244 protein-coding genes, 4 pseudogenes, 4 riboswitches and 1 other annotated feature (1 of these 253 only partly in view) are annotated in these 230686 nt (G+C 37.7%); of the genes and pseudogenes, 58 read left to right on the forward strand and 190 right to left on the reverse strand.

The window, feature by feature from the left end:
* Positions 1 to 1586: 1586 nt before the first annotated feature.
* The 4 genes from ACMX9J_RS03160 to ACMX9J_RS03175 all read right to left on the reverse strand — a co-directional run bounded on the left by ACMX9J_RS03160 (position 1587) and on the right by ACMX9J_RS03175 (position 5689).
* Positions 1587 to 2330 carry a hypothetical protein gene (locus ACMX9J_RS03160; RefSeq protein WP_034266315.1) on the reverse strand — a complete coding sequence of 248 codons (744 nt, stop codon included), beginning with the start codon at positions 2328 to 2330 and terminating at the stop codon, positions 1587 to 1589.
* A 172-nt stretch (positions 2331 to 2502) separates the two neighbouring features.
* Complete coding sequence (locus ACMX9J_RS03165; RefSeq protein WP_048020802.1) at positions 2503 to 2997, reverse strand: cupin domain-containing protein; 495 nt, start codon at positions 2995 to 2997, stop codon at positions 2503 to 2505.
* Between the two features lie 67 nt (positions 2998 to 3064).
* Complete coding sequence (locus ACMX9J_RS03170; RefSeq protein ID WP_416225408.1) at positions 3065 to 4072, reverse strand: hypothetical protein; 1008 nt, start codon at positions 4070 to 4072, stop codon at positions 3065 to 3067.
* Between the two features lie 213 nt (positions 4073 to 4285).
* A complete protein-coding gene (locus tag ACMX9J_RS03175) occupies positions 4286 to 5689 on the reverse strand; it encodes a glutamate decarboxylase (protein WP_416225409.1) in 1404 nt (467 codons plus the stop codon).
* A 224-nt stretch (positions 5690 to 5913) separates the two neighbouring features.
* On the opposite strand from ACMX9J_RS03175, the gene ACMX9J_RS03180 reads away from it, so the two are divergent.
* Positions 5914 to 6435, forward strand: a complete 522-nt coding sequence (locus ACMX9J_RS03180) for a hypothetical protein (RefSeq protein ID WP_416225410.1) — start codon at positions 5914 to 5916, stop codon at positions 6433 to 6435.
* A 58-nt stretch (positions 6436 to 6493) separates the two neighbouring features.
* Here ACMX9J_RS03180 and ACMX9J_RS03185 read toward each other — a convergent pair whose 3' ends face one another.
* The 10 genes from ACMX9J_RS03185 to ACMX9J_RS03230 form a co-directional block, all read right to left on the reverse strand.
* Entirely contained in the window at positions 6494 to 6805 is a 312-nt protein-coding gene (locus tag ACMX9J_RS03185; RefSeq protein WP_416225411.1) for a hypothetical protein, read from the reverse strand.
* Positions 6806 to 6917: 112 nt separating this feature from the next.
* Complete coding sequence (locus tag ACMX9J_RS03190) at positions 6918 to 8879, reverse strand: GTP-binding protein (RefSeq protein WP_416225412.1); 1962 nt, start codon at positions 8877 to 8879, stop codon at positions 6918 to 6920.
* Between the two features lie 116 nt (positions 8880 to 8995).
* The gene (locus ACMX9J_RS03195) at positions 8996 to 9187 is read right to left on the reverse strand and encodes a hypothetical protein (protein WP_165636089.1); all 192 of its coding nucleotides are present in this window, start codon (positions 9185 to 9187) and stop codon (positions 8996 to 8998) included.
* Positions 9188 to 9482: 295 nt separating this feature from the next.
* Complete coding sequence (locus tag ACMX9J_RS03200; RefSeq protein ID WP_047750911.1) at positions 9483 to 10277, reverse strand: formate/nitrite transporter family protein; 795 nt, start codon at positions 10275 to 10277, stop codon at positions 9483 to 9485.
* Between the two features lie 191 nt (positions 10278 to 10468).
* Positions 10469 to 10813, reverse strand: a complete 345-nt coding sequence (locus tag ACMX9J_RS03205; protein WP_048020788.1) for a DUF2294 domain-containing protein — start codon at positions 10811 to 10813, stop codon at positions 10469 to 10471.
* A gap of 396 nt (positions 10814 to 11209) precedes the next feature.
* Positions 11210 to 11401, reverse strand: a complete 192-nt coding sequence (locus ACMX9J_RS03210) for a hypothetical protein (RefSeq protein WP_154991301.1) — start codon at positions 11399 to 11401, stop codon at positions 11210 to 11212.
* Positions 11402 to 11812: 411 nt separating this feature from the next.
* Positions 11813 to 12376: an MFS transporter gene (locus ACMX9J_RS03215; protein ID WP_028413262.1), complete on the reverse strand. Its 564-nt coding sequence runs from the start codon at positions 12374 to 12376 to the stop codon at positions 11813 to 11815.
* Positions 12373 to 13809: an FAD-binding oxidoreductase gene (locus ACMX9J_RS03220; RefSeq protein WP_416225685.1), complete on the reverse strand. Its 1437-nt coding sequence runs from the start codon at positions 13807 to 13809 to the stop codon at positions 12373 to 12375. Before ACMX9J_RS03220 ends, ACMX9J_RS03215 begins: the two co-directional genes overlap by 4 nt.
* Positions 13810 to 14007: 198 nt before the next feature.
* Positions 14008 to 14145, reverse strand: a complete 138-nt coding sequence (locus tag ACMX9J_RS03225) for a hypothetical protein (RefSeq protein ID WP_014459963.1) — start codon at positions 14143 to 14145, stop codon at positions 14008 to 14010.
* A gap of 79 nt (positions 14146 to 14224) precedes the next feature.
* Positions 14225 to 16207: a methyl-accepting chemotaxis protein gene (locus ACMX9J_RS03230; RefSeq protein WP_416225413.1), complete on the reverse strand. Its 1983-nt coding sequence runs from the start codon at positions 16205 to 16207 to the stop codon at positions 14225 to 14227.
* A 149-nt stretch (positions 16208 to 16356) separates the two neighbouring features.
* On the opposite strand from ACMX9J_RS03230, the gene ACMX9J_RS03235 reads away from it, so the two are divergent.
* The gene (locus tag ACMX9J_RS03235) at positions 16357 to 16581 is read left to right on the forward strand and encodes a hypothetical protein (protein ID WP_014459961.1); all 225 of its coding nucleotides are present in this window, start codon (positions 16357 to 16359) and stop codon (positions 16579 to 16581) included.
* A gap of 35 nt (positions 16582 to 16616) precedes the next feature.
* Here the strand turns inward: ACMX9J_RS03235 and ACMX9J_RS03240 are convergent, their stop codons facing one another.
* A complete protein-coding gene (locus ACMX9J_RS03240) occupies positions 16617 to 17117 on the reverse strand; it encodes a metallophosphoesterase family protein (RefSeq protein ID WP_416225414.1) in 501 nt (166 codons plus the stop codon).
* Between the two features lie 156 nt (positions 17118 to 17273).
* Here ACMX9J_RS03240 and ACMX9J_RS03245 point away from each other — a divergent pair, with 156 nt between their 5' ends.
* Together ACMX9J_RS03245 and ACMX9J_RS03250 are read left to right on the forward strand one after the other, a co-directional pair.
* Positions 17274 to 17573 carry a hypothetical protein gene (locus ACMX9J_RS03245; RefSeq protein ID WP_013083290.1) on the forward strand — a complete coding sequence of 100 codons (300 nt, stop codon included), beginning with the start codon at positions 17274 to 17276 and terminating at the stop codon, positions 17571 to 17573.
* Between the two features lie 147 nt (positions 17574 to 17720).
* Positions 17721 to 18830 carry a metallophosphoesterase gene (locus ACMX9J_RS03250; protein ID WP_047750906.1) on the forward strand — a complete coding sequence of 370 codons (1110 nt, stop codon included), beginning with the start codon at positions 17721 to 17723 and terminating at the stop codon, positions 18828 to 18830.
* Positions 18831 to 18850: 20 nt separating this feature from the next.
* Here the strand turns inward: ACMX9J_RS03250 and mug are convergent, their stop codons facing one another.
* The 11 genes from mug to pxpA all read right to left on the reverse strand — a co-directional run bounded on the left by mug (position 18851) and on the right by pxpA (position 29602).
* Positions 18851 to 19363, reverse strand: coding sequence for a G/U mismatch-specific DNA glycosylase (mug, locus tag ACMX9J_RS03255; RefSeq protein ID WP_034266359.1), 513 nt, complete (start codon positions 19361 to 19363; stop codon positions 18851 to 18853).
* A gap of 68 nt (positions 19364 to 19431) precedes the next feature.
* Positions 19432 to 20769 carry a coiled-coil domain-containing protein gene (locus ACMX9J_RS03260; RefSeq protein WP_416225415.1) on the reverse strand — a complete coding sequence of 446 codons (1338 nt, stop codon included), beginning with the start codon at positions 20767 to 20769 and terminating at the stop codon, positions 19432 to 19434.
* 586 nt (positions 20770 to 21355) lie between these two features.
* On the reverse strand, positions 21356 to 22165 hold the full coding sequence (locus ACMX9J_RS03265; RefSeq protein ID WP_033579069.1) for a uroporphyrinogen-III synthase: 810 nt from the start codon (positions 22163 to 22165) through the stop codon (positions 21356 to 21358).
* A 27-nt stretch (positions 22166 to 22192) separates the two neighbouring features.
* Positions 22193 to 22957 (reverse strand): IclR family transcriptional regulator, encoded by a 765-nt coding sequence (locus ACMX9J_RS03270; RefSeq protein ID WP_033579070.1) that lies wholly within the window; start codon positions 22955 to 22957, stop codon positions 22193 to 22195.
* A gap of 134 nt (positions 22958 to 23091) precedes the next feature.
* Positions 23092 to 24456, reverse strand: coding sequence for an acetyl-CoA carboxylase biotin carboxylase subunit (gene accC, locus ACMX9J_RS03275; RefSeq protein ID WP_416225416.1), 1365 nt, complete (start codon positions 24454 to 24456; stop codon positions 23092 to 23094).
* 28 nt (positions 24457 to 24484) lie between these two features.
* Positions 24485 to 24946, reverse strand: a complete 462-nt coding sequence (gene accB, locus ACMX9J_RS03280) for an acetyl-CoA carboxylase biotin carboxyl carrier protein (RefSeq protein ID WP_416225417.1) — start codon at positions 24944 to 24946, stop codon at positions 24485 to 24487.
* A gap of 22 nt (positions 24947 to 24968) precedes the next feature.
* Positions 24969 to 25964 carry a biotin-dependent carboxyltransferase family protein gene (locus ACMX9J_RS03285; protein ID WP_416225418.1) on the reverse strand — a complete coding sequence of 332 codons (996 nt, stop codon included), beginning with the start codon at positions 25962 to 25964 and terminating at the stop codon, positions 24969 to 24971.
* Positions 25961 to 26716 (reverse strand): 5-oxoprolinase subunit PxpB, encoded by a 756-nt coding sequence (gene pxpB, locus ACMX9J_RS03290; protein ID WP_034266379.1) that lies wholly within the window; start codon positions 26714 to 26716, stop codon positions 25961 to 25963. Before pxpB ends, ACMX9J_RS03285 begins: the two co-directional genes overlap by 4 nt.
* Before the next feature lie 17 nt (positions 26717 to 26733).
* A complete protein-coding gene (locus ACMX9J_RS03295; RefSeq protein WP_048020763.1) occupies positions 26734 to 27525 on the reverse strand; it encodes a putative hydro-lyase in 792 nt (263 codons plus the stop codon).
* A gap of 52 nt (positions 27526 to 27577) precedes the next feature.
* A complete protein-coding gene (locus tag ACMX9J_RS03300) occupies positions 27578 to 28741 on the reverse strand; it encodes an NRAMP family divalent metal transporter (protein WP_165573460.1) in 1164 nt (387 codons plus the stop codon).
* A gap of 99 nt (positions 28742 to 28840) precedes the next feature.
* Positions 28841 to 29602 (reverse strand): 5-oxoprolinase subunit PxpA, encoded by a 762-nt coding sequence (gene pxpA / locus ACMX9J_RS03305; RefSeq protein ID WP_028413248.1) that lies wholly within the window; start codon positions 29600 to 29602, stop codon positions 28841 to 28843.
* A gap of 427 nt (positions 29603 to 30029) precedes the next feature.
* Between pxpA and ACMX9J_RS03310 the strand changes: the two genes are divergently transcribed.
* Positions 30030 to 31592 carry an alpha-amylase family glycosyl hydrolase gene (locus ACMX9J_RS03310; protein WP_260506332.1) on the forward strand — a complete coding sequence of 521 codons (1563 nt, stop codon included), beginning with the start codon at positions 30030 to 30032 and terminating at the stop codon, positions 31590 to 31592.
* A 390-nt stretch (positions 31593 to 31982) separates the two neighbouring features.
* On the opposite strand, the pseudogene ACMX9J_RS03315 reads toward ACMX9J_RS03310, so the two are convergent.
* The 3 genes and pseudogenes from ACMX9J_RS03315 to ACMX9J_RS03325 form a co-directional block, all read right to left on the reverse strand.
* Positions 31983 to 32998, reverse strand: a pseudogene (locus tag ACMX9J_RS03315) (alpha-isopropylmalate synthase regulatory domain-containing protein).
* Between the two features lie 58 nt (positions 32999 to 33056).
* Positions 33057 to 33284, reverse strand: a binding site (T-box leader).
* 385 nt (positions 33285 to 33669) lie between these two features.
* Positions 33670 to 34005: a hypothetical protein gene (locus tag ACMX9J_RS03320; RefSeq protein ID WP_047750899.1), complete on the reverse strand. Its 336-nt coding sequence runs from the start codon at positions 34003 to 34005 to the stop codon at positions 33670 to 33672.
* Positions 34005 to 35870 carry a T7SS effector LXG polymorphic toxin gene (locus ACMX9J_RS03325; protein ID WP_416225419.1) on the reverse strand — a complete coding sequence of 622 codons (1866 nt, stop codon included), beginning with the start codon at positions 35868 to 35870 and terminating at the stop codon, positions 34005 to 34007. Before ACMX9J_RS03325 ends, ACMX9J_RS03320 begins: the two co-directional genes overlap by 1 nt.
* Before the next feature lie 552 nt (positions 35871 to 36422).
* On the opposite strand from ACMX9J_RS03325, the gene ACMX9J_RS03330 reads away from it, so the two are divergent.
* Positions 36423 to 36722 carry a hypothetical protein gene (locus ACMX9J_RS03330; protein ID WP_416225420.1) on the forward strand — a complete coding sequence of 100 codons (300 nt, stop codon included), beginning with the start codon at positions 36423 to 36425 and terminating at the stop codon, positions 36720 to 36722.
* A 226-nt stretch (positions 36723 to 36948) separates the two neighbouring features.
* On the opposite strand, the gene hemB is transcribed toward ACMX9J_RS03330, so the two are convergent.
* From hemB to ACMX9J_RS03350, 4 genes are all read right to left on the reverse strand, one after another.
* On the reverse strand, positions 36949 to 37938 hold the full coding sequence (gene hemB / locus ACMX9J_RS03335; protein WP_033579082.1) for a porphobilinogen synthase: 990 nt from the start codon (positions 37936 to 37938) through the stop codon (positions 36949 to 36951).
* A gap of 249 nt (positions 37939 to 38187) precedes the next feature.
* Positions 38188 to 38721, reverse strand: a complete 534-nt coding sequence (locus ACMX9J_RS03340; protein ID WP_047750897.1) for a GNAT family N-acetyltransferase — start codon at positions 38719 to 38721, stop codon at positions 38188 to 38190.
* Between the two features lie 500 nt (positions 38722 to 39221).
* Entirely contained in the window at positions 39222 to 39680 is a 459-nt protein-coding gene (locus ACMX9J_RS03345; protein WP_028413207.1) for a GNAT family N-acetyltransferase, read from the reverse strand.
* Positions 39667 to 41100 (reverse strand): class I adenylate-forming enzyme family protein, encoded by a 1434-nt coding sequence (locus tag ACMX9J_RS03350; RefSeq protein WP_154991284.1) that lies wholly within the window; start codon positions 41098 to 41100, stop codon positions 39667 to 39669. Before ACMX9J_RS03350 ends, ACMX9J_RS03345 begins: the two co-directional genes overlap by 14 nt.
* 153 nt (positions 41101 to 41253) lie before the next feature.
* On the opposite strand from ACMX9J_RS03350, the gene ACMX9J_RS03355 reads away from it, so the two are divergent.
* Together ACMX9J_RS03355 and ACMX9J_RS03360 are read left to right on the forward strand one after the other, a co-directional pair.
* Positions 41254 to 41811 carry a biotin transporter BioY gene (locus ACMX9J_RS03355; RefSeq protein ID WP_047750894.1) on the forward strand — a complete coding sequence of 186 codons (558 nt, stop codon included), beginning with the start codon at positions 41254 to 41256 and terminating at the stop codon, positions 41809 to 41811.
* 14 nt (positions 41812 to 41825) lie between these two features.
* Complete coding sequence (locus ACMX9J_RS03360) at positions 41826 to 42920, forward strand: acetyl-CoA C-acyltransferase (RefSeq protein WP_028413204.1); 1095 nt, start codon at positions 41826 to 41828, stop codon at positions 42918 to 42920.
* 11 nt (positions 42921 to 42931) lie between these two features.
* On the opposite strand, the gene ACMX9J_RS03365 is transcribed toward ACMX9J_RS03360, so the two are convergent.
* The 6 genes from ACMX9J_RS03365 to ACMX9J_RS03390 all read right to left on the reverse strand — a co-directional run bounded on the left by ACMX9J_RS03365 (position 42932) and on the right by ACMX9J_RS03390 (position 50613).
* The gene (locus ACMX9J_RS03365) at positions 42932 to 43588 is read right to left on the reverse strand and encodes an MtnX-like HAD-IB family phosphatase (protein ID WP_154991283.1); all 657 of its coding nucleotides are present in this window, start codon (positions 43586 to 43588) and stop codon (positions 42932 to 42934) included.
* Between the two features lie 17 nt (positions 43589 to 43605).
* Positions 43606 to 46812: an SNF2 helicase associated domain-containing protein gene (locus ACMX9J_RS03370; protein WP_416225421.1), complete on the reverse strand. Its 3207-nt coding sequence runs from the start codon at positions 46810 to 46812 to the stop codon at positions 43606 to 43608.
* A gap of 132 nt (positions 46813 to 46944) precedes the next feature.
* Entirely contained in the window at positions 46945 to 48162 is a 1218-nt protein-coding gene (locus ACMX9J_RS03375) for an MFS transporter (RefSeq protein WP_154991281.1), read from the reverse strand.
* On the reverse strand, positions 48162 to 48701 hold the full coding sequence (locus ACMX9J_RS03380) for an NADPH-dependent FMN reductase (RefSeq protein ID WP_048019267.1): 540 nt from the start codon (positions 48699 to 48701) through the stop codon (positions 48162 to 48164). Before ACMX9J_RS03380 ends, ACMX9J_RS03375 begins: the two co-directional genes overlap by 1 nt.
* A gap of 139 nt (positions 48702 to 48840) precedes the next feature.
* Entirely contained in the window at positions 48841 to 49479 is a 639-nt protein-coding gene (locus tag ACMX9J_RS03385; RefSeq protein WP_033579092.1) for a response regulator, read from the reverse strand.
* A gap of 15 nt (positions 49480 to 49494) precedes the next feature.
* Complete coding sequence (locus tag ACMX9J_RS03390; RefSeq protein WP_154991280.1) at positions 49495 to 50613, reverse strand: GAF domain-containing sensor histidine kinase; 1119 nt, start codon at positions 50611 to 50613, stop codon at positions 49495 to 49497.
* A gap of 341 nt (positions 50614 to 50954) precedes the next feature.
* Between ACMX9J_RS03390 and ACMX9J_RS03395 the strand changes: the two genes are divergently transcribed.
* Both ACMX9J_RS03395 and ACMX9J_RS03400 read left to right on the forward strand, forming a co-directional pair.
* Positions 50955 to 51293 (forward strand): hypothetical protein, encoded by a 339-nt coding sequence (locus ACMX9J_RS03395; protein WP_154991279.1) that lies wholly within the window; start codon positions 50955 to 50957, stop codon positions 51291 to 51293.
* A gap of 95 nt (positions 51294 to 51388) precedes the next feature.
* On the forward strand, positions 51389 to 51673 hold the full coding sequence (locus ACMX9J_RS03400) for a hypothetical protein (protein WP_028408390.1): 285 nt from the start codon (positions 51389 to 51391) through the stop codon (positions 51671 to 51673).
* 44 nt (positions 51674 to 51717) lie between these two features.
* On the opposite strand, the gene ACMX9J_RS03405 is transcribed toward ACMX9J_RS03400, so the two are convergent.
* Positions 51718 to 52296, reverse strand: a complete 579-nt coding sequence (locus ACMX9J_RS03405) for a helix-turn-helix domain-containing protein (protein WP_049164793.1) — start codon at positions 52294 to 52296, stop codon at positions 51718 to 51720.
* Between the two features lie 79 nt (positions 52297 to 52375).
* Here ACMX9J_RS03405 and ACMX9J_RS03410 point away from each other — a divergent pair, with 79 nt between their 5' ends.
* Positions 52376 to 53353, forward strand: coding sequence for a multidrug resistance efflux transporter family protein (locus ACMX9J_RS03410; RefSeq protein ID WP_049164797.1), 978 nt, complete (start codon positions 52376 to 52378; stop codon positions 53351 to 53353).
* A gap of 46 nt (positions 53354 to 53399) precedes the next feature.
* Here the strand turns inward: ACMX9J_RS03410 and ACMX9J_RS03415 are convergent, their stop codons facing one another.
* Positions 53400 to 54188 (reverse strand): DUF4240 domain-containing protein, encoded by a 789-nt coding sequence (locus ACMX9J_RS03415; RefSeq protein WP_047750885.1) that lies wholly within the window; start codon positions 54186 to 54188, stop codon positions 53400 to 53402.
* A 295-nt stretch (positions 54189 to 54483) separates the two neighbouring features.
* On the opposite strand from ACMX9J_RS03415, the gene ACMX9J_RS03420 reads away from it, so the two are divergent.
* Complete coding sequence (locus tag ACMX9J_RS03420) at positions 54484 to 54912, forward strand: GNAT family N-acetyltransferase (protein ID WP_048019263.1); 429 nt, start codon at positions 54484 to 54486, stop codon at positions 54910 to 54912.
* A 67-nt stretch (positions 54913 to 54979) separates the two neighbouring features.
* Here the strand turns inward: ACMX9J_RS03420 and ilvD are convergent, their stop codons facing one another.
* Complete coding sequence (gene ilvD, locus ACMX9J_RS03425; protein WP_028408385.1) at positions 54980 to 56656, reverse strand: dihydroxy-acid dehydratase; 1677 nt, start codon at positions 56654 to 56656, stop codon at positions 54980 to 54982.
* Between the two features lie 225 nt (positions 56657 to 56881).
* Here ilvD and ACMX9J_RS03430 point away from each other — a divergent pair, with 225 nt between their 5' ends.
* On the forward strand, positions 56882 to 57826 hold the full coding sequence (locus tag ACMX9J_RS03430) for an alpha/beta hydrolase (protein WP_154991278.1): 945 nt from the start codon (positions 56882 to 56884) through the stop codon (positions 57824 to 57826).
* 19 nt (positions 57827 to 57845) lie between these two features.
* Here ACMX9J_RS03430 and ACMX9J_RS03435 read toward each other — a convergent pair whose 3' ends face one another.
* From ACMX9J_RS03435 to ACMX9J_RS03465, 7 genes are all read right to left on the reverse strand, one after another.
* Positions 57846 to 58772: a manganese-dependent inorganic pyrophosphatase gene (locus ACMX9J_RS03435; protein ID WP_014459925.1), complete on the reverse strand. Its 927-nt coding sequence runs from the start codon at positions 58770 to 58772 to the stop codon at positions 57846 to 57848.
* A 255-nt stretch (positions 58773 to 59027) separates the two neighbouring features.
* Positions 59028 to 59486 carry a hypothetical protein gene (locus ACMX9J_RS03440; protein WP_034266457.1) on the reverse strand — a complete coding sequence of 153 codons (459 nt, stop codon included), beginning with the start codon at positions 59484 to 59486 and terminating at the stop codon, positions 59028 to 59030.
* Positions 59487 to 59590: 104 nt separating this feature from the next.
* Positions 59591 to 59872: a hypothetical protein gene (locus ACMX9J_RS03445; protein WP_028413191.1), complete on the reverse strand. Its 282-nt coding sequence runs from the start codon at positions 59870 to 59872 to the stop codon at positions 59591 to 59593.
* Between the two features lie 137 nt (positions 59873 to 60009).
* Positions 60010 to 60237 (reverse strand): hypothetical protein, encoded by a 228-nt coding sequence (locus ACMX9J_RS03450; RefSeq protein ID WP_028413190.1) that lies wholly within the window; start codon positions 60235 to 60237, stop codon positions 60010 to 60012.
* Positions 60238 to 60463: 226 nt separating this feature from the next.
* Positions 60464 to 61537 (reverse strand): branched-chain amino acid aminotransferase, encoded by a 1074-nt coding sequence (locus ACMX9J_RS03455; protein ID WP_028413189.1) that lies wholly within the window; start codon positions 61535 to 61537, stop codon positions 60464 to 60466.
* Between the two features lie 219 nt (positions 61538 to 61756).
* Positions 61757 to 62242 (reverse strand): hypothetical protein, encoded by a 486-nt coding sequence (locus ACMX9J_RS03460; protein WP_028413188.1) that lies wholly within the window; start codon positions 62240 to 62242, stop codon positions 61757 to 61759.
* A gap of 20 nt (positions 62243 to 62262) precedes the next feature.
* Positions 62263 to 62850, reverse strand: coding sequence for a lysophospholipid acyltransferase family protein (locus ACMX9J_RS03465; protein WP_098626572.1), 588 nt, complete (start codon positions 62848 to 62850; stop codon positions 62263 to 62265).
* A gap of 271 nt (positions 62851 to 63121) precedes the next feature.
* On the opposite strand from ACMX9J_RS03465, the gene ACMX9J_RS03470 reads away from it, so the two are divergent.
* The 3 genes from ACMX9J_RS03470 to uraH are packed head-to-tail and all read left to right on the forward strand — an operon-like array spanning position 63122 to position 65337.
* Entirely contained in the window at positions 63122 to 64444 is a 1323-nt protein-coding gene (locus tag ACMX9J_RS03470; RefSeq protein WP_154991276.1) for a nucleobase:cation symporter-2 family protein, read from the forward strand.
* Between the two features lie 12 nt (positions 64445 to 64456).
* Positions 64457 to 64984, forward strand: a complete 528-nt coding sequence (gene uraD / locus ACMX9J_RS03475; RefSeq protein WP_416225422.1) for a 2-oxo-4-hydroxy-4-carboxy-5-ureidoimidazoline decarboxylase — start codon at positions 64457 to 64459, stop codon at positions 64982 to 64984.
* Entirely contained in the window at positions 64981 to 65337 is a 357-nt protein-coding gene (gene uraH, locus ACMX9J_RS03480; protein ID WP_416225423.1) for a hydroxyisourate hydrolase, read from the forward strand. Before uraD ends, uraH begins: the two co-directional genes overlap by 4 nt.
* Positions 65338 to 65371: 34 nt before the next feature.
* Here the strand turns inward: uraH and ACMX9J_RS03485 are convergent, their stop codons facing one another.
* Entirely contained in the window at positions 65372 to 65872 is a 501-nt protein-coding gene (locus ACMX9J_RS03485; protein WP_028413183.1) for a GNAT family N-acetyltransferase, read from the reverse strand.
* A 417-nt stretch (positions 65873 to 66289) separates the two neighbouring features.
* Here ACMX9J_RS03485 and ACMX9J_RS03490 point away from each other — a divergent pair, with 417 nt between their 5' ends.
* The 3 genes from ACMX9J_RS03490 to ACMX9J_RS03500 all read left to right on the forward strand — a co-directional run bounded on the left by ACMX9J_RS03490 (position 66290) and on the right by ACMX9J_RS03500 (position 69565).
* A complete protein-coding gene (locus ACMX9J_RS03490) occupies positions 66290 to 66784 on the forward strand; it encodes a hypothetical protein (RefSeq protein WP_033579100.1) in 495 nt (164 codons plus the stop codon).
* A 402-nt stretch (positions 66785 to 67186) separates the two neighbouring features.
* Positions 67187 to 68125, forward strand: a complete 939-nt coding sequence (locus tag ACMX9J_RS03495; protein WP_416225686.1) for a PD-(D/E)XK nuclease family protein — start codon at positions 67187 to 67189, stop codon at positions 68123 to 68125.
* 156 nt (positions 68126 to 68281) lie between these two features.
* Positions 68282 to 69565 carry an Nramp family divalent metal transporter gene (locus ACMX9J_RS03500; protein ID WP_034266468.1) on the forward strand — a complete coding sequence of 428 codons (1284 nt, stop codon included), beginning with the start codon at positions 68282 to 68284 and terminating at the stop codon, positions 69563 to 69565.
* Positions 69566 to 69659: 94 nt separating this feature from the next.
* On the opposite strand, the gene ACMX9J_RS03505 is transcribed toward ACMX9J_RS03500, so the two are convergent.
* The 3 genes from ACMX9J_RS03505 to ACMX9J_RS03515 form a co-directional block, all read right to left on the reverse strand.
* On the reverse strand, positions 69660 to 70169 hold the full coding sequence (locus ACMX9J_RS03505) for a hypothetical protein (RefSeq protein ID WP_028413179.1): 510 nt from the start codon (positions 70167 to 70169) through the stop codon (positions 69660 to 69662).
* A 184-nt stretch (positions 70170 to 70353) separates the two neighbouring features.
* A complete protein-coding gene (locus ACMX9J_RS03510; RefSeq protein ID WP_416225424.1) occupies positions 70354 to 70653 on the reverse strand; it encodes a hypothetical protein in 300 nt (99 codons plus the stop codon).
* A 204-nt stretch (positions 70654 to 70857) separates the two neighbouring features.
* Positions 70858 to 71646, reverse strand: coding sequence for an HAD family hydrolase (locus ACMX9J_RS03515; protein ID WP_033579103.1), 789 nt, complete (start codon positions 71644 to 71646; stop codon positions 70858 to 70860).
* A 198-nt stretch (positions 71647 to 71844) separates the two neighbouring features.
* Here ACMX9J_RS03515 and ACMX9J_RS03520 point away from each other — a divergent pair, with 198 nt between their 5' ends.
* Positions 71845 to 72297, forward strand: coding sequence for a MarR family winged helix-turn-helix transcriptional regulator (locus ACMX9J_RS03520; protein ID WP_033579104.1), 453 nt, complete (start codon positions 71845 to 71847; stop codon positions 72295 to 72297).
* Positions 72298 to 72333: 36 nt separating this feature from the next.
* Here ACMX9J_RS03520 and ACMX9J_RS03525 read toward each other — a convergent pair whose 3' ends face one another.
* The 9 genes from ACMX9J_RS03525 to thiT all read right to left on the reverse strand — a co-directional run bounded on the left by ACMX9J_RS03525 (position 72334) and on the right by thiT (position 82368).
* The gene (locus ACMX9J_RS03525; protein ID WP_013083346.1) at positions 72334 to 72768 is read right to left on the reverse strand and encodes a hypothetical protein; all 435 of its coding nucleotides are present in this window, start codon (positions 72766 to 72768) and stop codon (positions 72334 to 72336) included.
* Between the two features lie 141 nt (positions 72769 to 72909).
* Positions 72910 to 73992 (reverse strand): tyrosine-type recombinase/integrase, encoded by a 1083-nt coding sequence (locus ACMX9J_RS03530; protein ID WP_048019252.1) that lies wholly within the window; start codon positions 73990 to 73992, stop codon positions 72910 to 72912.
* Positions 73993 to 74372: 380 nt separating this feature from the next.
* Complete coding sequence (locus tag ACMX9J_RS03535) at positions 74373 to 75569, reverse strand: TcaA NTF2-like domain-containing protein (RefSeq protein ID WP_182029319.1); 1197 nt, start codon at positions 75567 to 75569, stop codon at positions 74373 to 74375.
* Positions 75570 to 75616: 47 nt separating this feature from the next.
* Positions 75617 to 76549 (reverse strand): TcaA NTF2-like domain-containing protein, encoded by a 933-nt coding sequence (locus ACMX9J_RS03540; protein ID WP_182029321.1) that lies wholly within the window; start codon positions 76547 to 76549, stop codon positions 75617 to 75619.
* A 139-nt stretch (positions 76550 to 76688) separates the two neighbouring features.
* Entirely contained in the window at positions 76689 to 78038 is a 1350-nt protein-coding gene (eat, locus tag ACMX9J_RS03545) for an ethanolamine permease (protein WP_034266474.1), read from the reverse strand.
* A gap of 21 nt (positions 78039 to 78059) precedes the next feature.
* Positions 78060 to 78773, reverse strand: a complete 714-nt coding sequence (eutC, locus tag ACMX9J_RS03550) for an ethanolamine ammonia-lyase subunit EutC (protein ID WP_049164845.1) — start codon at positions 78771 to 78773, stop codon at positions 78060 to 78062.
* Between the two features lie 14 nt (positions 78774 to 78787).
* A complete protein-coding gene (locus ACMX9J_RS03555) occupies positions 78788 to 80158 on the reverse strand; it encodes an ethanolamine ammonia-lyase subunit EutB (RefSeq protein WP_033579109.1) in 1371 nt (456 codons plus the stop codon).
* 26 nt (positions 80159 to 80184) lie between these two features.
* Positions 80185 to 81603, reverse strand: a complete 1419-nt coding sequence (locus tag ACMX9J_RS03560) for an ethanolamine ammonia-lyase reactivating factor EutA (protein WP_154988673.1) — start codon at positions 81601 to 81603, stop codon at positions 80185 to 80187.
* A 156-nt stretch (positions 81604 to 81759) separates the two neighbouring features.
* Positions 81760 to 82368: an energy-coupled thiamine transporter ThiT gene (gene thiT, locus ACMX9J_RS03565; RefSeq protein ID WP_047751853.1), complete on the reverse strand. Its 609-nt coding sequence runs from the start codon at positions 82366 to 82368 to the stop codon at positions 81760 to 81762.
* Between the two features lie 32 nt (positions 82369 to 82400).
* A riboswitch (TPP riboswitch) is annotated at positions 82401 to 82501 on the reverse strand.
* A 174-nt stretch (positions 82502 to 82675) separates the two neighbouring features.
* Positions 82676 to 82860, forward strand: a riboswitch (Lysine riboswitch).
* 102 nt (positions 82861 to 82962) lie between these two features.
* Here thiT and ACMX9J_RS03570 point away from each other — a divergent pair.
* Positions 82963 to 84402, forward strand: coding sequence for an amino acid permease (locus ACMX9J_RS03570; RefSeq protein ID WP_047750873.1), 1440 nt, complete (start codon positions 82963 to 82965; stop codon positions 84400 to 84402).
* 36 nt (positions 84403 to 84438) lie between these two features.
* Here ACMX9J_RS03570 and ACMX9J_RS03575 read toward each other — a convergent pair whose 3' ends face one another.
* The 5 genes from ACMX9J_RS03575 to ACMX9J_RS03595 form a co-directional block, all read right to left on the reverse strand.
* The gene (locus ACMX9J_RS03575; RefSeq protein ID WP_221817405.1) at positions 84439 to 84807 is read right to left on the reverse strand and encodes a hypothetical protein; all 369 of its coding nucleotides are present in this window, start codon (positions 84805 to 84807) and stop codon (positions 84439 to 84441) included.
* A gap of 103 nt (positions 84808 to 84910) precedes the next feature.
* Positions 84911 to 85402 carry a GNAT family N-acetyltransferase gene (locus ACMX9J_RS03580; protein ID WP_033579112.1) on the reverse strand — a complete coding sequence of 164 codons (492 nt, stop codon included), beginning with the start codon at positions 85400 to 85402 and terminating at the stop codon, positions 84911 to 84913.
* A 94-nt stretch (positions 85403 to 85496) separates the two neighbouring features.
* Positions 85497 to 86081 (reverse strand): cysteine hydrolase family protein, encoded by a 585-nt coding sequence (locus ACMX9J_RS03585; protein ID WP_033579113.1) that lies wholly within the window; start codon positions 86079 to 86081, stop codon positions 85497 to 85499.
* A 21-nt stretch (positions 86082 to 86102) separates the two neighbouring features.
* The gene (locus ACMX9J_RS03590; RefSeq protein WP_216889834.1) at positions 86103 to 86411 is read right to left on the reverse strand and encodes a cupin domain-containing protein; all 309 of its coding nucleotides are present in this window, start codon (positions 86409 to 86411) and stop codon (positions 86103 to 86105) included.
* The gene (locus tag ACMX9J_RS03595) at positions 86386 to 87153 is read right to left on the reverse strand and encodes a YqcI/YcgG family protein (RefSeq protein ID WP_033579114.1); all 768 of its coding nucleotides are present in this window, start codon (positions 87151 to 87153) and stop codon (positions 86386 to 86388) included. Before ACMX9J_RS03595 ends, ACMX9J_RS03590 begins: the two co-directional genes overlap by 26 nt.
* 152 nt (positions 87154 to 87305) lie before the next feature.
* Here ACMX9J_RS03595 and ACMX9J_RS03600 point away from each other — a divergent pair, with 152 nt between their 5' ends.
* Entirely contained in the window at positions 87306 to 87947 is a 642-nt protein-coding gene (locus tag ACMX9J_RS03600) for a LysE family transporter (protein ID WP_416225425.1), read from the forward strand.
* Here ACMX9J_RS03600 and ACMX9J_RS03605 read toward each other — a convergent pair.
* The 4 genes from ACMX9J_RS03605 to ACMX9J_RS03620 form a co-directional block, all read right to left on the reverse strand.
* On the reverse strand, positions 87933 to 88754 hold the full coding sequence (locus ACMX9J_RS03605; protein WP_416225426.1) for an alpha/beta fold hydrolase: 822 nt from the start codon (positions 88752 to 88754) through the stop codon (positions 87933 to 87935). The two genes, ACMX9J_RS03600 and ACMX9J_RS03605, sit on opposite strands and share 15 nt — an antisense overlap.
* A gap of 212 nt (positions 88755 to 88966) precedes the next feature.
* Positions 88967 to 91393 (reverse strand): DNA topoisomerase IV subunit A, encoded by a 2427-nt coding sequence (gene parC / locus ACMX9J_RS03610; protein WP_033579117.1) that lies wholly within the window; start codon positions 91391 to 91393, stop codon positions 88967 to 88969.
* Positions 91390 to 93366: a DNA topoisomerase IV subunit B gene (gene parE / locus ACMX9J_RS03615; protein ID WP_028413163.1), complete on the reverse strand. Its 1977-nt coding sequence runs from the start codon at positions 93364 to 93366 to the stop codon at positions 91390 to 91392. The genes parC and parE overlap by 4 nt, the downstream gene beginning before the upstream one ends.
* A 333-nt stretch (positions 93367 to 93699) precedes the next feature.
* Positions 93700 to 94113 carry a CoA-binding protein gene (locus ACMX9J_RS03620; RefSeq protein ID WP_048019240.1) on the reverse strand — a complete coding sequence of 138 codons (414 nt, stop codon included), beginning with the start codon at positions 94111 to 94113 and terminating at the stop codon, positions 93700 to 93702.
* Between the two features lie 205 nt (positions 94114 to 94318).
* On the opposite strand from ACMX9J_RS03620, the gene plsY reads away from it, so the two are divergent.
* Entirely contained in the window at positions 94319 to 94912 is a 594-nt protein-coding gene (gene plsY, locus ACMX9J_RS03625) for a glycerol-3-phosphate 1-O-acyltransferase PlsY (RefSeq protein ID WP_014459891.1), read from the forward strand.
* 379 nt (positions 94913 to 95291) lie between these two features.
* Positions 95292 to 95582, forward strand: coding sequence for a HesB/YadR/YfhF family protein (locus ACMX9J_RS03630; RefSeq protein WP_013057245.1), 291 nt, complete (start codon positions 95292 to 95294; stop codon positions 95580 to 95582).
* Positions 95583 to 95623: 41 nt separating this feature from the next.
* Here ACMX9J_RS03630 and ACMX9J_RS03635 read toward each other — a convergent pair whose 3' ends face one another.
* The 3 genes from ACMX9J_RS03635 to tlp form a co-directional block, all read right to left on the reverse strand.
* Complete coding sequence (locus tag ACMX9J_RS03635) at positions 95624 to 96046, reverse strand: acyl-CoA thioesterase (RefSeq protein WP_048019239.1); 423 nt, start codon at positions 96044 to 96046, stop codon at positions 95624 to 95626.
* Between the two features lie 78 nt (positions 96047 to 96124).
* A complete protein-coding gene (locus ACMX9J_RS03640) occupies positions 96125 to 97552 on the reverse strand; it encodes a phospholipase D family protein (protein WP_416225427.1) in 1428 nt (475 codons plus the stop codon).
* Between the two features lie 112 nt (positions 97553 to 97664).
* Positions 97665 to 97907 (reverse strand): small acid-soluble spore protein Tlp, encoded by a 243-nt coding sequence (gene tlp / locus ACMX9J_RS03645; RefSeq protein WP_047750867.1) that lies wholly within the window; start codon positions 97905 to 97907, stop codon positions 97665 to 97667.
* Between the two features lie 172 nt (positions 97908 to 98079).
* Here tlp and ACMX9J_RS03650 point away from each other — a divergent pair, with 172 nt between their 5' ends.
* The gene (locus ACMX9J_RS03650) at positions 98080 to 98691 is read left to right on the forward strand and encodes a hypothetical protein (protein ID WP_047750866.1); all 612 of its coding nucleotides are present in this window, start codon (positions 98080 to 98082) and stop codon (positions 98689 to 98691) included.
* 31 nt (positions 98692 to 98722) lie between these two features.
* Here ACMX9J_RS03650 and ACMX9J_RS03655 read toward each other — a convergent pair whose 3' ends face one another.
* From ACMX9J_RS03655 to acnA, 4 genes are all read right to left on the reverse strand, one after another.
* Positions 98723 to 98866: an acid-soluble spore protein N gene (locus ACMX9J_RS03655; protein WP_014459885.1), complete on the reverse strand. Its 144-nt coding sequence runs from the start codon at positions 98864 to 98866 to the stop codon at positions 98723 to 98725.
* Positions 98867 to 98910: 44 nt separating this feature from the next.
* Positions 98911 to 99054 carry an FbpB family small basic protein gene (locus tag ACMX9J_RS03660; RefSeq protein WP_014459884.1) on the reverse strand — a complete coding sequence of 48 codons (144 nt, stop codon included), beginning with the start codon at positions 99052 to 99054 and terminating at the stop codon, positions 98911 to 98913.
* 212 nt (positions 99055 to 99266) lie between these two features.
* A complete protein-coding gene (locus tag ACMX9J_RS03665) occupies positions 99267 to 99866 on the reverse strand; it encodes a TlpA disulfide reductase family protein (protein WP_028413159.1) in 600 nt (199 codons plus the stop codon).
* Between the two features lie 195 nt (positions 99867 to 100061).
* Positions 100062 to 102782 (reverse strand): aconitate hydratase AcnA, encoded by a 2721-nt coding sequence (acnA, locus tag ACMX9J_RS03670; RefSeq protein WP_416225428.1) that lies wholly within the window; start codon positions 102780 to 102782, stop codon positions 100062 to 100064.
* A gap of 221 nt (positions 102783 to 103003) precedes the next feature.
* Between acnA and sspO the strand changes: the two genes are divergently transcribed.
* The 4 genes from sspO to ACMX9J_RS03690 all read left to right on the forward strand — a co-directional run bounded on the left by sspO (position 103004) and on the right by ACMX9J_RS03690 (position 105083).
* Positions 103004 to 103153, forward strand: a complete 150-nt coding sequence (sspO, locus tag ACMX9J_RS03675; RefSeq protein WP_013083371.1) for a small acid-soluble spore protein O — start codon at positions 103004 to 103006, stop codon at positions 103151 to 103153.
* A gap of 212 nt (positions 103154 to 103365) precedes the next feature.
* The gene (locus tag ACMX9J_RS03680) at positions 103366 to 103506 is read left to right on the forward strand and encodes a small acid-soluble spore protein P (RefSeq protein WP_013057256.1); all 141 of its coding nucleotides are present in this window, start codon (positions 103366 to 103368) and stop codon (positions 103504 to 103506) included.
* 152 nt (positions 103507 to 103658) lie between these two features.
* Positions 103659 to 104099, forward strand: a complete 441-nt coding sequence (locus tag ACMX9J_RS03685) for an Hsp20/alpha crystallin family protein (protein WP_034266496.1) — start codon at positions 103659 to 103661, stop codon at positions 104097 to 104099.
* Between the two features lie 150 nt (positions 104100 to 104249).
* On the forward strand, positions 104250 to 105083 hold the full coding sequence (locus ACMX9J_RS03690) for a Ku protein (RefSeq protein WP_416225429.1): 834 nt from the start codon (positions 104250 to 104252) through the stop codon (positions 105081 to 105083).
* A 22-nt stretch (positions 105084 to 105105) separates the two neighbouring features.
* Here ACMX9J_RS03690 and ACMX9J_RS03695 read toward each other — a convergent pair whose 3' ends face one another.
* From ACMX9J_RS03695 to ACMX9J_RS03705, 3 genes are all read right to left on the reverse strand, one after another.
* On the reverse strand, positions 105106 to 105504 hold the full coding sequence (locus ACMX9J_RS03695; RefSeq protein ID WP_014459877.1) for a hypothetical protein: 399 nt from the start codon (positions 105502 to 105504) through the stop codon (positions 105106 to 105108).
* Between the two features lie 187 nt (positions 105505 to 105691).
* A complete protein-coding gene (locus tag ACMX9J_RS03700; protein WP_033579125.1) occupies positions 105692 to 107404 on the reverse strand; it encodes a DUF2357 domain-containing protein in 1713 nt (570 codons plus the stop codon).
* Positions 107358 to 108992, reverse strand: coding sequence for an MrcB family domain-containing protein (locus ACMX9J_RS03705; protein ID WP_047750865.1), 1635 nt, complete (start codon positions 108990 to 108992; stop codon positions 107358 to 107360). The genes ACMX9J_RS03700 and ACMX9J_RS03705 overlap by 47 nt, the downstream gene beginning before the upstream one ends.
* Positions 108993 to 109497: 505 nt before the next feature.
* Between ACMX9J_RS03705 and ACMX9J_RS03710 the strand changes: the two genes are divergently transcribed.
* Both ACMX9J_RS03710 and ACMX9J_RS03715 read left to right on the forward strand, forming a co-directional pair.
* Complete coding sequence (locus tag ACMX9J_RS03710) at positions 109498 to 109728, forward strand: hypothetical protein (protein ID WP_033579133.1); 231 nt, start codon at positions 109498 to 109500, stop codon at positions 109726 to 109728.
* Between the two features lie 12 nt (positions 109729 to 109740).
* On the forward strand, positions 109741 to 109974 hold the full coding sequence (locus ACMX9J_RS03715; RefSeq protein ID WP_013057270.1) for a hypothetical protein: 234 nt from the start codon (positions 109741 to 109743) through the stop codon (positions 109972 to 109974).
* Between the two features lie 125 nt (positions 109975 to 110099).
* Here ACMX9J_RS03715 and ACMX9J_RS03720 read toward each other — a convergent pair whose 3' ends face one another.
* Complete coding sequence (locus ACMX9J_RS03720; protein ID WP_013057271.1) at positions 110100 to 110339, reverse strand: hypothetical protein; 240 nt, start codon at positions 110337 to 110339, stop codon at positions 110100 to 110102.
* 70 nt (positions 110340 to 110409) lie between these two features.
* On the opposite strand from ACMX9J_RS03720, the gene ACMX9J_RS03725 reads away from it, so the two are divergent.
* The 5 genes from ACMX9J_RS03725 (at position 110410) to ACMX9J_RS03745 (ending at position 113249) form a co-directional block, all read left to right on the forward strand.
* On the forward strand, positions 110410 to 110883 hold the full coding sequence (locus ACMX9J_RS03725; protein WP_047750864.1) for an Hsp20/alpha crystallin family protein: 474 nt from the start codon (positions 110410 to 110412) through the stop codon (positions 110881 to 110883).
* A gap of 147 nt (positions 110884 to 111030) precedes the next feature.
* The gene (locus ACMX9J_RS03730) at positions 111031 to 111927 is read left to right on the forward strand and encodes a hypothetical protein (RefSeq protein WP_176343975.1); all 897 of its coding nucleotides are present in this window, start codon (positions 111031 to 111033) and stop codon (positions 111925 to 111927) included.
* A gap of 92 nt (positions 111928 to 112019) precedes the next feature.
* Positions 112020 to 112151, forward strand: a complete 132-nt coding sequence (locus ACMX9J_RS03735; protein ID WP_013057274.1) for a hypothetical protein — start codon at positions 112020 to 112022, stop codon at positions 112149 to 112151.
* 76 nt (positions 112152 to 112227) lie between these two features.
* Positions 112228 to 112782, forward strand: coding sequence for a PadR family transcriptional regulator (locus tag ACMX9J_RS03740; protein WP_034266508.1), 555 nt, complete (start codon positions 112228 to 112230; stop codon positions 112780 to 112782).
* The gene (locus tag ACMX9J_RS03745) at positions 112779 to 113249 is read left to right on the forward strand and encodes a DUF4188 domain-containing protein (RefSeq protein ID WP_033579138.1); all 471 of its coding nucleotides are present in this window, start codon (positions 112779 to 112781) and stop codon (positions 113247 to 113249) included. Before ACMX9J_RS03740 ends, ACMX9J_RS03745 begins: the two co-directional genes overlap by 4 nt.
* Before the next feature lie 114 nt (positions 113250 to 113363).
* On the opposite strand, the gene ACMX9J_RS03750 is transcribed toward ACMX9J_RS03745, so the two are convergent.
* From ACMX9J_RS03750 to ACMX9J_RS03760, 3 genes are all read right to left on the reverse strand, one after another.
* A complete protein-coding gene (locus ACMX9J_RS03750) occupies positions 113364 to 114059 on the reverse strand; it encodes an SAM-dependent methyltransferase (RefSeq protein WP_034269246.1) in 696 nt (231 codons plus the stop codon).
* Positions 114060 to 114126: 67 nt separating this feature from the next.
* Positions 114127 to 114468: a DUF3147 family protein gene (locus tag ACMX9J_RS03755; RefSeq protein ID WP_047750859.1), complete on the reverse strand. Its 342-nt coding sequence runs from the start codon at positions 114466 to 114468 to the stop codon at positions 114127 to 114129.
* Positions 114461 to 114868, reverse strand: a complete 408-nt coding sequence (locus ACMX9J_RS03760; RefSeq protein WP_034269240.1) for a MarR family winged helix-turn-helix transcriptional regulator — start codon at positions 114866 to 114868, stop codon at positions 114461 to 114463. Before ACMX9J_RS03760 ends, ACMX9J_RS03755 begins: the two co-directional genes overlap by 8 nt.
* A 170-nt stretch (positions 114869 to 115038) precedes the next feature.
* On the opposite strand from ACMX9J_RS03760, the gene pssA reads away from it, so the two are divergent.
* Positions 115039 to 115530, forward strand: coding sequence for a CDP-diacylglycerol--serine O-phosphatidyltransferase (gene pssA, locus ACMX9J_RS03765; protein WP_176521421.1), 492 nt, complete (start codon positions 115039 to 115041; stop codon positions 115528 to 115530).
* A gap of 32 nt (positions 115531 to 115562) precedes the next feature.
* On the opposite strand, the gene ACMX9J_RS03770 is transcribed toward pssA, so the two are convergent.
* Positions 115563 to 115790, reverse strand: a complete 228-nt coding sequence (locus ACMX9J_RS03770) for a hypothetical protein (protein ID WP_416225430.1) — start codon at positions 115788 to 115790, stop codon at positions 115563 to 115565.
* Positions 115791 to 116007: 217 nt separating this feature from the next.
* Here ACMX9J_RS03770 and ACMX9J_RS03775 point away from each other — a divergent pair, with 217 nt between their 5' ends.
* The 3 genes from ACMX9J_RS03775 (at position 116008) to ACMX9J_RS03785 (ending at position 118337) form a co-directional block, all read left to right on the forward strand.
* Entirely contained in the window at positions 116008 to 116766 is a 759-nt protein-coding gene (locus tag ACMX9J_RS03775) for a TrmB family transcriptional regulator (protein WP_033579145.1), read from the forward strand.
* A 104-nt stretch (positions 116767 to 116870) separates the two neighbouring features.
* The gene (locus ACMX9J_RS03780) at positions 116871 to 118040 is read left to right on the forward strand and encodes an MFS transporter (protein ID WP_047750855.1); all 1170 of its coding nucleotides are present in this window, start codon (positions 116871 to 116873) and stop codon (positions 118038 to 118040) included.
* A 123-nt stretch (positions 118041 to 118163) separates the two neighbouring features.
* Positions 118164 to 118337 (forward strand): hypothetical protein, encoded by a 174-nt coding sequence (locus ACMX9J_RS03785; protein ID WP_306460852.1) that lies wholly within the window; start codon positions 118164 to 118166, stop codon positions 118335 to 118337.
* A gap of 48 nt (positions 118338 to 118385) precedes the next feature.
* Here the strand turns inward: ACMX9J_RS03785 and ACMX9J_RS03790 are convergent, their stop codons facing one another.
* The 7 genes from ACMX9J_RS03790 to ACMX9J_RS03820 all read right to left on the reverse strand — a co-directional run bounded on the left by ACMX9J_RS03790 (position 118386) and on the right by ACMX9J_RS03820 (position 122364).
* Entirely contained in the window at positions 118386 to 118844 is a 459-nt protein-coding gene (locus tag ACMX9J_RS03790; protein WP_033579147.1) for a DUF523 domain-containing protein, read from the reverse strand.
* An 83-nt stretch (positions 118845 to 118927) separates the two neighbouring features.
* Complete coding sequence (locus ACMX9J_RS03795) at positions 118928 to 119368, reverse strand: Asp23/Gls24 family envelope stress response protein (protein WP_034269226.1); 441 nt, start codon at positions 119366 to 119368, stop codon at positions 118928 to 118930.
* 27 nt (positions 119369 to 119395) lie between these two features.
* Entirely contained in the window at positions 119396 to 119605 is a 210-nt protein-coding gene (locus tag ACMX9J_RS03800; RefSeq protein WP_033579149.1) for a DUF2273 domain-containing protein, read from the reverse strand.
* 15 nt (positions 119606 to 119620) lie between these two features.
* The gene (gene amaP / locus ACMX9J_RS03805) at positions 119621 to 120163 is read right to left on the reverse strand and encodes an alkaline shock response membrane anchor protein AmaP (RefSeq protein ID WP_416225431.1); all 543 of its coding nucleotides are present in this window, start codon (positions 120161 to 120163) and stop codon (positions 119621 to 119623) included.
* A gap of 147 nt (positions 120164 to 120310) precedes the next feature.
* Complete coding sequence (locus tag ACMX9J_RS03810) at positions 120311 to 121141, reverse strand: YihY/virulence factor BrkB family protein (protein WP_033579151.1); 831 nt, start codon at positions 121139 to 121141, stop codon at positions 120311 to 120313.
* A 281-nt stretch (positions 121142 to 121422) separates the two neighbouring features.
* The gene (locus ACMX9J_RS03815) at positions 121423 to 121785 is read right to left on the reverse strand and encodes a YidH family protein (protein WP_154991259.1); all 363 of its coding nucleotides are present in this window, start codon (positions 121783 to 121785) and stop codon (positions 121423 to 121425) included.
* 180 nt (positions 121786 to 121965) lie between these two features.
* Positions 121966 to 122364 (reverse strand): alanine:cation symporter family protein, encoded by a 399-nt coding sequence (locus tag ACMX9J_RS03820; protein WP_310884523.1) that lies wholly within the window; start codon positions 122362 to 122364, stop codon positions 121966 to 121968.
* 284 nt (positions 122365 to 122648) lie between these two features.
* Here ACMX9J_RS03820 and ACMX9J_RS03825 point away from each other — a divergent pair, with 284 nt between their 5' ends.
* Positions 122649 to 123848 (forward strand): multidrug efflux MFS transporter, encoded by a 1200-nt coding sequence (locus ACMX9J_RS03825; RefSeq protein ID WP_033579550.1) that lies wholly within the window; start codon positions 122649 to 122651, stop codon positions 123846 to 123848.
* A gap of 32 nt (positions 123849 to 123880) precedes the next feature.
* Here ACMX9J_RS03825 and ACMX9J_RS03830 read toward each other — a convergent pair whose 3' ends face one another.
* The 4 genes from ACMX9J_RS03830 to ACMX9J_RS03845 form a co-directional block, all read right to left on the reverse strand.
* Positions 123881 to 124180, reverse strand: coding sequence for a TIGR04104 family putative zinc finger protein (locus ACMX9J_RS03830; RefSeq protein ID WP_016764349.1), 300 nt, complete (start codon positions 124178 to 124180; stop codon positions 123881 to 123883).
* A gap of 153 nt (positions 124181 to 124333) precedes the next feature.
* Positions 124334 to 125506: an MFS transporter gene (locus tag ACMX9J_RS03835; protein WP_047750851.1), complete on the reverse strand. Its 1173-nt coding sequence runs from the start codon at positions 125504 to 125506 to the stop codon at positions 124334 to 124336.
* Positions 125476 to 125928: a MerR family transcriptional regulator gene (locus tag ACMX9J_RS03840; RefSeq protein WP_416225432.1), complete on the reverse strand. Its 453-nt coding sequence runs from the start codon at positions 125926 to 125928 to the stop codon at positions 125476 to 125478. The genes ACMX9J_RS03835 and ACMX9J_RS03840 overlap by 31 nt, the downstream gene beginning before the upstream one ends.
* A gap of 155 nt (positions 125929 to 126083) precedes the next feature.
* Complete coding sequence (locus ACMX9J_RS03845; RefSeq protein ID WP_416225433.1) at positions 126084 to 126746, reverse strand: hypothetical protein; 663 nt, start codon at positions 126744 to 126746, stop codon at positions 126084 to 126086.
* 248 nt (positions 126747 to 126994) lie between these two features.
* Here ACMX9J_RS03845 and ACMX9J_RS03850 point away from each other — a divergent pair, with 248 nt between their 5' ends.
* A complete protein-coding gene (locus ACMX9J_RS03850) occupies positions 126995 to 127582 on the forward strand; it encodes a beta-class carbonic anhydrase (protein WP_034269209.1) in 588 nt (195 codons plus the stop codon).
* Positions 127583 to 127598: 16 nt separating this feature from the next.
* Positions 127599 to 129218 carry a SulP family inorganic anion transporter gene (locus ACMX9J_RS03855; protein WP_047750849.1) on the forward strand — a complete coding sequence of 540 codons (1620 nt, stop codon included), beginning with the start codon at positions 127599 to 127601 and terminating at the stop codon, positions 129216 to 129218.
* Positions 129219 to 129260: 42 nt separating this feature from the next.
* Here the strand turns inward: ACMX9J_RS03855 and ACMX9J_RS03860 are convergent, their stop codons facing one another.
* Both ACMX9J_RS03860 and ACMX9J_RS03865 read right to left on the reverse strand, forming a co-directional pair.
* Positions 129261 to 129944 carry a response regulator transcription factor gene (locus tag ACMX9J_RS03860; protein ID WP_033579157.1) on the reverse strand — a complete coding sequence of 228 codons (684 nt, stop codon included), beginning with the start codon at positions 129942 to 129944 and terminating at the stop codon, positions 129261 to 129263.
* Positions 129922 to 131412, reverse strand: coding sequence for a sensor histidine kinase (locus tag ACMX9J_RS03865; RefSeq protein ID WP_416225434.1), 1491 nt, complete (start codon positions 131410 to 131412; stop codon positions 129922 to 129924). The genes ACMX9J_RS03860 and ACMX9J_RS03865 overlap by 23 nt, the downstream gene beginning before the upstream one ends.
* Before the next feature lie 270 nt (positions 131413 to 131682).
* Between ACMX9J_RS03865 and ACMX9J_RS03870 the strand changes: the two genes are divergently transcribed.
* Positions 131683 to 132183 (forward strand): GNAT family N-acetyltransferase, encoded by a 501-nt coding sequence (locus ACMX9J_RS03870; protein ID WP_416225435.1) that lies wholly within the window; start codon positions 131683 to 131685, stop codon positions 132181 to 132183.
* A gap of 42 nt (positions 132184 to 132225) precedes the next feature.
* Here the strand turns inward: ACMX9J_RS03870 and ACMX9J_RS03875 are convergent, their stop codons facing one another.
* Together ACMX9J_RS03875 and ACMX9J_RS03880 are read right to left on the reverse strand one after the other, a co-directional pair.
* Positions 132226 to 132765, reverse strand: coding sequence for an SMI1/KNR4 family protein (locus tag ACMX9J_RS03875; protein WP_033579160.1), 540 nt, complete (start codon positions 132763 to 132765; stop codon positions 132226 to 132228).
* A gap of 155 nt (positions 132766 to 132920) precedes the next feature.
* Positions 132921 to 134513 (reverse strand): APC family permease, encoded by a 1593-nt coding sequence (locus ACMX9J_RS03880; RefSeq protein WP_013057301.1) that lies wholly within the window; start codon positions 134511 to 134513, stop codon positions 132921 to 132923.
* A gap of 249 nt (positions 134514 to 134762) precedes the next feature.
* Here ACMX9J_RS03880 and ACMX9J_RS03885 point away from each other — a divergent pair, with 249 nt between their 5' ends.
* Positions 134763 to 136331, forward strand: a complete 1569-nt coding sequence (locus ACMX9J_RS03885) for an RQC-minor-2 family DNA-binding protein (protein ID WP_154991257.1) — start codon at positions 134763 to 134765, stop codon at positions 136329 to 136331.
* Between the two features lie 160 nt (positions 136332 to 136491).
* Positions 136492 to 137661, forward strand: coding sequence for a stage II sporulation protein P (spoIIP, locus tag ACMX9J_RS03890; protein WP_034269194.1), 1170 nt, complete (start codon positions 136492 to 136494; stop codon positions 137659 to 137661).
* A 26-nt stretch (positions 137662 to 137687) separates the two neighbouring features.
* Here spoIIP and cobO read toward each other — a convergent pair whose 3' ends face one another.
* The 17 genes from cobO to ACMX9J_RS03975 all read right to left on the reverse strand — a co-directional run bounded on the left by cobO (position 137688) and on the right by ACMX9J_RS03975 (position 153917).
* Positions 137688 to 138227, reverse strand: a complete 540-nt coding sequence (gene cobO / locus ACMX9J_RS03895) for a cob(I)yrinic acid a,c-diamide adenosyltransferase (RefSeq protein ID WP_028408311.1) — start codon at positions 138225 to 138227, stop codon at positions 137688 to 137690.
* 31 nt (positions 138228 to 138258) lie between these two features.
* The gene (locus ACMX9J_RS03900) at positions 138259 to 138828 is read right to left on the reverse strand and encodes a nitroreductase (RefSeq protein WP_033579163.1); all 570 of its coding nucleotides are present in this window, start codon (positions 138826 to 138828) and stop codon (positions 138259 to 138261) included.
* A 20-nt stretch (positions 138829 to 138848) separates the two neighbouring features.
* Positions 138849 to 139619, reverse strand: coding sequence for a uroporphyrinogen-III C-methyltransferase (gene cobA, locus ACMX9J_RS03905; protein WP_013057306.1), 771 nt, complete (start codon positions 139617 to 139619; stop codon positions 138849 to 138851).
* Entirely contained in the window at positions 139616 to 140998 is a 1383-nt protein-coding gene (locus tag ACMX9J_RS03910; RefSeq protein ID WP_034269187.1) for a cobyrinate a,c-diamide synthase, read from the reverse strand. The genes cobA and ACMX9J_RS03910 overlap by 4 nt, the downstream gene beginning before the upstream one ends.
* A 13-nt stretch (positions 140999 to 141011) precedes the next feature.
* Positions 141012 to 142136, reverse strand: a complete 1125-nt coding sequence (locus ACMX9J_RS03915; RefSeq protein ID WP_034269184.1) for a cobalt-precorrin 5A hydrolase — start codon at positions 142134 to 142136, stop codon at positions 141012 to 141014.
* On the reverse strand, positions 142133 to 142909 hold the full coding sequence (gene cobM, locus ACMX9J_RS03920) for a precorrin-4 C(11)-methyltransferase (RefSeq protein ID WP_033579167.1): 777 nt from the start codon (positions 142907 to 142909) through the stop codon (positions 142133 to 142135). Before cobM ends, ACMX9J_RS03915 begins: the two co-directional genes overlap by 4 nt.
* The gene (cobI, locus tag ACMX9J_RS03925; protein ID WP_033579168.1) at positions 142906 to 143607 is read right to left on the reverse strand and encodes a precorrin-2 C(20)-methyltransferase; all 702 of its coding nucleotides are present in this window, start codon (positions 143605 to 143607) and stop codon (positions 142906 to 142908) included. Before cobI ends, cobM begins: the two co-directional genes overlap by 4 nt.
* A gap of 2 nt (positions 143608 to 143609) precedes the next feature.
* Positions 143610 to 144806, reverse strand: coding sequence for a bifunctional cobalt-precorrin-7 (C(5))-methyltransferase/cobalt-precorrin-6B (C(15))-methyltransferase (locus ACMX9J_RS03930; protein ID WP_033579169.1), 1197 nt, complete (start codon positions 144804 to 144806; stop codon positions 143610 to 143612).
* Complete coding sequence (locus tag ACMX9J_RS03935; RefSeq protein WP_033579170.1) at positions 144796 to 145899, reverse strand: cobalt-precorrin-5B (C(1))-methyltransferase; 1104 nt, start codon at positions 145897 to 145899, stop codon at positions 144796 to 144798. Before ACMX9J_RS03935 ends, ACMX9J_RS03930 begins: the two co-directional genes overlap by 11 nt.
* Before the next feature lie 3 nt (positions 145900 to 145902).
* On the reverse strand, positions 145903 to 146550 hold the full coding sequence (locus tag ACMX9J_RS03940) for a precorrin-8X methylmutase (protein ID WP_013083415.1): 648 nt from the start codon (positions 146548 to 146550) through the stop codon (positions 145903 to 145905).
* 5 nt (positions 146551 to 146555) lie between these two features.
* Positions 146556 to 147323, reverse strand: coding sequence for a precorrin-6A reductase (cobK, locus tag ACMX9J_RS03945; protein WP_033579172.1), 768 nt, complete (start codon positions 147321 to 147323; stop codon positions 146556 to 146558).
* Positions 147320 to 148231, reverse strand: coding sequence for a sirohydrochlorin chelatase (locus ACMX9J_RS03950; protein WP_033579551.1), 912 nt, complete (start codon positions 148229 to 148231; stop codon positions 147320 to 147322). The genes cobK and ACMX9J_RS03950 overlap by 4 nt, the downstream gene beginning before the upstream one ends.
* Positions 148232 to 148248: 17 nt before the next feature.
* Positions 148249 to 149871 carry a precorrin-3B C(17)-methyltransferase gene (gene cobJ / locus ACMX9J_RS03955; protein ID WP_034269175.1) on the reverse strand — a complete coding sequence of 541 codons (1623 nt, stop codon included), beginning with the start codon at positions 149869 to 149871 and terminating at the stop codon, positions 148249 to 148251.
* Between the two features lie 13 nt (positions 149872 to 149884).
* The gene (locus ACMX9J_RS03960) at positions 149885 to 150265 is read right to left on the reverse strand and encodes a (2Fe-2S) ferredoxin domain-containing protein (RefSeq protein ID WP_033579174.1); all 381 of its coding nucleotides are present in this window, start codon (positions 150263 to 150265) and stop codon (positions 149885 to 149887) included.
* A gap of 100 nt (positions 150266 to 150365) precedes the next feature.
* A riboswitch (cobalamin riboswitch) is annotated at positions 150366 to 150546 on the reverse strand.
* A gap of 117 nt (positions 150547 to 150663) precedes the next feature.
* Positions 150664 to 150843: riboswitch (cobalamin riboswitch) on the reverse strand.
* Positions 150844 to 150989: 146 nt separating this feature from the next.
* Positions 150990 to 151148 carry a hypothetical protein gene (locus tag ACMX9J_RS03965; protein ID WP_014459832.1) on the reverse strand — a complete coding sequence of 53 codons (159 nt, stop codon included), beginning with the start codon at positions 151146 to 151148 and terminating at the stop codon, positions 150990 to 150992.
* A gap of 352 nt (positions 151149 to 151500) precedes the next feature.
* Positions 151501 to 152538, reverse strand: coding sequence for a M42 family metallopeptidase (locus ACMX9J_RS03970; protein ID WP_028413114.1), 1038 nt, complete (start codon positions 152536 to 152538; stop codon positions 151501 to 151503).
* Between the two features lie 107 nt (positions 152539 to 152645).
* A complete protein-coding gene (locus tag ACMX9J_RS03975) occupies positions 152646 to 153917 on the reverse strand; it encodes a cation:dicarboxylate symporter family transporter (RefSeq protein WP_033579176.1) in 1272 nt (423 codons plus the stop codon).
* 386 nt (positions 153918 to 154303) lie between these two features.
* Here ACMX9J_RS03975 and brnQ point away from each other — a divergent pair, with 386 nt between their 5' ends.
* A complete protein-coding gene (brnQ, locus tag ACMX9J_RS03980) occupies positions 154304 to 155659 on the forward strand; it encodes a branched-chain amino acid transport system II carrier protein (RefSeq protein ID WP_013057321.1) in 1356 nt (451 codons plus the stop codon).
* A 147-nt stretch (positions 155660 to 155806) separates the two neighbouring features.
* Here the strand turns inward: brnQ and ACMX9J_RS03985 are convergent, their stop codons facing one another.
* From ACMX9J_RS03985 to ACMX9J_RS04000, 4 genes are all read right to left on the reverse strand, one after another.
* Complete coding sequence (locus tag ACMX9J_RS03985; RefSeq protein WP_261763935.1) at positions 155807 to 156076, reverse strand: hypothetical protein; 270 nt, start codon at positions 156074 to 156076, stop codon at positions 155807 to 155809.
* Between the two features lie 297 nt (positions 156077 to 156373).
* The gene (locus ACMX9J_RS03990) at positions 156374 to 156571 is read right to left on the reverse strand and encodes an IDEAL domain-containing protein (protein ID WP_013057324.1); all 198 of its coding nucleotides are present in this window, start codon (positions 156569 to 156571) and stop codon (positions 156374 to 156376) included.
* Positions 156572 to 156706: 135 nt separating this feature from the next.
* A complete protein-coding gene (locus tag ACMX9J_RS03995) occupies positions 156707 to 157990 on the reverse strand; it encodes an ammonium transporter (RefSeq protein ID WP_033579177.1) in 1284 nt (427 codons plus the stop codon).
* Positions 157987 to 158403, reverse strand: coding sequence for a hypothetical protein (locus ACMX9J_RS04000; RefSeq protein WP_013057326.1), 417 nt, complete (start codon positions 158401 to 158403; stop codon positions 157987 to 157989). The genes ACMX9J_RS03995 and ACMX9J_RS04000 overlap by 4 nt, the downstream gene beginning before the upstream one ends.
* A gap of 429 nt (positions 158404 to 158832) precedes the next feature.
* On the opposite strand from ACMX9J_RS04000, the gene ACMX9J_RS04005 reads away from it, so the two are divergent.
* Both ACMX9J_RS04005 and ACMX9J_RS04010 read left to right on the forward strand, forming a co-directional pair.
* Complete coding sequence (locus tag ACMX9J_RS04005; RefSeq protein ID WP_013057327.1) at positions 158833 to 159285, forward strand: DUF1641 domain-containing protein; 453 nt, start codon at positions 158833 to 158835, stop codon at positions 159283 to 159285.
* A gap of 33 nt (positions 159286 to 159318) precedes the next feature.
* Positions 159319 to 160497: an NAD(P)/FAD-dependent oxidoreductase gene (locus tag ACMX9J_RS04010; protein WP_013057328.1), complete on the forward strand. Its 1179-nt coding sequence runs from the start codon at positions 159319 to 159321 to the stop codon at positions 160495 to 160497.
* A 45-nt stretch (positions 160498 to 160542) separates the two neighbouring features.
* Here ACMX9J_RS04010 and ACMX9J_RS04015 read toward each other — a convergent pair whose 3' ends face one another.
* The 4 genes from ACMX9J_RS04015 to ACMX9J_RS04030 form a co-directional block, all read right to left on the reverse strand.
* Positions 160543 to 161499 (reverse strand): AEC family transporter, encoded by a 957-nt coding sequence (locus ACMX9J_RS04015; protein ID WP_028413110.1) that lies wholly within the window; start codon positions 161497 to 161499, stop codon positions 160543 to 160545.
* Between the two features lie 12 nt (positions 161500 to 161511).
* On the reverse strand, positions 161512 to 163215 hold the full coding sequence (locus ACMX9J_RS04020; RefSeq protein ID WP_416225436.1) for an NAD-dependent malic enzyme: 1704 nt from the start codon (positions 163213 to 163215) through the stop codon (positions 161512 to 161514).
* A 238-nt stretch (positions 163216 to 163453) separates the two neighbouring features.
* A complete protein-coding gene (locus tag ACMX9J_RS04025) occupies positions 163454 to 164905 on the reverse strand; it encodes a M20 family metallopeptidase (RefSeq protein WP_416225437.1) in 1452 nt (483 codons plus the stop codon).
* 23 nt (positions 164906 to 164928) lie between these two features.
* Positions 164929 to 166152: an MFS transporter gene (locus tag ACMX9J_RS04030; protein ID WP_416225438.1), complete on the reverse strand. Its 1224-nt coding sequence runs from the start codon at positions 166150 to 166152 to the stop codon at positions 164929 to 164931.
* A 169-nt stretch (positions 166153 to 166321) separates the two neighbouring features.
* Here ACMX9J_RS04030 and ACMX9J_RS04035 point away from each other — a divergent pair, with 169 nt between their 5' ends.
* Positions 166322 to 168400 carry a helix-turn-helix domain-containing protein gene (locus tag ACMX9J_RS04035; protein WP_047750835.1) on the forward strand — a complete coding sequence of 693 codons (2079 nt, stop codon included), beginning with the start codon at positions 166322 to 166324 and terminating at the stop codon, positions 168398 to 168400.
* Between the two features lie 17 nt (positions 168401 to 168417).
* Here ACMX9J_RS04035 and ACMX9J_RS04040 read toward each other — a convergent pair whose 3' ends face one another.
* From ACMX9J_RS04040 to ACMX9J_RS04055, 4 genes are read right to left on the reverse strand one after another with little or no spacing between them, the layout of a single operon-like run.
* A complete protein-coding gene (locus ACMX9J_RS04040) occupies positions 168418 to 168888 on the reverse strand; it encodes a hypothetical protein (RefSeq protein ID WP_416225439.1) in 471 nt (156 codons plus the stop codon).
* A 21-nt stretch (positions 168889 to 168909) separates the two neighbouring features.
* A complete protein-coding gene (locus ACMX9J_RS04045; protein WP_028413104.1) occupies positions 168910 to 169134 on the reverse strand; it encodes a non-oxidative hydroxyarylic acid decarboxylases subunit D in 225 nt (74 codons plus the stop codon).
* A 16-nt stretch (positions 169135 to 169150) separates the two neighbouring features.
* Positions 169151 to 170572 (reverse strand): non-oxidative hydroxyarylic acid decarboxylases subunit C, encoded by a 1422-nt coding sequence (locus ACMX9J_RS04050; protein ID WP_028413103.1) that lies wholly within the window; start codon positions 170570 to 170572, stop codon positions 169151 to 169153.
* Between the two features lie 2 nt (positions 170573 to 170574).
* Positions 170575 to 171156: a non-oxidative hydroxyarylic acid decarboxylases subunit B gene (locus ACMX9J_RS04055; protein WP_028413102.1), complete on the reverse strand. Its 582-nt coding sequence runs from the start codon at positions 171154 to 171156 to the stop codon at positions 170575 to 170577.
* Positions 171157 to 171269: 113 nt separating this feature from the next.
* Here ACMX9J_RS04055 and ACMX9J_RS04060 point away from each other — a divergent pair, with 113 nt between their 5' ends.
* A complete protein-coding gene (locus ACMX9J_RS04060) occupies positions 171270 to 172139 on the forward strand; it encodes a LysR family transcriptional regulator (protein WP_416225440.1) in 870 nt (289 codons plus the stop codon).
* 68 nt (positions 172140 to 172207) lie between these two features.
* Here ACMX9J_RS04060 and ACMX9J_RS04065 read toward each other — a convergent pair whose 3' ends face one another.
* The 4 genes from ACMX9J_RS04065 to ACMX9J_RS04080 all read right to left on the reverse strand — a co-directional run bounded on the left by ACMX9J_RS04065 (position 172208) and on the right by ACMX9J_RS04080 (position 175381).
* Positions 172208 to 173164, reverse strand: coding sequence for an AEC family transporter (locus ACMX9J_RS04065; protein WP_028408284.1), 957 nt, complete (start codon positions 173162 to 173164; stop codon positions 172208 to 172210).
* 707 nt (positions 173165 to 173871) lie between these two features.
* The gene (locus ACMX9J_RS04070) at positions 173872 to 174276 is read right to left on the reverse strand and encodes a YkvA family protein (protein WP_028413100.1); all 405 of its coding nucleotides are present in this window, start codon (positions 174274 to 174276) and stop codon (positions 173872 to 173874) included.
* Between the two features lie 99 nt (positions 174277 to 174375).
* Complete coding sequence (locus ACMX9J_RS04075) at positions 174376 to 174657, reverse strand: hypothetical protein (RefSeq protein ID WP_033579186.1); 282 nt, start codon at positions 174655 to 174657, stop codon at positions 174376 to 174378.
* Positions 174658 to 174745: 88 nt separating this feature from the next.
* Positions 174746 to 175381 carry a DUF1796 family putative cysteine peptidase gene (locus tag ACMX9J_RS04080; RefSeq protein ID WP_416225441.1) on the reverse strand — a complete coding sequence of 212 codons (636 nt, stop codon included), beginning with the start codon at positions 175379 to 175381 and terminating at the stop codon, positions 174746 to 174748.
* 233 nt (positions 175382 to 175614) lie between these two features.
* Between ACMX9J_RS04080 and ACMX9J_RS04085 the strand changes: the two genes are divergently transcribed.
* Positions 175615 to 176619 carry an LLM class flavin-dependent oxidoreductase gene (locus ACMX9J_RS04085; RefSeq protein WP_028413099.1) on the forward strand — a complete coding sequence of 335 codons (1005 nt, stop codon included), beginning with the start codon at positions 175615 to 175617 and terminating at the stop codon, positions 176617 to 176619.
* A 27-nt stretch (positions 176620 to 176646) separates the two neighbouring features.
* On the opposite strand, the gene ACMX9J_RS04090 is transcribed toward ACMX9J_RS04085, so the two are convergent.
* The 14 genes from ACMX9J_RS04090 to ACMX9J_RS04155 form a co-directional block, all read right to left on the reverse strand.
* Positions 176647 to 177966 (reverse strand): (Fe-S)-binding protein, encoded by a 1320-nt coding sequence (locus tag ACMX9J_RS04090; protein WP_033579188.1) that lies wholly within the window; start codon positions 177964 to 177966, stop codon positions 176647 to 176649.
* Positions 177963 to 179375 (reverse strand): glycolate oxidase subunit GlcD, encoded by a 1413-nt coding sequence (gene glcD, locus ACMX9J_RS04095; protein WP_416225442.1) that lies wholly within the window; start codon positions 179373 to 179375, stop codon positions 177963 to 177965. Before glcD ends, ACMX9J_RS04090 begins: the two co-directional genes overlap by 4 nt.
* A gap of 128 nt (positions 179376 to 179503) precedes the next feature.
* Positions 179504 to 180616 carry a CdaR family transcriptional regulator gene (locus ACMX9J_RS04100; RefSeq protein ID WP_328173487.1) on the reverse strand — a complete coding sequence of 371 codons (1113 nt, stop codon included), beginning with the start codon at positions 180614 to 180616 and terminating at the stop codon, positions 179504 to 179506.
* A 71-nt stretch (positions 180617 to 180687) separates the two neighbouring features.
* Positions 180688 to 181260: a DJ-1/PfpI family protein gene (locus ACMX9J_RS04105; protein ID WP_033579191.1), complete on the reverse strand. Its 573-nt coding sequence runs from the start codon at positions 181258 to 181260 to the stop codon at positions 180688 to 180690.
* Between the two features lie 119 nt (positions 181261 to 181379).
* Positions 181380 to 181706, reverse strand: a complete 327-nt coding sequence (locus ACMX9J_RS04110) for an IDEAL domain-containing protein (RefSeq protein WP_028413094.1) — start codon at positions 181704 to 181706, stop codon at positions 181380 to 181382.
* 213 nt (positions 181707 to 181919) lie between these two features.
* Positions 181920 to 183353, reverse strand: a complete 1434-nt coding sequence (locus tag ACMX9J_RS04115) for a GntP family permease (protein WP_013083445.1) — start codon at positions 183351 to 183353, stop codon at positions 181920 to 181922.
* A 45-nt stretch (positions 183354 to 183398) separates the two neighbouring features.
* On the reverse strand, positions 183399 to 184589 hold the full coding sequence (locus tag ACMX9J_RS04120; RefSeq protein ID WP_080963383.1) for an iron-containing alcohol dehydrogenase: 1191 nt from the start codon (positions 184587 to 184589) through the stop codon (positions 183399 to 183401).
* Positions 184590 to 184834: 245 nt separating this feature from the next.
* A complete protein-coding gene (locus ACMX9J_RS04125) occupies positions 184835 to 185983 on the reverse strand; it encodes an ABC transporter permease (protein ID WP_154991246.1) in 1149 nt (382 codons plus the stop codon).
* 1 nt (position 185984) lies between these two features.
* Positions 185985 to 187091: an ABC transporter permease gene (locus tag ACMX9J_RS04130; RefSeq protein ID WP_048019179.1), complete on the reverse strand. Its 1107-nt coding sequence runs from the start codon at positions 187089 to 187091 to the stop codon at positions 185985 to 185987.
* Between the two features lie 19 nt (positions 187092 to 187110).
* Positions 187111 to 188049: an ABC transporter ATP-binding protein gene (locus tag ACMX9J_RS04135; protein ID WP_416225687.1), complete on the reverse strand. Its 939-nt coding sequence runs from the start codon at positions 188047 to 188049 to the stop codon at positions 187111 to 187113.
* Positions 188050 to 188150: 101 nt separating this feature from the next.
* Entirely contained in the window at positions 188151 to 189269 is a 1119-nt protein-coding gene (locus ACMX9J_RS04140) for a sensor histidine kinase (protein WP_311264579.1), read from the reverse strand.
* A gap of 4 nt (positions 189270 to 189273) precedes the next feature.
* Positions 189274 to 189912: a response regulator gene (locus tag ACMX9J_RS04145; protein WP_028408271.1), complete on the reverse strand. Its 639-nt coding sequence runs from the start codon at positions 189910 to 189912 to the stop codon at positions 189274 to 189276.
* Positions 189913 to 190079: 167 nt separating this feature from the next.
* Positions 190080 to 191315 carry a Zn-dependent hydrolase gene (locus tag ACMX9J_RS04150; protein ID WP_325077908.1) on the reverse strand — a complete coding sequence of 412 codons (1236 nt, stop codon included), beginning with the start codon at positions 191313 to 191315 and terminating at the stop codon, positions 190080 to 190082.
* A 299-nt stretch (positions 191316 to 191614) separates the two neighbouring features.
* On the reverse strand, positions 191615 to 191737 hold the full coding sequence (locus tag ACMX9J_RS04155) for a hypothetical protein (RefSeq protein WP_013057357.1): 123 nt from the start codon (positions 191735 to 191737) through the stop codon (positions 191615 to 191617).
* 292 nt (positions 191738 to 192029) lie between these two features.
* Here ACMX9J_RS04155 and ACMX9J_RS04160 point away from each other — a divergent pair, with 292 nt between their 5' ends.
* Both ACMX9J_RS04160 and ACMX9J_RS04165 read left to right on the forward strand, forming a co-directional pair.
* A complete protein-coding gene (locus ACMX9J_RS04160; protein ID WP_014459798.1) occupies positions 192030 to 192566 on the forward strand; it encodes an IseA DL-endopeptidase inhibitor family protein in 537 nt (178 codons plus the stop codon).
* Positions 192567 to 192720: 154 nt separating this feature from the next.
* Complete coding sequence (locus ACMX9J_RS04165; RefSeq protein ID WP_409405240.1) at positions 192721 to 194307, forward strand: hypothetical protein; 1587 nt, start codon at positions 192721 to 192723, stop codon at positions 194305 to 194307.
* A 40-nt stretch (positions 194308 to 194347) separates the two neighbouring features.
* Here ACMX9J_RS04165 and ACMX9J_RS04170 read toward each other — a convergent pair whose 3' ends face one another.
* Both ACMX9J_RS04170 and ACMX9J_RS04175 read right to left on the reverse strand, forming a co-directional pair.
* Positions 194348 to 194761, reverse strand: coding sequence for a GNAT family N-acetyltransferase (locus ACMX9J_RS04170; RefSeq protein ID WP_033579196.1), 414 nt, complete (start codon positions 194759 to 194761; stop codon positions 194348 to 194350).
* Between the two features lie 131 nt (positions 194762 to 194892).
* Positions 194893 to 195090 carry a hypothetical protein gene (locus ACMX9J_RS04175; protein ID WP_034269118.1) on the reverse strand — a complete coding sequence of 66 codons (198 nt, stop codon included), beginning with the start codon at positions 195088 to 195090 and terminating at the stop codon, positions 194893 to 194895.
* Positions 195091 to 195182: 92 nt separating this feature from the next.
* On the opposite strand from ACMX9J_RS04175, the gene ACMX9J_RS04180 reads away from it, so the two are divergent.
* Positions 195183 to 196100: an aminoglycoside phosphotransferase family protein gene (locus ACMX9J_RS04180; protein ID WP_033579553.1), complete on the forward strand. Its 918-nt coding sequence runs from the start codon at positions 195183 to 195185 to the stop codon at positions 196098 to 196100.
* 17 nt (positions 196101 to 196117) lie between these two features.
* Here the strand turns inward: ACMX9J_RS04180 and ACMX9J_RS04185 are convergent, their stop codons facing one another.
* From ACMX9J_RS04185 to ACMX9J_RS04200, 4 genes are all read right to left on the reverse strand, one after another.
* Positions 196118 to 197113, reverse strand: a complete 996-nt coding sequence (locus ACMX9J_RS04185; RefSeq protein WP_416225443.1) for an LLM class flavin-dependent oxidoreductase — start codon at positions 197111 to 197113, stop codon at positions 196118 to 196120.
* Between the two features lie 14 nt (positions 197114 to 197127).
* The gene (locus ACMX9J_RS04190; protein WP_014459792.1) at positions 197128 to 197412 is read right to left on the reverse strand and encodes a DUF3219 family protein; all 285 of its coding nucleotides are present in this window, start codon (positions 197410 to 197412) and stop codon (positions 197128 to 197130) included.
* 134 nt (positions 197413 to 197546) lie between these two features.
* Positions 197547 to 198140: a DedA family protein gene (locus tag ACMX9J_RS04195; protein ID WP_416225444.1), complete on the reverse strand. Its 594-nt coding sequence runs from the start codon at positions 198138 to 198140 to the stop codon at positions 197547 to 197549.
* 94 nt (positions 198141 to 198234) lie between these two features.
* Positions 198235 to 198954 carry an endonuclease V gene (locus ACMX9J_RS04200; RefSeq protein WP_416225445.1) on the reverse strand — a complete coding sequence of 240 codons (720 nt, stop codon included), beginning with the start codon at positions 198952 to 198954 and terminating at the stop codon, positions 198235 to 198237.
* A 268-nt stretch (positions 198955 to 199222) separates the two neighbouring features.
* Between ACMX9J_RS04200 and ACMX9J_RS04205 the strand changes: the two genes are divergently transcribed.
* Complete coding sequence (locus ACMX9J_RS04205; RefSeq protein WP_416225446.1) at positions 199223 to 200095, forward strand: glycerophosphodiester phosphodiesterase; 873 nt, start codon at positions 199223 to 199225, stop codon at positions 200093 to 200095.
* A gap of 26 nt (positions 200096 to 200121) precedes the next feature.
* On the opposite strand, the gene ACMX9J_RS04210 is transcribed toward ACMX9J_RS04205, so the two are convergent.
* Positions 200122 to 200916 (reverse strand): carbon-nitrogen hydrolase family protein, encoded by a 795-nt coding sequence (locus tag ACMX9J_RS04210; protein WP_028413082.1) that lies wholly within the window; start codon positions 200914 to 200916, stop codon positions 200122 to 200124.
* A 12-nt stretch (positions 200917 to 200928) separates the two neighbouring features.
* Positions 200929 to 202188: a sigma-54 interaction domain-containing protein gene (locus tag ACMX9J_RS04215; protein WP_416225447.1), complete on the reverse strand. Its 1260-nt coding sequence runs from the start codon at positions 202186 to 202188 to the stop codon at positions 200929 to 200931.
* 242 nt (positions 202189 to 202430) lie between these two features.
* Here ACMX9J_RS04215 and ACMX9J_RS04220 point away from each other — a divergent pair, with 242 nt between their 5' ends.
* Together ACMX9J_RS04220 and ACMX9J_RS04225 are read left to right on the forward strand one after the other, a co-directional pair.
* Positions 202431 to 203201, forward strand: a complete 771-nt coding sequence (locus ACMX9J_RS04220) for a carbon-nitrogen hydrolase family protein (protein WP_034269102.1) — start codon at positions 202431 to 202433, stop codon at positions 203199 to 203201.
* A gap of 41 nt (positions 203202 to 203242) precedes the next feature.
* Positions 203243 to 204637 (forward strand): APC family permease, encoded by a 1395-nt coding sequence (locus ACMX9J_RS04225; protein ID WP_034269099.1) that lies wholly within the window; start codon positions 203243 to 203245, stop codon positions 204635 to 204637.
* Positions 204638 to 204676: 39 nt separating this feature from the next.
* On the opposite strand, the gene ACMX9J_RS04230 is transcribed toward ACMX9J_RS04225, so the two are convergent.
* The 34 genes and pseudogenes from ACMX9J_RS04230 to ACMX9J_RS04395 form a co-directional block, all read right to left on the reverse strand.
* On the reverse strand, positions 204677 to 204856 hold the full coding sequence (locus ACMX9J_RS04230; RefSeq protein ID WP_080974258.1) for a hypothetical protein: 180 nt from the start codon (positions 204854 to 204856) through the stop codon (positions 204677 to 204679).
* Between the two features lie 122 nt (positions 204857 to 204978).
* Positions 204979 to 205473 carry a hypothetical protein gene (locus ACMX9J_RS04235; RefSeq protein WP_034269085.1) on the reverse strand — a complete coding sequence of 165 codons (495 nt, stop codon included), beginning with the start codon at positions 205471 to 205473 and terminating at the stop codon, positions 204979 to 204981.
* 50 nt (positions 205474 to 205523) lie between these two features.
* A complete protein-coding gene (locus ACMX9J_RS04240; RefSeq protein WP_034269082.1) occupies positions 205524 to 206057 on the reverse strand; it encodes an ankyrin repeat domain-containing protein in 534 nt (177 codons plus the stop codon).
* A 273-nt stretch (positions 206058 to 206330) separates the two neighbouring features.
* The gene (locus ACMX9J_RS04245; protein ID WP_034269079.1) at positions 206331 to 206747 is read right to left on the reverse strand and encodes a tetratricopeptide repeat protein; all 417 of its coding nucleotides are present in this window, start codon (positions 206745 to 206747) and stop codon (positions 206331 to 206333) included.
* A gap of 207 nt (positions 206748 to 206954) precedes the next feature.
* The gene (locus ACMX9J_RS04250; protein WP_232217033.1) at positions 206955 to 207098 is read right to left on the reverse strand and encodes a hypothetical protein; all 144 of its coding nucleotides are present in this window, start codon (positions 207096 to 207098) and stop codon (positions 206955 to 206957) included.
* A complete protein-coding gene (locus tag ACMX9J_RS04255) occupies positions 207085 to 207708 on the reverse strand; it encodes a hypothetical protein (protein ID WP_034269076.1) in 624 nt (207 codons plus the stop codon). The genes ACMX9J_RS04250 and ACMX9J_RS04255 overlap by 14 nt, the downstream gene beginning before the upstream one ends.
* Positions 207709 to 207782: 74 nt before the next feature.
* Positions 207783 to 208577, reverse strand: coding sequence for an Imm47 family immunity protein (imm47, locus tag ACMX9J_RS04260; protein WP_034269073.1), 795 nt, complete (start codon positions 208575 to 208577; stop codon positions 207783 to 207785).
* Between the two features lie 30 nt (positions 208578 to 208607).
* The gene (locus ACMX9J_RS04265) at positions 208608 to 209108 is read right to left on the reverse strand and encodes an ankyrin repeat domain-containing protein (RefSeq protein WP_034269070.1); all 501 of its coding nucleotides are present in this window, start codon (positions 209106 to 209108) and stop codon (positions 208608 to 208610) included.
* 139 nt (positions 209109 to 209247) lie between these two features.
* Positions 209248 to 209625 (reverse strand): ribonuclease toxin immunity protein CdiI, encoded by a 378-nt coding sequence (cdiI, locus tag ACMX9J_RS04270; protein WP_033579206.1) that lies wholly within the window; start codon positions 209623 to 209625, stop codon positions 209248 to 209250.
* Between the two features lie 113 nt (positions 209626 to 209738).
* Positions 209739 to 210209 (reverse strand): SMI1/KNR4 family protein, encoded by a 471-nt coding sequence (locus ACMX9J_RS04275; protein ID WP_257043059.1) that lies wholly within the window; start codon positions 210207 to 210209, stop codon positions 209739 to 209741.
* Positions 210210 to 210299: 90 nt separating this feature from the next.
* Complete coding sequence (locus tag ACMX9J_RS04280; protein WP_176343946.1) at positions 210300 to 210779, reverse strand: immunity protein YezG family protein; 480 nt, start codon at positions 210777 to 210779, stop codon at positions 210300 to 210302.
* A 53-nt stretch (positions 210780 to 210832) separates the two neighbouring features.
* Positions 210833 to 211291, reverse strand: a complete 459-nt coding sequence (locus tag ACMX9J_RS04285; RefSeq protein WP_176343945.1) for an immunity protein YezG family protein — start codon at positions 211289 to 211291, stop codon at positions 210833 to 210835.
* Positions 211292 to 211454: 163 nt separating this feature from the next.
* The gene (locus ACMX9J_RS04290; protein ID WP_176343944.1) at positions 211455 to 211961 is read right to left on the reverse strand and encodes an ankyrin repeat domain-containing protein; all 507 of its coding nucleotides are present in this window, start codon (positions 211959 to 211961) and stop codon (positions 211455 to 211457) included.
* A gap of 27 nt (positions 211962 to 211988) precedes the next feature.
* Positions 211989 to 212476: pseudogene (locus ACMX9J_RS04295) on the reverse strand (immunity protein YezG family protein).
* 161 nt (positions 212477 to 212637) lie between these two features.
* Positions 212638 to 213093 carry a DUF4274 domain-containing protein gene (locus tag ACMX9J_RS04300; protein WP_416225448.1) on the reverse strand — a complete coding sequence of 152 codons (456 nt, stop codon included), beginning with the start codon at positions 213091 to 213093 and terminating at the stop codon, positions 212638 to 212640.
* A 205-nt stretch (positions 213094 to 213298) separates the two neighbouring features.
* A pseudogene (locus ACMX9J_RS04305) lies at positions 213299 to 213789 on the reverse strand (antitoxin YezG family protein).
* 146 nt (positions 213790 to 213935) lie between these two features.
* Positions 213936 to 214460, reverse strand: a complete 525-nt coding sequence (locus ACMX9J_RS04310; RefSeq protein WP_255219804.1) for a hypothetical protein — start codon at positions 214458 to 214460, stop codon at positions 213936 to 213938.
* Positions 214461 to 214915: 455 nt separating this feature from the next.
* On the reverse strand, positions 214916 to 215431 hold the full coding sequence (locus tag ACMX9J_RS04315) for an Imm6 family immunity protein (protein WP_025751639.1): 516 nt from the start codon (positions 215429 to 215431) through the stop codon (positions 214916 to 214918).
* A 29-nt stretch (positions 215432 to 215460) separates the two neighbouring features.
* Complete coding sequence (locus ACMX9J_RS04320) at positions 215461 to 215874, reverse strand: hypothetical protein (protein WP_098626658.1); 414 nt, start codon at positions 215872 to 215874, stop codon at positions 215461 to 215463.
* 272 nt (positions 215875 to 216146) lie between these two features.
* A complete protein-coding gene (locus ACMX9J_RS04325) occupies positions 216147 to 216656 on the reverse strand; it encodes an Imm6 family immunity protein (RefSeq protein ID WP_176343942.1) in 510 nt (169 codons plus the stop codon).
* Between the two features lie 170 nt (positions 216657 to 216826).
* Positions 216827 to 217525: an SMI1/KNR4 family protein gene (locus tag ACMX9J_RS04330; RefSeq protein WP_155010100.1), complete on the reverse strand. Its 699-nt coding sequence runs from the start codon at positions 217523 to 217525 to the stop codon at positions 216827 to 216829.
* A 699-nt stretch (positions 217526 to 218224) separates the two neighbouring features.
* The gene (locus ACMX9J_RS04335; RefSeq protein ID WP_099000628.1) at positions 218225 to 218893 is read right to left on the reverse strand and encodes a pentapeptide repeat-containing protein; all 669 of its coding nucleotides are present in this window, start codon (positions 218891 to 218893) and stop codon (positions 218225 to 218227) included.
* 19 nt (positions 218894 to 218912) lie between these two features.
* On the reverse strand, positions 218913 to 219692 hold the full coding sequence (locus tag ACMX9J_RS04340) for a hypothetical protein (protein WP_416225449.1): 780 nt from the start codon (positions 219690 to 219692) through the stop codon (positions 218913 to 218915).
* A 369-nt stretch (positions 219693 to 220061) separates the two neighbouring features.
* Positions 220062 to 220616, reverse strand: a complete 555-nt coding sequence (locus ACMX9J_RS04345; protein ID WP_098113076.1) for a T6SS immunity protein Tdi1 domain-containing protein — start codon at positions 220614 to 220616, stop codon at positions 220062 to 220064.
* A gap of 641 nt (positions 220617 to 221257) precedes the next feature.
* Complete coding sequence (locus ACMX9J_RS04350) at positions 221258 to 221698, reverse strand: SMI1/KNR4 family protein (protein ID WP_098113077.1); 441 nt, start codon at positions 221696 to 221698, stop codon at positions 221258 to 221260.
* Positions 221698 to 222144, reverse strand: a pseudogene (locus ACMX9J_RS04355) (hypothetical protein); the annotation flags it as partial. The gene ACMX9J_RS04350 and the pseudogene ACMX9J_RS04355, both read right to left, overlap by 1 nt.
* Positions 222145 to 223560: 1416 nt before the next feature.
* Positions 223561 to 223881: an immunity protein Imm33 domain-containing protein gene (locus ACMX9J_RS04360; protein WP_249887060.1), complete on the reverse strand. Its 321-nt coding sequence runs from the start codon at positions 223879 to 223881 to the stop codon at positions 223561 to 223563.
* A complete protein-coding gene (locus ACMX9J_RS04365; RefSeq protein WP_154973011.1) occupies positions 223878 to 224408 on the reverse strand; it encodes an ankyrin repeat domain-containing protein in 531 nt (176 codons plus the stop codon). Before ACMX9J_RS04365 ends, ACMX9J_RS04360 begins: the two co-directional genes overlap by 4 nt.
* Before the next feature lie 17 nt (positions 224409 to 224425).
* Positions 224426 to 226426 carry a T7SS effector LXG polymorphic toxin gene (locus ACMX9J_RS04370; protein ID WP_349802979.1) on the reverse strand — a complete coding sequence of 667 codons (2001 nt, stop codon included), beginning with the start codon at positions 226424 to 226426 and terminating at the stop codon, positions 224426 to 224428.
* An 18-nt stretch (positions 226427 to 226444) separates the two neighbouring features.
* Positions 226445 to 226702, reverse strand: coding sequence for a YwqI/YxiC family protein (locus ACMX9J_RS04375; RefSeq protein ID WP_013083474.1), 258 nt, complete (start codon positions 226700 to 226702; stop codon positions 226445 to 226447).
* Positions 226699 to 227130 carry a YwqH-like family protein gene (locus ACMX9J_RS04380; protein WP_013057382.1) on the reverse strand — a complete coding sequence of 144 codons (432 nt, stop codon included), beginning with the start codon at positions 227128 to 227130 and terminating at the stop codon, positions 226699 to 226701. Before ACMX9J_RS04380 ends, ACMX9J_RS04375 begins: the two co-directional genes overlap by 4 nt.
* A gap of 336 nt (positions 227131 to 227466) precedes the next feature.
* Positions 227467 to 228861: an MATE family efflux transporter gene (locus ACMX9J_RS04385; protein ID WP_034651412.1), complete on the reverse strand. Its 1395-nt coding sequence runs from the start codon at positions 228859 to 228861 to the stop codon at positions 227467 to 227469.
* A 154-nt stretch (positions 228862 to 229015) separates the two neighbouring features.
* On the reverse strand, positions 229016 to 229648 hold the full coding sequence (locus ACMX9J_RS04390) for an HlyD family secretion protein (RefSeq protein ID WP_025751627.1): 633 nt from the start codon (positions 229646 to 229648) through the stop codon (positions 229016 to 229018).
* 29 nt (positions 229649 to 229677) lie between these two features.
* Positions 229678 to 230686, reverse strand: the 3' portion of a protein-coding gene (locus tag ACMX9J_RS04395; RefSeq protein WP_028413057.1) for an MFS transporter. The gene runs 647 nt beyond the window's last position; the window shows 1009 of its 1656 coding nt (coding positions 648-1656); its start codon lies off the right edge, out of view — the gene reads right to left on this strand; its stop codon occupies positions 229678 to 229680.

Raw genomic sequence — 230686 nt, forward strand, 5'->3', positions numbered from 1 at the left:
AAGTTAACGGATAATTTGAAATTTTATAATAAAAGTAGCTAATGATCTTAAAACGCAGCGGTCATTAGCAGCGGTCATTAAAAGGTGGAAAAGAAGAGAGGGAGCAAAAAAATAAAAGGCTGCAGATGAAAAGCATCCACAGCCTTTTATATATTCATTAACGAGCTTCTGTTAAAGCTACCATATCTTCATCATCTAAATCGATATCTACGTGACAATCCATTGTGTGAATTGTTTTATCTTCATGATTTCCATAATAAATTGTAATGTTCATGAGTATCGCTCCTTTAAAACTGGATAATGACATCCAATTTATACCGTCATCTATTTGTTTAATATTATACCCGATGAAAAAGGAAACTACAACTAAAATCACTAAAAAGCTGATAGGAAAGGGGTTTATAGTGATTTTAACAAGGAATTAGGTAGAATAAAAATACTTATAATTGTATTTTATTACAAAAAATACGAGGTTTTTACTTTTGTTGATGAATAAAAATCCATTTAATGCAAACATATGTACTAAATGAAAAATATACGTTCAGTAGCAAATAAATCCTTAAGATATTAATTACAAACAGATTTCATCGTTTTGCAAAAGGTTCATTGAGAATACGATGAGAAAAAATGAATGAGTGTAAAACTTAATTTCTATAAGTAAACTCATTCATTTTTCAAACTCTCTAAATATAATCTAAACATCAATCGAACTGATCAATCCTAAAAATAAACTGGTGAAATTCATATGTATTTCTATAAAATCATATCTGCAATTGTTCAATTAGAACAAATCTTGATGCTAATTAGTTTAGTGAGTTAGATCATATAAATACGAACCCTATCTCATTTTTAAATTACGTCTCACTATCATAAGTATACTTTTATAATGAGACAGAATTTGTGTTTTATAAATTGGTTCCTAGAATATATATTATGTAAACTAGAAAAAGAAATAAAATCATTGAGGTCTCCCTTACTCTTAGATCCTTGAAATGTCTATCACCTTTTGCTTTTTCTTTAAAGTGTGTAGATTTGTTTTCAAGTCAGCTGTTTTTACTCCCATGAGTTTAATTTGGAGCTGTAAACAGAACTCTTAAAAATCGACTGAATGATGCTTTTAAAGTCAAATGAGCTGAAATATGTACAAGCTATAGATTATATCTTAGAAATGGTTAAAATGACCGCTCACTTAATCGCAATCTCCTGAATACGCCAGTACGTATCATTTTATATGTAATTAAGTAATGCCTTATGGTTTATCCTAGAACTTTACAATTTTGCATCCCAAGTTTAAAGTAGCTATGAATCAGTGTGATAGTAGTTGATTTAATGTAGAAGCGAAAAAAAAAGGAAAAAGAACAACTTCTTCCCCTCCATCCGCTTGTCATACAAACTTTTCAAGTTACTAGTTTCAAGGCTTCACTCACTAAGGTATGTTTCCTAATCGTAGTCATGAATTTTATCAAATAGCCCAAATTTATTTCTTTTGTAAGTAAACAATGGTGATTCATTAAGAATACAAACTGATTGAACATTAAGTGAAAAATAGCACATGGTGTAACCAGAACACCATGTGCTATTTTTAATTATTTCGTTAATCCGCAAAAACCTGAATCATCCACTTCCTGCATACCATTATCTAGCGCGTACCGAACTTGTGAACACTTCCATAAAGTTCTACTAAATCCAGAAGGGTTTTCCTTCTTTTCCTCTGCCACTTTTTTCTGTGTTTCAGTAGGTAATTTTGGAATAAGATAAGCCGCTGCTTTTTCTTCTTCTACCATGACGGGTGTTACTTTAATGAATAACCCATCTTCGGCAATAGACTTTTCTTCATCTTCGGCACGATCACGTTCACTTTTTTCTTCCGCTTTTCTAGTTCGTTCTTGCTCCTCTTCTGCATGTTTCGCGATAGCTGCTGAATCTTCCCACAATGGTGCTTCTTCTTCAGAGGGAACAGTCTTGTCTTCTCCTTGTAGGGAGGATTCTGAAGAATAATGATCGCTCTTTGATTGTTCCTTTTCTACTGAATTACTTTTAGGGTGTTCTGTTGCGGACCCATGGGCATTACCTGCAGGAATGTTTCCTTCTTTTGATGAAGGTGTCTCTTGTTTATACGTTGGAGACTGCTCCGCTACATGAGTTGAATTAGTTTTATTGTTGGTTGTTTCTTCTTTTTTAACTTTCTCTCTCTCTGTTTGGTCCGATGACGTAATTTCTTTTTTTGCAGTATTTGATTGATTTTCTTGAGATGTTTGCGCACCTTCCCCACAGCCTGCCAAAAATCCTAGTGTTAAAAACGGAAGTGCCAGTAAGCGTTTCATCTTCATAACAAGTTCCTCACCTTCTTATTCATTGGATGATTGACTTCAATGCAGCGAACTACTTAAGTTCGTACCTACCTTTGTTTCGTTTGCTTTATAGGTTGGATCAGGTGTTTTTAGACTTCGCATCTATTTTTTATATAAAGGAAAATCAACTGAAATTCACTTGCATATAAGCTTATTCTAAGATGAATTTATAATTATATTTTTCCGCAACATTAACTAATTGTTGCATCTGCTCTGGAGTTGGACCTTGGAAATCTGGTAGCCCAGAATCTTTTGGAACTTGTAAGCCTAATTCTTTTACAAAGCTGTCAAATTTAGCTGGTGATGCTGTGACAATCATTTCTCCACCGTCAATTCCGGCCTCAAATCGATGTGGAATTCCTTTAGGAGCAAAAACGTACTCATTTTCATTTACCTCAAAGATTTCATCACCTACAAAAAATATAAATCTCCCTTTTTTTATATAAAAAGTTTCATCTTCATTTTCGTGGACATGCAAAGGAGGCCCCATTTTGGGAGGTTCTACAAGGTGAACAACTGAAAAGGCACCATTAGTATCTTCTCCTGAAGCTAATATCGTAATTGTCTCTTGCATAAAATGATACGTATTTTGGTCATTTGGAATTCCGTGTAAAGGTTTGATTACTATATTTTTTAACTCACTCATAAATTATCCCTCATTTGTAATTTAATTTTAAAGGTATTCATCTATCATCTAAAAACCTACTACAGTATTAGTAACCATCTACCGTAACATCAGTAATGGACCCATCACTAGGACTTACTTGATACCAACCTTGTGTAGCTGTATGTTCCTCTCCTGTTTCTTCATTATCTACAACGCTCTCATAAACATGGATAATATAGTTTCCTGAATCGTCAAGGTGATCGTATTCTACAAGAAGAGGTGAATCTTCAGATATGCCTTGTTGGTCACGAACTAGCTGGATAGCTTGCTCTTGGGAAACTGTTTGTTCGGCTGGTTCCTCTTCCTCAAGGGTTTCTGTATCTTCTTCTTGCTCTGATTCTGATTCTGTTTGCGCCTCATCTTCCGAATCAGCCTGAGCTTCTTCCTCATCCGCTTTTGCCTGAGCTTCCTCTTCCTCCTGCTGTTTCTTCTCTTCTTCTGCTAAACGTTCTTCTTCCGCTTTGCAATCTGCTTCTGCCTGAGCTTCAGCTTCTGCATCAGCCTTGGCCTGCGCCTCTTCTTCTTTTTGTCGGTCTTCTTCTAGCTGCGCGTAGTAATCATCTAATTCTTTTTCCATTTGCTGCTGCTCAAGGTCTGATAATTGCTTTTGTTGTTCTTGTATTTGGTTTTGAAGCAAAGCAATTTGTTCTTCTGAAGCATTATCAACAAAATTGATGTTTTCTACATAATCACCACTGGCGTCAAAATTAACTTCCATCATACAAAAAACATTTTGCTCTTGATTAATCCCGTAGTAAATATACTGATTGTCACCTACTTGGATATACTGATAACCATTCATTACGTTTAATAAGTAATCGCGATCAGCTTCTTTAGAATTAACGGCTTTTTTAATGGTTGATGCTTTTGTTTGTAATGTATTTGGCGATGATTCTTTTACAGCCGTTTTGTTGCCGTTTTCTTTCGTATGAACCGCTGTTGATTTCTCTGTAGGCTCTTCTTTTGGTGATACCATTTCACTGGACTCATCACTACACCCTACTAGCAATACGGCTAACAGCGGAATACCAAAAGCAAGTTTCAACATTTTCATAGACTATTATCCCTTTTTTTTATCTTTTTTTAGGTTTTATATAATTCTAAAGAACTATAAAGCCTTAGGGGTTATTATACCAAAATTAAGAAAATATAAGAATATTTTCTTGTTTAATTTATGGGATTTTTTTGAAAAGATTATCTTTTTATGTATAAAAAACACAAAGCCATGTACTTTTCATAACACGGCTTTGTGTGTTCGTAATCGATGTTAATGATGAAATCCATTGTCGTATTTCGTGTCTTTAAGAACAGGTCTATCCAATGAGTTAAGAAATTCAACGGCTTGTTTGAAATTAACCATAAATAAATGAGCAAGGTCTCTTGAAAATCCATTTCTAACAACAATGCGCATGATTGTGATTTCTTCCATGTCTGCTGGGAGCGGATAAGCAGGCACTTGCCATCCATACGTGCGTAATTGTCTAGACAGGTCATAAAGAGTCCAGTTTGGCGTGTATCCTTCTTTTAGTTTCCAAGCAAGAACTGGGATGTCTGAACCATCGGCGATAATTTCGAATGCGTCCATTTCTCCAATTTCTTTGCTGAGAAACAGCGCGTTTTCTTGGGAGGTTTTTTGCACGGCATAATAGCCCTCTTTACCTAAACGTAAGAAATTGTAGTACTGTAAAAGGACTTGTGCTCCTGGTCTAGAGAAGTTAAGCGCAAAAGTTGGCATGTTGCCTCCTAAGTAAGAAACGCGGAAAATAAGATCTTCAGGCAAGTCTTCTTTTTCTCTCCAAATCACCCATCCTAAGCCAGGATAGACTAAACCGTACTTGTGTCCCGATACGTTAATGGACTTTACTCGCGGCAAGCGGAAATCCCAGATAAGGTCTGGTTGAAGAAACGGAGCGATAAAACCTCCAGAAGCAGCGTCTACGTGGATAGGAATATCTAACCCTGTTTTCTCCTGTAACTCATCTAAAGCTTTTGCGATAGCAGCAATTGGTTCGTAAACTCCTGTATATGTGACTCCAAGAATCGGTACGACACCAATTGTATTTTCATCAACCGCATTAATGACGCCTTCTGCATCTAAATAAGGATGATCTTCATTAATGTTCACATAACGAGGCTCTATGTCCCAATAGTTTGCGAATTTCTCCCATACCACTTGAACGGATGAACTAAATACAATGTTCGGCCGTTCTGTTGATAGCCCTTTACTTTTACGCAGTTTTTGCCAGCGTCTTTTTAGCGCAAGTCCGCCAAGCATACATGCTTCAGATGAACCCGTAGTTGAAACGCCCATCGTTGTATCTGGATTAGGAGAATTCCACAAATCCGCTAAAATACGTACGCATCTCTCTTCAATAGCCGCTGTCTGCGGATACTCATCTTTATCAATCATATTTTTATCAAAAGATTCGCCGTACAAACGCTTTGCATCAGGCTCCATCCACGTAGTAACAAAGGTAGCTAAATTTAAGCGGGCATTCCCGTCTAAAGCAATTTCGTCATGAATGATTTGATAAGCTGTTTCGGGAAGCATACCTTGATCACTAATACGAAGCCTTGGAATCGTCACTTCTCCTTGTCGAGAAAAAAGCGGATTAACAGGAAATTCATCAGGTAAATTTTTTTGTTCACGATGCGGATGCCATTGAGGCATAAAGTATCATCTCCTTATGTATATCTAACAAATTGCTTTACGTTCCACCTGGTGTTGTAACAAGCAGGTCTCCTTTACACATTATGAGCTTTGAAACCTATTTTCATTCTTTTCATTATTCGCAGCACGTAAGGACGAACTTTATTTAATAATACCCATGAAAATAGTCTTATCAAACTCAAAAGGTGTAAGATATGGTAATATATTCTAAAGGAGGTTTTTAGATGGAGAAACAAGGAATTATTTTGCAAGACAAGTTTTTCGAATTAGGTGAATCTCCTATCTATAATGAATCACAAGACATTGTTGGAAATGTCGCATATAAGTTATCTATTGCTAATAAATTTGAGATTTTAAAAAACGAAGAGATCGTGTTTACAGGTAAATCTAAAATGTTTGCCCTTATGCCAAAGATGATTATTTCAAATCACCACGGAAATGAAGTTGGAATGATTCAACGGAAATTCACTTTTTTTAAAAAGAAGTATCTTTATATTAGAAACGACGGCGATACATATGAAATTACGGGGAATATAACAAATCGTAAATTTGACGTTTTGCGTTCCGGCGTTCCTGTCATTCAAGTCCGCACACTTTCTTCGTTTTTGTCATTACGTCCACACACGTTTGCTTTAGAATTTCTCGAACCTGATCTTGATAAGTGGGAAGGAATTGCGGTTGTACAAGGTGTAAGGATGATGGTGAAAGACGAAAATAGCAGTACAGCTACTGCTACGGCTCAATAGTGGTTATGTGATATCAAAAAACGAACAAACTTTATATTGAAGTTTGTTCGTTTTTTGATTAAGGACCGAATACTAACGTACCGATGACATGGTAGCCAATTGGTACAAGAAACAAGATGATATTTAAAATAATCGCCCATAGACAGAGCTTGTCTTTTTTTATAAAGAAACCAATAATTGCAGGAACAACCATGAGCGGAACTAAAAAGATAGGTGCGATAATAGGCAGCCCTTGAAGCTTTTCAGCCGCAATAAGTCCTGTAAAAAAGTTAAGGATCAATAAAGTGTTAATAATAACATATAAAAGTGAAATTCCTCCAAGAACCCCACCTATTATCCCGCTTTTAGTTGTTTTAACAATAGCATCCACGTTTCTATCACCTCATTTTTTAGAAATATAAGTAAACTATACTATAATGTGGTTTTTATTGTAAAGGTAAGGTATGGAGAAAAAGCACTGTAGCAATTGCTACAGTGCTTTTTTATAAACAGTGCATTTTTTCTTCTGCTTCTTTCCAAGGAACCGTATATCCCTGTCCTTTGGCGCAAAAGACAGAGGATGAGCTGTATTCCGGATCTGCCTCTTTATTGTAGCAGATTCGTTCAATAACTTCTTCTTCATTATGACAACGTTCATACCCTCCGAATAATAGAGACATCGCTCCTTTTCCGTGCGTAAAAGATGCTAGCGTCGAACCGTAGTTCATAAAAGTAGCCACAGGAACTTTTCCTGTAATAATCGCTTTGTTTTCGGTTGTTACAGGAGAATCAAAGCGGCCGTGTGAGCTTTGAACATCAGCTAGTACCCTCCCCATTTGATCAATATCCACTTTAATTTTAAAGTCATAATACGGTTCTAGCACAATATTTTTGGCTTTTTCTAACCCTTGTCGTAATGCTCGGTACGTTGCTTCTCTAAAATCTCCACCGCTTGTATGCTTGTTGTGAGCTCGTCCGGTACACAATGTCACTTTTAGATCAGTAATAGGCGATCCCGTTAGCAAACCGTGATGCGGCTTTTCAAATATATGCTGACGGACCAGATTTTGATACCCAACGGATAAATCATCGGCGTGACAAGCATTTTCAAAGGTAATTCCGCTGTTTCGTTCCGCTTCTTCTATTCTCAAGTGAACTTCTGCATAGTGTTTCAACGGTTCAAAATGCCCGTAGCCCATCACTGTATTTTCAATGGATTCTTTGTACAAAATTTCTGGTTCTTCAAACTGTACGTTTATATTAAAACGTTCTTTTATCAGTTTTTCGAGAACTTCAAGCTGAATGGCTCCCATCACATGAATATGAAGCTCTTGAGTCCTTTCTTCCCACGTCACATGTAAAGAAGGATCTTCGGCATCTAATAGTTGAAAAAGTTTAACTCCTTCTTTTGGATGAACAGAAGGCTCAAAAACAACTTTTGATTTTAACGTAGGCAAAAGTTCGTAGGAGCGGCTTTCTTTTAACGTTCCAAGACCGTCTCCAACGGATGCTGAAGTCAATCCTGTAACTGCAAAAAGTTCGCCGGCTGAACCTTCATTTACGTTTTTGAATGTGCTTCCGTTATAAGCACGAATTTGAGTGATTTTTTCTTCGTATAGCTCTCCGTTTTTTTCATAAGCCACTTCATCACGCACTTGCAGTGTCCCGCTTAGAGCTTTGATAAACGTGATGCGCATGCCGTTTTCATCGTGCCGAATTTTATATACACGCCCTGAAAATGCTTCTTCCTGCGAGTAGTGAGTTTCTGTTAGCAAATCGAGCTTTTCTAAAAAACTTTCAATACCGATGTCTTGCAAAGCTGAGCCACAAGCACACGGGAAAATCTGATTGGCTTGAATAAGCTTTTGCATAGCCGCTTTCCAATAAGCTTGATCATTCTTGCCTTCCATAAATGCATCTAAAAGCTCTTCATCTTTTTCAGCTGTAAATTCAATAAGTTCCTCACTTAACGAGCCGTCTACAAGCTCTGAAGTTATGTCAAAAACATCAGGGGTTAAGTTATGTTTAATATCATTTATAACACGTTCAGGATCTGCTCCTACACGATCGATTTTATTGATGAAAAAGAATACGGGCACACGATGTTTTTGAAGCAGCTGCCAAACCGTTTCTGTATGCCCTTCCACTCCCTCGACTGCGCTTAAGATAACAATCGCATAGTCCATCACTTGAATAGAACGTTCCATTTCAGGTGAAAAATCGACGTGGCCAGGCGTATCAATTAAATAATAAGTAGAACCGTTATATGAAAAAGTTCCTTGGTCAGCAAATACCGTAATGCCTCGTTCTTTCTCAATCGTATGAGTATCAAGAAACGAGTCTTTGTGGTCAACTCTTCCTCGCTGTTTAATACTTTTTGTGTGGTAAAGAAGCTGCTCGGAAAACGTAGTCTTCCCTGCATCCACATGCGCTGCAATACCGATTGTTTTGTTAGATTGTTTCATTGTTAAATACCACCTTACTGCTGTATGTATAGCTGTTATTCTCTATTTTATAATAATCGTAAGAAAAAGTGGACGACAAAGGCCCAGAGCTGCTTACATCAAAAAAGAATGCGTGATTAAACATCGCATTCCTTTTTTGTACGGTGTTTGATATCTTTTTTGCCTTTTGCTATAAAAATAGCTGCTATAAGGCATCCAATTCCAGCTAAATGCATGATGTTATTACCTGTTGCGCCTAGACTGTTACTAGTCAAACCAACTAAAATACTACCAAGTATAATCAATAAAACAGCAAGCATGAACTTCATTTTTTCACTCTCCGTTATCGTTAGTAAGTTATTAAATATGATTTGCATATGAATCATATAAAACAGTAAGTAGTACTAGATATTCAATTGCGAATGTATTAATCAACATCTAGTTAACCATAATATTATTATGAAAATAATAGTGTGGATTCAAACGCTCATGGTACCATATTCTAATCGATTTATATGTTATCATACATAAATTGTTAAAAGTACATTTTTTCACCTTTCACTATCAAAAAAGCAGCCTCTTTACTAAGAGACTGCTTTTTTAATGACAACTGATAAATCCTGATTAAGAAGCTTTTTTTAATCGTTCTTTTTGTTTCTGTTGATAAGAAGAAAAATAAATAAGGCCTACAAATACAGCTCCACCTATCATATTTCCAATAAAGGTAGGGATAATATTTGTCATAAAATCAATCCATGTAAAATGACCTGCAAAAATAGCGGCGGGAATAATAAACATATTGGCTACAACGTGCTGAAAGCCAATCGCAACAAATGCCATAATCGGAAACCAAATACCAAGAATTTTCCCCGTAACGTCGTCAGCGCCGTATGAAAGCCAAATAGCTAAACATACAAGCCAGTTGCAGCCCACGGCAGAAATAAGCGTTTTTAAAAATGAGTCGTCAATTTTAGCTTGAGCAATTGCTACCGTTTTATCTAAAAAAGGCCCCGTTTCTGTTAAACCGACAATATGTCCAAAGAAATACGCAATAAATACGGCTCCTAAAAAGTTTGCAAGCGTGACCCAAAACCAGTTATGAAGCAAGTGGCGAAGCGGAATTTTTTTTGCATACAGGGCAATGGAGACAGACATCATATTCCCCGTAATGAGCTCTGCTCCGCCAAGTACTACCAGCATAAGACCTACAGGAAAGACGGCCCCTCCTAAAAGATTTGATAAACTTCCCCATTCAGCTGGTAAATTACCAATGACGCGCACATCTAGTAAAAAACCAAGCGCAATAAATGCGCCTCCTAGAAACCCAAGCATAAGAATAGAAGAAAGGGATAACTTCGTCTTTGAAACCCCCGCTTCTAAAGCGATGTTTAACATTTTATCCGGCTTGTGAAATGCCATAAAACTCCTCCTTAATTAAAAAAGGCAGCACTCAAAAACACCTTTTACACAAGGTTTTTGAATGCTGCCTAATAATCCTGCACTTTCTTTACAGTATATCAGTCATCATTATTTATAATAAAACTAAATAAAAAACAAGCAGATCCTACTTCTCTTTCATTTAATTAAACTATGTATTTTGCGTTGTTCTTCTACTGAATATTGGTTTCAAACACAAATACGGAAACGGCGATATCTTCTTCCACTTTGATATCGGAAAATAAATAGTTCAGCTTAGCTCCTAACAAGTCTTCAAGTCCTTCTGGAGGAGATGAAGCATAAAGGTTTTGAATAAGCTTCGTTCTTGCCATATGTACCGTCTCTTTACCTTCGGTTGTTCTCGCGATAAATTGTTCAGCTGGCGTTAAGTTGCCGTACAAAGTTGAAATAGCCATGTTTTGAACGAATACAGTATGAATTCGTTCTGGACCTTTTCCAAAAAGTTTTTTGCGCAGCTTTCGGATAATATCATTAAAATCATGTATTTTTTTAGACACCGGTGTATGCCTCCGCTTATCTCGAGTATGTCTGTCCTTCTCATTCAAGTTTTCAACTAAGAATAAGTTACATTATACATGACGACGTTTACATTGTATACAATGTATCTGTTTTATTCTTATTAATCCAAACAATTGCAAAACTTTTACGGAATGAAAAAAAATCCTTCACTTATTAAAGTGAAGGATTACCTTTATATCTCTACTTAAAGGTTACAAATGAATTCTCAGTTATCAAAGAAATAACTAAGAACTTTGACAAGATAGCATGTCAAAATAGTCAAGTGGTATGTTTGTACCAGTACTTAATGCTATCACGTTAAAGTCATGGAATCCACTTAGTTTACTTTCATAATACTTTATTTAATTTAAATATTCTTTTTTGATAGGTAGCCCTTAATCTTCATCACGATCTGCTCTAAATTCATCATCAGATAATGAATTTAGTTGATAGCTAAGCTTTTCGTAGTTATCTTGTTTTTGATTTTGTTGTACATCATTAGATATAGGAGTTTTACTAGAAACGGTAGATTTTTTTCTAGTCTCTTCGCTTCCGCTAACTCCAACCCCAACATTGTTATCTGTCATCGGATTCACCTCTTTAACTGTTATTATGGAGAATTGCTCTAAAAAAATAACAGGAAACAAAAGGGACTCCGACTTAGCTAATAGTGGTCCAAGCTTCCTTATTTAACCTAAACCGTATTTAAATAAGAAAATGACCCGCTTTAACTCCATAGACAATACCAATAAAAAAACTTGCTATACCTAGTGTTTGACTTTTACATACATACTTTATAGTTAAGCCTGGAATCAGACCCCATATAATGATGAAAATAGCGAACGATACTATAATAGAAGACCATGCATCTTGCCCTGATATACTTATACCTTGCATAAACGTTTCTCCTTTCAGTACTTATATCGGGAGAACATAAATTTTTTATAGTATCTTACTGTACGAACTAAAAAATTCAGGTGACCTGTCCATATATGCTTTTACAGCGAATGGTGGTGTTCAAGCTCGATTGTTTTTGGTTTTTGCCATATTAATACCCCTGCCGCTACGTACATAAACGAAGTGATGTAAAAAAGGCTTCCGATTGTCAGAAAATCAATGATATACCCTGTTGCAATAACGGCCAAGGCTGCCCATATAGAGGTCCATAAATGATAGTGTCCTACTTGTTTTCCTGTGTGAGCACGATCTGTCTGCCTAGATAACGCTATTTTTTCTGCTGTTTTTTGAAGAGCTCCAAGCAGACCCATTATAATTTGAATGATATACACCTGCGTGATCGTTGTTAAAACGGGAATCACAATCATAACAACGGCCATCCCAAACGTATATAAAAGAAGCAAGCGCTTTTCTCCTACTCTGTCACTCCATGAACCGATCAACGGATGACTCAAAGCTGCGGTTAAAGCAAAAATTCCGTAAGCTAAGCCAAATTGTGAATAGCTATCGCCAAGATTTCGAAGCAGTAAAAGGTAAAAAGGAAACACAATACTGCTTGCGGTAATCATCAGGCTTTGTGAATGTAAGAGTTGTTTGTACGTCATTTTCCATACTCCTTATAAAATAAATTAACGAACGTTTCGTTCCGGTCATATTTTCTTTTCAAATTAAAAAAGGCGGTTGTATGAGGGTAAGCCTCTTCTAACTGCTTCTTGCTTGGGTAGCCGTAGTAAGGCAAGTAATAGCTTCCCTGATGCTGCAGCGTCACATCCACCATTTTTCGGACAACTCTTTGTGTATCAGAGATGCCTTGATTGTCTCTTTTCTGGTTAATAAGTAAAACAAGAGCAAACATATCGTCTTTTGCATAAGACATGACGGCTTTATTATCTTTCTCTACATAGCGAACGGTAATGTTCAATAAATTTAATTCCTCAGTTGATAACACTTGACGTAAATCATCGATGTAAGAAGCGAATTCATCAACTGGAACAAAGTATTCTTGCAAAATTTCCGTCCGGCTAGCACTTTCGTATTCCATAAAATCACTTTCAGAACGCATAACATTATTTCTTGTTTCAAGCCGTCCATTTTGTTTTAAGAAATAAGCCTTTTGTGTTTCCCACAGCATATCTTTGCCCCAGTCGCTATACCGAGACAGCCCTAGCATAAATTTAGGAAGTGCCACTATTTTTTCTGTCTTGAGCGGTTCGTTTGCAGTAGAAGTATTTTGAGAAGATAAACGGTAGTTTGTGACGTACATATCTGTTAGCAATTGATTAGGAGAAACAGAAATACGCGCCATATGCATACGAACGTCAGGGTTCTGCTGTACGTAGTTTTTAAAATACGCTGTATACTGCCTATAATCTAAGCGAATAATTTCATCTTCGTACCATTCATCGTCCGTCAAACGAAGCGTCACATCTAAAATGACCCCAAATAACCCGTAGCCTCCGTTTACTAAAGAAAACAGCTGGGGGTGTTTCGTCCGGCTAATTTCGATAATAGATCCGTCCGCCTGCAGGAGACGCATAGATTTGACCGTATCCATTAAAGAACCGTATCGAATATCTCTGCCGTGTACGTTCACGCTAATAGAACCTCCAACGGCAAAAATATTTTGTGATTGCATAACTTTAAGAGCAAGACCGTCTTTATGTATATATTGCTGAATATCATTCCACGTTGTCCCGCTTTGAACCGTAATTTCTTTTTGACGGGGCTTGTAATCTATAATTTTATTGTACTGCTTCATATCAAGTAAAATAGCATTAGGATAGTATGTCTGTCCTCCTTGGCTGTGCTGCATGCCTGAAATTGCTATTTTTTCATGATGCTGTGAAGCGGTTTTCACCCAATTTATCAGCTGTTTTTCAGTGGTTCCATGCTTTATTTCTTTGACTTTTGTAGGAAGAAGCTGCGCAACATCCTCCGTTACAGGACGGCTTTGCTGCTGTTTATAAATATGATATGAGGTATACGAACCTACTAGATAAAAAGATAAAAAAGATCCTAACAACAGGTTTTTCTTCATCACAAACTGTAAGCTCCTTTCTTTATTTCTGTGAAATTATACCATACAAAAAGTGAAATAACACTAATATAGTGTATTTTTACACTATATTATAACTTATTTTGAGAAAGTATATGAAAAAAGCTTGTAATTTAATGTATGTTAACCTTATTGAAACAAAAAAAGAAAAGACACTAGGTCTTTTCTTTTTTTGTTTTTTTATTTTTCAGCTTCGTATGCAACTAAGGCTACTCTTTTTCCCAACGTTTGTTGAAACTGCTCTTCTAGTTGTTTAAGCTTCGCATGCATATCATCGTTAATTGAAGCTGGCTCAAAGGTCATTTTTGTTTGCTCCATCAGATACTTTCACCTCTTTCGTGTGTGTATGTTCTACTTTTTCCAATATAAAAGAGGTCTATGACGATTTGACGAAAGTTTACAAATTAAATTTGCTAATGAGTGCTGTCAATTGTTCTGCCATTTGAGACAGAGATTGTGCGGAAACAGCAATTTCCTCCATTGAAGCCAGCTGTTCTTCAGTTGATGCAGCCACTTCTTCAGATGTAGCTGCATTTCCTTTAGCAAGGATTGCCATTTCACCTGCTGTACGAGCCACTTCTTCAACCGCTGCTGAAATTTGCTGAGCAGTCGCAGCCACTTCTTCTACTTGCGGAGTCGTTTCATTCATGCTGCTTAAAATTTGTTCGAATTTTTGAATAGCCGTTTGTGATATTGTTCGTCCTTCTTCAACTTTGTTTGTAACTTGCTCCATTGTATGTACAGATTCCTGAGTATCTTGTTGAATAGCTTGAATAAGCTCAGAAATTTGAGAAGCGGACACTTGTGATTGTTCTGCCAGCTTTCTTACTTCCGCTGCTACAACGGAAAACCCTTTTCCATGTTCTCCAGCTCGTGCCGCTTCGATTGCAGCATTTAAGGCTAGTAAATTTGTTTGAGCAGCAATGCCGCTGATTACTTCTAAAATAGTTCCAACTTCTTTTGAACGTTGAAACAAAGTACGAATTGTTGTATTAGACAGCTCGACAGATTGAGAAATGGATTCCATTTGTTCGACCGTTTCTCTCACGGCTTTTCCGCCTTCTACAGCTTCAGACGTTGTGTGATTTGATAGCTGAGAAACAATTTCTGTACGCTTGGCAATGGTAGAAACTCCTTGGACAATCTCATCTAAAGAAGCTGCATTTTGGTCAATAACAGCCGTTTGTTTTTCTGCACTGGAAGCCACTTCTTGTATCGCAACCGATACTTGTTCAGTCGCAGCGCTCGTTTGCTGTGAACTGGCCGTTAGCTCTTCTGAAGAAGCAGCCACTTGTTCTGCACTCATTTCAACATTTTGAATTAATGTACGAAGGTTGTTTTGCATCTGACTAAAAGCATACCCTAACTCACCGATTTCATCCTTTGAATTGACGGTAATCGCTGTTGTCAAATCTCCTTCACTAACGCTTAGAGCCTGATTCTTAAGCTGTTTGAGCGGTTTAATAATCGATTGTAACACCACAAAAATGGTAAGACTCCCGATTATCAGACAAACTACAATAATAAATAGTGTTTTGTAAAAAATAGGATGTGCTGCTTCACTCACTTCTGATGAATACATAGTGCCTGCAACTTTCCAGTTCGTTGTTTTATTTGTCGTAAAGACCATCTTTTTTTCATCACCGTTAAAGGTATATTCAAAGAATCCGGATCTCTTTGCATAAAGCTTGTCAAAAAGAGAATCTGTTGCTTTTGTACCTGCTTTTTCCGTAGGGTGAACAATATATTTTCTTTCTCCATCTAAAAGAAATGGATATCCTTTTTCTCCGATTTTCACTTTGCTGACAGCTTTATTGATGCGGCTTATATCTAAATTTAAAGCAATAACCCCTGTGCCATCCGCCGTTGTTTTTGCTACAGTAATAACGGTTTGACCTGTAGAGGCTGAGGGATAGGGTTCAGTGACAACTGTTTTCCCTTTGTTTTGCATGGCTAGCTTGTACCAATCTCGTTTTCTGGGATCATAGCCTGCTTGTGTCACTTTTTTAGGCGTTTGAATAAACTTCCCCTGCTGATTTCCTGTAAAAATGCTGACGGCTTCTGGATGAAGCGAAGCATATAAGTTAAAATTTTTGCTTAAAGTAGCCATATCTTTTTCATTGTAGCGCTCGTTGTTTACCACTGATGCAAAAAACTCTACATCATGAATTTTTGGTCCAATGGTATCGTCAATCACCGAATTAATGGACTGTACATTTTGCTGTGCTGTGTTAATAATTTGGTTGTCAATTTCATGTTTCGCTGTTATGTAAGCTGATACACCTATCGTAACAGATGGCACTAATAAGATCGCTGCAAATGCTAGCCCCAGCTTTGTCTTAAAGTTATTAATGGACCTTTTTTTTCTTACTCTCTCCATGCTATGTAGCCTCTCTCTCTGTAGTTAAAAGTGATCGTGCACTTCCTTTCTATCGGCAAGACTTCATATTCCTTTAGTCATCGAGTGTATACATAATTAACAATGGGAGTGAAAAGATAAGAGTACGATAAAAAAAGTAGGTGATTTTAATGGAAGAAAGTAAAAACAGCAAGTCTTTTTCAATGTTTGAAACAGAAAAGGTTCAGCGCGGAGAAGAAAAAGATATTTTTAATATCTATAAAGAAGGAGTAAAAATTGCGGAAGTAAGAGGAACGGATCCTCAAACTCAGCAGGTTATTCCGATGCATGACTTAAACGACTATGAAGAAAATAAGCTTCACGAATATATCGCTCATTTAGACCACACAACGTAAACGTAAAAGTGCTAAAACAAGAGTCCCCTCTTGTTTTAGTCTTTAGAATCATAAAAAACATGTTCAAAGTGCAGCGTGTCTTTTTGTATGTACAGCAGTCCAAACGAAAATTGCTTTTGACGCCGCTTGTCAGTAGCGGAACCTGGATTAAACAATGTAATATCACCAATTTGTTTATGAACAGGAATATGAGAATGACCAAAAATTACTGCATCGACTTGTTGATGTTCAAATGCCAAAAGTGCACGTTTTTCAGTCGTTTTTCCTTTGCCATGACCGTGGACTACGCCAATCGTAACATCATCAAACGGAAGAAGTAATGAAGTTGGAAGTACTTGCTGAAGCTCTTCACTGTCTACATTTCCAATCACACCGTGTACAGGAGCAAAAACGCGCAGTTCATGGTAGACATCTATCGTTTGAAAATCTCCGGTATGAATAATCGCATCAGCTGTTTTCAGTTCACCTAGGAGTCTTTTTGGAAAATGTTTCGCTCTTTTGGGAATATGAGTGTCACCTAAAATAACGATCTTCATTTATGATACGCTCCTTTTTCATTCAATATGGTGTAGTGTAGCGTATTACGTTGGAATGAAGCAACTCTATACGGAGCGTCAGGCAAAAAATTTCTCTTTTTCGTTTAAGTTTGCGAAAATACTTTACATACTAAGTTACAGAATGGAGTTTTCGAAATGGAAGTAAAAATTAATCGAAACGCAGCAAAAGTATTAAAAAATGCCTTGGCTAGCCCAGAAGGTCAAGGAAAAATGATCCGTGTATATGTAACTATCGACCACGGTGATCATGCGCATTATGATTGGAAATTCGATACGCCGACTGAACATGATGAAATCGTAAAAACAGATAAAGATATCGATATCGTTTTAGATAAACGCGAGAAATTTTTAGAAGGCGTATGGATTCAATATTTCCACGTTCCAGAGCCTGAATTTGTGATTAGCAGCCTTCACCACGCGCATCACCATCATTAATACAAAAAACACACCTTGTTTCATAGGTGTGTTTTTTCGTTTGTGCAACAGGCAAAAATTTTATTGATGAAAGAAGAGATAAAATTTTGTTGAAGCAATAAAAATGAGCTATAGTGGAATTACGGATGAAAGAAAAGAGGTTAGCGTATGAAAGTAAGTGTGTTAGTAAGGTCTATTTTAGTTGTTATTTTATATAATTTATTCGTTCTGTACATCGGATGGAACGCTTGGGTGTGGCTTCACACAATGTTTGAAGTGGAAAACAAATGGATTCTTACGGTGATCGTTGTGTTTTTTGCTTATTCCTTTATCATCAGTCGCGCGTTTCAACAAGTGAGCATGTTTAAGGTTGTAGGATCGTATTGGTTAGGATTTATTCAATATTCAGTTCTTTTGCTTCCTATAAGTAATCTAGCCGTATATATTCTCACTTTTCTAGGCGCTTCGCTTTCTACAGCTATCGATTCAATCGGACTTTTCATGATTGCTGCTTTTTTATTCATTTTTGCTTACGGTACGTATAATGCTTACAGTCCTATAGTAAGAAAATATACAATTTCGCTTCCTAAAAAGACGAATCGGAAAAGCCTTCGCATTGCCGTAGCATCTGATATGCACTTTGGCACATTGTCCGGCAAAAAACATTTACAGCGGCTAATCACTCATGTACAAAAGATACAGCCAGATCTTATTTTACTTCCTGGAGATATTATTGACGATGATCCCCACGTATTCTTTAAAAAAGAAATGGATTATATGATGAAGCAGCTCAAAGCGCCTTTAGGCACATATGGAATTTTGGGAAACCATGAGTATTACGGCGGGAAGATCCCTCAGTTTGTGGAAAGAATGAAAGAAATAAACATTCCTATTTTAATGGATGAAGTGGTAAACATAGGTGATAGCTTGTATTTAATAGGAAGAAAAGACAAGACGGATAAAAATCGAGACAGCTTTTTCGATTTAGCGAGTGAAACGGATCGTTCTCTTCCAGTCATTGCGATGGATCATCAGCCGCTTTCTTTAAAAGAAGCGGAACAAGCAGGCGTAGATTTACTTCTATGCGGTCATACTCACAGAGGACAAATGGCACCTAATCATTTGATCACAAAGCGGTTATTTGAAATTGATTGGGGCTACAAACAAACAAATCAGCTGCATACCATTGTCTCTTCAGGATTTGGCTTTTGGGGTCCTCCTCTTCGAATCGGAAGCCGGTCAGAAATTATTCAAATTGATATTTCATTTGCAAAATAGAGAAAGCCCTAAGGCTTTCTCTATTTTAATGTACGCAGCAACTTCGGAAGTTCTGCGTAAATAGCCACTACTTCATCTATTTTCATCCGAACGAGCCCGCTTGAAGACGGGGCAACAAAATCCATTATTCCTGATACCATCGATTCTTCTTGTTTGCCCCACCTCACTTGCTTGCGTCCGCTGTACTGCTGATAGACACCTTTTCCAACAAAACAAACGATTTTAGGCGTGTATGTAGCGATTTTTTTCTTTAGGATTTCTCTGCCTTCTGCATATTCTTCTTTTGTAATCTCATCAGCTGCCTTTGTAGGACGCTCCACAATATTTGTTAAACCGTATCCTAGCTGTAACAGCGAGTGATCTTCCTCGGGATGGTATTTACGATCTGTTAAACCTGCTTTATGAAGAATCGTCCAGAAACGATTGGTTGGATTAGCAAAATGATGACCCGTTTCACCGGAACGGATGCTTGGGTTAAAACCGACAAATAAAATATCTAAGTTGGGCTGTATATGATCAAAAATAGAGTTCATAGTCATACGCTCCTTACAATGTAAAAAGAAAACATCCAAATTGGATGCTTTCTTTTTACTATACCCTATTAAATACGAACTACGCGTCCGTTGAATTTTTGTTTCCAGTAGCCGCTGCTCATGTTTGCAATTGCAACACCTGTTGAGCTTTGAGCACCGATGAACTTGCCGCCGCCTACATAAATACCAACGTGTCCGTCTTTTTTATATGTATCGAAGAAAACAAGATCTCCAGGCTGCATTTGACTAGAAGACACTTGCGTTCCAGCATGCTTTAACGTTTCTGTACTTACAGATCCAAGAGGCCCAAGGTTAACACCAACTTGAGAATATGCCCAGTGTACAAATGACGAGCAGTCAAATAAACCGTGGTTAATATCAGACTGGCTGCGTCCTCCGCCAAATACGTAAGCAGAGTTTCCAATCCAGCGGTTTCCTACCGTTACAACATTGCTAGCTTTTGGAGCCGGAGCGCTTGTAGGTGCAACATCATTGCTGCTTGCTTTTGGTGCTGCTTTAGGAGAAGGCGAATCAGCTTTTTCAACTGGTGCCGCCGCTGCTTTTTGAGCTTGTTCGGCTGCTTTCTTAGCTGCCTCTTTAGCTGCTTGTTCAGCTGCTTTTCTTGCTGCTTCTTCCGCCGCTTTTTGATCTTTAATATTTTGTTCAAGCGTAGACTGTTCATTCGCAAGAGAGCTGTCTTTTGATTGTAGAGAAGCTTTTAGTTCTTCATTTTTTGCTTCTTTATCTTTTAGTTCTTTTGCCAACGCATCTTTTTGTTTCTTTTGAGCTGCTAGCTGGACAGTCATTTCATCCAGTTCTGCCTTCATATCTTCTAAGCTAGCAAGCTTAGATTTAACATCTGCTTGTTTTGTTTTTAGTTCGTCTTGCATATTTTTAGTTTCTTTTAAAATACCGCGGTCTGCATCTACAATAGTCGAAACAGCTAGCGCGCGGTCTACAAAATCACCAAAACTTGAAGAACCGAGTAAAACTTGTAAATACTCTACGTTACCGCCGCTTTCTTGCATGGAACGTGCACGATCTTTTAAAATATCATTTCGCTTTTCAAGTTTTTCTTGAAGCAGCTTAATTTCTTTTTCAAGCTGGTCTACTTGTTTAGACGTTTCTTTAATATCCGCTTCTGTTTTTTGGGCTTTTTTATTATTTTCTTCTTCTGCTAATGTTAATCGCTCAAGCTGTGCTTTCATTTGATCTTGTTCTGCTTGAAGGCGTGTTAATTCATCAGAAGCTGCTTTGATGTTAGATTGCACATCTTGGCGTTGATTTTGAATTTGAGATTTTTGTGATTCCATATCCTGAATGGTAGAGGCATACGCTGGAGTTGATAAAACTCCTCCTAGGCCTAATAAAACCGTTGTGTTAAGTAAAAGCATTTTCTTTTTCAATATGAATTCCTCCGCTTTCTCGCTCTGTTAAACTAGTAATTTCTAATTATGTATCAATATGTATAAAAGTCTGACAATTTATGTAAAGTTCACTGTATTTGTCGATAAATAGCTAAATATGCTAATGAAAATCTACGAAAATTATACCACGATAAACGTTCAAAAAAAGAATAACAATATTACAATTATATTTCAGTAATGTAACATTTAACGCTTGTGTATACATTCACTTCTTGCCTGCAAAAATATACCTTTATTTCCCCATGCCAGTGAAAGATCTATCAAGCTTCAAACAGCAGTGCTTTTAGCGTTATAAAGTAGATAATTATTATTGTTTAAGCTGTTTAGATTTAAGATATTTCTAAAAGAAACGTAACAACTCTTTAACATATTCGTCTATTTTTACCCTTTATCTACCATTTTTACAATATTTGAAAATGATTTTCTGGAATAACAATGAATTTATTTCTATTCGATGTTTGAAGAAGTTCAAAAAGAGGACAATAGGCAATTTTCAAACAATATTCGACAACGCTTGGATGAAGCCATACAAAAAACCTTCTCGCCTTGAGGCGAGAAGGTTTTTTTAATCACGCTGCTGATAATAGTGTTCTAAAGCTACAATTGCGCTTCCCATTCTTTCTTGGTCAGGAATAACAATACGATCTACTCCTTCTTCTTTTAAAGCAGCAGCGGTTACTTTCCCAACGGCAACAGCTACTACAGAGCTTTCAAAGAGTTCTCGAATGTGATCAGCTTGTCCGTGTTCTCTTGCAAACGAAAATAAAAAGCGGGCTTGGGGAGCGCTTGTGAAATTAACAGCATCGACTTTCCCGCTTGTTAATTCGTTTATAAGCTGTTCCATGACTTCTGCTTTTGGAGGAATATGCTGATACGGTAAAATCTCTTTAAATTGGGCTTTTTGATTCGAAAGAAAATCAATCAATTTTGGTGCAGGATCTCCGTGAAGCTGAAGCGCTACATGCTTTCCTTCAAAAGAAAACGAATGAAGCGCTCTGACTAGGCCCGCTGTACTTCCATCATCATCTCGAACGGTTGGAGTAACACCGAGCTTTTTTAACATATTTACGGTTTTATACCCGCGTGCAGCAATATTAGCTGCTTGTAAAGAAGAAAGGAATTCATCAGCTAGTCCTAGCTTATCTGCTGTTTTATATAAAATTTCCGTCCCGACGCCTGTCGTAAAAATAAACCAATCATAATTTCCTTTTACCAGTTCTTTAATATCTGCTTCTAAGTGTGTGTCATCTAAAAAGATGGTTCCTTGTGCAGGTCGTACAAGCGGGGTACCGCCAAGGTTTTCAACAATTTTGCTGATTTCTTCTACTTTACGCTGACCTACGAGTGCGACTGTTTTACCTTCTAATCGTTTCAATGGTTTACCTCCATTTTTCTATGTATGCTACTTTAATGAACCTTGATAACCGAGTTTTTCAGAAATTAGGCTCGCCGCTTCTGTTACTTTTTGAATAATGAACGGCAGTCTGTCTCCTTGAAATCTCGCTTCAATTCCCGCTACGCTAATGCCTGCAACCACTTCATTTTGATGATTTACAATCGGCGCGCTCACGGATGTTGTAAAGTTTTCTAATTCAGAGGTGCTAATGGTATACCCTTTTTCTTTTGCTTCTTTTAATACATTTCTTAGTTTCTTTTGATCTGTAATGGTTCCAATACCTATTGGAGTTAGCTCCGTTTGAGTAATATATGCCTCTTGTTCTTTTTCGGGTAAATGCGCCAAAATAATGCGTGAACAAGCTCCTGCATAAAGAGGTGAACGCCTTCCAATTGATGTATAGAGACGCACGGGATGAAGCGTATCTACTTTTTCAATATACATGGCTTGATCCCCATCTCGTACAATTAGATTAACCGCTTCTTCTACTTCGTCTCGGAGCGTTTCCATTACGGGCTTTGCGATATTTCTAATATCTAAGCGATTAGCCACTAGCTGACCAAATTGCAAGAATAAAAGTCCTAGCGAATAGTATCCTTGCGCGTCTTTTGTTAAAAATCCCATCTCTTCAAGCGAACCAACCATCCGATGTAAAGAAGTTTTCGGAACGCCTGAATATTCCATCATTTCTGTGAAGGTCAGCTTAGGGTGGTTGATAAAAAGCGTGAGAATCTGCATGGATTTAACGACTGTTTTATTATTAGCTTGCATAAAACCTTCTCCCTTATTTGTGCGAATACATGTATTTGATAGACGTATAGCTTACTAGCTAATCATAATATGTTCTTTTTATTATACATGAAGAAAAAAAGGAAAGCACTCCCTTATAAGAGCACTTTCCTTTCTTACACCGTTTCTAGTTCTTTAATTGAAATAGGGTTACTTTCTAGAAATTTGGTTGTAAAATCCCCTTCGTTAAAAGAAGGATGATTCAGTAATTCTAAATGAAAAGGAATGGTTGTGTGAATACCTATAATGATAAATTCTTCTAGCGCACGTTTCATTCGTTGAATCGCTTCATTTCGGTCTTTCCCTGTTACAATTAATTTCGCCACCATTGAATCATAAAATGGAGAAATTTCATAGCCTGGGTAAACCGCGCTGTCTACACGAACGCCGTAGCCGCCAGGAGGTAAATACATCTCGACTTTTCCAGGAGAAGGCATAAAGTTTTTAGCCGGATTTTCTGCGTTGATTCGACATTCAATTGCCCATCCCTTTAACTGAACATCCCGCTGAGCAAATGATAGCGGGTAGCCTGCTGCTACTGAAATTTGTTCTTTAATTAAGTCGATGTTTGTTACAAGTTCTGTAACAGGGTGTTCAACTTGAATCCGTGTGTTCATTTCCATAAAGTAAAAATGTCCGTGTTTATCTAACAGAAACTCCACCGTTCCCACACCTGTATAATCGACTGCTTTAGCTGCCGAGACTGCCGCCTTGCCCATTTTCGCACGAAGATTTTCATCTACTGCAGGAGACGGAGCTTCTTCTACTAATTTTTGATGACGTCGCTGAATCGAACAATCTCGTTCACCTAAATGAACTACATTACCTTCTTCATCAGCAATAATTTGAATTTCGATATGTTTCGGTTCTTCTAAATATTTTTCAAGGTATACTCCGCCGTTTCCAAAAGCTGTTTCTGCTTCGTGCTGAGCTTGACGAATCGCTTTTTCTAGCTCCTCTTCGCTATGAGCTAGCCGCATTCCTTTTCCGCCGCCGCCCGCTGTAGCTTTTACAATGATTGGATAGCCTATTTCTCTTGCTACTGGAATAGCGGTGTTGCTATCTTCAATCAGCCCTTCCGTGCCAGGTACAATAGGCACACCCGCTTGTTTCATTGTTTCTCTCGCTACAGCTTTTGCTCCCATTTTACGGATGGCTTCCGCTTTTGGACCAATAAAGGTAATATCACAGGATTCACACATCTCAGCAAAATCAGCATTTTCAGCTAAAAATCCGTAGCCGGGATGAACAGCGTCTGCCTTGGTTACTTGTGCTACGGTAAGCAAATTCCGAATATTTAAGTAGCTTTCTTTAGAAGACGTTTTACCAATACAAAATGACTCATCTGCTAGCTTTACGTGAAGTGCATCTTTGTCTGCTTCTGAATACACGGCCACGGTTGCAATTCCCATCTCTTTACAAGCTCGAATGATACGAACTGCAATCTCACCGCGGTTTGCGATTAACACTTTTTTGAACATAGTGGCTCCTCCTGACAATATGTATACTTTAATATGATTTTACGGTAAATAGAGGCTGTCCAAACTCAACAACATCTCCGTCTTTCACAAGAATTTCAAGCACTTCTCCTTCCATTCCTGCATCTACTTCGTTAAACAGCTTCATCGCTTCAATTACACATACAACATCTTTACGTTCAATAGTTTGTCCTACTTGAACAAACGGATCAGCGTCTGCTTCTGGCTTGGCGTAAAAGGTTCCAACCATTGGTGATAAGATTTGTTTTTCATTATTCTCTGCTGCGTTTATAGACATAGAATCTTGAGGCGTTTGCTCAGCAGCAGCGGCTTTTACTTCCTCTGTTTTTACTTCTGTAACAGATGTGTCTTCTAAAGGAATTCCCGCTTTATCAATGACAACTTTTGTTCCTTCATGTTCAATATGGAGCTTTTGAATACCAGATTCATTCATTAATGAAACAACTTCTTGCAATTCACGTACGTTTATCATTTCTTGTCACTCCCGTTTTATGTTATTTAGTTGACGCAAGGTTAATAGCAATCTTCAATTCTTGAAGCATCTGTTCTTTTTCTAAATAGATTTTTTCTGCTTCATGAAGCGAAATGTGAGAAAAATAGATGGATTCTCCGGGCTTTACTTGAGCTAAAAGCGGTAAATCCGCTGTGATGACTTGAGCGATTTTAGGATATCCTCCTGTAGTTTGACGGTCTGCTAACAGGATAATGGGATTTCCATCTGGCGGGACTTGAACAGAACCTTGTGAGACGGCTTCAGACAATAGCTCTTTTTTTTCTTGAAGCTGAAGAGAAGGTCCATCCATTCGATAGCCCATTCGATCTGATTGATTTGATACTTTAAAGGGTTCTTGAGTAAAATGACTTTGGCTTTCAGCTGTAAATAAATCAAATTGACCCCCATTTATAACACGGACACTTGGTTTCTTTGTAAAATGGACAAATTCTTTATAATTTACGGACCATGAAGAAGTATATACTCCGTTTATCAGTTCATTGGAAAGAAAAGCAGGCTTTGAAGCAGCAGGAACAGATAGAGGTAAAACGTCGTCTGTTTGTAATGCTCTTCCTTTATAGCCACCAATTTCCCCCCTCAAATACGTGCTTTTACTATTTAACACTTCATTAATAGAAAATCCTCCAGCTACAGATAGATAGGAACGACAACCAGTTCTACAAGGCCCAAATGATAAAGTGCCTCCTTTTGGAATAAATAAAGGTTTCCACATCGGGACTGGCTTTCCGTTGACCGAAGGAGTTAAATCTCCACCTGTGATCGCTACTAAACAATCACTTTCTATTTCAAGGGTAGGCCCCATTAGCGTAACTTCAAGTCCCGCTTCTTTTTCATCGTTACCAACTAGTAAATTAGCAATTCGAAGAGAATAAGAATCCATTGCACCGCTTACAATTACACCGTGCTGCTGAAATCCTTTTCTTCCCAAATCTTGAATGCTTGTTAATAACCCGGCTTTACTAACTCTTATACTCATTTTTCCCCCTCCTTTGCCTGTAGTTCTTGATACTCTTCTTTAGAGATAGGCTCAAATTTTACAATATCTCCAGCCTGCAGCAAACTTGGAGGATTTTGCTCCGGCAAAAACAGTTTAATCGGCGTTTGACCAATTAGCTGCCATCCTCCGGGAGTGGAAATAGGATACACTCCTGTTTGCATTCCTGCAATACCAACCGAACCTGCAGGAATAGAGGTTCGAGGAGACGAGCGGCGAGGCGTAGCAATTTTTTCAGATAGTCCTCCGAGAAACGGAAATCCAGGAGCAAATCCAATCATGTACGCTAAGTATTCGCCTTCAGAATGAATACTTATTACCTCTTCAGGTGTTAAGTTATGGTGACGAGCGACATATTCAAGATCAGGTCCATACTCTCCTCCGTAGCAAACTGGAATGGAAACCGTACGATGGTCTAACTCTTTTTCTGTCTGTTCGTTCTCTAATTTGCTTTGAAGGATAGAAGACACTACTTCAAAAGGAGACACAAATTCTTTTTTCTCCTTCTTTTTCACGGCTGCTACCACTTCAAGAGGGTTATAAAAGATCGTAAGGTTCGTAAATGCCGGCACGCATTCAATAAACCCAGGGAAAGGATTTAATTCTATTGAATCTTTACACGTTTTGATTTGTTTATGAATATCGTACTGAATACTATCTCCAAACGTTATAACAAGCGCTGAGTCGCCAAGCGGAGAAATAACAGCTGACGCTTTTGTTACGGTTTGATTCATATCTACACCTCTTTCTTTTATAAAACACCTAGTTTTTCATCTCGAATATCTGTAATAAACATATGTCCAGGAGCATGTGTAATCATAATAGAAGGTTTTGTTTCCATTGCTACAGCTTGAGGAGTTACACCACAAGCCCAGAACACGGGAACTTCGCCTTCTTTGACGGAAACAGCATCGCCAAAATCCGGAGAGTGAAGGTCTTCAATGCCTATTGCAGCGGGGTTTCCAATGTGAACAGGTCCTCCGTGCACAGCTGGAAAACGTGAAGTTACTTGCGCTGCCCGCACTACGTCTTGCTGAGGAATTGGACGCATACTAACGACCGTCGAGCCGTGGAATATTCCCGCTTCAGCGCATGAAATATTTGTTTTATACATAGGAACATTACAGTTTTCTTCAATGTGACGAACAGGTATGCCGTTGTTTAAAAGTGCGTGTTCAAATGTAAAACTGCAGCCGATGAGAAAAGCTACCATATCTTCTGTCCAATAGCCTTTGATATCGGTTACTTCTTTTACCAGTTCCCCATTTTCATAGATTCGATACTTCGGAATGTCTGTACGAATATCTCCGGACGGAGCCGCAAACTTTGGAACAGGAGATCCAACGTCCGTTACATCTAAAAGAGGACAAGATTTAGGATTACGCTGACAGAACAATAGAAAGTCAAAGGCTTGTTTCTTTGGTAAAATAGCTAAATTAGCTTGAGCATAGCCGTTTGCCATGCCTGCCGTTGGGTGAATAAGCTGGTTGTTACGGATTTGCTGACGAAGTTCAGCTGGAGTTAGCTGTGAAAGGTTTGTCATATTTCTATCTCCCATCATTGCCCGCACGCAACTTGCGTGCGGGCACCTTGTTTTATTTAAATAATTGAGGAAGTTGATCCATTAACGTATAACCGCCCATTAAAGCCATTACAATAACGACAAGTACACCAGAAATGGTAAGCCATAAAGGATGCTTATACTCACCAACGATGCTTTTTTTATATGCAGCAACTAGTAATGTTCCAAGGGCGATCGGCAGAATTAATCCATTAATTGCTCCAACTAACAGAAGAACTTTTACAGGTTTTCCAATTAAGACAAACGACAGAGTTGAAATAATAATAAATCCAATAATAATCCAGTTTGAGTTTTTATTAAGTTTTTCACTAAACGTTTGAATAAACGAAACGGATGTATAAGCAGCTCCCACTACAGACGTAATAGCAGCAGACCACATGACAATGCCAAAGATTTTATAACCGACGTTTCCTGCTGCGAGCTGAAACACGGATGCTGGAGGATTGGCCGGGTCAATTTGTAACCCTTTAGATACAACGCCAAGTACAGCTAAAAACAAAGCGATTCGCATAACGGAAGTGATAAGAATTCCTGTTACAGAACTTTTAGTTACTTGAGGTAAAGAATCGATGCCTTTTACCCCGGCATCTAAAAGACGATGTCCGCCTGCAAAGGTAATATAACCACCAACAGTACCTCCAACAAGCGTAACGATCGCAATGATGTCGATTTGATCAGGTTTAAAAGATTTCACTACAGCTTCTCCAACGGGAGGTGAAGTAGTAGCTGCTACATATAGCATTAGCCCAATCATGACAAAACCTGCAATTTGCGTGAAGCGATCCATTGCTTTTCCAGCTTCTTTTACAACGAAGATTAGCACGGCAATAACTGCACTAATTGCAGCTCCGGCTGTTGGAGAAATACCGGTAATCGCATTTAATCCAAGACCGGCACCGGCAATATTTCCAATATTAAATGCAAGTCCTCCAATTACAATTAAAATAGCGAGCACGTATCCTAGTCCGGGAAATACCATATTGGCGATTTCTTGTCCGCGTTTTTCAGAAACGGCAATAATCCTCCATACGTTGGTTTGAGCAAAGATATCAAGAATAATTGAAATTAAAATAACGAATCCAAAGCTTGCGGCTAAATTTTGTGTAAATACGGTAGTTTGAGTTAAAAAGCCTGGTCCAATAGCCGATGTGGCCATTAAAAAAGCGGCTCCAAGCATTAACGTCCAGTTTACTTTAGGTGCAGCCGAAAGCTTTTGCTGAGGTGTTGATTTTTTTATTGGCTCCAATATCATCTTCCTCCTGATTGTATGTAGTTTTTATTGTGAAATAGCCTTAACTACCACTTCTGATGCTTGTAAAGAACGGTTGACATGACGAGCAAATTCAAGTGCGTGAGCCCCATCTCCGTGAATACAAATCGTGTCTGCCTGCAATTCTACATCCTTGCCTTGCTGAGATTTGACTTTCCCTTCTTTCACCATTGTAATAACTTGAGAAACAGCTTCGTTGTCATTTTCAATTAAAGCATTTGGTTCTGTACGAGGCGTAAGAGAACCGTCTAACTGATAGGTACGGTCTGCAAATACTTCGTTGGCCGTTTTCAAACCAATTCTGTTACCGGCTTGAATCAGCTCACTTCCAGATAATCCAAACAAAATCAGCTCAGGATTTACGTTGTAAACAGCTTTTGCTATCGCTTCAGACAACGCTTTATTTTTAGCAGCCATGTTATATAGTGCACCGTGAGGTTTTACATGCTGCATTGATAACCCTTCTGCTTGCAAAAAACCGTTTAATGCACCAATTTGATAGACTACGATATCGTAGGCTTCCTGAGGTGAAATATTGATGTTTCTGCGTCCAAAACCGATAAGGTCCTGTAGACCAGGATGAGCACCAATTTGCACTTTTTTTTCAGCGGCCAATTTTACCGTTTTTCTCATGACGCTTGGATCCCCTGCATGAAATCCACAGGCTACGTTCACAGACGTCACGTGTTCTAAAATGGCTTCATCATTGCCAATGCGATAAGCACCAAAGCTTTCCCCTAAATCACAGTTTAAATCTACTTTATTCAATTCGTTCTTCCCCCTTAAAAACTTCATTGTAAGCGTAATCATTTGCAGATAGTAAATAAAATCCAAGCTGAATTATCTGCATTAATACTTCAAGTTCCGTTTTTCGGAACTTCAGTACCGTTTTTCAGTTATATTTGGATTTTAGCACGAGATGATGAATTGAACAACAACATTGTCAGAATATTTGACATAGTCATTATTTTTATTTGGATAATACTCCCTTATTTTATTTGTGTTTTCTATCTATAGCCTTAATATAATGCAGCTTCTTAATGTCATTGGACACAGTAAATAACTAGGTTGTCAGAATAATTACTAGTTCAAAATAATCAAAATGAAATTTTAATTGTAATCGTTTTCAAAGAGGTGCTATATTTCAATTGTAGTCAATTTATGCAAACGATTGCAAAAAAAAGGGGATGAAACGATGAAAGGGAAAAAATGGACAGCTTTAGCTCTAACACTGCCGCTGGCTGCTAGCTTATCAACAGGCGTTCACGCCGAAACCGTACATAAAGGTAAATCTCCAGCTGCAGATAAAAACGGTGTCTTTTATGAGGTGTATGTAAACTCTTTTTACGATGCAAATAAAGATGGACATGGTGATTTAAAAGGTCTTACACAAAAACTGGACTATTTAAATGATGGCAATTCTCATACAAAGAATGATCTTCAAGTAAACGGGATTTGGATGATGCCGGTCAACCCTTCTCCTAGCTATCATAAATATGATGTAACGGACTATTATAACATTGATCCTCAGTACGGAAATCTGCAAGATTTTCGCAAGCTAATGAAAGAAGCAGATAAACGAGATGTAAAAGTTATTATGGACCTCGTTGTGAATCATACGAGCAGTGAACACCCTTGGTTTCAAGCTGCGTTAAAAGATAAAAACAGCAAGTACAGAGATTACTATATTTGGGCTGATAAAAATACCGATTTGAATGAAAAAGGATCTTGGGGACAACAAGTATGGCACAAAGCTCCAAACGGAGAGTATTTTTACGGAACGTTCTGGGAAGGAATGCCTGACTTAAATTACGATAACCCTGAAGTAAGAAAAGAAATGATTAACGTCGGAAAGTTTTGGCTAAAGCAAGGCGTTGACGGGTTCCGCTTAGATGCTGCCCTCCATATCTTTAAAGGTCAAACACCTGAAGGCGCTAAGAAAAATCTCCTGTGGTGGAATGAGTTTAGAGATGCAATGAAAAAAGAAAACCCGAACGTATATCTAACGGGTGAAGTATGGGATCAGCCGGAAGTAGTAGCTCCTTATTATCAGTCGCTTGATTCCCTATTTAACTTTGATTTAGCAGGAAAAATTGTCAGCTCTGTAAAAGCAGGAAATGATCAAGGAATCGCTACTGCAGCTGCGGCAACAGATGAACTGTTCAAATCATACAATCCAAATAAAATTGACGGCATTTTCTTAACCAATCATGACCAAAATCGCGTCATGAGTGAGTTAAGCGGAGATGTCAATAAAGCAAAGTCAGCTGCCTCTATCTTACTTACGCTTCCTGGAAATCCGTATATTTATTACGGTGAAGAAATCGGCATGACCGGTGAAAAGCCTGATGAATTAATCCGTGAACCGTTCCGCTGGTACGAAGGAAACGGACTTGGACAAACTAGTTGGGAAACACCTGTATACAATAAAGGCGGCAACGGCGTGTCTGTAGAAGCACAAACCAAACAAAAGGACTCTTTGTTAAATCATTACCGTGAAATGATTCGCGTGCGTCAGCAGCACGAAGAGTTAGTAAAAGGAACGCTTCAATCTATTTCAGTAGACAGTAAAGAAGTTGTTGCTTATAGCCGTACGTATAAAGGCAACTCCATTAGTGTGTATCATAATATTTCAAATCAACCTGTAAAAGTATCTGTAGCAGCGAAAGGTAAATTGATTTTTGCTAGTGAAAAAGGTGCTAAAAAAGTCAAAAATCAGCTTGTAATTCCGGCGAATACATCGGTTTTGATAAAATAATTAAAAACACCTTTACGTGATTACCAAGTAATGACGTAAAGGTGTTTTATTCCTGCTATGCTACAACTGTCGTACTCGCGCATCCGCCCTGCCCTCTTTTAAAAATAGTTACATGATTGATATAAGGTCTATTTAGTTAATAAATTAGACCTTTTTGGACGAGCAAAAAGTAATTTACCTTTATAGCCGATATGTCATATTCAATTTTAGTTAAAGTAATTCAGGTTCCCGGAATACAAAGAAAACCTTAGGAATCTATAGACACCTAAGGTTTTCTTTGTATTCATGTTTCTTTTCATTCGTCATAGTAGCCTAACTTAGTATCCAGCAAATATTGACAAGTCCATACCTTAACAAACTAAGTACATTTCGTTTAATATTGCTTTTTATTTATTCAATCGGAAGTAAAGTATCAACTACAATACTGTTTACAGCATTGATATACGCAAATGCACTTGCTTTCATAACATCCGTATCTGTTGCCTTGGCAATATACTTTTCGCCTTTGTATTCTACTTGAATCTTTACTTTTCCTAATGCTTCCTTACCTCTTGATACACTGCTAATATTATATTCGATCAATTTAATATCTAAATCACTAATTTCTGTAATAGCTGAATACAAGGCAGCAATCGGGCCAGAACCGACTGCACTACTTTTCAATATTTGATCACCCTTTTTAATCTTCACACTTGCAGACGGGAAATTTGTATTACTAATCACTTGCAAGTCGATTAGTTCATAAAAATGATGACTATAGTGCATTATATCCTGATTATGAATATCATTTTTCGCATAATAATTCTCAACGATTACATATTTTTCAAGCGATCATTTATTTTAAAGATTAGTTCACCAAACTCTTCCGGCTCGGCATAGCCAACTGTATCGGGCACATTAATAATGGTAGCCCCCGCCTTTACAACAGCTTCGATCGTTGCCCATAAATATTCAAAATCGGAGCGAGACGCATCCTCCGTTGAATATTGTACATTTGGTAGAAATGTTTTGGCATATTTTACTGCATCAACACCAAGATCTAAGATTTGACTTTTCGATTTTCCAAACTTCTTTTCCACGTGAATGTCTGAAGCGCCTAAAACTATATGGATTAACGGTTTTTCAGCATATTTCACACTATTATAAACAGCATCAATATCAGTCTTTACTGCTCTTGCTAACGCTGTAATGATCGTTTCGTCTGTATTTCCTATTTTTATAGCAATTTCTTTCACAGCATTAAAATCACCGGCTGAAGATGAAGGAAAACCAGCTTCGATAATATCGACTTTCAGCTTCTTTAGTTGCTGTGCTACTTCTAGTTTTTCATACAGGTTCAACTTAGCCCCCGGGACTTGCTCGCCATCTCTTAAAGTCGTATCAAACATCCAAATTTTTCTCGTCATTTCAGAAACACTCCTTTGTCATATTAATGCATAAAAAAAAGCCCCGTCTCTATAAAAACATAGAGACGAGGCGTTGCTCGCGGTACCACTCTAATTGATCAATCATTACATAATTAACCCACTCATTTTCGGCAGCTACCACCACCTATCTTCATAACGGTAGAAATATAATATTCAGGGAGTAGCTCTTGGATGAGTTCAAAGGCAATAACTACCGATTCTCACCAACCATCGGCTCTCTGAAAAGTTTATATATCCTTCTACTATTTCCAATCTTTGCTTATCGTTATTTGATTACATGCAATATTATATCTATCTATTCATTTTGTCAACTTAGTTTTTTGAATAAAAAAATAATTATTAATATAAAAATAATTATTTCTTAGACCATTAGTTTGCACATAAACATCTACTACCTTGGGACCGTCAATAATTTTGTCTATTACATACCTTGTAGAAAAAGTTCATATTTTTCTACAAGGTATATAAAACGATTATAAAAGTTCTGTGCTAGATCAAAGGCGATTTTATATTATTTTTAAACCTAAACTGACATTGAAAAACGTTCGTTAATTAAGTTTAATTTTCGTTCACAAAGATATTCTTTTTTCTATTCTGAGACCTAGCACACTGGTACCCAAAAAGGAGCCTTTTAAGTTAATTAATTTCTATTATGCGTACTTATTTCTAACAGCATTATCCCACATAAGCAGAATCTGTTTTAGCTCAGCTGTTTCAATTAGACAATACGCCTTTTGATCTTCTTCAGCATATTCATTCACAATTTTTGTTACATCATATTTAATTTCTGTAGTACAGGCATTTCCAGTTAATTCTTCATAAGAAGATTGCTTTGAAAGTACTTTATCAATTAAATCTAGCCATAATTTCGATCCATCTTCTTGTACATCACTTAATAATAAATCTATAACTAAAAAAATTTCATCAGGTACATTTATCATAAGCATTCCTTGGTTATCTTCATAGATTTGAACATTATATTTCATTACTGGTTCCCTCCTCTTTCTCTTATTGGAAAAGCAGTATTTATCTTTCCTTCTGAATTTATATACATCCTAATTGTTAAACCCTCAGAAGTCCTTCCTGCATATAGACCTGACTGACGGTTAATAAGGCGTTTATTTTCATAAGCTTCGTTAATTGCATTAAGAACTTGAGCTCTGTTCCAATCCTTTGGAAAAAAAGTAGAAACAGGTATTTTTTCAATACCCTTCACAGAAACTTTTGCACGATAAATTCCTCTGCTGTCAGGAGGGTCTATTACCTCTACAACTTTTCCTCCGCCCATCATACTCTCGTGATGATAACCTACTGCTTTTTGACGTCGATTTACTTGTCCATGGAAAACATGTTCTACCGTATGAGATGTAACACCTCTTGGACTTTGAGCCCCTTCACTACTTCTAGAAAATAACATCATTGTAGAGTCATTAATTTCTGAAGTGACGTTTTTAACATATGTACTACTTAGTGTATTAATATTTTTTCTTTGCTCAGCAAAGGCTAGGCTCCTTTGAGGAGTTGACCCCAAATTCTTTGTAGAAAGTTGGTCCAGACTATATTGAACTTTCCTTTTTAGGAATCCACTTAAATCGGCGGCTTGTTTTACATCTTCTGCAATCCCAGCTGTGCCTTTCACAGAAACCCCTACTCCTAAGAGACCTCCTGCAGCTTGAAGCAAGCTAGTTTGCTTCTCTTCTTTGGTAAGTTTGTTTCCTAATAAGTCTTTCCCCATTGTATACTCGTACATCCCATTCGTTAACAAGAGACCATAGAGACCTTTTTCTGTTTGTTGGAGTGTTTTGAAAGCTTTTGGTGTATGATAAAGAGCCATTGCATGATGCGCGGCACTCATGCCTTTAGTGGTTTTGTAGACCACACTGCCTCCTTTTACAGCTCGCCCTGCCCAACCTACAAATGGAATAAATCCAGCTGCTGCCATCGCTCCAGCTGTCACTCGTTGCGTTGTAGAAAGCTTTGTATGTGTAACCGGATCGACGCCCTCTACGGCTCGCTTATAATCATAGTATCCAGTAAGTTCTCCAACGATATCCAGGCCTTTTTCATACCATGGTTTATTAGCTTGAATTTGTCCTTGCTTTTCAGCTTCAATAGCTTCCTTTTGAGCTTTGATTCGCTGCTTTTGTTCTGCTTTTTCTTCTACATAACCTGAAGCGACTTTATCGATTTGCTGCTGTGTTTTGTATGCTTCACTATTTTTGTAGGCATTGGCATCAAAGACTAGCTGATAAGCACTGCCTCCTTGGGAGGTCATCTGTTCCAAACTATTTACGCTGAATTGCACAGATTCATAGAAGGAATCTAACATTCCATATTCACTTGAAAGCTGATTATCTAGTTCTTCTACTGCTGTGATGGTATCTGTTCTCTTTTTCTCAGTTGCGCTTAAATCATCTTCAAATGCGTCTGTAGAAAACGGTGTAATATGTATAATATCTTCAATATTGCTTAAAATCGATTCAAGTTCAGCGTGCTGCTGTTCAACCATCTGCTTGGAACGATCATTGGCAACTTCCAGCTCTTGTTCTAAAAACGATACATCTACAAACGTGTCACCTTTTAATTTAGCATGTTCGGCATAGTCTGCAATACTATTAAAATAGGATCGATGTGAGGAAACAAGACTTTTCCAATGTGTGACGGTATCCACTTGTGTTTTATAAAAGCCTTTGATGTTATCGGCACCTTTTCCTTGAAATTCATGATCTAGTGTAGCCATTGCATGAAGAGCTTTTTTTAATGCTTCTAACTGCTCATCGAATACTTTATACGCTTGTACACGGTCTTTTGTATAGGCCAAAAGCGTATTGGCTTCATATACTTTTCCCATTTATTATAAACCCTCTTTACCTTATGATTAATGCACCTCTGATGCGACATTTTCCTCTATTATCCATTATAAGATTACTAGTACACTATCTAAATAGGATAATAAGACCTTTTATAAGTGTAATGATGCATTAAAAAGGATATAATTTCAAAATAGAAGATAATACTTATAGGTATAAATGTTTATTTCAGGTTTATATCATGTATAACAACATCATAGAACGTCCGATTACATGCGTTGAATATACCTCTACGTATAGACTGGACTTGAGTCAATACTTTAACATTTACTTACTGTAATTAAAAACATAGATAAAGTTATTCTCTAAAAAAGATTTAATTACAACACTTATTTTTAAAGATATATGCATATGAATCTACAAATTTGGCCAGACTAATAACGTATTCCCCCCTATTCCAATAAATTTGAAAATCCTTTGCCTCTCGGGCAAAGGATTTTTTTATACAGATATTTCTTGAGATGAAAAACCTGGCAAATAAATTTCCTTTATAATTAATGGTAAAATAATGAATATAAAAGGAGGGAAGTAAATTGAAAAATAATGTGACAATCACTCTTACAGCAATTGTACTAATAGGGGCAGCAACTTTCTACTTCGTTACATTTTTTGCATATATCCCGTCTGATAAATTCTCCGGTTCCCCTGTACCTAAAAATGCACAATTAGTAAAAGAAAACGAACGTTTAGACATGTATGATTGGTCTAAAGCTTCTGAAGAAAATGGGATACCATCAGGATATAAATTAGCAACTAAATCAAAAGGGTGGCAGGAGAAAAATCGAGAAAGAGCCTCTACTTATTATGAAAAAGGAAATAAAAAATTGATTTAATATCTCAAACGAATGAATTAACCCTAATTAAAGATAAAAATTAAATACAAGTGAACTAAAATGAACTAGCTCAGGTGTTAGACACAGTTTAACACCTGGAGGCTAGTTCACGAACAGTATTCTTATCTACTTTTAATCAGCGTATGATACATGCTTTTAGTTAACATAAACGCGTTATCCGTAACAAAAAAAGCACCTAATCATAATACTAGATTCTTTTTTTACACTACTCTTTACTTTGTATTTTACGGGCAGCATCTACTGCAAAATAAGTGAGAATACCATCACACCCTCCACGTTTAAATGCAAGTAAAGTCTCTATAATCACTTCATCTGGATTTAGCCAACCTTTTTCAAAAGACGCCATCATCATAGAATATTCTCCACTCACTTGATAAGCAAAAGTAGGAACAGAAAACTTAGTTTTTACACGTTGAACAATATCTAAGTAAGGTAGGCCTGGTTTTATCATTATCATATCAGCGCCTTCTTTTATATCTAGTTCTACTTCACGTAAAGCCTCATCCGAGTTTGCAGGATCCATTTGATACGTTTTTTTATCCCCTTTAAGTCTCTCACTTGAATTTAAGGCATCGCGGAAAGGACCATAATAGCTAGAGGCATATTTTGCTGCATACGACATTATTCTAGTGTTGTGTAAATTCTCTTTATCTAAGGCAGTTCGAATAGCAAATATGCGACCATCCATCATATCAGATGGAGCAACAACATCTATTCCAGACTTTGCTAATATTAATGCTTGTTGAACCAACACACGAACGCTTTCGTCATTATCAACATAACCATTAACAAGTATTCCATCATGGCCGTGATCTGTATAAGGATCTAAAGCGACATCCCCAATTAAACCGACATTTGGGTATGCTTCCTTAAGTAGTTTTGCTGCCTGACAGATTACATTATTTGAATTTAACGCCTCAGTTCCAATTGAATCTTTTTTACTGTCTGGAATAACTGGAAATAAAGCAATTGCTGGAATCCCTAATTCTACAGCTTCTTTTACATGTTGAACTAAACAATCTAAACCGACTCGAAATTGACCTGGCATAGAATTAATTTCTTCTACTCCTGCCTCTTCTTTTACAAATATTGGCCAAATTAAGTCATTAACTGTTAATTCATGCTGGGCAATTAAACGACGATTCCAATCGTCCTTTCGATTTCTTCTCATACGAATTACTGGGAAGTTTTCCATTTCTATATCAATCCTCCATTAATTATTTAGATAAAATCTATCTACACAAACTATTTAAGTATATATTAGTATTCCTTACTAGTACATAAAAGGCTACTATCCCTGATTAACTTAGGAGATTAGGAAAGAATAAGTCCTTTGAGAAGCGCTAGATTTATCAATATCCTATACAAAATTAGTTTACATAATACCTTCTTATCGGTAGAAATAACAAGCCTAATTTTTTAAATTAGGCTTGTTATTTCATAATTATTTACTTCTATTACTGAGAGATAGAATGGAAATATCTTTCCATCCATATGCTTCATCTTCTACTATGCACTCTCCAAATTGGCTCTCTCGGTGAGTATAATACTTACCTCCCAAACGTTTATAAAATCCACGTCCAGATTTGTTGTTTTTCATCACCCATACCATCATAGAAGAAATACCTTCATTCATAAAATGTTCAGCAACAGTTGAAATCAGACTTCTTCCAGTACCTAGTCCTTGAGCAGCAGGTAACAGATAAAGTGCGTATAATTCTCCTTTAAATTCCTTGTCATTATTAATTTGAGCTGCTGCAAATCCAATAATTTCTTCAGAGTCATTACTAGCAATGTAAATAAATGAGCTATGTGGTGAATCACTAAAAAATTTCATCCATTTATTTTCAGCTTCCTCATACGATAGTTCGTTTAGAAAGTTGTCTGGAACTAAACCATTATAAGTTGTCTTCCACGTATCAACATAAATCTTTGATATCACCCTTATGTCGTTTATGTTTGCTTTTCTAATTTTCACTTTAAGCACCTCTTCTACATTCTAAACATAATTAACTTTATATACTTACTATATATAAAAAAAGTTTTATTATCTAATATTGAATGTATGTGATATACAGAGGTAATTACCATAATCAATATTATCGGTACAAAAAAAGTAATGCATTGGATGCATTACTTTTTCGATATTAGTAATTTTCTTTTATGAAAAGCAATGCCTTATCAAGACTAGAAGTCCTTAGGACAATCTCTTTATTATTAAAGACGATGAAGAATGGACTCTCTTTAATATTTAAATCAGGGTACTCTTTTTTAGCTTGATCTAGAGAAGGAATTGTTACAATTTTCTAGGAAACGAACGAATTATAGACATAAATTTCTACTTGTCTAATCGAATAGAAGGATTAAGCTGTCTTCAACAGGAGTATAAGGATCTGGTAGTAATAAAGTGGTTACTGTATTTTCTTTCGAACGTTTAATGCCCAGTAAAAAATCCGTGGATATAACCCACGGATTTTTTTACAGCTCTTTTTCCAAACAGTTAACTTGATTATGATGCAGCGGCTTAGTGGCATACTGTGTAAAACCAAGGCGCTCCCAAAACAGCTTGGCTCTAGGATTTTGAGACAGGACACCAAGGCGTAGAACAGAAATTCCTTCTTCTTTTAGCTTGTCTTCGAATGCTAAATATGCCTGCGTTCCGAAACTGAAATTGTGATAGGCGCTATGAATAATGAAAGCTCCAATCCACGGATGATCATCGTTAGGATTTTGTTTCATGTAATCAATAACCCCTACGTATGTATCGTCGGCTTTTATAAAATAACTGTCTGTTTTTTCATTCATATATTCTTTAAAAAGCTCTTCTTCCCTCCGCTCTTTCTTGCCGTTTTCTAACACGTTATAAGCTTCGTTTGAATTGATAATCTCTGACACAATATACATCGTGTCAGCTGTAACGGGTTCAAATGAAATCATATGTCTTCCCTTCTTTCTCTGTAAAGTAGCTGTATATCGTCGCTTTGTCAATTTTACCATTTTTCATTCGCGGAAAGGACGTTAAAACTCTCCATACGCGCGGGATTTTATAAGAGGATACTCGTTTTGTCAGCGCTTGTCTTACATCAGAAAGAGAAATGTTCTCTAAGACAATTGCTGCACCTACGACTTCTGAACGTTCAGCATCTGCTACGCTAAAAACGGCTGCTTCGCTAACGCCCGGTATTTGTAGTAGCAGCTCTTCAATTTCTTCAGCATATACTAAGCTTCCGCTGCTTTTGATTACATTTTTGTCTCTTCCTACGATGGTAATGTTTCCGTCTGGAAGCTGAACCGCAATATCATGCGATGTAACATATCCGTTAAAAAATGAGCGGTTCGTTTCTTCGCTGTCCTTAACAAACCCTTCGAATGCTTGAGTTGTTTTCACAAACAGTATTCCTTTGTCTCCTTTTTCTACTTCTTTTCCACGTTCGTTCAGGATTAAAACGTCTACACTGTCAACAGGATAGCCTACTGTATGAGGCAGCGTTTCAGCGGTATCTGGTGAAAGTACCGTAACAAATCCCATTTCAGAAGATCCGTAATATTCATAAAGAGAGGAGTTAGGAAACGCTTGTGAAAATTTCTTTCGAACGGAAGGCGATAATTTATTTCCTACTGAAATCACGGTCTGTGGCAAAAGTCGTTTTTCTTTCGGTCTGCTTTGTATGTACCGAAGCAAAGGAGAAATTAACGCAGGTGTAATAGACATACAGCTAGCTTCCTTGTTAAAAACAGCAGAAGGTGTAAACGCTTCTAGCATGATAGCGTGCATGCCGCTGCAAAGCGCATGCAAAACCGGATAAAGCTGCGCGGAATACGAAATATGTAAGGGGATAAGTACTTTTTCATGTTTCTGTAAAGAAAATACGTCCGACCATTCTTGAAATGATGAAGACCAAGAGTGATGTGATTTTACAAATCCTTTTGGTCTCCCTGTTGATCCAGAGGTAAATCCAAATAAAAATAGATCGGACAGTGCATTCACTTGCCGTATAGGCAGGATTGGTTTTTCTTTTGTTATGTTAGTTAGAGAAGATGTTTTCCATAGCCAATTCGGGGACTGAATAGAAAAATAAGTATCCACTTCAGCTTCTGTTAGCTCATTATGTAAAAGCATCACAATTCCACCCGCTTTTAAAATCGCTAAAAATGACACAACAGCTTCTGCATTGTTTGGCATGCTTAAAGCAACGAGCTCTCCTTTTTCCATCACTTTTTCTTTCAGCTGTTTTTCGGCTTTACATACACGATCCCACATTTGACCGTAGCTTAGCTTATTAACAGAATCCGATAGTGCGAGTCTGTCCGGCGTTTTTTGACACTGATTAAAAACTAGTTCTTCAATTCGTTTCATTACTCCGTAAGCTCCTTTTTATTTTACTTTTAGTGTACCGTAAATACGGGTTTGAGAAAAGAAAAATGTAAACTTTAATAAAAATTAAGTTGACTAATTTAAGTTTAATAAGATACGATAGTCATGTTTTATCCTACATAGCGGAGGTTTACGATGAAAACAAAAGATATGACGTACGTTGCATTATTCACAGCTATAATGGGAGCTCTAGGACTCGTCCCTCCTATTTTTTTATCTTTTACACCTGTTCCAATTACTCTTCAGCCTATGGGTGTTATGCTGTCGGGAGGAATTCTTGGCGCTAGATTAGGAGCTTTAAGTCAATTTCTTTTTTTATGTTTACTAGCAGCTGGCGTTCCTTTACTTGCTGGAGGACGCGGAGGAATTGGGGTATTTTTGAGTCCGAGTGCTGGATATATCATTGGCTATGTGTTTGCCGCTTTCTTTATTGGCTGGACGTTAACAAAGTTAAAAAATGTAACGGTTGCAAAAGCTTTTGCTGTCAATGTGTTATTTGGGATTGTGTTAGTCTATGCCTGTGGTATTCCTGTGCAGGCAATGCAGCTTCACATTCCGTTTCTGAAGTCTCTTCAGCTAAGCTTTGTTTACCTTCCAGGTGACTGTATAAAAGCAGCGGTCGCGGCTTATTTAATTACAAAAGTTCGAAAAGCAGTAGCGGTACCTGGCCGTTCGAACACGGCTTCTATGTAAGGAAGTGATGACTTATCTATCAAGCAGCAATTGTAAAAGCGAAGCGTACGGTCATTGGAAAAGAAAACGGTCTACTGAAAGATTTTCATGTTCAAGAGCTAGCAGCTCCTTTATTAAAACAGCTTAGCGCTGGAATTGAACATGAAATTGATGACGTTATTTTAGGAAATGTTGTAGGTCCAGGAGGAAATGTAGCCAGGTTATCCGCTTTAGAAGCGGACCTCCCTTTTTCTATCCCGGGAATGACCATTGATCGTCAGTGCGGAGCTGGCTTAGAGGCGATTCGAATGGCCAGCTATTTGATAAAAGCAGGTGCAGGAACGTGCTATTTAGCTGGAGGCGTTGAAAGTACAAGTACTTCTCCATTTGAAAAAAGAGCACGTTTTTCTCCTGATAAAATTGGTGACCCTGACATGGGAATTGCAGCAGAAAACGTAGCTCAGCGATACAATATATCTAAAGATCAGCAGGACAGATATGCTCTTTTAAGTCATAAAAGAAGCTGGGAGGCTTTTGAAAAAAGATGGTTTGAAGAAGAAACGCTTCCTCTTCCAAACGTGATGCACGATGAAGCATTTATGAAAAAACGAAACCTAACAAAGCTGCTGCAAAAAGCCAGCCCCGTCTTTTTAAAAAATGAAGGCACCGTCACCGCAGCCAACAGCTGTGGAATTAACGACGGAGCCTGCATTGCGCTTGTGATGGAAGAGCAAAAAGCACGCGCTTTAGGCTTTCAGCCCGTTTTGCGTTTTATTGACGCTGATATTTCAGGAGTGTCACCTCTTTACCCTGCTATTGCACCAGTTTCTGCGATTAAAAATATCTTGAAGCGAAATTCTCTTACGGTAGATGATATTGATTTATTTGAAATCAATGAAGCATTTGCTGTTAAAGTTGTCGCTTGCATGCAAGAACTGGGAATATCAGAAGAAAAAGTGAATATTCGCGGAGGAGCATTGACCCTAGGACACCCTTACGGAGCATCAGGAGCTATTTTAGCTACGCGTCTTTTTTATGAGAGCAAGCGCCGTGACGTGCGATATGTCATAGCAGCTTTAGGAAGCGGAGGCGGAATAGGAACAGCGGTATTATTTGAAGTAATCAAATAATACCGCTGTTTTTATGCCTTTTTTATTACATTATGTTGCATCAAATATTGCTCAATATCTTTAAATGTCTCAATCGGAACAAATGAAACGTTTTGTTCGCGCAGTAAATCTTGCAAAGAATCTTTCGCAAAGGTAACATCTGCATGTTTTGCGGGATGTGAATCCGGTTCGCTGTCTCCAGCAAAATAAATCGTTTCGTATGCCTCTTTTAGTTCTTGAATAACAGCAGATTTATCAATGCCGTAGCGTTCTGAATGCCATCTGTGAGCAGGATCTAGACGCAAGTGAACGTTGTTTTGATGGAAATATCCTTCATTCGAATAAACTTCCACTTTTTCAACACCGTATTTATCTAACAGCGGTTTAATATAGTACGTTGTTCCAGCGCTTAAAATATAAAAATCCCCGCCGTTTTTCTGAACAGCTTTAATAAAAGCGGGCACGTATTTATCAATTGGAATATTCGCTACTTCTTCTAAAATTTTCGGTTCTTCTTGGTGAATGGATTGAAAAACAGTAGATAAAAAATCAATATCTTTCATTTCTCCTGCTTTCCACCGGCGGAAAAGCTCTTCACCTTCTGGAAAATACTTTTCAATCACAATCCAGTAAAAATCTTTTTTTGAAATCGTTCCATCAAAATCTGATACAAACGCCCATTTTTTCATTCCTCACACATCCTTTGCTACATACTAAGCAGTTCTCGGAGCTCTTCTTCTGTCAAACTAGAAAGCATTGTTTCTCCCGGTTGAATAACCTGTTCGATGAGTTCTTTTTTCTTTTGCTGCAAGGCGTAAATTTTTTCTTCGATGGTTCCTTGAGAAATAAGCTTGATGACCTGCACAACATTTTTTTGTCCAATGCGGTGTGCACGGCCTGCCGCTTGTTCTTCAATCGCGGGGTTCCACCATAAGTCGTATAAAATAACCGTATCGGCTCCCGTTAAATTTAAACCCGTGCCTCCGGCTTTTAATGAAATTAAGAAAATGTCTTGTTCTCCATTATTAAACCGATCCGCCATTTCCACTCGTTCTTTTGATGGCGTTTGACCGTCTAAATAAAAGTATGAGAGATTTTCTTTTTGAAGCTCTTCTCGAATAATATGAAGCATGCTTGTAAACTGAGAAAAGATTAACAAGCGTTTTCCGTTGGCAACCGCATTTCTTGTAATCTCAAGCAGCTGCTCTAATTTGCTTGAATACCCTTCGTAATTTTCAACGAATAAAGACGGATGACAGCAAATCTGGCGAAGTCTTGTTAATCCCGCCAAGATCTTCATTCGGTTTTTATTAAAATCTTCACCGGCTAAAGATGATTTTAACTGCTCTAAATAGCCTACATACAACTCTTTTTGTTCTTTAGTTAGCTCAGATAAATGAGTGGTTTCAATTTTATCAGGCAGTTCTTTTAACACATCTTTTTTTACTCGTCGCAGTAAAAATGGTCTTACAATTCGGCTGACCTGCTCCGATGACATGTTTTTAAATTGGCGAAGCCCTGGAAATAAACCCGGAAGAATAGTCTGGAAAATTGACCAAAGCTCGTCAAGTGAGTTTTCAATAGGCGTACCGCTCAGCGCAAAACGTTTTTTAGCTGAAATAGTCCTAACAGCTACTGCTGTCTTTGTTGTATGATTTTTAATACTCTGAGCCTCATCTAGAATTAAAGCATGAAAATGAAGGTGCTGATACAAATCAATATCTTGACGCAGCGTTGGATAAGATGTGATCCATACGTCAGCTGTGCGTTTTAGCTTCTCCTCACGCTCACTCGGCGTTCCTGTAATGGTTTGAACCGTTAAATTCGGTGCAAATCTCTCCAATTCGTTGCGCCAGTTATAAATCAAGGAAGCCGGCACAACAATTAAAAAGGCATTGCTGTCTTCATCAAGCTCTTTTTCAGATAAGATATAGGCAATGCTTTGAAGCGTTTTTCCAAGCCCCATATCATCAGCCAGTACGCCTCCTAAAGAGTAGTGAGACAGAGATTTAAACCACTTAAATCCATTACGCTGATAATCACGCAGGGATGCCTGTAAGGATTCCGGTACTTCCCAATCCATTTCCTCTGGAGATTTGAGCTGTGTAAGTAATGTTTTAAATGCTGAGCCAAACTTAGCCGCTGATTTATCACCTGCACTCATAATTTCTTCCACTTGCATTCCTCTGTATAAAGGTACTTGCAATGAGTTATCCTTTAAATCTTTTTCCGTTACGTTCAGCTCCCGAAACAGATTTTGAATATGTTCAAAGCCCTCATTTTCAAGAGGGATAAACGCACCGTTATCTAGACGATGATAGCTTTTCTTTTCTAAGACAGATTTTAAAACATCTTGAACGGTCTGATGATCAATGTCTCCTAAATCAAAATTAATTTCTAATAGCCCATTGCTATTTTGAATGTCAACCGTTGTTACTGGCGCAGAAAAATCCGTATAAGCATAATCTTTCATCTCATCCGTAATATACACATCCGCTATTTCATCAAGCTTTGGAACAATATGAAACAAAAATTCATATAGAGAGTATTCGTCTTGATTTAAGTACAGCTGGTTTTTATAAATATTTAAAGGAGCCGTTTCAATTAAGTCCATAACGCGGTCTTCTTTTTCTAAATCTCGTATCAAGATTTTATCGTATTTTTCAGACTGGGGTGAAAATGGATTAATCGAAATCTCTCCGTAGTTGTACCGAAGCGTCACAAACAGCTGTTCATCCTCACGGTCAATAAATACTTTTGCTTTTAGTTCAGGTGCAATAATTTGATGGGATACTTCTTTTGCGATATCCACTTTCCCCACTTTTTTCAGTCCCGGAACGACGTGAGATAAAAAATTGCCCATCTGCTCTTCTGCTATAGGTACGACTGGCTTCAAAGGAGCCGTTTTCCGAAGGCCTTCAAGAAGCATACGCTGATCTTGAGATAGCTCATAAAACGTCCCTTTTAAAAATAGCCAACCGTATCGATCAAAAAATGAAGCTTGATGAAGTTCCGTAAAGTCTAGCTCAAATCCAGCTGCCGAGTGCTTATTTATTTGAAATGAAAAAGGAGCTGAACTTTCAGCAAAGATAATATTTTCATATGAATGCCCTTCATGAATAAATGTAAAGTTCCGATCTTTAAGGAGTTGAAATAACTCTTTGGCTACGATAGATGGAATGATTAGTTCTCTGTTATTTGCGGACGAACGATACATAGAATAGGAATTTTTATAAAATGATTCATTCGTCATAATATCCATCAGTAGCTCAATGATTTTCTTATCTTCGTCTATAAAAAAATGTTCTGCAGGATCATATTCGAAGCGCTTGGTAAATTCGTGAGTTTGGAATTCTTTAGCGTCTGTTAAAAATTCTTGAATGTTTTTTACTACATACGTCCGGTCGACGCCTACTTTCATTTCAAGCGCTACGTACATTCCTTCTGAACGTAAAAATTCTTCTGAGTAAGACTTGCAAATAAATTCTACTTTCAACGGATCTTTATCTGCATATTTCTTATGGTCGCTTATGGTTTGCTGATAGCTCGAAAATAAGTCGATAAAATGATTTACATTTTCGTATTCTTTGCTTTGGCGAAAAGGCTTTGTTTTAATTGGCTGCGGCTTTGCGCGCTCATCGCAAATCGTTAATAAAACAGCTACTTCGTGTTTGCATTCTGAAAACTCGTGATAAGCAGGACAATCGCAGAAAGAATAAAAAGAATTTCCTTTTTGTTCAACCATTACCGTATACATTTCTGCACCTCGAACAGATGCTGTCCACGTAGTGGTCTGTTCATTGTATTCCAAATCAAGCACACGCCCCTGCTTGTAATACGTGTGTCCTCTATAGTACGTTCTGCTTGAGTACGAATCTTTTAATTGTTCTTTGTTTAATGTTTTATTTATCATCGCTTCACAATCTTCCAATCGCATAACAGTCAATGCTGTTGCTGTTTAATTTCTATTCAGAACAAATAATGTCCAACGTCATAAACGTTGAACATTATTTGTCAATTCTTCTATTATAACATGCAACAGACATTATAAAACACTCTTAAGCAGTGCAGACTGTTTTCGCTGTTTTCTTTTGTAAAGTATCCAGCCTGCTCCGGCGGTTGATAATAAAAGCAGGCTAAGCCCTAAAAAAGCAAGTCCTATACGATCATTAGCCGTAACGTACGTAAAGAAGAAAATCAATAAAATACGAATCCCTAACGTGATAAAGCGAAAACAGCTGTCGACTCTTCCCACGATAATATTCGGTATTTTTTGCATCATAAACGTATTTCGAGCTACTCTTGTACCTGCATTTGCAAAAGCAAGAAGAAACACAATAGAAAAGTAAACGGGCAGAAGCTTCATAAAGAAGATGATCGATATTCCAAGTGCAAAAAGGCTTATATTAAGCATAATGGCTAGCTCAGTGCCTGTTCTTTTCATAATAGATACAATCAATATCCCTGCCGTTAACGCCCCGAAACCATATACAGCACTTTCAATCCCGTATGCTGCTGGACTTGCGTTCAATTCTTGAGTCAGATAAATAGGAAACAAATAGTTCGTCATCATCACAGCAATGAAAGGCATAAAAGAAAGCAGTAAAAAAAGAGATACCGAGCGATTTTCTTTTATGAATGCTAATCCCTCTTTCATCGCAGTGTGTTTTTTATCGCTTCTTTCACTACTTTGTTTATATGGAATACTCAATAGAAAAAGGAATGCAGCTATATACGTAGCTGCATCTACTGTTAAAATCCATTGAAGCGACCACCGGGTAATGACTAGACTCGCTGCAGCCCCTGCCAGCATACTCGATAGCTGGCCTTGTATTTCCATAATACTGTTTAATGATTGAAACACATCTTTTGAAAAAACTTCTTGATTTAACGCAAAAATCGTTGGATAAAAAAACGTGTAGTAAAGGTTTCCGGTTCCGTACAAAATGATGTAGTGAATCGTTGAATAATCTGTAACAAAACCAACGATCACAAATAGCATGACCGTGATAAAACCTATCAATTCTACGGTTAACAACATTTTCTTTCGTGACATTCGATCAATAAGAACACCTATATACGGAGTAGCCACAAAGCTAATCACCGTCATAATCAGCATAATCGTGCCAAATAGTTTATTTCCATCTGGAGATGCAACTAACAGTAAAGGAATGGCAAGCATCGTAATACCGGAACCAATAGAGGATAAAACATTCGCAGCAACTACGGCTTGAAAGCGACGGTCCTTATAAAGCGCCTTCATCAAACATTTTGCTTAGCTTCTAAAATTTGCTTAGACACTTGTGTATACAGAGTCAGCTCATTAACTAATTCATGAATTCCGTCAGCGGCGTTTTTTCGTAAAGTTCCTTTTTCCACGATGTCTGCAGGGTCTAATACCAACTGCTTAGATAGAACATTCGCATACAAAGCGCGTGTAACGGTTCTAAGGTTGTTTAAAGCATTGATACCTCCTTTTCCTCCTCCTGATACGGCTACAAGTGCGACGGGCTTATGTGCAAAATACGCACTGTTTAAAAAGTCAAACGCGTTTTTTAATGCTCCGCTCATAGCGCCGTGGTACTCAGGCGTCGCAAGTAAGATACCATCCGCTTTTTCTATTGCTTCAGTCAGCACTTTCACTTCTTCTATTTCATACTGATGAGGTTCACCGGTGAATATAGGAAGTGATAATTGACTTAAATCTAGAAAAGAACTTTGATAGCTTTTGTGAAGTTCTCTCGTTACTTGTGTTGTTCGGCCTGTTTCTCTAGGACTTCCGTTAATAATAAGTATATTCATATTTATCTACCCCTCTGTCGTTTGGTTATATGTATAGTATAGGGATGATTGAACTTTTTTTCGTCATGCTATTGATAGAAAGAAAGCTACCAATATAGACTGAGGTGGACAGAGAAAAACCTACAACTAAAGTCGTAGGTTAGGAAATTCCATGCTGAACAGCATATAGAGCAGCTTGCGTGCGGTCTTGAACCCCAAGCTTCGATAAAATATTAGACACATGTGTTTTTACTGTTTTTTCTGTAATATGTAAGGCAGCACCAATTTCTTTGTTGCTTTTGCCTTTTGCAATTTCTTTTAATACGTCTTTTTCTCGTTTTGTTAAGTGATCAATAAAGTTGACTTTCTTTTCGCTGCTTTTGGTTAACCGTGTTAGCAAGTGCGTAGTGACTTTGGGATGAAGCTGATTTTCTCCATTCATTAGCTTTCGAATAGCCGCTACAAGTTCATCTGGATCGCTTTCTTTTAGCTGATAGCCTGAAGCTCCTGCTTCTAATGCCGGTATCACGTGATCTTGATCTGAAAAGCTTGTTAGAATCATGACTTGTATATGCGGTGCTTGTTTTTTTAGTTCTTTTGTTGCTTCGATTCCATCGAGAACCGGCATCGATAAATCCATTAACACAATATGAGGCTCTAGAGATGTCGCTAACTTTATAGCTTCTTCCCCGTTAGAAGCTTCTCCTACAACTTCTAAATCAGGCTGCGTTTGTAAGAAAAAGACAAGTCCTTTTCGGACAACGTGGTGATCATCTGCAATTAAAATCTTTATTTTCATGTGCGCTCCTTTCCTTTATGAAAGAGGAATAGATACTTCCACAATCGTTCCGTTTCCTATGCTGCTTGTAACAGATAGTTTTCCATTTAATCTTTTTATTCGCTCGTGCATAGTTTTTAGCCCAAGCGTCGGCAATTCTGCTGAAGGGCTATACATAAACCCATTGCCGCTATCCCGGACTTTCATAATTACTTGGTCTTTGCTTATATTTACGTTTAGATGTACCTCTGCCGTACCCGCATGCTTTCGGCAATTATTAAAAGCTTCTTGTCCGACTCTCCACAGTGTCTCTTCAATCACAGCAGGCAAAACGGACACTCCTTTAATTTGTTCTTTTACGTTAAGCCCTAGCATTTGACCATAGCTTTTTAACGCACTGACAATGCCGTTTTCTAATCCTTGAGGACGAAGCTGCCAAATTAAAGCTTTCATTTCCACTTGAGCATGCTGAGCGGTTTCTTGGATTAAGGAAAAAGTCTCTTTTAACTGCACATCTTTTGCTAAGCTGCTTCCGGCTTTGGCCGTGACATTAATTGAAAACAACAGCTGATTAACAGAATCGTGAAGGTCTTTTGCCAGCCTGTTTCTTTCTTCAATAAGTTTTACTTCCTGCTGAGATTGAGTCAGCTTAATCCGCTTGATAGCCGTGCCAATTTGAAGAGCGACGGATCCTAATAAATCAAGCTCTCGCTGTTCAAAATGAATTTTATGAGGGGTAGCTACATTTAATAATCCAAAGCGTTCATCCCCTGCTTGTAAAGGAACCGTTGCATGATGAGTAATGTCATGTGTATCTCCCCACTCATGAATGACGGAATCTTCAAGTCTCTTACACTCCATAATATTAGACGCTTTTTGAAGCCGGCCATCCATATACCGGTCAACACACCAGCAGCTTCCATTACACATAGGCTGAGCGGTTTTATTTAATAAAGCTGGCGGCAAATGCTGAGCGGCAATCATCTCATGCTTTCCATTTTCATCAATAAAAAAGATCCATCCTGTTTGTAAATCTGTGATTTGTAGCAGTTTTAAAAGCGCATCATGAAGCATGGTATGTAAATTAGTGCCTTCATTTAAAATCTCGGCAATGTCTTTTAAAATCTTAAGCTCTGAAATATGATCTTTTTCCATAGCCTCTCTCCTATATTATATGATATATTTTCCATTTTTTATTTTATCACAATTAAAGCTGGCTCCGACTCACAGAACGTTATTTTTAAAGCATTTCCGCTTAGGTATGTAAGAGTTTTTGACATCGAAAATAAAAATTTTAAAAAGTATGTCAGGTAGTTTAACAATTAGCTAGAGTCTTTACTTAAAACGAACTATACTACAGATAATTCAAGTAAGAACAGAAAAAATGAAGGGAAATGAGAAGAAAAAAATATTAAAATTAATACATTGAAAACGCTTCCAAATATGAAGGCATAGTGCTATTATATAATTATTAACAGAATAGGGATGTGAGAAAGATGAATAAATTATTTTTAGAAGAGTTACGATACATTATCTTGTGTGAAGTGCCTATGACAAAGTACCGAGTAGAGCAGCTTCAAGACAAATTTGATCAAAGCCCATACTTAATTAATGAACTTTATCAACTCCTATTCGAAAAGCGTCATATTTTAGCTTTTGTTGATGATATTGAATCATCCCTGTATGACTATATTGTGAATAAAGAAATGACGGATGCTAAAACGTATTACGGAGCTATTGCACATGCAGCAAATCTTTTCGGCGAAACGCCTACATATATAAAATGCAAAATAAAAAAATATAGACAGTCTTCGATTTCAAGTATTAGTGCCTAAAAGTTGTGCACAGCTGATTCAAATAAAAAGCAAAAAAGAAATCCTAGCACAAGGGTTTCTTTTTTGTACCACTAACCTATAGGGAGGAAAATAAGATGAAGACATTTTTTATCACAAATCGCTATTCGTTTCTTGAAACGCAAGTAAATGAATACATGCAATCGTTACTGGTAAAAACGCCTGAACAAGTTATTTTATATTTCGAAAGACAAATTCGAAAGTATAAAGTGTATTTACAGAAAAAACATCATTACCCAGAGTGTATGGTTCAATCTATCCACCGATTAATTGAAGAATATTCATTAAGTATCATTAAAGTAAAAAAATATATTAGCTATCAAAACAAGCTGATGAATAAACAGCTATTAGAGCCGCAGTAAAACGAATCATTTTTTATGGTTCGTTTTACTGCGGCTCTGCCGCTTTACTCCTCATATTTTAGCAGTAAATGCAGAACAGCGGGACGTTCTTCAAGATTTTTGTATGAGTGTACATGACTTCCTTCAAATTTTATAGAGTCAAATTGTTTTAGCTCGTATAGCTCTTCTTCGATTTTCATTTCGATTTTTCCTTCCATTACCGTTGCTACTTCAATTAATCCTTTATGATGAGGTTCGGGACAGTATGTAGCAAGAGGAGAAAGAAAGGCTCGGTACATTTCAATTGTCGAATCTATCTGATTTTGAAAAATAAATTCTACTTTCCAAGTTTCGTCCGGTCCTTTGAGAGAAAAACCTTCTCCACACTTAGATACAGCCACTGAAGGTTCTACTGACACTAATTTAGTTAAAGGGATATTTAAGCCTGTTGTTATTTTCCACATTACTCCTAGGGTTGGATTAGTCTCCCCTCTTTCAATTTTCCCTAACGTGAGTTTGCTGACTCCCGTCCTATCTGCTAATTCATCGAGTGTGAATTCTCGCTGTGTTCTTATTTTTCTAAGCTCGTTGCCTACCTTTTTCATCATTTCTTCTGAATGCATTTTTACCTTCCTTTCTTTTATATATTATGGTACACTTTTTTTGTATCTAAGTATACTATAATATATATTTAGGTATTTTTATTAATTAGGAGGAAAAAGTATGAAAGCAATTTTATGGGGGCTTCTCTCGTCCATGTTCTTTTCTGCTACATTTATTGTGAATCGTGCCATGAATGTATCTGGAACAAGCTGGGCTTGGACAGCATCTCTTCGTTTTTTATTAGCACTACCTATTTTACTCATTTTAGTACTTTTACAAAAGAAGTTTACACCATTATGGATGGAAATGAAAAAGCATCCTTTCGCTTGGTTAGGCTGGGGAACTCTTGCAGGAATTGGATTTTATTCATTATTAAGTTTTTCTTCACTTTTTGGACCATCATGGCTCATAGCTGGAACGTGGCAAGTAACGATCTTGGCAGGTGCGCTCATTTCTCCACTTTTCTATGTAACTATTCAAACTGCAGACGGAAACAAAAAAGTAAGAGGAAGCATCCCACTCAAAACGCTTGGTATTTCAACGTTTATTTTAGCGGGTGTGATTCTCATGCAAGTTAAAGAAGCTGAAAACATCACGCTTTCACAGTTTGTGTTGGGTTTTCTCCCTGTCGTCATGGCTGCTTTTTTATATCCGCTTGGAAATCGAAAAATGATGGAAGTTTGCAAAGGGAAATTAGATACATTTCAACGTGTTTTAGGTATGGCTATCGGCAGTATCCCGCTAAGTATCATCTATGCGATATATGGATTTTATACAACTGGTATGCCAACAGCTCCTCAATTTTCTCAAGCCTTTATCTTAGCAATGAGTTCAGGTGTAATTGCTACGATGACGTTCTTTTACGCAACAGACTTGGCAAAAGAAAACTTAGGTTTGCTTGGAGCGGTTGAAGCAACTCAATCAGGCAGCATGATTTTTACCGTGCTTGGCGAAGTGTTTTTATTAAATGGACGTATGCCAACAGGGATTGCGTTAGCTGGTATGACGATAATCGTAATTGGAATGATTATGAACAGTATGCTAAACAAAAAAACAAAACTGTCTTCGGCCGCCCCGTCACGTACTCTATCAAAATAAAAAAAGAGGAGATGAAAATCTGTTTAAAGGTTTTCATCTCCTCTTTTTAATATTCGAGATGATTGTTCCAATAGCGGCTCCAAAGCACAGGGAATCGCATCTGTAAACCATCCTCATCATCTTCATCCCAATCAAGATCCAAATCTTGCTCATCGTACCACACTGGATCAAACTGGTCATATTTATCATAATAATAGTCGTTATCTAAACCTGTCTTTTCTTCGTAAGCTTCACACGCTACAGAAAGTAATTCTTCTAATTGAGGAGCATAGCCTTCTGCTTCTAATGGTTTAAGTACAGAAATCATCGTCTCAGGAGATTCAATCGCTTTATAATATATGTCTTTTCCCTGATATAAAAGCCACGCTCTAAAATAATCAAAACAATCATCTGAACAACCGCCCATTACAATATAAGCTGCTGCCCACAATGAAGAAGTATAGGATTGATCAAAATGCTGATTTAGTAGCTGATCAAAGCGAAAAATGTCCTTTTCAGAACGCTTCGCTAGCGTGGAGCGGAGCCATTCCATTTGCTCATCGACATCTAATTTTGTCTTCGCCTTTTTTATCAATTCCCAAAAGAGAGACTCTGACATCGTGCTGTCTTTCATTACTTGCATCGAACAAGTTAAAGGCTTATATCCTTTCTTCAATTTTGCACGAATCAGCTTTTCAGCTTCTGCTTCACAAGCTTCTGCGGAAGCAAACTCTTTCACTTGCATGCGACCGGCTGTATCAACTTTTCCAAAGTGAATGATTAACTTGCTGTCTCTTCTTTCAACTTTCCAAAATTTATTCGATTGCTCATCTTTATACACTAAGGTTATTTGCATGATACATTCCCCTTTTTCATCCCACTACTATTGTGAATAGTTCTCTTTTTACAATTTATGTAGATTCACAGCGCTTCATAATCCATTTTCTTTGCTTTTTTAACATGTTTCAGTTGATCTTACTATTGTTGAGGTCGTTTAAACAGTGAGTAATGACCACAAATTTGTGTAAAATGTTTATTGGTTGCTTTTTGTTGCATTTACAACATTTTATTTTTCCTTTATACTCTTTTTATATCACGTATTTTTATTATACAAAAAAGAAGCCTAAATTCGTAGAAAAGGAAGGATTTTAATGAAAATTGAGCATGTTACAACAAAAGAGCAGCTTGAAGAAGTATTCCGTATACGTAAAACAGTGTTTGTTGAAGAACAAGGCGTGCCCTTGAAAGATGAATTTGATGAGCATGAAGAAAAGGCAAAACATATGTTGATTTATTATAACAACGAACCAGCTGCTTCTGGTAGATTCCGCATAGTAGACGATTACGCCAAAATAGAGCGAATATGCGTATTAAAGGAATTTAGAAAATACGGGCTCGGAAAAGAAGTGGTGACCAGCTTAGAAGAAGCAGCGAAAAAAGAAGGCTTAACTCAATCTAAGCTTCACGGTCAAGTTCAAGCTGAACCTTTTTATCATAAATTAGGGTATAAGACTGCTTCTGATGTCTTTATGGAAGACGGTATTCCACACGTTATTATGAAAAAAGAGTTTACGTGTTAAAAAGGCTTCTTTGCACAGTTGCTTTAGTAAAGAAAAAGGCTCTCCGTAGAGAGCCTTTTTTGTGCTATTAGATTTTCATAATTCCGCCTGTGCTTGCAGAAGTTACAAGTTTAGAATATCTTGCAAGATAGCCTTTTTTCACTTTTGGCTCAAAGCCTTTCCAGTTTGCTTTTCGTTCTGCCCAAACATCTGGAGAAACTTGAACATTCATTGAACGATCTTCAATGTCAATCACGATGTGGTCGCCATCTTCGACAAATGCTAGCGGTCCGCCTTCAGCAGCTTCTGGAGATGCGTGGCCGATTGATAATCCACGTGAAGCGCCAGAGAAGCGTCCGTCTGTTAATAGTGCTACTTTTGCACCTAGTCCCATTCCCATAATTTGAGAAGTTGGAGCTAACATTTCAGGCATTCCCGGTCCGCCTTTTGGTCCTTCATAACGAATGACTACGACATGTCCTTCTTTTACTTTTCCGTTAGCAATACCGTGCAGCGCCTCATCTTGAGACTCAAATACAATTGCTGGTCCTTCGTGGCGAGTAATGCCGTCTTGAACACCGCCTGTTTTAATGATCGCGCCGTCTGGAGCTAGGTTACCAAACAATACAGCAAGTCCGCCTTTTTCAGTGAACGGCTTATCGATTGGATGGATAACGTTATAGTCTTTTACATCGCATCCTGCAATGTTCTCGCCTAGCGTTTTTCCAGTAACTGTCATCGTATCTAAGTGAAGAGCCCCTTCTTTTTTAGATAGCTCGTTTAAAGCGGCCGATACGCCTCCTGCTTCATGTAAGTCTTCAATAAATACATCAGAAGCCGGAGCCAGTTTTGCCAAGTGAGGCACGCGTTCTGCTACTTCATTAATACGCTCTAATGGGTACTCAATTTCAGCTTCATTCGCAAGAGCTAGCGTATGAAGAACTGTATTTGTAGAACCACCTAACGCCATGTCCAAAGCAAACGCGTTGTCGATTGCTTTTTCTGTTACGATATCACGTGGTTTTAAATCTAATTTAATTAATTCCATAAGCTGTTTAGCTGATTTCTTAACGAATTCTCTACGTTCAGGAGCAACTGCTAAGATTGTACCGTTTCCAGGTAAAGCAAGTCCTAACGCTTCAGCTAAGCAGTTCATTGAGTTCGCTGTAAACATTCCTGAACAAGATCCGCATGTCGGACAGCCGAATTGTTCTAATTCAAGTAATCCTTTATCATCAAGTTTACCAGCTTGATGAGCTCCTACGCCTTCAAATACTGAAGAAAGAGAAATCTTACGACCGTCGCTCGTTACGCCAGCCTTCATTGGTCCGCCGCTAACAAAAACTGTCGGAATATTCAGACGTAATGAAGCCATTAACATCCCAGGTGTGATTTTATCACAGTTTGGAATACATACCATTCCATCAAACCAGTGAGCAGATACTACCGTTTCAACTGAGTCAGCAATGATTTCACGACTTGGTAATGAATAACGCATACCGATATGTCCCATCGCAATACCGTCATCTACACCGATAGTGTTCATTTCAAAAGGTACGCCACCAGCTTCGCGAATCGCATCTTTTACGATTTTACCAAACTCTTGTAAGTGAACATGACCTGGTACAATATCAATATATGAATTGACAACCGCAATAAACGGTTTGCCGAAATCCTCTTCTTTTACACCAGCTGCACGCAGTAGGCTGCGGTGCGGTGCTCTGTCGAATCCTTTTTTGATCATGTTACTTCTTAATTCTGCCACAATAATTCCCTCCGTATTCATCTAACCTATTAAAAACTGAATCTTTTTAAATTGTTTAATAATTTTTAATATAAATACTAATTTAACAAATCACATAAAGGTTTGTAAAGGTTTATGACAAAATAATCATTTTTTATTTTAAAATAGTAAAATCACCTGCATAAATTAGTATAATATATACATATATCCCTTATTTTACAGGAAGGCAGAAGGTGGATGCTGAGCATGAAACAATCCTTTTACTACAGAGGTCATCAGGAAAAAGAAATATTTGCACAAAAATGGAATGTTGAAAACAATTCTGCAAAAGGCGTTGTCCAAATAGCCCATGGAATGGCCGAACATATTGGACGCTACGAATACTTTGCTAATGTGTTAACTCAACATGGCTATATCGTATATGGAAATGATCACCGAGGTCACGGTCAAACAGCTTTAAAAGATGAAGAAAAACGTTTTTTTGCTGAAGAAAATGGTTTCGATACAGTAGTCTACGACATGATTGCTCTGACTAAGCACATTTCGACGGAACACTCCGGCCTACCAATCTTTCTTTTCGGTCACAGCATGGGGTCTTTTCTAACGAGAAGATATATTCAATTGAATACAGAGCACATCCATGGTGTGATGCTCTCAGGTACTGGCAGCATTCCTTCCCTTTCACTGCAGGGTGGCATATTAGCTGCGAAAATAGAGAAAAAAAGAAAAGGATTACGATCTGCTAGTCCATTGCTTGATAAACTTTCTTTTGGACAGTACAACAAATCCTTTCATCCTGCTCGAACACCTTTTGATTGGTTAAGTCAAGATAATGAGGCTGTAGATTTATATGTAAATGACCCTTATTGCGGAGGAGTTTTCACAGCGGGGTTTTTCTATGACTTACTAACAGGAATCAAACAAATCTCTAACTTAGCTAATATAAAGTTAGTACCATCAAATCTGCCTATTTATTTAGTGTCTGGAGAACATGATCCAGTAGGCAGCTATACAAAAGGGGTAGTCAAAGTATATAACGACTTTAAAAAAGCAGGATTGCAGGATGTAAGCTACCGTTTTTTTAAAGAGTGTCGTCATGAGTTGCTGAATGAATTAAATAAAGATGAAGTGATAGAAGATATACTAAATTGGCTTAACGCGCAAATAGACAAAAAAACGGTTCGTGTGTAGACACGAACCGTTTTTTTTATTAAGCAAATACAGATGTTAATACAGGTACTACTTGTTTTTTACGTGATACAACGCCTTCTAAGACAGCTGTATTGTTTTCAAGCGTTACGTTGTATGCTTCTTCTACTTTTGAAGCAGCAGAACCTAATGCTAATGCAGTAGAGTTGCTGTTTAAAATATCTGTAACAACTAAAAGGAATAATTGTAATCCTTTTTCTTCGATTGTTTTAGTAATAGCTTCTTCCAATTCAACTTTGCGTACTAAAACGTCGTTTACGTCAATTGCATTCACTTGTGCAATTTCAACTTTGCTTGTGCCCATGCTGAATTCTTTAGCATCTAATGAAATTAATTGTGAAGCTGTTTTATCGCCTAAGTCAGCTCCAGCTTTTAGCATTGCTAATCCGTACTCTTCTGCATCTACGCCTGCAATTTCCGCTAATTCTTTAGCAGCTGCAACGTCTTGGTCTGTGCAAGTTGGTGATTTGAATAATAAAGAATCAGAAATGATAGCTGATAGCATAAGACCTGCGATGTTAGGTTCGATTTCTACGCCGTTTTCTTTATACATCTTGTTTAAGATCGTTGCCGTACATCCAACTGGCTCTGCACGATAGTATAAAGGATCTGCTGTTTCGAAGTTAGCAATACGGTGATGATCAATTACTTCAAGCACACGAACTTGATCAATATCGTTTGCACTTTGCTGGCGTTCGTTGTGGTCCACTAAAATAACTTCATTTGTTTCTTTAGATACTTCATCAACGAAACGTGGTAGTTCAGCGTTGAACTTTTCAAGAGCGAATTGCGTTTCACCGTTAATATCGCCTAATCGAATTGGTTCAGCGTCTACACCTAATTTATTCTTTAAATCAGCGTATGCAATTGCAGAACAGATTGTATCTGTGTCAGGATTTTTATGTCCAAAAATTAACGTCTTTGCCATCTTAAATCTCTCTCCTTCTTACGTATGTAAATAGCATTCTTGCGTAAAGTTAGTTAATTCGTTCACGCAACATTGCCATTTTAACATAAACTTTTACATTATTTTAATTTTTTTGCGAAAAATGATGTTCATCCGCAGATATTTTGCCATTTTGTATCTTTTTCACAGTAAAAACACCTCTATTTCCGATATAAATAGAGGGTTTTATACGTTCATTATATAAAAGTTAACGATAAAACACAACCTGTCTCTCTATCACTTGATAGATAACTTAAACGCAGTATCTTGCCACTTTTGATAAAGAAAAAGTAGAACAGCAATAACCATCATTAGTACAAATAATAAAAAATGATTCATTCCCTTCAGTGTATAAATGTCTAGTTTTTCAAAGATAGGACTCATGACAAATGCCTGAAATAAATCGAACGCTGCATTGATAATCATAAACATCCAAAAGCCAGGATAGGTAAAATAAAAAATAAAAAGCGTTCCTATTATAAATATGCCAAAAGGAAAAGGCGTCATATTAACAAAGAAAAAAAGAGTTTCATTGACTTCCCACCAGTTAAAGCGATCTGCAATTTGAAAAACCACGGTTAACAATACCACTCCGAATAGCGATACAGCCATATACCGCTTTACTCGCTCTTTATCAACTGCAAAAAGCAATAGCCAAGGACCGATAAAAAGCACCCACATTACGATTTGCGCCATGAGCTTTCCACCTTTCACTTTCAAAAAGAGAATATATATTATTCTGTCCTTATTTATGTAAAATAACCAAGAAAAGCACCCTTGTTAAAGGATGCTTTTCTTGGTTATCGTCGCAGTGTAAAGTTGAAATGTTCATTTACTATAGCTCCTAGCTCTTCAAGAAACTGCTGAGCAGTCATTTCCTCTACGCTTTGGGTATACCAAGCAAGCTGAGATTTTTTATGAACATTGTTGTAATATACATCTCTTGACCAATATGTTTTTGATCGGTATGTATAATTAAAGTGAATGAATAGTTCACTCCCGTCTGGACACTGCAACAACACGCGGTAATGTGGATTACGACGATTTTTATCTAAACTCATTTCTTTAATCTGCGCTAACATTATTCACCTCTAAAGCCATTACTTAATCATTTAAAGGTAAATGCCACACCACGCTATATCCTAGCTCTGCCATCAACTAGAAAATCATATATTTTCTAAAATTCTACACGATATAGGACAAAAGAGGAAGAGATAATTTATTGGTGGACGTGTAAAGTTTCATATAAATCTTTTAGCTGCTCAGGGTATTGAGACCTTACGTAATAACCTGTAGGACGGTGCTCGATTAAATGAGAAGCAAATAAGTAGCCGATGAGCACGTGCATTTGTTCATCTGAGGTTTCTTGGTTTAATTCCCATTCGAGTCGTTCAGCTAAGTGTGAAGCCAGCTGTTTAATTTTTTCATCATGTGATAAAAAGAGCATTTTGTTCTCCCCCTTATATAACGAATAAGTAATGCTGTGAATTTCAATAAAGACAACGTATTGCTTTTATAAGGATAATTATATTTTATTTTACAATTAAAGTATATAAATAGTTCTAAATATTCAAAAAATAACTTATTTCTTTTGGACTATTCGACAGCAAACAAAAAAAGAAGCGGGAGCTGTCCCGCTTCTTTTACGTAAAAAGATATTCGATTACCGAAATTTATTCTACTTCCACTGCCCAGCCGAATGGATCTTCCACTGTACCATTTTGAATACCTGTTAGAGTGTCATACAGTTTTTGTGATACTTCTCCTGTGTTTCCACCGTTGATGACCATTTTCTCGTTATTCCAAAATAGCTCGCCAATCGGAGAAATAACTGCAGCTGTACCTGTTCCAAATGCCTCTTCTAGTTTGCCTTCCGAATAAGCTTGCTTAATTTCTTCCATAGAAATACGGCGCTCAGTTACAGGCATATCCCAGTGTTTTAGCAGCTCAATGATGGATTTACGCGTAATTCCTTCTAAAATGCTTCCGTTCACAGATGGCGTTACTACTTCTCCATCAATTTTGAAGAAAATATTCATGCTTCCTACTTCTTCAATGTACTTGCGTTCAACTCCGTCTAACCACAGTACTTGTGAATAGCCTTTTGAGTCAGAAAGCTGCTGAGCTTTTAAGCTTGAAGCATAGTTTCCGCCTGTTTTAGCAGTCCCTGTCCCTCCGGCTACAGCACGAACAAATTCGCTTTCAACCGCAATTTTTACAGGAGCAATTCCTTCTTTATAATATGAGCCAACTGGAGATAGAATAATGATAAATTGGTAGCGGTCAGATGGCGCTACTCCTAAGTAAGGCTCTGTCGCGATGACAAATGGACGAATGTATAGTGATGTACCTTCAGCAGTAGGAATCCATTCGCGGTCAATTTTAATCAGCTGTTTTAACGCTTCTAATGCTAAGTCTTCGTCAACATGAGGAATACAAAGACGATCGTTTGATTTATTTAAACGTTTGAAATTCTCATCTGGTCTAAATAATAATACTTGCTCTTTTTTTGTTACATATGCTTTTAGTCCTTCAAAAACAGACTGCCCGTAATGAAAGATCATAGATGCCGGATCTAATGTGATAGGTTGATAAGGTACAATACGAGCATCGTGCCAGCCTTGGCCTTCTGTATAATCCATAATGAACATATGGTCCGTGAAGATTTTCCCGAATTGCAATTGATCAGATTGCGGCTTTTCTTTTTTTGTTTGACTTAGTGTCACATCGATTGAATAAGTTGTCATAGTTGTTTCTCCTTGCTCTTTATATTTACGGGTTTTTCGCTTAAACCTCTATATAAGTTACATTGTACAACTTTAGGGAAGCGTGTCACAATAGTTAGAGACGAAAAATTCTAAAAATTTTATAAAAATTATAAAGAAATAGCACCTAATCGAATTAAGTGCTGAATTGAAAAGGTTTTCTTTCTAAAAAAACTATTTCTACATTTTATTTACAACCATTTATAAACCAATTTTCACTCGAAGCTTTTCATCTTGTATTGAAAATTGTTTGATTTTTCCTACTGGAATGACTTTCACTTTATCAATTTCATTGAGGTTGATATGAATTTGTTTTTCTTCATACGTAGTAACAGGCGGCTTATGAAAAATTCGATAGTTGATCCAATTTTGATTAAGAGGTTTCATTTCATGGATTTTGAATACAAGCGTACGTTCTTTTGCTTCAAGAGGTTCTAGCACAATAGAAAATGGAATTCTCACCAGAAATTTTTTAATAATTCCATTCACGTGAATATAGGAGTCTTGAAATGAAATAGAAAATTGCTGAATTTGATCTTGCTTTGTCATTTGCTTTTGAAAAATCCGCATGAGCATAGAAGCGGATATAGGAACGGTTACACCGCTTTCAGCCATCTTTTCTTTCATTTTTGCCTGCACATCATCACTAATCACATCGTTTAGCTTTCTCTGTACCCAATCCTTCATGATGCACCTCCGCTATGAAGTTATGTTTCTGTTTCCTCTAACGCACGAATCGAAGCTGTTAAGTGATTTGACACGTCGGCGAGCCGATCTTTTGTCAGCTTTCCTTCAGCAAGGTAGATGGGCTTCCCAAGGGAAATGACAACGGGCTCCTTTGAAAATAGCTCTTTTACATTTGCGGGTCCTTTGTAAACTGCGGGTACAATAGGAACCTTTGCCATGCTTGCTATAGTGACTGCTCCTCTTTTTAAGGGAACGTCTTCCTCTGTTCGCGTGCCGCTAGGGAAAATCCCGACGATATGTCCTTCTTTTGCTAATTTAATAGGTGTTTTAATGCTGCTGGGTCCCGGGTTGTTACGATCTACTGGGAATGCGTTAAGTTTTTTTAATACATTACTAGTGAGTATATGATTAAAAAGCTCCTTTTTTGCCATAAAATGAATTTGGTGAGGCAAAATAGCCGCACCAAGCGCTACAACGTCTACCCATCCCTTATGCGAACAAGCGATCACAAAGCCTGTATCCGCTGGCAGATACTCTCTGTTCCTTACCTGAAACTTCCCCCTTCTTTTTAATAAAAATTTACATGTGTGAGCCGCAATATTATACATAAGTGTTTCCTCTTCTCTCTATTAGTTGAAAATATATACAAAAATTATATCACTTGATATTAAGAGTTGGTACTAAAAAAAGGAATGTAACATCTTTTTACACGGTAGCTTACCTACTTCTCTATATATTGTAAAAAAGGAGATATTGAAACCTCTGTTTTTGGTCAACTTGACTAATGACATCCCTTAAAAAACATTTTACTATTAATGTATCATTCTAAATGTAATATTTATTAACATTACATGTGATATAATTAAAGGAGGTTTTTAGGTGAATAACCAAAATCGACCGTTTCGACTAGCTTCATTGGGATTACAGCACGTACTCGCTATGTATGCGGGTGCCATTCTCGTTCCGCTGATGGTAGGACGCGCATTAAATTTAAATGCACATGACTTAGCCTATCTCGTAGCCATTGATTTACTGACCTGCGGACTAGCTACGCTGCTGCAGGCTTGGACGAACAAGTGGTTTGGGATTGGTCTTCCTGTTGTACTTGGAAGTTCATTTGTAGCGGTGACTCCTATGATTGCGATTGGAACTCAATATGGAATTAGCGCTGTTTACGGAGCGATTATTGCCGGTGGTATTTTCATCGTACTGGCAGCAAGTTTTTTAGGCAAAATTATTAAATTTTTTCCTCCAGTTGTCACAGGAACGGTTGTGACGATGATTGGTTTATCACTTGTACCATCCGCTGTCCGAAATATGGCAGGAGGAGTAGGAAGTAAAGATTTTGGTTCTCTTTCTAATCTTCTTTTATCTTTTGGTGTTCTAGCGCTTATTTTAATTTTAAATCGATTTTTCAGCGGTTTCCTTCGTTCTCTTTCTGTGTTGATTGGAATTATAGCCGGAACAATAGCCGCTGTATTAATGGGAAAAGTTAATTTCACTAACTTTAATGAAGCTTCTTGGCTGCACATTCCCACTCCTTTTTATTTTGGGATGCCCACTTTTGAAATTGGACCGATTTTAACGATGATTCTCGTATGCTTGGTCATTATTATTGAGTCTACAGGCGTATTTTTAGCGTTAGGAAAACTGTGTGATCGGGAATTAACTGAAAAAGATTTTACAAAAGGCTACCGTGCCGAAGGAATCGCCATTGTTCTTGGAGGGCTATTTAATGCTTTTCCTTACAATACATTCGCTCAGAATGTAGGACTGGTTCAATTATCGAAAGTAAAAACAAAAAATGTAGTGGTAGTAGCCGGCTTTATTCTCGTATTATTGGGACTTGTTCCTAAAATAGCTGCTTTTACAACCATTATTCCTACTCCTGTTTTAGGAGGAGCAATGGTCGTGTTGTTTGGTTTAGTTATTTCATCAGGCATCAAAATGCTAAGCGCTGTTGATTTGGCTAAACAAGAAAATTTGCTGATTATTGCGTGCTCTCTTTCACTGGGTCTTGGTGTAACGGTGGTACCCGATTTATTCGCCCAGCTCCCAAATGCTTTGCGTGTGATTGTAAGTGATGGAGTTATTACTGGAAGTTTAGCTGCCATTTTATTAAATCTCTTTTTTAACGCATCGGTTGAACGAAAAGTACCTTCTGTCTCTTTAGAGAAAACAGATTATTCAGAAGTAAAGTAAAGGTGGTTTAGTATGAATAATGTATCTGTGCAGTATGTAAATCAGCTTAGCAAGCAGCATTTTGTCTCATTAGTTGGCGATATATTTGAACATTCACCTTGGGTTGCAGAAGAAGCTTATTCTAAGCGCCCTTTCTCTTCCGTTGAACAACTTCACGGAAAGATGAAAGAAATTGTAGCGCAAGCATCTGTAGAAAAACAGCTTAAGTTGCTGAAAGCTCATCCAAATCTAGGTGAAAATATCGCTATGACATCTGCTTCTACTGAAGAACAAACAAAAGCAGGCTTACAAAACTTAACACAAAATGAGTATGAACAGTTTTCTTCTCTTAATGGAATGTATATGGAAAAGTTTCCTTTCCCTTTTATTTTGGCAGTACGAGGTAAACAAAAAGAAGATATTTACGAGGCAATGCAAAGTCGCTTACAGAATACCAAACAAACGGAGTTTGCTACAGCGTTAGAAGAAGTATATAAAATTGCTTTCTTTCGTTTAACTGATAAAATTACTGAAGATAAGGAGAAAAAGAAACGAGCATGACTAAAATTACAACGCATATTTTAGACCTCACTCACGGATGTCCGGCTGCTTTTGTCAAAGTTGATTTCTATCACATCCAATCAGAAAGTAAACGAATAAAGCTTTCTCATGGTACTACAAATGAAGACGGAAGATTAGCAAACCCGCTCTTCTCTTCTGAAGCGTTTGAATCAGGAGATTATGAACTTTTGTTCCATATTGGGGAATACTATAAAAAACAAGAAGCCCAAACAACAAATCCCCCCTTTTTAAATCAAGTTTCTGTTCGAGTCGGATTGTCTTCTGAACAAGAACATTATCACATCCCTTTGCTTGTATCACCGTGGGGATACCAAATTTATAGAGGAAGTTAAAAAAGAAACGGCGTCTTTAAACGTCGTTTCTTTTTTAATTCAGCAATTTAGACATATAGTACTCATCAATAAACAAACCGCCAATTCGCAGGGAATGTTTTTTCGTTCCTTCAATTTCGAATCCTACTTTATCATATAAAGAAAGAGCCTTTTCATGCTGTACAGCGACTGTGAGCTCAAGACGGTGAATATGGTGTTCTCTTGCCCATTCCTCAAGCGCAGCGAATAAAGCCGTACCAATCCCTTGATTTTGAAACGTTTTTCGAATACCTAATGTCAGAGCAGCGATGTGAGCGTTTCGGTTAGCTTCACCCCCTGTTGCAGCTATATATCCCACAAGCATCTCGCTTTCTTCTGCTACAATAATCGTAGAGTTTGGCTGCTGCTTAAAGATTTCGATGTTTTTCTCCTGCTGATCCGTACTCAGCTTTCGCTCTCCGCTTTCGAACAGCATAAACTTACTTTCTTCTTCAATCTGTTTAAGCAAATCTACAAAGTTTGCAGCATCATGTAATTCTAGTTCTCTAATTTCCATGCTGATCCCCCTTTTTTTTGTGTCCCTTTTCTTTGTATATGTATTGGTTCACCTTTATAAAATATAACTTTACAGTTTCTTACGAAAAATACGACTTTTTAAGAAGTGGAAGTAGAACAAAAAACCTACTAATCTCCCTTTTTTTGAAATGCTTTTTTCCTCTGTATAATTTTAAATCACTTATCAACTTCTGTAAATTTTTTAGATTCCCTCTTTTAATTTCCATTTATCTTCCTTTTCTGCGGGGTTGATTTTGATCTAAGGGGATCTTTTATAGAAAACACATGACTATTATCCTGTTTTTTGTGAAGAAAGAAAGCAATAAATGTAATTTCACTTGTAATCGTTTAGAATAGAAAAAGTGGAAATTTTATGTACCTATCCTCCTTAATTATTGGTCTGTGAAAGGAAATTATTATGAAAGTACAACCCGCAAAATGTGGTGTATATGTCTTAAGCGGTCTAGGAGCTGTTACGGTGTTCTTCTTACTTTTACTTAAGAACAGTGCTTTCTTTCTAGAGGAAGAATACGACCAAAACAAACCTGAAGCTGCGCTTGCGGTGAGCGAACATACCTATCACCTTCACAAAGGTTCTATTAACTGGTCAAACGGCCGTTCAACAACAAAAAAAGAAATAAATGTATATGATTTATATACATACATATCGCAGCAAAAAAGTATCCCTTTAAAGCAGCAACAATTGGTTAAGCTCCATTTTTCCAACCTAGACGGCGCTTATATTCGCGGCGTGAGCGTGCATATATGGAAAAATAACGGTGAAAAAACCAAGCTGTTTGTCAAAAACAATGAATTTAAGATTCCTGAAAATCAAGGTTTTTACGTTGTAGATATCGTGATTAACTCTACAAGAGGAACAATGCAATATGCGGCAAATGTGCAAATACAGTAAGTTTGGCTGCAGTAAATAAAAGGGGCAGAAATTATAGAAGGGATCAAAAAGTTACCACAAAAAAAGAGAGCAATATGCTCTCTTTTTTATAAAATGAAAAAGACGTCCACGCAGGACGTCTTTGATGCGTTTGTGGCGGGGACCGTGTGACCACATTCACACGTTTAGCTCGAAAGCATGTCCTTCGACTTACACAAATTAGCTCATCGCTTTATTAATATAACATCTGCCATAGAAAAAAGCAACCAATTTTTAAATAGTTTTTTCTATTTATACATATTTCGCAAGAATCCACAAAATAATATGCATGCGTAGCTATTCACTCTCTACATTTTTAGTCTATTTTAACTCATATACGAATACACTAATAGACCAACCTATGCGCAGTTTTTGAAAAAGGATGTGAATAGCTTGTTTCAAATCACTGATTTCCCTGAATTTTCATGGTCCTATTCCAGGCATAAAATGATCACACAGTGCAAACGAAAGTATGCATATCATTATTATGTCTCACACAACGGATGGTTTGACAGCGCTTCTGCACAGTCTCAAAGCGCTTATCGTTTAAAAAAGGTTTCTACTTTATCTATGTACGCAGGACAAGCCGTCCGTCAGGTGATTACAGAAGCCATTTCTGACTATACATCTACACAGATTGTCCCGGGTGAACAAAATTTAGTGAAGAAAGTACAGCAGCTACTAAATAACGCACTGCGTGATTCTACTGACTATGGAGAGCTTTGGTATCATAAGCCTGCTCAGTATAAGATGCTTTTAGAATTCTACGAAAACGGCTATATTTCTAAAAAAGATCTTAAAGACATGCAAAAGCGGGTACACATTTGTGTACATAACTTTTTACAAAGTAAATCGTTTTGCGATGTGGTGTCTTCACCTTCTTTAGAAGTAGATTCTCCTCAGTCGTTTCGTTCTATAAATGTGTATGATCATAAAGTATATGCGCCTTTTCATTCCCTTTTTAAAAATCCAGTCACAGACGAATTTACGATTGTTGATTGGAAAACAAGTAAACAAACAAAAGATGATTTGTTTCAACTGGCAATTTACGCTCTCTACGTGCTAGCTGAATATAATATTTCCGTTGATCAGATAAAAGTCCGAAACGAATACTTGCTTTCAGGCAGTGCGCGTACGTATCAGCTTACTCTTCACGAAATTGAAGCTGTTCTTCAGCAAGTCGATACAAGCATTGACTATATGAAAACTTTTTTGGAACACTCAGAGGTAAATCAGCCTCTTCCGCTTGAGCATTTCCCTCAAGCAGATACGCCTTCCTCCTGTCACGGGTGTGCATTTAAAGAATTGTGCCAAACGGGATAAAAAACAACTGAAGATGATTTATATTTTTTGCTAAACTTTTTTATTGTCAAAAGAACCTTTGCTAGCATATAATTTGCATTAAGGAAACATTTTATACTTCATTTAAAAAAATTAGCTTGGGCTATTTATTGTTCATCAAAGAAAGGAGCACTAGACATGAAAGATCAAAACAGCAGTAAAGCATTATCAGCTATGCAGCTAAGTGCTCAAGACGTATTGTCGGGTAAAACAAAAGGAATTAAGCGATTATTACCTTTCTTAGGGCCTGCCTTTATCGCAGCGGTTGCTTATATTGACCCAGGTAATTTTGCTACTAACATCGCAGCAGGCTCTCAATACGGATACATGTTGCTTTGGGTTGTATTAATTTCTAACTTAATGGCTGTCTTAATTCAATCGTTATCAGCTAAATTAGGTATTGCAACAGGCTTGAATTTACCCGAGATAGCACAGGAACACTTCCCGTCCTTCGTTTCTTTTGGGCTTTGGATCCAAGGGGAATTAGTCATTATGGCGACGGATTTAGCAGAATTTATTGGGGCTGCTCTTGGAATTTATTTATTATTTCATATTCCTTTGTTCCCAGCTGCACTCATCGCAGCGGTAGGTTCTTTTGCTATTTTAGAGTTACAAAGACGAGGTGTTCGACTGCTAGAAGCAGCGATTGCGGCAATGGTTTTTATTGTGGTATTAGCTTTTGGGACTCAAATGTTTCTTGCGCATCCAGACGGCGCAAGTGTTGTCCACGGCTTATTTGTCCCTCAGTTTCACGGGACAGACAGCGTGCTGTTAGCTTCTGGGATTTTAGGTGCTACAGTTATGCCGCACGCGATTTATTTGCACTCAGCTCTTACGCAGCGCCGCGTGGTAGGAACTACAGAATCGGAGAAAAAAGCGATTTTCCGCTTTGAATTTATCGATATTGTGATTGCCATGATTATCGCTGGTGCAATTAATGCAAGCATGCTGATTGTCGCAGCCGCTCTATTCTTTAAAAACGGACTAAACGTGCAAGATTTGGACGTGGCTTTTACACAATTTGAACATTTAATTGGTCCTTTTGCAGCTATTGCGTTCGGTGTTGGATTATTATCTTCAGGACTTTCAAGTTCTTCGGTCGGAACAATGTCTGGAGATGTCATCATGCAAGGATTTATTAAACGCAGAATTCCTTTATATCTTCGTCGTTTCATTACAATTATTCCGCCGCTTTTGATTATCGGACTTGGCGTAAATCCAACAAGTGCACTAGTTGTCAGTCAAGTTATTTTATCGTTCGGAATTGCATTTGCGCTTGTACCTCTTATCATGTTTACAAGTAATAAAAAAATCATGGGCGGGTTGGTTAATCATAAAGCAACAACTACTGTAGCTTGGGTGATAGCTGCATTAGTCATTTGTTTAAATATCTTTTTGATTTATCAAACGTTAGCGCAATAAAGTAAATAACTTAGCCAAATGGTGTTTTTAAAAAAAGAGACCTCAATTGTTAGGCGGTACCTAACCCTTTGAGGTCTCTTTTTTAGCATTTTTATTAGCCGATAGTAGAAATGAAATGGACAAGAGTTCCAATAATAGCCGACACCACTAAGCAAACCAGTGGATATAAATAAGTGTAGCTTTCTTTACGGATTGAAAGAATACGGTCAACAATAAAAATAAGAATGACGCCCATCATTCCAAATTCAAACATTAAAAATCCAAAAATACCATGAAATATGAATGACATGATAAAATCAATTTTTTTACTGCGTTCTTTAACAAAAGCGCTGACTAATAAATCAACAATAACTGTGCCTAACGTCCCCATTATTAAAAAAAAGGGCGTAAAGAACAAAAGGTATAAAGGAAATAATTCGCTGAAATGCGAACTGTTTTTCTTTATAGTAAAATTGGGAATTGACTCTTTTATCCCTGGTATAAAACAAAAAAGCAAAGCGAAAAGAAAGGCAGCTATGATAGCCGCTGATAGTTTTCTATTTAAATGCATGTTTATTTTTTTATTACTGAATTCAGTATTTGTTTTTGTATGTTTATGATTCATATGTCTTTAACGTGATGTACGCACCTTTTCCTTTCTCGTAACTTTTTATCCACATTTTATGTCCAACTTTTGTTACCAGCACTTACAATGATACACGTTCTTTTTAAAATTGACTACATTAACACGTTTAATGTCTACTCTCTTTTTCTATAAAACAAAAGACAGGCGTTTTTTCTATATGTAATTAATACTCTTGTTTAGCTCCTTTAACAGGATAAAATTGTGCATCCGTTGTGGCAACATAATATTGACCGTGTTTTGATCGTTCTCCAAACGCTAATCGATCATCGGTTTCATCTTCTGTCGCTACCCGACTTACAGGCGCCATCGTTTCATCTGTTGCTGAAATGGTGTCTGCTCCAGGGGCATGTTTAGGTTGAGGGTTTTTGTAAGTGACGTGCGTATCGCCTTGTTTGTCTTCACAAGCGGCGAGACTTGTGAACAAAACAGCCGCTACAAGGCTTCTGGTAACTATTTTCTTCATGTTATTCCTCCAATGACTAGTCTATATACTATGCTACATGGTATTTATCTGGGAATCAAGGATAAGATTGGTTTACTATGCAGGAAGAAGAAAAAGTGACTGAAGTCAGTGAGATTTGGAACGGATATAGGACTTTCAGAGACTTTTGTACTTGTTTTTACAACAAAAAAAGAGACGATTTACGCCTCTTTTTGTTTGTTCGTATTACGAATTTAGTTCATCTAAAATTGAATGCAGTTCACTTAAATGGGTAATTTCATAAGTAGGAATGACTTCATTTCGCTCTTTATCGTGACGATTAATCCATACAGATTTCATTCCAACGCGAGAAGAACCCAGTATATCTGTCATTAAATTATCTCCAACCATGATCGCTTCATCTTTCTTTAAATCCATAAGTGATAAAGCATGGTCGAAAATAGATGGATCAGGCTTACCCCGGCCAAATGCCCCTGAAATCACAATCTCATCAAAATATGGAACTAGTTCTGATGTAATATCTAATTTGGTATTTTGTAAGTCAGGTGAACCGTTTGTTAACAGCAGCAGCTTGTACTTTCCTTTTAATTGATCAAGCACTTCAAACGTTTCTTCGTATACAAAAGGTGTTTTGCGGCGCTCTAATGGAAAACGTTCAGCTAATTCCGCTCCAAAAGCATCGTCGTGAATTCCTAGAGCACGAAGGCCTCGAGTCCAAGCTTCTTTGCGATAAGTAGGAACAATATCTTTCATTTTTCGGAATTGATCATGATCGTCTAGAAAATTTCCCCATAACCCTTCAAATGGATTAATGCCAATCATTTGCGTAAATTCATAGGTTTCATACGAAGCATATAATTCTCTTGCTTCCTTACGCACCGCTTCTTCTAGTTCTTCAGGTTTTAGATTATATTTTTCACTTGCATATGTACATGTTGCAACGAATGCTTCTTTTACGCTTTTTTGATCCCAAAGTAGCGTGTCATCTAGGTCGAAAAAAACCGCTTTAATCATGGATGTGTGTACCCCCTACTGTTTTTGAAAAAGTTTAACTATTCTTACACTAGATTACAAGGATACACACAATAAGTCTAGTGTATTTGCAATTTATTGTGTAAATTTATTTTTATAAAGGATCACCTTTACAAACAAATTTACAGAAATAAAAACAGCTGATATAATCACAGCAGGTATATATGCAGGAGGTTTTATATGGAATCGTTAGAAGAAATATTCGGCATTCCCACCGTTCGTACAAGTAAGCGCTTAAGCAGAGTCGTTGCCGCACACTTACGTCCTTTTGGGATTACGCCAGAACAGTGGACCGTTTTAAAGCGCGTATCAGAAGCTGAATATAGTACACAGAAGCAATTAGCTGAGCGAGCAGATAAAGATCAAGCGACGCTGACTAAAATTTTAGATTTACTAGAAAAACAAAATTGGATTCAGCGTGTTAGAAATCCAGAAGATCGCCGCTCGTTTTTTATTCAAATAACAGAAGACGGCCTGCGTTTAAAAACAGAAGTGACGCCTGCTGTAGAACAGGTATTTTCCGAATTAACGTCCCAGCTAAACGAGCAGCAGGTAAAGATTTATACCGACACTTTACAAAAACTTGAATTCCGCGCCGAACAATTGCTTCAAGACGCAGAAAACCTGCGTTAAATACCCAAAACCCCACAGGTAACATTCTGCGGGGTTTTATACGTAGTTGGCAATACATAATACTTCTTTAATTTTTGAAATCACTTGTTTGGTTTCATCTGTTAAAGAGGTGAATTTAAACGCGATGGATTCTGCATTTGGATTAATGAAGGGTTCTTTATTTGTGTCTTTGCGGTAGTCTTCAATTTGTTCTAAACAATATTTTAAAATAAACGACAAGTTTGCACGTCGAAATCTCAAACTGACGGTAGAAGGCCATCTTTTTTGAAACTGATTGCTCCCTTCATATTGAATCGCTCCGATGTAGCGTTCTCCGGATAAAAAAGATTCTTTACTTCGATATAGCTGAACGGTTTGGGCTGTTCCGCTCCAGTCAATATAAATACCTGCTGTTTCACAAACTTCGTATATGTAATGAAAAAGCTCCGTTACTTCTCCGAAATGGTAGTGAAGCGGATGTTTAGCCGTCATAGGTAGCTCCCTCCTTTATCGACTTTCTACCATTATATTGTAGGAAAAGTAACTTATTCATTTATACAACTTATTTCATACGCATAAGCAGTAAAAATGAAAATATATATTTTTTAGTTTACATAAAAATATTATAAGTGATTAGCGATAGCCCGACTTTCGAAACGCGTCGTATACCGTATCCTCTTGAAGTTTTTCAAGATAAACGTTCGTTGTAGCAATAGAAGAATGCCCTACTACTTGTTTCACAACCGCAAGCGGAACGTCATTAGCTAAACTATTTGTAATAAAGGTATGACGAAACCAATGAGGAGAAATAGACGCGTTTCCTTTCACTTTATAAACAGCTGATTTAATCGTTCGATACAACGTTGTATAGGATAATCGCTTTTTTTCGCCGGTACGATAATACTCTTTAATGGAGTAAAAAAGCGGTTCAGTGTCAAAAGGACTTAGTTCGGTGCTTTCATTTAACGCTTGCCGATAAGTGAAAAGCGTTTCTTTCACATCATCAAACACGGGAATAGTGCGTTCTTTTTTTCCTTTACCAATCACATCTACAACCAAATTTCCGCGGCGGTCTTCGCGGAAGCTTCCCCAATTTAAACTTAGCAGTTCACTTGAACGCATTCCACTCATATACAACAGCATTCCCATTAAGCGATTGCGCGCTTTGAATTCCTTTTCATGCTGGCGAATGCGCACGACGGATTCTAACGCATTTACAATCACCTGGGCTTCGCGATCGGTTAGCTCTCGGTATTCGGTACGATTTTGTTTTTCCTTATCACTGTAATGTCCTTTTGCGATAGATGGTTTTTCAATCCACGTCGTATACAGCGAAGGATAAAAATGAGTAGCGTGTCCAAACTCTAGCATTCTTCTAAAAAATTCTAGTTTTCTTGCAGCAGTGCGATTGGCATATTGATTTATCATTTCTTCATTAAATAATTTGACTTCCATAAATCCAATCGATTTTAATGTAATCTCTCGTTCATAGAAAAAAGACAGAATCGTTTTCATGTCTTGATTGTAAGATCTGATTGTATGAGGAGAAAGTGATTTTTTGATAATACGCATTGAAAAAAAGAGCTGAATAAATTCTTCATCTGAAACGTGCTTTAAATTCAAGTTGTTATCTTCATCTAAGAGCTCTGCCTCTTCCCACTGCTCTTTTAGCTGGCGAAACGAATTTTTCGCAGGCGATAATTCAAATTCTTCCATTTTAACCCTCCTAATTACCACAAATAAATGAATACCTTTTAAATGATCCAAAATTGTATATAATGAATTTTTATCAAACTGCAACAAATACCATTAAAATTTTTCAAAAACCTCTCAAAACTCAATTTAGAAAGCCGTTTTTTTAAGATTTTAATAAAAACATCCATTATATGTAAAATAAATTCTATTTTTTGCTTATTACTCTACTTTATCATGTGAACGCTTGATAAGAAAGAGTTATCTTGCGTTAGTATAGTAAAGTATTTTTTAAAATGCTCTTTCTAAAGATTTGCTTTTTATGGTGGAACGTTAAAATCTATCATGATAGGAATTACACAAATTGTGTATACATAAAAACATCACGCAGAACGTGATGTTTTTTAAAGTGATTCAATTTTTGTCAGATACAACTGTTTGTTGCTGTAAGAAACGGTATACGTTCGGTAATACTCTTTTTCTTGACTTTGACCGTTCGTTGTAATGGAAATAACTTCTTTTGTTTGGATTGTATAGACCGTTTCATCATCATCTTCTTTTTCACTCACAGGTTCAACGTCTAATACCGAATAATCAACGAGTTCTTCTCGAATGTCTCTTTCATACAGCATTTTCACAAGCTGCTTTTGATCATTCCACAAAACACTGTCACGCTGGATATAAGGCTGTACGTGTTCGAATTTATTTGTGTTAATGGACTTTGTTAAATCTCGCAAATAATGTTCAATAAAAATATCTGCTGTTTCTTGATCAACTTTTGGGATATTTTTTAAATTAAACTCTTTTTCTTCCTTCTCTTCTTTTTCTTTTTCATCTTCTTTAAAGTCGTCGATTCGCTGAGAGCTGTTTTTGCTGATGGCATACTTTGTATGGTTCTCTTTGAAAACCATGATTTCTTCCTTTTCCCCTTTTTCATTTGTGCGGGTTGTTTCGCCTTGGTATGAAATATCACTAGAAGGATTAATTAACTTCACGTATTCCATATATTCATCGGCCGTAATTTTGAGGTATTTTTGATGATAGGTAACTTCATCCCATTCATTTAACTTCCATTGCTTATTAACGTATTTAAAATTCATGTAAATGGTCAGTCCGCCGCTTCCTTCTTTACTAATTGGTTCAATGGCTGACACCGAAAATTGCCCGGCGTGATTGTTAATAAGTTCAAATCGAATAAGATGATTAACATCAGGGAAAAAGCTCATATTACATTCTTTACAGTAATAGTTAGTGGAGATACTTTTTAACTTTGTTGCAATTAAAGATGATGTTGCATATGGCGTTAGCGCTTTTTTTAACGTTTCATAATCAGCAGGGTTAGATTCATTATCCCATTCATACTCTTCACCTAATTCTTTATAGGTGCTTGAAATTTTATTCATCGTCTCAACTGCAGTTTTTTCTGCTTTTTTTTCTGATACAAGATCAGGCTTGATAGATGACTTAGCTTGATCTTTTGGGATCACTTCATCTGAGGAAGGTTCGGTTGGTTTGGATAACTTAACTGTTTCTTTTTCTTCACAGGCCGTCAAAACCATTAGCAGCAGTAGAACGAATGCAATCGTCCATTTTTTATGCATAAGGTGTCCTCCTCAATGCCGAATTTAGTCTATTCTTAAAAGGATCTTTAATTTTCGAACGTATCGAGTACGTAATCACCGCTTGGAATTCCCCATTTTGCCTTTTTATGTTGAACTGTTTTAGCAAGTAACGAAATGGAGTTTTCTTTAAGCGTAATGACAATGGTTCCTTTATTTCCTTGCCCATCATTTTCATATTCAATGGCGGCTTGGTTATTTTCAAAGCGAATATTTTTTTGTTCAACGGTTGACACGCGGATTTTGCTAGGTGGCTGGTACGAATTTATTTTAATCGTCGCTTCCGAGTTGGATGTAGCAAGAAATTGAATGATAGGAGATCCGTTATCATTGCCAGTGGTCCATTTTCCATCGTAGTCGTGTAAATCTGTTGTTTGTGTAGTGGGAGTTTCAGTGTGTGTATTTGGTTTAGATGAAAAGTCGAATGGTTCTACACTCGATAGCTTTAACGTATCGTTTTGGTAAACAGCTGTATAAAGGCGGTCGCAAACTTTGCTGTAAGGATCTTTGCCGGGCTGTTTTAATAAGCTTTCCTCGTGGGTTTGTATTTTGAACACATGGTTAGGTTCTTCATACCAATTGACAATATGAAACGTTTGCTTTTTCTGCTCGATGCCTTGTCGTGTGAAATTTTCAACAAGAAGGTTCTGCTCTTTATAAAAAGAACTGTCCGCTTTCAAAAAAGCTTTTAGATCATTAAAAGAGTTGTCATCAATTGCTTTTCCGAACGCTGAAAAATAATCAGTCATCCAGGCTGTGATAAATTTTCCGCTCATTGCTTCTTTATTCAAATCAATTGATTGAATGCTTTCTACCTGTGTTTTTGGTTCGTTTAGTACTTTTTTTGCATCTTTTTCTACTATCATTGTATTTCCGTCTTTTATTGTCTCTTCTTGCTGACAGGCTGATAACAGAATAGATGAAACAACCGTGATAATGATTGTATTACGTTTGTTCATCATAATTGCCCCTTCTTTATCTAATATAAATGTATGTATATTCTTCCAACAAACAGACCTAGTATATCATTCTACAAAAAAACGCTCAACCCTTTAATTTCACAAGAAAAACGGCTTGCTCTTACAGCAGCCGTTTTTCTTCTTATTTAATAGATGCTTCTTGATATGAATTGGATGCCTCTTTTTTAAGCTGTCTTGAACCATAAAAAACATAGTAAATAATTGAAAGAAGGAAAATGCCAAGAATCACATACATTAAAGGTAGAGAAACACCAAACAGCATTAAACTTGTTGTAAGCACACTGTATTTTATAATGCTGTATAAGCACAGAATCCCTAATACTAAAGCAACGCTTGGCACTACCGGGTAATTTACTTTAAAAGGACGAGACAAGTTAGGTTCTTTTTTGCGTAAAATAAAAAGAGAAACTAAACTGATGCAGTACATCATCATTGCTCCGAATACAGATAAGATAATAAGGGCATTGGCAAACGTGGCAGATCCTGCACAAATCACACCGATTGCTCCCGGAATCAACAAACCGCCGACAGGAACTCCTTTTTTATTCGTTTTAGCAAGAAATTTAGGGAAGTAACCATCTCGTGCAAGCGCATAGGTTTGTCTTGAAAATCCCATGATGATTCCATTTAAACTAGCAATCAATCCGAATAGCCCGATAATAGCAACAACGGTTGAAATGCCGTTTCCATATACAGAAGACAGTGCCTGCGGAAGTGGATAATCGGCTAGCTTCCCGCTTCCTCCGCCAAGTCCTGCTGTTACAAATAGCGTAAACAACGTTGCGGTTGCAAGAGTAATAATCGCTCCAATAAATCCTTTAGGAATGTTTTTCTTAGGGTTTTCCACTTCTTCCGCTGCCATTGCTCCGCCTTCTATTGCAAGATAGAACCAAACAGCGAATGGAATAGCCGCTAGTACCCCTGTTGGCCCGTTAATAAATGAATGATCGTTAAAAATATTTGATGTTTGTACATGAGGCAAACCAGCTACATAAAAAATAGATAAACCAATTAGTGCAACAATGGTAGCTGTAAGCTCAATCACCGCTACTTCTTTTACCCCGATTAAATTTAGTAAAACAAAGAAAATAAAGGCACCTACCGTTGCATATACAGGGTTAACGGCTGGGATAAGAAAGTGCAGGTATGCTCCTGTTGATACCGCAATAGCAGGAGGAGCAAAAATAAATTCAAGCAAGCATGCAATTCCGGCGATATATCCGCCAAAAGGTCCAAGTGCTCTTCTTGCATAAGCTGAAGGTCCACCAGCTTGCGGGATAGATGTTGAAAGCTCTGCATAGCTGAACATAAACGTTGTGTAAAACACCGTTACAATTAAGGTTGCAATTGCAAGTCCGATAATCCCGCCTTGTTCAAACCCGTAGTTCCACCCAAAGTATTGTCCTGAAATAACCATACCAACTGAAATAGCCCATAAATGAATAGGTTTTAATTGTTTTTGTAACGCCATACGTTCTCCTCCTTTTGATGTTTAGACAATAAGATGTACACCGCTTGTTTGCTGCTTAATCATTTTGTCAATCATGGTACCGATATGTGCGGCTGCCTCAATAGGAGGCGTTCCTCTTTTATGAATATTAGAAATAACCATACGATCAGACTCTTTTTTGCCTTTGCTAGGTTCATAGCACATGTAAGCACTCATGGATTCAGCACTGACCAGCCCAGGTCGCTCTCCAATCAATAGCACAAGTGCTTTTGGCTTTATGATTTCACCAATTTCATCCATACATGCAACTCGTCCTCCTTTTACAAAAAACGAAGTCCCGATACGAAGTCCATATGACTCCAGTGAATCAATTAAAGCAGGATACACGTCGCTCATGTTTTCTTCAATTGCCTTAGCGCTCAGTCCATCTGATACCACTACTTGTACATCAGGCTGCTGCACGCAGTTTTTTAAAATCTCTTTCTTAGCGTCATCTGCTAATAACCTCCCTTGATCCGGCCGTTTTAAATAATGTTCTTTTGACTCCGCGCGTGTATTCACAGAAAAAAGGTTAAACTCAGATAGAATATCTTCTGAAACTGAGCCGTATACAGAGTCTACGGCTGCGGCATGATCTGTGCGAAAAGATAAAACGTCTTTTGTTAGCGGCCTTGTTCCCGTACGGCCAACACCTATGCGGGCAGGGGTAAATTGTTTAAGTGTTTCAAGCGGATCGCGATTTGACTTTGGTATCATAGTAAGCACCTTCCTTAAATCAAATTCATAAAAATAGTTGGGTCTCCAGCTCTTGATGTGAAGCGTCCGTTTTCCATAATACGCTGATCTTCAAGCCATTTTTGAAATAACGGCGTTGGGGTACGGCCGAGTACATTGCGCACGGTTGCGATATCATGATAACTAAGAGACTGATAGTTTAGCATGCAGTCATCAGCCATGGGCACTCCTATTACAAAGTTCACCCCAGCTGTTCCTAGAAGCATACTTAAATTATCCATATCGTTTTGATCAGCATCCATGTGGTTGGTGTAACATACGTCTACTCCCATAGGCAAGCCGTGCATTTTGCCCATAAAGTGATCTTCTAGCCCAGCTCGCAGGACTTGTTTGCTGTTATATAAATATTCAGGTCCAATAAATCCAACAACCGTGTTAACTAAGAAAGGCTTGTAGTGGCGAGCTAATCCGTAGCATCTAGCTTCGAGCGTTACTTGATCAATATTATAGTGGGCTTCTGCTGACAGTTCAGAACCTTGTCCTGTTTCAAAATACCAGCGGTTCGGACCTTTTGCTGTCCCTTTTTCATGAATTAACGCTGTCGCTTCATCGAGCATAGACAGTGAAATCCCAAATGAATCATTACCGGCTTCTGTGCCTGCTAAACTTTGGAAAATCAAGTCAGCAGCTGCTCCTTTTTCGATTGCTCTCATTTGACTCGTCACATGTGATAATACACAGTTTTGTGTAGGAATTGACCATTCGTTGATTATATTTTTTGTTTCATTTAAAAGCGCGTAGATATTATCCGTTGTATCAATAACAGGGTTAATTCCGATAACCGCATCTCCAATTCCATAGCTTAACGCTTCGTAGAGAGATGCTCTCATTCCTTTTAAGTTATCTGAAGGATGATTAGGCTGGGCTCTTGAAGCCAATACGCCTTTTTGACCGATAGTCGTTTGACAAGTAGTTTGCACTTCTATCTTGGCAGCTCCTTGAATTAAATCTAAATTGGACATAATTTTAGTAGCTGCCGCAATCATTTCGCTGTTTAATCCCTTGCTAAGCGCAAGAAGGTCTTCTCCGGTATGCTCATCAGATAAGATGTATTCTCTTAACTCCCCTACTGTCCAATTTTTAATAATGTCGTAAACCGATGAATCAATCTGACTTTCGATTAATGCCGAGACGTTGTCTTCATCTGCGCTTAGCAGCGGGTAATTTCGAATATCAGCAAGTGTGATATCAGCTAGCACTTGTTTGGCTGCCATTCGTTCTTTCATTGACTCAGCGCTAACTCCTGCGAGCTGATCTCCAGAACGTTCTTCGTTTGCTTTGGCCATAATTTCTTTCAAGCTATAAAATGAAAACGTTTCTCCTAACAACCGGGTAGTTTTAAACATCTTTTCCTCCTTGTATGTTCAGTTGATTATGATGAAAAAGCGAGTGTTTTAATCGAAACAGAGATTGCCTCTCCAGCTACGGGTAACCCTAGATCGATATAATCTCCGTGGGTAAAGTCAATTTGATCTAAACAAATAATTTCTAATTCGTTCTCCTGTTTGGCTAGTGCTTGTCCTAAAGCTTTAGCAATATCCTGCTCGCATAAAACAACGAGGCACTTAGCTCCTTTAAAACAAGCACCAAATTCAGCGCTTATTACTTTTGCTAATTCTTGCAGCATTATATAGCTGCAGTAAGGGAAATGAGATAAAGCAATAGCAACGGGAGGATCTTCTGCGCTGAAAACAGTTGAAGCCTGCATACATGCCGTTCGAGCTCTTTCTTGAAACAGCTGCGGATTCCACTCCTCCTCTTGCTGTACGGGTATCTCTATAATCGGAATATTTTTTAGCGGCAGCCGCTTTGATTTAATGTATACGGTTGATCCGCTAACTTCTGTATTTTGCATACCAGCTCCAATGACAGTGGCTCGCGTTGTTTCAGCGGCTTGAGATACCTGTATGGCTTGAAACTGATAAGCTAGCAGCGGACCAATGTCTCCGTGTATGGCCACTTCCTTCACTGTTTTTGGTTTCTCCTTCTCTATCATGGCTCCTACTCCTCCCGAGACCATGATTGTCTCTGGCCGAGTAGAAGATCTTGTATGAGGGGAAACGAGCAGCAAAGAGGTTTGCTTCAGTGCGCTCACATAATCCACGGTTTCTTTAGCTAGCAATTTGCAAATAGACGAGAGTTTTTCAAATGTTGCTTTTTCGCCTTCTTGAAGCATCAGAGAATTATTTTTTAAAAATTCAGTTAAATAAGACGAAACGTAGGTAACAATACCATCTTCGTTTAGTCGAATTAATCTTCCGCCTACATGCAGGGTAAACGTTTCAATCACTTTTCCATTTTGACATAAGGCGATGTTAGCAGTGCCTCCACCTACATCAATATTGGCAATCACTTTATTGGTTTCAGCAGAATGTTCGATTGCTCCCGATCCTTTTGCCGCTAACATTCCTTCTAAGTCAGCACCAGCTGTTGCAACAACAAAATTCCCAGCGTGTTCAGCTAGATAGTGAACGATACTCTCTGCATTTTGCTTCCGAGCCGTTTCTCCTGTGATGATCACAGCACCCGCCTCCACTTGATCTAAGGAGATCCCTGCTTTTTTGTACTCTTTTTCTAGTAATAGCGTTAACCTTCGAACATCGATTTCAACCTCGTTTACCATAGGTGTTGTATAGATGGAACTTGCATACGTTACGCGACGATCAATAATTTGACAGCCTGGCAGCGTAAACTGATTTTGTTGATTTGCTATTAACAGTTTGCTTACAATCAGTTTTGTTGTGCTTGTTCCAATATCTAAACCTATGCTCGTGATCCATTTCTGTAGCATACGATCAATCCTTTATCTCGTTTGAATATGTTGACTATCATAAAACAGTTTTTTGAATATTTCACTAACTATGTTATCAAACCTGACACACTTTTGTGTAAACAAAGGTGACAAATAAGAAAAAAGACTAAATCTTGGCAGATTTAGTCTTTTTTCTTATGATGAGTGTGATTTAGTTACAATCATTCTTGATGCCGATGGAATTAACAATGAAAGAATGACTAAGCAGGCTATTAGTGACCCTACCATTGAAATACCGTTCATTGAAAAAGAATACCACAGAGCGGACATACCCTTTGGTGCGTACGATCCCCAGAAAATAATACCAGCAATAAAGTGCCAGAAATAACGTGCGAAGCTGCCGATAATAAGGGATAAAACAATTAAAACAAAAGCTTTTGATCTGTTATTGGTAGCTAAATTTGTTTTAATAGATTGTGAAAAAATACCTCCAAAACCTATAAAAGCAAAAGCTACAATATATTCAATAAATGTTTGTAGCGCTGTTAAAATATAAGCTGTTCCTGTCGCTAACTGCAAAAGTCCCCATAATAGACCAGATAGAGCCCCGCCTTTTACTCCCCAGCGAAAGCACATAATAAAAATGGGCACCATGGAGAACGAAATGCTCACAGCCGTCGCAATTTTAATTGAAGGCAAAAGGTCAAGTAGAAGTGCCAATGCTGCAAAAATAGCTATTTCAATTTTAGCCTGTAAAGGTAATGCTTTATTCACGTTTCTCACTCCTGTTTTTGAATCATTCATATCAAACGGTTTACACAGGAGTAAGCAAATATATGCTACTATTCCCACATTCCTACGCTAGCGTTAACTAACAGGTTCAAAGGGTCTGAACATTTCGTTCACTCTCAGCACGGCGGCTCCCCCTGTGGTACGTTTGGATATTTATGTAGTATAAAGACAATGTTTATTATACCATACGTAACAAAATAGATTCGAGAGATTTCAAAGATGTTTCTATTTTCTGAATCTATTTTTTATAATGACAATCGTTTTAGTATTTGTTATACTTCTTTTATGTCAATTGAATATAAAAAACCCTCATCCTAATCGATGAGGTAGAGGTCGCAGTTTTTAATAGTAAAGTAACGGAAATGCAGAGAACATTGAGGATGTTGCTTGAAAGGAAAAATTGCCGAAGTTTAAATCACTTCTCGGTTGATTTAAGCTGGGGCTGTCTCCGAACAGGAACAGAACTGTCACATCATGCGAGTGATGTGAAGAGCTATCTTCACGGAAGGTTGACGCGGTTTTCAGATTTAAAAGCGCGCACATATACTGCGGGCTTTTTTTATGTTATCCCGTCTCTTTCCGTACATTCGAAAGGAGTATTTATCTATGCAAGAGCAGCAAGAATTAAAACGTGGGTTGAAATCTCGCCACTTAACGATGATTTCATTAGGAGGAGCCATCGGAACCGGCTTATTCCTAGCAAGTGGTGGAGCAATTCACACAGCAGGACCTGGGGGAGCGCTTTTAGCTTACGCTATTATTGGCGTAATGGTTTACTTTTTGATGACCAGCCTAGCAGAGCTCGCAGCTTATATGCCTGAAGCTGGTTCATTTAGTACGTATGCGTCTCGTTTTGTAGATCCATCCTTTGGTTTCGCTCTCGGCTGGAACTACTGGTATAACTGGGCTATTACGATTGCAGCTGAATTATCTGCTGGAGCCCTTATTATGAAATTTTGGTTCCCGAACTCTTCTTCTATTTTATGGAGTGCCCTGTTTTTATTAATTATGTTTGGGCTTAACTACCTTTCTGTAAAAGGATTTGGTGAATCTGAATTTTGGTTTTCGTTAATTAAAGTAGTAACGGTTATTATCTTTTTAGTTATTGGTATTATGATGATTTTTGGTATCTTTAACAATGAAGCACCAGGTTTTAAAAACTTCACGCTTGGTGATGGACCGATTCACGGTGGATTCTTCACTGTACTAGGTATCTTTATGGCAGCTGGTTTTTCATTCCAAGGAACAGAGTTGCTTGGAGTCGCAGCTGGAGAAAGTGAAGATCCGGAAAAAACGGTTCCTCGCGCAGTTAAACAAGTCTTCTGGCGCATCTTGTTATTTTATATTTTAGCTATTTTTGTTATTGGAATGCTTATTCCATACACAGCGAATTCATTAGCAAGTGATGACGTGCGAGTAAGTCCGTTTACTTTAATATTCGAACGAGCAGGTCTGGCGTTTGCAGCATCAGCGATTAATGCCGTTATTTTAACAGCTGTTTTATCTGCTGGTAACTCAGGCATGTATGCTTCTACGCGTATGCTGTGGAACTTAGCGAAAGATGGAAAAGCACCAAGGTTCTTAGCAAAAGTGAATAAACGAGGCGTTCCAGTTAATGCCTTAATCGCAACGGCACTTGTCGGTACACTTGCATTTGGTGCTTCATTTTTTGGAGACGGTGCGGTATATACGTGGTTACTTAACGCTTCTGGTATGTCTGGTTTTATTGCTTGGTTAGGAATTGCGATCAGCCACTATCGTTTTAGAAGAGCATTTGTTGCTCAAGGTCATGATTTGAGTGAACTTCCATATCATGCAAAACTTTTCCCATTTGGCCCTATCTTTGCCTTTATTTTATGTGCCGTTGTTATTTTAGGCCAAAACTATTCGGCATTTATGGGTGACTCGATTGACTGGTACGGTGTACTTGTTTCTTATATCGGACTTCCTTTATTCTTAATTGTTTGGTTAGGATACAAATGGACGAAAAAGTCGAAGCTTATCCCGTTAAAAGAATGTCAAGTAACAGTGAAAAAATACGAATAAAAAAAGCTCTCTATTCAAAAGAATAGAGAGCTTTTTTTATATGAGCTGATCGTCAAAATGAAGAGATATATAAGCGGGTTGGTTTTTCATAACAAGCATATAACCTTTGAGGGGACGGTTATAGTAATCAGCAGCTTCGATATAATAAATACGCTGAATTAACCTGCTTAAATGAGTTGCAAAAGATGGAAGTTGGTGATTAGGAATGGTTTGGATGTAGTCTATGATTTCTTGTTTAGTTTGAAGGCCTGAACGGGTACATTCTAACAGATGAAAAAGCGGATCTGCTGCTATAGTAGATAGTTCAGAATTGTGTTTGATTCTATTCAGCTGGATATGCAGTTCTTTTTGGGACCATCTTTTCGGCACAGCTCTTAGATGTTGATATTGAAAATGTGTACTCATGATAGCTAACACCTTTCGTATTAAAATAATAAAACAACTTATTATTTTAATAACCTTTACACATGAAACTAAAACGTTACAATGTGTAAAGGTGTCATACATCTTATAAAATAAGCTGATAAAAAAGTACATCTTGCCACTGATCAAATTTCCAGCCCACTTCTTTAAACTCTCCGCAAAATGTAAAATTAAATTGCTCATGCATTTTGATACTGATATCATTCCCTTTTGTAATTCCTGAAATGACAACGTGATGGTCGAGCTCTTTAGCTAATTCCAAAATGCGCTTCATAAGCTGTTTCCCAATACCATGCCCTTGTTGATTTTTATCAATATAAATCGATAGCTCTACTGTTTGAATGTACGCTTCTTTATCTCGATACGAGGAAAGCGAAGCATAGCCCGCTACTACTCCATCTTTTTCCGCGACAATAAGTGGAAAAAGTTCATTGCTAATATGATTATTAAACCAGCCCCTTCTTTGTTCTACTGTTACAGGCGTTAAGTCAAAAGTAGCAGCACTTGTTTGAACGGACTGATTATAAATTTCAACAAGCATAGGTAAATCTTCTTCTTTAGCATAACGAATGATCATATGTACAAACTCCTTATAGTATAGAATTATCTTTATTTTACTTCTTTTAAGAAACATAATCTACATAAAAAACCGATGTGCGTATGCACATCGGTTATTGGTTTTGGGCATATTGAAAGGTTTGAAGGACTTGAAGAGTCTCTTTTGTAGAAACGACCGTTGCAAACTCTCCGTGCAAGGAAGACAGTGCGAATGTATGTACATCTTCTGCAAGAAGTCTGGTTTTTCCATCGTAGGACATACAATCAAAACAGGCCGTTGCATCGTTCACAACATACGTCCTATACCCTAGATTTCCAGCCATACGCGCAGTCGTAGAGACGCAGTGATTAGTAGTTAGTCCTATTAAGATAAGCGTATCATAGCCATTTGCTTTTAAATAGCTATCTAGCTCTGTTCCAATGAAACAGCTGTTCACGTGCTTGCGAATTAAGTATTCGTCTTCTTGTGGACCAAATCCTTCTTTGAACTGAAACCCCTTTGAACTTGGATGTAAAGGAGAGTCTGGATTTTCTGATGCATGCTGCACGTGAATGACAGGATAGTCTTGGCGCCTCCATGCTTGCAGTAGCGTCAGCATATTCTTTTCTGCATCTAAATTGTTTCTTTCTCCCCACTGGGGTGAATAAAACCCTTCTTGTACATCGATAAGTAGCAACACTGGCCGGGAACGTAGCATAAGCATCATCTTCTTTCGTCTTTATTTTAAAATGGAAATAACGTATGTGCATCCATCAGGACCGGCTTTTGAAGAATGAACCGTTTGTTTCGGTAAATGTATCCGATCTCCGGCCTGACATAGAACCGTATCACGTTCAACTGTAAAGTAAATAGATCCTTCAAGGATATGAAGAATTTCATCAGTTGGATGCGTATGAGACGGATGTGTTTGAAAAGCAATATCGTGCTGTACTTCAACGTATCCAGTATACGCCGGAAGCAGCTCTTTAATTACTTCTTCAAACTTTCCGCCAACTCCTTTTTTAATAGAGACTTTTTTTACGTCCATGCTGCTCACTCCTTTTTAATTTAAATGGACACTGTCCGGTAGTATGGTTATTATCATCGTGTAAAAAATATTGCTTCCACTCTCTGTTTTCCTGCTGTCCATACCAGCCTAACTCAGGGTGAGCTGATACGTCATCATATGTTTTTAACCGATCGCGGACGACTTTTTGTACATGCTTCCCTATTTTTGAATCTCCTGTCATACCTTCAAACACCCACCGCGGCTGAAATGTAATCATAAATCCTCTGCTCTTACGGCTTTTACGTAGAGAATGAGCAGGGGTATTACAGACGACAAAAATAGGTTCTCCGTGAAAACAAAATTCCCATAATGCATCTTTTGGGTCTTTCGGAATATCTTGCGGCCATTTCTTTTGATCAATTTGATGAAGAAACGTCAGCGTATCCCAGAACATCGTTTCGTACTCTTCCATTGACCGTTCTTTATGTTCAGGCTTAAAGAATAACACAAAGGATGTATAGCGACCTATGGTCTTAAATGTATCTATGTATTCTCTAAGTGCCGCCGCTGCATGTTTAATATCTTGATAGTTATAAGGAGTCGTCACAAATGAAAAACGCAGTAAATCTTTTTTAAAGCCTTCTACCCCTAATATACAGGGAAATGGATTTTCTTCTGATAATATATCGCTTTGGAAATATTGAAAAGCATCTTTCCCCCAGAACGGGACATGCGTTGACTCTAAAATCTCATTAGCTCGAAAAAGCATTTTTGATGCCATTAAAACCCTCCTTATGGAACTCAACGTTACATGTGTATTAAAAAAAAGAAAGTTTATGAGTATTTTTAACTAAATCTCGCTTCTAAATTATAAAATTCTAATCTATATATATATAAGCTACTATTGGACAAGTTAGAAAGGAGGCTGTGTTTGTGGAGTGGTTTTTGATTGCTATAAAACAAATAATTCTAGGTATTAGTCTCGCAGCACCGGTAGGTCCAATTAATATAGAGATGATTAAAAGAGGTCTGACAAAAGGATTTTGGGCTTCTTGGCTAGTTGGTTTAGGAGGAATGACAGCCGATATCTTATTTATGCTTCTCATTTTAATAGGGTTAACCCCTTTTGTTCAGATGCAGGCTGTTACGGTTGTCCTGTATGCAACGGGTTTTGTCATGCTCACATTTGTTGGCTTTCAAAGTATGAAACAAGCTGTCTCTCGTTCCTTTTCAGTAGATATAAATAACCCTTCTGCTAAAAAAGATAAGTCGTTTTTTACAGGTTTTTTTATTGCTCTTATGAACCCTTTAAATATTGTGTTTTGGTTTGGTGTATTTGGATCAAGCTTAAGCGAAAGCCTTCAAAGTCAAACGTGGCTATCCGTCTTTTTTCATAGCTTCTTTATTATTTTTGGCATCATTCTTTGGAATTTAAATATTGCGAGCAGCATTCATTTTACAAGAAAATTTATCACGCCTAAGCTTTTTCGCCTCATTACGTTAGGTGCTGGTTTTTTACTTTTTTTATTTGGCTGCCAATTCGGTTTTAAATGTGTATCCTTACTTATCGGCTGAGCTTTTATTGATGAGTTCAATAAGGGTGTCATTTACTTTCTCACGTTCATCATAAAAAAGACCGTGTCCACTATTTTCAAATGGGATCAGTGTAGAAAATGAAATGTGGCGATTCATTACTTTTGCAAGATCAAATGGACAAATTTGATCTTTTTTTCCGTGTAATATATATGTCTCAGCGAAAATTTGACTCAAATCTTCCCGTAAGTCTTCGTCTCGTAAAGACACCGCAGTTTTAATCGTTCCATGGCCAGATGCCTCTAAACCTAAATCTTGAAACCATCCTCTAAAAGCTGCGCTGACAGGCTGATTAAAAAATTTTTTCCCAAAGTCTTCAAGCATGTTAGGACGATCTCTATACGTATTTTGAATAATTGTATTTACTTCTTCAGAAGGAAGTCCGTATGGAAAATCAGTTTTTTGAATAAAGCTTGGAGCCGCTGCCCCTAATAAAATTAACTTCTTCACGCCATATCCTAAGTGTCTACTCATATATCGAATGGCAATGGCTCCCCCCATAGAAAAGCCTACTAGCGTATAATTTTTAAGTCTTAATTTTTCTACTAACATACGAATATCATCCGCTAATTGATTGTAAGAATAGCCGGTGAAAGGCGTATCTGATTTTCCAAATCCCCGAAGATCAGGAGCAATACACCGAATACCGCAGGCCGGCAGCGTTGTAAATTGGTATTCGTACATTTTAGCGTTAACAGGCCACCCGTGAAGGAAAAGAACGGGTTCCCCTTTTCCAATATCCCGAACAAAAAGTTTAGTCTTAGGAGTTACGTGAATAAAATAGTTCATATATAACACCTCCTAGATGTTCTTATATATATATGTTTTGGACAATTTGAACATTCAAAAGTTTCTTAGAGGCTTGTGTAGGAGATGCATGATGTTTATTTGGAATGAGGAGTAGGAAAATCATTTTATATTGTTTATTTAGAACATAGTTTAATTTAAAAATATTGGGTAAAAAAAGTAGTAAAGCTTTAAAAACTTTACTACTTTTTTTGTTATTTTTCTTCCAGCCACATATCAACTAAATTGCCAGCTTCGCTTTGGTCCAATACGAATGAACCGTTGCTGTATCGGTCACTAGCTCGCATTGTAGATGGATCAACCTGCTCGATTTGACCTTTAGATGATTCCACTATCATGTAATGCTCTTTAGAGATTACTTTTACTTTTGCAATTTGATGCGGATTAGATTTTAGTTCTCGGACCATCACTAGCCCTCGTTTTGCTCGTGCTGATTCTTCAAACTCAGCAATTTTTGTCTTTTTCACAGCTCCTCGCTGCGTGGCGATAAATAATTCAGTTGATAGAGCTTCATCTTCATCGAAGATAACGCCGCTTACAACATAATCATCGTCTTTTAAGTTAATTCCTTTTACACCAGAAGCGCGAGTTCCTACAATATTAATTTCTTCTTCCCGGAAACGCAGTCCGTAGCCAGAGCGAGTGGCAATAAACACTTGTTTTTTACCATCCGTTTGATATACGTCCACTACTTCATCATCGCCTTTTAAATTAACGGCGACAAGAGCTTTGGAGTAGCGCTGTGCTTTATATTGAAGTAATTCTGATTTTTTGACCATACCATTTTTCGTAAAGAAAAGCAGATACTGATTTTCTTTAAATTCTTTTACCGGTATCGCTCGTACAATCTGCTCTTCTTTATCAATTGGAACAATGTTCATGATATGCTGACCCATGTCTTTCCACCTGATATCAGGAAGTTCGTGCACTGGCATATATAAATAATTCCCTTTGTTTGTGAAGATGAGCAGCGTTTCGGTTGTATTAATTTCATACTTCGCTAAAATTCGGTCCGTATCTTTCATACCGAAGTCTTGCCCGTTAGACGCGGCGTAAGAACGAAGACTTGTTCGTTTTACATATCCGTCTTTTGTGACTGTTACCATCACTTCTTCAGATGGAACCATCACTTCTAGATTAATCTTAATCTCTTCGATTTCCGCTTCAATTTTTGAGCGGCGTTCTGTACTGTATTGCTTTTTTACACGGCGTAATTCTTTTTTGATTACATTAAAAAGTTTTTTCTCGCTATGTAAGATTTCTTCTAACTCGTTAATTTTAGCACCTAGCTCTTCAGCTTCCGCTTGTAGAGCTGTAATGTCCGTGTTTGTCAAACGGTATAATTGAAGCGACACAATCGCTTCTGCTTGAGGTTCTGTAAATTCATATTTGCCAATTAAATTATTTTTAGCGTCGCGCTTATCTTTAGAAGCTCTAATCGTCGCAATAACTTCATCTAAAATCGACAGTGCCTTAATCAATCCCGCTACAATATGTTCACGTTCACGTGCTTTTTGCAGTTCGTATTTAGAACGATTTGTTACTACTTCTTTTTGATGATCAATATAAGCATCAAGAATGTTAGCCAAACTCATAAGCTTTGGTCGTTTTTTTGCAATGGCAACCATGTTAAAATTATACGGTACTTGCAGATCCGTATTTTTATAAAGGAAGTGAAGTACTCCTTGAGCATTTGCGTCTTTTTTTAATTCTACTACGATGCGCAGACCCGTACGATCCGTTTCATCGCGAACTTCAGCAATACCTTCCACTTTTTTATCTAAACGAAGCTCATCCATTTTCTTCACAAGGTTGGCTTTGTTTACTTCAAACGGAATTTCCGTAATGACAATTTGCTGTTTTCCGCCGCGAATGGACTCCACTTCCGTTTTTCCGCGAATAATAATTTTCCCTTTACCTGTCTCGTAGGCTTTCTTAATCCCGTCTACACCTTGAATGATTCCCCCTGTAGGAAAATCAGGACCTTGGATAGCCGTCATTAATTCTTCAATTGTACACGTTGGTTTATCAATTCGCATGATCGTTGCGTCAATTACTTCACCTAAATGATGAGGAGGAAGTTCTGTAGCATAACCAGCTGAAATACCCGTGGATCCATTCACTAGCAAGTTAGGAAACATAGCTGGTAACACAGTTGGTTCGCTGCTTGTATCATCGAAGTTAGACACAAACTCAACCGTTTGTTTGTCAATATCTCGTAGAAGTTCTGCAGCAATCGATGAAAGGCGAGCTTCTGTATAACGCATTGCTGCTGGGGGATCTCCATCAATACTTCCGTTGTTTCCGTGCATTTCGATTAATACATTTCTAACTTTCCATTCTTGACTCATTCGAACCATGGCATCATATACAGATGAATCACCATGAGGGTGATAGTTACCAATTACGTTCCCTACAGTTTTGGCTGACTTACGAAACCCTTTTTCTGCTGTATTTCCATCTACGTGCATTGCATATAAAATACGACGCTGAACGGGTTTTAACCCGTCTCTTGCATCCGGCAGTGCACGCTCTTGAATAATATATTTACTGTATCGACCAAAACGGTCGCCTAGTACATCCTCAAGAGGTAAATCTAAAAAGCGTTCTGTTTGTGTCATTGTACGTCCTCCTCTGCGACCGTTAATACATTTTCATTATCTAAAATATTTGGATCTTCTTCTAATCCAAACGCTACGTTGCTTTCAATCCATTTTCTGCGTGGTTCTACTTTATCGCCCATCAAAGTGGTCACACGACGATCAGCGCGAGCAGCATCATCAATACGAACACGAATCAGCGTACGCGTCTCTGGGTTCATTGTTGTTTCCCAAAGCTGATCTGCGTTCATTTCACCGAGACCTTTATAGCGTTGAATCATATACCCTCTTCCTACCTTATCGATAGCACCTTGCAACTCTTCGTCACTCCATGAATATTCAACCACTTCTTTTTTACCTGACCCTTTACTTACTTTGTAGAGCGGTGGAAGAGCAATAAATACTTTTCCTGCTTCCACAAGCGGTTTCATATAGCGGTAGAAAAACGTTAGAAGAAGCACTTGAATATGAGCCCCATCCGTATCCGCATCGGTCATGATGACTATTTTATCGTAGTTAATATCATCGATTGTAAAATCTGCGCCTACTCCTCCGCCTATCGCGTGAATGATCGTACTAATTTCTTCGTTTTTAAAAATATCTTGAAGTTTGGCTTTTTCGGTATTGATAACTTTCCCTCGCAGCGGCAGCACAGCTTGAAAGCGGCGATCCCTTCCTTGTTTTGCTGAACCTCCGGCGGAATCCCCTTCGACTAGGTACAGTTCGTTTCGCTGAGGATTTCTTGATTGCGCAGGCGTTAACTTCCCGCTTAGAACAGTTTCTTGACGCTTTCGTTTTTTCCCGTTTCTTGCGTCTTCTCTCGCCTTACGTGCCGCTTCACGCGCTTGAGCAGCTTTGATTGCTTTTTTTACAAGAAGAGAGCTTACGTCTGGATTTTCTTCTAGGAAATAGGCAAGTTTTTCAGAAATAACTGCATCTACCGACGAACGAGCTTCACTTGTACCTAACTTTCCTTTGGTTTGTCCTTCAAACTGAAGCAACTCTTCAGGTATTCTAACGGAAACGATGGCTCCTAATCCTTCTCGTATATCCGTTCCTTCTAAGTTTTTGTCTTTTTCTTTTAGCAGGCTTACTTTACGGGCGTATTCATTAAACGCACGCGTCATAGCGCTTTTTGCACCGGACTCATGCGTTCCCCCGTCTTTGGTACGAACATTATTAACAAATGATAAAATGGTTTCAGAATAACCATCGTTAAATTGAAACGCAAATTCAACTTCAATATTATGATGAATCCCTTCAAAAAAGACGACTGGATGAAGTGAATCTTTTTCTTCATTTAAATATGAAACGAAGGCTTGAATACCTGTTTCATAATGAAAGATATCTTGACGATCATGCCTTTTATCGATTAACTCTATTTTGAATCCTTTTAACAGAAAAGCCGATTCGCGGAGCCGTTCACAAAGCGTATCATAATTGTACACGGTTGTTGAAAAAATCGTGGCATCCGGTTTGAAATGAATCGTTGTTCCCGTTTTTTTTGTTTTCCCTATTTTTTCTAGCGTCGTAACCGGCTTTCCTCCATTTTCAAAACGCTGTTCATAAATAAATCCATCTCTATGAATAGTTACAGTCAACCATTCAGACAGCGCATTTACAACAGATGCACCTACTCCGTGTAAGCCTCCGCTTGTTTTATATCCACCCTGTCCGAATTTACCTCCTGCATGCAAGATGGTTAAAATAACTTCAGGCGTTGGTTTTCCTAGTTTATGCATGCCCGTTGGCATACCTCGACCTTTATCTTGTACAGAAATTGAATTATCTTTGTGAATGGTTACAATAATTTCTTCTCCGTAGCCTGCTAGAGCTTCATCGACAGAGTTGTCGACGATTTCATATACTAAATGATGCAGACCTCGTGTATCCGTACTTCCAATATACATACCAGGACGTTTACGAACGGCATCTAATCCTTCTAGTACTTGAATTGCATCTTCATTATAATTAAATTGTTGTTTCCGAGCCATTCATACTACCCCTTTCATCACAACGAACATTACTACATTATGTATGAAACACAAACGTTTGCGCTTCGTGTCTAAGAATAAATGATCATGTATCCTATCTTTTAATTTTATAGTGTTCGCATCAACAGAACGTATGTTTCTATTTTTGCGTACTTACAAGATTTTAGCACAAATTTCCGTATTATAAAAGCAATATCTTGTGTATTCATGGATTATAAGCCTTATAAAGCTAGCTGTCTAACGTCTATTGTAGCGGAAACTCTCTTACTATTTCAACGCATGGTGAAACCCATGCAAGCAGTGTGCATGGGTTGGTTGTTCTGCTTATAGATCTTACTTTGTTAAAGCATGCTCGACTTTTATACAACGATCCATAACTACAGTATACCCTTTTTTAGCGAGCAGGTCATATGCTTCTTCATTAATTAAACCAGATTGTGCCCAAAATACGTCTGCATCTACTTTTAAAAACTCTTCTGCAACTTCAAGCAAATGCTCAGAGCGACGAAATACATTAACGATATCAATATGCCCTTCAATTTCTTTTAATGAAGATACGGCTTTTACGCCGAGCGCTGAGTTGATTGTTGGGTTCACCGGAATTATCTCGTAACCTTGCTGCTGCATGGCTTCTGAAACCATATAAGACGTTCGATGAGGATTATCTGATAAACCTACTACAGCAATGCGCTTGCTTTTTTTTAATATTTTACCAAGCTCTTGACGGGAAGGAATTTTAATGGACATGTCTATTACCTCTCTTAGCTATATAATATGTACTGAACAACATTCGCGATTTACAGTTGATTTCCTGCATATAGTACCCGTTTTCTCTATTTTTGTAAACGTCTTCTTTTTTAAAAATAATTGGCTCTCACCCAAAACTAACTATGTTTTTTTAAGTATCTCATGGTAAAATAGAAACGATATAGAAATAAAGGAGCTTTCAAACATGAATTATTTATTACCTATTCTTGCCTATATCTTGGGCTCTATTCCTTTTGGACTAGTTGTTGGAAAACTAGGATACGGCATCGATATACGAGAGCATGGAAGTGGCAATTTAGGCGGCACCAACTCATTTCGTACATTGGGTGTAAAAGCCGGAATTATCGTTACGCTTGGAGACATTCTAAAAGGCACCTTAGCAGCTTCTTTACCGCTTTTATTTGATACAAATCAAAACATTCTCTTCATTGGTTTATTTGCTGTCATTGGTCATATTTTTCCTATTTTCGCGAAATTTAAAGGCGGGAAAGCTGTTGCCACATCCGCCGGAGTGATTTTATGTTATGAACCTCTTTTATTTGTTTTCGTGCTATTATGTTTTTTTATCTGCTTATACATAACGAAGTATGTATCACTGTCATCAATGGTTACTGGGGTATTAACCTTTATCTACACGCTATTTAAACAAGACTACATGCTTATTATGATTATTGGTGTAATTGTAGCCTTTGTCATTTACAGACACCGCGCAAACATTACGCGAATTCTTAACAAAACAGAACCGAAAGTCACATTTTTATCAGGTAAAAAGAAATAAGAGGAAGATCCTCTTATTTCTTTTTTTATAACCACTTTGTAAGCGAATACATTTCTTGTTTATTAGTTATACTGATACTAAAATAAGGAGGTGAATAATGTGAAGAAAAAATGTCCCATTTGCAAACGTAATAAGAAAATGGATTCACAGCTAGAAGGAAGCCGCTACTGCGTTCACTGCTGGGAAACCATTGGAAAACAATATGATTTTAAATGAAAGAATGAAACGATTTAATATAGAAATGAAGCATTCGCCTCTATATTAAATCGTTTTATTTTATTTTATCTTATTCCTTCCTAGCTGGATTCGTATATATTGGTAATTTATCTATCTTTCTACTATAATAAATGTATCCGCAGTATTGGAAGGAGCATAATTAATGAAATTAACAGTAACAGAAGCAGCAGCTACGTGGTACAAAGACGAAATGATGCTAGAAGGAAACGAAACAATTCGCTTTTTTGTTCGCTACGGCGGATGCAGCAACGTTCAAAAAGGTTTTTCTTTAGGTGTAAACACAGATTCTCCTAAAAACGTTGGCGTTGAAACAAAAGTTGACGGTTTAACATTTTTCGTAGAAGATGAAGACCTTTGGTACTTTGATGGTCATGATTTGACCGTAAATTATAATGAAGAAACAAAAGAACCTGACTTTCATTACGAAGCGTAAGAAAAAAAGCATCGATTTATCGATGCTTTTTATTCTTACGCTTAACCCTGCTTTTTGGCGTCTTCATAGGCTTTATGCCATTCCGGATAATTACGGCGAATCGAAATAGGCTTAAAGTTTTCTTTTTTTACACATACGTGTGACGATGTTCCTGTTAACGCAAGTTCTTCATCTGAATTAAAAATTTCGTATCCGTACACAACGCGTAGACCGTCATAGTTCTCAACCCAAGTATGTACCACAGCTGTCTCGCCATAATGAAGCGGCTTTTTATATGATGCCTGTATATCAATAACTGGCGACAGCACACCGTCTCTTTCCATTTGTGCATAGCTAAAACCTAAATCACTGATAAACTGTGTTCGGCCTATTTCCATCCATACTAAATAGTTAGCATGATACACAACGCCCATCTGATCGGTTTCTGCATAGCGCACTTCGATTTCTTTCTTCGATACTAGCATGACTCTACCTCCTCTTGCACTGTTCCTGTTTTATCTTACCATATAAGGAGAATATACTCCTACTAGTTTGGTTATTACTCAATATGTTGTAAGACTAAGCGCATCTTGAATACGATATATCAGTGTTTCCAGCCTCGTCATCTTATTTTCATACCTTTTATAAGGAAGTGTGTATGTGTAGTCTTTATTTGTCCATAGGCGGTCAAAATAAGCGTTTAGTTCCGTCATAACCTTTTTGTTAGGAGGTCCTGATACTTTAATATCCGTTTCTAAGTTCAAATCATCCAAATTTCGTTTTGTGAAATTTGCTGCTCCTGCAATAATCATTGCCTTTCTTTTGTTTCGAATAAATAAAGTTTTAGGATGATACTGCTCTTTTCCCGTATGATACCAGCGAACTTTAATATCGCCTTTAGATTTTTTCACAAGTTCTGCTGCGACTGGACGGTTAGGCAGTCCGAACTTTTTTCTTCCGAACGCATTTTCATTAGGGTCTAAAATTAATCGTACGTTTGCCCCTTGTTTGGAAGCTTTCAAAAGCGCCTTTATTACGTCTCGATCTCCAAGATAAAACATGCCAAGCCACACATCGTCGCCTTTTTTAGCATGACGTAAATCATTTAATACGTGCTTATAGATTTTGCCTTCTGTTAACAGCTGAACATAGAGGTCTCCCTTTTCTTTTTCTTTCTTCTTATACCGAGGTAAATCTCCTCCGTAAGAAAAATCAGACACGGCTTGTTCGCTTTTTACAACATCTCCAATGATATTCCCTTTTACTTCAAAGGCCATGTTGGAATTATAAAAGCTTGCATCATGAGGATTGGCAGAGGAGATAATAACGCTTTGATCGGTTGCTACTACTTTTCTGTGATTAGCTTTTACATTTAACAACTTAAAATAAGCACGGGCCGTCACGTTAGGCGCATTATTTCCGAAAGGATTCGTGATCCATCCAGTTCCTTTTTCACCAAACCACTGAACAAAAGTTCTCCACACTGAAGAATATAGTGGAATGGAGTCTCTGAGCTTAGATAAATTGGTTTGCACCACTTTGATTCCGTTTAGCCGCAGTGAATCTAACCACTTTGAATCATGTGAGCCGTAGGTTGTATTGATTTCATCTGTAATAAAGACGATTTCGATAGTAGGATGTTTTCGTTTCTTTTCAATCAGCTTACTTGCAAGCGTATCACTAAGGTGAGGAAACGTTTCACCTTGGTTATAGTAGCCATTAAATAGAAACATATCCATAATAATAAAAGCTTTTGCGTCATCAATCGCATTCGTAACTGCTTGAAAAATATGTTGTTCGGAAACCGACGTCTGCTGGTCTTGATACGTTAGGTCCGATAAAAGAAATACATCTTCTACTTTGTGAGGCCTACTTTCGTATGAAACTCCTTTTGGCAAGGGCTTATGCGTGTGATAAGAGTCCACAATAATCAAAACGACAAGTAAACTGACCAAAATCCTTACTATTTTCTTTTTCACGTGCTTTTTCACCTACATAAACCTCTTCGCTAGTTTATATTATTATTCACCTTACTAAAAAAATATAGAAAGAAAGCAGCTAAAACCGTTTATTTTTAGCTGCTTATTGTCGCTGTTTTACTTATTAAATCGTACCTTCGTAACCATTTTGACGAGCTTCTGATTCATCTTGTATTTCGCTGCGCATTGCTTCAATGCTTACTTCGCGATTGTGATTTTTTTGCTGAATGCGCTGACGTTCTTCTTCAGTGCTGCATGCAGCAGCTTCTTCTGCTTCTTCAATGTTTTTCATTGTATTTTGTACCATTGTTTGTAATTTTTCAACGTTATCACTGCGATCGTCTGGATTCGGTTTATTCCATGCCATTGTATCTTCCTCCTCAAAATAACTTTGTTACAATTGTAGTATGCCGGATTTGTTCATCTCTATAAGTGGAAAAAAATGATTTTAGTTTACATAATATAATTATAATTAAGTTAAAATGTATATATAAAACATACATTTTATGGTAATATATACATACAAAGGGGGAATCGCTATGACCAAACGAATGATAACATTACTAAGCGTCATCTTTATTGCAGTGCTTGCCGTATTTTTTATGTCGCAAACTTCATTGGCATCAAAATTGACAATAAGTGCCTCTATCAAGCCTCACCATTACTCAAAACATGAAGAAAAAATGTTAGCCGTGACAAACTTAGACTACAAAAGCAATATCATGGCATACGATGTTAAAGCTCCTAATGGAGCAAAAGAAGCTTATGTAAAAGCTACTTATTATGAAAAGGGAAAAGCCAAACAACCTTTATTCTCAGGAGGGTTGACTGTTTCAAAAGAATTTGACATGTTTGCTATTACATATAAAATCGATGATGATACTCACAAAGTAATGTTTAATGTGGGAAGCAACGATACAAACCTAGGGATAGAAGCGGAAAAGCCAAAGAAAATGAACGGCTATTCCTTTACTGGATTAGAGAAACAACAAAAAGTGAAAATGAATAAACCATATCCAGTTGCTGCTTTATTTGGTGACGATGGCAGTGGCATACGAGTTGCTCCGCTTTCAACCGATGACGGAGAAGTTGTTAAAGAGCTTATTTCGAGCAACCCTTACGTTTATTTATTCACAGTAGAATTCAAATAATAAAAAGTCGCTGAATTCAGCGACTTTTTATTCATTCACCTTTGGTTTGAATAACTTGAGGATGCTTGCCGGATGTATCTTGCATTTGTTTTCCGTTATTTCCACCAGCTTCTCTCGGTTGAGTGCCGATGTGATTCGGAACAAAACTTTTGCTTTGTTTTTTAGGATTTCCCATGCTTATCCCCTCCTCACCGTTACTCTAACCAACTTACTTTAAAGTTATTCAGCTCTTTCAAGCATACGATCTTCTAACCGCTTTTCAATTTCCAATTCAATGCGTTCAATTTCTGACTGATCTTTTAACAGCTGCGTTTTATTTTCTTGCACTAACTCTTCAAATGAACGTTTGCGTAATTTTCTCATGATTCCAACACCTACTTTATGTAATTTTTATGAAAAATCTGAAAAATCAAAAGAAACTGATATCATATAACTATCTATATTGTAACCAATTTGTCAGATAAGTAAACATACTTTTTGAAAAGTTGTAAGAAAGTTTGACATATTTACTGACTTATCTATATATACGATGGTAAAGTAAATAAGTTTCATTTTTAATAAAACAAGCAGCGAAGTTAATTCGCTGCTTGTTGAGCAAAGTTTTCCATTTGTTTAAGCGTCATTGGACCATTCACTCGCTGAACAATTTTCCCTTCTTCATCTATAAAGTAAGATGTCGGAATGGTGGACACCCGGTATTTTTTACTTCCCACAGTATCTTGGTCGTCCAATAATACATGAAACGTAAACTGTTTTTCTTTCAGAAACTTAGATACTGCCTGTTTACTACCTTCTGATGAAGTTAAATTAACCGCAAGCAGCTGTACGTCGTTTCCATATTTCTTATAAAATGCTTGCATATCGGGCATTTCTTTTTGACACGGCGGACACCATGTGGCCCAAAAATTTAAAATAACTTTTTTTCCTTTAAAGTCCGATAATTGAACAGTTTTTCCGTTCGTATCTGAAAGTGTAAACGGAGGTGCTGTATCTTTTGGTTCTAACCCATAAGCTTGACCAGAAGCCTGACGAGCACTATCGCCTTTTTTAATATTTAAATCCTTGTATTCGCTTAAGTTAGAATTATCGGATGCTTCATTTGGAGAAAGCCCTTCCCAAAGTGCGTAGCTAAGAAAGCCTACTAGAAGCAAGACCGCAATTATTTTTTTAACCATATGATCGGCTCCTTTATTTCTTCTAAAAAGTGATAATCTATGTACTAATAGATATGTGCAATATCTACTAAAATAATCCTTTTATCGGGCATTTTCTTTTATAATATAGCATATTTCCCTCTCACTTTTTGTCGAAAACGGTGCGTTTGCATAAAAAAAGAGCGGCTCACGAGAACCGCTCTTTTTCTTTATACCTTACGCATGTGTTTTAGACTGTAATTTATCACGAAGCACCATTTGAAGGATACCACCGTGACGATAGTAATCAATTTCAACTTCACTATCGAAACGAACCAGTACTTCAAATTCTTTTTTGTTTCCAGCTTCATCAGTTGCTGTTACTTTTACAAGATCACGTGGTTTTACTGTTTCATCAACTGCTACTGCAATTGTTTCTTTTCCAGTTAAACCTAATGTATCTGCGCTTTCACCATCTTTAAATTGAAGAGGTAAAACACCCATTAATACTAGGTTTGAACGGTGAATACGCTCAAAGCTTTCAGCGATTACTGTTTTAATACCTAAAAGATTTGTGCCTTTTGCTGCCCAGTCACGAGAACTTCCCATGCCGTAATCTTTACCTGCAAGTACAACAAGACCTGTACCTTGCTCTTTGTATTTCATACAAGCATCATAAATGCTCATTACGTCATTTGTTGGCCAGTACGTTGTCCAGCCGCCTTCTGTACCAGGAGCTACTTGGTTTTTAATGCGGATGTTTGCAAACGTACCGCGCATCATCACTTCATGGTTACCACGACGAGAACCGTATGAGTTAAAGTCTTTTGGTTCTACACCGTTTTCTTGAAGGTAAAGACCTGCAGGTGATGTTTTTGCAATTGAACCCGCTGGTGAAATGTGATCCGTTGTCACTGAGTCACCAAATTTCGCTACTACGCGAAGATCATTTAACGGTTCTACTTCACCTGGCTCTTCTGATAAGCCTTCAAAGAACGGTGGGTTTTGAATGTATGTTGAATCATTCTCCCACGTATAAAGAGCATCTTCGCTCGTTTTAATTTCATTCCAGCGCTCATTGTCATCGAATACACGCTCATACTCGTTACGGAATAATTCAGGCGTTACGGTACGGCTAACAACTTCTTTAATTTCATCTTGAGAAGGCCAGATGTCGCTAAAGAATACTTCATTGCCGTCTGTATCAATGCCGATTGGATCTTTTTGTAAATCTACATCTACCGTTCCAGCCAGTGCATATGCTACAACAAGCGGTGGAGAAGCAAGGTAGTTACCCTTTACTAATTGGTGAATACGTCCTTCAAAGTTACGGTTTCCTGAAAGAACAGACGTTACAAGCAAGTCGCTGTCTGCAATCGCTGCTTCAATTTCAGCTTCAAGTGGACCAGAGTTACCGATACAAGTCGTACAGCCATAGCCTACGATGTTAAAGCCGATTTTATCTAAGTATGGAAGCAATCCTGAATTTTGAAGGTAAGCCGTTACTACTTTTGAACCTGGTGCTAAAGAAGTTTTCACGTAAGCTGGAACATCCAATCCTTTTTCTACCGCTTTTTTCGCAACTAAACCAGCTGCTACCAATACGTAAGGATTTGATGTGTTCGTACAGCTTGTGATAGCCGCAATAGCGATGGCACCTGTTTTCATTGTTGTTTCTGAACCGTCTGCAAGCTTAAACGTAACTTCTTTATCCACGTCTTTAGCATCAAGTCCGAAGCTTTGATTGCTAACAGGAGCTGTTAAAGCTTTCTTGAATTCTGTTTGCATTTGAGAAAGTGGAATTAAATCTTGCGGACGCTTTGGACCTGAAAGATTTGCTTCAATCTCAGCAAGATTAATCTCAACAACATCAGTGAAAATTGGATCTTCATTTTCTGGTGTAAAGAATAAACCGTTTGCTTTTGTATATTGTTCGACAACCTGAATGTCTTTTTCATCTCTTCCTGTTAAACGCATGTATGCTAATGCCTCTGCGTCAACTGGGAAGAACCCGCATGTTGCACCGTATTCAGGAGCCATATTAGCAATTGTTGCACGGTCAGCTAATGGAAGTTCAGCTACGCCAGGACCGAAGAATTCAACGAATTTTCCGACTACTCCTTTTTGACGAAGCACTTGCGTAACTTTTAACGCTAAGTCTGTAGCTGTAGTACCGTTTGGTAATTCACCAACAAGTTTAACACCGATTACTTCAGGAACTGGGAAATAAGAAGGTTGACCAAGCATGCCTGCTTCCGCTTCAATACCGCCAACACCCCATCCTAAAACACCGATACCATTAATCATCGTTGTATGAGAGTCAGTACCTACTAGAGAATCAGGGAAAGCTACGAATTCGCCATCTTCTTCAACAGCATGAACAACGTTTGCTAAATATTCTAAATTTACTTGATGCACGATACCAGTAGCTGGCGGAACTGCACGATAGTTATTAAATGATTTTTGAGCCCAGCTTAAGAAATTATAGCGCTCTGTATTACGTTGAAACTCAAGGTCCATATTAATTCGTAATGAGTCAGCTGTACCTGCTTTATCAACTTGTACGGAGTGGTCGACAACGAGGTCTACTGGAATTTCTGGATTGATTTTGTCAGGATCTCCTCCTAAATCAGCCATTGCTTTACGAAGTGACGCTAAGTCTACAACCGCTGGAACTCCAGTGAAATCTTGAAGAATAACACGAGATGGTTTGAAAGGAACATCGATATCTTTGATATCTTTTGTTCCCCATTTTGCAAGGTTTTCGACGTGTTCTTTTGTAATAACACGGCCATCTACCTGACGAAGAACAGATTCTAATAATACTTTAATTGAATACGGCAGCTTAGATACTTTACCTAAACCTGCTTCCTCTAAAGCTTGTAAGCGGTAATAATTATATGTGCTGCCATTAAGATCGAATGACGAACGAACGTTAAAAACGTCTTTTTTAGTCATTACTTTTACCCCCTTAAAATTCTATGTATAAAGGATTTACTTACCCCATCCTCTATTCCCTTCACCATCTATCTTAATATAATATTATACATAAGTAAATAAAAAGAATGTTATTAATTAACATAAGTTTCACTTATAACCTTTTTCCATCTGCCTTTTATTTTTCTAATAATTCATATTTCATTGATTTTTACGCATGCTAGAAACGGAGGTGATTCAACATGGCTAAACGCAAGTCAAACCACGTCATTCCTGGAGCTAACGCGGCTAGCGCTCAAGGAAAAGGAGCGGGTTATAATGAAGAATTTTCAAATGAACCATTAACCGAACAACAGAAACAAAATAATAAAAAACGCAAAAAAAATCAATAAAACACTCTCTTATTGGATATACTAATCACTAGTTAGAAAAGCAAAATCGTTTAACTCCATGAAATCTAACGAGAAGGCGTCATTATATATGGCGCTTTTTTTCTGTTCCCATTTCCTGTTTTTGCTAAACCTATTTTTAGAAAGGGGAATTTTTCATCGGATAAATCCCCTGTCACTATCCCACCCTAATAAATGAAAGGGAGGGTTTAACTATGAACAAAAACAGCAGCAAAGACATCAGAAGAAATGCGCCAAAAAGCAATTCTGGACAGCCCGAACCGCTAAGCGGATCTCATAAAGTAAAGAACCGTAAGCATTCTCGCCAAAAACACAATAGCGGACATGATATGTAAAACAGCGGCAAGCTCTCTACAGAGCTTGCTTTTTTATGCATAGAAAAGGCAGCTAGTACTTCAAGCTTATTCTTTGCACAGGAGTTCACTAAGTACATAAACGCGCATATGATAGTAAAGTGAAACAGTTTAAATAATGGAGGAACGTAGAAATGAAAAACAAGCGTCTGCCAGCAGACCAAATGTTTGTAAAAGGCTTTCAAGAGTTGTTAGAAGTCATGCTTTCAAATCCCTTTATGAGTTATTTAGATTATGATTCCGTTCGTATAGATTTATTTGAAACAGAACAATCATTTATTGTCGAAGCTGAATTATTAGGGTATCACCCTAAGGATATTATCGTTCAGATACAAGCTGACCACTTACAGCTCACAGCCAAAAAATACTGCCTTAGAGAATTTCATGATGAAAAGCAAGGAACGCTTGCAAGAGAACAAATGGAAGAAAGCGTTGAACGTACAATTGACTTTCCATTTTCATTGTTGAATAAAAAGATTACCGCTACATTTAGTAACGAAATCCTTGAAATTACGATTTCCAAACATGAGACAAATGAATCTAATCAGCCAATAGTTCCTATTGAGTTCCAATAAAGCTGCAGATGTTGTCTCTGCAGCTTTATTGGAACTATTTAATTGTTTATTTAGCACATAGTTTTTTTAGAAAGTTTTCCTTTTCAAAACAATTGGATATCTCATTTGTTTTACGGCACACTACTAAAAAAGAGTAAAAGGAGAACATTTATGCTTCATACTGCTTGGAAAGGTAAAATCAGCTTTGGATTAATTGACATCCCTATTAAACTGCACGGAGCAATTGAAGAAAAAGATGTAAAGCTGCGCACACTGCACTCCGTTTGCCATACACCCATTCATCAAGAAAAACATTGCCAAACGTGTGGACGAGAAGTAGAATCCGATGAACTGGTTAAAGGATACGAAACCGCGACCGGTCAGTTTGTTGTACTTTCACAACAGGAAATTGACCGTGTCAAAGAGCCCTTTGCAGCAAACAAAGCTGTTGAATTGTTGCACTTTGTTTCGTTAGATGACATTGATCCCCTGTTTTTTGATAAGCCCTACTATATTTCTCCTGAAGAAACGAGCCTAAAAGCTTATTATACGTTATTAAATGCACTTGAAATAACGTATAAAGTCGGTATTGCCAATGTATTTTTATATTCCAAACAGCAAATCGCCATTATTCGTTCCGTGGGCGGCTCTCTCGTTCTTCACACGATGCATTTTGAAGAAGAACTTCGTTCAGTCACAGATGTGCCTAACTTATCTACTACTTCTTCTGTTAATGAAAGTGATACACAAGTGACGGTGGAATTAATTGATAAGCTATCTACTTCTTTTAATCCATCTATTTACAAAAACAACTACCGAGATGCCTTACAAAGCGTCATTCAACAAAAAATAAATCAAGGCGAAGTTACAAAAGTAAGCGGAAGCGAAGAACGAGATATTCGACATTTAATGGAAATGTTAAAGGTGAGCATAAATCCTTCTACTTTACAACCGACAAAATCAACAGCAGAGAAAAAAACGTCATCCTTAAAAAAGAAAGCATAAAAAAAGCTAACGAAGAAGTTCGTTAGCTTTCATTTGCAACAGAAGTCTTAGGAACAATAGCTCCATATGACGCCGGTATTTTTAAATATTGCGTTACTTGATCATTTTCCACAAAAACAATAAAGTTATCTTTTTTATCTTTTCCAATACCTTTTGCTTTTGCTTCAGACCAATTGAAGCCCAGCTTTTCATTTACCTCACTGCGGGTCGTTTCCGGTCCAAAAACATATACTTTATCCCATCTAAAATCACATAATTCATTAAAATCAAGGATGGAAGCTTCTTCTTTACTTTGATTTGTTTTTTTAATTTCATTAATTACGGTTTGCTGAAGTTGCGCTTGGTTGCGTTCGCTGTATACCCTGTCAATAAAAAAAGTTGCCAATAGCGCTACTAACGTGAATAGTAGAATCTTTTTCACTTCGTTGTCCTCCTGATACGTTCTCTGCACATGATACGACTTCTTTTCGATACGGTTTTATTCTCTACTATTCTAGAAAATTCAACAGGAAAATACAACTAAAATCTCGAAATGTCATCAAAACATAAAAAACTTAACACTATGTCAACGTATAAAAAAAAGGCTTGTTCACGTTCTACCTATTTACCTAATCAGCGCTGAAAAGATTTGGTTCTTCCGTACAAATAGTTTTAATAAATTCTTCTACTAACCCTTCCTCTCCCGGCAAAAAAGGCAGCGCACCCACTCCAACGCGTTCAATACTTTTATAAAAATGATGCTGCTTATAGCCTTCTGCTTTCCCTGGAAACAGCACAACCGCTGTTTGTACCGGTTTTATTCCATTTTCCTCTACAATAGCGTCTCGGTAACGGTGCATGGTATTAATATCTTCTTCTCTAGGAGAGGGCGTATCGTGATTTGGTTTGATACGATACTTAGCGTCAAAAAGATATACACTTTTTTTCTCCCCTTGCTTTACTTCAAGCAGCAAGTCCGGCTTTTGGATAACAGTATGAGTATGATGGTATTCTTTTTGATACCATAGCGTTACTTCTGCTTTTCCCACCTGAAAACGATGGTAAGAGGCCTGCACTCTGACATTCAACCCTTGTTCTGTCGTTGTCATGATGTTTTGTTCTATTCGTTTGCCATAAATTTGCAACTTCTTTAAAAGACTAACATACGTCCAGTATTCATAGAGAGTTGCGATATCTTTTAATGAAAGGTGGTAAAACTCTCCGTTAAGAGCCAACCCTCGCGTTAAGAACATAAAGTATCTGCTTGCTTCCCGGTAGCGGGGTGCCGTACGGAGTGTAGAAGGAAGAGTTGAAACTTGTATGGTCTTCACTCTTTGCCAGAACACATTGTTTAGCAGCCTTTTTAATTCGGTATGATTGGTTTCTAGAGCCGACACCGCTTCTTTTTTTACATATCTATCTTCTATCAATTTGTCAATTAGTGTAGTTAGCTTGTGATACAGCTGCGTCATCATCCATTTAACACTTTGATTTTCCAAATTATCATAGATAGCTACATGTCTTGTGCCAATTGCTTTTGTGGGTACTACTTTTATATGCCGATTAATTTTAATTCCTCTGCTTGAAGATGCAAGATAGGTAGGGTGTGTTCGGACAAATGATATAGCCTGGCTATCTTGTTTTTTTATTTGATCTCCTCTCATGAGCTCATGTTCAACTTTTACCGATTGAAACGGCTGATTCTCAATCTGACGAACAGAATGAAGAAAGGGTTTCATATAGTGAGAGAGCACATGATAAAATTCCGTCCATGTTGCTTGTTTAGACCAAACCGATTTTGCTTCAATATACGTTTTACGGAGCATATCGTATGCCAAATCATGAATGTATCCGTTCACTTCATCAACCATGCGTACATAATCTGTCTTGTAGCTCATCTTTGACGGGAAAATTTCAAGAGTAAAAGACAGCTCTTTTTCTATTTCACTGTAGACATGAAACGTAGAATACCCTACCTCATTTTGAAAGCTTATATTTCCTGTTAAAATGTAGGGAAATCCTACGGTTTGAAAACTTTGTTCAACTGCTTTTGAGTCGTGATTAACAAACAGACTTGTTTCATTTTTTGAAACAACTGTAATTTGATAGGTTTCATTTTCAAAAAATAAAGGCTCAAGCGGCGGTTTGGAAGTCATCATGCCTTTTGTTTGATTTAGTACTTTTACATGTGTGATTCCTTTTCCCGTACAAGAAAAAAACATCACTTCTTCTGCAGATTTTATTTTTTTCTTATTCTTTCCTTTTATAACCACCGTACACGTATCGGTTTCAATTTCAACGTACGGTATTAATCCAAAATGACGTGTATCCGTATACTTCAAAACGTCTCATCATCTCCATTATTTTGCGTGCACTTTTAGGAAATCTCATCCCGTCTGCGTTGACAACAGCTGTCTCAAATTCATCATCGAGCAGCGTATTTGTACAGTAATAATAAAGATTTTTTAATAGGTCAAATGTGTAAGCATCGCTTCCTGAAATACGAGGCAAAACTTTTTGCAATATCTGAAAATCAAACGCCTGATCAAATGTAAACACTCCGCTTTTCACTGCGTAAATTAGATAAAAGCATATTTCGTCGCGTACGCGGTAACCTATTTGCAAATCGACTTCTGTAAGCATCTCGTTGACGGTTAGCAGTTCATTTGTTACTTCGTGAATGAGCTCAGCATGTTCAACATACGCATCTTTTAAGTGAACGTATTGACTTTGAATTTGTACATTTTCAATACTGTGCCGAGGTGGATCTCTATCATCTAAAAAATCAAAAGAATCTAGCTGAATCTTATTCAGCTCAATGGTGTTGGTACGATCTAACAACTTTTGACTAAACCCATGAGTTGTTTCATCCATATTAATGGTACCGATAATGAGAAGGTTAGATGGCAAATAAATATCTCGGAACATCTTATGTCCAGGAAATAACGGAGCCGTTTTGATTTTCCCTTTTGACCAGCTTCTGCTTTCCATCACGCTTAAAATATCGCTAAAATAATGTTCAACTCGAGCTAAGTTCATTTCATCCAATATGGCAACATATGTGTAAGCTGGATGCTGAATGGCTTGCTGCATAATCGACAGAAACGATCCTCTGCGAAAATCTCCTCTTAAATCAATATACCCTAATAAATCTGAACTATCGTGCCAATCGGGCCGAACTGGAATAAGCACTTGTCTGCCATTTTCAATCGTGGCACCGATACTATCTGCTAAGAGCTGCGCAAGCTTTGTTTTTCCCGTCCCGCTCATTCCTGATAAAACAATAAAAGGCTTGGTCTTTAAAGCAAAGTAGGCGTTGGCTATATCTTGTCGTTCGTATGTAAATCCAGATTTCTTAATATACTCATGAATGTGGACGATGGCGTCTTTATCGCCAATCATCTCTTTGCTCATTCCGTATGTTTTTATATACTGTTCATGCATACTCAGCAGTAAATGCAAATCATCTTGAAGCTGATCATTGTTAGGTAAGTCTGCTATATTGTAAGGAAGGTAAAGAGCTACTCTATCCTCAAAGCTTTTCGCTTCCATGCTTGTACCAATGACAATATGATTATCTTTCAATACGCGGGCATGTTCAGGAGTAAAAAAACGAATGTCTTTCAGATCCGTTCCTTCCCCTGCATCTCCTTTCATCATGACTAAGTAAATGCGCTGACCGTCTTCACTGAATAAATATGCTACTATCACATCACTCTCTATATTCTTATTAGCAAGAGTCACGTAAGGAAATGTTTCAGCGTGGTGGCCCGATATACGCATTTCTTCTCGATTTATATGCTCCAATCGATAAAGAGAAATCGGAAGCCGGCGTGTAATCATATTTTCTACTTCGTGTTTTACAAGTACGTCTCCACCCATTTGTTTATAATGTTCCGCTACATAAAGCAGCCGATCGCGCAAACTCATCGAATTCTCTCCTTTCTGCCTTCACTGCAGTTTGTAAAAATAAAAAGCATCGTCAGTTGACCACGCAAAAGTTTCGTTTCTTTTATTATAGACGCTTTCTTCGTATCGTAAGCTATTTTATAACGTTAGAAAACACTACATTATTCTTTTCTCTACATATATGTTTATGTTCATTTTAATGAAACATGACCGAAAAGAAAAGCGTTAGGGGCTTAATGAATGAAGAGGTAATGATACGAACAGAAAAATAGGCAGCTTCTGTGCAGAGTGATAATACGCTTTTTACGGTTGATGTTTCTAAAGCATGTAAAATGCCGTACATTTTTACTATTTCCTTCTTTTCCTCATGAATTTTTAAAATCTTTTCACGCTTTACACCAAACTATAATACGCTACATTAGACCTCTTCTACTCATTTAATGAGCCATGTACTATTCATATTTTCACCGAAGTTACAATAAGCTTTTAAAGACTTAGAAGAACTGTCGTTTGAAAGGAGAATAGTATGCTATTTGACTCAACAAAAATCAACTTAGGAAAATTGAACGTTCGCAGTGCTGATCAAGCAAGCAGTATTTCTATTGGAAATACGTCAAAAGTTACAAGGTATGTCACAGCAAAGAAAAATCAGGCCTTCGGACAGCAGCTCGCTGATCAATGTTTTTCAGCAGGATCTGCTTACAAAACTGTAGATAATGATTATGTGGATGCATTTGCAACAAAAAATGATAAATAAGGAGGAAACCATATGATTTTTTCACCTATGGTCATTAACTTACAAGCCTTCAAAGTGAACGTTCTGGATAATTCATCCGTTTTAAGCATAGGACCTAATCAGCAGCTTGACGTGTTCGTATCTTATAAACGTAATCAAGGACTAGGAGAATCAAACGGAGATTTTTCTCCAAACGTAACTCCGTTCTCATGGATTATAGATTCAGATGTAAACGATTCAAACTCAGTTAAAAACAGCGTAATTTAAGCTTCTACACCGCCTCTAACGAGCATGACTAGCAGCATACCTTCATCTATTCGTCTACTAGTATTCAACCTGATGCCTAATAAATATAACCTGCGTCTGAACTGGCTATATTTATTAGGCTCTTTCTATGAAATGGGTACTTTTTGAAAAGACGATGGGCTATCAATTTGATCACGATCATCAACACAGCTTCTCGTTCCTATAAACCCGCTATCATCACCGAAATTTTGCCCAAACCCCTGTGTTTTTTTATCTGAATTATTCCAGTCTGCTAGTAAATTCTGTCCAATATTTACCGCAGACGCATTTTCAAAGGAATTTATCTTTAGCATTAAAATATTAATATTTATAGATGCACCTGCCATTTAAACCACCCCCTTTTCAAACTATATTCAAATTCCATCTTTTTATGATGTGTGGTAAGGAGGAAACCATATGGACTTTGATAAACTTATGCAGTGGATGGAATTCGCTAAAAAATATCAAACAAACGACTTTTGGAACGGTGTTTTTGATCAAACTGCTTTTAACGAATTTATGAAAGAAAATATGGATATGACTGCTCAGGATTCGCATCAGGCTCCTCAACCTCCTAGAAGTAATTTTCCACCTATCGACATTTATGTTACTCCTCACGAGATCATTGTTATCGCTGACCTGCCTGGTTATCTAAAAGAAAACTTGCACGTTTCTGTTTCAGGCAGCCGGCTTCTATTAAAAGGCTCGCCCCACCCTCTCATTACAGGGCAGCCTGTTGTACAAGAACGACCTTCTGGAGATTTTAACCGAATTATCGAATTGCCTGAGCCTACAGATGCGCATCATCTGCGTGCAAAATTTGAAAATGGACTGCTTATTCTTTCTTATCACAGGCAGTTTTTTCAAGAAGAGCGTATTCATATTGAATAAGGTTTAGTAGTTTTACGAATGAAATGTAATGCTGCACATAAGCATTTATAAATGCAAAAAATTTAATATTAACTCCCAAACTGAATCAATATTTATTTATCTAACTGTGATTACAGAGGAAATAAGCCCAAGATGAGGAGAAGCGAAATGTCTATGAAAGGATTTTTCAACCCCAAACAGACTAACCAACATCTTCAAACTGAGCTAGCGGACTTCAAACATCAAATCAAGCGTATTAACACGCTTGAAGTTCACATGAACCGTTTTTTAAAACTCGAACCGCAAATGGGTTCTCTCATAATGTTCAAAAAAAAGCTGGAGGCTCAGCCAGTGCTTTCCAACGATTCTTCATCTTCACAAAGAAGTGCTCACAAAAACACTGAACAATCATATACAAAAGACATGCAGGATACTGCTAGGCAGCTTCATTTTTTAAAAGAAAAAGTAGCACAATTGGAACAAATCATCTCCACGCAAAACCCTCGCGATAAAAAGAAAGAAGCTGTGCCTTATCCGGATATAGCTAGCTTAGTAGAACAATCTGTAGAGAAACAAATGGCTCCTTATCTCGAGAAAATGACCGAACTAGATAACAGAGTTTCAGCATTAGAGCGAAGTATGTCGCTTTTAACTGAAGTACAGGTGGACATGCTAAAACGTACGTCTTCTCTTCAAGAAGAAGTAAGATTGATTCATCAAAAAGCGGCACTTTTAGAAAATGCTCCTCCGCCTATTCATATTGATAAATTTTTTCTTGATAAATACGAACAAAACAACAATATTGGCCAAGTGGGCATTAAGGAGCTCGGCGGTGCTTTAAACATCGGAGCTACATACGGAAGCGGAGCTATACCAAAGGATTTCACGGACCAAATCCAAAAAGATATGGAAGAGTTAAAAAACGCTAAATCAGATATTTCTTCTGGTAAAACGAAGCCTGCACAAGAGGATAAAGAGAATTCTTCTCCCGCCTTCGAAAAAGAAGAAGCGTATACAGAAGTTCCTATTTTTGATGAAGATGATCCAAGGGAAGAGTCAGTCTAAAAAAGTTATAAAATTATATTTAGTTATGACTAGAATTTTTGCAAGCTATTCTTTACACTATAGGTAATAACTTCAAAAAAGGAGATATGCTGATGCCAAAGCTTTTATGGAGAATAGGTGCTGTCATGTTGCTAATGTGTGGAGGCTTTATCTTTTTATTTATTGCTGCTTCGCAAATGATGGTTCAGCAATACAAACCTTTTTTTAGACGCGAGAGTGCATAACTCTCGCGTTTTTTTATTGAATAATATCCTGTTTATAGTAATATATACATCAAAAAGATATAGGTGAGGAAAGTAAATGAAGGAAAATCAAACAACATATGCGATTTTAGGACTGCTTACCACTGAATGCAGAACTGGTTATGAAATTAAGCGGTTAATGGATCGAAGTTTAAATCATTTTTGGAAAATTAGCTATGGTCAAATTTATCCCACTTTACAAAAGCTTGTGAATGAAGAACTAGCAACGGTAAATTCCGTTGCTCAAACTGATAAACCGGATAAAAAAGTGTACGCAATAACAACTAAAGGAAAAGAAGTTCTGCAAGATTGGCTGCGTGAACCTATTAAGCAGCTCCCCTCAGAACGAAATGAACTTTTGTTAAAACTATTTTTTAGTAGTCACCAAGAAAAGCAGCTCACAATTTCGCAGTTAAAAAACGCTCAGCAGAAACTAACTGAACGCTATCACATGTATTGCGGAATCGAAGACAGCATTTCTAAAAGCCCTTCTCCTGACAGAACGTATTGGCTTATTACCCTAGACTACGGTAAACGAACAACTCGTGCTTCGATGGAATGGTGCAAAGATACGATTAATAAATTATATGATGAGGAGGCGCAGAATTTATGATTCATTCCAATCGTGTAATGGCTAAGCCCGGTCAGGATCTGGTCGTCTTTGTTATAGGAATGCGTATTAATAAATGGACAGCCGTACACAAATGGCTCCCTGTATTTAAAGCAATGCCTCCTATGATTCGAGAGTTGTATGCAAACAAAAATCTTGGCTTTTTATCTTTGCAAGGATCGTTTAATTTAAGAACCATTACGCTGATTCAATATTGGGAGTCAGTTGATCAATTGACCTCCTATGCCAAAGGTCCTCAGCACTTAAAAGCTTGGAATTCTTTTTATAAACAGGCTTCAAAAACGAATGCAGTTGGCATTTATCATGAAACGTACGTTATTCCTGCAGGAAATTATGAATCAGTATATGTGAATATGCCTTCGTTCGGCTTAGCTAAAGCGCTTGGATGTGAAACCATAACGAAGCATACTCAAACTGCTAAAAAACGTTTGAATGTTAAAAGAGGTTAAGACATGACGAAATGAATCCAATCTAAAGACGAACCCTTGATTAACATGTTTGATCAAGGGTTCGTTTTTCACTTGGGCTAAAATACTTTTTCCTCAGCTTCTTCATTACATTTGTTATACATATATTTTCAGCATTTGATTGGCACCTTTTTGAAATTCATACGGGACATCTGCTATTTCTGTTCCTTTTACTAGAGGCGCAATCTCTTCTAAAAGCTGCGGCAAATAGGTAGAAATCTTGCCGCTCAGGTCCGTTAAAGGAAACAAGCGCACTTCCTCTTTTGTAACGCGTATCAGTTCTTTTAAAGCCTCTAAATGAAACGTATAATCTAACCGGTCGCTGTACATAAATAAAAAGTTTGCACAAAGCGTTAAATCAAACTCGTTCTTTTGAAACGGCAAATTAGGAAGGGCTCCGTACTGATAGGCTTCCGGGTTCTTTTTCATATGAGCAATACAATCTTTTAATGCTCTTTTTCGATGTTCCGTTAAATCATCAATAGACGAAAAATACGTCCACACATATTGCTCCTGTACGTGCTGCATTTGATTCATCGTATGAATTAAATCTAAGCTTCCCTTCTTTTCAAGCTCTTCTGCCGTAAATTTATAGGCAATATCACAGCTAGTAGCCTTCGTACCTTGCTGCAAGGCATGAGCAGTAAAAGAACAGGCTCCGCTAGCACAATCTAACACTTTTTTTCCTTTTAAACGCTTGTCATTCAAATTAAACATAGCTCTATACTCTTCAAACGTTCTGCCGATAAAAACAACTCGGTCAATTCCTAACTTTTTCTCTGCTAAACTCAACTCTACTCAGCTCCTATCTTTTACTTAGACCTTTATTTTACAGAAAATTGGATTAAATTCCAATAGTTTATGTAGTAATTAGGTTAATCACCATCTTTTGAAGCACTAAAAACAAGGCCCAACACATAACTCCTATGGATAAACTCACAAACAAATGAAGGGAGTTTTTTACACAAATATAGACGACAGCAAGTAATAAAATAGTGCCTGGGAGTCCATAAAGAACGCCAAGTGTAAACTGACTGACCACTTCCTTTTTTTCTCCTTGCACTGACAACCATATAATACTTAGTAAGCTCACAATTGGAAGAGCAGCTACGATTCCACCGTATGCCGGAAATCTTTTGGCCATTTCTGTTACCCCTGCAATAATAAGAGCCGACATTAAAATTTTGATGATACTATACATGTTCTGCACGCTCGCTCAATAACTGAAAAGCCTGTTGTATCAGCTGTTTTTCAGATGCTGTCATTTCGCGTAAAATAGCTGATACTTTTTCTTCATCCAAGCTTGAATTCCGTTTTAAGATGTCTTTTCCTGCTTCTGTTAAATGCAGAATTACTTTTCTTTCATCCTGTATATCTCTATTTTTATACACATATCCTTTCTCGATGCTTCTCTTTACATGTTCAGATGCCGTATTATGTGAAATAGTTAAATAATCTGCGATTTCTCTTATTCCAACCGAAGATGATTTGTCGATATGCTGCAAAAGACGTATGGTTTGGTGCGTAATTTTCTCTTGATGCGTATAGTGCAAATGATAATAAATAGACGTCCAATAGCTGTTTAACTCCTCTACTTTCATGATCCTGCTCCTTTATATCGTATTTTTAGTTATTATCGTATTATACGATATATATTACAGAAACGACAGCCAGTTTTCAATACTCCTTTCTTTTTATCTTGCATCTCACATAATAATACGATTTAACAGTTACACTAATTGTACACACTGTGAAAGGCGGTTGTATGACATTGATGCTTCGACTGTTAAAATGGGTTCCGAATCTCTTTACGATTGGAAATTTGCTAAGCGGCGTATTTTCCATAGCCTTTAATATGAACAGCTACGAACGCTTAGCTGCTCTTTTTATTTTTTTAGCCGCTTTTTTCGATTTATTTGACGGCAAAATTGCCAGAAAGCTAAAAGTTAACAGTGAGTTTGGTGTAGAGCTAGATTCTTTGGCTGATATTATAAGCTTTGGCGTAGCGCCTGCAATGCTATTTCATACTCTTTCTCCCCACTCTTGGCTAACGGTACTCGCTTTTATGATTTATCCAAGCATGGGTGCATTGAGATTAGCTAAATTTAGCGCAAATCCAACCGTAGGTTATTTTATAGGGCTGCCTATTCCTTTTCCAGCTCTAATTATCGCACTGCTCGGCATGTTTTATTATGTGAATCCTTATCTTATGATTATTTTAGCCATTTTGATGGTGAGTCCTATCCGGATCATGAAAATTTAGATGCCATAAAAGACAGACAAAATGCCTGTCTTTTATAGCGCTGTCCATTCCTCACACAGCATTTTATGCTTGAATTTCAGCTCATGTTCTCTTTTTTCAAGCTGAGCTTGTAAAGAAAGCCACTCGCTATTATCAGGTGCTGAGCATAATTTTTCTTCAAGAGACAGTAAGGAATCCAGTACGTCTTCAAGCTGAGCAGTCACTTCTCTTTGCTGTTTCATGTTCATTTTTTTCAACAGTAGTTTTTCATTTTTCTTCATTTTTTTCACCTCTTTCTTTTCTTTACCCGATGATGAGTGTTTTAGTATGGAAAGCACATGATTAAAAATAGTTTTATCGTAGTAAAGACCCTTTAATAGCCTATTTTTTATCTTTGTTGATTATTTAGAACATAGTTTAATAAGATATAGTTACAATTAGTAATACTTTTACAAACCGTGATATACTAAAAAAAGAAAGGATGATGAATAGAGAATTATGCTGCAAAAATTTGGTTTTTCTCAGTATGAAAGTCAAGTATATGAAGCGCTGCTTGCGAATGAAGGTCCGCTGGATGCTAGTTCGATTGTCACGTATTCGCATGTTCCAAAAGCAAAGATTTATGAAGTACTTAATCGTTTAATTGATAAAGGCATTGTAGTAAATACATTGTCCGGGAAAAAGAAACTTTATTCAGCGGTAGCCCTTCAAACCGTCATTCAAAAACTTACTGCTGATTTTGAAAATGACATTAATGAATTAAAAACATATAAAATTAAAAGAACGTTTACAGATGATCATGTTTGGAGTTTAAAAGATAAATCCTCTATTTCTGCTCACATTGAACAGTTGATTCAAGAAGCGGAATCTTCTATTATTTTATCGGCTTGGAATGATGAGTTGGAACATTACCGCTCATTGCTAGAAGAAAAAGAGAAACAAGGCGTAAACGTCGAGGTCTTAACCATAGGAAACTTGCAGACTGCCCTCAAACATTTACATACATTAAATCCAATAGATGATCATAAAAACCTTGAGCCGTCGCAGTTGATTATTGTTGACGATGCCTACCTTTTATTTGCCGGCATTGAACATGAGACATGGAAAGCAATAAAAACCATGTCGCAGCCGCTTGTAAAAGTTTTTGCTGATTTCTTTTATCATGATGTCGCACTTACCCATATTACAAAGAAATATCAAGAGCAGCTTCTTCAGGATTCTGAGATCATGGAGCTGCTTACTCGACTGCGATATTAAAAAGGTTACTAATTCATTAGTAACCTTTTTAATATTACCTATTGAAATCCACTCTAAAAAAGGTTACTATTCTAGTTGTAACTTTTTAAAGAGGGGGTTTTTTGATGAATAAAAAAGTTTACATACTTGCGATTGCTTCTTTTGTTGTTGGAACGGTCGAATTAATTCTAGGAGGCATCTTGGACTTAATTGCCGATGCATTTCATGTATCACTAGCAAAAGCAGGTTATTTAATCTCTATTTATTCGTTTGTTTATGCTTTGTCTGCGCCGATTTTACTAAATGTGACGGCTAAGATAGAGCGGAAAAAAGTTTATATGTGGACATTATTTATTTTCTTATTGAGCAATGTATTTTCAGCCTACAGTTCAGGTTATTATATGCTATTAATCGGGCGTATCCTCGCTGCTGCGAGCGGCTCTTTTATTATTGTCCTATCTACCACAATGGCCTCTAGAATGGTAAAGCCTGAATATCAAGGCAGAGCAATTGGCGTTGTGTTTATGGGAATCAGCGGCTCACTTGTTTTGGGTATTCCTCTTGGTATTTTGATTGGAAATGCGCTTGGCTGGCGTCAAGTATTTGTTATGATTGCAATCTTAACTGCTATTATTATGATTACCGTTTGGTTTACAATGGAACGTCTAGCTCCCGCTCCAATTGTACCTTTAAAGACTCAGGTAAAAGCTTTACGCAATAAAAAAATGCTTGCTATTCACCTAGCAACATTGTTTGTACTGGCGGGTCATTTAACGCTTTATGCGTACTTCACGCCATTTTTACAAGAAACGCTAGGATTAAATACAACGATGGTGACCATTATTTATGGTATTTTCGGTCTTGCTGCAGTGGCAGGAGGAGGACTTGGAGGAGCTGTTTCTGATAGATGGAACCCTTCTTCGTCTGTTATCACCATGATTGCTCTCTTTTTTGTTAGCATGATTGCTATGCCTTTTGGCGTTCATTTGCCATTCGTTGTGTTCTTGCTTCTTATGATTATTTGGAGTGCGCTCAGCTGGGCGGTCTCACCGGCTCAAAGCAATTTAATTATTCATAGTGCACGCGACACGTCGGACATTTTAATCAGCACCAATGCAGCGATTTCACACGTAGGAATTGCGATCGGCTCCTATGTCGGAGGAATTGTCGTTAATCAATACTCTGTTATTTATAACGGCTGGGTCGGGTCTATTTTTGTATTGCTTGGTCTTTGCTTCTCTCTTTATGCGGTAACACGAACAGAAAGCACAGCAGATACGCTTCACAGTAAATAAGCTTTTACAAAAAGAGATTGGATAAAAATAATTTCATAAAAGTGAAACACGAACTATCTATCAAAAATGGATAAATAGTTCGTGTTTTTTTATAATCATGGTGAACGCAGGTACTTATAGCTGTTGGTTGGAGGACAAGGTGAAGACTCCTGCGGGAACAGCGAAACAGATGAGACCCCGCAGGAGCGAAGCGACGAGGAGGCTCATCGGCCGCCCGCGGAAAGCGAAGCCTTGCACGGAAATCAACAGCGGTCGAGCAAGCAGTCCAGATCATGCATCCAAATTGTTTGTCTTTGAGTTGGATTCATTTCGTTCTGTCCCATCCTCTTGTCATTGTGATTGCTCTTAATACATTTTAGCTGCAAATTGAGATTCGGATATAACGATAAAACCATGCTTTCTTAACAACGCAGTCGTTACCCCTTCACCGGCTATTTTAACACCTAGAAATGCTCCGTTATATATATGTTCACTTCCACATGAAGGACTGTTTTCTTTTAGTACAATAACAGTAGCTTTTATTTCTTTTGCGATGTTCAGTGCCTTATAGGCCCCGTCTATGTATATATCTGTCACGTCTTTTCCCGATCGTTCAATAACTCGCGCATTTCCGTTTATTACGTCTATTCCCGTTCCTTTTATAATTTCTGCCGGTTCTCTAGGCGTGTGAAATCCACCTAACAGTTCCGGACATATCATCACCGCTTCTTTATTTTCAACGAGCGCTTCCATTTCCTTAACTAAGGCACTGCTTCCATTATATCTGCAAGCTTGACCTGCTAAGCAAGAACTAACCAATATCACAGAATTCTCCCTCCCATAAAAAAACACTTCTCATTCATCATACAAAGAATATATGACGAATGGAAGTGTTTACCTTTTATATTTTATTCAAGATCACGCTTTGACTCCTGCTCTTTGTCTCGATCCGTTTTTGCTTCAAATTCAGAGCGAGTCATTACGTCCTCTACGTGCATATTTACTTCTACTACTTCTAAGCCCGTCATATCGTGAACTGATTTTTTCACGTTATGAACAGTTTCGGAGAAAATCGCTGGAACATTTTTTCCGTATTCAACAATTACTTTTAAATCAAGAGCAACTTGCTTTTCTCCAACTTCAGCGTTAATCCCTTTTGTGATGTCTTCCGTGCTGCGGAAGCGATCTGTTAACCCGCTCATAAATCCACCGCTCATTGATAAAATCCCTTTAATTTCATTAGCTGCAATTCCAGCAATTTTTTTAATGACTTGATCTTCAAATGTTAATGTATTTTGATGTGTATTTTCCTGAGGTTTTACTGCTGTATTTGTTTCATTAACTGCCATAACGAACATCTCCCTTAAAGTGATTTTCTATCTTCCTCTAGTAAAGAATCCTACCCAGGCATGTATGTCTAAATGACCGTCTCGCCACTTCCCAATTACATAACCAATTCCCATAAAAGCTACGATTAGCAGCGTGGGGCCAAAACCAATTGTTAATAGTAAAATTGCCAACACTAAACCTGCCAGAATACCAAGTACTCGGCCACGGTATGGAATCAATTTATCTGGAGTACCCATTATGTCCCTCCTTCATCACACAACACGTTCTTTCTTTCGTGTTTGTGTATCTGTTAAGTCAATACGAACGGAGTGAACGGGAAGCTCAAGTAAGGCCTCCACGGCGCGTTTTGTTTCAAGCTGCATCTCTTTTCCTAGTGTTGGTAGCCCATCTCGTCCAAACAGCGAACAGTTAATATATAGACTAACTCTTTCTTTGCGAGAATGAATAGATGCTTGGACTTCAGGAGAGCGTATTCCCTGAAAGCCTCTAATTGCTCGCAAAGCTGTAGATTCAATCGTGGCTTTAGAAATGGTTATTTTGCCTTCGCCTGTTACAATTGCTAAATTCTTTTTAGGCGGTCTGCTAAATATGCCTGTTAAAAGAAAAATAATAAAAATAACAGCTAAAAATGCGCTTATTGATAATATCGTGTAGTAAAACCACTCCTGATGATGCCACTTTTCTACCCAGTTCGAAAGGTGAGGAACCTTATAAACCATCAGTGCTAACATACCGGAACAAATCAGTCCTGCAATTCCAATAACTGCGATTAAAAACCGATTAAAATTATTCAATTTTCCACCTCATCTCAACGTGAACTCCTACTGTTTTTTAGTTATGTGTATAGGAAAGGCAACGAGATATTCAATAGTTACCCGCGATATTTTTTTAATAAACCTTTTAACTGTAAAACTGAATATAAAAAAAACGACTAGGTTTCCCTAGTCGTTTTCCACGTCTCTATACGTTGTCTTGTGAGCTTTGATGAACTTATTACCGTTTATTAAACCGCCAATTAATAAAATAGCGGCCGTTAAATAAAACCAGACCATTAAAATAATAATACTTCCAAGCTGACCATAGATTTGCGAGTAGCTTCCAAACTGGACATAGTATCCAAATCCGGTAGATACAACTTGCCATCCTAGCGTGGAGAAAACAGCTCCTGGAAGTACATCTTTCCACGTTACTCTTGCGCTTGGCATCAGTTTGTAAAAAAGAATAAAAAAGCCTAATAAAAATAATGTTCCAATTCCCCATCTAATTGTCGTCCAGCTTTGAAACCATATGTCAGGAACATGGACTTTTGTTAGGACCAAATGTCGAATGACCTCTTCAATAATTGGTACAAATAATGAAATAGCTACTACAACCATAAAACCAAAAGTTAAAATTAAATCATTGATTAAACCGCGCAAAAACGTTTGTTTTCTTTGAATATGATACGCGTCATTTAACGAACGAACCAAAGATTGTATAGCCATAGATGCGAGCCAAAAAGTCGCCAATAAACTAAAAGATAAAACTTTTTTCCCGCTATTGTTAACTGTTTCAATTGACCGTTCAATTACGTCGTAGGCGCTTTTAGGTGTAAATGGTTCAATAAATATCAGCAAATTGTTTGTATCAATTGGAAAAAAACTCAGCAGAGAAAAAAGAAAGATAATAAACGGTACAAAAGATAACAAAAAATAGTAGGCTGTTTGAGCAGCCTGATCAAAGAAACGCTCCGTAAAAAAACGAGCGGCAACGGTCTTAGATGTTTGAATCATACAGCGTTCTCCTTTACTTTCGCTTCACCCTACAGTGAAATTCATATTCAATTTTTTATGTTCAACATGGATTGGATAAGTTTCGGCTTATAAAGCTTTCCTTTTCCATTATCCGCGGTTAACAAAGAATTTAACCTGTAAAATTATACAGCCGGTTCATAAAGAAGATATTATTATAATTACATCTGCCATTACCACCATATCAATAGATCTTCTTTTTCTTTCATAAAACCGTAAATTCTTTGGGGGTGTATTCCCTTTTTTCTTACACCTTAAACTTTTTACGCTATGTTAAAAAAGTAAAACATAAGAGCCCCGATCAGCATCAGCATAATCATTGAAACGAAAAGAACCAAAGCGTGAGAAGATTGATACGTTTGGCTGTTAATTTTTTCACGTGTTGAAAAATAATGATAGGTTGAGAAAAGAAGCAAACCTGCACTTGCAGCTAAAGAAAAGATGATAACAGCAATAATAAGAGTATCGGCTGCTTCACTTAATTTTTTTCCGGAATTGAAATGCAGGCCGCCTGCAACAAAACCAATGCCGAGTGTAGCAATAGACGTTCGAATCCACGCTAAATACGTTCGTTCATTTGCTAAATGCTGCTGAATATAAATAGATTCATTTTCTTTTTTAGTCATGCACATACCACCGTCCTTTTATATGTCTTCTATTATAAATAAATGCTCAAACGAAAATAAATTGAGGGCGCTTCATGCCACATTATACCCGAAAAAAACGAATCATTACCATTTTCAAGCGGTCGAAAGAGCTTCTTCACAAACTAAAAAAAAGCCAACCCCAGTTGGCTTTTTTTTAGTTTATGAAACATTTTCTTTATCTTGATCATGCTGATATTCCTCGTCCCAATAATCAGCGTTTTGAATTCCTAATTTCCCAGGAGAAAAGACAGGATCTATGCCTTGTTTTCTCTGCTCGCGATAATCTTTTAAGGTTATTAAAGCAGGCTTAGCTAAAATCAAAATTGCAATTAAATTGAGCCAAACCATTATTCCAACTCCGATGTCTGCTAATGCCCATGCAGTTTCAGCTGTTCGGATAGACCCGTACAAAGTAGTGGCTAAAAGAGCTGCCTTAAGGATCATGGATACTATTTTATTTTGTTTGCCTTTCATTACGTAAGCTAAGTTCGTTTCCGCAATATAATACTGTGTGGATATAACGTATATTTTAGACAGATTATCTGACGCTTTTTTCAGTGAAGCATAAGTTCTTTACATATCCCCTACTGTTACAGCATAAGGTAATGAGTGAACTAAGGGTCACTTTATGTTCTAGGCGGAGTGTAACCGCAGCACATCTTTCTGTTTTCATTTCATGTTAATAGTTCACTAAGTGAATCATTTTATTTTTAAATATTTCTGATATGTGGTATAATTTAAGCTGATAAAAAGATGCTGCATGTATGCTAAAAGAGCAGGCCGTATGGTTTCGCTCTTTTGTTGTTTTTACGCTATGCGGCACAACGAAAGAAGGAAATAGAATGGAATTATGGAAACGAAACTTGTACATTTGCTGGTTCGGTTCTTTTTGCACCACAGCCGGGATGAGTTTAGTTATTCCGTTTTTACCGCTTTATATTGAAAAGCTGGGGGTTCACGATACAAGCTCCATCAGCAGATGGGCTGGTATTGCATTTGGAGCTACCTTTTTAATGGCCGCTATTGTTTCTCCTTTATGGGGAAGTTTGGCCGACAAATACGGTCGAAAGCTGATGCTCCTTCGCGCAAGCTTGGGTATGGCAATTGTTATGACTTCTATTGGTTTTGTACAAAATGTCTATCAGCTTGTCGGACTGCGCTTTTTAATGGGGGCCGTTTCCGGCTTCATCTCTGCAGCCATTACGTTAGTAGCGACTCAAACACCTAAAGAGCACAGCGGTAAAGCATTAGGGACGTTGTCTACAGGGGCTGTATCAGGATCTTTATTAGGACCGCTAGTAGGCGGCTACTTAGGAGATACAATTGGATTGCGTCACGTCTTTTTCGTGACAGGTGCATTTATGTTTTTGTCTTTTTTAATTGTAAATTTAATTCAAGAAGACAAAAAAGAGACGGCGAAAACGACGAAAGAGTCTAACATTGGGTTACTTTCTCTTAAGAATTCAAAGGCCGTGATTGGTGTATTTGTTACAACTTTTTTACTGCAGCTTGCGGTTATGGCTATTCAGCCAATCGTTACACTGTATGTAAAACAACTGTCTACTCATACCGATCATCTTGCCCTTATTTCAGGCTTTGTCGTAGCGGCAACAGGAATTTCAAATATTTTGGCTGCATCCAGACTTGGCAAAATCAGCGATCGCGTGGGTCCTCAAAATGTGCTTCAAATATGCTTGCTTATCGTAGCGGTTATTTGCGGCTTGCAGGCCTTTGTGCATAGTACTTGGCAGCTATTTTTACTACGTTTCTTACTCGGTTTTGCAATGGGAGGATTGTTACCTTCTATTAATTCTTATTTGAAGAAAATTGTGCCGGACTCGATTACAGGTAAAATGTTTGGCTATAATCAAACAGCACAATACTTCGGGAATTTAGCCGGTCCAGTGATTGGCGGACAAATTGCCGGAGCTAAAGGAATTCCTTACGTATTTTTAACAACGAGTGTTCTTCTACTGTTGAATGCTGGGTGGGTGTATTATCAGCGCCATCACAGACAGCAGCTAGACGGTAAAGCCGCATAAAAAACCTTCCGTGTTAACGGAAGGTTTTTTTATTACCACAAGGGTTCTTCTTCGCTGCTTACTTCATAAGAAAGTGGCATCATAACAACCGCTGCTATGAAGAAAATAAGCTCCGCGACAACAATGGATGGAAAGGAAAAGTCAAATAGTGAGAGAATAAGCCAAATAATAAGGGGTGCAAATGAGTAGATTGATAATCGCTTTTGGGATTTTGCAGAGATATACTGTTGTTTGTCACAGTGTGGGCATTCTAAAACGTTTCTAAATGTTAACAGTTGTTTAAAGGTTGTCCTCCAGTTCCATTTATGATTACAATTTTGACAGGTGGCCATGGGCATCACGCTCCTAAAAAGAATTTATGTACATATAAAGTATACGTACAAGTTGGTAAAGAGTTTCATTTTTATGATTAAAAACGTTTTTACTATTATAACATAAAACAAAATAAAAGGCTTTTTACAGGAAAAAGCCTTTTATTTCAACGTTTATTTAGAAACAGCTTCATTCGTTTGAGAAGTTGTTTTTACTTTTATAACCATAATAACAAAAGCGAGCAATCCAAGAATCGCTGCTACAAGAAAAGGAGCTTGAGGCGCTACGGCATTGCCGATAACTCCTGATAATAAAGGAGCAAACGCTGCGCCTAACCATCTTAAGAAATTATATCCTCCAGATGTAATTCCTCGTTCATAAGGAGATACTTCCATTACATGACTCGTAAATAAGGCATTATTAAGTCCTGATACAAGACCTGCTGCCATAATTAAAACAATGCGCAACCATGTTGCATCAAAGGCAAATAAACAAATTAAAATAAGTGAAAAAACAATTAAGCTAACATGTAACACTTGTTTTGGCTGATATCTTTTTTCTAACTGATGTGCTAAAACCGCTGAGCCATAAGCTAAACATAATCCCCATCCAAAGAAAACAAAGCCAATTTGAAGAGCTCCGATCGATAGAATAAGCGGCGTATAAGCTAACACTGTAAAAAATCCGTAGTAATAAAGCATGCCTGATACAGCGCCTTGAGTAAATGGTTTTAATTTATAAAGTTTAACCATGTCTTTAAAACCTGCTGCTTTACGAGGTTTAGTGCTTGTAGGCTGTTTAACAATCGTTAATACTAAAATAAAGGCGATAAAAATTAAAGCACTTGTACCGAAAAACGGCAATCTCCAAGAAGCATTTCCTAACACGCCTCCTACAAGCGGTCCTCCGGCCATCCCCAAACCAATTGCAGCTTCATATAATCCTACTGCTTTTTTCACTTCACCTGATAATGCAATAAGCAGCGTCATAGCTGTTGCAAAGAAAAACGAATTACCAAGTCCCCAACCTGCTCGGAAAATGGAAAGCTGAGGAATGTTGTTAGAAAACCCGCATAGGGCTGCAAAAATCGTCACAATGATAAGTCCTGTTACCATTAAGCGCTTGTCTCCTACACGTGACGCTAGGATGCCTGCTGGAATCATCATAATAGCCATCATCAACAAATAGGAAGTAAATAACATTTCTACTTGCCAATGAGAAGCTCCAATTTGCTTAGCAATTTCCGGTAAAATCGGATCTACTACTCCAATTCCCATAAATGCTAAAAAAGTAGCTACTACCGTAATAATTTGACCTAATCGGTTAGTTGAATGCTGTCCTTCCACTCTTTCATCTCTCCTTTTGTTTTTGTTTTTGTTTTTTCATGTATTGCCATAGCAGATTCTCGCATTTCTTTTAATTCTGTTTTAAATGCCTGCATTTTTACGACTTTAAAATCAATCATCTTGATTTGATTTTCTAGCAAATCTTCTATTTGCGTGATCTCTTTCAATGACAATCCTTGCCGCTCACTTCTTTCTTCAATCATTCTTTTAAGCGACATAAACTGCTGCAGCTCCTGTAGAGAAAAACCGAGAACTTCTTTTGCTTCTGCTACTTTTCTTAGTTCTTTTACCTCTTCTTCGGAATAAATTCGTGCATTTCCTTTTGTGCGCTGCGGGGGTAAAATGAGTCCAATCTCTTCATAATACCGAAGAGCTCGCTTGGTCAAACCGGTCATTTTCGTCACGTCATCGATTAAATACATATGTTTCACCTCACCTCTCATTAACATTAACGTTAACGTTAATTATTCATATACTCATTATAGATTAACGTTAACGTTAATGTCAACAATATTAAGGTATTTTATGTAAATCTTAAAAATATGTGCACAAAAAAACCTATTGAAAAATCAATAGGTTACATCAATATGTCATATAGATGCTGTGCTGTTTCTCCTGTTACTTTACCGTACACTCCTCTTTTTTTAGAAGTAAGTTCCGCACTATCGGAGGTGAATCGTACATTGTATACAGCGCCCTCATAAGTAAGCTGTACATCTGGGTCAAGAGTGACGCTGTAATCAGCTTTTTTCCATTGAATTTGTTTCATAATTGATTCTACAGTTAAAGCATCTTCTGAACTTAACGTTTTATCTCCTGCTTTTATAGGCCTGCCCTCCCTGTTTTTATTAAATTTTAGTTCCGAATGAGAAGATGAAAATTCAAGTTGGTTTTTATCATGCGCTATGAAATCTTGGGGTAGTTCTACATAGCGGACAACCTCTCCTTCGTGTACAAACACAAGCATTTGATCAGCAGCAGATATTTTTTTCATCACTTCTTCACTAACCGGTGCGTTTACAAGTTTTTCTACGTCGGCTTTCTTGCTTTTGTTTGTGAATAAATATCCTTTTTCCCATTTAAAATCACTTAACTTCGATACATCCACTGAGCTTACACCTTTTTTTTCAAATGATTGCTGAATATTCTCTCCCATTTCTTTGTCGTTGGTGACTTGGGCATTAGAACTGCACCCTACTAAACAACAGAAAATAATGCCTATTACTATAAGAACCTTCACTTTTGCCTTCCTCCTCTCTACCATTCTTTTATAAAATTCCAACTTTGTACCATTTTAACATATAATTCCTATTTTTCGTGAAAACAAACAAAGAATACGCTTACATAATTTCACGCATATAATTTCTGTTTATTTATAAGTTTTTTCTGAATATTTTAAGAAAATTTTAATATTTTATTTAGTTCGTTTTTAAACTTTATCTTTAGACTAAAAAATAAGTTAAAAATAAATAACGCAGGAGGAAAACAATGACTTGTCTATCTGAAGTTTTAAAGTTTAATGAAAAATTTGTAACCAATAATCAATTTGAGGCTTTTCAAACATCCAAATTTCCTGACAAAAAAATAGTCATTTTAACTTGTATGGATACACGTTTGTTAGAATTACTTCCTAAAGCTATGGGGCTAAAAAATGGAGATGCAAAAATAGTAAAAAATGCCGGAGCTGTTATCTCCCATCCCTTTGGTAGCGTCATGAGAAGTATCTTAGTTGCCGTCTACGCTTTGCAAGCTGATGAAGTATGTGTCATCGGTCATCATGAATGTGGAATGACGGGCATGAAAGCTGAAGCTATTTTAGCCTCTGCTGAACAAAGAGGGATTAGCACGGAACAGATTCGTAATCTAAAATATGCTGGTATTGATTTAGAATCATGGCTGACTGGGTTTGAATGTGTAGAGGATAGTGTCGAAAACAGTGTGGATATGATTCGAAATCACCCTTTATTACCAAAAGACGTGCTTGTTTCTGGAATGGTTATTCATCCTTCAACAGGAAAACTTGACGTCGTTGTAAACGGCTATTCCCAAGACCGAGCTGAAACCGTAAGCTCATGAAGGAGGGTTTTATCGAATGCTAAAAGATAACCGATTTCAAGGCTATTCAGCAGGGCATTTACAAAAAGACATTATCGCCGGTTTGGTTGTTGGGGTCGTTGCTATTCCTTTAGCAATGGCCTTTGCCATCGCTTCTGGTGTAAGACCTGAATACGGAATTTATACAACCATTATCGCAGGGATTATGGTTTCAATATTAGGCGGATCGAAATTTCAAATTGCAGGCCCAACAGGTGCATTTGTTCCGGTGCTGCTTGGAGTTGTCATGCAATATGGTTATGAGAACCTCATTATTGCCGGCTTTATGGCTGGAATTATGATTACGCTTCTCGGAATATTTAAACTAGGGAAACTTATAAAGTTTATTCCGCGCCCTGTGACGATTGGATTTACAGCAGGAATTGCGATTATTATTTTCTCAGGTCAGATCGCTAACTTTTTAGGCCTAAAGGGAATTGCAAAACATGAGGAATTTCATTTAAATATGATTGAAATCCTACGAAAAATTGCAACGATTAACATTTACAGCGTCATCATAGCCGCTATTTGTTTAGCTATCGTGATTATAACGCCAAAGTTTTTACCTAAAATTCCCGGTGCCCTTCTAGGTCTTCTTGTCTCCACACTTGTAGCCATTACACTGTTCCCAGGAAAAGTTGCAACGATTGGCTCTACTTACGGTGCCATTCCGAGTAAACTACCATCTTTTAGCTTCCCAGATTTAACATGGGATAACATCGTGATGCTATTTCCTGCTGCCTGCGTAATTGCGATGCTTGGAGGTATTGAATCTTTACTATCAGCTGTTGTTGCTGATAATATGGCCAAAACCAAGCATAATAGCAATAAAGAGCTTGTGGGTCAAGGAATTGCTAATATCGCTACCTCGCTATTTGGCGGAATTCCTGCAACTGGTGCCATTGCCAGAACAGCTACTAATATCAAAAACGGCGCAGCTTCTCCGTTATCAGGAGTTATACACGGCTTAGTTGTTTTATTGGTCCTTGTGATGCTGGCTCCTTATGCATCAAACATTCCGCTGGCAAGTATGGCACCTATTTTAATGTTTGTGGCTTGGAATATGAGTGAACGTAAAGAATTTGCACATATTTTAAAAACCAAGTCAGCTGATTCATTTGTACTTGTAGCTACGTTTTTATTAACAGTTTCAATCGATTTAACAACAGGTGTAGGCGTAGGTCTACTTTTAGCTATTGTTATGTTCGTGAAACGAATGAGCGGATCACTGAAGATTTCAAAGGTTTTAGCGGAAACATCTGAAAACGCTCACAAATCTGAGCTGATGGAATATACCATGCAAGGATCTCTTTTCTTTGGATCAGCTGAAGTATTAGAAGATTCCTTTGATAACATCGCTGAAGCGAAACCGAAAGTTTTATTGCTTCGAATGAGCCAAGTCTCCTTTATTGATACATCTGGAGAAGCTTTACTATCGAAGGTGGTCGAACGTTTGAAAGATTCGCATAGCCAAGTCGTTATTTCTGGCTTACAGCACCAGCCGAAAGAAATGTTAAAGTCAACCGGTCTATATGATAAAATCGGTGAAAAAAATATATTTTCTTCTGAACCTCCCGTGAGTAAGATTAAAGCTCGTCATAGAATCGTTACTACGTAATAAAAAAGAGATCCGAACGATTAATCGTTCGGATCTCTTTTTTTAAATATTAAACCGGTACCCTGCTCCCCAAACCGTTTCTAGGTACTGAGGATCTGCTGGGTTTTCTTCTAGCTTTTCTCTTAGTTTTCGAATGTGAACTGTTACGGTTGAAATGTCTCCTGAAGAATCAAATCCCCAAATTTTTTCAAATAGATGTTCTTTACTTAATACTTGATTTGGATGAGAAACGATAAACTTCAGCAAATCGAATTCCTTCGCTGTAAAAAACACTTCTTTGTCATTCACAAATACTCTTCTAGCGAGCGTGTCAATCGCTAAACCATGAATGCGAATCATACGCTTTTCCTGCTTATCAGAGAGTCTTTCATATCTCGCTAAATGCGCTTTGACTCTTGCGACCAGCTCCCCAGGGCTGAATGGCTTGGTAATATAGTCATCTGCACCTAGCCCGAGCCCTCTAATTTTATCAATTTCTTCTTTTTTAGCTGAAACTAAAATGATTGGAATATCTTTTGCAGCTCGAATTTGCTTGCACACTTCAAATCCGCTCACTTTAGGGAGCATAATATCCAAAATAATCAAATCAAAATGTTCATTTAACGCTTTTTCTAATCCCTTATCCCCGCTATATTGAACGTCTATTTCAAAATCGTTAATTTCTAAATAATCTCTTTGCAATTCAGCAATACTTACTTCATCTTCAATTAACAATATCTTCTTCATGTGTATCACCATTTTCATTCATTTTTTGCAAAGAAAAGAAAATACTTGTTCCTTCGCCAAGCTTACTTAGTGCCCAGATGTCTCCCCCGTGGCGTTCAACAATTTGTTTTGCGATGGCCAGTCCAAGTCCACTTCCTCCAGTATTGCTATTGCGGGACTGTTCTGCTCGATAAAACCGGTCAAAAATATGCGCTAATGCTTCCGGTGAAATCCCAGAGCCGTTGTCTTTTACTTCAATAATGAGTTCACTTTCGGTAGCAGAAAGAACGATATCGATTCTTCTTTTTTCTTTATCCATAAATTTAATGCTGTTGGTTGTTAAATTTATTAAAACTCTTCGCAGCTGCTCAGCATCTGCCTTTGCATACAGTGTCGTTAGAGAATCATTAGAAAATAAAACATCAATATCATGTTCGCTCATTTCAAACTGAAGCTCTTGCACATAGCTTTTCATAAAAGCAGAAATATTAAGTTTTTTAAACATAAATGGAATTTCATGCAAATCCAATTTAGAAAATAAAAACAGCTCATCGATTAACGCATTCATGTCTTTTGCTTTCGTTGAAATCGTTAACAAATATTTAGAAAGCTTATCTGGCGTATTAGCTACGCCATCTTGAATTCCTTCTACATATCCTACAATGGAAGTAATGGGAGTTCGTAAATCGTGTGAAATACTTGAAAGCAGCTGCTTTCGATTATCTTCATATTGAATTTGCAGTTCAACAGAAGATTTTAGTTTTTGCCTCATTTCTTCAAAAGCTTGCGTTAATTCGCCTATTTCATCCTTTGAATTAGCAGAGATCTCAAAGTGAAGATCACCTTGTTTTATTTTTTCGGCTGCTTCTTTTAATTCACGAATGGGTTTAATAATGCTTCTTGAAACAAGATAGTTTAAAAATCCAATAATCACAATGACTAAAATTAATAGTAGAAAGATTAAAAAAGGGAAAATCCGATTAATAATGCCTACATAAGGACTGATTTTTCGCAAAACGTAAATGCTTCCTTTTTCTTGATTTGAGAAAGGAAAATCAAGGTTGATATATGTAAAATACTGCTTGCCTATGCGCAGCATGTCCTGCTGATACGAATGATTTCCTTTACTTTTTTGATGCTTTGGCAAGTATTTACGAAGGTTTTCTCCTTTAATGGATTCTGAAGCATATACAACCTCTGTGTTTTTTTGAATCACAATATCAATATTTTCAAATTCATATTTTTTAACTGTCTCCGGCCGCAGCAGCTGTTCTGGTTTTTTTTCACTCAATAACTTTAAATCTAAGAATGCATTTTCTTCTTCTGGCGTTAACAATTTATACTCATAGGAGTGGCTGTACAGTTTTCTTACAAAATCGGCGTCTCCAGTAATGGAGAAAAAAATAAGAAAGCCCGATAAAAAAAGCAAAATAATAAAAACAAACACAATACTGATATACGTTAAAACAAAACGCAGCTGAATTGACATGACTTACCCTATGCCCCTTTGGCTTTAACAAAACTATTTGATAGACTAGTAAAGGTGAATAACAAATAGATCGTTAGACATTATACATATAGTAAAAATTAAAACAACAAAACAAATGTATATTCTCACTTTACCGTGATAGAGTGAGAATGAACACCACCTTTTTTACCATTTTATGAATTACTGGAAAATTATGATCTATTTTTCATAATATTCTTAGGCTGAAAGGTATATTATATGCCTTAATATTTTAAAAAAGGAGACTTTTTAATGAAAATTATTAAAGCTACTTCCTCTCACATCCCTTCTGTTGCCCGTCTGTACGTAGACAGCTGGCGCATTACATACAAAGGGTTAGTACCTGATGCTTATTTAAACAACTTGTCTTATAAACAAAGTGCAGAAAAGTGGTCCCTTTTTCTTACCGAGCCTTCTCATTTTATTTTGCTCGCTATCGATGAACGAGAAGAGATTGTCGGCTTTTCAGCAGGTAAACCTCATTTGTCCGCTGCTGAAATATACGCGCTATACGTTTGCAAGGAAGTGCAAAACCAAGGAGTTGGTCGTCTTCTGTTTTCTCATTCAGTAAAAGAATTTACTGATCAGCACTATACGTCTATGATTATTTGGGCCATGAAGAAAAATAAGAAAGCCATTCAGTTTTATAAAAAATTAGGCGGCAAAAAAAGCTTGAATCGTACAAGTCAATTTGGAGAAACTAAAGTTGAAGACGAAGCATACGGTTGGGAACGTCTTCCTTCTAATAAATAAACGAGCACACTAGTGTGCTCGTTTATTTATTAGAAGATAATATTATTGAGCCGTTGTCTTTTTATCCGTTGAATGAGCTTTATTACAAAGCCTATTCCAGTGCCAAAAACAATTCCCTTGACTCACTATAAAACAATCCAGCCATTTCTGAAAATTCATATGTAATACATGTGCATCTTGAAACGATGCGTTCCGCTTTTTTACTATTATATATGCAGGATGCGCTGATTTTTTAGAGTCAATGATAATCTCTTCTTCTCCGACAGACCCAATTGTCATATAAAGACTCTGACTTTTATAAGCTGTTTCTCTTACGTCTTCTAAGCTATAAAGATTCCCTGTTATTTTTTTGTCAGCATCAATGAACAAATTACACCCATTTGTTAGCTGCAAAAACTGCTTGTAGTCTTCAGGAAGTGATACATGCATTTCTTCTTCAAAAACTTGCAGTTGGTTCTTGCTTACTCCATCAAAAAAAGTACAAGTGGTTCTGTATACTTCTCCTTCATTTTTACACACTTCTATAACATTATTGTTTTCCCACAGCCGCTTTCGAAGTGAATTTATTATTTTTTCAATCATACTCTTCCTCCAAGCGTTGGATTTAAAACGGTTACATTACATTAATTAAACAATAATGTGCTAATTCCTTCTTTCCTACTCAATTATACGATAAATTTTAGAAATTCATGTTTGCATAACATAGAAAAAAGCAGCGAATGTCGCTGCTTTACAGGTTATACAGGCGCTTTTTCTTCCTGTTCAGGATGGTGATCGTAATCAATAAGCGCTTTTGGAAGGCCCGTATATTTAGCCCAATAATAAATCCCAAGAGATACGACCGCTATGATAATTAAGTCTACAGGCGTATCGATTAAACCTTTCCCTCCGCCGAACGAACCGATATAAGAAATAAAGAGCATGATGATATAATAAGCAACTAGCCACCATGTTGATTTAATCTGCTGACGAAGACTTACTTCATTTTTAGGCACATATTTAGCAAAAATCAAATATATAACAAACATGACCAGTTGAGAAGTTAGCAGCCACGAAATAGTCTTCCATCCTGACCAGTACACAATAAAGGAAGCAAAAATAAAGGATAATGGACCAATTATACTCATTCCTCTTAATTTAAAAGGCTTTTCCAAATCTTTTGCGTTCACCATAAAGGCCGCTGATGAAATTGGTGCAATCGCGTAAGATAGAATAAGCGCAACAGAGCATACGTTTACGAGTGCATTCCACGAAGGAAATGGCAGTGTCCAAAAAATCGAAAGTCCTAATGAAAGCCATAAAGATGATCGTGGAATCCCTGTTTTTTTATCCACATGAGCAAACGTTTTAAATAACGTACCGTTACGAGACCAAGCATAGATAAGTCTAGATGTTGTATTCATAAAAATATTACCGTTACCACCCGGTGATAAAATAGCGTCTAAAATAACAAGTGTTGCTAGCCAGCCAAGGCCAAGAACAACAGCGATATCTTTAAACGGCAGTGAGAATTTATCTTGAATGCCGGACCAACCGCCTTTAATCATGTCAGATGGAATAGCTCCGATAAACAATACTTGTAGAGCAGTATAAATGAGAGCTGCTAGAATGATACAAATCACAAGAGCAATTGGAATATTGCGCTGAGGATTTTTCACCTCTCCAGCTACCGATACAATCGGATGAAGGCCTAAGTAAGCAAACATAACCCCGCCTGTAGCAATGGCGGCCTGGATACCATCAAATCCCCCGGGAGCAAACTCTCCCATCGTAAAGTTTCCTGACTTAAAATAAAATGCCAGCGTTACAATTACCGTAAGCGGTACAAAATATTTGAAAATAGAAATGATAATATTCGATTTCGCAAATGCTTTTACACTCCAGTAATTGAGTAAAAAGAATAAGCAAAGCAACACAAATTGTAGAATCCATCCAGATATCGTTGGTGAATCAGATCCGGATTTTGTTAAACCTGGAAACCAGTAAGCCACATACTGTCTCACTGCTGTTACTTCGATAGCGATTAAACTAGTGTAAGCTACGATCGTAATAAACGAAATCATATAGCCTACAAGATGACCGTGTGAATAAACAGGATATCGAATAATTCCTCCTGTACGAGGCAAGGCAGCCCCTAGCTCAGCGTATACAAGGCCTATTAATAAAATAATAACTCCACCAATAACCCAAGAAAAACTTCCTGCAGGACCTGCTTGCGTAGCGACATTACTAACGGCAAACAGCCAAGCGGAACCAAAAATAGCCCCTAATCCAATCAATGTTAAATCTAATAGGGATATCGTCTTTTTAAACGGACCTTTATTCTCCATAAGCTTCCTCCTTTGGATGAATCATCACTTTTGTTGGTTTTTTTGACAACATTCATATATATTCGATAATATGTGTCAAAATTTTTATTACTATACCCATTCAAAATTACTTTGAATCCCTTTTCTTTATTTCTAAAGGTTAATTAACAGAAAATTTTTAAAAATCATTCTTGCGTTCAAGACACATTAAAACTTTTTCTTCTTTTCTTTAATGGGTAAAATACTCAATAAATGAAAGGAGTTAGATAAATGACTTTACCAGAGAATTTGCCAGTTGATTTTACAGCTTACAACCACTTAACATTCCTTCCGCTCGGACGTAAGAATAAATCGATTCGGTCCGTAGGAAGTAAACATACTAAAGGGTTGCTTGGACGTTTAGACGACTACTTTGAGCGAGCAATGAATCAGTTACCTCAAGAAGATATCATCCTTTTTCAAACATTCTTATATGGAAATCATAGGGGCGGTTTTCCCGTCGCAATTGATAAAAATGAAGACGTTTATCCTTACTTTTGGAAACCAACTTCATTTCTATGGAAAGAATATAATAAGAATCGCGGCATTCCTATTCATCATGATGAGTTTTATTCTCAAGATTTTACGGTTTTGACTAAAAATGAGTTGGAAAATTATCTCGGAAGCATTATGAAAGATTACATGTTTTGCGCTAGAATACATGATTCTTCAAAAGAAGAATGGATTCAGCATATTAATAAGTGTTTTTTCAAACATCCCCTCATTTCTCTTTATCACCGAAATGCAGATGTGATTGAAGCAATTGAACAATCAAAAAAATCACCTTTGCTTTTTATTATGAAAAACCCTGAGCAAATTGCTTTTTGGCGCAATCGGATTGAAATCATTATGAGACCTTTTCGCTCTCTTTCTTCCACCGCCTTTGAGAGAGGATTTGCAGATACGGAAGATACGGTATTAACTGTTCACGGAGAAAACGAGATCATTCGCTTAACTTCAGAAAACAGAGGTCTCGCTGTAACATATGATGTCACAAATGATGCTATTTCACTCGGTGATGAGTATAATGTAGTGCTAGCAGCCAAACGATTAGCTACAACTCAGCGGCAGTTCGAAGAGATTATAGATGAAAATGAAGAAGTGATTCAAAAACTGCTTGTCTTTTTTAAGTGGAAAAGTCTTTTAAAGCATCATGAAGTGCACATCAAAGAAATCCAAGACAAATTGTGCAGCCTAACCACTTATCAACTTAATGAAGAACAAGTTTTACGGGAAAATGATCCTTTTCTTTCCTTCATTCAAAACGTATTACAAGTAAAAACACCGAATGCCAATCTCAAAATTGGTTCCATACAATGGTTTTCACAGTGGGATTTTTCAGATGTCACCCTGCTGCAGGAAACAAACAAATTTATATGTTATATGGGTCCAAACGAAATAGAAACGAAGCTGACAGAAATAAGCGCTAAGATAGAAAATGAACTTCATAAGCAGCGTCAGAACCTGCTTTTGACTCCGCTAAAAATCGGTCAAATAACTTTCGATTCAAACCAAATGTTACAGTTATTAACGCTTATAGATACCTTAAAAAACACGGAAACTCAGCAGAGTTACGTACAAATTTTAGAAGGCGTTTCTACTAACAGCATTCGTCAAAAAGAGCTCGATAAAATACCCGCATTTGGATTATTAAATTCCGTAAAGCGCAAGCGCATTGTTACGTATTTACAAGAATTACAAAACTATCAGCTGCTTAAAAAAGAGAAAAAAGGATTCAGCCTCACTCCAAAAGGAGAAGCCATCCGAGGTCTATTTGAAGAAGAATCACGGAGAATATGAGATTGTATCTCACGTGATTCTTCTTTTTTGATTTTGAAGACTACTTTCTCTATTAAATGCTTATCATAATTAGAAAATTCCATTCATATAATTATTACTAGATTAGCAAAGTCCTTCATACCTATTAGCCTGACGCTGACATAGAGAGGAGATTTCGCCATTGAAATCTAGTAATCGCGCCAATTTTGTAGTGTTAACATATAAGATGGTTCTTGTTATTTTATCCGTTGTTTTAATGACATCATCTATCATTGTTCTAGTAAGTTACTCAGCATTTAAAGAACAGTTCAATTCTTCTATTGTCTATCAAACGTTATCAAAGCATAAAGCAGAAAGTCTTTATTATTTAATGAGCCAAGAAAACCATCATTTTTCAACGGCTTTTGATAAAAACTACTCACCTCCCGGTCTTTCTTCTACACTGCTCGAGTTATCAACAAGTATTCGAGCAGAAGACGCGAGAAGCTTGTTTGGTTCCGAACTTCCTGGATTCAGTATTTACGACTCCAATATCATTATCGCCGGTGAAGGCACAAATTTCACAAACTTCCCTAGAGAATCTGCACCGCCGCTAGATGAAACGCTAAAAGAAAGAAATTCTACTACAAAAGTTCAGCAGCCTAAAGAAAACAATGGTACGAACGCTCAAAATAATAATACAACTGGCGGGAAAAAGGTATTTTATATTTATCATACGCACAGCTGGGAATCTTACTTGCCTCTGTTAGGACTTGAAGGTGATCCAGATGCTAATAAAGCAGTGGATAGCAAAACAAATATTAATATTGTTGCAAATATGCTAGGAAAAGATTTAGAGGCTCAGGGAATTGGGGCAGAAGTTGATCAAACCAATATTGGACAGAAATTAAAAGAAAAAGGTTGGAACACCAATCAATCGTACGCCATGTCTCGCACAGTCATTGAAACGGCGATGACTGAAAATAGAGATTTAACTTACTTTATCGATTTGCACCGAGATTCGCTTCGAAAAGATAATACAACCATTAAGATTAACAATAAATCGTATGCAAAAGTTGTGTTTGTTTTAGGGAAAGCGAATCAAAACTTTGAACAAAACTTAAAAATGGCAAAAGCGCTTCATGAAGGACTTGAAAAGAAATATCCCGGATTAAGCCGCGGAGTTATTGGCAAAAACAAATCCAGCGGTAACGGTGTATATAATCAAGATGTTTCCAAAAATGCGATTTTAATCGAAGTGGGTGGAGTTGACAATAACTTTGATGAACTAACCAACACAACAAAAGCACTGTCTGATGTCATTAGCCAATTTTACTGGCAAGCTGAAAAAGTAGATGCCCCTGCTCCATAAAAAAAGCCCTCTTCACTGAGGGCTTTTTAAAATTCAATTCCTTTTACAGCCGGAATTCCTTCATCGTAATAATGTTTATGAGGCTTCATTTCCGTCACAAGATCTGCTGCTTCCATCACTTCTTTTTTGGCAGAACGTCCGGTAATGACCAAATGCATATGCTCAGGGCGCTTTTGAATAAGGTCAATTACTTCGTGTAGCGGTAGCACATCATCAATAGGAAATTTATCGATAGCCAGTGCATTATTTAACTCGTCTAAAATAACCACATCATATTCGTTCGAGAAGACTTTGTCCTTCGTGAGCGCCCAGGCTTTTTGCAAAGCTTCACGATGTTCAGGCGGTGTTTTTGTCCACGTAAAGCCGACTCCTGTTTGAATCATTTCAATTCCTATTCTGTCAAACATCAGCTTTTCGCCATATGTACGCTGAGGAGATTTAATAAATTGAATCATTAATACTTTTTGTCCGCGTCCCGTAGCGCGCAACGCAAGACCTAAAGCAGCGGTTGTTTTCCCTTTTCCGTCTCCGGTATAAATTAACGTAAGACCCCGTTTGTCTTTCAATCTAAAAACCTCTTTTTCTTCGAATTTCAGTTTACAGCCATGTTGTTTTTTCTGTAAACGATGTTCTAGCAGGCTCTTTCATTTTTGTAAGAGACTCTTCATTTGGATAGCCTAAAAATACGTTTCCTACCACGACTTTACCTGCAGGCTTTCCGATAAACTCATACAGTCGCTCGTCTCGAACAAGACCAACTCCTCTTGTTCTCCAAACGAATCCAAGCCCTAATTCTTTAGCTGCTAGCCACATGGAATGAATCGCGCACGAAACCGCATATTTGTTATCTTCCGTGGCTTCTTCGTCTCCTTCAACTGTATCAGCTGTTACAACAATATGTACAGGTGTATTTTTCACTGCTTTTAACGAACTTTCTACTAAATGAGGCTTTGTCGGAAAGCGCTCCTTTAGATACGCTTCAGCCAGTTCTTCATACTTCTTTTTTGCTTCTCCTTGAATCACATAAAAGCTCCAGGGCTCTCTCATTCTGTCATTTGGAGCCCACGTCGCTGCTTCAAGCAGCTGTTCGATTTTCTCTTGTTCGACTTCACGCGGTTCATGATCTCGTACCGCTCTTCGTTCTTTTAGCTGTGAAATAATCGTCATATTGTCTCCTCCTTTTAACGTTAAAGCAGAATATTTTCCGCTCTTTCTTCGAACCATTTTATTTTTTCTCTAATTGTCACTACTTCACCTACAAGCACGATGGCAGGATGAGCAATTTCTGCTTTTTTTGCTATTTCTTCGATTGTGGCAAGCGTTCCCGTTACGGTGCGCTGATACTTCGTCGTTCCCCATTGAACAAGCGCTACTGGCGTATGTTTATCTCGTCCATGGTCCATCAACTGCTTGCATATATGAGGTAAATTTCCAACGCCCATATAAAACGCAATTGTATCTATTCCTTGAGCAAGCGCTGACCAGTTTAAATAATCTTTTCCTTTTTCTTCTCTTCCATGCCCCGTTACAATCGCAAAAGAAGTGGCATGATCTCTGTGGGTAACAGGAATTCCTGCATAAGCTGGAGCTGCAATTCCTGACGTGATACCAGGCACGACTTCGTAAGGAATTCCTTGAGTAGCAAGTACTTCAGCTTCCTCTGCTCCGCGGCCAAACACAAAAGGATCGCCTCCTTTTAAGCGCGTCACTACTTTTCCTTGAAGTGCTTTTTCAACAAGCAGTTCGTGAATACGATCTTGGATGACTCCGTGCTTGCCCGGTAATTTCCCGCAAAAAATAAGCTCCGCGTCTTTTTTAGCATAGTTTAATAACTGTTCATTAGCTAAGCGATCATATAAAATGACATCCGCCTCTTGAATACACTCCATTCCATATACGGTTATTAGCTTCGGATCTCCTGGTCCGGCTCCTACTAAATATACTTTTCCAACTGTCACACGGCATCTCTTCTTTCTTTTTTTACCGCTTTACACTGTTCCACCCAGTTTTCTACCATCTTCGTAGAAGAGCCGAAATGAAAGTGCGTATAGCCGGCAATTAAATTATTGTTCATATAGCCTTCTTCTTTCATTCCTCGCATCCCTTTTGTATCATAGGCAGGCGAAAACTCTTTCTCTGAATGAAAGGTTGAATAATGAAATTCATGGCCTTTAGCTTGTATATCGCCTTTAAATAAAAAATTCCCTGGCTTTCCCGTCACTTCTCGGTACCCTAAAGCAGCCAATTTTGTCTGCATTCTTACTTGTCCGGGAATAAGCCCCACCATTTCATGGCATGTATCATCTGTTGTGACAATAGCATCTGTTAAAAACATAAAGCCTCCGCACTCAGCAAGTGTAGGAATCCCTTTTTCGATGGCTGCTCGAACAGAATTTTTAACGTCAATTTGCTGAGCCAGCGTTTCAGCAAATTCTTCTGGAAATCCGCCTCCTATGTAAAGGCCATCAGCATCTTGCGGAACCGTCTCTCCTTTTAAAGGCGAAAATTCTACAAGCTCTGCTCCGTAAGCTTTTAACAATTCGAAATTTTCTTCATAATAAAAGTTAAAAGCGGCATCTCTTGCCACAGCAATTTTCACTTGAGGTACGGACGGCTTTGTAAAGATAGGATCATTAATTTCTATTTTAGGAGCTAAAGCAAGTTCATATACTTTTTCAATATCAATTGTATCATGAACAAGTTGCCCTAACTGTTCAAAAAACGGTGTTAATTCTCCTCGTTCAATCGACGGGATCAGCCCGAGGTGACGTTCAGGAATCGTAAGATCATCGTTTCTTTTCAAGTAGCCTACTACAGGGATATGACATTCCTGCTCAATCGCTGCCTTAACAAGTTTATAATGCCCTTCACTTCCAACTCGGTTAGCAATTACACCGACAATGTTCGCTTCCGGTAAAAATTGCTGAAACCCTTTTACAATTGCCGCTGCACTTCTAGCCATACTAGCACAATTGACAACTAAAAGGACAGGACTATTGGTGATTAAGCTGATTTCTGCTGTTGTCCCTTCGCTCGTTAACGGATTTTTCCCATCAAAAAATCCCATAACTCCTTCCATGATGGAAATATCAGCGTCTTCACTAGCTCGAGCTACAATTTCCCTAACCATATCGTGTTCAAGCATCCAGCTGTCTATATTACGAGACGCTCGTTCTGTAACAGCCGTATGATACGTTGGATCAATATAATCGGGTCCGCATTTAAACCCTTGAACTCTATAACCAGCTTGTTTTAATGCCGCCATCAGCCCAATTGTAAGTGTTGTTTTCCCTACGCCACTTCCGGTACCGGCAATGACGAGTCTTCTGTTTGACACCTTGTTCTCTCCTTTAGTCATATGGAATAAGCGCCACTGAAATGGTGACATTCCCTGACTTTTTCTTCACAAGTTCAAGCGTATCAGCACCGCTGTATAACATAGCAGCAGGTTCACTAACGCCATATGCACCTGTATATTTAAAGACAGTATCTGAAGGCTGTTGGATACTTATGCTGTTTAGCTCTTGGGGCGAATAATAGACAAACTCCCAGCCGTACTTAGACGCCACTTCTAGCAGCCCTTCTTCATCTTTCTTTAACTCTATTGTACATAATGCTTTTACACTTTTCATTGAAAACTGAAGTTCAGCAAGCGTTTTTTCAATAACGGTTTCAATTTCCGCTGCGCTTGTTCCTCTGTTGCACCCCATCCCAATCGCCAGTACTTTTGGACGGTAAAGAACACCGTTTTCTAAGATCGCTTCTTCTTCTTTTTTTAAATTGCGATGCGTTACGACCAAGGCTGCATGTGGCGATGCTTCGAGAGCTGTCTGAATCGATGAGTACGTTTTAATGTTAGCTGGAACAGGGTGCTCATAGTGCCACCAGCCCTTTTCACCTGATTCTTGAACCACCGCTATTGCTTCTTCGTTTACTACAGAAGCGCTGACAGGGGTTAGCTTTTCTGCTGATTCCCACACCCATCCAAAGCGCTTACCAAATAAATCAACGGGAATCGTTTTTTGAACATCGGATGCTGTTGTAATAACAGGATGAGCTTCAAGTGCTGCCGCAACTTCACGCGTTAGCTCATTTGCTCCTCCGATATGACCTGAAAGCACGCTGATGACATTTTCTCCTTTATCATCAATGACAACAACCGCAGGATCCGTTTTCTTATCTTTTAAAATAGGGGCAATCATACGTACAACTGCTCCCAGTGAAATAATAATAATAAGTCCTTTATACGATTCAAAAAGAGAAGGCAAGAGCATCCGCACGCTTCCTGAAAACAGCTGAATGTTCTGTTCTCTTTCGTCTCCTTTTTCAAACTTGCTCATGTAATACACATCGGACTGCTGAAAAGTGCGGCCTAGATTTCTTGCAATTTCTACGCCATGCTTCGTGATGGCCACGACAGCATAATCCCCGCGCTGTGTAATGAGAGCTTTTTTTCCTTCTTGGAGTTGAATCATTCCGACTTCACTCCTCTTCGAAAGCCATGGGTAAATGTTTTATCATAAAGTTTTGATCGATAATCTTTGTCATGAATGTGGGGGTCAAGGGCCCAACCTGCCAAAATCATCGCCTGCTTACGAATGCCGTTTGTTCGCATAGCATCATCCAGGTCTTTTACCGTCGTGCGAACAATTTTTTCATCTGGCCACGTTGCTTTATAGACTACTACAACCGGCGTGTCCTCACTCCAACCGGCGCTTATAAATTCTTTCATTACTTTTTTTGTGAGCGTCGCACTTAAAAATAAAGCAATGGTACATTTATGTTTTGCTAAATCAGTTAATTTTTCAAACTCAGGCACAGGCGTTCTTCCTTCAGCACGAGTTAAAATAACCGTTTGAGTCAAATCTGGAATGGTTAATTCTGCTTCAGCCGCTGCTGCTGCAGCAAATACGGAGCTGACTCCCGGAACAATTTCAATATCAACGCCTTCTCTTTTTAAAAGTACCATTTGTTCCATAATGGCTCCGTACATAGCCGGATCTCCGGTATGAACTCTTACAACCATTTTTCCTTCACGCATGCGATCAAGCATCGTACTGACCATTTCTTCTAAATGCATACCAGCTGTTTTTAACACTTCAGCTCCTGGTTTAGACTTAGCAACTAGCTCTTCACTTACTAGTGAGTCAGCGTATAAAACAACATCTGCCTGCTGAAGTAATTTTAAGCCTTTTACGGTAATTAAATCTGGATCTCCGGGTCCAGCTCCGATTATGTATAACTTCATTTTCGCACCACCATTAGCGTTAAGTATTGTAAATCGGCTCCTTCTAGTTCTGAAGCTTTCCAAATAATTTCTTCATCTGACGTTACTTTTGTTACCACCGATGCTTTTTCAAGCAGATCAAGCTCTTTTAAAAGACCGACCATAAAATCGATGACTTTAGCCACTTTAATAAAAATAACGCAGTCGTTTTCCACCAATACTTTTTTCATTGTTTCATAATCTTCACGAGCAGGAACAATGGCCACATGTTCATCACCGTCTGCTAATGGAATGCCTAAGCGAGACGCAGCCCCGTTAATAGATGAAATACCAGGAATTACTTGAATAGGAGCTTGAGGGTGACGTTCTTGCATCAGGCGCATCATGTGAATAAACGTGCTATAAAGCATAGGATCTCCCTCTGTCACAAATGCTACATCTTTTCCCTCCTGGAGCTTTTCCCATACTCGTTCCACTGTTTCGGTCCATTTTTTCTCTAAAATAGCAGGATCTTTTGTCATTGGAAACACAAGGCCTAGCATGTCTTTTTCATTTGCACTGAAATAGACATCAATAATTTTTTGGGCGTAGCTTTTGCTTCCTTTTTGCTTTTTTGGGTACGCAATAACGGGTGATTCTTTTAATTTACGAAATGCTTTTACTGTAATCAATTCTGGATCTCCTGGTCCAACTCCAAGTCCGTACAATGTTCCAATCATGTTCATTCTCCTCTTTTGGCTGTAATAATATAAATGGGGTTTAAAGCGTCAAATCGTGTTAAGTGTAAAATTGGCTTGCTTCTTGAAACTTGTGCAAGGGTAACAGCAGTCTCAAATCCTCGCTCTTTAAAAGCTTTCATCGCTTCTGCCAAATTTTCAATCGTTACGGCATTTAATACGATGCGCCCTCCTGAATTTAATCGGCTGCAGCACACGTCTAAAATGGTTTCCATGCCTCCTGCTGTCCCTCCAATAAACACCGCATCAGGATCAGCAAACTCACCTAACCCTTCCGGTGCTTTTCCGTGCACAGTATGGGCATCTACTCGAAATTTCGCTAGATTTCCCCTGCAGTTTTCCAAGTCTGCTTCGTTTTTTTCCACAGCAAAAATTTGTCCTTCACGCGCAATTTTAGCTGCTTCAATCGCGACTGAACCTGTACATGTTCCGATATCCCATACGACGCTGTCTCTCTTTAGCTGCAGGGCACTAATACTAAGTGTACGAACTTCTTTTTTAGTAATAAGTCCCTTGTCCGGCTTGCGTTGAATAAATTCATCGTCCTCTATTCCGAGAGGCCAGACTGGACTTTTTTCTACCTGTTTTAATATCACGACATTAAGCGGAGAAAAGAGTTGATTCGCCGCCTCTTCCAGCGAAAGCAGCTGACAGCGCTCCGCCTCTCCACCTAGATTCTCTGCCACAAACATCTTGTATTCTGTCATGCCGAATGATAACAAGTAGTTTGCCAGAGCACTAGGAGAATTTTGCTCATCGGTTAAAATCGCCACTTTTTTATAACCGTCAATGCGCTGAGCCAGCCCTTTTATACTTCTGCCGTGCACGCTTGTAAAATAAGCGTCTTGCCATCGCTCTTTTAGACGTGAGAATGCAAGCTGAATAGAACTTAAATAAGGATATATTTCAACGTCTAGCTTCGCAGAAAGATAGCTTCCAATTCCGTAAAATAACGGATCGCCTGAGGCTAACACAACCGCATTTCCTTCTTCGTTTTTTAAACGTTCAACAAGGGAAGAAAGACCTCCTTCAATGGCTACTTTTTCTCCTTCGAAATCTTGAAAAAAGTCAAGGTGACGCTTTCCTCCAATTAGCACATCACTTTCATACACCCACTGTTCATACATAGGAAGTAGACTTAACTTCCCGTCGTCACCAATTCCAATAATTTTAATTGCCATGTTGCACCGCCTGTCCTAAAAAATCTCCTTTTAATGTGTAAAGAGACGTATCGACATCGATTCCGTCCCCTACTTCCTTTAATGCTGATAAACAGCAGTACTCGCACAGTTTTTCGAAAAACTGATGATGACCGCTTTGCGTCATTAAATCTCCCACTTGAGAAGCTGTGTTTGCGCCTTTTATTTCCTCTACCAGTTCAGCAGAAGCGCCTGACTCAGAAGCTGCTTTTGCTAAGAAATTAAAATCAATAGGTGCACTTTTTGAATGAACCATCATAACGCCTTGCGCGACTTTTGAAAACTTTCCCATCATGCCTACGAGCGACACTTTTTTCATTCCTTGCTTTTTACATTGTTTTAACGTAAATCCAACAAAATCTCCCATTTCGATAAATGCTTCTTCCGGAAGTTCTGGGAACTGTTTCATTCCATATTTTTCGCTTCGTCCCCCTGTCGTAATGACAACGTGCTCACAATTACTCGCTTTAGCAACGCTAATGGCCTGCACGATACTTGCTTTATAAGCAGCTGTTGAGAACGGAACAACAATTCCCCGCGTCCCCAGTATCGAAATGCCTCCTAAAATACCTAGACGCGCATTTAATGTCTTTTTCGCCATTTCTTCTCCTTCAGGAACCGAGATGACAATCTTAACGCCTTTTTGTATGTTGTATTGGGCTAGAAGCTGTTCAGCCGTTTCTTTCAGCATCTTTCTTGGCACAGGGTTAATGGCTGCTTCACCGACAGGAACTGGGAGACCGGGCTTTGTCACACGCCCTACTCCCACTCCTCCATCAATGATAATGTCTGCACCATTACACCACGAAACTTCAGAAATAATCAGCGCTCCGTGCGTGGCATCGGGATCATCTCCAGCATCTTTAATGATGCTGGCTACAGCGCTGCTTGTGCGATACTCGCATTCTTCAAGATGAAACGTAGCAAAGCGACCAACAGGTAAGTAAATCGTTGACTCCTCTTGCACTTCTCCTGAAATTAGCGTAAGCAGAGCTGCTCTCGTAGCTGCCGTTGCACAAGCGCCCGTCGTATAGCCTTCTCTGAGTTTCTTAGGTTCTTTTGGTACTTCCTTCATGCGTTACACCTGATCTGCAAGAATTGAAATTGCATTTAATGCAGCAACCGTTACCGTACTGCCGCCTTTTCGCCCGATGTTTGTAATAAACGGCACGTCAAGTTTGGCAAGTTCTTCTTTCGATTCAGCCGCTGAAACAAACCCTACCGGCAGACCAATAACAAGCCCAGGCTTCGCTTCTCCTTCTTTAATCAAACGAATTAACTCAAGTAACGCTGTCGGTGCGTTCCCAATTGCAAAAATCCCGCCGTCTGCTTCTTTAATTGCTTTTCGCATAGAAATAATTGCACGCGTTGTATTTAAGCGCTTTGCTTCTTCCATTACGTCCGGATCTGAAATATAAACTTTGATTTCACCGCCGTGTTTTTCAATTCGCTGCTTGTTTGTTCCTACTTGCACCATTTGTACATCTGCAACCACTTGCTTGCCGCTGCGAATGGCTTTAATTCCTGCTTGAATCGCATCTGGATGAAACAGCATACTGCGTCCAAGCTCAAAGTCTGCAGACGCGTGAATTACCCGCTGAACAATTGGGTACTGTTCATCTGTAAACGGATGAGGTCCAAGCTCTTCTGTAATCATTTCAAAACTTTTTCCTTCAATTTGCTGAGGCTGAACAGTTAACGGTTTAAATTCTGTACGAAAATCCATCTCAATCAACTCCTAGTTTGGTTTACTAAAGCATGAACCACTTCTTCAAACGTGGAATACACGGTCCCATACTCAATTTTCGGTCGCCCAATCATAATGATATCTAAGCCTAACTCTTTAGCTGCTTCCACTTTTTCATCCACAGATCCAACTTTTCCGCTTTCTTTTGTGACCATGACCGTCACTCCGTATTGCTTATAAAGCGCTTGATCAAACTCTTTTGTAAACGGACCTTGAATAGCAATAATATTTTTTTGCGGCAATCCTAACTGCTGACACTTTTCCATATTATCCAGCCTTGGAAGCATACGAGCAACAAGCCGTACATCTGAAAGAGGAAGGAGCTTTTCTGTAAAAACCTGCAGCGTCTTGCTGCCTGTTGTCAGCATAATAACTCCTTTTTTCTCAGCTGCTACTTCAGCTGCTTCTTCATACGTAGAAACCATCGTCATATTGTCGTAGGTAAAAGCCTGCGAAGCCCGCTCATAGCGTATGTAAGGAATCGATGTTTCAGCAGCCGCACCGATGGCGTTTTTAGATGCTTCTTCGGCAAAGGGGTGACTTGCATCCACAATAGCTTTTACACCATGTTCGTTTATAAAAGTCATCATATCTTCTTGTGTGAGACGTCCAATTTTCACTTTCACTTCTGCTCGCTGTAATTCGATTGCTGCATTGTCGGTTACAACCGTCGCCGTAACGTCGTAACCTTCTTTTTTCACTTGAACAGCTAATGCACGTGCATCGCTAGTTCCCGCTAACAATAAAATCATTTTAACTCGCCGACCTTATCTTCATGGTGGTGATGGTCATGATGGTGATCGTGGTGATGGTGCCCGTGATCATGATCATGATCGTGATGATGATGGTGATCAATATGCTCCATAATGCCGAGGCGATATTGACATGTATCGCAGTTCATTTTCACTTCGCCTTCTAATCCTTCTTCAGCACGTTCTTTTAAAATTGTCTGCAGTTTTGGATGAAAACCGAAATAGCCGGCTAGCTTAAACTCAATGTTTTCATGCTGCATTTTATACTGCTTCACCATTTCTTCCAAACGCTTAATTAGTACTCCTGTAAATAAGAAATACGGAAGAATAACCACTTTTTTAGCGCCCAGTTTTAAACATCGTTCCACTCCTTCATCAATCAATGGAGCGGTCACGCCCATAAAAGAAGTTTCGACGATTTTGTAGTTTGTTTTTTCCCAAAGAAGGCGCGTAATTTTATATAAATCACTGTTTGCATCAGGATCGCTTCCTCCTCGCCCTAAGACAATAACAGCCGTGTCTTCAGCTGGAGTTTCTAAATTTTCTCCTGATTCTTGTAATCTCGTTTTTAAAATTTCAAGGGCTTCTTCATGAACGCCAATGGGACGTCCGTACACGAAGTTTACGTGTGGATATTTTTCCTTAGCTTCATCTATAGCCGCCGGAATATGTATTTTTGAGTGGCCAGCTGGCAAGAGCATAATTGGAACTACAACTACATCTGTCGCTCCTTTTGCCACACATGTATCAATGCCTTGACTTACATTCGGACGTTCAAACTCTAGAAAACACGTTTCTACTAAAATAGATGGGTCCCAATCATGCTTCATAGTCGAGATAAACTCGCGAATTTGATCGTTCCCTTCAGGATCTCTACTTCCATGACCGACAAATAAAACTGATTTCATATAATGCCCTCCCATTTTTAATCTCCACACGGAGCTGGTTCTACTTTTATTTTTGGTGTTATATCTTGATAGTCGAATCCATAAACATTCTTCACACGCTTAAAGAATTTATGAAACCGCTCATTTGGATGACCTTTTTCTTTATATTCATGGACAATGTTCTCCACTATTTCAACAATGTCATCGGGCGCTATGCCTTCCGCCACAATTTGACCTGAATGGGCGTTTCGTCCAACCGTTTTAGCCCCTAAAAATAAGTCAAACGCACCTTTTCTGTAGACAATGCCGATATCTTCTTGAACAGCACCGTAACAGGCCATACCGCATCCATTAATACCAAGCTTCAGCTCTTTTGGCATGTCCATTCCACCGAGACGCTTTTGTAATTGTTCCGTATGCGGGATGGCGTCGCTTTTTTCTCCATCACAAAAATCACACGCTTTAATTGTAAACACGTCTCCGACTGGAGATAGTAAAAAGGAAGCTGATTGGAGCTTTTTAATAATCACATCTGGCTGAGCCGTTGGAATTTGCAGTTTGATTTGATGGTCAGGCGTATACTCCATCGTACCTTTTTCACCAACAACTTCTGCTAGTGTTGTCATTTGAACGGGCGTAAACTTCTTATTTGCAAGCCCTGGACTAACTGCCACTTCAAAAATAGACTCAATTGGCTGGTGTACGACCGGTGAAGTAGTTTCACCTAAAATTGCTTGAAGCGCTTCTTCTGCCAGAGCTCGTGAAGCCGCTTTTTCTTCTTTTGTATTCTGAACATCTTCAATAGCTGAAGCCGTTTGCTTTACAGTCTCCTCTTGATCAAGAGCCCATGGTTCTGCTTCTTTTCGAAGTCGCTGATGCGGTCTTAGCGGCTGCTCTGTTTGGTTGAGGGTATATTTCCGCTGATACCCGCGCGGTGTAATCATTAAGTCATCGTAAAAGAACGTAGATGAATTTCCGACAACAACGGTAGTCAGCATGCCTATTTCATGATTTAACATGTCTTTTAAATTGGTCATTACCACTTCTTCGCGGTCACGATAAGCGCTTTTCACAAGACCAACAGGCGTATCGGGGGAACGGTATTTTAATAAAATCCTTTGCGCTTCCACAATTTGTCTTGTGCGTCTTCCGCTTTTCGGATTATAAAAAGCTACTACAAAATCTGCTTGTGCAGCTGCTTCGATTCGTTTTTCGATTAACTCCCAAGGCGTAAGGTGGTCACTTAAACTAATCGTACAGGCATCATGCATCACGGGCGCCCCAAGGAGGGATGCGCATGAATTAATAGCCGAAATGCCAGGAATCACTTCCAGCTCTACGCCCGTTTCTTTTTTCCATCCTTTTTCAATCAACACTTCATACACAAGGCCGGCCATTCCGTATACTCCTGCATCTCCGCTTGAAATGACCGCCACGGTTTTTCCCGCTTCAGCTTGCTTTACGGCTTCTTGTGCACGGCTTACTTCTTCGGTCATTCCTGTACTAATAATTTGCTGATTCGTTAATAGTCCTTGAATTAATTCCACATAGGTTTTATAACCAATGATCATATCACTTTCTTGAATGGCTTCTCTTGCTCGCTGTGTAATATGTTCAAAGCTTCCTGGGCCGAATCCAATAACTAACAGTTTACCTTTCATGCTAGCTCCTCCTTTATGCGTTACTTTTTACTTTGTCAATTCCTTCTATGGAGTCACTCTTTTCCGGAGAAACAAAACCGTTTTGATCATATTCATAAATAAGTGATTCCTTTATGCTGCAGCCTCCTGCTAAATGTTCTTCAACAATTCGATGAGCTACGTTTTCAGTGACCTGCTTGTACCAATCTCCTGAAGGGTACACGATAGCTACAGGAGCATCTTTGCATCTTCCGTTACAGCGCGTACGGGTTGTGTGAACCGCTTCATCTAGATTCAGTTCAGTCACTTTATTTCGAATAGCTTGCGTGGCTTCTTCTCCACCTTTTCTCATACAGCTGCTTCCATTACAAATCAATACGTGATGTTTTGTTCCATTTAAGTTCCACGTCGTCACACTTATTCGCTCCTTTACTAAAAAAACGCCTCTATCAATGATAGAGGCGCAGAAAAATTCAAACTAAGTTTTTGCACTTCCACCTATATCCCGTAGGGTAAGCTTCGCATTAGAAAAAGGCTGGTTTCCTGACTTCGATTCATCACCTGATTGCGCCTTCCCGAATACAGTGGCATATGCAATCAGCTCCTCTTCACAGTGGCGGGTACCGCGCTGGCTTCACACCAGACTTCCCATTTAACGCAATGTGAACATTGCGCACCTTTTTTGCACGATATGTAGTTTTGTGCTACGAGAAAAACCCGCTTCGCTAATATGCGAGCGGGTAAAACGTCAGAATAAAAGTGTACACGAATGCCACTTTAAGCCAACGTTTCCCTTCCCGCTCCCCGGAGAAATAGAAACTTCACAATAAAGACAGGTCTCCTGACTTGTGTATCATTCTACTTGAGAACCTTCCCGTGATTTTTCCACAGTGGTTATACTCGTTCGTCCACACTTACAGTTGCGGGGGCAGTACTGGTCTTTCACCAGTTTCCCTATTAAGCCTTCTTGGCATCTTTACTGTTGCTGTTTGATATATATGAACCTTTTAAACTATCAGAATAATAGAAGTAACTACCATATCATAGCGTACATTTTTTTTTATTTCAACTCTATTCTTTTCGTAAGATACAAGAAGCTATAAAAAAACAAGAGCATAAAGTCAGCTCTTGTTTTTTCATTATATAGCTACTAATGTTAAATGAGGATCATTATAATACACGACTTCTGAAAGAACTTTACAGCCATTTGTTTTTGCAAAAGCTTCTCTCGCCTGCGTTTCAGTTTCAAATTCAAACATTTTCATTTCTTTTCCAGCATATACCGTCAGTACCCACATGAAAAGATTCGCCTCCGATTATTGTAGTGATCGCTATATCCACATTATGACGAAACCATATCCTTTTGAAAACCCATTCTACAAAACTTGTCACAAGAAACTTTTAAAAATTTAAAAACATTTTAACTTCTGTAAATGAACAAAATGTACAAAAGGTTTAAGCCGTATTATACCTCTTTAAAAAAGGTGCTTTTTTTACCAACTGTTGCTTCACCAGTAAAAAAATATATAGTATTTATTAAAAAAAGAAGCCGGACAGCCGGCTTCTTTTTTAGGAAAGGAAAGTACAGACATCACTGTCCCGTCCTGCTCTTTGTTTTGCATAAAAATACACTAATTAAATATTCCTTTCTTAAAGCAGAACCATGTTCGATTGCACATAGTGGTAAAGAAGCTTGTACGTATGGTTCAATGAATCTTGATGCGTTCTCTCAAACGCATGAGAAGAATCAATTCCTGGACCAATTAAGCCGTGTACGATGTCATGCCCGGCACGAATAGCAGCAGAAGCATCTGATCCGTAAAACGGATAAATATCTAATTTGTACTGAATATCATGCTGCTTAGCTAGCTCCACCAAATGCTTTCTCAAACCGTAATGATATGGGCCGCTTGAATCTTTTACACAAATAGACACGGTGTATTCATCAGTAGATTGTCCATCTCCCATGGCACCCATATCAACCGCTAAGTATTCTACCGTTTGAGGCGTAATGTTCGAATTTCCTCCGTATCCAATTTCTTCATTATTTGAAATAAGAAAGTGCGTAGTGTATGGCAGTTCGATCTGCTCTTCTTGAATTGTTTTCACGAGCTGAAGCAATAAAGCTACGCTTGCTTTATCATCGAGATGACGAGATTTAATAAAACCGCTTTTTGTTATTTCTACACGAGGATCAAACGAAACAAAGTCGCCGACTTCAATTCCAAGACTGCGAACATCTTCTGCGCTATGTACTTTTTCATCCAATCGAATTTCTATATTATCTTGATTTCGCTCAGCTTTACCTGCATCTTTATACACATGAACAGATGTTTGATGCATAAGGATGGTCCCTGTAAATACTTCTCCTGCTGACGTTTCGATTTCACAATATTCTCCTTCGATGGAATTGTAGCGGAACCCTCCAATCAAGTCGATTTTCAGACGTCCACTCGGTTTGATTTCTTTTACCATAGCACCTAATGTATCGACATGAGCCGTCAGCATGCGGTGATGATCCGTATCTTTACCGGGAATAGTAGCGACTAAGCCTCCTTTTCGATTGCGATACGTTTGAATATTTAGCTCTTTTACATAGTCTTCGACAAATGAAATCACCTTTTCTGTATTTCCAGAAGGACTGGGAATCGAAACAAGCTTTTTAATTAACTGAACAGTTTCCGTCATTATGACACTTCCTTTGTCTCTCATTTCTTTTATTTTACCATATGTTTCAAAAAAGATAACAGGCAGCTCCAAACAAAAAAGCCAGGCAGCTGCCCGGCTTTTTTGTTTTAAGCTATGTTTGATTTCTTTAATTCATTTGTGTAATTTAATGATTTTTGCTTATCAAATTCGCCTTCAGACTTGGACATTACAATTGCAGCTAAAGCATTTCCTACTACGTTAACTGTGGTACGCATCATATCAAGAATGCGGTCAATTCCTGCAATAAATGCCATGCCTTCAAGAGGGAAGCCCATAGATTCAAGCGTAGCAAGTACAACTACAAACGATGCCCCTGGTACACCAGCCATCCCTTTTGAGGTTAACATTAGCACAAGAAGGAGCTGAATTTGATCCATAATGGAAAGGTCAATGCCGTACATTTGAGCAATAAACAGCGATGCCAGCGCCTGATAAATGGTTGAACCATCTAAATTAAACGTGTAGCCTGTTGGAATAACAAACGATGTAACCGATTTAGAACAACCGAAGTCTTCCATCTTTTTGATAAGAGATGGTAAAACGGCTTCTGAACTTGCTGTTGTAAAAGCAAGAAGCAGCTCGTCTTTTAACACTTTTATGAGCGTAAACATGCTTGTTCCAGCCATTTTAGCAATAATTCCAAGAACCACAAGCACAAAGAAAATCATGGTGAAGTAAACGGCGAACACTAATTTCCCTAATGGAATAAGTGATCCGACACCAAACTTTATAATATTAACACCAATAAGTGCAAATACACCTACTGGAGCAAATTTCATCACCAAATTAGTTACCCAAAACATTGCATCCAAGACGCCTTCAAAAAAAGCTAAAACAGGTTTTCCTCTCTGTCCAATCGAAGCTACGCCTACACCAAACAGTACGGAAAATAAAATGATTGGTAAAAGATCGCCTTCTGCTACCGACTGAAAGACGTTTGTCGGAACAATATGAAGAAGCTCCTGAGCAATCCCTGTACTTTCAGACGTTTTTGCCGTTGCCTCATATTGAGAAATATCGCTTTTTTCAATATGTCCCATATCAACCCCTGCACCAGGGTGGAATAAGTTCGCGGCAATAATCCCCACTACAATCGCAATGGTTGTAACAATTTCAAAATAAAGAATTGTTTTTCCGCCAAGCTTACCTAATTTTTTGATATCGCCTACTCCTGCGACCGCTACGATTAATGCTGAAATCACGATCGGTACGACAATCATCTTAATTAAATGAATAAATATGTCTCCAATTGGCTGTAAAATAGAAATGGCCGTATCGCTTCCGTAAAAGATAGCACCTACAGCTACGCCTAAAATCAGTCCAATTAGAATCTGAGTTGCTAGACCTAACCTTTTCACTTTCTTGCTCCTTTCGCACAGTTGACTTTCATCCATTGAGCATATGCGGTTCAACGAACCGTGTATAAATATACACCCTTACAGCACCTTATGTAAACAGCTCTTTACTAAAAAAATGTAAGGCCGCACATGCAAATTTTTAAAACTTACAGTTCTGTTTTATCATATCAAATGATTGTTGTATACCGAGATTTTTTCGCTGCGTATTTTTCTATTTTTGCTATTTTAGCGAATAAATTAAAAAAATAAAATTTTATATTGAAATATACATTTTAGGTTAGTATAATACGATACATGTTTATTTTTATTATTCGAATATAAAATTCTGAAAATTTTAATTATTCAACACGATAATAAAAAGCATTTATAATTTTGGAGGTTTTAATGTGTCAAACAAAGTTCCTTTTTCATTTATAGTGGTTATTGGCTTTATGCTTTTTGCCCTATTCTTCGGCGCAGGTAATTTAATTTTCCCTGCAATGTTAGGTCAGTCTGCTGGAAGCAATATTTGGTCAGCAAATGCTGGATTTTTAGTAACGGGTGTAGGTCTGCCTCTGCTAGGCGTTCTCGCGTTTGGTTTTTCCGGAAAAGAGGATCTGCAGTCTTTAGCTAGTCGTGTACACCCAGCTTTCGGTATTATCTTTACTACGATTTTATACTTGGCAATTGGACCGCTTTTTGCAATGCCAAGAACGGGAAGTGTTTCGTTTGAAATTGGCGTTAAGCCTTTTTTATCAGAAAATTCAGGTCACCTTCCCCTTATCATTTTCACGGTAATTTTCTTTACGATTACGTGCTTTTTTTCGCTAAATCCTGCGAAAATTGTCGATTTAGTAGGAAAAGTTTTAACACCTATTAAATTAACGTTTATTGGAATATTGGTAGTTGTAGCCGTTGTGAACCCAATTGGAAAATTTGAAGCACCAAGCGAAGCTTATACAACGCACGCATTCTTTAAAGGCTTCCAAGAAGGTTATTTAACAATGGATACACTAGCATCATTTGTTTTTGGAATTATTATTATTAATGCAATTAAAGAAAAAGGAGCAAAGACCAACCGACAAATCATCACAATTTGTGCAAAAGCTACGGCTATCGCTGCCGTTATTTTGGCTCTTATTTATAGTGCATTGTCTTATATGGGTGCTTCAAGCGTATCAGAGCTTGGACGTCTTGATAACGGAGGTACGGTTTTGGCTGAAGTATCAAATTACTACTTTGGCTCTTACGGAGGAATTCTTTTAGGTCTGATGATTACCGTTGCTTGTTTAACAACAAGTGTAGGCCTTGTAACATCTTGTTCATCTTTCTTCCATAAGTTGTTTCCAAGGGTTTCTTATAAGTTGATTGCTGTCATTTTATCAGCATTCAGCGCCGTTGTAGCAAACTTTGGCTTAACGGAATTAATCGCTATTTCGGTTCCAGTCTTAACAGCTATTTATCCGTTAGCTATTGTGTTAATTGCTTTAACATTCTTACATCCTTTATTTAAAGGACGTTCTGAAGTTTACCAAGTAAGCCTTCTGTTCACGTTTATCGTTAGTTTATTTGATGGCTTAAATGCTGCTGGATTCAAAATTGCCGCAGTAAACGATCTGTTTACATCGATTCTACCTATGTATGGAGTGGGTCTCGGCTGGGTAGTTCCTGCTATTGTAGGAGGATTAATCGGTCTTGGCATTACCTTCCTTCGTACAAATGATAATACGAACAGAAACACTTCAAGAAAATTGATTAAATAAAAAGAGGATGCAAATGCATCCTCTTTTTATTGTGGCGTTTTATGAATAAGGAGTTTTTTTCTCCATTAACTTCACTTCTTCCTTTAACACACGTTTTTCATATAGATATTTATCCGTTCGTTGAAAATGATATTTATCAGCTTTTTCTTATTCAGATGTGGTCAAAAGCACTCGAACATCAGAAGCAGCTGACACATCAAACGTTTCATTTTGATAAGTAGCATACGGAGCTACAAAAAACACTTCTTCAACAGCATCACGAGGAACTTCTTTTGTAAAAGTCGTGTCATTGTATGGAATGAATCCATTTGCTACATCGCCTTTATCATAGCTAATCAGCTTTACACACCCATTTTCCGTTTCATAACATTCGTAGTCTCGTTCATTATATGCTGCATACAAACCTTTTCGAATCATAAAAAAACATTCCTTTACATTGGTTTAGCAACCGCTGGTACAAATCGTTTTTCTTCTGCCACGTAGGTAGCTAAAAGTACTTCTTCCCCATTTACCACTTGATATAGTTCCGCTCCGTTTGCTGGTGGATAATAGTTATCAAATTTGAACTCTGGAACGGTTTCCCCGTTTCGAGATCCTGTAAACCCATTAAGCGTACATGGAGGTCCATAATTATTACTAATTAATCCCTTTTAGTAGGTCTCAAAAATAAAACACACCATCTAAAATAGATGGTGTGTGAAGTATAGTAAGTAATTAAGAAATTTGTTTAAGTTCTGATGAGAGTTTTAAAAACTCTTCTTTATTTTTCATCAATAGCGTGCGGTCGATTTCTTCTTTTAGCTGTGCTTTACGAAATTCTGCAATCGCCTTGTCTAAAATCATCTCAGCGAATAATGCATCAAGCACCTTTCCGTTGGATTTTTGCGGTGAATTAAGTAAATTCTTTTTCATAAGAAATCAACTCCTTGGCTTTTTTATAATATAACACAAATATTCTGACTTTTCAATCATTTAAACCAAGTATTTTACATCTATTTTTTTTCCACATAAAAAGGCCGCCCTTTTGTTATAAGGCGCGGCCTTTTATTACGAATCTGCGGCTTTTTCTTTTACTTCCGCATAGTAGTTTTCATATTCAATAAATTCAGGAGCTTGATGAGCTGCCATGATACCGTGGTAACTGATGTCTAAGCCCACTTCTTCTTCTTCTTCCGTAGATCGAAGCGGAACCACCAAGGAAATAACCTTTAACCCTATCCACGTCGTAACAAATCCCCAAGCGCATAGAGCAATTAATCCGAGAAGTTGAACACCTAATAACGTCCAGCTCCCTCCTGTAAACACACCGCCGTCTGTAGAAAATAAACCCACAGCCAACGTGCCCCATATTCCCGAAGCAGCGTGTACAGGAAAAGCTCCTACAGGATCGTCGATTTGACGTGCTTCGAGCCAGTTTGTAGCTGCCATCATTAATAAGCCGGATACAGCTCCAATAAAAATAGCAGATGGCGTATTTACAAAAGCGCACCCGGCCGTGATGCCGACAAGTCCGGCAAGCGATCCATTTATCACAGAAGGTGCATCTGAACGGTTGTAGCGAAATAAAGTATAAAATAAAGTAGCTGCTCCGCCTGCTGCTGCTGATAACATTGTGACAATAGCAATGTGACCAATTCTAACGTCAGTGGCACTTAGCGTACTTCCTGCATTAAACCCGAACCATCCAAACCATAATAAAAAAGCACCCACTGATGCAAGCGGCAAATTGCTTGGAAGAGAAACAGAACTAATTCCATTTTTCGTGAACTTCCCTTTTCTCGGTCCAATCATTATTGCAGCTGCTAAAGCTGAAAAACCGCCAAGAGCATGGATAACTGCCGAACCGGCAAAATCAAGCATCCCTAACTTACTAATCCATCCGCCTCCCCAAATCCAGTGGCCGGCTATAGGATAAATAAATGTAGTCATTAAAATCGCATATAAAAGATATGCGCGGAAATTAATTCGTTCTGCCACCGCTCCAGAAACGATAGAAATGACCGCAATCACAAACGCACATTGAAACAGCCAAAATGTTTCAAGCCCAATTGGAATGTCAAGGTGCGATAAATTACCTGAGAGCGCAAAACCGCTTTTACCGACGATTCCGCCTAAATCATCTCCGTACATTAATCCAAACCCAATTAAATAGAAACAAAGCGTTCCTATTGTAATATCAGCGAATACTTTCATAATAATATTGACGCTATTTTTATAGCGGACAAAACCTGCCTCTAGCAAGGCAAAGCCGCCTTCCATTAGCAAAATCATCGCGGCTGTTAATACAACCCACGTTGTATTTATCCCTAAACTTAGTTCATTAACACTCATATCCCAACGCCTCCACTGCTTTTTAATCGTTTTATTTCTTGTACAATAGCAGGCGAAAGCGTAATTTCACTTGTTTCTTCATTTTCCGCTTTTATTAATTCAAGAACTTCATGAAGTTCTCGCATTTGTGCTTTAAGGTGATCAATTTTTTTAAAGCGTTCCTTTACGTATACCATATACTCGACCGCTTGATGCTGACTTAAAGGACGCCCGGTAAAAAATTTGCGAAACGGTGATAGTGATTGATACCAAGCTTCTTCAGCACGTTTCTTCTCTTCGTATTTACTAATTTTCGTTTTTATATCTTCTATTTCTTGTGCTTTAGCTTCTTTTAACTTCATTATAAATTCAATTAATTTTAATTGAGGCAATGTAATGACCACATTATGATAAAGTTCATCCACTATAACCATGTTATATCTCCTTACATAAGATGTTATATTCTGATTATATGTAGAACACTATAGTAAGTCAATGTAATTTTTTGAAAACTCTTTAAATAGTAAATGCGCCCTATCTTTTTAATACTTATAGAATATTAAGTTCGTATGTGTTGAAATATGACGTTATTTGTTTTATCGTAGGAAGAGGAATCATGTTAGTTCCCTATTTTAATTTTATTTACCTAGGCAATTATTCGCTTTATTTTTTATAAACTTTTATTAAACAAAGGGTTACGAGGTTCTTCACTTATTTTTTCAACGAAATGAGTTGATTTTATCTCGTATTAAAATTAAAATAGAATTATGTGCAAGATTTCACAACTTCACAATGTAGTTTGAAAGTCTAGCAGATAACTAGGAACTACATATGCAACAGTATCCAGCAAAGGAGGACTTTTCATGTCTCAATCAACTATTCAAAAATCAGCTGCAGAGGAAAATGCTGCTGTACAAACAGAAGCGGCGGTTAACAAAGGTCAAGCGGATGTGTTAGATCAATTGTTAAAGCCTGAAGTACAAGAAGCTCTTACTGTTCTTGTAGATAATTTACCAAAATTATCTGAAATGGTAACGGTGCTTACAAAAACTTACGACGTTGCGCAATCATTATTAACTGACGACGTATTAAAAGAAGATCTACTTGGTGGAGTAAAAGAATTTATCGAGCCAGTAGAAGGAACAGTAAAAGGTCTTGCAGCTACTGCAATCGAAGCAAACGATCGTGCAGAAGCAAATGCTTCTAATTCAATCGGTTTATTCGGTTTATTACGCATGCTTAAAGATCCACAAGCTCAAAAACTATTCCGCTTTGCACAAGCGTATTTAGACATTACAAACGAAAAACAAAAATAATTTTCATTAAAAAGTGTGGACGGAGGATCGACTATGTCAAAACATATTTTAATTTTAGGCGGCGGTTACGGTGGTTTATTAACTGCAATGACAGCTCGCCAACACCTAAGTGCGGATGAAGCAAAAATTACAGTAGTGAACCGTTTTGCTACTCACCAAATCATTACAGAATTACACCGTCTAGCTGTAGGCGGCGTTTCTGAACAAGCGGTAGCTTTACCACTTGATAAATTACTTAAAAACTACAACGTTGATTTAAAAATTGCAACGGTAAAAGAAATTTCACCAGATCAACGTGAAGTATCTCTTGAAGATGGTACAAAATTAAGCTACGACTACCTTGTTACAGCTTTAGGTAGTGAAACTGCTTACTTCGGTATCCCTGGTTTAGAAGAGCACAGCTTCGTTCTTAAATCAGTAAATGATGCAAACCGTTTACGTGCACACGTAGAAGCTTGTATCGCTGAATACAGCAAAACAAAAAATAAAGCTGACGGTACAATCGTAGTTGGCGGTGGCGGATTAACAGGTATCGAACTTGTTGGTGAATACGCTGACTTAATGCCAAGCCTATGTCTAAAACACGGTGTGGATCCAAAAGAAATTTCTCTATACTGTGTAGAAGCAGCTCCTACAGTTCTTCCAGGCTTCCCTGCTGAATTAGTAGAGCGCGCTCAATCAAGCTTAACAAAACGTGGCGTTACATTCGTTACTGGTACACCTGTAACAAAAATGGATGCTACAACTGTTGAACTTAAAGACGGCAGCAAAATTGAAACAAAAACAATGGTATGGACTGGCGGAGTTCAAGGTAACTCTGTAGTTGCTAACTCAGGTATCGAAGTAAACCGCGGTCGTGCACTTGTAAATGAATTCTTACAATCTACATCTCATAAAGATGTATTCCTTGCTGGTGACTCAGCGGTTGTAATGGGTCCAGAAGGTCGCCCTTACCCACCTACTGCTCAATTAGCTTGGCAAATGGGTGAAGTTGTAGGCGTGAACTTAGCAGTAGCTATTCGCGGCGGAGCAATGGAATCATTCGTTCCTGTCTTCTCTGGTACACTAGGAAGTCTTGGACGCAAAGATGCAATTGGTACAATCGGCGGAAACAAAACGCAATTAAAAGGTTTACCAGCATCACTTATGAAAGAAGCAAGTAACGTTCGTTACTTATCTCATATCAAAGGATTATTCGCATTAGCTTATTAATCCGTCTTAAAACGAAAGAGGAATTTCCCTCTTTCGTTTTTTTATTTACATAAGCCAAGAAATAAGAAGCGGCAGCGTAACCAGCGATAAAATAGCACTAATAACAAAAGCAGATGCCGTTTCGTTTTCCATGCTTTCAAACCGCAAAGCAATCATCGCAGCTACAGCAGATCCAGGAAAAGCTACCAGTAAAATAGCTTTTGTCACTTCATCTGAAGACAGCCCTATCCATACTGCAATTCCGAGCATAACGATCGGTTGAACCGCTACTTTTAAGACAGCGATCCCGAGCGCGCCTTTACTGAAGTTAATTTTTCCAATTCCAATCGTTACTCCTACCGCAAACAAAGCTGCTCCGGATGTAATACTTCCAATTTGATCAAGCATATCCTGTAACAGTTTAGGTGACTGAAAGCCGCAAAGCGTTAAAATCACTCCAATTAACGGGACGCATGCCAAAGGCTCAGATAGACCATGCAAAATAGAATGAACCGTTACTTTGAATAAACTTGTTTTCTCTTCCCCTTCTTTTCTTCCCCTTTGGCCAACGGTTCCCAAAATCGTTGCCAACGGATCTAAAATCGCGTTCACCACGATTCCTGTGATGGCAATTGGAATCGCTACTGCACCTGCACCAAACAAGCCTCCAAGTACCGGAATGCCCATAAAAGCAAACGTTGGCTGAGCTGAGTTTAGAGCAAACATAGAAGAAGAAGTTAGCGTATGCTTCCCTGCATACTTCACGATGAGCAATATAATGAGATAAAACCCGACGATGCCTAAAATCAGCGCAACTAAAAACGGCCATTCATCTATGAGTGTTTTTCTTGGTGTTGTCGTCACACCTACAAATAAGTGTGCAGGAAGCGCAAACTTCGTTACTAATGTGTTAAGCCCCTTAGACGTTTGCTTGTCAAATTTTTTAAAATGCCCTGCTAAATAACCAAGCAAAATGACAAAAAAGATAGGCGCGAGAATGAGAAAAATTTGACCTATGCTCATTTATCATTCACCTCATTCATTTCTTGGCTTAACAGGTTTATAAACAGGCTGCCATACCGCTTCTTCTACAAGTTCAGCTACATTTTTTTCGGTAACAGTTGCTACGGTATCTTTTACAGCAGCATCGGCAACTGCCACAGCAACCGCCTTTGATACTTTTTGAAGATCTTTAATATTTGGAAGAAGCGTATCTCCTTTTGTATCTGTTTCTGCTATACGCGCTACTGCATTGGCTGCTTCTGCAAACATAGATTCAGTAAACTTTTGAGCGCGAACCACAATTGCACCTAAACCAAGACCAGGAAACACAAATGCATTATTAGCCTGTCCGATTTCGTAAGTGTGCCCGTTATATTCAACGGGTTCAAATGGACTTCCCGTTGCAATAAGGGCTTTTCCTTCCGTCCATTTTATAATATTTTCCGGAACAGCTTCAGCAAGTTTAGTTGGGTTTGAAAGCGGCATAATCACCGGGCGCTCTACATGCTTTGCCATTTCTTTAATAATTTCTTCGGTAAAAGCATCCGTGACGCCTGATGTTCCAATTAAAATCGTTGGTTTCACTTGCTTGACAAGCTCCAACAGTGAAATTTTATTTTCATCGCCCTTTTCCCATTCTTTAATCTCTTCATTTTGGCGAACATATGGCTGTTGAAAAGGAGCTAAATCTTCCATATCTTCCGTTAACAGACCTCTGTAATCATATGCCCAAAAACGATCATATGCTTCTTCTTCAGATAACCCTTCAAGCATCATCGCACTATGAATACGATCAGCATTCCCAATTCCAGCAGATCCCGGTCCAAATACAACAACCCGCTGATCTTTTAAAGGCGTACCTGTAATACGGACGGCTGTTAAAACGGCTGCAAGAGTAATTACTCCCGTTCCTTGAATATCATCATTAAATGTTAAAATTTTATCGCCGTATTCTTTCATAATGTGTCGCGCGTTAATATTACCAAGATCCTCCCAATGAAGAAGCGCTTTAGGAAACTTGGCCGTTATTTCTTTTACAAATTGAGCGATAAAACGATTATAGTCTTCTCCTTTTACTCGTTCATGACGATTTCCTAAATACAAAGGATCTTCAAGAAGCTTTTTATTATTGGTCCCCATGTCAAGAACAACAGGCAGTACGCGGCTTGGGTCAATTCCTGCTGCAGCTGTGTAGACCGCTAACTTTCCAACTGCGATATTGATCCCTCCTACTCCCCAGTCCCCAATTCCTAAAATACTTTCTGAATCCGTGACTACAAGCAAATCAATATCTTCGCTGTCGAGCCCTAAGTTTTCAATCGCCTCACTTAATCTGTCCGCTTCATTTACGGATAAATATAAGCCGTCAGGACGATGATATTCATGGCTGTATTCTTGAATAGATTGACCTACAGTAGGCGTGTAAATAATGGGAAGCATTTCACTTAAATGATCGGTTAATAAACGATAAAACAACACAACGTTCCGGTTATGCAGATCATTTAACGAATTATTTTTTTGAAGATCATTCGGCGCTTTTTCGAACTGCTCATATGCTCTTTTTGCCTGCTCTTTTAACGTTAAGACCGTTGGAGGAAGAAGTCCCTGCAGATGAAGCTCTTCTCTTTCTTCTTCAGTAAAAGCAGAGCCTTTATTTAAATAAGAAGTGGATAAAACTGATTTTCCTTTTAGTGAAGTTGAAATTGACCCATCTTTTTCTACTTTATATGCTCTCATGTTTTTACCTCTTTTCGTGAACAATTAGATAGGGTTAGGTTCAGCAAAGAGATATATTTTTAACCATTTATTTTTAATGAAAACAAAAAAAGAGATTGAGGCATAACTACATCAATACAATCTAAAGACGAAAAAACGGGATAAATGAAACCTGTGTTCAACCTAACAATAAAAAAATCCGAACGATTCATCGTCCGAATCTTCCTTACGCCAAAATACGTTTTTCCCGCTTCGTTTTTTATACCACGCTGTAGTCTTCCTCCTCACTTTCTGAGTAATTAGGTGGCTGTATATGTGAAGGCACAAGACATTCATAGCTTTCCCCTTCTAGTCTATCCTCCAGCTCTTGTTTAGCTTGACTAATCAGCTCTTGATTTTCTATCATTTCAATCGCCGTAGCCGCGATGGATTTTCCAGCCAATAACATCGCATCATGGGCATACTCCGTTTTCCCTTGAGCAACAGCTTGCCATGTATGAAACGGCGTAGCATAAGCCCACGTTGCGGTCACGCACTGTGCAGTGGGAACATTCCAGCTAACGTCTGCAACATCAGTTGATCCTGTCATGAAGGAAACATTTTTAGACATAGGAGCAATTTGATTGAAGACTGGATGATTTGCTAAAGCTCTGTCTAGCAGTGAACCCACTTGTTTTTTTGCTGCTTCTTTGTCTTCAGCGGATGTAGACTCGTAAATAGCTTTGGCAAAGACTATTTCTTCATGTTTCACCTCAGCCAAATTTATCTGCATCATTTGTTTATGCATCAGCTGCTCCATTGTTTGATTTGGAATCAGGTTCGCACAAGCTCCTTGAATTTCCTGTTCCATTTGCGTTTCGGTCATTAAAGCTGCTCCCTTTGCAATTTTCACAACCCGTTCATAAAGTTCTTGTACTTGAGATGGCTTCGGAGCACGGATTAAGTACATCACTTCCGCTTCTGCTTGAACAACATTAGGAGAGATGCCTCCACTGTTTGTGATTGCATAGTGCACCCGCGCTTCGTCTATCATATGTTCGCGCATATAATTTACACCAATATTCATTAACTCTACCGCGTCTAAAGCGCTTCTTCCAAGATGAGGACTAGCAGCTGCATGACTGCTTCTTCCTTTAAATTTAAAAGTTGCTTGCATAACCGCATTCGATGACGTATGCATGACACCATTAACGGTAGCCGGATGCCATGAAAAGGCGATGTCCACATCTTGAAAAAATCCTTCTCGTACCATATACGTCTTTCCGTATCCACTTTCTTCAGCTGGACATCCATAGTATCGAACGGTCCCCGGAACATTTTTTTCTTTTAAATATTCTTTTACAGCAAGCGCAGCTGCTAGTGAGCCTACGCCAAGTAAATTATGTCCACATCCATGGCCATTTCCATTTTTTTTGACTGGATCTGCTACTGCACACTTATCTTTTTGACTCAGCCCGGTAAGCGCATCATATTCACCAAGAATAGCGATAATCGGATAACCGTGCCCGTAACTTCCAATAAAACCTGTTTCAAGGTTAGCAATATGTGTACGAAGCGTAAACTCTTCTTTTTCTAACATGTCGCAAATTAGCTGTGCCGACTTATACTCTTCAAACCTCGTTTCTGCATATTCCCATATTTGATCACTGATTTGAGTTAGCTCGTGTCGCTTTTGTTCAATAAGTTGTTCGACTTTTTTGACAATATCCATGAGACACTCTCCTTTTTCCCTCATTATTTAACAGCATTTTGTGCGTTCACTACCACTTTTGCAGGTCGAATCGAAAACAACGAAATAGCACAGACAAGAGCGCAGATAATTAATAAAGCAAACGCTGCATTATAAGACCCGCCAAACGATTGTACTAAAAAACCAATAAGCATTGGTGTTAATACGCCGGCTGCTTGAGCCCCTGTATTAATAAAACCATTTGCTGAACCGACCACTGATTCAGGCAACATTTTTAAAGGAGCTGAAGCGATTAAAATCACATTAAATGAAAACAGTAAAGTTACTGCGCTTTGAAAAACGATAAACATGCCTACGCTAGGTGAAATAGCCATTAAGCAAAGAAAAACGCCCATCAGTAAACCAAAAACCGCTGCTATCGTCTTGTCTTTTCCTTCTGGAAGCTTGTCTAAAATAAAGCCGCTAACAAACATTCCTATAATGCCTACAAATGCTGGGATAGCGGAAAGAAAACCGATGTCCGTTAAATTCAAATGTCTTACTTCAGCTAAATATGTAGGCATCCACGACATGAGCCCCCAGTTAATAGCGTAAATACTGAAATAGGCAATAAATAAATTCCAAATCATCGGGGTTTTGATAATTTCTTTTAATGTCATCTGCTTAGCAGGAATAGCAGAAGCCTCTCTTTTTTCCCCCTGCTGCTTTTCTTTTAGTAAAAAAACAAACAGAACTGTAATAACAAGCCCGATGGCTCCTATGATATAAAAGATACTTCTCCAGCTTATTGTTTGCATCAGCTGCGTCGCCAGAATCGGTGTCACCACGCCCATAATCGTACCTGACGATAACAAAAAAGACATGGCTCTACTGCGTTCTTGCTGAGGAAACCACCCTGCGATTCCTTTTGACGCAGATGGAAAATAGCTCCCTTCCCCTAATCCAAATAAAAAGCGAATGATAATAATAGAAGCAAAAGACCAGGCCATTCCGGTAAAAACCGTAAACAAAGACCATAAAAGCACGGCGATTGTAATGACTTTTTTAAACCCAAAGTGGTCTGCTAGCCACCCACCAGGTATTTGCATCAGTGCGTATCCTGCAAAAAAACTGCTTAAGATGATGCCTGTAGAAGAAGCATTAAGGTGTAGATCTTTCGAGATATCTAAAATAGCGTAATTAATAATAAAACGATCTAAGTTTCCAAGCGACCAGCCTAAAAATAATAAAAATAAAATGATGTATTTCCAGTTCGACCTTGCTAGCATAAATGCACTCATCTCCTTTTTATTCCATTTAATGTAATGTTTTGTAACAAATCGATTCGTTACATAAATATTAAAAAATTCTGACTATTTTTTCAATGTGCATTTCTATATAATAAGAACTATAACTATGTATTTTTTTACATTAAGTAGTCTATAAGGGGTTGTTAATATGAGTGATTTATTAGCTAATATGAAAGGTTATCTTACATCTATTATTAAAAACAGTTCTTATCAAATTTGGACAAGTATTGATTCTGCAAATTTTAACATGATTTTTTCCAGTTCTTTATGCTCATCCCTGACTTACACTCCTCCCACTAGCCTACATAACGGCAGTGATTCCTTTCAAAAGCATATCGCATATGAAGAGTTCGAAGAAATTTACTTATCCTTTCCAAACCGGTATGCGTTTGTTGTTCGCATATTTGCTAAGCATGACTGGACACCACAACAAATAAAGAAGCTATCCGCTAACTTTTCTCCTTATGTGCTGCAAAAAAAGCTAGAGCGGCATGAGCACATTTTGAACGTACTTATGAAAAGCATTAAGGAAATCTCGCTTTTACAAGACTCTGACTATCTATTAACAAGAATTCTAGAAAATGCTCTTTCAGTTATTTCTGTTGCGGATATGGGCGTGCTGTGGATGTTTGATTCTTCAACTGAATTTCTTTTGCCTCGCGCCTGGTCCGGGGGGCCAAACAATGAAATTCAAAACATGAAAATGAAAGTTGGCGAAGGAATTATCGGAAAGACATTTCAGCATAATAAAAGCTATATGTATACGAACTTAGAGGATATAGTACGCGATTCTTCTACTATGACTGACGATAATATTCACTATCTTAATCAGTCCTATACATTTACACACATTCAATCTATTATTTCTGTCCCAATTTGCATGGAAGAACAAACGGTATGCGTACTCATTATTTATCAAAACGGTACAACTCCTCTTTTAAATGAAGAGGATAAAGAATTGTTAGAAAGCTTTTCCGATCAAGTTTCGATTGCTCTCTTAAACTCAGCGCTTTTTGAAGATGTAAAAAAACAAAATGAACTTTTAATACGCCGCGATCAAATTCATCGCACATTCATGAACGTTTCACTTCAAAGTAAAGGAATTGAACCGATACTTACCGAATTACGCCGAATGGTTACATCTCCCGTCACCATTGTAGATTTTGTTGATAATAAGACCTATGGCTTTTTAAAATTTCTTGATGTAGACACAAAAACAGCTGAATTTCACACGCATTTTGTTTTACATACAAAAGCTTGCTTTTATACTATTGAGTCACACAACCAGAAGCACAGCGTCTACATTCAACCGATACACGGCATTGATACGCTCTTAGGGTTAGTTATTCTGCAGACAAATCAAGAAGATCTTTCCTCTCTAGATCAAGTGGCACTCGAACAAAGCAGCTCTGTTATTGCACTAGAAATGCTGAAAAAACAAACGTTAGTCGATTTATTTTACAAGCGAACGCATGAACTATTTAGTGAATACTTATCATGTTATGACACCACTTTACTGTATCAAAAAGCAAATGAGCTAAACATTGATACAAAAAAGCATATTCTAGTCGCTCTTATTACCATTCGTTCACAGGCGGACCTGCAGCTCTTAAACTTACATCTTCATCGCCTTGTATCTGACATCAAATCGGTTTTCAGCTTAAAAGCGCCGGTCGTATACGGATTCGACACGAAAGTAACCATTGTATTCACGCTTGATTCTTATGAAGACCATCATGCTATTATCAAACAATTAGAAGATTCACTCTCAAAATGGCGTTACTACAATGAATGTCATGTAAAAATAGGGATTGGAAGTCGTTATTCTCACTTTACCCAAATAGAAAAAAGTTATAGTGAAGCTGAAAAAGCTGTCTCTTACCTTCTGTCTCAGCAGCAAGATGGATGCATGTTGTATGAGGAAATAGGAATTAACCGGTTATTTATTAATCAATCGAAAGAAGAAGTAAAAACCTTTATTGATGAAGTATTTGTCCCTCTTAAAAACAATCATTTGAATGATGAACCTTTAGAGCAAACGCTAGAAGCGTATTTTGATAACAACCGTTCTGCTTCACTTACAGCTAAGCAGCTTCATATTCACGTTAATACACTCTATCAGCGGTTGAAGAAAATCGAAGATAAAATGAACATATCATTTACAAATAGTGAACATCTATTAAAAGTGCAGCTAGCGTGCTATTTGAAAAAATTTCACTACAGCTAAAAAACCGATTCTTATTTTTAAGAATCGGTTTTTTCAGTAGAAAGAACAGCCTTAATTGATTGCTTCCAGCGGCTCAGTATCTCTTTGGAATCATGAAGCTGAAATTGAATGCCCGATGTTAAAACTGCATATTTTGCGTAATCTTCTTTAACAGCGGCTACTTCTCCCGTAAATAGCTCATAGCCTGATAACACAGGAGCTTCTTTTTTTAGCCAAAATTTAATGTAATAAGCTTTGCCTTCAACAACTAATGTAACGGTTGCCTTATGATTCTGTATCATGTTTTTTGAAGACGTGGTATCTTTCCATACTAACAGCTTGACGCGCGAAGAGCTAATAGCTACCAGCTCTCCTGCGCTAATCATTGCTGCATGAGGAAACCCCTCGGATGTCACTGTAGATAGCAGCATCGCATCATGCTGTTTCCTTTCTAAGTCTTTTCCATTTAAAAATACGCGCACGGCTTTTGGCAGCTCTGCTTTATTCATTTTACTTACCACCTTTGCTCATTAAGATCGGGGTGGCACAGGAGGCACGTGCGTTGCCAGCGGTACGTCTTTTGGATTGATTTTAAATGGTCGAGGGTATTTTTCAGGATTGGTGATCGTCTCAGGTTCAGAAGAACGCCAGGTAAACAAACACACGTTGCATAAGTAAATCTCCCAGGCTCCTTCAACTGGTGATTTAGATACTAAGTTCGCTTGTTTGGCTTCACATCTTGGACAAGTATGCATGTCGATTCCTCCTTGTTTATTTTTGCATCATATTCGTTAAGATTTTTTCCCATTTTTCAGTTTCAAGTGGTGTATCTAAAGGCTGCGAGTAGTGGCCTCTTGTTTCTGGTGCAACCGGTGTTGTAGCATCCAAAATCATTTTATCTGTAATACCAGCCGGATCAGATCCTGGATCAAGTGGCAGAACTGAGAGATTAGGCACTGTTATAACATCATGTTTTGGGTGCATTTTTGTCGATAGCGCCCACATGACTTGCGGTAAATTAAACGGATCCACATCTTCGTCTACTAAAATAACTAGCTTGCAATATCCTAATCCATGCGGCGTAGTCAATGCCCTCATACCAACCGCCTTAGCAAATCCTCCGTATCGGCTTTTCGTTGAAATGATAGCAACGAGACCATGAGTATACATCGCATTCACCGCTTCAATCTCTTCAGGATATGCTTCTTTTAGCTGCTGATATAAAGGAACGCTTGTATTGATTCCAATTAAATAATCTGTTTCTGTCCAAGGCATACCGATATATAGACTTTCAAAAATAGGATCTTTGCGATGGTATACGCGATTGATTTTGATAACAGGCATGCTTCTGCCACCGGAGTAATGACCTGTAAATTCACCAAAAGGACCCTCATACTCACGTTCACCAGCTAAGATTTCTCCCTCTAAAATCACTTCTGCTCCCCAAGGTACATCTAAATCAGAAAGCTGAGACTTCACAATTCTGTACGGCTCACCTTGAATAGCTCCTGCCATTTCATACTCTGATTGATCGTAATGAAGCGGCGTAGCAGCTGCTGTGACAATCGCGGGTTCACATCCTAAAGCAATTGATACAGGGAGGTTTTCACCTTTTTCTTCGGCTTGTTTCAAGTGAATGGCAATATCATGCTGTGGCACGGGCTGAATGCCTAGACGGTCTTTCCCTTTGACCTGCATACGATATATACCTACGTTTTGTTTGCCGAAATGCGCCTTATCATGCTGATCACGAGAAATAACGCACGCTTTATCTAGATAGTAGCCTCCGTCTCCTTGATTCAAGCGGAACAATGGCAAAAGGTCGAATAAGTTAATATCATCTTTAATTTCACACTCATGAAATGGCGCTGTTTCTTCTCTTTTCACTTTAACAGGAAATTTTTCATATCTCCGAGCAAACTCAAAGAACTGTTCTTTTACAGGAGTTGATTTAGGCAGTCCCATCATTAACGCGTGATTTGACCAGGAACCCATTACGTTTAGAGCTACCTTTGCGTTGTTATATCCATAAATATTTGTAAATAATAATCCCGGCGTTTGATCTCCTAAATTACTGATGGCTTGACCTGCTGAACCTAAATCCGGATCTGGCTGCACTTCATCTGTAATCGTCAGCAGCTGCCCTTCTTTATGTAGCGTATCAAGGAAATCTCTAAAGTCTTTATAAGCCATGTTTATTTTCCTCCTTGTGATAAATGTTTAATTCCATTCCATCTTTTTGCCTCAGGAAGCTCAATTCCTAATTGATCTAACGTTCGAACAGCAATATGCGTGACAATATCATCAATTGTCTCAGGTTTGTTATAAAAAGCTGGCATAGGAGGCACGAGGATAGCTCCCATTTTTGAGAGATCCAGCATGTTTTCTAAATGAATCGTATTCAAAGGCGTTTCTCGAGGAAGTAGCACCAGTGGCTTTCTTTCTTTTAACATCACATCTGCCGTTCTTGCTATTAAGTTATCTGCTAGTCCCATTCGAATAGATGCTAATGTTTTCATGCTGCAAGGACTTACAATCATTCCGTCTATACGAAATGAACCGCTCGAAATTTTTGCTGCTTGGTCTTGATATGAATAACAATAATCTGCTAGCGCTTCTACTTGCCTAACGCTATACGGTGTTTCCAGCTTAATTGTGGCATGAGCCCAAGACGACATGACTAAATGCGTTTCAACAGAAGCCTTCTTCAAAAGCTCTAAAATTCGAATACCTAGAATAGCTCCTGTGGCTCCTGTTATTCCTACAGCTATTTTCATTTCTTTTCCTCCTCTCTGCTTTGGTTACACATTTAACTTTACACTTATTTTCCATACAATTAAAATATTGATAAAGTATATAATAATACCTTTAAAGTATGGAGTTGAATATAGTGGAATTAAGACAGCTGCATTATTTTATTGTCATAGCTGAAGAATTAAATGTAACTAAAGCAGCCAAGCGTCTGCACATGGCTCAGCCTCCTTTAAGCAGACAGCTAAAGCAGCTCGAAAATAAGCTGGGCCTTTTGCTTTTTGAACGAAACAATAACAAGCGCTTATTGTTAACGGCAGAAGGAGAGCTTTTTTTAAAACGAGCGAAAGAAATTGTGCAAAGGGTCGAAAAATCAGTATTGGAAGTACAGGAATGTAAAAACGTAACAAATGAAAAGCTTGAAGTCGGATGTACAATCTACTGTGCATCAACGGTTCTCGATAAGCTAGCTCTTATTCAAAAACAGTATCCAAACAGTACTTTTAATATCTATGAAAACGAACCAGCTCATTTAAATGAGTTGTTGACGGATGGAAAGATTGATGTAGCAGTCACCACTACAGACTTACCTTATCAACAGGTAAAAACAAAAACACTTGCACCAGATGTCTTTGTTGTAGCAGTTCCCAAAGAAAGTAGTTATGCAACAGAAAAGATTTCAGTCGCTGAAATCGCTTCTCTCCCTCTTATTCTTCTTCGTTCAAATCGGGAAATAAGCATATACAACCGCATTATAAAGGAATTTAAAAAGATGGATATAACACCTAACATTTTATGCGAATGCCATGACTCAGCGATGCTTCTTAATTTAGTATGTCGTGGCCTTGGTGCTGCTATTGTTCCTTATTCGATGCTATCTTCTTTTTCACTAGAACATATTAAAATTTTAAGCATAGAAGATAATCCATTTGTAATTGAGCCTTTAGTTACGTGGCGCACCGATAGTTATCTCCCCAAAATCGCTCAAGAATTTTTAAAGCTTTTTTAAGTATAGATGCACAAAAAAGGCTTTGCTAAAATAGCAAAGCCTTTTTTATTTTATATTGATATATGTGACTACATTAACCAAGAAATTAATAGCGGTAATGTAACAAGTGACATAATGGCACTAAGTACGAATGCTGAAGCTGTTTCACCAGCTAGGCTATCAAAGCGCACTGAAATCATCGCTGCTACAGCTGAACCTGGGAACGCTACTAATAACACTAATTTTACGATGTCAGCTGATGATAGACCCATTGCTGTTGCAATTCCTAACATTACAAGCGGCTGAATAGCCACTTTTAAAATCGCAATACCAAATGCCGCTGGGCTAAATTGAATTTTACGGATACCAATTGTTACCCCAACTGCGAATAGTGCCGCACCAGATGTAATTGAACCAATTTGATCTAAACTGCTTGATAGTAAATCTGGAGATTGGAACCCACATAGCACTAATACTACTGCGATTAACGGAACACAAGCTAACGGTTCAGAAAGACCGTGTAAGATTGATTTAATCGTTACTTTAAATAAGCTTTCTTCAGAATCCCCTTCACTTCTTTCGCGCTGTCCAACCGTACCAATAATAGTTGCTAAAGGATCAAGCATCGCATTTACTACGATACCCGTAATAGCGATTGGAATTGCTACTACATCCGCGCCAAACAAGCTACCTAATACGGGAATACCCATAAACGCAAACGTTGGCTGCGTAGAGTTTAAAGAGAACATAGACGCGCCTGTTAGTGAGTATTTGAATACATATTTTGCAACAAGTAAGAAAAGAACATAAAATCCAATAATACCAAGAACTAATGCTAGTAAAAACGGCCATTTTTCAATAAGCGTTTGTTTTGATGTTGTTGTAATACCAACGAATAGATGTGCAGGTAACGCAAATTTTGTTACAAGCGTATTTAACCCTTTAGATGTTGTTGCATCAAACTTTTTAAAATATCCTGCTAAATAACCTAGCAAAATAACAAAAAAGATTGGGGTTAAAATAATAAAGATTTGACTAATTTCCATTTTTGAACACTCCATTGTTTAGATTAGAATCAATCATATAAATTTGCTTTCTTAGAAAGATAATTATCTTCTAAGGCTTGTCTATGGATATTGTTTACGTCAGGCCATTCATCTCCCCTTTTGCTAAACATCTCTACAAATATGAAGTAACGTATAATGGTTCATGAAAACGCATGGACTTTGTTTTTCTGCAATCATTTATTTACTTCGAAACTGTTCATTTAATCAATATCAAATCACATAAAACTTGTCATACAATACAGTAACTCTACAACCTTAGTAAAAACTTGTCATACAATCATGTTGTTGGCTTACTTAGGCTGAAAAAAAACACCTTCAAATGAAAGATGCTTAATCTTGTGACGAAAGAAAGCGACTTCTGATTGATGAGGAAGAATCTCTAAGAGTTTGAAACTCTCAGTTAAAAAGTTCCATAATTTCACAAAGTTTTTACAAACTATCTTACTTATTTGTATATTGCTTTCTGTGACGAATTTATGAACATGTTTTAACTTAACATTTGTAGGGGAATTATTCAATTACATTGCTTAAAATTTTAATGAAAAAAATATTTTAATCCTGTTTTTTTTACATAAAACGGATTAAAATAGTCATAAAGACCTATATATTATCGGTTAAAAAGAAGATGATTCATCTATCACCTTCTTTTGCTCACTTTATTTAATAATGACATTTTGATCATAACGTTACTTTATTTTAGCATCAATAATGGAAAAATTGTGTTCTTCTGAAAACCACGTTTTGATTTTTTCTTTTGCTTTCAGTTTAACATCTTCATCAATGTACATGGCAACTTGAATCAATGCAAGCCCCAGAGCTCCTAAATCATCTGTAAATCCAACTCCTGCTGCAAAGTCCGGAATTAAATCTAAAGGAAGAATAAAATAACCTAACGCTCCTATAATCACTGCTTTTGCTTTTGGAGGAATATCAGGCTTTTGCAGCGTGTAGTATAAAAGCAGTACGGCATAAACAACGTTTGCTCCCGCTTTTTTACCAAACTTTTTAAGCTTGTCCCAAAATTTTTCTTCCGAATAATATTTGGCTGTTTCCTCTGTACGAACGGGTACAATTTCTTGTTTCTCTTCCATATCGATCACCCTTTCATCACCATATGTACTTATTATAAACGATTATCTCTACCGAATTCCATTGAGAGCTTAAACTCCATAAACCTGCACAAAGCAGGCTTATGAATTTTTTAATGAGTAATGCTTCATAACGATAGTAACTAAGTCATTCAGCGCCGTTTCACTTTTAGAATGATTTTCAAACTGCTGAATGAGATCCATATGTTCAAGCAGCACTTCGTAATTACCCGTCATCTTTCTCAGAACTTCATATGCGGAACTATTCAAATCCACTTGTATTTTCAAATCCTCCAGCTGTACTAGATACTCATTCCAGCGCTGATCTTGTTCTAGCAGCAGCAACACAATTTCTTTTATCGCCTTCCGCACATTGGACTCCATCTTTTCATCTCCTTTGATACACAGATATAACAAAGTCTATGAAAAAAACGAGCTTTTTCATTCCCGTATTACACAAAAAGAGTTTCTTTTATTTTATAACAAGCCCGCTTAAGAGCTCTTCCCATACTTTATCATCGCGCAGCACGTCCATTGAAAAAATAGGTGCATGTAAAACACATGTATAAGGCAAGTCCCAGTTAGCTTCGGACAAAAGTTCTTTTTCACTGTTTGTCAGCAGCAGTATATAGAAATCGTTTTTGACCATTCCCTTTAAAACATGCTCTAATTCTTTCGCTTCTTCATACGTTCCACCCATACGAATAAACAATATACAAGAACTGGTCTCCATTGACGTTAAAAATCGCTCCGTTCTCCGTTCATATTTTTCTTTGACTTCATTATATGAAAGCCAGTTAGTCTCCATATTAATAGACGACGGAAAATCATGAGCAGAATCAATTTGATACACCTTATCACGCAGTCTAAGCGTGGAACCATCTCCGAAAGAACTGATATAGGTTAAGTGTTCATATACAAATAAGTCTTTACAGCGATTTTTCAACAGCTGATTGACATGAGAAAGAGAAATGCTAATACACCAATCAATCACCCCGGCTTGTTTTCGCAAAGAATATTTTTTCATATATATCCCTGGAAAACAGTTATAGCCTAAACTGTATATCATATCGTACTGCTTGCTTTTTAGTTCATTTAAAGTAACCATATTCATCCTCCCTTCTTCTATAAAATATGACAGTCTTTTATAGAAAGAGGCGGCTTCTGCCTTATACCGTACAAGCTTTTTGCGTTTTAGGAGCTTGTGTAATAAAAGAGTAAGGAATTAAAAAAAACAACCGAAGCAAAATATTTTGGAACTCGAAAGATTCTTGTTAAAATACTTGTATTCCATTGAAATAACAAGGCCTATGAAGTCTTTAAAGAAAGAAGATGAAATTGATGAGTAAAGCATTAAAAGATATTCCGATTTCCGTGTTAGATCTTTCTCCTGTAGTTGAAGGAGGAACTGTATCTGACTCACTTAGAAATACATTAGATTTAGCTCAGCACGCTGAAAAATGGGGGTATAACCGCTATTGGCTAGCTGAACATCATAATATGACAGGTATCGCAAGCTCCGCTACATCTGTTGTAATTGGTCATGTCGCTGGAGGCACGTCACGCATTCGCGTAGGCTCTGGCGGCATTATGCTTCCTAACCATTCTCCGCTTGTTATTGCTGAGCATTTTGGTACGCTTGAATCACTATTTCCAGGACGTATTGATTTAGGCTTAGGAAGAGCGCCAGGGACAGATCAGCTGACAGCGCAGGCGCTGCGACGCGACCGCAGAAGCGACGGCAGTGACTTCCCAGAACAGCTGGCCGAACTGCAAGAATACTTTAAACCTGCTTCAGAAAGTCAGATGCGTGTTAAAGCTGTTCCCGGTCAAGGTTTAAATATTCCGATTTGGCTCCTTGGCTCAAGCGGTTTTAGCGCACAGCTTTCTGCACAGCTAGGCTTGCCATTTTCATTTGCAAGTCACTTTTCGCCTAATAATACAATGACAGCTCTTAACATGTACCGTCGTTATTTTAAGCCGTCCGACGTGTTAGAGAAACCATATGCAATGTTAGGTGTAAACGTAATCGCTGCTGATACAGATAGAGAAGCTGAACGCTTGGCTACTTCTATGCAACAGCAGTTTCTAAATTTAATTCGAAACACACCGGGTAAACTAAAAGCTCCCGTGGATAATATGGATGAACTATGGACTGACTTTGAAAAAGCTTCTCTTCAACAGCAGCTGGGCTCTTCTATTGTCGGAAGTCCTGAGACGATTAAAGTCAAGCTTGAACAGTTTATTGAAGAAACAGAAGCAGATGAACTGATGATTAACGCTCAAATTTACGATCACAAAGCTCGCCTTCGTTCGTACGAAATTGTTTCTCAGCTGTTCAAATAATAAAAAGGCCGGACACGTCCGGCCTTTTTATTTGCTTTCTACTGCTTCAAGAAGTAAATCTGCAAGATGAACGGCCCTTACACTTTCTTCTACTCCTTCTCTGACTACGCCTAGCTTCATTTGAATGAGACAGCCCGGGTTTGCTGTTACAATTGTATGGGCATGGGCTTCTTTCACTTTTTCCATTTTATAATCTAAAATTTGCATAGACATCTCTTGTTCCGTTAAGTTATAAATACCAGCTGATCCGCAGCAATGAGCCGCATTTTCCATTTCATTAAACACCGTTCCGTTAATCGCTTGGATCAGTTTTCTCGGTGCGCTGGACGTTTTCATCACGTTTCTTAAATGACACGAATCTTGATACGTAATAATTTGACTTGGGAGCGATAACTTTTGTCTTTCTACAAACTGCTGCTGCAATAAAATCTCTGAGAAATCTTTGACTTTTGCAGAAAAGACCGCTGCTCTTTCTTTCCATTCCGGCTCATCTTTTAATAGATGATCGTATTCCACTAACAGCGCACCGCAGCCGCCTGCATTAAGAACAATATCATCCGCTTGAATGGATTCAAACGCCATAATATTTTGTTTTGCTAACTTTTTTGCCTGATCTTTTTCTCCGCCGTGCGCATGCAGGGCGCCACAGCACGTCTGCACTTCTGGTATAACGACCTTACACCCCGCTTTTTGTAAAAGTGCAATCGTCGCGTTGTTTGTTTCCATAAACATCGTGTCCATTAAACACCCTGTAAAAAAAGCAACCGTACGCTCTCTTGTTCCTTCTGCTTCAAATAAAAAAGGACGTTTCTTCATTTCTTTTTTTGTTGGCACAGGCGGAAGCGTTTTTTCCATTTGTGCTAAATTACCGGGCAGGACGTTTAATATATTTGTTTTTTGAACAGCTTTTTGCAAGCCGCTTCTTTGATAGAAAGCAAGGAGAGAATGTACATTTTTTAATCGTTCTTTATGCGGAAAAAGCTGTTCAAACACCATATGCCTGAGCGCTTTTACCGGCCATTTATGTCGTTTTTTCTGCTGAATAATATCACGCGCTTCTTCTAATAAGTGTCCGTACTTCACACCCGAAGGACAAACAGGCTCACACGCTCGGCAGCCAAGGCAAAGGTTCAATTGTTTTTCAACGGATTCATCCGGTTCAATAAGCCCATCTACAACTCCTTTCATCAAAGCAATTCTTCCGCGCGGTGACGCTGCTTCATATTGATTGGTTTGGCCATACGTCGGACAGCTTGGCAAACAAAAACCGCATCTCATACAATTCATTAACTCGTCATAATCTAACCGTTCTTTAAACGCTTGCTGAATGTCTTTTGTTGCCGTCATGAACGAACCACCACTCTTTTTCTCGTGTCTTTAGCAAAAATTTTCCCTGGATTCATAATTCCTTGCGGGTCCAAAGCATACTTAATTGCTTTCATCGCAGCTACTCCTTCTCCGCCCATCTTCAATGCTAAATACGGTGCTTTCATTTCTCCGACTCCGTGTTCACCTGTAATCGTTCCTCCAAGCTCAATGGCTTTATGAAAAATTGCTTCAAAAGCTTGTTCGACTCGGTGAAGCTCCTCTTCGTCACGCGCATCTGTTAAACAAGTCGGATGCAGATTTCCGTCTCCCGCATGACCAAACGTACAGATTTTAACGTTGTATTTTACAGCAATTTCATTAATCGCTTTGACCATTTCACTAATTTTAGACCGCGGGACGGTTGCGTCTTCTAAAATCGTCGTTGGCTTCATTCGTGCTAAAGCAGAAAGAGCTGATCTTCTTGCTGTACTTAACGCTTCTGCTTCTGCTTGCGAAGCCGCTACTTTCACCGATACAGCCTTTCCTTCACTGCAGATGCGTGAAATCATTTCAATATCGCGCTTCACCACTTCTGGCGGGCCATCTTGTTCAATCAATAAGACAGCGTTTACATCAGTTGGAAGCCCAACTTGGGCAAAATCTTCTACTACTTCACACGTCGGCTGATCTAAAAATTCAAGCGTAGCCGGAATAATCTTATTGGCGATAATTGCTGAAACCGTCTTAGCAGCTGCGTCCATGTCTTCAAACAGCGCAAGCAGAGTTTGTTTTGTTTCAGGTATTGGAATGAGCTTTAAAATGGCTTCTGTCACGACGCCAAGCGTTCCCTCAGACCCGACAAACAAGTTCGTTAAATCGTAGCCAGCTACATCTTTAGCCAGCTTGCCTCCTGTCTTAATACAATCGCCGTTTGCAAGAATTACTTCAAGACCAAGAACGTAATCTTTTGTTACTCCGTATTTTAAGCCTCGTAATCCTCCTGAGCATTCATTGATGTTTCCTCCAATGGTCGATATTTTCATAGAGCTTGGATCAGGAGGATAAAATAAACCTTTTGCCTCTACGGCATTAATTAAGTCTAACGTAATAACACCCGGCTGCACGGTAGCGGTTAAATTTTCTTCATCAATTTCCAAAATTTTATTCATTCGGTTAAAGGTAAGAACAATTCCGCCTTGCGTTGGACACGTTCCTGCGCTTAGATTTGTGCCTGAGCCTCTTGGCACAATAGGAACGTGATCTTCGTTGCATATCGTTAAAATTCTTTTCACTTGATCTTTGTTTTCAGGCATAATAACTGCATCAGGAAGCGACTGAAAGTTAGGGGTTGCGTCATAAGAATATACGAGTCTTGCTTCACTGCTATCTTGAAAGTTGGCCAATCCTACAACTTCAATGAGCTTTGCTTTTGTTCGTTCATTAAGCATAACGTTCCTCCTTATATATCTCTTAATCTTATTATAGTTGCAGAAGCCACGAGGGACTATAGATAAAAAACTAAAAAAAAGCGCTTTAAAAACTCATTTTTTGTATGTTTATCTAATGAATAGCGCACTTATTCTAGTAGAGACAGCGCAAGGTAAAAAAGCGTGAGACCCTTTACACTTTTAGGATCAATGTCTGTTAGTTCTTTCATTTGCTTCAAGCGGTAATGAAGCGTATTGATATGAATATGTAAATCAACTGCCGTTTTTTTTAATGATTGATCATTGGATAAATAGCATTTCAACGTTTCGAGAAGCTCTTTTTCTTTTAAAAGAGCGGAAAGCACTCGACTTAAGAATTCCTTTTTTACAGGTTCAGAAACGTCTTCTAAAATCATATCCATCAGCAGTTCCTCATAAAAAACAACGGTTTGACGTTTTGAAGCTACTTTAAGCGCTTTTTTTGCTTCTTCATATGAAGCATGCAAATTAAATTGCTCCGCTGGCTTTCCTACACCAATAGTGATGATAACTTGGTTGTTTGCTTGAATGTACTGCTGACATTTTTTTAATTCTTCTTTAAATCCTTGTCTTACCTTTTCACCTACCGCTTCTTTCAGTAAAAGTAAGCGATCGTATCCCCAATTTGCGATATAATCTCCTTCACCTTTATGACTTTCAAACCAGTAGCGAATTGTTTCTTGTACCTGCTGCTGCTTCTTTTTCGAAAGAGATGAGTCAATTTGAAACAGCGTGCAGCAATAAGGACTGTCTACTTGTACTCCTAAAATATGACCTCGTTCAATAAATTCTGCATCTACCTGCTGGCTATAAATCCATTCACGAAAAAAAGCTTCTACTCCTTTATTTTCCCATTCCTTTGTTTCTATGTAGTATGCTTCGCGAATAATTAACTCTGTTAATCTTCGAATAATATCTGCAAAAGGCTCAACAGCTTCTGGAGTACCTGTAATGCCAATAACGCCAATAATGTCTCCTTGATAACTGATAGGCAAATTAATTCCTGGCTTAACTCCTTTTAAATCTGCTGCTTCTTTTTTAGAGATATATAGTTTTTGCTTTTTTTGCATCACGTTCCACGCACCTTCGTGAAAAAAACCAACCCGCTTTTCTTCTGTTGATGCAATAATAATTCCGCGTGGATCCGTTACAATTACATGTTCTTTCATCACCAGCTGTACTTCTTTTATAATTTTCTTCGACAGTTCAGACACTAGCTGCACGTTGTTTACACCTCACCTATCATCAATTAAAAGAGCTGAAAGAATGGTTTTCTCTCAGCCCGCTTTTTTTATTATGCGTTCACTTTTTCAGCTTTTTTTAGCACGTTAAAAAACTCTTTCATAAATTTAGGTAAATCCGGCCAAGCTTGTCCGGTTACTAAGTTTCTGTCTACGTGGAGCGTCTGTTCAACAAATATAGCACCCGCCGCTTCTACTTCCGGACGGCAAGCAGGATACGCTGTCACTTCTCTGTCTTGGAGATACTCTCTAACCGTCGTTAACACGAGCTGACCATGACAAATAACGCCTAAAGGTTTGTTTTCTTTTAAAAAATGAGCAGCAATTTCCTGAACTTTTGTGTTCATTCGAATATATTCAGGCGCTCGTCCTCCAGGAATAATAAGTCCGTCAAAATCAGCGGGATCCACTTCATCTACAGAAGCATGAGAATCAATTTTATATCCCGTTTTTTCTGTGAATGTTTCCATTTCTGGAAGAAAATCATGAACAACCGTTTGGAGCTTCTTTTTCACGGGAGAGGCAATGGTACACTGAATATCTTCTTCTAAACAGCGATAATACGGATAAAAAACTTCTAAAGCCTCCACGGCATCTCCTGTTAAAATCAAGACACGTTTACTCATCTTTTATCACCTTTTCTTTTAATGTCGTCATTTACTTCTTCTCGCAAGCTGCTTTCCATTCCTGCTTTTCCCCTAGGAATAATAAAAAAAGCAGGGCCTTCATTCCTTTACTAGGAATGTCAGCCTTGCTTTTTATCTTGTACTCTTTTTAATTCAGCTGTTAATTCAATAAACCAAGCTTCGTCTTTTGTTAGCAGCGCAAGATCAATCAATGAAAGAATCTGCTCTTCGTGCGCCGTTTTTTGAAGGGGCAGCTTCTCTATTTTTTCATCCATCATGCCAATGGTTGTGCCGACCATTTTTTCATCATCACTTTTCACTACATTGATTAGTGCGGCTTTTTTAGATGGATTAATCGTTTTTATATATCCGTATATAAGTTCACCGTCGCGAGACTTTCCTTTGACCCAGTCGCCTACTTTTAAATTTCCTTCAAATAGCTTCACAGTCATTCTCCTTTCTTCATAAACATGCTAAGAATTAATGTAACGGCATATAGTATTCTAGAAAGTAGTGTAATCATAATACTTACAGTTTAGAAAGTCAAAGAATCTGTTTTAGAGCAAAAGGCTCGATATACAAAATCAGTGCAACAATAAAAAAATCCGAACGATTTATCGTTCGGATCTTTCTTCAACTACACTCAGCCTCTTTATTTGTTATACGAGTCCAGTTAAGCTGTAGATTCCAATGATTAAGAAACATGCAAGCGTTTTTATAACAGTGATGGCAAAAATATCTCGGTAAGACTGCTTGTGGGTTAATCCGGTAATAGCAAGCAGGGTAATAACGGCTCCGTTATGAGGAAGCGTATCCATACCGCCTGATGCCATCGCTACAACTCTGTGCATAACTTCAGGAGGAATATTGTATTGATTAATAGCTTCTACATACTTATCTCCCATCGCACTAAGCGCAATTCCCATACCTCCAGAAGCGGATCCTGTAATACCGGCTAAAATGTTTGTCGTAACGGCTCCATTGACAAGCGGATTTGTAAAGGTATGTGAAATACCATCGCGAACGGTTGCAAAGCCAGGAAGAGATGAAATAACGCCTCCAAAGCCATACTCAGCTCCCGTGTTCATCGCAGCGAGAAGCGCTCCGCCAATACTTGCGTTAAGACCCGCTTGGAAACCGGTGGTCACTCTCTTCCAGTCATACGCAATCGTCGTAATAATTCCAATAACAAGTGCTAACTCCACTGACCAAATACCAACAACTGCGGTTAAATCTACTTTTCCGAACGCTTCAAGGCCAATTTTGGCAAAATCAAAACCGTCTGGGTACCACTTTGGAATAGAAACAGTAAAAAATTTGTTTGCAACCCCTACAAGCACGAGCGGAACAAACGCTAAAATCTGTCTTGCTACGCTAGGTTCATATTTAGGTTCTGTAGAAGGTACAGACTCTTTTTCTAGCTCTGCAGCAGCTGCTAGTTCATTATTAAATCCGTAGTAGCCTTCTCCAGCTTTTCTTGCTTTTTTACTTCGACTTTCTAAATACCAAAGACCTAAGCTAAAAACAATAACTGATCCGATAATCCCCAGTGTCGGAGCAGCATAGATGTCTGTTTTAAAAAAAGTCGTTGGAATAACATTTTGAATTTGCGGTGTACCCGGAAGTGCATCCATGGTAAACGAAATAGCTCCTAATGCAATCGTTCCCGGTACTAATCGTTTTGGAATATTCGCTTCGCGGAATAAGTTAGCCGCAAACGGATAAACTGCAAACGCAACAACGAATAAACTTACGCCGCTGTAGGTTAAGATTGCTCCCATTAAAACAATCGCCAAGATCGCACGTTTAGCCCCCACGACTTTAACAATTGTTTTCGCAATCGATTCAGCGACTCCAGACATTTCAACCATCTTCCCGAAGACTGCTCCTAATAGAAAGACAGGGAAGTAGTTTTTAATAAATCCAACCATTTTCTCCATAAAAACGTTTGAGAAAAATGGGAGTGCATAGCTTGGTTCCGTTAAAATAACGGCTAGCAGCGCACAAAGTGGAGCAAACAAAATAACTGAAAATCCGCGGTAAGCAACCAGCATCAAAAGCCCCAGAGACAGCAAAATAATCAGCAAATCCATAACGTTTCCCCTTTCATCCCTCATTCAATTTGTCTTGAATTTATCTTATTTCTTATAAAGTGCAGACTCAAACTCATATTCATAGGACGTGTAATACAGCTGGATAATTTCTTCTGCCGTCGGTACAACCGGATGGTTAGCAGGACTTCCGCTTTGAATCGCATCCGCTGCCATTTTTTCAACCGCCGCATAAAATAGCTGACGATCAATGCCCCACGATTGAAGATTAGGAATCTCTAAGTCGATACAAAGCTGCTTGATGGCTTCAATTAACACATCTGCTCCTTCTTTTTTTGTATATGATACGTTCGGAAAAAGAGCTTGTCCTATTTCACCTAAACGATCGATTGAAGCCTCTTTTGTATAGTCCAAAACCGCAGGCAGGAGCATCGCGTTAGAAATACCGTGCGGCACATGGAATAACGCGCCAATAGGTCGTGACATACCGTGCACTAGAGCAACGGATGAATTTGAAAACGCCATCCCCGCAAGCATAGAAGCATAGGCCATTTCGTTTCTTGCTTGAACATTTTCTCCATTTCTGTACACAAGACGAATATTTTTCATAATTAACTCAATTGCTTGAAGCGCAAGTGAATCCGTAAAAGGATGTGCTTTTTTAGACAAATACGCTTCGACCGCATGACTGAGTGCATCAATTCCTGTAGCTGCCGTTACGTGTTTTGGACATGATAGAGTTAATAACGGATCAACAATGGCTGTATCAGGCAATAATTGAGGCCTTGCGAGCATCATTTTTACATCGTACGCCGTGTCTGTAATAACCGTCGCTTTCGTCACTTCTGAGCCCGTTCCGGCAGTCGTAGGCACGGCAACCAAAGGAAGAGGACTACCTTGAAAATCTTGTTGATTTTGAAAATACGTTCGTAGATGCCCTTCATTTGTCATCATAATGGCAACCGCTTTTCCAGTATCGATACAGCTGCCTCCCCCTAAGGCAATAACCACATCGCACTGCTCCGTTTTACATATGGCAAGCGCTTCATCTAGATGAATATCTGTCGGCTCTGAATTTACGCCTGTATACACGGCACAGTCCATGCCAGCCTCTGCTAAGTAACGACGACAAGTTTCTACATTGCCTGCTTTCGCCATAACGTCATCACTTATAAGCAGTGCCTTTGTCCCAAGCAGTGCAGCTTGTTCTCCAATTTTAGAAAATGATCCTTCTCCATATAAAACCGTGCGTGGTACAAGTAGTTCATAAATTCCCACTGTTTTTCCCCCTTTGTTATCTCGCTGACAATCTCTCCTTCCGTATTTTCATGCTGACTTATGTAAGCGATTTCATTTATTTGTGCAAAAAACCAACATGAACTTCGTTTTTCTCCCCTATTTATTCTCTTTTTGTATACCCCTTTCCTCTTTCATTCTAAAATTTCATCTTATATTTTTCAATCTTTTTTTGAAACTTTTTAAAAATTACAAAAAAAGCCAGAGGTATTCTCTGACTTTACCATTTAAATAAACTTTTGAACAGTATTATTTCGATTTAATTTATAAATCGATAGCAGGAAAAAAACGAGTGCAAAAGCTAGTAAAATGCTGATATTTAACCATAGGCTGCTTAATGCGACTCCTTGTTGAACACTTTTCAACGTGCTTAATACCCACGTTTGAGGAAGAAAGTCGGCTATTTTCTGCATCACATCCGGCATAAATTCAGGAGGGAAAAAGCACCCTGACAGTAAACAAGTTGGCGTAATAATAAGCGTTTGAAGGCCGTTTGCCGCTTTTGAACTTTCTGTAAAAGCAACGATTACAAGCGACAAGCCGATGGCTACTAGCCCAAACAAAACTAAAATAAAAAACAGCTGCCACACAGGAATGTTCATATCTACGTGAAAAAGAGTCGTAATACAAACAAGTGTAATCATTACTTGCAAAGTTAATAAAATCATATTTGCCAGAACATTAGATATCACGTATTGCCTTGCGCTAACTGGCGAAGCTAGCAGTCTAAAATACGTGCGCTGCTCTTTTTCTTTTGTGATAAGAGCCGATAGATTTACGGCAGAAAAAAGCATAAACATAATTAAATACCCAATTGTCTGCTTGACAATGTTTTGATCGGTTCCTTTGTCTTTGAGTGCATGCGTAGAGACGTGGAATGGCGCTTTTTGATAACTCTCATACATTTGTTTAAACGCAGCGTCATTGCCGCCTGCTGCTTGATTAAGCGCAGAAACATTATCAATATATTGATACAAATAAGACTTAATAAAGCCCGTTACTTCTGCTCCTTTTATCGAAGTAATCGTAATATGATCTGGTTTGTTCGCTTTGACGCTTTCAGAAAACCCTTTTTCAAAAGTAATAACAGCATCAACTTTCTTTGACGTAATCTCATGATCCACTTCTTTGGCCGTGAGCATTTTAACATTTGTTTTATGCAGCCCTTTTAAAAACTGAACGGTGTCTTTTGAGATATCCGTTGAGTCGTGATTGACAACTCCGATATTCACCGAAGTCCCTGCTGTATTTCCATAAATAAGAACGGACATCAAAATACCTGCAATAGGCAAACCAATAACAAGCACAAGTGTCCTTTTGTTTCTAAGCAGCATATTTCTCAGCATATTTGTAACAAGCCACATGATATTTTTCATGTTATAACCCCTCTCTTTTTCTCAAAAGCACAATGGCTGTGCCCAAGAATAAAATAGAGAAGCCTACATTCAACCCGATAACTGAAAGAGAAGCGCCGATATCATTTGTATAAATCAATTTAATAAGTCCATTATTCATCCAGGTTAAAGGTGATACATTGACGAAGCCTTCTCCAGCTCCATTTTGAAAATAGGTTCCTCCCACAATACACGACACTTGAATCACAACCATAATAATTGCTCTTGACGCCGCTTCCGTCTTCGTAAGGTAGCTAACTCCTAGTCCAAAGCTAATGGCAAAAAGAATCTGAGATACTAACATTACGAGTACTAAGAGTAAATGATCTCCCCAATTCGCATCAAAAAAATATTTAGTCGACATAATGACGACTAATACACAAATGGCGTGAACCAAAACAGTGCCTAAAATTTTCCCGACAAAAATTTCAGCGGTTTTAATCGGTGCGGCTACTAATCGAATTGCTGTATTTCGCATACGCTCTCCTCTAATTAAATAACTCGCTGAGATAGATCCGTACAAAACAATCATGGTGGTCATTGAAATAGCGTAGTAGTCTATTGAATTTGGCTGTTTTTGAGAATGAAGGGATGTTTCTTGAATATAGTCATGCTTAGACGCACGCAGCAGGTTCTCGACTTGCTGAGGATTTACTTTGGCCACTTCCATAGCCACGTTATACTTATCAACAAATGTACTTAACATACCTTGCACCACGTTAAATTCAATGCTGTTTTCTTCATTTCCGTAGAGATTAATGCCTCCGTCTTTCACTTCTACATAAGCTGTATAATGCTGCTCTTTTACTTCTTTTTTTCCATCTTGATCTTTTTTCAACGCTTTAAAGTGAATGCCCGATTTTTCTGCATGTGCAGCAAACTGCTTAAAAGCAGCAGATTCTTCATTACTTGTGTCGATTTTATAGAGAACATAGCTATCGTCTATCGTCATGTCGTTATTAAAGGCTTGAGACAAAGCTGTTCCTAAAATAAGGACAAGAGCTAGCGGAAAAAGAATCATAAAGATAAATGCACGCTTATCTCGCAGATCACTTTTCATTTCTTTCAAAGCAATTGCAATAATATTCATTCGTTATTCCTCCTTTCTTTTATAAATCTCTTAGACTGCGTCCTGTGAGCGTCAGAAAGACCGTCTCTAAATTAGGGGCTTGTTCTTTAACTGCTTTAATTTCGATATGATGCGTCATTAAATAATGAATGACCTTGTTTAAGTTATTCACTTCGGCGCTTGAATTAATTTTAATGATTCCATCTTCATACGTAACGGCTGTTACGCCTGGAATTTCCTTTAGACCGCTGCAATCTATATCGTCTGCTTCTTTTACTTCAATCCAAATGTCTTTTGTATCGGTGATAATCGCTTTCAGCTGCTCTTTTGTTCCTTCAGCAATAATTTTGCCGTGATCAATAATTGCAATTTTTGTACATACCTCTTCTACTTCTTCCATATAGTGACTCGTATAAATGATTGTGCTTCCCATTTCATTTAGCTTTTTTACAGATGTTAAAATATAATTTCGCGACTGAGGATCAATGCCAACCGTCGGTTCATCCATAATGATCAGCTTAGGGCGATGAGCAATTGCGCATGCGATATTTAACCTTCTTTTCATTCCTCCTGAAAAGCTTTTCGGATACGCCTTTTGTTTATCTAAAAGCCCTACAAACGCTAAAGCTTCTTCGACTCGTTCGCTAAGAAGTGATTCTCTTAATCCGTAGAGTCCTGCAAAAAACTTCACATTTTCATAGGCTGTCAAATCTTCATAAATCGCTAAGTCCTGCGGAACAATTCCGATGTTCATCTTTGCGAAATTTCGGTGTTTCTTTATATTTTTCCCAAGTACTTCAATATCGCCGCTGTTGCTTTGAAGAAGACTAGCTACCATATGAATCGTTGTGCTTTTTCCTGCTCCGTTTGTTCCTAAAAATCCAAATATATCTCCTTCTTCTACTTGTAAAGATAAATTATCTACCGCAATAAAATCTCCAAATTTCTTTGTTAATTTTTGAATGGATAATACGTTCATCATTTCACCTCTAGTGTGTTGGTATATCCTTATTTTATGAAAAAAAGGCAAACTTACGTCAGTGCATAAGTTCACCTTTTCCCCATGAGAAATCTCATTATTTACGTATGAAGTTTCTCACCTATCGGCAGCAGTGTGGTAACAGAAAATCCGTTTGTACCGTCGACAATCACCGTTCCGTTAATGGAAGCAGCGCGCTCTTCCATTCCTGCTATGCCAAGTCCTTTTTGAAACAAGTGAGCGCCTTTTCCATTGTCTTTGACTTCTACTTTAACCATTTTATTTAGTACGTGAAGCTCAATGGCAATCATCGTTGCTTCTGCATATTTTAAAGCGTTTGTAATAGCTTCTGTTATATTTTCATGAATAATTTTCCACTGAAGAGGCGTGATAAGATCTAAATTCCCTTTGTATACAAGAGGCATTGCGATACTATGCTTAGCCTCAAATTCACCAATAAATAATTTAAGACGGCTGATTCCTATTTGCTCAGCGGGAGGCTTTATACTTTTTAACGTTAACCTAATTTCTTCAATGCCTTCTTTCGAAATTGTAATCGCATTTTGAAGAAGAGACAGCGCTTTTTCCTCGTCTTGCTTCATTACGTGCTTTGCTGCCTCCATTTGAATAAGCGCTCCTGTCATTGAATGACCAATCTTATCATGAATTTCCTGCGATAGTCGATTTCGCTCTTCTAATTTTGAAGCATATTGAGACTGTCTCACATACTCTTTATTTTCATTCACGTGCTTTTGCAGCTTTTGCATACTTACTCTCATTTCATCGAGCTTTTGTTCATAATTGTTTGTCCGCTTTTGATAGATAGCTGCTCCTGTGTAAATAAAAAAAGTAAACGCAGCGACTAACACATACAGAGCTCTAATATCAGAGGGAACTAGCAGCACTGGAAGCAATACAAGCAGCACCATCCATTTTTTTACGATTGATTCTCCAATAAGCTCACAAAGGTTTAGCGGCAAAAGAAGAAAAAACAAAGGATGAAGTTGATACGCACAATATAGAATAAGGACAATTGAAAAAGCAATAAGCATGCGCTTGAACGCGCTCTTTTTCACAATAGACGCGGCGATATTAACACAGCTGTAAAGAAGCAGTGCTAACACAATAGCTGAAATCGAGTGTACATAATTAAACTGAATGTACGTAATAGCCAAAAACAGCATGAGGATGAGCTTGGTCATCATTAATCCGACTTCCATAGTCCTACTTCCCTTTACCGGTTAAATAGTAAATAGCAATTTGAGTACGGTGCTCAAGTCCCGTTTTACTTAAAATCGAACTAATATAGTTTGCTACGGTACCTTCTGAAATAAAAAGGGTTTTAGAGATTTCTTTATTTGAAAGCCCCTTGGCAATCAGTGTCATAATGCTTGTTTCACGCTCGGTAAACTGTGTCATATCCGCTTTTGACTCGCGCTCAGTTGCAGCGTTTAAACTCGATTTGATTTTATCAAGCACAACATCTTGCAGCACCGTATGTCCGTTGAACACGCTTTTGATTGCGTCTCGAATGCGCTCTGGCTCTGTATTTTTTAACAAGTAGCCTTTAGCTCCGTTTTTTACAGCATCAATAATATATTCATCGTCATCAAACGTAGTTAAAATAAGCGGCTTTGCTTTCGTTGACTCTGAAATAAGCTTTGTAGCCTCTACACCGTCCATAACAGGCATTCTTACATCTAACAATGCAATATCGACGGAGTGATTCTTGCAATATTGAACGGCTTCTTGACCATCTTTTAAAGTAGCGACAACGTCGAATTCCTCGTATGTATTTAATATAATTTTCATTCCTTCTCGAATAAACGAATTATCATCTGCAATAATAATAGTAATTTTCATTTCTGCAAGTGAGAAGATCTCACTTTTTTTCACATCCTTTTTTCACATCCATCCCGATGCTTCTCATTTATTGTAGCCATAATAAACCAAAAGTTCAATGCGATAGTTCGCAGTCTTTCTAAGCACTAAAAAAGAGCAAACCTCCGCAGGTTTACTCTTTTATCTCATTACTTCTGAGCTAACTTCATCACCGTCTCTAAAAGTACGTTTACACCTTTTTCGCATTCTTCCCAAGGAGTGAACTCTTCTTCACAATGACTTTTTCCGTTTACGCTCGGAATAAAAATCATAGCCGTCGGAATATAGCTAGCTAAAAACTGTGCGTCATGTCCAGCTCCGCTGACCATTCGCTTGTAGGAATACCCTAGCGAACGAACCGACTCTTCCACTTCATCACAAACCGTTTTATCAAACCACACGGTATCGCGTCCCCAAAGCTTGGTCACCCGCACTTCGCACCCTTCTAACAGCTCCGCTTGATCAGGCAGTGATTGAATAATTTTTTCCACGGATGCAATGACATCTTCATCCGTATGTCTCGCTTCAAGCGAAAAAATCACTTTATTTGGAATAACGGTATGAATATTAGGCAGTACGTTCATACGCCCCATTGTATAGACTAAATTTGAATCCAATCTGCCGAGCTCATGACGAGCTTCAGCAATCAGGTTATTAGTTGCAAATAGCGCATCTTTCCGCATATCCATCGGCGTCGTACCGGCGTGATCTGACTCCCCCGTAACTTCAATTTCATAGCATACCATTCCGAGCACGCACTCGACTACACCAATTGATTTGGCTTCTCTTTCTAAAATAGGCCCTTGCTCAATATGTAATTCTACAAATGCCGATGCTTCAGTAAGACGGTTACTTCTATCGCCTTCATATCCGCATGATTGAAGGGCTTGCTTAAACGTCACGCCGTCAACATCTGTCTTCTTCATCATAACGTCTTTTTGAAACTTGCCCGATAAAATACCTGAAGCCATCATAGAAGGCTCAAAACGCGCTCCTTCTTCATTCGTAAAGTTAACAATCATAATCGGCACCTTCGGCTTAATATTATGTTCAACCAGCGTCCTTACTAACTCTAACCCTGCAACTACACCGAGGATTCCATCAAACCTTCCGCCTTTTTTTACGCTGTCCATGTGTGAGCCAATCACAACAGGCGGCTTATCTTCTAGTCCTTCAAGCGTGGCGTAAATACATCCAAGGTCATCGATTTTAATATCCATTCCAAGATCCCGGCAGCATGAGCAAAAATAATCTCGTGCTAGGCGATCTTCTTCTGACAGCGCTAGGCGGGTTACACCGTTATTAGGTGTTCGTCCATAATCGGCAAATCGTTCAAGCGTATTTTTTAACCTTTCTCCATTCACTGCTACTTTTTGTCGTTGCAACTCAACCACTCTCCTCATTATTTGGTTATAAAGTGCGTCTAAGATGCTGTGTTAATGAATATCATTCATTATGACATAAAATAGGCGATATCACTTGAAGTCTGTTAGAACCCCTTCCATTGTTTTTGTAATGAAAGTGCGCAGCTTGCCTTATGTATCTATTAGCTTCAAAACGTAAATTTCCTGCTTTTTTCTATGAATAATGCACGCGTTATTTATGCATTTTTATTATAAAAATAGCGATAGGTTTTTTTCAAAAAAAAGAGAATTAGTTATTATACTAACTCTCCTCTACACACTTACTTTTTATTTGCTTTCTTCGCAATCGCAATCATTGTAGCCAAAACACCAACTGTAATAATCACAATAGCAATTACGGCAGTGGTAATAATAATTCCTGATGTCACTTCTGAAACACCCATTAGTTTACGTTCTCCTTTTGTGCCTGACCTATTTATCTAAATCAGCATATTGATCGATTTATTCCTATTATATACGAACTTGTAAAGAGACGAAATATGTGACACATAATTGACATACTGTTTATATGTTTTCTTTTAATTCTACGTTTTATTTAAGAAAATACGGGAATAATTCAAACATATATAAGAAATACTCTTTATTTCTTTAAAGAAGTATTGTAATATAAATGTAACAATTGTAATATTGACAGCATGAATGTTACATATATTTCAATGAATGAGTAGGAGGGAAATGGAAATGAAAAAATTTGGAATAATCTTAGCATCACTTGCTCTTTTCTTTTCACTAAGCACAGGAGTTACAGCTCAAGCAGCATCACAAAATCTATCAACGACTAATGCGGTAAAAATTGCAGCAAACGCAAGCAACCATTTCTGGAATGCACTTCATGGATCTAAAGGTAATTTATGTACTCAAAAAACATTTAATTATAAAGGCACTCAGTACTCATATCTTTGTCAAGATTTTAATACAAAAAGCAAACTAGTAAGCTACTTATCTGAAACGTTTACAAACAGTGCTATTCAAAAAGGATTAACAAATTATCGCTACATCACATATAATGGAAAGCTTGCTCGTCCTGTCGGTGACGGATTCAGCATGCTAGAGTGGAACAAAGCAAAAGCAAAACTAACTTATCAACGCGCCGATGTTCGCTCTTATCAATTTACGGTTCCAACAGTTGACGGAGGAAGTGTAAAACGCACCGTTACATTTTATAAATCTGGTTCACAGTGGAAAGTAAATAAGTTTGATGCTGTACTATAAGCAATATAAAAAACAAGGTCTTCTAAGGCCTTGTTTTTTTATGCTCTCTCTTCCGCTCTTTATTAAAGAAGTTTCACTTTATTTTCACCAACTCCCCTTATAGTATGGAGACACACTACTACTTATTCGATACATTGTCATCGGAGGATTTTATATGAACATACTACAAAAAAGAACGGCTTTTATCGTAACTGCAGCTTTTCTTTTAGCATTTGTTTTCAGTATCGTTTCACTATCACACTATAAAGGAGAAGAACATTTATTTTCAATTCAAGAAAGTCATCAGTTAAAAAAGATTACGAATGGTATATCTGCTCTTGATAATAACTCAAGAGATCATCGTCTTCCTTCAGGAAACGGTCCTGCTTCACCCAGCAATTCCGGAGAACACGTAACGCCTTTTCATAATCTATCTATGGATAACGGTGCCGGAAGTCAAGGAGCTAATAAAGACTATGAAACGCCGCTAGCTCTTTATACGGTGGGCTTTTTTATAGCAGAAGCTTTCGTTTACGGATTAGTAAAGAAAAAGAAATGGCATCATTCGATAGGGCATTCTCGCGTTATTTTATGGTCATTACTTGGCACTGGTTTATTTATTCGGATTGCACTGATTCCGTGGGTAGGCTCTCATATGGATGCGTCGCTTTTCAAAAACTGGGCATCGGTTGCGGCTAATCATTTTTCAAATTTCTACGCTAAAAGCGGAAGCGATTATCCGCCGTTTTATATTTATATCTTGTTTATCGTTGGGAAAGTTGGCAGTTTACCGGATTTTCAGCAGTATTTTTCGCTGTTGATTAAAATTCCGCCTATTTTAGCAGATGTTGTCACATCTTATTTACTCTATCGTTTAGCTCGTAAATACTTGGCACCTTCTTTTGCATACCTGTTAGCAATTGGGTATTTATTTAATCCGGCCATTTTAGTTAATTCAACGTTTTGGGGACAAGTGGATTCATTTTTCACTTTACTTATTGTCCTAGCCATTGTAATGATTACGGAAAAACGAATTTACGCGTCGGCCGTTATTTTTACAGCAGCGGTCTTAATGAAGCCGCAGGCGATTATTATCCTGCCTATTTTGTTTTTCGAGCTCATTCGCCTGAAGCAAGTGAAGCATTTCTTCGGCATTGCTTTAACGGCGGCTTTCACTGCTGGGGTGATTTTATTGCCTTTTTCAGTCGGAAAAAGTCCAACGTGGATTATTGATTTATTTTCATCCACCATTGGAGAGTACCCGTATGCTTCTGTTAACGCCTACAACTTTTATAGTTTAATAGGCGCAAACTATAAAGACAGCTCTGCAACGCTGCTGTTTTTCAGCTATCATACGTGGGGACTTATTTTTATCGTCGCGACAACTATTTTTTCTTGGCTTATTTATATAAAAGGACGGAGCTTTAAATACGCCGCTCTTGCAGCGCTTATTCAAATTTCAGGGGTATTTACGTTTTCTTCAAGCATGCATGAACGCTACTTATTTCCAGCAGCAGCGCTTGCTTTAGTGGCTTATATTTATTTAAAAGACAAAAACTTGCTTTACTTATCCCTTGGATTTAGCATCAGTATTTTTATGAACACTTTTTTTGTTTTATACGGCGACAGTAATATGCAAAACAGCACGTCATACCCGTTTTCTATGTTTGCTACGTCGATGCTAAACGTTTTGCTTGTTGTTTATTTAGTAAAAGTTGCTTGGAATTTAGTCCAAAAAAGTACGGTTTTAAAAACGGCATAATACAAAAAGCTCAGTGAGTATGATTGATCACTGAGCTTTTTTACATAACAAGCGACATGCCTGGCGCGTCTTCTTCTCTTTCTTGAAATCCTAATTTTTTATAAAAATGATGCTTTCCTTTTGCTGCAAACAGCTGAATCGATTCAATTCCGCTTTCTTGGCATTTCGTCAACAGCTCTTGAATAATTTGCTTTCCAAGTCCTTTGTTTTGGTACGAGGGATCAACCATCACGTCGCAAATAAGCGCTTGGTAAATTCCGTCTGAAATCATACGACCGAATGCAATCAATTGTTCATTATCATAAATACCGACTCTAAACCAGCTGTTGGCTGCCGCTTCAAACAGCTGTTCTTTTGTATAATTGCCTTTTTTACTTTTATGTAATCCGCTCGCTTCATGCAAAGCAGCAAACTGCTCAAATAACGGAACCTCTTTTTTTATTACGTAAGACACGTTCATTCTCCTCTCAATACCGTTGCTTTCTATATTATATTTATACATCAAAAAGAATAATAATTCAACATTTTTATCTAGTTATCCTGTTACCCTTTCTCCAAATAAAAAAACTGCCAAACGGCAGTTTTTTAGGCTTGTGCTGATTTTTTTCGTTTTTTAAGATCAATTCCTGCAATAATAAGCAAAATGATTCCAAGAGCGATCATGATTTTACTCACTGTTTCTACCCATTCCGGTGCGCCTTCAGCAAGTAAAAGTGAAAATCCAATGATATAAACCGGAAACCCAACGAGAGCCCAAGGGGATTTCACCTTCTTTGTCTTCATATATAGGATCTCCTCCTTCTTTACAGATTCTATGTAGGCTGTATATGATGAGTTTATCAGAAAAAATTGGAAACGACAAAGGAGATAAACGCATGCATACGTTGCCTCAAACATTTTGTGATACAATTACTCACCTTCACTCTCATAAAGGCCAAAAGTGGCTAACTGACTTTCCTCAGCTGATTCGCTACTGCGAACAGCGATGGCATATCACCATTCACAGTCACTTCCCTCTTTCTTACCACTTTGTTGCTCCTGCGCGCAAAGCAGATGGAAGCGAACTAGTTGTAAAACTCTTTGTAGAGCCTTCAGAGCTGCTTCATGAGCAAGAAGCACTGACAGCAATAGCTGGTGAGAACACGGTAAAAATAGTGGACAGCGATGCTGAAAAAGGCATTCTACTGCTTGAAAAGCTGTCTCCCGGATGCCCGCTTTCCTCTTTATCAACTAAAGAAGAGGCTGCGTTAATCGCTGCTCGGCTCATGAAATCTCTGTGGCGCATGCCTCAATCAGACTCCACTATCGAAGAAACAGCCGTTAAAAGAGAGAAGCAGCTTCGAGAGTATACACAAATGTATCCAAGCGGCATTGATTTTCTTTCTTCCGAAACGCTTCAACACGCGCTAGCCGTTTTCTCTGAATTAAACCGGACTTCTCAGCAGCTTTTTTTGCTTCACGGAGACTTGCATCATGATAACATCTTACAGTCTGGTGAAGCGTGGAAAATAATTGATCCAAAAGGGTTGATTGGAGAAAAAGAGTACGAAATTATCCCTTTTCTTTTAAATCATCTGCCTAAGACAAACGTAGCAGAGGCAATTGACCATCGAATCAATATATTTGTAAAAGAACTGAACGTAAGTAAAAAACGCATTTTACTGTGGGGATACGCTCATTCTGTATTAGCCACGTGCTGGTTAATAGAAGACCGCCAAGACGCCGCTTCTTTTTTACGTGCTATAGAAGCATTTCAGCACTTATTTGAGTACTATTACGGGCATAAAAAATAAGAGCCGACATTTGGCTCTTATTTTTTGCATTTCTCTGCGACAAGCTCATATGATTTTAATCGGTCAGCCGGATCATGCGTAATGGTGACAAGCATGAGTTCATCCGCTCCGTAGCGTGCTTGAACTTCTTGAAGACGGACGTGTACTTCTTCTGGATTTCCGATAATCATGGCTTCTTTCATCTTCTTCATTTTTTTCTCTTCTTCTTCTGTAAGCGGATAGCTGGCCGCTTCTTCAATAGAAGGCACGCCTTTTGCTTCCATTTTATCCTGCTGAATTTTCCATACGAGTGAGCTCGTTGCGATGCGATGGGCTTGCTCGGTTGTTTCAGCGCAAATGACCGATACAGTGACAATTGCATAGGGCTGATCTCCGCTCCGCCTTGGCTGAAATGCCTGTTTGTACTGATCAATAATAGCTGAACCGTCTTGTTCACTCATAAACTGTCCAAACGTATAGGCCATTCCGTTTCTAGCAGCGAGCTCGGCACTTTTTTTACTTGTGCCAAGCAGCCACGGTTCTGGAGAGACAGGCGGAAGCGGCGAAGCTGAAAGCTTGGCGTATTCATGTTCAGCTGGAAATTTATCGTCTAAAAACTGCAGAAGCTCTTCAACAAGTTCAGGCATTTTAAATACTTGCTGCAAGAAGTTATCCGACAGCGCATTTGTTGCTTCAGCCGATCCACCCGGCGCGCGCCCAATCCCTAAATCAACGCGCCCTGGAAACAGCGTTGCGAGCATGTTATACGTTTCCGCTACTTTATACGGCTTGTAGTGAGGCAGCAGCACCGCTCCCGATCCAATTCGAATTCTATTAGTTTGTGCGCCGATATAGCCAAGCATCACTTCAGGAGCCGAACAGGCAAGTCCAGACAAATCATGGTGCTCTGCAATCCAGTAGCGCTCATAGCCAAGCTTGTCACCCGCTTTGGCCAGCTGCATGGATGCTTCTAACGCTTCCGCTGGAGTCTGATGGGATGAAACGGGCGATTGGTCAAGTATACTTACTTTCATCACGCATCTGCTCCTTATTCGTTCACTTCAATTAAACTTAATGAAAAATCCCCTACCTGGCCTTTTTCATATAAATTTGTAAAAGACGTAGAGTACTGATGAATCGTTCCTTGGAAATCCAGATCTTCTTCTGGGACATTTACATGAAAAGTACCTTTATATAAAAGTGTAGTAATATCATGATATTCCTCACTTGTTACCTTAAAATCAACTGAAACTTTTGTTTTGCCTTTTACAATTTCTTGTTCATAGCTGTAAATTTGAATAGGCGTATCATTTAATACAATTTCTTGTACCACGTTAAATCGTCTCCTTTTTTAGTGCGTATGAAAAATAATAGCACTTGAAGAAGTCATGAGCAAATAAAAGAGCTTCTGGTTGCGCATGCAAAAAAAGCATGGCTTTTCGCCATGCTTGTAGTCCAAAAACGATCTTATACGCGCTTTGTACGCGTACGTTTGAATACGAAATAAAGAACAATAATCACAAATGCCGCAACCACAAACGGAAGCGTATATTTGCTTGCTACGTCTTCAATGTTCGCCCAGTTCTCCCCTAGCTTTCCGCCTAAGTAAATAAATAAAATCGACCAAGGAATCATCGCTAACACGGTTAAAGACGTAAACTTCCAAAACGGCATTTTAGCAATACCTGCAGGGATCGAAATAGCATGTCGAACAACCGGGACAAAACGAGCGGAGAAAACCACACCCGCGCCGTATTTAATAAACCAGTTTTCCGCAAGATCGATATGCTTATCATGAATAAATAAGTACTTGCCGTATTTTTGAAGAAACGGACGTCCTCCGTAGGCTCCAATCCAATATAAAAACCACTGTGCAATCGTTCCGCCAATAATTCCGGCAATGACTGCTCCTGGAAAACTAATCATGCCTTGAGAAATCATATACCCCCCGTAGGCTAGTACAATTTCACTTGGAATGATTTCAATCATTAAGCCGAGCGCAATACCTAAATAGCCAAGGCTCGTTAAAAAATCCAAAATACTCGTAATAAATGAACTCACCTTTAATCACCTTACTCATTCTTTAATAATTTTACACTACTACTATATTCCAACCATCAGTATAAAAGGAAACTATGAACTCATTATGAACAGCTTACTTCCCTGTTGACTGCCGGTACCTTTTCCTCAGCTCATGCGTATGCAGATCTGCTAGGCGGACTGGAATCGGAAGCTTACTTTCTTTTGAAATAAAATGCATCATAAGCTGATATGACATGTCCAAATCAATATAGTTTCCGCACGACAGAAAAATAGGCTTTACCCCTTTGGCTGTCCTTACTACTCTACCATAAACCTGGCCATCAATCACAATATCTTCATAAGCAGCCTCTGTATCTTCAGGCATAACGTAATCATGTCCCTTGATCTTTAAATAGCTTTTCCCAATTCCAACGGTAGGTTTATTGAGAAAAAACGAAGCATGTGTAGCTACTCCCATGTGCTCGTAGTGCAAATATCCGTTGCCATCAAATAAAAACACATCGGGCTCTATTTGAAGTTTTTTAGCCGCTTCAAGAATTAAAGGAAGCTCTCGAAAAGCTAGAAACCCAGGAAGATAAGGAACCGTTACTTCTCCTACACTGTGCACTTTTTCTACAACGTTTTTCATCTGATAATCAACCACTACAATGCTGCAAGCTCCGTAAGATATGCCGTTTTCTTCCCAATACGCAACATCAACACCAGCACAGTTATGTATATGCGTCATTTTGACGCCTGATGTTAAATCAATTTGTGCTTTTAGCTTTTGCTGAAGCGTCCGGCACTCCTCTTTCGTTTGCATCGTAAACGTATGTATGTACTGAATATCCATGTTCCATTCCTTTCATTGACTGACTCACCTATTATACAACTATTTTCTAAGAAATTCCTATTCTTTTTTTCACACCTTTTATTATAGCGCTGTTTCCTTAACGTTTGATTAAAATCCCTATTCGTTTACGCATTTTTTGTAAACATCGCCATGAAAAAATCCCTATTTTTCTTTACGAAATGTCAACGCTTTCTACACACTTTCTCTATATCAGCATCACATTTTTTCGTTACGCTATTTCTATACTAACGCATAGGAGAGAAACGTGATGAAAAAATATTTAGCTGGTCTAAGCGCAGTCGCCTTATTATGCTGTTCAATCGCCTCTTCTGCTTTTGCACGCACGGAAGAAAAACTTACAAATATCGCGCACCGAGGAGCCTCCGCTTACGCACCTGAAAACACAATGGCTGCTTTTCACCAAGCGCTAGAAATGAATGCAGATTACATTGAACTTGACGTGCAGCAAAGCAAAGACGGTGTACTCGTTATTATGCATGACCGTACCGTAGACCGAACGACAAACGGAAGCGGACACATTCGAGAGTTAACGTACGCGGAGCTTCAGCGCTTGGATGCAGGAAGCTGGAAAGACAATTCGTTTGCGAATGAAAAAATTCCAACTCTTTCACAAGTGTTAGATGAATTTCAAGGGAAAATCGGTATATTAATGGAGTTAAAAGCCCCGGAACTTTATCCTGGAATTGAAAAAAAAGTAGCTTTTGAAATCAACAAGCGAAAGCTCGATCACGTCATCGTTCAGTCTTTTAACGTTTCATCCATGAAAAAAATGCATGAGCTTCTCCCAAACGTTCCTATAGGGATACTAACTTCTTCACAGCGAGACGCAAGCCCAAATTCAATCCAGCAATTCGCCGCTTTTGCCACTTACTTTAACCCGTCTTATGACATCCTAACGCCTGCTCTTATCCACCAAGTCCATTCTGCCGGAATGAAAATATCACCGTGGTCTGGAACCAAGCGGCTTCCCGCTTCATTTTTGTGGAAAACAAAAAGTGACGGAGTGATTACAAATTATCCTGATGAAGTGAATTGGGTGCAAACATCAACAAAAATAGGGAAAACCATTCACGCAAGCTCCGCAAGCCACACTGCTCGCTTAGTTGGTGTAGAAAAGTAATAGCAGCTTTCTTTAATAAAGAGCTCTTATAGCCCTTCTCTTCTGTATAAATCTGACTTTCGATTGTCTAAATAGTTCAAAATTTCCTTTGAACTTGCCGAAGACGATAGGTCTATGTCAACAATCGCAAGATCCTCATTATTAAGAGATTTAAACAGACAGCGCCCATTAGGATTAATAACTTCACTTTCACCAAAATAAACATAGTCATCTTCTAATCCAACTTTATTAGCAGCTGCAATAAAAATATGATTTTCTAAAGCTCTTGACCTCAAATAAACGTGCTGATGATGCTCGTAAGGAATCATGTTCGCACAAAGAACAAAGACGACTTCGGCTCCTTTTAATGCTAGAATTCGCGCCACTTCAGGAAATTCCATATCATATGTAATCATTACTCCAAACTTTCCTTGAGGTGTATCAAAGACCGGTATACTATCTCCAGAAGTAAAATATGAATTTTCATGATCAAAAAGGTGAATTTTACGATAAGTTCCTACTATCTCACCTTTCTTATTAATAAATACAGCGGAATTATATATTTTAAAGTGGTGTCTTTCCGGAAAACCAAGAATAACTCCTATTTGTAATTCTTTAGCACATTTTTTAACTTTCGTGATTAATTCTCCTTCTACTGATTCAGCTAATTCCTCCACCTGTTCATTTAACAAAAAACCAGTCAAAAATAATTCAGGAAATAACACAAAATCCGCACCTTGATCTTTAGCCGCTTCCATCGTTCCAAAAACTCTCTTTAAATTTTTATTTTTATCATGCAAATTGCTTCTAAGTTGGGCTAATGCAATTTTTAATTGACGCATCCCTTCACCTCTTTAAAAACCTTCTTTTTTGTATACTTTTAACTTTTTTGAAATAGTAGACTGATCAACCTGCAATACTTCTGCTACTTTGTAAGTACTTTTGTATTCACCGTAAGCTTTTAAAATTAATTCTTTTTCTACTTGTCTTTTAGCTTCTTTCAAAGACATTGGTGCTTTAGGAGAAAATGACCAACCGTTTTCACGTATATTTTTTTCTTCTAGCACTTCTTTTTCAGTCATATTTGTGACGACAATTCTTTCTATCGTGTTTTGCAATTCCCTTATGTTTCCTGGCCATTTATATTGGATAAGCTCTTGTTTTACTTCATCATTAATTTCTTTTCGAAGATGATATTTTGTATTATATTTAAAAAGAAAATGATCAATTAAGATATGTATGTCCTTTTCTCGCTCTCTAAGAGGTGGAATAGTGAGCGGTACGACATTAAGCCTATAGAACAAATCTTCACGAAATAATTTTTTCTCAACAAGCTCCTGTAAATTTTTATTTGTTGCAGCAATTACTCGTACATCTACTTTTTTTTCCTCTGTACTTCCTACTTTTCGCACCGCGTTTTCTTGCAAAACACCTAGCAGTTTTGCTTGTAGGTTTAAAGGAAATTCCGCAATTTCATCTAGAAAAATTGTTCCCTTATGAGCAGCTTCAAATAAGCCGACTTTTCCTCCTTTTTTTCCGCCTGTAAAAGTTCCTTCTTCATACCCAAATAGCTCTGATTCGATTAAACTCTCTGGAATAGCACCACAATTAACAGAAATAAAAGGCTGCGTTGAACGTGTACTAGTACTATGAATAAATTTAGCAATTTGACTTTTGCCTACTCCCGATTCACCTAGTAGAAGAACAGTGGAGCCTACATGAGCAATTGTTTCAATAATTTTACTAATTCGTTTCATAGCAGATGATTCCATAATCAACTCATCGGTTTTATGCTGACCTTCATTTGAATAAGGGGTAAACATGCTTTGAGATATATTCGCTAATGTCACGATTTGATTTATGTAAGAGTTCGCTTGGACAAGGTGGAGGGTAAATAGATAGGTTCTTCCCTCATAGGTGCTTAATAACTGAGTAGAACCACTTGGAGCAGCAGTAAAGACCTTTTTCCACTGAACTTCTTCAAATAACATACTTTCTTGAAACAGCGATAAGTGACTGGTTTGTTTATTATTGATAGATACGGTATCAATGCGTCCTTCATGATTTATGATGACTACTATTGATTCGCGGGTACCTATTGAAGAATTCCTCATTATCCATTTCCTCCTTTCGATTGTTTCTAATGAAAAATCGCATCATTGATGATAAAAATCATCATCTTAGCTTTCCAAATAACCGTATAAGCAGAATATGACTTATTTTCTTTTTCTCCCTATTAGTATAATGAAAAAATTCATCTTTTTAAAGATTAAAAATCAGAATTGACTGAAAAAATACGTTGGCACACTTCTTGCTTGTATTTATAGTGAAAACGATTATGAGGAGGTATTTTACAGTGAATATTACAATTGCTCAGTTTTGTCCTGTACGAGGCAATAAAAAAGAAAACATTCGAAAAATAAATGACTGTATCAAGCAAGCTGCAAGCGAACAGGCTGACCTTGTTGTCTTTCCGGAACTTTGTTTAACAGGTTATTTTATTTGGGATGATATTAAGGAGCTAGCTGAATCCGTTAGTGGCGAAAGCTTACAGTTTTTACAACAAAGCTGCAGGAATCACAGCATCCACGCCGTTATATCTTTTCCTGAAGTAACAGCTAACGGGCATTATCATATTACATCAGCTCTTATAGATGATACCGGAGCTGTAATTGGTACGTATCAAAAAACACATCTTTTTGACAGGGAAGCTGAAATCTTCCGCCCAGGCAACACTTTACCTGTTTTCAAAACCAAATTCGGAATCATTGGATTAATGATCTGCTATGACCTTGAATTCCCTGAAGTGGCCCGAACTTTAAAAATAAAAGGAGCGGATTTACTCATCATCCCGCTTGCTAACATGAGCCCTTACGAAGATTATCAAATAACCTATTTAAAAAGCCGTGCTATGGAAAATGAACTTCCAATTGCTCTATGCAATCGAATAGGCTCCGAAGAAGATACATTCTTTTTTGGACATAGCGCAGTCGTCAACAGTAAAGGAAAAGTTCTTCTAAAAATGGGTAGCAAGGAACAAATATCGACAGTAGCTATTTCTTTAGAAGAATCAAAAGATCAGAAGCTTAATTACCTTATGCACAGAAGATCGGATTTGTACAAATAGACATAAGAAGATTAAAAACAATTTTTAAGGGAGGCGCAAAGATGGAAACGAAAAGAAATCAAGCAGTTCCAACTTTGAAGTTGTCACATATTGTTTTGTTTGGACTTGCTTATATGACTCCAATGATTGTATTTGGTATTTATGGCTTGTTGGCTGAAACCACTCATGGACTAGTTTCCACTGCTTATATAGTGGCTTTAGCTGCTATGCTATTTACGGCTTATAGCTACGGTAAAATGACTAAAGCTTTTCCTATTGCAGGGTCTGCTTATACGTATACAAGAAAATCCATAAATCCATATATCGGATTTATGATTGGATGGGCTGTTTTACTAGACTACCTGTTTCTTCCTATGGTTATTTGGCTTATCGGAGCCGTTTATTTACATACAGCTTTTCCCAGCATTCCTCTTTGGGCATTTGTACTAGCCTTTATTTTTATTACAACTGTTATCAATATAATTGGCTTAAAAGCGGCGGCGAGCGTCAATACATTAATGATGATTTTTCAATTGCTCGTAGTCGGTATTTTTATTTCACTAAGCATTATATACCTTATAAAAGGCTCATCACCTTTTGCACTCTTTAGCTTTAACCCATTCTTGAACGAGCATCTTACATTTTCGTTTGTAGCCGCTGGAGCTTCCATTGCTTGTTATTCTTTTTTAGGATTTGATGCTGTTACAACTCTATCTGAAGAAACCATTAATCCTGAAAAAACAATGCCAAAAGCTATCTTTCTTATTACACTAATTGGAGGCATCATTTTTATTGGAGCTTCTTATTTTCTACAGCTTGTTCATCCTGACTATACATCTTTTAAAAATATTGATTCAGCAGCATTTGAAATTGCCGTACAGATCGGCGGCAATTTATTTAGCTCTATTTTTCTAGCTGGATTAATTATTGCTCAATTCGCATCTGGCTTATCTGCTCAAACAAGCGGAGCCCGTTTATTATTTGCAATGGGAAGAGACGGCGTACTTCCCGCTAAGATATTTGGTTATCTTCATCGAAAGTCGAAAACACCCCTATTGAATATTTTATTCATAGGAGGCATTTCATTACTGGCCGTTAAGCTTGATGTAAGTACTTCTACTTCATTTATTAACTTTGGAGCGTTTTTAACATTTATTTTTGTAAATCTATCGGTCATTTTTCACTATTACTTCACGTTAAAAAATGAAAAAAAGAATCGTTTTCTTCTCTACTTTCTTATACCAGCTATCGGAGCAGCCCTTGATTTCTATCTCTTTATTAATCTGGATAAACACGCCTTAGTGCTAGGAAGCATCTGGACTGCCATAGGACTTGTATACTTAACTTTTCTTACAAAAGGATTTAAGCTTCCTCCTCCAGAAATGGATTTCGATGAAGAGGAAATAACGAAACCTTCCTCTCTTGCGCATCAAAAAGCTGCTGAAAAGACATTGTAACTTTTTTAAAAAAAGAGATTGAAACATAACGAAATGAATTCAATTTAAAGACGAACAAATGGGATACATGACCTGAACCTCTTGTGACACGGCAGTTGATTTCCGTGCAAGACTTCGCTTTCCGCGAGCGAGCGCTGAGCCTCCTCGTCGCTTGCGCTCCTGCGGAGTCTCATCTATCCCGCTTTTACCGCAGGAGTCTTCGTCTTGTCCTCCAATCAACTGCTAGAAGGAATTAAATAGATAAAACCTAAGTTCACCATCAAAAAAACGAACCACTAATCAAACATGTTGATTAATGGTTCGTTTTTCACTTCGTCTAAAACCAACGCTTCTTTTTACCTTCACAGCTCAAATAAACTTTCTCCGTCCTTATTCACCCAATATTTTTCTGTTTCTGGAATCAAAGCTGTAAAGTTTTCATACATTCCTTTCCAATCTCTTGGAACGTATTCTTCAAATGAAGCCGGTTCAGGAAACAGTGAGTAGAACGTTTTTTGATCAAAGTCCACTAAAAACGAAGGGCTAAAGTCTAATACGTCTTCTCCATCTCCGCTTTCTATTTTATCTTCAAACAGCTTTAAAAGAGTAGCTGCATCTACTTTATATGACTCTATACGTTTTAAAAAAAGCTCAGCATTTTCACTGCTAAGAACTTCGATTCCTTTTCGTTCAGGTTCAATGTACTCGTCAACGGCTGAATCACCTTCATTTTCAAAAGCTTGCGCAAACTTTACATAATCTAAGTACCATAGGTCTCGATCGGTTACATACCATTGAAACTGCTTTTTATGTACCACTCCGACAATTACGTTTTCAGCATATATAGGTTCTAGCATGAGATGGACCTCCTGGCTTTTATTAGCTTTGTGACCTGTTATATACGATTTTATTGGTCTTCAAGCACTCTCTTTTGTACTTTTTCATTCAGCTTCTGCTTTAAATATTCAGCAATTTCTATTTGTCCTCGTTCAATCGCAAATTCATAGGCATCCATATTTTTCATCGTATCCCCTGTATATGTTACAGTAATATCAATACCACTCTGAACAAGGTATTTTACAATATCAAGATGACCACCATAAATCGCTGAAAATAAAGGATTTCTACTCGAATCGCTTACATCTAACATTGCACCTCTATCGTATAAGTACTGAACTATGCTAAATTCACCTACACTCGCTGCATGTGCAATTGGCGCTGACTTTGGTACACCTTCATTTATGTTAATATCCATCCCGTATTCAACTAGGAACTTTACCATGTCAAGACTACCAGCTCTAGCAGCCACGTGTAGCCACGTTCCAAAAGGAGTTATAAGCTCAAGCAGCGTTTTATCTGTAATCAGAATCTCTTTTGCTTGTTCTGTATCACCATTCTTAATGAGATCATAGGTTTTAACTGCTTTTTCCTTATTATCCATAGAAACCTCCTAAGATATTTTTGTTCATAAGGCTTCTTCACCAGTTTATAGTATCAGAGAGATTCCTTTAATCTTCTGAAATCCCTTCCAGAATTCTTCTAATGATTTAGATAGGATTATGTGGATATTCTTTTAAATAGTGCTCTATTAAACTCTTACTCTATTTCAGCACATTGGTTCACACGCCCTACTCATATGCATTAAAATCAAAAATCCTCAATAGCCTGCTGTACTGAGGGTTTTACTCTTCACTTAAACTGTATTTTTCTCTATTTAAATTAACTCTATAATAAGCTTAAAGTATTTATCATCTTCCTGAAAAAAGATTTTATAACCTTCAATTTGATAAGCCTTGTACAAATACGCTTTTGCTTTTTCAAACTCTCCAAGCTCATAAAAACTTTCCCCTAACCGCAACAACAGAAAAGGATTTCCTTTCCCCTCAGGACAATTTAAGGCACATTCTAAGCTGTGTATAGCGTCTTCATAGTTTTGTATTGAAAAGTATGTATCACCTAAAGTGCCGTAAATCCACGTAGCCGCTGACCATTCTTCCTTTGGCTCTGGAACTAATTCAAGTGCTCGTTGATAAGAAGCAATCGCTTCACTCACTTGTTGCAGTTCAGCAAATCGATCACCTTCTTCACATAACTTGACAATTTGCTGGTGAAGTTGATCGTTCATTTCCATTACAGCATCTTCCTACTGAAATAATAAGGTTTCATCTTCATAATCCTTTTAGCAGCTTTATATATTTGACATCTTGCCCTTCGAACGATCTTCCTTCTGACTTTTTATTAGCAATATCAAAATTAACTACTGCTTAGCGCTTTTGTAATTCTTTATCACTGTAAATGTATCAATAATATCCCGTACAATATTGCAAGTGTCAGGATATCAACCTTTAGGCTGTGGAATTTCACCCCAAGCTTGTACCAATAAATCTATAGATGTTTCGTAATCATTATTTTCAAAGCATTCATCGCTTTTGGTCTTATATTTCTCAATTATCACTTGCTTTTCAGGGTCAATTTGTATCATTTCTTCCTCCACTCAAAATATCTTCATCTCTTTCATTTAATACTGCCTTCACTTGATCTCTTTCAAAAATCACCATATATTCATATGGTAAAGCTAAAACTTGAATAAGGGATGGACGAATCTTTAATAATTGATAAACATAAAAAGCCTCAAGCTCTTCTGTATCATCTTCTTCATTTACCGGCCCTATGTACCAGCCAGAATCTCCTCGTTCAGCTCCGCCGCTTCTTTGTAAGTAAATACTATCTACTTCTAGTATATTTTTAGCTACCACGACTTTATCTCTAAAGCTGACACCTTCACCATTTTTCATGTTTAACTTGCGCAAAAAGTGAACTTGTTCCAACTGCACCCATAGAGCAAGCGTTAAATCTTCTGTATAATCCTCAAAGGGATTCCCTGAATAGTCCGGTGAAAGAATGTAATACTCTTCATTCTTTACAGAAACAATAAAGTTCGACCACCCTATTTGTATCGAAAAGCCGTCAGTCCATTTTTCTCTTTCTATCGTTTCAAAGATACGAAATAGACTCTGAACCTGCATTTTTAATTCGTGTTCTGCTTGAACTACGACTACTTTATCCCCTATATTTTTAATGAATTTTTTCAATTATTCTTCCCTTTCTTTTTTCACTAATTTTGTTGCCAAATATATTGCGTTTGGACAGTACGTAAGGTTGCTTTCTATAGCTTATACCCATAAAAATACTTTTGTCCTTTTTCCCAGTTTTTAATGGAAAGATTATCAATATACTCCATCATTTTTTTATAATAGCTTGCATTCATAATTGTGCGGTAATCTCCAGGCACTTTTTCCCCAGTTAAAATGGATAATAAAGATGGAATCAACTCCATCTTTAATGGTTCTTCGTTATGTACTGCAATCATCGCTCTTTGGACTAATTTTTTTGCTAAGTCTCCGGGAAAAGCTAAATTTTGTTGAAAGTAATAACTTTCTGGATCATTCTCATTGCAATACTCAACATAATAGTCTCCTATTTCCTCCACAGTCGCCTCTTCTCCAATTTTTGCTTCATAGTCAAGGAAAAAATCAAGCGAATCCTTTATGATAATAGCCGTATCGTCAATTTCGTTCCAGTCTTCAAGTAAAGCCAATAAATATGGAACTACTTCAAGAGAAAGTGATGTTATCGCTGCGGATGCAAACGTATCAATAGTTTCTTCAGTACCTTTACTAAGAAATCGCAGGTTGTTTGAATCTCTTAAGTCGTCATGTGTTGCGATAGCGAAAAAGACCCTTATACATAAATTCAAAACCGCTTCATCTTGAGTCCCGTTCATCAATTGAATTAATAGCGGCTTTTGAGTAAAATCCCCTATTTTATATAACTCGATTAAATTAAATAAAATGTCCCTTTCTGTATGGCTTTTCAATAGATGTTCTTTTATTTCAGCTTGAGATAAAGTGGTTTTTTCACCAAACCATATACTATTCATAAGGTTTCTTGAGCCTACCATCATTACACCTGCTTTCGCTAAGTAAATTATCTATTTCAACTTTCCCTTTAAATATTCAGCAATTTCTATTTGTCCTCGTTCAATCGCAAATGTGTAAGCATCCATTTCTTTCATGTTTTCACCAGAGTATGTAATCGATATATTGATATGATTCTCAACTAACAGTTTAACCATCTCAAAATGACCGTTATATATGGCAGCAAACAGCGGATTTCTATCTGGTTCACTAATATCAAGTTCAATATTATGGTTAATAAGATACTTAGCAATATCTATATGTCCTTTTGCAGCCGCTCTTTCTAAGGCATTGGTAGAAAAAGTTCCTCCTTGTGCATTCACATCGATTCCAGCACGAATAAGGTATTGTACGATTTCTAAATGACCATGAGCTGCCGCTACATGTAGCCATGTGCCAAAAGGTGTGATCCATGTTAACATTTCTGCATTTTTCTCAAATAAGTCTCTTACCTTATTTAAGTGACCACCTTTTATAGCACCTCTAATAGCTTTTGTCATTTGAGTTATTGCCATTTTTCGTTTTCCCTCTACTTTCTACCTTGTAGAATTCTCTCCAAAATATATCGTCTCTCTGCTTGGTGTGATGCGCTGTAGTGTGGGGAGCTTATTGTCTATAGCAAGACTCGATTCGTTGCTTCTTTATATACTCCTACTAGTCTTCATTACTATGATTTTGTTTGATTTTATGTAAAAGAGCCATCACTTTTTCTTTATCATGGGCATGATCTTCCATATATACGCGGCAAATTTTGTGCAAGTAAGTTAAAAACGTTTCATAATCGACAATAACACTTTTGTCAGTGTCACCCGTACCGTCTAGAAATTCAATGCCGTTTTCAACATAGCCCTCTTCCCACGGCTCTAAGTCGTCTGAAAATGTACAAATGTGGTACTCATTTCCATAACCAGTTTCCTCTGAAAAATAGTGTAAGACTTTTAAAAATTTTTGATCTGATAAAGCGCTATAAAAACTTATCATGGGAGACAACGTACAATCTATATCATGAAATAATTCTACGATTTTCTTCATTTGTATCCCCTTTTTATAATTAATTGAATCAACATTTACTATTTGATCACGCCTACTTCTATGAGAGCCTCAAAAAATCCACAATTATTTTCATGCCCTACTTTAGCTGCGGATTAATGAAGCATAGCTAAAAATTCTTTGAATGTATCTGCAACAGGGTACGTGTTCGGCTCAAGCTCAGCAGAATTTTCATGATCCCATACACAAACGCTAGGGTTATCTCTTGAATTTCTATAATCTAAACACACAAAATCTCCTGCAAATAAAGTCGCGATTGGTAATAAAGCTACTCCCAATAAATCTCCATCATCTGTAAGCCAATCCTCTAATTGAGTCCATGTTACATCAATATCAAACGTACCGGCTTCATTGTTCTCTGGGGCTTCAAGAATACATAAAAACCTTATTAATACATAGCTATGACTCTTCACTTTAAAAGCTTTTGCTTCTGGAGAAGCCCCGTTATTTCTTTTTATCATTTGTTTATAGTCTGGAGGTAATTTCACTCTCCAAAACGCTTCCTTTTCAGCTAGTAAATTATCCGATGGTAATGGATAAATGATTGAATCTTTTTTTATTTCCATTGAATGTACTCCTTTTCTGTAGTATTCTTTCATTCCCTATTGAAATATGTATATTTAACATAATGAATTACACTATAAGCTGTTCATTTTTTATCTATCTTTTACAGCCTCGAGATATCTCTTTAGATGCTTTTGTCCTAGCTTACTTTTTGGCAAGATACCAAGGTATTCATATTCCCATATTGTCTTCCTAGCATGGGAATCTGCGGCTGAAAGATCATCATAATTAAATTGAATCGTAAACGTTTCTTTGTGATTAAAAATTAAAGTGAAGTTGATCCATGGCTCTTGGTTCTCACTTCCGGTAAACACTTTCCATAATTCTTGGATGCAGTCTAATAATTTGTTCCATTGTTTAACATAGTCTTCTTCACTTACAGCAAAAATTTCAGGAATGTCATGACTGTATATAATTTCATCACTGTTATTAGGATAATAATAGAAGTACGCTGTTTGGGCACCATCAACAACTTCACCATAAAGATAAACTTTAGAACACGCTTCCGGAATGGTCTCTATTACGATATTGCCTATGTCTTGATATAGCTTATTCACTTTTTCTTCGTTCATCTAACATTCCTCCTGCTGCCTTGTTAAATTGCCTAAGAAGCCCTAGCAAAATATTAAAGCCTATTATTACGTTTCACCTTTTCAAACCACTCATTAGCATTATAACTAGCGGTTTTAACATCATCATTTGTATAGACCAACTCGTAATTGTATTCCGCTGTAAAGTGGCCGCTCTTCACATCATAAATTAATCTCATCTCCGTTGGCATGTCTCTGTTATTTTCTTTACACAGCGCTTCAATTTTTTCAATATCTTCATTTAAAATATCTAATACCATAAATCCTCTTTTCGGAGATGTATCATATCTTTCATCCTCATCCTCTAAGGCGTCGTTCACTTGATGAGATTTTACATATTGATTGTTAATAAGATAAAAGAATTTACTGGAAATAATGTTTCCTTCACACGAAGCATAGATATACACTTTGTCGGCTCTATCGTTAATATATTCCATACAAATTGATATCATATCAGCTTGGAGTTCAGTGAATCGTTCTTCAAATTCTTTCATATGATGGTGCACCTCGCTTATAAACTTTTAATTCTACGCTTGTAAAATGTTCCCTTGATGCAATTCTTTAGGGTTAATTTAGTACCTTCATGAGGTGGGAATTTAACCACAAATACTGGATTTATGCTAAATTGGATTATTGGGATACTCATTTAAATACTTATTAATTTTCAGTCATCCTTTGCTTTAAATATTCAGCAATCTCAGTCTGCCCAAACTCTCTTGCATATTCATAAGCATTCATATTTTTGATATTTTCTCCCGTGTATCTAATGGACACATCTATTCCTTTTTGTACTAAATATTTAACTACTTCTTGATGCCCCCCATAAATTGCTCCAAACAGTGGATTTCTCTTCGCTAAGCTCACATCTAGTTCTGCTCCAGATTCTATTAAATACTTTACTATCTCTAAATTACCGGACCCAGCTGCTAGATCTAACGCAGAAGCATCAAATGTTCCGCCTTTCGCATTAACGTCAATTCCTTTTTCAACTAAATATCGGACGATTTGAAGGTTCTCTTTTTTAACCGCTACATGTAACCACGTACCAAATACATTCACGGTATTCAAAGTCTCTATATCATCACCTATTAGTTTTTTCACTGCGTTGATATCGCCAGTTTTAATGGCATTTCTTATCAATTTTTTACTATGGTTTCGGTCCACTATGCAAACTCCTTCATTATCATCTACTCAAATAGGATCATTCGGAAATTCACTATCGTACTTTGCAATTAATACTCTATCTTTTTCTTCACTTGCTTCTTCACCTAGATATTTACGTTTTCAAATTATCATTTGGTCACTAAAACTATACTTTGTATCGAACCAATTCGTATAATCATAGTGTATGTTCAACTTCCTGTTACTATCTACAGACATTGTAAATGAATACCAAAGCTCTTGATGATTATTTTCAAAACTGCTTCTTAATTGATTGCTCAATTCAAACAGTTTTCTTTTACATTTTTTAAATTCTTGTTGATCCACATGATACTCGAACGGGATTTTCAAGCTATACGTAAAACTTTGTGTATTCTGAGGTGTATTATAAAAAAATAAGTACCTCCTCCAGTTTCTGATATTTGAGCATAAAAATAAAACTTTCCCCATTCTTCTGGTATCATTTTATTCACTATTTCAGCTATTTTTTTATGTAATTGCTTCATTTCATTTTCCACTCTTTTCATGACTTCAGTTCGTTCAAATTCTATACCTACCATTCTTCCAGATTTAGCTGCTTGATATTGATATTTAGCTTCCTTTATGTATTTTAGACTTAGACCTAACTCTTTTCTCTTTTTATAATGCATCAATCAACCTAAGTTTAGTTACTAATTCATTATATTTTAAAAATATCAACCGCATCTCCTGGAGATTTATTAATAAGGAGTTCAGGAATGTTTGGATTACTCTTCTTTAATTTATATTTTTGAATGTTTGTTAATTCAGGATTGAAAGAAATAGCCTGAGATGTAAACTCTAAGTTTATGAGTTTATTGTAAACTTCCCCTAAAAAATTTTTCCAATTTTTCAAGGAAGAATTTGAAACCTCACCAGGATCTTCTAACATACGATACCCGTCTGCATAATGAAACATCAGTAAACCTGTTCCAAAATCACAAGCTGCATTTTCTAGAATAACTTTTGGCACTTCAAACCCACTATTCCAGTTATAATTTGCAGCAGAGTAATGAAGCAAGAGAGAGTTATTAGTATTCAATAAATAACTTATTATGTAATCCTCATCTGTCCTATTAAGTAACTGTTTAAGAAAATGAATATCGTCCTTATCCATAAGTTCTTGCCTCCTTTTTAAAAAACTCAAATGCTATAAATTATTGATTATTGCTGTTAAAATTTTCTTCATATCTTTTCATTTTCATCATTTGTTCTTTATCTTTTTCATCCGCTAATTCTCTACTTAAATATTTGTACTCGAAGATCCCGCATCTTCACTTTGTGCTTACTGCTTCCTTTATTTGTATAGCCTTAATAATTATTTAAATAGGATTATTTGGATATTCTTTTAAATACTGATCTATTAAACTTTTAGTTTTTTCATCCGCCGGTGCTTCATCTAAATATTTATACTTCCAAATCTTTTTCTGTGCTACAAATCCGTAATCTGTATTCAACCAATCTGTATAATCAAATGATACAGAGAACTTCCCTGTTTGCTCTAACATTAGCGTAAAAGAATACCATAGTTCCTGGTTATTTTCTTTAAAGATTTCCCTGAGCTGTTCACTAAGATCAAAAAGCTTATCTTCTTCATTATTAAATTCTAGTTCCGATATGTTAAATTGTTTTGGTATATCTAGACTATACGTGTAGCTATTATCTCTAATTGATTTATAAAAAAAGTAAACTCGCCCCCTGATTCATCAATCTGTGCATAAAAATAAAATTTCTCCCATTCTTCTGGAATCATATTATTAACCGTTTCTGCTATTTCTTGATACAATTCCTGTAACTGGCTTTCCATTTGCATAGAATTTATCTTCCTGACTGGTTTTCAACTGTTGCTATCCCTAGTTCTTCATCTTCAATTTGGTATGTTATTCTAACTGTTTATCTTTAACTTTTTTATGTTTCTTCAAATCCATGTCAAACAACTAAAAAAAGACACTATGATACTTATATATCGTAGCAACTATTAAGCTGACGCATCTTATGAACTCTAGCTTCACAAAAGAATTGGCGCTCTTCTTTGCACAAATATAAGTATTGGCCAAACTCAGGAAACACATCCCAGTTTTTTTTAAGGGTATTGTTTGTTTCGCGCTCCTCTACTGAACCATTCTTTAAATCTCGCTTTTCCATTGCTATGTAACCATCTTCTCGGAAATTCAAAATCAAACTACTCACTTCTGTATTAGTTTTATCATCATATTCCCAATACATGGCTGTTCTTAAAAAAAGCTTACCTTCACTCATAACTTCGAAATAATAATTTAAATATTTACGAATTAGTTCATCATAAAACCCTACCGAAACCCATTCATTTGTAATATTTATAATATACTTGTGCTTCTCATCTTCCCTTAGTACGACCGTATAGGGTTTATGTTTTTGGTGGTATGTGTATGCAGTATGCTCATCAAGAATGTTCCAAGGCTTCTTTTTGATATCTGACCATTCGTCACAATAATACATTTCCATAGTCACTTGTACACCTTCCCATAATATTTCTACTAACAGTGCTGTTTTTTTTCACAAATTCTTTATACGTTTCTGGTAAATTCATTCTCCATTTACCTTCCTTTTCAGAAAGCACAGTATCGTCCGGCAAGGGATAAATGATTGACCATCCTTACATTCCATTTGTATACCTCTTTAACATTGTGATGAAGTGTAATATTAAAAGGCGATATATCCATTTGGCTTCTGATCATCGTCCTTCTCATAAAATTCAAATATTAACTTGATATTCCTTGATGATGCTACCTTCATGAACTTTAATAAAGCATCATTCAAGTATACAAAATGTAAATATCTCAAAAAAACAACCAAAAGCAGCTGTCATCTAAAAGTCTCATCTGCTTATCTTTGAAGTTAAAATCTGCTTTTAAAAGTATAGCTAAATAATTACACATTTTTAGAAGTTTCTTAGTTATCTATTTCTCAATAGACTCATCAATAAAAGTCTTTATTGAAATTAAATCTACCCTTTTATCAGCATTCTTTGGATAGTTTTCTTCAAGAAAGTGTAATAGCTTATCTGAGATACTATTATTCTCATATACCTTTTCAAAATTTGTTATGAAGCTTTCAACAGTCTGATAATCAACACTTTCAATAGTCTGGGGAAGATACTTTTCTTTTTCATATTGATACGCCTCCCAGATTGTATATGCCAGAGCATTTCCAATACATATCCATACTTTTTCATTATCTTTATCATCGGCTAGTTGCATATAAGTCATGATATCTGTTTCATCTATGTTTTCTAAATATACATACAGGCTATCTGCGTCAAAATCCTTTAATTTTAGCCATTCCCAAGCTTTTTCTAATGACTCAACCGCTACTTCAAATCCTTTAGATTCAGAAATCTTGTTGATAATTAAATTAGATAGCGACAATAGATATACGACTTTAGCATCCTTGCTCAAATTATTAAATCGATTCATTTGATTTGGTGATCCTCCTTCATACATGGTTACCTTTTGAGTAATTTTATATATTTCGTGTCTTTCCCTTCAAATAACCTTCCTTCTGATTTTCGATTAGCTATATCAAAAAACTCTTTGGCAATTAAAAGGGATCCCACTTCATAATAAATAACGCCTGAAATAAACTCTTTTTCACCATCATCAAATCGTTTAAAGCCTGATGAGTATAGATGAGTTAGCCAATATTGGGCACTTTCATAGTCATTCATTATGATAAAGGTATCAATGATATCTTTTACCACCTCATAAGTATCACTATATAACCCTTTTGGAAGTGGAATCTCTTCCCACCCTTTGATTAATACATCAACAGATTGTTGATAATTTTTCTGTTCAAATAACTGATCACTTTTCACTCTATATTCTCCAACTCTTTGTTGGATATTTAATTCCATTTTCATTTACATTCTCCTTAATAAAATGGGATGACTTGTTAAGACTAAAGATACATTGTTATTTAATAGTTTTGCACTTATAAAATTTGACCAGATCTATTGATCCCTATCCTAAAACGTAAAAAACACCTTTTTCTTTCCTTTAACAATTACGTACTGTTAAAAATAATGCATTTAACTGCTTTTTGAGGTTTGCTGACTGTTAGTTCTCACTATTTGCTGTAGTGGTCTACACTTACTCATTCGTTCTCTTTATTTAATGGGTTCCATACACTGAGTTAAAATAATTTCATAAAATCTTCTCTTTTTATTGAGGTTTCATTGCTTTTACACTCATAATCATAAAAAACTAATTCCATTCTTTCAATTTCCTCTACTGTGATAAAACCGGTTTCAACTGCGCTATTCAAAAAGACAGTGATACTATCTGCACCGATACCTTCCAGTGCTTGCGGTACATATTTTACTTTTTCGTTTTTATAAGCTTCCCAAGATGTATAAGCGACGGCATCCACTAGTAGTGACCATAGCCTAGCCATATTCAAGTCTTCTTCTTCCTCAGCAAATTCTGAGATGCCTGTATAGTCTGCACTATCAATAAGCTCATAGAGTTCATCTCCAGTTACAGTATGAGATTCACCCCATAACCAACATTTGTCTAACGCTTCTCTACCTGCTGGATATCTTTCATCACCTTTACTTATTACAGAAAATACTCTTTCAGCAACAATTAAAACAACCCCAACTTTTCTTTCACTTTGTAAATTAAGAATGGATTTATTTTTCATAAAATCCTCCTTATGTTTATTTAATAATCTTTCCATTTTTTTAAACATACACGTAATTCATTTTTGAACTTTTTTATGATTGTCCATAAAAGAAAGCACCTGCTTCCTTTTATGGACAATCAAGTGCTATATGCTATATAAACTTACTTAGTCTATTTACACATTATTTTTTAATTATCTTGTAACCCTATTAAAATCCATTCATCTACAATATCCCAGAAATCAACACTATATTCAGGCTGGTCATTGGTGAACCACAGTGTTGCTCTATTATCCGTACAATTGTTCAAATCCACCGCAACGTATCCACCAATACCATTCTCAAAAAATCCATAAGTGGTATCAAGATTGATTTCTAATGGATGCTCTAAATCATCAAGAATCCCCCATTCATCTTCTTTAAAATAAGTTACTCTCTCTAACGGTACTAGACCCATTGCTCGACTTGGCATATAATAAAAGCCATTATGTAACTTTCCGTAAAATTTAACAATAGATTGCGGAACACTTGACCAGGCTTGTTGCATGTCTAAATCGTAAATTGATTTGTTTGGTATTCCCCCTTCATAATAAAGAATTTCGTCATTTTCACTCTTCACGCTATATAGAATGGCGTACTGTCCATTATCTATAATGAGTTCAACATCTACTAAATTCTCTTTTAAATATGAGATCGTATGACTTAATTCTTTTTCACATACCCGATTCCATAAAGCAATTATTTTATCTTTCCTCTCAATCTTGTCAGTTTCTATAAATACTTCCATCCATTCTTCCGGGATTTTCTCTTTCTCAATACTTAGTAAGTCTTCATTAGATACAAACTCAATACTTTTTCTGTATTGTTGTAGAAAAGATAACTTATTCACTTAGAATCACTCCTATTTATCCTCTTAAATTCATTTATTAAACTATATTTATTTTCTTCTGTTAGACTATTGTAGAAACCTAGGTGATTTTCAGTATTCATCATTTTTTGGGTCTATTTAAGCTAGTCAGTATATTTAAAATCATGAGTTTTCGGCTTTTCACCTGTCATATTAATTCAATACATTTTGTTTTCGTATCGACCAATGATCTTTAGTGATTTTTTGTGGAACTGGCTTCGTTTGAACAGGAACTTCCAAAATTAATTCTCCCTCTACTCGACCACCTTTTAAAGTGTTTAGGTTAAATTTACCAGAATAATATTTTTTAGTAAATTCACTTAAATAACTTAATGCGGTCTTTTCTTGTACTTCAGTCAGTTGAGTGAATTTCCTCGAGACAATTTCCCCACCTAGAATATAAGAATCAACAACATATTTCTTCCCATTGTTTTTTCACAAAATTGGGTATTGATTTCTTTTTAGATACTGCTTTACCGTTCTCTTTAGCATACTTATAAAATTATCATGTTCATTTCACCTTTCATACTGAAATACAAAAAGCACTCATCGTCTCTCTTAGACAATTAAGTGCTTTAAGTTTGCAAGTTTTATAGCGAGAGTGTGACACCCTTTACATGCTGTGACAAATCATACATTAAAACGTAGGTACCAATTTTACATACAATTTAAAATCAACTTCTATATCATTTTCAACACTTGTTCTTTCACATTTTCGTCAAACTTAGCTCCTTCTACATTTGCTCCTGTCCAAACTACATTGTCGAGTTTAGCACCGGTAAAATCCGCTTCTGTGAAATTAGCATTTCTAGCATCTACCGCTGATAAATTTACATTTTCCAAATGCGCTTTTTCAAATTTACTATTTGTCAGATTGGCACCGCTGAAATCCGTTCCCGTACAGTCGGCCTGTTCCGCATCAATTCCTGACAAATTTGCATGGCGAAATGTAGCATGATTTAAAATTGTTCCAACTAATTCTCCATGTGAAAAATCAGCCTCATCAAAACGAGTTTCAAAGCAACTACTTATATTTATCTTTGCATATTTCATATTTGCTTTAGAAAAATCCGCTTCGCCAAACCTACAATCTGCCATGTTAATTTCCTCTAAATTACAACTTCTGAAATCAGCTAACTCAAAATCGCAGTCATGAAACGCTGCTCTCATTAGTGAAGAGGCTCTCAACACAACACGTTTTGCCATAATACGCCTTGCCATTACTTCTGACAGGTCTGAAAAACTAAGGTCTAAATCACTCATATCTACCTGGTCTATAACCTCATCATTATATTGAGATCTATTTACTATTTCCATAACCCTTATTCGATCATTACTTTTCTCATCCATGATTACAAATTCCTTTCCTTTAATTTTCTAGATACTTCTTCCAAGCAACATTGGGCGAATACGTGACAACCATTCGACTTTCATGAAAACTTGGCACAGCTATTACTTGAGCTGGTTTTAAGTATTTCATTACATGTAACCAACGATCTAGCAATGTATCCCTATCAGCTTCTAATGGATTTTGTAAAAGATCCATACAAACTCCGCCCCATTCTAATTCCGATACGACAGCGGGAGTATTTAGTAAGAATTCTTTATCAAACATTTCCAAAACCTGACCACTAAAATATGTTCTAGCTCCTACCCCCAAAGGACCGTTAGGAAGAAATCTAACCGGTATAGGTAGAGATGAGATATTCATCCACTTTTGTAAACGTTCACGTTCAGTATTCCAAGGATTAGGTACTGGCCAACAAATTTGAGCTACTCCAAAACAAGGTTTTGCAACTTCTGCGATTTGATCAGATAGCACAAAAAAATCTGACCAAAATTTTTGAGGAATAGATTTTTGAAATTCAAATTTCAGAAATGAACCATAGTTCAAGTTAACTTCAAAGCGTCCTCTATAGTGCACAGATTTATCACGATACAGGTGAACTTCAGATACTTTACGTCCCGAAATTACTTCTTCTAGAATTTCCTCACGATTATATTCCACCCGTGCCGTTTCAGCGTTCCCCCAATGAGTAGGAGCAAATTTTTCATTTGACTCAAACACATCCAAAAGACGACCTAATAGCTCCTCTTCGTTAAAAGCTACTGTGGGGTACATTGAAATTGAAAAATAATTACCTTTCATTTATATCCTCCTTCCATACTAGATATCATATCAGTATGCAATTCACTGAATAAATCTTCAAATTCTTTCATACTACTTTTACTTCTTTAACACTAATAAAATGCTGTAAGGCCATGCTTACCATCAATAATGTTTTTAACTATAAATTTCTTTGTTTGCATATTACTCTCAGTATAAATGTTTTTAACGTCAACACTTGTTTTTTTGAAATATTTTTTTAAAAATTCAACCTCATTTCTCTTTAACTTTCTGATATTTTTCACATTCACATCGGATAATTTAAAAACAAAAAATTGCTCACAAAAAAACACTTGTTGCCTAAAAGGCAGTCAAGTGCTTATAGTTCATTTTGTAATATAGCTTTGAACATTACTGAACTGGTCCCATGAATTCAGTAATAATAAGAATATGTTCCTTCAATTTGACTTTTTTTAGATTCTCTACTTTTTCTGCTCCACCAAGCCCTAATAATGGAGTATAACCAAAACACTCATCATAAGCTGGCAACTCATAGTGGTCTACTGCTTCTGTATAAGGTGACCATTCTAATGATCTCCGTCTAAATGGTTCTTCCTCTAAAAATCTAATAAATAAAGAATATTTTGAAGCTAGCACTTTCGTTTTAGCCTTACGATAGTTAACCATCACTACATAGGACTCATTATTTTCATCCATCTCAAATAGTATAATATCACCCATGGATGTAGCAAAAATTGGAATGGCACCTTCATTTCTTAAATATGTGTCAGTTATCAACTCCCTAAAATCATCAGGGTTAATTACTTTTAAATAACCATTCAGAAGAGTTCCATATCCATATGTTTTCCACGCTTCAATCAATTCTTTTGGAAGATACTCTTTATATTTATTGATTGTTTCTTCTTCTACTGTTCCAATTTGCCGAAAATCATTGTATATATTCAATTCCTACTCCTCCCTAGTGTGTAAGCTTTACATTTTAATACGTGTTTTTTAGTTGTTCAGGCGTCATATCTTTAGCCATCTCTGCTATTCCTTCATCTCTAACAATATGTATCAAGTTCAAGCCTTTTTCCTTACAGTATACTTTGATTTCGTCTTTTTGATATTTCAACTTACCTGTCCTTGAGTTGAGAATTCTGTATACCCAACAACGCTTAATTTTTCAGCCTCCCGTTACGAAATTTAAATTTATATAACGCTTTTTTAACGAATAGCGAGTATTATACGACCGCCTCTTATAAAGATACAACCTAAAAATTAAAATCCAACGCAGAGTAAGAACACCTTTTTACGTTATCCATTGTTTATCGCCACGAGTTTTGTCAATCTCGTTAATTTTTTAACCACTCCATGTCATACTATCTCTAACATGTAAAATGTCACCTCGCCCATTTCTCGTTCTTGTTCGTTTCTCCAAGTGTTAATACGATACTCCATGATGGTACTACCATCATGAGCTCTCGATTCTCAAACAAGTCATTTTCTTATTATCTCATTTAAATATCAGCGAGTTTAATATTAATTAAAGTAAAAAACCTTGAAAGGCATTTAGCCAATCAAGGTGTGCGTTTTATTATGTTTTTTTAATCAACTAGTAACTCCAAGTAATATTTGTCATCTACTTCTATTTTTCTTAAAAATTCTTCAAGAGAAGTCGCAATTTGAATATCATAATAGTAAACCGGACTGCTATTCTTTTCATTTAATTCAATTGACATTAAAGCTGATTCACTACCTTCAAAAAATATTAGTTTGTTATTTTCAAATTCATCATAGATTTCTATGTCAGGATAAAACTCAAAATCATTATCTCTTAATCGAAAATCTCTTACGGAATAAGGATCCATAATACGATTTATATTATACTCTGAACCTTTAATAAACCCGTAGCCAACCTCTATATAAAAATTAACTAACTCCTTAGGAAATTTTAAATCGAGTTCCTTCTCAACCTCTTTTATTTCATTTTCAGTTACTGGATAAAAACTATTTTCTTGATTTGCCTTCATAGATTCGTATCCCATTATTTTCTACCTCCTTTAAATAGTGCATTTGCTGGTGAACCTGCTCCATGTATACCAGCTTGATGCTCATTTGGAAATTTTGCAGGATGCATATTCCACCATTCATGTTCTCCGCCAAAAGTATTTTCAATTATATGATGAGCATCATACTTATCTCCTTGTTTCCTAATTCTTTTACCTGTTTTTTCTGAAATAACATTTTCAGTATACACAGGCCACTTTTGCCCAGTATTTTCTTCCCACTCTTTAATTACTTTATTTTTTACTTTATCAAATTCTGCCCTGTGCTTAGCTGTTTCTATTGGTGACATTTTTTTATATTCTTTATTTCTTAAGGCTTCCTTCAACTTCTCTATTTGGTTTTTAGGTAACTCTCTGCCGGTTCGCCCTTCTATATCTCTAATATATTTTTTTATTGTATCAGAATCTATCTTATTACCCGTACCCTTAGTAACTTCTTGAACCTTCTCAACTTCTTTAACAACCGGTTTCTCCACTCTCTCCACATTCGGGTTAGCCACAAATCGTCCGGTTTCTGAATCTTGGTATCGCTTGGCAGTTGGGTTATAGAGAGCTTGCGCCATCTGCATCGTCTGCTGCTTCACATTCTGCAAGGTCTCTCTCACCGTCTGCTGGGCAAGTGATGGACCAGCCGGCACAAGTTCTGGCATGAGTCGTGGCATACTGCTGTCTAGGATGTTGTTATACGTTTTATGTAGCGACTGTGTCCAGGAGGCCGGTGCGTTTTTGACGCTTTGGTAGGCTTGCTTTGTGACGTTGGCAACGGCGCTTGTTCGAAGCGTGTTGCGCATGTTGTTGAGCTTTTCGGTTCCTTTGGTCGCAAGGCTTTGTCCCATTTTCCCCGCTACCTTCGTAGAAAGCGCTCCAGCTCCAGCAATTCCTAATGCTTGCAGAAGACTTGCTTTACGCTGCTCTTCACTGATTTTATTCCCGAACATGTCGCGTCCGGTCATGTATTCTCCTAGGCCGTTTGCAGCCACAAGACCGTAGAGGCCTTTTTCGGTTTGCTCTAGGACTTTGAAGGATTTGGCAGATTTGCAGCGTGATCGCTGCGCTTAGGCTATTCATTTGACTACAAATAAAAATGAAAACCCTTTGAAATTATATACCCTCACATAAAAGAAAGCACTTGCTGCCTGTTGTAGACAATTAGTGCTCTCTAACGAATTAAATAGGTCTGACGAATATATGAGTATTCACTCTAGTTTAGATACTATCAAACTACCTATTCTGCTAACATATTTAGAAATTTTTCAAAGCTGTTACTTACAATATATGTTACAGGATTTAAATTCAAGGATTCTTCATAATTTCAAACGTATACAATAGGCTCTTCAACATGGTAGCAATCATCTAAACAAAGTTCCCTGCAAATAAAACAGCTATGAGGGGTAATTCAACACCTACTAAATTTTCATCAAAAAGAATTCTTTCGTCTAATTGTGTTCTAGCTACTCCTATATCTTAATACTTATTATCTCTTTCTTACAATTAACTCAAAACTGTATTCAGCTTTAAGCCACTCTTCATATCATAAATTACCTTTATCTCCATTGGCATGGCTCTTTTACATTCTTTATAAAATTTTTATTTAAATGTAACTGCCTCCAATCTCCTATGTCTACCACCCAACATGAACTTCTTAATTCAAGAAAAGACATTTTTAACATAAAAAACATTTAAAAAAACCCTCAAAAGGCTATATCCAATCAAAGGTTTAATAATATTTTGCTGATTTTCATAGTATATATTATCTATTTTTTTAATCCTTAACCTTTATTTACACTAATGGAACTTCATACTAATAAATCCAAATCTGTATCAGTCACTAATATACAACCTTAAAAAACTACCTTTTCTCCTGAATCAGTATAAACAAAATACTTTTTATTATTTTCGCTTAGTAAAGTTATATCTGTACCAATAGGCATATCAAAAATATTTATTATAGCAGGTTCTATTTCAATAATCGTTCCCCAGTCGCAAACTGACATATTCGATGCATTTGCAAGAAATTCCTCTGTATCGATATCAGACAAAAATCTCCACCCATTATCAAGATCATTTACTGGTTCTTCTTTAATGCACCATTTTAAGTCCCCTATATTTTTTAGAATATTATTTGATACAACGCTACCGCCTAATCCACTACTTGTTCTCAACTAACCGCCTCCATGACTTTTTTCATATCCTCAGTTCCACGTTCTTCAATTATTCGCTTTAAAGAATAACCAAATTTATTGGAATCATTAAAATCGGGGTGTTTTTCCAAACAGTATAAAATTAATTCATTTCCATCCCTTGTGCGTTCTTTTAATACTTCTTGACACAGAGATAATATTGCAGAATTAGAAAATTTTTTATCTTTTAAATTTAAATCAACACCCATTTCAACTAACTTATATGCTAAGTCAACAGCGCCTACATAATTAATATTTGCTGCTAAATAGTGCAATTCATTACATCCTTCATTTGAAACAATATTAACTTTTGCATTGTTTTCTAGTAAAAACTTTGCTATATCGAACTTTCTACTAATCAGTGATTTTTCAAGTAAACTAATACCGTTTTTATCAACCGAGTTTATTACCTCTTCGATACATTTATTTTCAATCTTCAACTTTTTTAAAAATTCTTCGAGATTTCCAAACTTTATTATAGTCCAAAAATCAGCCTTGTTAATGTCCATTTACATCATTACCTCCCTTATTCATACTCATGACCTCGGTTAGTGCTTGGTAATTCTGGTCTATAGTTTGCAGGGTCCCTGTACCACTCTAAAAATTCTTTCTTTGTAATAGTACCATTCATATACAATTCGTGAATATCAGAATATTTTTCTCCTGGGATATGTCCCATATCCCACTGCCCATTTCTAGGTTTAGATTTATCCCAACCTATTTCGACACCTGATGGATCGTAGATTTTTCCATTAATAGGATCTTTAGCATTTTCCCATACCTGTTCAACTTGGCCCTTCCCATAACTTGGTCTACTGCTACTGTAAGGTTTCTTAGAAACATCACCATTTTCCACCACTTCATCCGTAACCTTTTGAATTTCAGGCTCTACTTTTACAGGTTCGTCAACTTTCCGAAGCGTTTCAACCTCAACCTCGTCACCCATCTTTGTAACATCGCTCTCTGACATAAACCTTCCGTCAGGTCCACGGTAGCTGTTGTGGTTCGGATCATATTTCACCTTCGTTACCATCTGCATCGTCTGCTGCTTCACATTCTGCAAGGTCTCTCTCACCGTCTGCTGGGCAAGTGCTGGACCTGCAGGTGCTAGCTCTGGCCCCAGTCTTGGCATACTACTGTCTAGGATGTTGTTATACGTTTTATGTAGCGACTGTGTCCAAGAGGCCGGTGCGTTTTTGACGCTTTGGTAGGCTTGCTTTGTGACGTTGGCAACGGCGCTTGTGCGAAGCGTGTTGCGCATGTTGTTGAGCTTTTCGGTTCCTTTGGTCGCAAGGCTTTGTCCCATTTTACCCGCTACCTTCGTAGAAAGCGCTCCAGCTCCAGCAATTCCTAATGCTTGCAGAAGACTTGCTTTACGCTGCTCTTCACTGATTTTATTCCCGAACATGTCGCGTCCGGTCATGTATTCTCCTAGTCCGTTTGCAGCCACAAGACCGTAGAGGCCTTTTTCGGTTTGCTCCAGGACTTTGAAGGATTTGGCGGATTTGTAGGCGTCTAGGGCGTGATCCGCTGCGCTTAGGCCTTTAGCCGTTTTGTAGATGGCTTTTCCACCTTTTGCGGCTCTTCCTACCCAGCCGACAACCGGAATGAAGCCGGCTGCTGCCATGGCTCCCGCTGCGACGCGCTGTGAGGTGGAAAGTTTTTCACCCGTAACAGGGTCCACGCCTTCTGCTGCTCGTTTATAATCATAATATCCGCTGACCTCTCCTGTAAAGGTAGAAACCGCGTCCCACGTTTTTTCATACCACGGCTTGTTTGCTTCTTCTTCTTGCTTTTTTTCCAGCTCGTATACTTCTTCTTGCTGCTTGTTGTAGTCAACATATGAAGTGGCATAGTCGTTTAGCTTTGTTTGAACTTTATACAGCTCGCTGTCGTGATAGGCTTTTTCGTCAAATGCAAGCTGATAGACACTTCCTCCTTGACTCGTAGCAAGCTCTAAGCCGCTTACTAGCGTATCCACTACCGCATAGAAGTCGTCCATTTCGCTGTATTCTTTTGACCATTCAGCGTCAAGCTGGTTCACTGCCTCAATTGTATCGGTGCGTTTTTTCTCTGCTTCTTCTATTTTATCGTTAAACTCACTCGTTGAAAACGCTGAAATAGAGACGATATCGTCAATACCGTTTAAAATACTCTGCAGATCGTCGTGCTGCTGCGCAACCATTTCTTTAGCATTGCTATTGGCGTTTTTTAGCTCTGTTTCTAAAAATGATTCAGTTACAATCGTGCTTCCTGATAGCTTTGCTTTTTCAGCTTTAACGTGAAGCGTTGAAAAATAGCTTTGCTGCATTTTAATTAAGTTTTCCCACTGTCCGGCCGTATCGGCGTGCTGCTTATAAAAAGATTTTATATTGTCAGCGCCTTTTCCTTCTAAGCTGCCATCTAAGTCCGCTACGCCCTGCAGCGCTTTTTTCAGTTCACCCAGCTGGCTTAGTAACTCATCGTAGGCTTTTTCCCTGTCTTTTGCTACATCAAACAGCGCTTTTGCATCGTATACCTTTCCCACAGTCATCCCCCTTTGCTGCTACGAATGGATAATAGATTCGTCTTGTTCTTTTAGTAAGTCTACATTAGATTTTGTATCTTTTACGTTTTTGTTTAGTGCTTTTATATAAGTAGAAATAAGCGTTTGAATTTCTTCTTCGCGCGCTTCCCATTTCTCTGTAGTATCAAGGCTGTTTTTTCCAAGGTCAGGCATTTTGCTAATGGATAAATTTCCAATCGCTGTGCTGACTGCTTCAAGCTTTTTGATAACGTCAGCGTGATCAAGCTTAATTGTCATGAAAACAGCCCCCTTCTAATTTCACTAATCTTGTTTTCTACTGCGTCATAGGCTTCTTCACCTTTAGCTAATAAAGAATCCGCTTCTCCAATAACGGCGTTCAAGCCACTCAAAGCTCCTTTTTCAGCTTCTAGCGCCCATATCTTTGTTTCAATTTCACGAATGTATCCATCGTAATCACCGTCTAAAATGCCTTTTATGTTGTCGTAGGCTGCCGTACGTTTTTCGTCAAAATCATCCGATAACGTACCCGTCCATTTGTCTCCCAGCTCAGGCTTTTTGATGTGTTCAATTTCTTTTAATGAAACAGCTTGTTCATGCTCAATTTTACTTTTAGCCGTTCTTAGCTTAGAAATTTTCCCTTCTACATCTGAGACTCTTCCAGATACTTCACCCAGCAGTCCGTCTAATACGCTTCCTAACCCCATATCGTTCCTCCTGTTCCGCACATTTCGAGTTTAATCCAATAATTATAAGTATAAAATTTGTCTCATTATAGCTAAATAGGAAAAAACTCTCTTTTTTATGCTTCTAGTTTCATGAATTGAGATAAAAATGGAAAATCAGAGAAAAAAGACTCATGTCTAAATACGTCATCCAACCATATACCGTTATCTAAAACAAAGAATAAGTAGAATAAAACCATTTCTTTGTACCCATACCCGTTTTTTCCCACAAATTAAAGCTTTGTGCGTAAAAAGACCAGCTTTACTTCGTTTTTTTACACAGCAAAAAACCTCTGCACATTCTGCAGAGGTTTTGTTTTACACTTGAACCGGCGTTGGTTCTTCAGCTGTTTGTTCGTGCTGTACAAGTCCGTAGTTTTCCCATGCTCGGCTTTTCCAGCGGAAAAACATAATAACTGCGCGCGTCCATTCATCGGCTGCGATGGCAAGCCAAATGCCAGCGAGCCCCATGTCTAAATGGAAAACGAAGAAATAACCGAGCGGCAAGCTCATCATGACCATCGACATCGCACCAATTAACACCGGATATTTGGCATCTCCCGCAGCCCGCAGCGAGTTAATCAGCACAATGTTCATCGTTCTTCCCGTTTCAAGCACAATGCTCAGAAGCAGCACCGTCGCCCCAAGCTCAATGATATGCGGATTGTCTGTAAACACGCTGATCAGCTGTGTTCTGAATGTCATCACCAGAACAACCATCATCATCGTTACGGCACTGGCCCATTTGACGCTTTTCCATACGCGATGGTACGCTTCATCTTTTTCGTTTCCGCCTACTAAACGGCCGACAATAATCGCTGTACCCATTCCAATTGCAATGGCAAATAAGTAAATGAACATTGAAATATTCATTGCGTACTGTCTCGCAGCAAGTGATTCTGCTCCTAGGTAGGTTGCATAGTATAAAAAGACAATTTGACAGCCTTGATACATCACTTGTTCAAAAGCCGAGGGAATACCGATTTTTAAAATTTTACCGATATATTCTTTTGAAAGCGTAATGTAGTATTGAAATTTCACTCTATATTCCATCACTTGATACAGCAGCCAAAAGAACACGATAAGGGCAACAAATCGGCTGAACGCAGATGAAATCGCTGCTCCTTGCACGCCCATTTCCGGAAAGCCGAACTTCCCGAAGATTAAAGCATAGTTTCCTGCAATATGAAAAATGTTCATTCCAAGTGAAACAAACATTGCCTGCTTCGTAAAGCCATGTACGCGAATAATCGCTGCAAGAGAGTTAATAATTGCTTGAAGAAAAATAGCTCCTCCGACGATGGATAAATAGCTTTGTGCATACATCAGCACGTCACCTTGTAAGTTCATCGCTTCCATCATATGTCTTGAAAACAAAAGAAAACCCGCGCTAATGACTAGCCCGACTCCTAAATTTAACGTAACGGCCAAAGCAGAAATCTTTGACGCTTCCATATACCGTTTTGATCCTAAATACTGAGAGACAACAATTGCCGCTCCGTTACCAATGACCTCTAACACCAAAATCGCAATGTGAAGGTATTGATTGGCTGCTCCGACTCCTGATACGGCATCATCCGACAGCGCGCTTAGCATAAAGGTATCAGCAATCCCCATTAACATAAAAAGAAACACTTCTAAAAAGATCGGCCACGTTAAGAAAAACAAATTCAGCTTTTCTTTTGGCCCTTTTTTTGTTTCGACCGCGGTCATCCCATCACCTTCTTTACCGATATCCAATTTCAAACAAGAAGTATCTTACCACACATTTCCTTTGTATACATCCCCTTTTTAGCACATTTTTTATTTTATTTGTTTAGGCATAAAAAAAGCCGCTTCCTTAGAGGAAGCAGCTTTTTTTCCGTTATTAAATTGAAATTTTCACTTCTGCGTTCATACCTGGAAGAACTTTATCTGATGCGTCATCAATTGAAATTTTCACCGGTACTTTTTGCGTTACTTTTGTGTAGTTTCCTGTATTTTGAGCAGGAAGCATAGAAGACACTGAGTTTGTTGCGCGACCGATTGCTTCAACATGGCCTTTAAAGACTTTACCTGAATCTCCGTCCACTGTAATGTCGACGCTGTCTCCTTCTTCTAAATCACCTAGGTCTGTTTCTTTAATGTTTGCATTGATATAGATTTTAGATAAATCAGCTGTTTGTGCTAACACATCGCCAGCTTTTACTAATTGATTTTGAGATGCGTTGTTTTTAATAATTGTTCCGTCAATCATAGACGTTACGTCTGTTGATTTTTCGCCTTCTTTTAAGCTTCCAACAGAATCACCTTGAGAAACGCTATCTCCTTCTTTTACATTCCATTCGCTTAACTGACCGTTAGCTGAAGCGATGACTTGTGAAAGCGGTGCTTCTACCTGCGCTTCATCTGTTTTAACGTAATTTGCTTTTTCGTAGAAATAATATCCACCAAAGCCTACTAGTAATAAAATCACAATGATTCCAACAATGTTAGTAACCAATAAACGACTTTTACTCATCGGAATTCCTTCTTTCTATAGTTAGTATATTATACAGAGGTTTCTTCTGTTTGAGGTGCCGGCAGCATTTTTCTTTCTTCTTGCGGCTCAGCTTCTTCTTGAACCTCTTCTTTTTGAACAAGAATTCTATTTTCACCGCTCCACGCTTTACTTAGTGAAGCAATGAGCATAATTACGCCTAAAATACCAAGCATGAAAAATAAGTTGTGATACGCATGTAAAATCGACGCTTTTTTAGCGCCTGCTACAACAGCCGTCACGGCCGATGTTTTTGCGTCTGCTTGACTCATTCCCATACCCATATAGCGTTTGATCATTTCAGATAGCTGCATCTTCACCTGAGGATCTACTGAGCTAATTTGACCTCGGAAATCTTCATAATAAATCGCGTTTTGTCGAACAACAAACCACCCAATCACAGGTGCTACAATCGCTCCTAATAAATTTCGAATGGAGTGCAGTGAAATGGAACGCATCGAAGCTTGATGTAAATCTCCGGCTAGTGCCGCTCCTAATGCACCGGATACCAGTGCCATACTAACACCCATACCAAAGAGCATAATGTGAACATATAAACTTACTAGTGATGTATCAGCTGATACATTCACCCAGCTAAATCCTACAATGACAATAAGAAGTGATCCAATTGCTCCAAGATAACCTGGACCAAATTTGTCATATAAGAATGTCGTTGCAAATGCTGAAATCAGTACCCCAACAAAAAAGTATAAATAAAAATAGGAAAGCGTGGTGTACGATGCATTTTGCACATTTTGCATGACGCCATTAATACCTGCAATTGCTAAGATGTATGCCATATGACCGCCAATGGCCATAATTGTACCCGCAACTGGTTTTACGGCTAGCAGCGATTTTAATGGTACTAACGGATTTTCAGCCGCTAAATCAACTAAGACAAAAATGACAACTAACCCTGCTGCAGCTAGTAAGAACGGCCACACTTGGATAGAAGCAAATCCTTCGTATCTTAGTTCATACAGTGGATAAACTAATAAAATCATAATAAGGCTAAGAATA

Origin of the sequence: Priestia sp. RMT2NF4, assembly GCF_047872835.1 — a bacterium.
Classification (GTDB): Bacteria; Bacillota; Bacilli; order Bacillales; family Bacillaceae_H; genus Priestia; species Priestia zanthoxyli.

Coding starts and splice junctions, on each gene's coding strand:
- ACMX9J_RS03160 (WP_034266315.1), bottom strand. CDS start 2,330: ATGAAGATGAAACGCTTACTGGCACTTCCGTTTTTAACACTAGGATTT.
- ACMX9J_RS03165 (WP_048020802.1), bottom strand. CDS start 2,997: ATGAGTGAGTTAAAAAATATAGTAATCAAACCTTTACACGGAATTCCA.
- ACMX9J_RS03170 (WP_416225408.1), bottom strand. CDS start 4,072: ATGAAAATGTTGAAACTTGCTTTTGGTATTCCGCTGTTAGCCGTATTG.
- ACMX9J_RS03175 (WP_416225409.1), bottom strand. CDS start 5,689: ATGCCTCAATGGCATCCGCATCGTGAACAAAAAAATTTACCTGATGAA.
- ACMX9J_RS03180 (WP_416225410.1), top strand. CDS start 5,914: ATGGAGAAACAAGGAATTATTTTGCAAGACAAGTTTTTCGAATTAGGT.
- ACMX9J_RS03190 (WP_416225412.1), bottom strand. CDS start 8,879: ATGAAACAATCTAACAAAACAATCGGTATTGCAGCGCATGTGGATGCA.
- ACMX9J_RS03195 (WP_165636089.1), bottom strand. CDS start 9,187: ATGAAGTTCATGCTTGCTGTTTTATTGATTATACTTGGTAGTATTTTA.
- ACMX9J_RS03200 (WP_047750911.1), bottom strand. CDS start 10,277: ATGGCATTTCACAAGCCGGATAAAATGTTAAACATCGCTTTAGAAGCG.
- ACMX9J_RS03210 (WP_154991301.1), bottom strand. CDS start 11,401: ATGACAGATAACAATGTTGGGGTTGGAGTTAGCGGAAGCGAAGAGACT.
- ACMX9J_RS03215 (WP_028413262.1), bottom strand. CDS start 12,376: ATGACGTACAAACAACTCTTACATTCACAAAGCCTGATGATTACCGCA.
- ACMX9J_RS03220 (WP_416225685.1), bottom strand. CDS start 13,809: ATGAAGAAAAACCTGTTGTTAGGATCTTTTTTATCTTTTTATCTAGTA.
- ACMX9J_RS03225 (WP_014459963.1), bottom strand. CDS start 14,145: ATGGAGCAAACAAAAATGACCTTTGAGCCAGCTTCAATTAACGATGAT.
- ACMX9J_RS03230 (WP_416225413.1), bottom strand. CDS start 16,207: ATGGAGAGAGTAAGAAAAAAAAGGTCCATTAATAACTTTAAGACAAAG.
- ACMX9J_RS03235 (WP_014459961.1), top strand. CDS start 16,357: ATGGAAGAAAGTAAAAACAGCAAGTCTTTTTCAATGTTTGAAACAGAA.
- ACMX9J_RS03240 (WP_416225414.1), bottom strand. CDS start 17,117: ATGAAGATCGTTATTTTAGGTGACACTCATATTCCCAAAAGAGCGAAA.
- ACMX9J_RS03245 (WP_013083290.1), top strand. CDS start 17,274: ATGGAAGTAAAAATTAATCGAAACGCAGCAAAAGTATTAAAAAATGCC.
- ACMX9J_RS03250 (WP_047750906.1), top strand. CDS start 17,721: ATGAAAGTAAGTGTGTTAGTAAGGTCTATTTTAGTTGTTATTTTATAT.
- mug (WP_034266359.1), bottom strand. CDS start 19,363: ATGAACTCTATTTTTGATCATATACAGCCCAACTTAGATATTTTATTT.
- ACMX9J_RS03270 (WP_033579070.1), bottom strand. CDS start 22,957: ATGCAAGCTAATAATAAAACAGTCGTTAAATCCATGCAGATTCTCACG.
- accC (WP_416225416.1), bottom strand. CDS start 24,456: ATGTTCAAAAAAGTGTTAATCGCAAACCGCGGTGAGATTGCAGTTCGT.
- accB (WP_416225417.1), bottom strand. CDS start 24,946: ATGATAAACGTACGTGAATTGCAAGAAGTTGTTTCATTAATGAATGAA.
- ACMX9J_RS03285 (WP_416225418.1), bottom strand. CDS start 25,964: ATGAGTATAAGAGTTAGTAAAGCCGGGTTATTAACAAGCATTCAAGAT.
- pxpB (WP_034266379.1), bottom strand. CDS start 26,716: ATGAATCAAACCGTAACAAAAGCGTCAGCTGTTATTTCTCCGCTTGGC.
- ACMX9J_RS03295 (WP_048020763.1), bottom strand. CDS start 27,525: ATGACAAACCTTTCACAGCTAACTCCAGCTGAACTTCGTCAGCAAATC.
- ACMX9J_RS03300 (WP_165573460.1), bottom strand. CDS start 28,741: ATGCTTGGAGCCGCTTTTTTAATGGCCACATCGGCTATTGGACCAGGC.
- ACMX9J_RS03310 (WP_260506332.1), top strand. CDS start 30,030: ATGAAAGGGAAAAAATGGACAGCTTTAGCTCTAACACTGCCGCTGGCT.
- ACMX9J_RS03320 (WP_047750899.1), bottom strand. CDS start 34,005: ATGAAATATAATGTTCAAATCTATGAAGATAACCAAGGAATGCTTATG.
- ACMX9J_RS03325 (WP_416225419.1), bottom strand. CDS start 35,870: ATGGGAAAAGTATATGAAGCCAATACGCTTTTGGCCTATACAAAAGAC.
- hemB (WP_033579082.1), bottom strand. CDS start 37,938: ATGGAAAACTTCCCAGTAATTCGTATGAGAAGAAATCGAAAGGACGAT.
- ACMX9J_RS03345 (WP_028413207.1), bottom strand. CDS start 39,680: ATGATTTCATTTGAACCCGTTACAGCTGACACGATGTATATTGTGTCA.
- ACMX9J_RS03350 (WP_154991284.1), bottom strand. CDS start 41,100: ATGAAACGAATTGAAGAACTAGTTTTTAATCAGTGTCAAAAAACGCCG.
- ACMX9J_RS03355 (WP_047750894.1), top strand. CDS start 41,254: ATGAAAACAAAAGATATGACGTACGTTGCATTATTCACAGCTATAATG.
- ACMX9J_RS03365 (WP_154991283.1), bottom strand. CDS start 43,588: ATGAAAAAATGGGCGTTTGTATCAGATTTTGATGGAACGATTTCAAAA.
- ACMX9J_RS03370 (WP_416225421.1), bottom strand. CDS start 46,812: ATGATAAATAAAACATTAAACAAAGAACAATTAAAAGATTCGTACTCA.
- ACMX9J_RS03375 (WP_154991281.1), bottom strand. CDS start 48,162: ATGAAGGCGCTTTATAAGGACCGTCGCTTTCAAGCCGTAGTTGCTGCG.
- ACMX9J_RS03380 (WP_048019267.1), bottom strand. CDS start 48,701: ATGAATATACTTATTATTAACGGAAGTCCTAGAGAAACAGGCCGAACA.
- ACMX9J_RS03385 (WP_033579092.1), bottom strand. CDS start 49,479: ATGAAAATAAAGATTTTAATTGCAGATGATCACCACGTTGTCCGAAAA.
- ACMX9J_RS03390 (WP_154991280.1), bottom strand. CDS start 50,613: ATGGAAAAAGATCATATTTCAGAGCTTAAGATTTTAAAAGACATTGCC.
- ACMX9J_RS03395 (WP_154991279.1), top strand. CDS start 50,955: ATGAATAAATTATTTTTAGAAGAGTTACGATACATTATCTTGTGTGAA.
- ACMX9J_RS03400 (WP_028408390.1), top strand. CDS start 51,389: ATGAAGACATTTTTTATCACAAATCGCTATTCGTTTCTTGAAACGCAA.
- ACMX9J_RS03410 (WP_049164797.1), top strand. CDS start 52,376: ATGAAAGCAATTTTATGGGGGCTTCTCTCGTCCATGTTCTTTTCTGCT.
- ACMX9J_RS03415 (WP_047750885.1), bottom strand. CDS start 54,188: ATGCAAATAACCTTAGTGTATAAAGATGAGCAATCGAATAAATTTTGG.
- ACMX9J_RS03420 (WP_048019263.1), top strand. CDS start 54,484: ATGAAAATTGAGCATGTTACAACAAAAGAGCAGCTTGAAGAAGTATTC.
- ACMX9J_RS03430 (WP_154991278.1), top strand. CDS start 56,882: ATGAAACAATCCTTTTACTACAGAGGTCATCAGGAAAAAGAAATATTT.
- ACMX9J_RS03435 (WP_014459925.1), bottom strand. CDS start 58,772: ATGGCAAAGACGTTAATTTTTGGACATAAAAATCCTGACACAGATACA.
- ACMX9J_RS03440 (WP_034266457.1), bottom strand. CDS start 59,486: ATGGCGCAAATCGTAATGTGGGTGCTTTTTATCGGTCCTTGGCTATTG.
- ACMX9J_RS03445 (WP_028413191.1), bottom strand. CDS start 59,872: ATGTTAGCGCAGATTAAAGAAATGAGTTTAGATAAAAATCGTCGTAAT.
- ACMX9J_RS03450 (WP_028413190.1), bottom strand. CDS start 60,237: ATGCTCTTTTTATCACATGATGAAAAAATTAAACAGCTGGCTTCACAC.
- ACMX9J_RS03455 (WP_028413189.1), bottom strand. CDS start 61,537: ATGACAACTTATTCAATCGATGTGACACTAAGTCAAACAAAAAAAGAA.
- ACMX9J_RS03460 (WP_028413188.1), bottom strand. CDS start 62,242: ATGAAGGATTGGGTACAGAGAAAGCTAAACGATGTGATTAGTGATGAT.
- ACMX9J_RS03465 (WP_098626572.1), bottom strand. CDS start 62,850: ATGTATAATATTGCGGCTCACACATGTAAATTTTTATTAAAAAGAAGG.
- uraD (WP_416225422.1), top strand. CDS start 64,457: ATGAATAATGTATCTGTGCAGTATGTAAATCAGCTTAGCAAGCAGCAT.
- uraH (WP_416225423.1), top strand. CDS start 64,981: ATGACTAAAATTACAACGCATATTTTAGACCTCACTCACGGATGTCCG.
- ACMX9J_RS03485 (WP_028413183.1), bottom strand. CDS start 65,872: ATGGAAATTAGAGAACTAGAATTACATGATGCTGCAAACTTTGTAGAT.
- ACMX9J_RS03490 (WP_033579100.1), top strand. CDS start 66,290: ATGAAAGTACAACCCGCAAAATGTGGTGTATATGTCTTAAGCGGTCTA.
- ACMX9J_RS03500 (WP_034266468.1), top strand. CDS start 68,282: ATGAAAGATCAAAACAGCAGTAAAGCATTATCAGCTATGCAGCTAAGT.
- ACMX9J_RS03505 (WP_028413179.1), bottom strand. CDS start 70,169: ATGAATCATAAACATACAAAAACAAATACTGAATTCAGTAATAAAAAA.
- ACMX9J_RS03510 (WP_416225424.1), bottom strand. CDS start 70,653: ATGAAGAAAATAGTTACCAGAAGCCTTGTAGCGGCTGTTTTGTTCACA.
- ACMX9J_RS03515 (WP_033579103.1), bottom strand. CDS start 71,646: ATGATTAAAGCGGTTTTTTTCGACCTAGATGACACGCTACTTTGGGAT.
- ACMX9J_RS03520 (WP_033579104.1), top strand. CDS start 71,845: ATGGAATCGTTAGAAGAAATATTCGGCATTCCCACCGTTCGTACAAGT.
- ACMX9J_RS03525 (WP_013083346.1), bottom strand. CDS start 72,768: ATGACGGCTAAACATCCGCTTCACTACCATTTCGGAGAAGTAACGGAG.
- ACMX9J_RS03530 (WP_048019252.1), bottom strand. CDS start 73,992: ATGGAAGAATTTGAATTATCGCCTGCGAAAAATTCGTTTCGCCAGCTA.
- ACMX9J_RS03535 (WP_182029319.1), bottom strand. CDS start 75,569: ATGCATAAAAAATGGACGATTGCATTCGTTCTACTGCTGCTAATGGTT.
- ACMX9J_RS03540 (WP_182029321.1), bottom strand. CDS start 76,549: ATGATGAACAAACGTAATACAATCATTATCACGGTTGTTTCATCTATT.
- eat (WP_034266474.1), bottom strand. CDS start 78,038: ATGGCGTTACAAAAACAATTAAAACCTATTCATTTATGGGCTATTTCA.
- eutC (WP_049164845.1), bottom strand. CDS start 78,773: ATGATACCAAAGTCAAATCGCGATCCGCTTGAAACACTTAAACAATTT.
- ACMX9J_RS03555 (WP_033579109.1), bottom strand. CDS start 80,158: ATGTTTAAAACTACCCGGTTGTTAGGAGAAACGTTTTCATTTTATAGC.
- ACMX9J_RS03560 (WP_154988673.1), bottom strand. CDS start 81,603: ATGCTACAGAAATGGATCACGAGCATAGGTTTAGATATTGGAACAAGC.
- thiT (WP_047751853.1), bottom strand. CDS start 82,368: ATGAATGATTCAAAAACAGGAGTGAGAAACGTGAATAAAGCATTACCT.
- ACMX9J_RS03570 (WP_047750873.1), top strand. CDS start 82,963: ATGCAAGAGCAGCAAGAATTAAAACGTGGGTTGAAATCTCGCCACTTA.
- ACMX9J_RS03575 (WP_221817405.1), bottom strand. CDS start 84,807: ATGAGTACACATTTTCAATATCAACATCTAAGAGCTGTGCCGAAAAGA.
- ACMX9J_RS03580 (WP_033579112.1), bottom strand. CDS start 85,402: ATGATCATTCGTTATGCTAAAGAAGAAGATTTACCTATGCTTGTTGAA.
- ACMX9J_RS03585 (WP_033579113.1), bottom strand. CDS start 86,081: ATGCTACGTTCCCGGCCAGTGTTGCTACTTATCGATGTACAAGAAGGG.
- ACMX9J_RS03590 (WP_216889834.1), bottom strand. CDS start 86,411: ATGGACGTAAAAAAAGTCTCTATTAAAAAAGGAGTTGGCGGAAAGTTT.
- ACMX9J_RS03595 (WP_033579114.1), bottom strand. CDS start 87,153: ATGGCATCAAAAATGCTTTTTCGAGCTAATGAGATTTTAGAGTCAACG.
- ACMX9J_RS03605 (WP_416225426.1), bottom strand. CDS start 88,754: ATGAACTATTTTATTCACGTAACTCCTAAGACTAAACTTTTTGTTCGG.
- parC (WP_033579117.1), bottom strand. CDS start 91,393: ATGACACAAACAGAACGCTTTTTAGATTTACCTCTTGAGGATGTACTA.
- parE (WP_028413163.1), bottom strand. CDS start 93,366: ATGGCTCGGAAACAACAATTTAATTATAATGAAGATGCAATTCAAGTA.
- ACMX9J_RS03620 (WP_048019240.1), bottom strand. CDS start 94,113: ATGTCCATTAAAATTCCTTCCCGTCAAGAGCTTGGTAAAATATTAAAA.
- plsY (WP_014459891.1), top strand. CDS start 94,319: ATGAATTATTTATTACCTATTCTTGCCTATATCTTGGGCTCTATTCCT.
- ACMX9J_RS03630 (WP_013057245.1), top strand. CDS start 95,292: ATGAAATTAACAGTAACAGAAGCAGCAGCTACGTGGTACAAAGACGAA.
- ACMX9J_RS03635 (WP_048019239.1), bottom strand. CDS start 96,046: ATGCTAGTATCGAAGAAAGAAATCGAAGTGCGCTATGCAGAAACCGAT.
- tlp (WP_047750867.1), bottom strand. CDS start 97,907: ATGGCATGGAATAAACCGAATCCAGACGATCGCAGTGATAACGTTGAA.
- ACMX9J_RS03650 (WP_047750866.1), top strand. CDS start 98,080: ATGACCAAACGAATGATAACATTACTAAGCGTCATCTTTATTGCAGTG.
- ACMX9J_RS03655 (WP_014459885.1), bottom strand. CDS start 98,866: ATGGGAAATCCTAAAAAACAAAGCAAAAGTTTTGTTCCGAATCACATC.
- ACMX9J_RS03660 (WP_014459884.1), bottom strand. CDS start 99,054: ATGAGAAAATTACGCAAACGTTCATTTGAAGAGTTAGTGCAAGAAAAT.
- ACMX9J_RS03665 (WP_028413159.1), bottom strand. CDS start 99,866: ATGGTTAAAAAAATAATTGCGGTCTTGCTTCTAGTAGGCTTTCTTAGC.
- acnA (WP_416225428.1), bottom strand. CDS start 102,782: ATGACTAAAAAAGACGTTTTTAACGTTCGTTCGTCATTCGATCTTAAT.
- sspO (WP_013083371.1), top strand. CDS start 103,004: ATGGCTAAACGCAAGTCAAACCACGTCATTCCTGGAGCTAACGCGGCT.
- ACMX9J_RS03680 (WP_013057256.1), top strand. CDS start 103,366: ATGAACAAAAACAGCAGCAAAGACATCAGAAGAAATGCGCCAAAAAGC.
- ACMX9J_RS03685 (WP_034266496.1), top strand. CDS start 103,659: ATGAAAAACAAGCGTCTGCCAGCAGACCAAATGTTTGTAAAAGGCTTT.
- ACMX9J_RS03690 (WP_416225429.1), top strand. CDS start 104,250: ATGCTTCATACTGCTTGGAAAGGTAAAATCAGCTTTGGATTAATTGAC.
- ACMX9J_RS03705 (WP_047750865.1), bottom strand. CDS start 108,992: ATGAGTTTGCGCGATCGGCTGCTTTATGTAGCGGAACATTATAAACAA.
- ACMX9J_RS03710 (WP_033579133.1), top strand. CDS start 109,498: ATGCTATTTGACTCAACAAAAATCAACTTAGGAAAATTGAACGTTCGC.
- ACMX9J_RS03715 (WP_013057270.1), top strand. CDS start 109,741: ATGATTTTTTCACCTATGGTCATTAACTTACAAGCCTTCAAAGTGAAC.
- ACMX9J_RS03720 (WP_013057271.1), bottom strand. CDS start 110,339: ATGGCAGGTGCATCTATAAATATTAATATTTTAATGCTAAAGATAAAT.
- ACMX9J_RS03725 (WP_047750864.1), top strand. CDS start 110,410: ATGGACTTTGATAAACTTATGCAGTGGATGGAATTCGCTAAAAAATAT.
- ACMX9J_RS03730 (WP_176343975.1), top strand. CDS start 111,031: ATGTCTATGAAAGGATTTTTCAACCCCAAACAGACTAACCAACATCTT.
- ACMX9J_RS03735 (WP_013057274.1), top strand. CDS start 112,020: ATGCCAAAGCTTTTATGGAGAATAGGTGCTGTCATGTTGCTAATGTGT.
- ACMX9J_RS03740 (WP_034266508.1), top strand. CDS start 112,228: ATGAAGGAAAATCAAACAACATATGCGATTTTAGGACTGCTTACCACT.
- ACMX9J_RS03745 (WP_033579138.1), top strand. CDS start 112,779: ATGATTCATTCCAATCGTGTAATGGCTAAGCCCGGTCAGGATCTGGTC.
- ACMX9J_RS03755 (WP_047750859.1), bottom strand. CDS start 114,468: ATGTATAGTATCATCAAAATTTTAATGTCGGCTCTTATTATTGCAGGG.
- ACMX9J_RS03760 (WP_034269240.1), bottom strand. CDS start 114,868: ATGAAAGTAGAGGAGTTAAACAGCTATTGGACGTCTATTTATTATCAT.
- ACMX9J_RS03770 (WP_416225430.1), bottom strand. CDS start 115,790: ATGAAGAAAAATGAAAAACTACTGTTGAAAAAAATGAACATGAAACAG.
- ACMX9J_RS03775 (WP_033579145.1), top strand. CDS start 116,008: ATGCTGCAAAAATTTGGTTTTTCTCAGTATGAAAGTCAAGTATATGAA.
- ACMX9J_RS03780 (WP_047750855.1), top strand. CDS start 116,871: ATGAATAAAAAAGTTTACATACTTGCGATTGCTTCTTTTGTTGTTGGA.
- ACMX9J_RS03795 (WP_034269226.1), bottom strand. CDS start 119,368: ATGGCAGTTAATGAAACAAATACAGCAGTAAAACCTCAGGAAAATACA.
- ACMX9J_RS03800 (WP_033579149.1), bottom strand. CDS start 119,605: ATGGGTACTCCAGATAAATTGATTCCATACCGTGGCCGAGTACTTGGT.
- ACMX9J_RS03810 (WP_033579151.1), bottom strand. CDS start 121,141: ATGATTCAAACATCTAAGACCGTTGCCGCTCGTTTTTTTACGGAGCGT.
- ACMX9J_RS03815 (WP_154991259.1), bottom strand. CDS start 121,785: ATGACTAAAAAAGAAAATGAATCTATTTATATTCAGCAGCATTTAGCA.
- ACMX9J_RS03825 (WP_033579550.1), top strand. CDS start 122,649: ATGGAATTATGGAAACGAAACTTGTACATTTGCTGGTTCGGTTCTTTT.
- ACMX9J_RS03830 (WP_016764349.1), bottom strand. CDS start 124,180: ATGGCCACCTGTCAAAATTGTAATCATAAATGGAACTGGAGGACAACC.
- ACMX9J_RS03840 (WP_416225432.1), bottom strand. CDS start 125,928: ATGTATTTAATCGATGACGTGACGAAAATGACCGGTTTGACCAAGCGA.
- ACMX9J_RS03850 (WP_034269209.1), top strand. CDS start 126,995: ATGACTTGTCTATCTGAAGTTTTAAAGTTTAATGAAAAATTTGTAACC.
- ACMX9J_RS03855 (WP_047750849.1), top strand. CDS start 127,599: ATGCTAAAAGATAACCGATTTCAAGGCTATTCAGCAGGGCATTTACAA.
- ACMX9J_RS03860 (WP_033579157.1), bottom strand. CDS start 129,944: ATGAAGAAGATATTGTTAATTGAAGATGAAGTAAGTATTGCTGAATTG.
- ACMX9J_RS03865 (WP_416225434.1), bottom strand. CDS start 131,412: ATGTCAATTCAGCTGCGTTTTGTTTTAACGTATATCAGTATTGTGTTT.
- ACMX9J_RS03870 (WP_416225435.1), top strand. CDS start 131,683: ATGAAAATTATTAAAGCTACTTCCTCTCACATCCCTTCTGTTGCCCGT.
- ACMX9J_RS03875 (WP_033579160.1), bottom strand. CDS start 132,765: ATGATTGAAAAAATAATAAATTCACTTCGAAAGCGGCTGTGGGAAAAC.
- ACMX9J_RS03880 (WP_013057301.1), bottom strand. CDS start 134,513: ATGGAGAATAAAGGTCCGTTTAAAAAGACGATATCCCTATTAGATTTA.
- ACMX9J_RS03885 (WP_154991257.1), top strand. CDS start 134,763: ATGACTTTACCAGAGAATTTGCCAGTTGATTTTACAGCTTACAACCAC.
- ACMX9J_RS03900 (WP_033579163.1), bottom strand. CDS start 138,828: ATGACGATTATTTCACAGCTAAAAGAACGAAGAGCGGTACGAGATCAT.
- ACMX9J_RS03915 (WP_034269184.1), bottom strand. CDS start 142,136: ATGATTCAACTCCAAGAAGGAAAAAAAGCTCTCATTACACAGCGCGGG.
- cobM (WP_033579167.1), bottom strand. CDS start 142,909: ATGAAGTTATACATAATCGGAGCTGGACCCGGAGATCCAGATTTAATT.
- cobI (WP_033579168.1), bottom strand. CDS start 143,607: ATGATTGGAACATTGTACGGACTTGGAGTTGGACCAGGAGATCCAGAA.
- ACMX9J_RS03930 (WP_033579169.1), bottom strand. CDS start 144,806: ATGGCAATTAAAATTATTGGAATTGGTGACGACGGGAAGTTAAGTCTA.
- ACMX9J_RS03935 (WP_033579170.1), bottom strand. CDS start 145,899: ATGAAGGAAGTACCAAAAGAACCTAAGAAACTCAGAGAAGGCTATACG.
- ACMX9J_RS03940 (WP_013083415.1), bottom strand. CDS start 146,550: ATGGATTTTCGTACAGAATTTAAACCGTTAACTGTTCAGCCTCAGCAA.
- cobK (WP_033579172.1), bottom strand. CDS start 147,323: ATGATTTTATTGTTAGCGGGAACTAGCGATGCACGTGCATTAGCTGTT.
- ACMX9J_RS03950 (WP_033579551.1), bottom strand. CDS start 148,231: ATGAAATCAGTTTTATTTGTCGGTCATGGAAGTAGAGATCCTGAAGGG.
- cobJ (WP_034269175.1), bottom strand. CDS start 149,871: ATGAAAGGTAAACTGTTAGTTATTGGATTCGGCCCAGGAAGCTTTGAA.
- ACMX9J_RS03965 (WP_014459832.1), bottom strand. CDS start 151,148: ATGTGGGTACTGACGGTATATGCTGGAAAAGAAATGAAAATGTTTGAA.
- ACMX9J_RS03970 (WP_028413114.1), bottom strand. CDS start 152,538: ATGACGGAAACTGTTCAGTTAATTAAAAAGCTTGTTTCGATTCCCAGT.
- ACMX9J_RS03985 (WP_261763935.1), bottom strand. CDS start 156,076: ATGATTCGAAAAGGTTTGTATGCAGCATATAATGAACGAGACTACGAA.
- ACMX9J_RS03990 (WP_013057324.1), bottom strand. CDS start 156,571: ATGAAAAAGAATTTACTTAATTCACCGCAAAAATCCAACGGAAAGGTG.
- ACMX9J_RS03995 (WP_033579177.1), bottom strand. CDS start 157,990: ATGAGTGTTAATGAACTAAGTTTAGGGATAAATACAACGTGGGTTGTA.
- ACMX9J_RS04000 (WP_013057326.1), bottom strand. CDS start 158,403: ATGGTTATAGTGGATGAACTTTATCATAATGTGGTCATTACATTGCCT.
- ACMX9J_RS04005 (WP_013057327.1), top strand. CDS start 158,833: ATGTCTCAATCAACTATTCAAAAATCAGCTGCAGAGGAAAATGCTGCT.
- ACMX9J_RS04010 (WP_013057328.1), top strand. CDS start 159,319: ATGTCAAAACATATTTTAATTTTAGGCGGCGGTTACGGTGGTTTATTA.
- ACMX9J_RS04015 (WP_028413110.1), bottom strand. CDS start 161,499: ATGAGCATAGGTCAAATTTTTCTCATTCTCGCGCCTATCTTTTTTGTC.
- ACMX9J_RS04020 (WP_416225436.1), bottom strand. CDS start 163,215: ATGAGAGCATATAAAGTAGAAAAAGATGGGTCAATTTCAACTTCACTA.
- ACMX9J_RS04025 (WP_416225437.1), bottom strand. CDS start 164,905: ATGGATATTGTCAAAAAAGTCGAACAACTTATTGAACAAAAGCGACAC.
- ACMX9J_RS04030 (WP_416225438.1), bottom strand. CDS start 166,152: ATGCTAGCAAGGTCGAACTGGAAATACATCATTTTATTTTTATTATTT.
- ACMX9J_RS04035 (WP_047750835.1), top strand. CDS start 166,322: ATGAGTGATTTATTAGCTAATATGAAAGGTTATCTTACATCTATTATT.
- ACMX9J_RS04040 (WP_416225439.1), bottom strand. CDS start 168,888: ATGAATAAAGCAGAGCTGCCAAAAGCCGTGCGCGTATTTTTAAATGGA.
- ACMX9J_RS04045 (WP_028413104.1), bottom strand. CDS start 169,134: ATGCATACTTGTCCAAGATGTGAAGCCAAACAAGCGAACTTAGTATCT.
- ACMX9J_RS04050 (WP_028413103.1), bottom strand. CDS start 170,572: ATGGCTTATAAAGACTTTAGAGATTTCCTTGATACGCTACATAAAGAA.
- ACMX9J_RS04055 (WP_028413102.1), bottom strand. CDS start 171,156: ATGAAAATAGCTGTAGGAATAACAGGAGCCACAGGAGCTATTCTAGGT.
- ACMX9J_RS04065 (WP_028408284.1), bottom strand. CDS start 173,164: ATGGAAATTAGTCAAATCTTTATTATTTTAACCCCAATCTTTTTTGTT.
- ACMX9J_RS04070 (WP_028413100.1), bottom strand. CDS start 174,276: ATGGAAGAGAAACAAGAAATTGTACCCGTTCGTACAGAGGAAACAGCC.
- ACMX9J_RS04075 (WP_033579186.1), bottom strand. CDS start 174,657: ATGGAGTCCAATGTGCGGAAGGCGATAAAAGAAATTGTGTTGCTGCTG.
- ACMX9J_RS04080 (WP_416225441.1), bottom strand. CDS start 175,381: ATGGTTACTTTAAATGAACTAAAAAGCAAGCAGTACGATATGATATAC.
- ACMX9J_RS04085 (WP_028413099.1), top strand. CDS start 175,615: ATGAGTAAAGCATTAAAAGATATTCCGATTTCCGTGTTAGATCTTTCT.
- ACMX9J_RS04090 (WP_033579188.1), bottom strand. CDS start 177,966: ATGACGGCAACAAAAGACATTCAGCAAGCGTTTAAAGAACGGTTAGAT.
- glcD (WP_416225442.1), bottom strand. CDS start 179,375: ATGCTTAATGAACGAACAAAAGCAAAGCTCATTGAAGTTGTAGGATTG.
- ACMX9J_RS04105 (WP_033579191.1), bottom strand. CDS start 181,260: ATGAGTAAACGTGTCTTGATTTTAACAGGAGATGCCGTGGAGGCTTTA.
- ACMX9J_RS04115 (WP_013083445.1), bottom strand. CDS start 183,353: ATGGATTTGCTGATTATTTTGCTGTCTCTGGGGCTTTTGATGCTGGTT.
- ACMX9J_RS04125 (WP_154991246.1), bottom strand. CDS start 185,983: ATGAAAAATATCATGTGGCTTGTTACAAATATGCTGAGAAATATGCTG.
- ACMX9J_RS04130 (WP_048019179.1), bottom strand. CDS start 187,091: ATGAATATTATTGCAATTGCTTTGAAAGAAATGAAAAGTGATCTGCGA.
- ACMX9J_RS04135 (WP_416225687.1), bottom strand. CDS start 188,049: ATGAACGTATTATCCATTCAAAAATTAACAAAGAAATTTGGAGATTTT.
- ACMX9J_RS04140 (WP_311264579.1), bottom strand. CDS start 189,269: ATGGAAGTCGGATTAATGATGACCAAGCTCATCCTCATGCTGTTTTTG.
- ACMX9J_RS04145 (WP_028408271.1), bottom strand. CDS start 189,912: ATGAAAATTACTATTATTATTGCAGATGATAATTCGTTTATTCGAGAA.
- ACMX9J_RS04155 (WP_013057357.1), bottom strand. CDS start 191,737: ATGGGTGTTTCAGAAGTGACATCAGGAATTATTATTACCACTGCCGTA.
- ACMX9J_RS04160 (WP_014459798.1), top strand. CDS start 192,030: ATGGAAATGAAAAAATTTGGAATAATCTTAGCATCACTTGCTCTTTTC.
- ACMX9J_RS04165 (WP_409405240.1), top strand. CDS start 192,721: ATGAACATACTACAAAAAAGAACGGCTTTTATCGTAACTGCAGCTTTT.
- ACMX9J_RS04175 (WP_034269118.1), bottom strand. CDS start 195,090: ATGAAGACAAAGAAGGTGAAATCCCCTTGGGCTCTCGTTGGGTTTCCG.
- ACMX9J_RS04180 (WP_033579553.1), top strand. CDS start 195,183: ATGCATACGTTGCCTCAAACATTTTGTGATACAATTACTCACCTTCAC.
- ACMX9J_RS04185 (WP_416225443.1), bottom strand. CDS start 197,113: ATGAAAGTAAGTATACTTGACCAATCGCCCGTTTCATCCCATCAGACT.
- ACMX9J_RS04200 (WP_416225445.1), bottom strand. CDS start 198,954: ATGGATATTCAGTACATACATACGTTTACGATGCAAACGAAAGAGGAG.
- ACMX9J_RS04205 (WP_416225446.1), top strand. CDS start 199,223: ATGAAAAAATATTTAGCTGGTCTAAGCGCAGTCGCCTTATTATGCTGT.
- ACMX9J_RS04210 (WP_028413082.1), bottom strand. CDS start 200,916: ATGCGTCAATTAAAAATTGCATTAGCCCAACTTAGAAGCAATTTGCAT.
- ACMX9J_RS04215 (WP_416225447.1), bottom strand. CDS start 202,188: ATGAGGAATTCTTCAATAGGTACCCGCGAATCAATAGTAGTCATCATA.
- ACMX9J_RS04225 (WP_034269099.1), top strand. CDS start 203,243: ATGGAAACGAAAAGAAATCAAGCAGTTCCAACTTTGAAGTTGTCACAT.
- ACMX9J_RS04235 (WP_034269085.1), bottom strand. CDS start 205,473: ATGCTAGAACCTATATATGCTGAAAACGTAATTGTCGGAGTGGTACAT.
- ACMX9J_RS04240 (WP_034269082.1), bottom strand. CDS start 206,057: ATGGATAATAAGGAAAAAGCAGTTAAAACCTATGATCTCATTAAGAAT.
- ACMX9J_RS04245 (WP_034269079.1), bottom strand. CDS start 206,747: ATGGAAATGAACGATCAACTTCACCAGCAAATTGTCAAGTTATGTGAA.
- ACMX9J_RS04250 (WP_232217033.1), bottom strand. CDS start 207,098: ATGATACAAATTGACCCTGAAAAGCAAGTGATAATTGAGAAATATAAG.
- imm47 (WP_034269073.1), bottom strand. CDS start 208,577: ATGGTAGGCTCAAGAAACCTTATGAATAGTATATGGTTTGGTGAAAAA.
- ACMX9J_RS04265 (WP_034269070.1), bottom strand. CDS start 209,108: ATGGCAATAACTCAAATGACAAAAGCTATTAGAGGTGCTATAAAAGGT.
- cdiI (WP_033579206.1), bottom strand. CDS start 209,625: ATGAAGAAAATCGTAGAATTATTTCATGATATAGATTGTACGTTGTCT.
- ACMX9J_RS04275 (WP_257043059.1), bottom strand. CDS start 210,209: ATGGAAATAAAAAAAGATTCAATCATTTATCCATTACCATCGGATAAT.
- ACMX9J_RS04280 (WP_176343946.1), bottom strand. CDS start 210,779: ATGAACGAAGAAAAAGTGAATAAGCTATATCAAGACATAGGCAATATC.
- ACMX9J_RS04285 (WP_176343945.1), bottom strand. CDS start 211,291: ATGAAAGAATTTGAAGAACGATTCACTGAACTCCAAGCTGATATGATA.
- ACMX9J_RS04300 (WP_416225448.1), bottom strand. CDS start 213,093: ATGGATAAGGACGATATTCATTTTCTTAAACAGTTACTTAATAGGACA.
- ACMX9J_RS04310 (WP_255219804.1), bottom strand. CDS start 214,460: ATGGAAATGTATTATTGTGACGAATGGTCAGATATCAAAAAGAAGCCT.
- ACMX9J_RS04315 (WP_025751639.1), bottom strand. CDS start 215,431: ATGAATCGATTTAATAATTTGAGCAAGGATGCTAAAGTCGTATATCTA.
- ACMX9J_RS04320 (WP_098626658.1), bottom strand. CDS start 215,874: ATGAAAATGGAATTAAATATCCAACAAAGAGTTGGAGAATATAGAGTG.
- ACMX9J_RS04325 (WP_176343942.1), bottom strand. CDS start 216,656: ATGAAAAATAAATCCATTCTTAATTTACAAAGTGAAAGAAAAGTTGGG.
- ACMX9J_RS04335 (WP_099000628.1), bottom strand. CDS start 218,893: ATGGATGAGAAAAGTAATGATCGAATAAGGGTTATGGAAATAGTAAAT.
- ACMX9J_RS04340 (WP_416225449.1), bottom strand. CDS start 219,692: ATGAAAGGTAATTATTTTTCAATTTCAATGTACCCCACAGTAGCTTTT.
- ACMX9J_RS04350 (WP_098113077.1), bottom strand. CDS start 221,698: ATGGGATACGAATCTATGAAGGCAAATCAAGAAAATAGTTTTTATCCA.
- ACMX9J_RS04365 (WP_154973011.1), bottom strand. CDS start 224,408: ATGGACATTAACAAGGCTGATTTTTGGACTATAATAAAGTTTGGAAAT.
- ACMX9J_RS04375 (WP_013083474.1), bottom strand. CDS start 226,702: ATGACAATTAAGCTTGATCACGCTGACGTTATCAAAAAGCTTGAAGCA.
- ACMX9J_RS04380 (WP_013057382.1), bottom strand. CDS start 227,130: ATGGGGTTAGGAAGCGTATTAGACGGACTGCTGGGTGAAGTATCTGGA.
- ACMX9J_RS04385 (WP_034651412.1), bottom strand. CDS start 228,861: ATGACCGCGGTCGAAACAAAAAAAGGGCCAAAAGAAAAGCTGAATTTG.
- ACMX9J_RS04390 (WP_025751627.1), bottom strand. CDS start 229,648: ATGAGTAAAAGTCGTTTATTGGTTACTAACATTGTTGGAATCATTGTG.